This window comes from Pseudaminobacter soli (ex Zhang et al. 2022), from assembly GCF_014595955.1.
Lineage (GTDB): Bacteria > Pseudomonadota > Alphaproteobacteria > Rhizobiales > Rhizobiaceae > Kumtagia > Kumtagia pseudosoli.
The window spans coordinates 167,836-339,152 of sequence record NZ_JABVCF010000007.1 but is presented as its reverse complement, the minus strand read 5'-3'; the positions used below and the strand labels follow the sequence as shown (position 1 = coordinate 339,152).

168 protein-coding genes, 1 tRNA gene and 1 pseudogene (1 of these 170 running past the window's edge) are annotated in these 171,317 nt (G+C 64.8%); 103 read left to right on the top strand and 67 right to left on the bottom strand.

Annotated features, from left to right (window positions below):
• The 3 genes from HUI96_RS15480 to HUI96_RS15470 form a co-directional block, all read left to right on the top strand.
• The coding region (locus HUI96_RS15480; RefSeq protein WP_273033183.1) for a molybdopterin dinucleotide binding domain-containing protein at nucleotides 1-531 on the top strand (531 nt) is incomplete at its 5' end.
• 16 nt (nucleotides 532-547) lie between these two features.
• Complete coding sequence (fdh3B, locus tag HUI96_RS15475) at nucleotides 548-1,144, top strand: formate dehydrogenase FDH3 subunit beta (RefSeq protein WP_188255551.1); 597 nt, start codon at nucleotides 548-550, stop codon at nucleotides 1,142-1,144.
• 67 nt (nucleotides 1,145-1,211) lie between these two features.
• Nucleotides 1,212-2,237, top strand: coding sequence for a formate dehydrogenase subunit gamma (locus tag HUI96_RS15470; RefSeq protein WP_188255550.1), 1,026 nt, complete (start codon nucleotides 1,212-1,214; stop codon nucleotides 2,235-2,237).
• A 138-nt stretch (nucleotides 2,238-2,375) separates the two neighbouring features.
• On the opposite strand, the gene HUI96_RS15465 is transcribed toward HUI96_RS15470, so the two are convergent.
• Entirely contained in the window at nucleotides 2,376-2,585 is a 210-nt protein-coding gene (locus tag HUI96_RS15465; protein ID WP_188255549.1) for a hypothetical protein, read from the bottom strand.
• 63 nt (nucleotides 2,586-2,648) lie between these two features.
• On the bottom strand, nucleotides 2,649-3,377 hold the full coding sequence (locus HUI96_RS15460; protein WP_188255548.1) for a hypothetical protein: 729 nt from the start codon (nucleotides 3,375-3,377) through the stop codon (nucleotides 2,649-2,651).
• A gap of 448 nt (nucleotides 3,378-3,825) precedes the next feature.
• Here HUI96_RS15460 and HUI96_RS15455 point away from each other — a divergent pair, with 448 nt between their 5' ends.
• From HUI96_RS15455 to HUI96_RS15440, 4 genes are all read left to right on the top strand, one after another.
• Nucleotides 3,826-4,599, top strand: a complete 774-nt coding sequence (locus HUI96_RS15455) for an amino acid ABC transporter substrate-binding protein (protein WP_188255547.1) — start codon at nucleotides 3,826-3,828, stop codon at nucleotides 4,597-4,599.
• Nucleotides 4,600-4,679: 80 nt separating this feature from the next.
• Nucleotides 4,680-5,360: an ABC transporter permease subunit gene (locus HUI96_RS15450; protein ID WP_188255546.1), complete on the top strand. Its 681-nt coding sequence runs from the start codon at nucleotides 4,680-4,682 to the stop codon at nucleotides 5,358-5,360.
• Complete coding sequence (locus HUI96_RS15445) at nucleotides 5,357-6,130, top strand: amino acid ABC transporter ATP-binding protein (RefSeq protein WP_188255545.1); 774 nt, start codon at nucleotides 5,357-5,359, stop codon at nucleotides 6,128-6,130. Before HUI96_RS15450 ends, HUI96_RS15445 begins: the two co-directional genes overlap by 4 nt.
• Nucleotides 6,131-6,225: 95 nt before the next feature.
• Entirely contained in the window at nucleotides 6,226-7,734 is a 1,509-nt protein-coding gene (locus tag HUI96_RS15440) for a S10 family peptidase (RefSeq protein ID WP_188255544.1), read from the top strand.
• 7 nt (nucleotides 7,735-7,741) lie between these two features.
• On the opposite strand, the gene HUI96_RS15435 is transcribed toward HUI96_RS15440, so the two are convergent.
• Entirely contained in the window at nucleotides 7,742-8,728 is a 987-nt protein-coding gene (locus tag HUI96_RS15435; protein ID WP_188255543.1) for an MBL fold metallo-hydrolase, read from the bottom strand.
• A 235-nt stretch (nucleotides 8,729-8,963) separates the two neighbouring features.
• On the opposite strand from HUI96_RS15435, the gene HUI96_RS15430 reads away from it, so the two are divergent.
• Genes HUI96_RS15430 through HUI96_RS15420 form a run of 3 tightly spaced genes read left to right on the top strand, consistent with a single transcriptional unit; the run spans nucleotide 8,964 to nucleotide 13,341 of the window.
• Entirely contained in the window at nucleotides 8,964-9,983 is a 1,020-nt protein-coding gene (locus HUI96_RS15430; protein WP_188255542.1) for an ABC transporter substrate-binding protein, read from the top strand.
• 53 nt (nucleotides 9,984-10,036) lie between these two features.
• A complete protein-coding gene (locus HUI96_RS15425) occupies nucleotides 10,037-12,265 on the top strand; it encodes an ABC transporter permease (protein ID WP_188255541.1) in 2,229 nt (742 codons plus the stop codon).
• A complete protein-coding gene (locus HUI96_RS15420; RefSeq protein ID WP_188255582.1) occupies nucleotides 12,265-13,341 on the top strand; it encodes an ABC transporter ATP-binding protein in 1,077 nt (358 codons plus the stop codon). The genes HUI96_RS15425 and HUI96_RS15420 overlap by 1 nt, the downstream gene beginning before the upstream one ends.
• Before the next feature lie 189 nt (nucleotides 13,342-13,530).
• Here the strand turns inward: HUI96_RS15420 and HUI96_RS15415 are convergent.
• A tRNA-Ser gene (locus HUI96_RS15415) sits at nucleotides 13,531-13,620 on the bottom strand.
• A 486-nt stretch (nucleotides 13,621-14,106) separates the two neighbouring features.
• Here HUI96_RS15415 and ykgO point away from each other — a divergent pair.
• Both ykgO and HUI96_RS15405 read left to right on the top strand, forming a co-directional pair.
• On the top strand, nucleotides 14,107-14,232 hold the full coding sequence (ykgO, locus tag HUI96_RS15410) for a type B 50S ribosomal protein L36 (RefSeq protein WP_188255540.1): 126 nt from the start codon (nucleotides 14,107-14,109) through the stop codon (nucleotides 14,230-14,232).
• An 85-nt stretch (nucleotides 14,233-14,317) separates the two neighbouring features.
• A complete protein-coding gene (locus tag HUI96_RS15405) occupies nucleotides 14,318-14,920 on the top strand; it encodes a hypothetical protein (protein ID WP_188255539.1) in 603 nt (200 codons plus the stop codon).
• Nucleotides 14,921-15,492: 572 nt separating this feature from the next.
• Here the strand turns inward: HUI96_RS15405 and pyk are convergent.
• Both pyk and HUI96_RS15395 read right to left on the bottom strand, forming a co-directional pair.
• Nucleotides 15,493-16,917, bottom strand: a complete 1,425-nt coding sequence (gene pyk / locus HUI96_RS15400) for a pyruvate kinase (RefSeq protein ID WP_188255538.1) — start codon at nucleotides 16,915-16,917, stop codon at nucleotides 15,493-15,495.
• Complete coding sequence (locus tag HUI96_RS15395; RefSeq protein WP_425299222.1) at nucleotides 16,914-17,393, bottom strand: DUF1036 domain-containing protein; 480 nt, start codon at nucleotides 17,391-17,393, stop codon at nucleotides 16,914-16,916. Before HUI96_RS15395 ends, pyk begins: the two co-directional genes overlap by 4 nt.
• Before the next feature lie 235 nt (nucleotides 17,394-17,628).
• On the opposite strand from HUI96_RS15395, the gene HUI96_RS15390 reads away from it, so the two are divergent.
• The 3 genes from HUI96_RS15390 (at nucleotide 17,629) to HUI96_RS15380 (ending at nucleotide 19,252) form a co-directional block, all read left to right on the top strand.
• A complete protein-coding gene (locus HUI96_RS15390) occupies nucleotides 17,629-18,432 on the top strand; it encodes an N-formylglutamate amidohydrolase (protein ID WP_188255537.1) in 804 nt (267 codons plus the stop codon).
• 69 nt (nucleotides 18,433-18,501) lie between these two features.
• Nucleotides 18,502-18,810, top strand: coding sequence for a DUF1244 domain-containing protein (locus HUI96_RS15385; RefSeq protein ID WP_188255536.1), 309 nt, complete (start codon nucleotides 18,502-18,504; stop codon nucleotides 18,808-18,810).
• 181 nt (nucleotides 18,811-18,991) lie between these two features.
• Nucleotides 18,992-19,252 (top strand): DUF2312 domain-containing protein, encoded by a 261-nt coding sequence (locus tag HUI96_RS15380; protein ID WP_188255535.1) that lies wholly within the window; start codon nucleotides 18,992-18,994, stop codon nucleotides 19,250-19,252.
• A 70-nt stretch (nucleotides 19,253-19,322) separates the two neighbouring features.
• On the opposite strand, the gene HUI96_RS15375 is transcribed toward HUI96_RS15380, so the two are convergent.
• Nucleotides 19,323-20,303, bottom strand: coding sequence for an NAD(P)H-quinone oxidoreductase (locus HUI96_RS15375; RefSeq protein ID WP_425299225.1), 981 nt, complete (start codon nucleotides 20,301-20,303; stop codon nucleotides 19,323-19,325).
• A 126-nt stretch (nucleotides 20,304-20,429) separates the two neighbouring features.
• Here HUI96_RS15375 and HUI96_RS15370 point away from each other — a divergent pair, with 126 nt between their 5' ends.
• The 3 genes from HUI96_RS15370 (at nucleotide 20,430) to HUI96_RS15360 (ending at nucleotide 22,244) form a co-directional block, all read left to right on the top strand.
• Nucleotides 20,430-20,621, top strand: coding sequence for a DUF1192 domain-containing protein (locus tag HUI96_RS15370; protein ID WP_188255533.1), 192 nt, complete (start codon nucleotides 20,430-20,432; stop codon nucleotides 20,619-20,621).
• A gap of 83 nt (nucleotides 20,622-20,704) precedes the next feature.
• Nucleotides 20,705-21,952: an MFS transporter gene (locus HUI96_RS15365; RefSeq protein WP_188255532.1), complete on the top strand. Its 1,248-nt coding sequence runs from the start codon at nucleotides 20,705-20,707 to the stop codon at nucleotides 21,950-21,952.
• 31 nt (nucleotides 21,953-21,983) lie between these two features.
• The gene (locus HUI96_RS15360) at nucleotides 21,984-22,244 is read left to right on the top strand and encodes an ArsR/SmtB family transcription factor (RefSeq protein WP_188255531.1); all 261 of its coding nucleotides are present in this window, start codon (nucleotides 21,984-21,986) and stop codon (nucleotides 22,242-22,244) included.
• A gap of 132 nt (nucleotides 22,245-22,376) precedes the next feature.
• Here the strand turns inward: HUI96_RS15360 and HUI96_RS15355 are convergent, their stop codons facing one another.
• Entirely contained in the window at nucleotides 22,377-22,550 is a 174-nt protein-coding gene (locus tag HUI96_RS15355; protein WP_188255530.1) for a YdcH family protein, read from the bottom strand.
• Nucleotides 22,551-22,782: 232 nt separating this feature from the next.
• Between HUI96_RS15355 and HUI96_RS15350 the strand changes: the two genes are divergently transcribed.
• The 11 genes from HUI96_RS15350 to HUI96_RS15300 all read left to right on the top strand — a co-directional run bounded on the left by HUI96_RS15350 (nucleotide 22,783) and on the right by HUI96_RS15300 (nucleotide 32,705).
• Entirely contained in the window at nucleotides 22,783-22,986 is a 204-nt protein-coding gene (locus HUI96_RS15350) for a YdcH family protein (protein ID WP_188255529.1), read from the top strand.
• Nucleotides 22,987-23,085: 99 nt separating this feature from the next.
• Nucleotides 23,086-23,547, top strand: coding sequence for a 5-(carboxyamino)imidazole ribonucleotide mutase (gene purE, locus HUI96_RS15345; protein WP_188255580.1), 462 nt, complete (start codon nucleotides 23,086-23,088; stop codon nucleotides 23,545-23,547).
• Complete coding sequence (locus tag HUI96_RS15340) at nucleotides 23,544-24,617, top strand: 5-(carboxyamino)imidazole ribonucleotide synthase (RefSeq protein WP_188255528.1); 1,074 nt, start codon at nucleotides 23,544-23,546, stop codon at nucleotides 24,615-24,617. Before purE ends, HUI96_RS15340 begins: the two co-directional genes overlap by 4 nt.
• A gap of 230 nt (nucleotides 24,618-24,847) precedes the next feature.
• Complete coding sequence (locus HUI96_RS15335) at nucleotides 24,848-25,885, top strand: PstS family phosphate ABC transporter substrate-binding protein (protein ID WP_188255527.1); 1,038 nt, start codon at nucleotides 24,848-24,850, stop codon at nucleotides 25,883-25,885.
• 81 nt (nucleotides 25,886-25,966) lie between these two features.
• Nucleotides 25,967-27,427 carry a phosphate ABC transporter permease subunit PstC gene (gene pstC, locus HUI96_RS15330; RefSeq protein ID WP_188255579.1) on the top strand — a complete coding sequence of 487 codons (1,461 nt, stop codon included), beginning with the start codon at nucleotides 25,967-25,969 and terminating at the stop codon, nucleotides 27,425-27,427.
• Nucleotides 27,424-28,740, top strand: a complete 1,317-nt coding sequence (gene pstA / locus HUI96_RS15325; RefSeq protein ID WP_188255526.1) for a phosphate ABC transporter permease PstA — start codon at nucleotides 27,424-27,426, stop codon at nucleotides 28,738-28,740. The genes pstC and pstA overlap by 4 nt, the downstream gene beginning before the upstream one ends.
• A 16-nt stretch (nucleotides 28,741-28,756) precedes the next feature.
• Entirely contained in the window at nucleotides 28,757-29,581 is an 825-nt protein-coding gene (gene pstB, locus HUI96_RS15320) for a phosphate ABC transporter ATP-binding protein PstB (RefSeq protein WP_188255525.1), read from the top strand.
• Nucleotides 29,582-29,599: 18 nt separating this feature from the next.
• Nucleotides 29,600-30,304: a phosphate signaling complex protein PhoU gene (gene phoU / locus HUI96_RS15315; protein WP_188255524.1), complete on the top strand. Its 705-nt coding sequence runs from the start codon at nucleotides 29,600-29,602 to the stop codon at nucleotides 30,302-30,304.
• Between the two features lie 16 nt (nucleotides 30,305-30,320).
• Nucleotides 30,321-31,010 (top strand): phosphate regulon transcriptional regulator PhoB, encoded by a 690-nt coding sequence (gene phoB / locus HUI96_RS15310; protein WP_188255523.1) that lies wholly within the window; start codon nucleotides 30,321-30,323, stop codon nucleotides 31,008-31,010.
• A 124-nt stretch (nucleotides 31,011-31,134) separates the two neighbouring features.
• Nucleotides 31,135-31,353 carry a hypothetical protein gene (locus HUI96_RS15305; RefSeq protein ID WP_188255522.1) on the top strand — a complete coding sequence of 73 codons (219 nt, stop codon included), beginning with the start codon at nucleotides 31,135-31,137 and terminating at the stop codon, nucleotides 31,351-31,353.
• Between the two features lie 119 nt (nucleotides 31,354-31,472).
• On the top strand, nucleotides 31,473-32,705 hold the full coding sequence (locus tag HUI96_RS15300) for an MFS transporter (RefSeq protein ID WP_188255521.1): 1,233 nt from the start codon (nucleotides 31,473-31,475) through the stop codon (nucleotides 32,703-32,705).
• Here HUI96_RS15300 and HUI96_RS15295 read toward each other — a convergent pair.
• The 6 genes from HUI96_RS15295 to hemC form a co-directional block, all read right to left on the bottom strand.
• Nucleotides 32,629-33,441, bottom strand: a complete 813-nt coding sequence (locus tag HUI96_RS15295; RefSeq protein ID WP_188255520.1) for a glutamine amidotransferase — start codon at nucleotides 33,439-33,441, stop codon at nucleotides 32,629-32,631. The genes HUI96_RS15300 and HUI96_RS15295 overlap by 77 nt on opposite strands.
• A complete protein-coding gene (locus HUI96_RS15290) occupies nucleotides 33,434-33,916 on the bottom strand; it encodes a TerB family tellurite resistance protein (protein WP_188255578.1) in 483 nt (160 codons plus the stop codon). Before HUI96_RS15290 ends, HUI96_RS15295 begins: the two co-directional genes overlap by 8 nt.
• 22 nt (nucleotides 33,917-33,938) lie before the next feature.
• Complete coding sequence (locus HUI96_RS15285; RefSeq protein ID WP_188255519.1) at nucleotides 33,939-35,663, bottom strand: heme biosynthesis protein HemY; 1,725 nt, start codon at nucleotides 35,661-35,663, stop codon at nucleotides 33,939-33,941.
• A gap of 11 nt (nucleotides 35,664-35,674) precedes the next feature.
• Nucleotides 35,675-37,228, bottom strand: coding sequence for a COG4223 family protein (locus HUI96_RS15280; RefSeq protein ID WP_188255518.1), 1,554 nt, complete (start codon nucleotides 37,226-37,228; stop codon nucleotides 35,675-35,677).
• Between the two features lie 87 nt (nucleotides 37,229-37,315).
• A complete protein-coding gene (locus tag HUI96_RS15275) occupies nucleotides 37,316-38,056 on the bottom strand; it encodes a uroporphyrinogen-III synthase (protein ID WP_188255517.1) in 741 nt (246 codons plus the stop codon).
• The gene (hemC, locus tag HUI96_RS15270) at nucleotides 38,057-38,986 is read right to left on the bottom strand and encodes a hydroxymethylbilane synthase (RefSeq protein WP_188255516.1); all 930 of its coding nucleotides are present in this window, start codon (nucleotides 38,984-38,986) and stop codon (nucleotides 38,057-38,059) included.
• Between the two features lie 95 nt (nucleotides 38,987-39,081).
• Here hemC and tsaD point away from each other — a divergent pair, with 95 nt between their 5' ends.
• The 5 genes from tsaD to HUI96_RS15245 are packed head-to-tail and all read left to right on the top strand — an operon-like array spanning nucleotide 39,082 to nucleotide 42,605.
• The gene (gene tsaD, locus HUI96_RS15265) at nucleotides 39,082-40,170 is read left to right on the top strand and encodes a tRNA (adenosine(37)-N6)-threonylcarbamoyltransferase complex transferase subunit TsaD (RefSeq protein WP_188255515.1); all 1,089 of its coding nucleotides are present in this window, start codon (nucleotides 39,082-39,084) and stop codon (nucleotides 40,168-40,170) included.
• A complete protein-coding gene (locus HUI96_RS15260; RefSeq protein WP_188255514.1) occupies nucleotides 40,167-41,144 on the top strand; it encodes an NAD(P)H-dependent glycerol-3-phosphate dehydrogenase in 978 nt (325 codons plus the stop codon). The genes tsaD and HUI96_RS15260 overlap by 4 nt, the downstream gene beginning before the upstream one ends.
• Nucleotides 41,145-41,192: 48 nt before the next feature.
• A complete protein-coding gene (locus HUI96_RS15255) occupies nucleotides 41,193-41,486 on the top strand; it encodes a YciI-like protein (protein WP_188255513.1) in 294 nt (97 codons plus the stop codon).
• Nucleotides 41,487-41,508: 22 nt separating this feature from the next.
• Nucleotides 41,509-41,934: an EVE domain-containing protein gene (locus HUI96_RS15250; protein ID WP_188255512.1), complete on the top strand. Its 426-nt coding sequence runs from the start codon at nucleotides 41,509-41,511 to the stop codon at nucleotides 41,932-41,934.
• On the top strand, nucleotides 41,889-42,605 hold the full coding sequence (locus HUI96_RS15245; RefSeq protein ID WP_188255511.1) for a class I SAM-dependent methyltransferase: 717 nt from the start codon (nucleotides 41,889-41,891) through the stop codon (nucleotides 42,603-42,605). Before HUI96_RS15250 ends, HUI96_RS15245 begins: the two co-directional genes overlap by 46 nt.
• A 228-nt stretch (nucleotides 42,606-42,833) precedes the next feature.
• On the opposite strand, the gene HUI96_RS15240 is transcribed toward HUI96_RS15245, so the two are convergent.
• Nucleotides 42,834-44,003, bottom strand: a complete 1,170-nt coding sequence (locus HUI96_RS15240) for an NAD(P)/FAD-dependent oxidoreductase (protein WP_188255510.1) — start codon at nucleotides 44,001-44,003, stop codon at nucleotides 42,834-42,836.
• Between the two features lie 97 nt (nucleotides 44,004-44,100).
• Between HUI96_RS15240 and HUI96_RS15235 the strand changes: the two genes are divergently transcribed.
• A complete protein-coding gene (locus tag HUI96_RS15235; RefSeq protein WP_188255509.1) occupies nucleotides 44,101-44,973 on the top strand; it encodes an HpcH/HpaI aldolase/citrate lyase family protein in 873 nt (290 codons plus the stop codon).
• 14 nt (nucleotides 44,974-44,987) lie between these two features.
• Entirely contained in the window at nucleotides 44,988-45,194 is a 207-nt protein-coding gene (locus HUI96_RS15230; protein WP_188255508.1) for a DUF1737 domain-containing protein, read from the top strand.
• 5 nt (nucleotides 45,195-45,199) lie between these two features.
• Here HUI96_RS15230 and HUI96_RS15225 read toward each other — a convergent pair whose 3' ends face one another.
• The 12 genes from HUI96_RS15225 to HUI96_RS15170 form a co-directional block, all read right to left on the bottom strand.
• Nucleotides 45,200-46,081, bottom strand: coding sequence for a DMT family transporter (locus HUI96_RS15225; protein WP_273033182.1), 882 nt, complete (start codon nucleotides 46,079-46,081; stop codon nucleotides 45,200-45,202).
• A 202-nt stretch (nucleotides 46,082-46,283) separates the two neighbouring features.
• The gene (locus tag HUI96_RS15220) at nucleotides 46,284-47,348 is read right to left on the bottom strand and encodes an ABC transporter ATP-binding protein (RefSeq protein WP_188255507.1); all 1,065 of its coding nucleotides are present in this window, start codon (nucleotides 47,346-47,348) and stop codon (nucleotides 46,284-46,286) included.
• 12 nt (nucleotides 47,349-47,360) lie between these two features.
• Nucleotides 47,361-48,152 (bottom strand): ABC transporter permease, encoded by a 792-nt coding sequence (locus HUI96_RS15215; protein WP_188255506.1) that lies wholly within the window; start codon nucleotides 48,150-48,152, stop codon nucleotides 47,361-47,363.
• 67 nt (nucleotides 48,153-48,219) lie between these two features.
• Complete coding sequence (locus tag HUI96_RS15210) at nucleotides 48,220-49,122, bottom strand: ABC transporter permease (protein ID WP_188255505.1); 903 nt, start codon at nucleotides 49,120-49,122, stop codon at nucleotides 48,220-48,222.
• A 55-nt stretch (nucleotides 49,123-49,177) separates the two neighbouring features.
• A complete protein-coding gene (locus HUI96_RS15205) occupies nucleotides 49,178-50,284 on the bottom strand; it encodes an ABC transporter substrate-binding protein (RefSeq protein ID WP_188255504.1) in 1,107 nt (368 codons plus the stop codon).
• A gap of 219 nt (nucleotides 50,285-50,503) precedes the next feature.
• Nucleotides 50,504-51,676: an iron-containing alcohol dehydrogenase gene (locus HUI96_RS15200; RefSeq protein ID WP_188255503.1), complete on the bottom strand. Its 1,173-nt coding sequence runs from the start codon at nucleotides 51,674-51,676 to the stop codon at nucleotides 50,504-50,506.
• Between the two features lie 123 nt (nucleotides 51,677-51,799).
• Nucleotides 51,800-53,185 (bottom strand): aldehyde dehydrogenase family protein, encoded by a 1,386-nt coding sequence (locus tag HUI96_RS15195; RefSeq protein ID WP_237684144.1) that lies wholly within the window; start codon nucleotides 53,183-53,185, stop codon nucleotides 51,800-51,802.
• A gap of 67 nt (nucleotides 53,186-53,252) precedes the next feature.
• Entirely contained in the window at nucleotides 53,253-54,623 is a 1,371-nt protein-coding gene (locus tag HUI96_RS15190) for a glutamine synthetase family protein (RefSeq protein ID WP_188255501.1), read from the bottom strand.
• A gap of 128 nt (nucleotides 54,624-54,751) precedes the next feature.
• A complete protein-coding gene (locus HUI96_RS15185) occupies nucleotides 54,752-55,819 on the bottom strand; it encodes a TRAP transporter substrate-binding protein (RefSeq protein WP_188255500.1) in 1,068 nt (355 codons plus the stop codon).
• A gap of 126 nt (nucleotides 55,820-55,945) precedes the next feature.
• On the bottom strand, nucleotides 55,946-57,274 hold the full coding sequence (locus tag HUI96_RS15180; protein ID WP_188255499.1) for a TRAP transporter large permease: 1,329 nt from the start codon (nucleotides 57,272-57,274) through the stop codon (nucleotides 55,946-55,948).
• Entirely contained in the window at nucleotides 57,271-57,783 is a 513-nt protein-coding gene (locus HUI96_RS15175; protein ID WP_188255498.1) for a TRAP transporter small permease subunit, read from the bottom strand. Before HUI96_RS15175 ends, HUI96_RS15180 begins: the two co-directional genes overlap by 4 nt.
• Before the next feature lie 11 nt (nucleotides 57,784-57,794).
• On the bottom strand, nucleotides 57,795-58,595 hold the full coding sequence (locus HUI96_RS15170) for an N-formylglutamate amidohydrolase (protein WP_188255497.1): 801 nt from the start codon (nucleotides 58,593-58,595) through the stop codon (nucleotides 57,795-57,797).
• 129 nt (nucleotides 58,596-58,724) lie between these two features.
• Between HUI96_RS15170 and HUI96_RS15165 the strand changes: the two genes are divergently transcribed.
• From HUI96_RS15165 to HUI96_RS15145, 5 genes are all read left to right on the top strand, one after another.
• On the top strand, nucleotides 58,725-59,552 hold the full coding sequence (locus HUI96_RS15165) for a MurR/RpiR family transcriptional regulator (RefSeq protein WP_188255496.1): 828 nt from the start codon (nucleotides 58,725-58,727) through the stop codon (nucleotides 59,550-59,552).
• A gap of 173 nt (nucleotides 59,553-59,725) precedes the next feature.
• Nucleotides 59,726-60,910 (top strand): efflux RND transporter periplasmic adaptor subunit, encoded by a 1,185-nt coding sequence (locus tag HUI96_RS15160; RefSeq protein ID WP_188255495.1) that lies wholly within the window; start codon nucleotides 59,726-59,728, stop codon nucleotides 60,908-60,910.
• A gap of 12 nt (nucleotides 60,911-60,922) precedes the next feature.
• Nucleotides 60,923-64,051 carry an efflux RND transporter permease subunit gene (locus HUI96_RS15155; RefSeq protein ID WP_188255494.1) on the top strand — a complete coding sequence of 1,043 codons (3,129 nt, stop codon included), beginning with the start codon at nucleotides 60,923-60,925 and terminating at the stop codon, nucleotides 64,049-64,051.
• 334 nt (nucleotides 64,052-64,385) lie between these two features.
• Nucleotides 64,386-64,862: a MaoC family dehydratase gene (locus HUI96_RS15150; RefSeq protein WP_337918381.1), complete on the top strand. Its 477-nt coding sequence runs from the start codon at nucleotides 64,386-64,388 to the stop codon at nucleotides 64,860-64,862.
• Between the two features lie 138 nt (nucleotides 64,863-65,000).
• Nucleotides 65,001-65,531, top strand: coding sequence for an Hsp20/alpha crystallin family protein (locus HUI96_RS15145; protein ID WP_188255492.1), 531 nt, complete (start codon nucleotides 65,001-65,003; stop codon nucleotides 65,529-65,531).
• 148 nt (nucleotides 65,532-65,679) lie between these two features.
• Here HUI96_RS15145 and HUI96_RS15140 read toward each other — a convergent pair whose 3' ends face one another.
• On the bottom strand, nucleotides 65,680-66,516 hold the full coding sequence (locus HUI96_RS15140; protein WP_188255491.1) for a universal stress protein: 837 nt from the start codon (nucleotides 66,514-66,516) through the stop codon (nucleotides 65,680-65,682).
• A 150-nt stretch (nucleotides 66,517-66,666) separates the two neighbouring features.
• Between HUI96_RS15140 and HUI96_RS15135 the strand changes: the two genes are divergently transcribed.
• Nucleotides 66,667-67,071, top strand: coding sequence for a c-type cytochrome (locus HUI96_RS15135; protein ID WP_188255490.1), 405 nt, complete (start codon nucleotides 66,667-66,669; stop codon nucleotides 67,069-67,071).
• Between the two features lie 30 nt (nucleotides 67,072-67,101).
• Here HUI96_RS15135 and HUI96_RS15130 read toward each other — a convergent pair whose 3' ends face one another.
• Nucleotides 67,102-69,792, bottom strand: a complete 2,691-nt coding sequence (locus HUI96_RS15130; protein ID WP_188255489.1) for a bifunctional acetate--CoA ligase family protein/GNAT family N-acetyltransferase — start codon at nucleotides 69,790-69,792, stop codon at nucleotides 67,102-67,104.
• Nucleotides 69,793-70,210: 418 nt separating this feature from the next.
• On the opposite strand from HUI96_RS15130, the gene trxC reads away from it, so the two are divergent.
• Complete coding sequence (gene trxC, locus HUI96_RS15125) at nucleotides 70,211-70,657, top strand: thioredoxin TrxC (protein WP_188255488.1); 447 nt, start codon at nucleotides 70,211-70,213, stop codon at nucleotides 70,655-70,657.
• 112 nt (nucleotides 70,658-70,769) lie between these two features.
• A complete protein-coding gene (locus tag HUI96_RS15120; RefSeq protein ID WP_188255487.1) occupies nucleotides 70,770-71,159 on the top strand; it encodes a hypothetical protein in 390 nt (129 codons plus the stop codon).
• Nucleotides 71,160-71,182: 23 nt separating this feature from the next.
• Here HUI96_RS15120 and HUI96_RS15115 read toward each other — a convergent pair whose 3' ends face one another.
• The gene (locus HUI96_RS15115; protein ID WP_188255486.1) at nucleotides 71,183-72,166 is read right to left on the bottom strand and encodes a zinc-dependent alcohol dehydrogenase family protein; all 984 of its coding nucleotides are present in this window, start codon (nucleotides 72,164-72,166) and stop codon (nucleotides 71,183-71,185) included.
• A gap of 313 nt (nucleotides 72,167-72,479) precedes the next feature.
• Between HUI96_RS15115 and HUI96_RS15110 the strand changes: the two genes are divergently transcribed.
• From HUI96_RS15110 to HUI96_RS15095, 4 genes are all read left to right on the top strand, one after another.
• Nucleotides 72,480-74,006, top strand: coding sequence for a PAS domain-containing sensor histidine kinase (locus HUI96_RS15110; RefSeq protein WP_188255485.1), 1,527 nt, complete (start codon nucleotides 72,480-72,482; stop codon nucleotides 74,004-74,006).
• Nucleotides 73,993-74,610 carry a response regulator FixJ gene (gene fixJ, locus HUI96_RS15105; RefSeq protein WP_210320179.1) on the top strand — a complete coding sequence of 206 codons (618 nt, stop codon included), beginning with the start codon at nucleotides 73,993-73,995 and terminating at the stop codon, nucleotides 74,608-74,610. Before HUI96_RS15110 ends, fixJ begins: the two co-directional genes overlap by 14 nt.
• Nucleotides 74,611-74,740: 130 nt before the next feature.
• Entirely contained in the window at nucleotides 74,741-75,091 is a 351-nt protein-coding gene (locus HUI96_RS15100) for a hypothetical protein (RefSeq protein ID WP_188255484.1), read from the top strand.
• Between the two features lie 110 nt (nucleotides 75,092-75,201).
• Nucleotides 75,202-75,825 (top strand): helix-turn-helix domain-containing protein, encoded by a 624-nt coding sequence (locus HUI96_RS15095; protein ID WP_188255575.1) that lies wholly within the window; start codon nucleotides 75,202-75,204, stop codon nucleotides 75,823-75,825.
• 113 nt (nucleotides 75,826-75,938) lie between these two features.
• Here the strand turns inward: HUI96_RS15095 and HUI96_RS15090 are convergent, their stop codons facing one another.
• From HUI96_RS15090 to HUI96_RS15065, 6 genes are all read right to left on the bottom strand, one after another.
• On the bottom strand, nucleotides 75,939-76,721 hold the full coding sequence (locus tag HUI96_RS15090; protein WP_188255483.1) for a carnitinyl-CoA dehydratase: 783 nt from the start codon (nucleotides 76,719-76,721) through the stop codon (nucleotides 75,939-75,941).
• A 1-nt stretch (nucleotide 76,722) separates the two neighbouring features.
• Nucleotides 76,723-78,885 carry an acetate--CoA ligase family protein gene (locus HUI96_RS15085; RefSeq protein WP_188255482.1) on the bottom strand — a complete coding sequence of 721 codons (2,163 nt, stop codon included), beginning with the start codon at nucleotides 78,883-78,885 and terminating at the stop codon, nucleotides 76,723-76,725.
• A 3-nt stretch (nucleotides 78,886-78,888) separates the two neighbouring features.
• A complete protein-coding gene (locus tag HUI96_RS15080) occupies nucleotides 78,889-80,052 on the bottom strand; it encodes an acyl-CoA dehydrogenase family protein (protein ID WP_188255481.1) in 1,164 nt (387 codons plus the stop codon).
• Nucleotides 80,053-80,346: 294 nt separating this feature from the next.
• Nucleotides 80,347-81,402, bottom strand: a complete 1,056-nt coding sequence (locus HUI96_RS15075) for a 3-hydroxyacyl-CoA dehydrogenase NAD-binding domain-containing protein (RefSeq protein ID WP_188255480.1) — start codon at nucleotides 81,400-81,402, stop codon at nucleotides 80,347-80,349.
• The gene (locus tag HUI96_RS15070; RefSeq protein WP_188255479.1) at nucleotides 81,399-82,028 is read right to left on the bottom strand and encodes an HD domain-containing protein; all 630 of its coding nucleotides are present in this window, start codon (nucleotides 82,026-82,028) and stop codon (nucleotides 81,399-81,401) included. The genes HUI96_RS15075 and HUI96_RS15070 overlap by 4 nt, the downstream gene beginning before the upstream one ends.
• A 48-nt stretch (nucleotides 82,029-82,076) precedes the next feature.
• Nucleotides 82,077-82,994 (bottom strand): 3-keto-5-aminohexanoate cleavage protein, encoded by a 918-nt coding sequence (locus tag HUI96_RS15065; protein WP_188255478.1) that lies wholly within the window; start codon nucleotides 82,992-82,994, stop codon nucleotides 82,077-82,079.
• Nucleotides 82,995-83,176: 182 nt separating this feature from the next.
• On the opposite strand from HUI96_RS15065, the gene HUI96_RS15060 reads away from it, so the two are divergent.
• On the top strand, nucleotides 83,177-84,196 hold the full coding sequence (locus HUI96_RS15060; RefSeq protein ID WP_188255477.1) for a GlxA family transcriptional regulator: 1,020 nt from the start codon (nucleotides 83,177-83,179) through the stop codon (nucleotides 84,194-84,196).
• A 381-nt stretch (nucleotides 84,197-84,577) separates the two neighbouring features.
• On the opposite strand, the gene HUI96_RS15055 is transcribed toward HUI96_RS15060, so the two are convergent.
• Nucleotides 84,578-85,156 (bottom strand): Uma2 family endonuclease, encoded by a 579-nt coding sequence (locus HUI96_RS15055; RefSeq protein ID WP_188255476.1) that lies wholly within the window; start codon nucleotides 85,154-85,156, stop codon nucleotides 84,578-84,580.
• Between the two features lie 215 nt (nucleotides 85,157-85,371).
• Between HUI96_RS15055 and HUI96_RS15050 the strand changes: the two genes are divergently transcribed.
• The 5 genes from HUI96_RS15050 to HUI96_RS15030 all read left to right on the top strand — a co-directional run bounded on the left by HUI96_RS15050 (nucleotide 85,372) and on the right by HUI96_RS15030 (nucleotide 89,727).
• The gene (locus tag HUI96_RS15050; protein WP_188255475.1) at nucleotides 85,372-85,596 is read left to right on the top strand and encodes an aa3-type cytochrome c oxidase subunit IV; all 225 of its coding nucleotides are present in this window, start codon (nucleotides 85,372-85,374) and stop codon (nucleotides 85,594-85,596) included.
• A gap of 73 nt (nucleotides 85,597-85,669) precedes the next feature.
• On the top strand, nucleotides 85,670-87,004 hold the full coding sequence (locus HUI96_RS15045; protein WP_188255474.1) for a Re/Si-specific NAD(P)(+) transhydrogenase subunit alpha: 1,335 nt from the start codon (nucleotides 85,670-85,672) through the stop codon (nucleotides 87,002-87,004).
• Nucleotides 87,004-87,420 carry an NAD(P) transhydrogenase subunit alpha gene (locus HUI96_RS15040; RefSeq protein WP_188255473.1) on the top strand — a complete coding sequence of 139 codons (417 nt, stop codon included), beginning with the start codon at nucleotides 87,004-87,006 and terminating at the stop codon, nucleotides 87,418-87,420. Before HUI96_RS15045 ends, HUI96_RS15040 begins: the two co-directional genes overlap by 1 nt.
• Before the next feature lies 1 nt (nucleotide 87,421).
• Nucleotides 87,422-88,843 carry an NAD(P)(+) transhydrogenase (Re/Si-specific) subunit beta gene (locus HUI96_RS15035; protein WP_188255472.1) on the top strand — a complete coding sequence of 474 codons (1,422 nt, stop codon included), beginning with the start codon at nucleotides 87,422-87,424 and terminating at the stop codon, nucleotides 88,841-88,843.
• Complete coding sequence (locus HUI96_RS15030; protein ID WP_188255471.1) at nucleotides 88,840-89,727, top strand: phosphotransferase family protein; 888 nt, start codon at nucleotides 88,840-88,842, stop codon at nucleotides 89,725-89,727. The genes HUI96_RS15035 and HUI96_RS15030 overlap by 4 nt, the downstream gene beginning before the upstream one ends.
• Nucleotides 89,728-89,784: 57 nt before the next feature.
• On the opposite strand, the gene HUI96_RS15025 is transcribed toward HUI96_RS15030, so the two are convergent.
• From HUI96_RS15025 to HUI96_RS15000, 6 genes are all read right to left on the bottom strand, one after another.
• Entirely contained in the window at nucleotides 89,785-91,212 is a 1,428-nt protein-coding gene (locus HUI96_RS15025) for an MFS transporter (protein WP_188255470.1), read from the bottom strand.
• 247 nt (nucleotides 91,213-91,459) lie between these two features.
• Nucleotides 91,460-92,245, bottom strand: a complete 786-nt coding sequence (locus HUI96_RS15020; protein WP_425299224.1) for a tetratricopeptide repeat protein — start codon at nucleotides 92,243-92,245, stop codon at nucleotides 91,460-91,462.
• Nucleotides 92,246-92,435: 190 nt separating this feature from the next.
• Nucleotides 92,436-92,693 carry a 30S ribosomal protein S21 gene (rpsU, locus tag HUI96_RS15015; protein ID WP_188255468.1) on the bottom strand — a complete coding sequence of 86 codons (258 nt, stop codon included), beginning with the start codon at nucleotides 92,691-92,693 and terminating at the stop codon, nucleotides 92,436-92,438.
• Between the two features lie 197 nt (nucleotides 92,694-92,890).
• Nucleotides 92,891-94,396, bottom strand: a complete 1,506-nt coding sequence (locus HUI96_RS15010; RefSeq protein WP_188255467.1) for an ATP-binding protein — start codon at nucleotides 94,394-94,396, stop codon at nucleotides 92,891-92,893.
• Between the two features lie 119 nt (nucleotides 94,397-94,515).
• Complete coding sequence (locus HUI96_RS15005) at nucleotides 94,516-94,827, bottom strand: HigA family addiction module antitoxin (protein ID WP_188255466.1); 312 nt, start codon at nucleotides 94,825-94,827, stop codon at nucleotides 94,516-94,518.
• A gap of 30 nt (nucleotides 94,828-94,857) precedes the next feature.
• Nucleotides 94,858-95,139 carry a type II toxin-antitoxin system RelE/ParE family toxin gene (locus tag HUI96_RS15000; RefSeq protein ID WP_188255465.1) on the bottom strand — a complete coding sequence of 94 codons (282 nt, stop codon included), beginning with the start codon at nucleotides 95,137-95,139 and terminating at the stop codon, nucleotides 94,858-94,860.
• 245 nt (nucleotides 95,140-95,384) lie between these two features.
• Here HUI96_RS15000 and HUI96_RS14995 point away from each other — a divergent pair, with 245 nt between their 5' ends.
• The 4 genes from HUI96_RS14995 to HUI96_RS14980 are packed head-to-tail and all read left to right on the top strand — an operon-like array spanning nucleotide 95,385 to nucleotide 100,609.
• Nucleotides 95,385-96,638 carry a sarcosine oxidase subunit beta gene (locus HUI96_RS14995; protein ID WP_188255464.1) on the top strand — a complete coding sequence of 418 codons (1,254 nt, stop codon included), beginning with the start codon at nucleotides 95,385-95,387 and terminating at the stop codon, nucleotides 96,636-96,638.
• Nucleotides 96,639-96,658: 20 nt separating this feature from the next.
• Nucleotides 96,659-97,042, top strand: a complete 384-nt coding sequence (locus tag HUI96_RS14990) for a sarcosine oxidase subunit delta (protein WP_188255463.1) — start codon at nucleotides 96,659-96,661, stop codon at nucleotides 97,040-97,042.
• A complete protein-coding gene (locus HUI96_RS14985; RefSeq protein WP_237684142.1) occupies nucleotides 97,042-100,050 on the top strand; it encodes a sarcosine oxidase subunit alpha in 3,009 nt (1,002 codons plus the stop codon). Before HUI96_RS14990 ends, HUI96_RS14985 begins: the two co-directional genes overlap by 1 nt.
• Before the next feature lie 13 nt (nucleotides 100,051-100,063).
• Nucleotides 100,064-100,609: a sarcosine oxidase subunit gamma gene (locus tag HUI96_RS14980; protein WP_188255574.1), complete on the top strand. Its 546-nt coding sequence runs from the start codon at nucleotides 100,064-100,066 to the stop codon at nucleotides 100,607-100,609.
• Between the two features lie 96 nt (nucleotides 100,610-100,705).
• On the opposite strand, the gene HUI96_RS14975 is transcribed toward HUI96_RS14980, so the two are convergent.
• Together HUI96_RS14975 and HUI96_RS14970 are read right to left on the bottom strand one after the other, a co-directional pair.
• A complete protein-coding gene (locus tag HUI96_RS14975; RefSeq protein WP_188255462.1) occupies nucleotides 100,706-101,680 on the bottom strand; it encodes a WD40 repeat domain-containing protein in 975 nt (324 codons plus the stop codon).
• 172 nt (nucleotides 101,681-101,852) lie between these two features.
• On the bottom strand, nucleotides 101,853-102,920 hold the full coding sequence (locus HUI96_RS14970) for a CobW family GTP-binding protein (protein WP_188255461.1): 1,068 nt from the start codon (nucleotides 102,918-102,920) through the stop codon (nucleotides 101,853-101,855).
• A gap of 271 nt (nucleotides 102,921-103,191) precedes the next feature.
• On the opposite strand from HUI96_RS14970, the gene HUI96_RS14965 reads away from it, so the two are divergent.
• The 6 genes from HUI96_RS14965 (at nucleotide 103,192) to HUI96_RS14940 (ending at nucleotide 108,039) form a co-directional block, all read left to right on the top strand.
• A complete protein-coding gene (locus tag HUI96_RS14965) occupies nucleotides 103,192-103,668 on the top strand; it encodes a MarR family winged helix-turn-helix transcriptional regulator (protein ID WP_237684141.1) in 477 nt (158 codons plus the stop codon).
• A gap of 124 nt (nucleotides 103,669-103,792) precedes the next feature.
• Nucleotides 103,793-104,704, top strand: a complete 912-nt coding sequence (locus HUI96_RS14960; RefSeq protein ID WP_210320178.1) for a DMT family transporter — start codon at nucleotides 103,793-103,795, stop codon at nucleotides 104,702-104,704.
• A gap of 94 nt (nucleotides 104,705-104,798) precedes the next feature.
• Nucleotides 104,799-105,821, top strand: coding sequence for a LacI family DNA-binding transcriptional regulator (locus HUI96_RS14955; protein WP_188255570.1), 1,023 nt, complete (start codon nucleotides 104,799-104,801; stop codon nucleotides 105,819-105,821).
• A 30-nt stretch (nucleotides 105,822-105,851) separates the two neighbouring features.
• Nucleotides 105,852-106,826 (top strand): 2-hydroxyacid dehydrogenase, encoded by a 975-nt coding sequence (locus tag HUI96_RS14950; protein ID WP_188255460.1) that lies wholly within the window; start codon nucleotides 105,852-105,854, stop codon nucleotides 106,824-106,826.
• A 170-nt stretch (nucleotides 106,827-106,996) separates the two neighbouring features.
• Entirely contained in the window at nucleotides 106,997-107,746 is a 750-nt protein-coding gene (locus HUI96_RS14945) for a YebC/PmpR family DNA-binding transcriptional regulator (RefSeq protein ID WP_188255459.1), read from the top strand.
• Between the two features lie 2 nt (nucleotides 107,747-107,748).
• Nucleotides 107,749-108,039 carry a SelT/SelW/SelH family protein gene (locus tag HUI96_RS14940; protein WP_188255458.1) on the top strand — a complete coding sequence of 97 codons (291 nt, stop codon included), beginning with the start codon at nucleotides 107,749-107,751 and terminating at the stop codon, nucleotides 108,037-108,039.
• Between the two features lie 9 nt (nucleotides 108,040-108,048).
• On the opposite strand, the gene HUI96_RS14935 is transcribed toward HUI96_RS14940, so the two are convergent.
• From HUI96_RS14935 to HUI96_RS14925, 3 genes are all read right to left on the bottom strand, one after another.
• On the bottom strand, nucleotides 108,049-109,506 hold the full coding sequence (locus tag HUI96_RS14935; protein WP_188255457.1) for a dihydrolipoamide acetyltransferase family protein: 1,458 nt from the start codon (nucleotides 109,504-109,506) through the stop codon (nucleotides 108,049-108,051).
• 92 nt (nucleotides 109,507-109,598) lie between these two features.
• Nucleotides 109,599-110,612 carry an alpha-ketoacid dehydrogenase subunit beta gene (locus HUI96_RS14930; RefSeq protein ID WP_188255456.1) on the bottom strand — a complete coding sequence of 338 codons (1,014 nt, stop codon included), beginning with the start codon at nucleotides 110,610-110,612 and terminating at the stop codon, nucleotides 109,599-109,601.
• A 189-nt stretch (nucleotides 110,613-110,801) separates the two neighbouring features.
• On the bottom strand, nucleotides 110,802-112,034 hold the full coding sequence (locus HUI96_RS14925) for a 3-methyl-2-oxobutanoate dehydrogenase (2-methylpropanoyl-transferring) subunit alpha (protein WP_188255455.1): 1,233 nt from the start codon (nucleotides 112,032-112,034) through the stop codon (nucleotides 110,802-110,804).
• Nucleotides 112,035-112,521: 487 nt separating this feature from the next.
• Between HUI96_RS14925 and ffh the strand changes: the two genes are divergently transcribed.
• From ffh to rpsP, 3 genes are read left to right on the top strand one after another with little or no spacing between them, the layout of a single operon-like run.
• The gene (gene ffh / locus HUI96_RS14920; RefSeq protein ID WP_188255454.1) at nucleotides 112,522-114,129 is read left to right on the top strand and encodes a signal recognition particle protein; all 1,608 of its coding nucleotides are present in this window, start codon (nucleotides 112,522-112,524) and stop codon (nucleotides 114,127-114,129) included.
• Nucleotides 114,130-114,136: 7 nt separating this feature from the next.
• Nucleotides 114,137-114,517, top strand: coding sequence for a chorismate mutase (locus HUI96_RS14915; protein WP_237684140.1), 381 nt, complete (start codon nucleotides 114,137-114,139; stop codon nucleotides 114,515-114,517).
• Nucleotides 114,518-114,549: 32 nt separating this feature from the next.
• Complete coding sequence (gene rpsP / locus HUI96_RS14910; protein ID WP_188255453.1) at nucleotides 114,550-114,942, top strand: 30S ribosomal protein S16; 393 nt, start codon at nucleotides 114,550-114,552, stop codon at nucleotides 114,940-114,942.
• Nucleotides 114,943-114,982: 40 nt separating this feature from the next.
• Here rpsP and hmgA read toward each other — a convergent pair whose 3' ends face one another.
• A complete protein-coding gene (hmgA, locus tag HUI96_RS14905) occupies nucleotides 114,983-116,296 on the bottom strand; it encodes a homogentisate 1,2-dioxygenase (RefSeq protein WP_188255452.1) in 1,314 nt (437 codons plus the stop codon).
• Between the two features lie 269 nt (nucleotides 116,297-116,565).
• Here hmgA and rplU point away from each other — a divergent pair.
• The 10 genes and pseudogenes from rplU to HUI96_RS14855 all read left to right on the top strand — a co-directional run.
• Nucleotides 116,566-116,925: pseudogene (rplU, locus tag HUI96_RS14900) on the top strand (50S ribosomal protein L21); the annotation flags it as partial.
• 33 nt (nucleotides 116,926-116,958) lie between these two features.
• Entirely contained in the window at nucleotides 116,959-117,228 is a 270-nt protein-coding gene (gene rpmA, locus HUI96_RS14895; protein WP_188255450.1) for a 50S ribosomal protein L27, read from the top strand.
• A 115-nt stretch (nucleotides 117,229-117,343) separates the two neighbouring features.
• A complete protein-coding gene (locus tag HUI96_RS14890) occupies nucleotides 117,344-117,931 on the top strand; it encodes a GNAT family N-acetyltransferase (protein WP_188255449.1) in 588 nt (195 codons plus the stop codon).
• Nucleotides 117,932-118,134: 203 nt separating this feature from the next.
• Nucleotides 118,135-119,166, top strand: coding sequence for a GTPase ObgE (obgE, locus tag HUI96_RS14885; RefSeq protein ID WP_188255448.1), 1,032 nt, complete (start codon nucleotides 118,135-118,137; stop codon nucleotides 119,164-119,166).
• A 29-nt stretch (nucleotides 119,167-119,195) separates the two neighbouring features.
• Nucleotides 119,196-120,347 carry a glutamate 5-kinase gene (gene proB / locus HUI96_RS14880; protein WP_188255447.1) on the top strand — a complete coding sequence of 384 codons (1,152 nt, stop codon included), beginning with the start codon at nucleotides 119,196-119,198 and terminating at the stop codon, nucleotides 120,345-120,347.
• A 3-nt stretch (nucleotides 120,348-120,350) separates the two neighbouring features.
• A complete protein-coding gene (locus HUI96_RS14875) occupies nucleotides 120,351-121,637 on the top strand; it encodes a glutamate-5-semialdehyde dehydrogenase (protein WP_188255446.1) in 1,287 nt (428 codons plus the stop codon).
• A 101-nt stretch (nucleotides 121,638-121,738) separates the two neighbouring features.
• Nucleotides 121,739-122,002 (top strand): CopG family ribbon-helix-helix protein, encoded by a 264-nt coding sequence (locus tag HUI96_RS14870; protein ID WP_188255445.1) that lies wholly within the window; start codon nucleotides 121,739-121,741, stop codon nucleotides 122,000-122,002.
• Entirely contained in the window at nucleotides 121,999-122,298 is a 300-nt protein-coding gene (locus HUI96_RS14865) for a type II toxin-antitoxin system RelE/ParE family toxin (protein ID WP_188255444.1), read from the top strand. Before HUI96_RS14870 ends, HUI96_RS14865 begins: the two co-directional genes overlap by 4 nt.
• Before the next feature lie 32 nt (nucleotides 122,299-122,330).
• Nucleotides 122,331-122,921 carry a nicotinate-nucleotide adenylyltransferase gene (locus HUI96_RS14860; protein ID WP_188255568.1) on the top strand — a complete coding sequence of 197 codons (591 nt, stop codon included), beginning with the start codon at nucleotides 122,331-122,333 and terminating at the stop codon, nucleotides 122,919-122,921.
• Nucleotides 122,921-125,101 carry a primosomal protein N' gene (locus tag HUI96_RS14855; protein ID WP_188255443.1) on the top strand — a complete coding sequence of 727 codons (2,181 nt, stop codon included), beginning with the start codon at nucleotides 122,921-122,923 and terminating at the stop codon, nucleotides 125,099-125,101. Before HUI96_RS14860 ends, HUI96_RS14855 begins: the two co-directional genes overlap by 1 nt.
• A gap of 41 nt (nucleotides 125,102-125,142) precedes the next feature.
• On the opposite strand, the gene mtnA is transcribed toward HUI96_RS14855, so the two are convergent.
• On the bottom strand, nucleotides 125,143-126,237 hold the full coding sequence (gene mtnA / locus HUI96_RS14850; RefSeq protein WP_188255442.1) for an S-methyl-5-thioribose-1-phosphate isomerase: 1,095 nt from the start codon (nucleotides 126,235-126,237) through the stop codon (nucleotides 125,143-125,145).
• On the bottom strand, nucleotides 126,234-127,508 hold the full coding sequence (mtnK, locus tag HUI96_RS14845) for an S-methyl-5-thioribose kinase (RefSeq protein ID WP_188255441.1): 1,275 nt from the start codon (nucleotides 127,506-127,508) through the stop codon (nucleotides 126,234-126,236). The genes mtnA and mtnK overlap by 4 nt, the downstream gene beginning before the upstream one ends.
• Nucleotides 127,509-127,706: 198 nt before the next feature.
• Between mtnK and HUI96_RS14840 the strand changes: the two genes are divergently transcribed.
• Nucleotides 127,707-127,895, top strand: a complete 189-nt coding sequence (locus HUI96_RS14840) for a histidinol dehydrogenase (RefSeq protein ID WP_188255440.1) — start codon at nucleotides 127,707-127,709, stop codon at nucleotides 127,893-127,895.
• A gap of 63 nt (nucleotides 127,896-127,958) precedes the next feature.
• Here the strand turns inward: HUI96_RS14840 and HUI96_RS14835 are convergent, their stop codons facing one another.
• The 6 genes from HUI96_RS14835 to HUI96_RS14810 all read right to left on the bottom strand — a co-directional run bounded on the left by HUI96_RS14835 (nucleotide 127,959) and on the right by HUI96_RS14810 (nucleotide 132,579).
• Nucleotides 127,959-128,318: a type II toxin-antitoxin system PemK/MazF family toxin gene (locus HUI96_RS14835; protein WP_188255439.1), complete on the bottom strand. Its 360-nt coding sequence runs from the start codon at nucleotides 128,316-128,318 to the stop codon at nucleotides 127,959-127,961.
• A complete protein-coding gene (locus HUI96_RS14830; protein ID WP_188255438.1) occupies nucleotides 128,318-128,584 on the bottom strand; it encodes an AbrB/MazE/SpoVT family DNA-binding domain-containing protein in 267 nt (88 codons plus the stop codon). The genes HUI96_RS14835 and HUI96_RS14830 overlap by 1 nt, the downstream gene beginning before the upstream one ends.
• Nucleotides 128,585-128,653: 69 nt before the next feature.
• Entirely contained in the window at nucleotides 128,654-130,708 is a 2,055-nt protein-coding gene (locus HUI96_RS14825) for a bifunctional aldolase/short-chain dehydrogenase (protein WP_188255437.1), read from the bottom strand.
• 50 nt (nucleotides 130,709-130,758) lie between these two features.
• Nucleotides 130,759-131,727 carry a sugar-binding transcriptional regulator gene (locus HUI96_RS14820; RefSeq protein ID WP_188255436.1) on the bottom strand — a complete coding sequence of 323 codons (969 nt, stop codon included), beginning with the start codon at nucleotides 131,725-131,727 and terminating at the stop codon, nucleotides 130,759-130,761.
• A 203-nt stretch (nucleotides 131,728-131,930) separates the two neighbouring features.
• Nucleotides 131,931-132,296 carry a cell division protein ZapA gene (gene zapA, locus HUI96_RS14815; protein ID WP_188255435.1) on the bottom strand — a complete coding sequence of 122 codons (366 nt, stop codon included), beginning with the start codon at nucleotides 132,294-132,296 and terminating at the stop codon, nucleotides 131,931-131,933.
• Nucleotides 132,297-132,306: 10 nt separating this feature from the next.
• Nucleotides 132,307-132,579 (bottom strand): DUF4164 domain-containing protein, encoded by a 273-nt coding sequence (locus HUI96_RS14810; protein WP_188255434.1) that lies wholly within the window; start codon nucleotides 132,577-132,579, stop codon nucleotides 132,307-132,309.
• A 253-nt stretch (nucleotides 132,580-132,832) separates the two neighbouring features.
• Here HUI96_RS14810 and tkt point away from each other — a divergent pair, with 253 nt between their 5' ends.
• The 4 genes from tkt to HUI96_RS14790 all read left to right on the top strand — a co-directional run bounded on the left by tkt (nucleotide 132,833) and on the right by HUI96_RS14790 (nucleotide 139,453).
• Entirely contained in the window at nucleotides 132,833-134,824 is a 1,992-nt protein-coding gene (tkt, locus tag HUI96_RS14805) for a transketolase (protein ID WP_188255433.1), read from the top strand.
• A 240-nt stretch (nucleotides 134,825-135,064) separates the two neighbouring features.
• The gene (gap, locus tag HUI96_RS14800; protein WP_188255432.1) at nucleotides 135,065-136,075 is read left to right on the top strand and encodes a type I glyceraldehyde-3-phosphate dehydrogenase; all 1,011 of its coding nucleotides are present in this window, start codon (nucleotides 135,065-135,067) and stop codon (nucleotides 136,073-136,075) included.
• A gap of 142 nt (nucleotides 136,076-136,217) precedes the next feature.
• Nucleotides 136,218-138,077 (top strand): potassium/proton antiporter, encoded by a 1,860-nt coding sequence (locus tag HUI96_RS14795; RefSeq protein ID WP_188255431.1) that lies wholly within the window; start codon nucleotides 136,218-136,220, stop codon nucleotides 138,075-138,077.
• A gap of 176 nt (nucleotides 138,078-138,253) precedes the next feature.
• Nucleotides 138,254-139,453 carry a phosphoglycerate kinase gene (locus HUI96_RS14790; RefSeq protein ID WP_188255430.1) on the top strand — a complete coding sequence of 400 codons (1,200 nt, stop codon included), beginning with the start codon at nucleotides 138,254-138,256 and terminating at the stop codon, nucleotides 139,451-139,453.
• 3 nt (nucleotides 139,454-139,456) lie between these two features.
• On the opposite strand, the gene HUI96_RS14785 is transcribed toward HUI96_RS14790, so the two are convergent.
• Nucleotides 139,457-139,621 carry a hypothetical protein gene (locus HUI96_RS14785; protein WP_188255429.1) on the bottom strand — a complete coding sequence of 55 codons (165 nt, stop codon included), beginning with the start codon at nucleotides 139,619-139,621 and terminating at the stop codon, nucleotides 139,457-139,459.
• 109 nt (nucleotides 139,622-139,730) lie between these two features.
• Here HUI96_RS14785 and HUI96_RS14780 point away from each other — a divergent pair, with 109 nt between their 5' ends.
• The gene (locus HUI96_RS14780; protein ID WP_188255428.1) at nucleotides 139,731-141,635 is read left to right on the top strand and encodes an AMP-binding protein; all 1,905 of its coding nucleotides are present in this window, start codon (nucleotides 139,731-139,733) and stop codon (nucleotides 141,633-141,635) included.
• 102 nt (nucleotides 141,636-141,737) lie between these two features.
• On the opposite strand, the gene HUI96_RS14775 is transcribed toward HUI96_RS14780, so the two are convergent.
• The 3 genes from HUI96_RS14775 to HUI96_RS14765 form a co-directional block, all read right to left on the bottom strand.
• Nucleotides 141,738-144,923, bottom strand: a complete 3,186-nt coding sequence (locus HUI96_RS14775; protein WP_188255427.1) for an efflux RND transporter permease subunit — start codon at nucleotides 144,921-144,923, stop codon at nucleotides 141,738-141,740.
• On the bottom strand, nucleotides 144,920-146,116 hold the full coding sequence (locus HUI96_RS14770) for an efflux RND transporter periplasmic adaptor subunit (RefSeq protein WP_188255426.1): 1,197 nt from the start codon (nucleotides 146,114-146,116) through the stop codon (nucleotides 144,920-144,922). The genes HUI96_RS14775 and HUI96_RS14770 overlap by 4 nt, the downstream gene beginning before the upstream one ends.
• A gap of 152 nt (nucleotides 146,117-146,268) precedes the next feature.
• Complete coding sequence (locus HUI96_RS14765) at nucleotides 146,269-146,595, bottom strand: hypothetical protein (RefSeq protein WP_188255425.1); 327 nt, start codon at nucleotides 146,593-146,595, stop codon at nucleotides 146,269-146,271.
• A gap of 217 nt (nucleotides 146,596-146,812) precedes the next feature.
• On the opposite strand from HUI96_RS14765, the gene HUI96_RS14760 reads away from it, so the two are divergent.
• The 11 genes from HUI96_RS14760 (at nucleotide 146,813) to HUI96_RS14710 (ending at nucleotide 157,322) form a co-directional block, all read left to right on the top strand.
• Nucleotides 146,813-146,977: a hypothetical protein gene (locus HUI96_RS14760; RefSeq protein ID WP_188255424.1), complete on the top strand. Its 165-nt coding sequence runs from the start codon at nucleotides 146,813-146,815 to the stop codon at nucleotides 146,975-146,977.
• Between the two features lie 102 nt (nucleotides 146,978-147,079).
• On the top strand, nucleotides 147,080-147,706 hold the full coding sequence (locus HUI96_RS14755; protein ID WP_188255423.1) for a DJ-1/PfpI family protein: 627 nt from the start codon (nucleotides 147,080-147,082) through the stop codon (nucleotides 147,704-147,706).
• A 90-nt stretch (nucleotides 147,707-147,796) separates the two neighbouring features.
• Nucleotides 147,797-148,510 carry a helix-turn-helix transcriptional regulator gene (locus tag HUI96_RS14750; RefSeq protein WP_188255422.1) on the top strand — a complete coding sequence of 238 codons (714 nt, stop codon included), beginning with the start codon at nucleotides 147,797-147,799 and terminating at the stop codon, nucleotides 148,508-148,510.
• Nucleotides 148,511-148,791: 281 nt separating this feature from the next.
• Nucleotides 148,792-150,024 (top strand): Tm-1-like ATP-binding domain-containing protein, encoded by a 1,233-nt coding sequence (locus tag HUI96_RS14745; protein WP_188255421.1) that lies wholly within the window; start codon nucleotides 148,792-148,794, stop codon nucleotides 150,022-150,024.
• A gap of 135 nt (nucleotides 150,025-150,159) precedes the next feature.
• Nucleotides 150,160-150,474, top strand: coding sequence for a hypothetical protein (locus tag HUI96_RS14740; protein WP_188255420.1), 315 nt, complete (start codon nucleotides 150,160-150,162; stop codon nucleotides 150,472-150,474).
• A 216-nt stretch (nucleotides 150,475-150,690) separates the two neighbouring features.
• The gene (locus HUI96_RS14735) at nucleotides 150,691-151,599 is read left to right on the top strand and encodes an aromatic ring-hydroxylating oxygenase subunit alpha (protein ID WP_188255419.1); all 909 of its coding nucleotides are present in this window, start codon (nucleotides 150,691-150,693) and stop codon (nucleotides 151,597-151,599) included.
• A gap of 20 nt (nucleotides 151,600-151,619) precedes the next feature.
• The gene (locus HUI96_RS14730) at nucleotides 151,620-153,386 is read left to right on the top strand and encodes a Rieske 2Fe-2S domain-containing protein (RefSeq protein ID WP_188255418.1); all 1,767 of its coding nucleotides are present in this window, start codon (nucleotides 151,620-151,622) and stop codon (nucleotides 153,384-153,386) included.
• Between the two features lie 10 nt (nucleotides 153,387-153,396).
• A complete protein-coding gene (locus HUI96_RS14725) occupies nucleotides 153,397-154,098 on the top strand; it encodes a glutathione S-transferase family protein (protein ID WP_188255417.1) in 702 nt (233 codons plus the stop codon).
• 43 nt (nucleotides 154,099-154,141) lie between these two features.
• The gene (locus tag HUI96_RS14720) at nucleotides 154,142-154,675 is read left to right on the top strand and encodes an RNA pyrophosphohydrolase (RefSeq protein WP_188255416.1); all 534 of its coding nucleotides are present in this window, start codon (nucleotides 154,142-154,144) and stop codon (nucleotides 154,673-154,675) included.
• A gap of 155 nt (nucleotides 154,676-154,830) precedes the next feature.
• Nucleotides 154,831-155,958, top strand: a complete 1,128-nt coding sequence (alr, locus tag HUI96_RS14715; RefSeq protein ID WP_188255415.1) for an alanine racemase — start codon at nucleotides 154,831-154,833, stop codon at nucleotides 155,956-155,958.
• 110 nt (nucleotides 155,959-156,068) lie between these two features.
• Nucleotides 156,069-157,322 (top strand): D-amino acid dehydrogenase, encoded by a 1,254-nt coding sequence (locus tag HUI96_RS14710; RefSeq protein ID WP_188255414.1) that lies wholly within the window; start codon nucleotides 156,069-156,071, stop codon nucleotides 157,320-157,322.
• Here the strand turns inward: HUI96_RS14710 and HUI96_RS14705 are convergent.
• From HUI96_RS14705 to HUI96_RS14685, 5 genes are all read right to left on the bottom strand, one after another.
• Nucleotides 157,313-157,750, bottom strand: coding sequence for a DUF1232 domain-containing protein (locus tag HUI96_RS14705; RefSeq protein ID WP_188255567.1), 438 nt, complete (start codon nucleotides 157,748-157,750; stop codon nucleotides 157,313-157,315). The genes HUI96_RS14710 and HUI96_RS14705 overlap by 10 nt on opposite strands.
• A 142-nt stretch (nucleotides 157,751-157,892) precedes the next feature.
• Complete coding sequence (locus HUI96_RS14700; protein ID WP_188255413.1) at nucleotides 157,893-160,094, bottom strand: xanthine dehydrogenase family protein molybdopterin-binding subunit; 2,202 nt, start codon at nucleotides 160,092-160,094, stop codon at nucleotides 157,893-157,895.
• A 1-nt stretch (nucleotide 160,095) separates the two neighbouring features.
• The gene (locus HUI96_RS14695) at nucleotides 160,096-160,554 is read right to left on the bottom strand and encodes a (2Fe-2S)-binding protein (protein ID WP_188255412.1); all 459 of its coding nucleotides are present in this window, start codon (nucleotides 160,552-160,554) and stop codon (nucleotides 160,096-160,098) included.
• A 186-nt stretch (nucleotides 160,555-160,740) separates the two neighbouring features.
• A complete protein-coding gene (locus HUI96_RS14690; RefSeq protein ID WP_188255411.1) occupies nucleotides 160,741-161,622 on the bottom strand; it encodes a LysR family transcriptional regulator in 882 nt (293 codons plus the stop codon).
• 205 nt (nucleotides 161,623-161,827) lie between these two features.
• The gene (locus HUI96_RS14685) at nucleotides 161,828-162,133 is read right to left on the bottom strand and encodes a DUF1236 domain-containing protein (protein ID WP_188255410.1); all 306 of its coding nucleotides are present in this window, start codon (nucleotides 162,131-162,133) and stop codon (nucleotides 161,828-161,830) included.
• Nucleotides 162,134-162,474: 341 nt separating this feature from the next.
• On the opposite strand from HUI96_RS14685, the gene HUI96_RS14680 reads away from it, so the two are divergent.
• From HUI96_RS14680 to HUI96_RS14640, 9 genes are all read left to right on the top strand, one after another.
• Nucleotides 162,475-163,302, top strand: coding sequence for a helix-turn-helix domain-containing protein (locus tag HUI96_RS14680; protein WP_188255409.1), 828 nt, complete (start codon nucleotides 162,475-162,477; stop codon nucleotides 163,300-163,302).
• A gap of 118 nt (nucleotides 163,303-163,420) precedes the next feature.
• Entirely contained in the window at nucleotides 163,421-163,864 is a 444-nt protein-coding gene (locus HUI96_RS14675) for an SRPBCC family protein (protein ID WP_188255408.1), read from the top strand.
• Between the two features lie 12 nt (nucleotides 163,865-163,876).
• The gene (locus HUI96_RS14670; RefSeq protein ID WP_188255407.1) at nucleotides 163,877-164,674 is read left to right on the top strand and encodes an FAD binding domain-containing protein; all 798 of its coding nucleotides are present in this window, start codon (nucleotides 163,877-163,879) and stop codon (nucleotides 164,672-164,674) included.
• Nucleotides 164,675-164,699: 25 nt separating this feature from the next.
• Nucleotides 164,700-165,182: a (2Fe-2S)-binding protein gene (locus tag HUI96_RS14665; protein ID WP_188255406.1), complete on the top strand. Its 483-nt coding sequence runs from the start codon at nucleotides 164,700-164,702 to the stop codon at nucleotides 165,180-165,182.
• Between the two features lie 10 nt (nucleotides 165,183-165,192).
• Entirely contained in the window at nucleotides 165,193-166,557 is a 1,365-nt protein-coding gene (locus HUI96_RS29900) for a xanthine dehydrogenase family protein molybdopterin-binding subunit (RefSeq protein ID WP_188255405.1), read from the top strand.
• Between the two features lies 1 nt (nucleotide 166,558).
• The gene (locus HUI96_RS29895) at nucleotides 166,559-167,566 is read left to right on the top strand and encodes a xanthine dehydrogenase family protein molybdopterin-binding subunit (protein ID WP_188255404.1); all 1,008 of its coding nucleotides are present in this window, start codon (nucleotides 166,559-166,561) and stop codon (nucleotides 167,564-167,566) included.
• A gap of 224 nt (nucleotides 167,567-167,790) precedes the next feature.
• Nucleotides 167,791-168,666, top strand: coding sequence for an AAA family ATPase (locus HUI96_RS14650; RefSeq protein WP_188255403.1), 876 nt, complete (start codon nucleotides 167,791-167,793; stop codon nucleotides 168,664-168,666).
• A gap of 95 nt (nucleotides 168,667-168,761) precedes the next feature.
• Complete coding sequence (locus tag HUI96_RS14645; RefSeq protein WP_188255402.1) at nucleotides 168,762-169,931, top strand: vWA domain-containing protein; 1,170 nt, start codon at nucleotides 168,762-168,764, stop codon at nucleotides 169,929-169,931.
• Nucleotides 169,928-170,818 carry an amidohydrolase family protein gene (locus tag HUI96_RS14640; RefSeq protein ID WP_188255401.1) on the top strand — a complete coding sequence of 297 codons (891 nt, stop codon included), beginning with the start codon at nucleotides 169,928-169,930 and terminating at the stop codon, nucleotides 170,816-170,818. Before HUI96_RS14645 ends, HUI96_RS14640 begins: the two co-directional genes overlap by 4 nt.
• A gap of 43 nt (nucleotides 170,819-170,861) precedes the next feature.
• Here the strand turns inward: HUI96_RS14640 and fghA are convergent, their stop codons facing one another.
• Nucleotides 170,862-171,317 carry the 3' portion of an S-formylglutathione hydrolase gene (gene fghA, locus HUI96_RS14635; protein ID WP_188255400.1) on the bottom strand. 378 nt of this gene lie beyond the right edge of the window, so the window shows 456 of its 834 coding nt (coding positions 379-834); its start codon lies off the right edge, out of view; it ends in the stop codon at nucleotides 170,862-170,864.

Here is a 171,317-nt window from a genome sequence, read left to right as displayed (position 1 = left end):
AAGGTGGATCTGGTCGCCAAGTACCCGACCTATCCGGACGCGAAGCAGTTCCGCCTGCCGAACATCGGCTTCAGCGTGCAGAAGGCAGCGGTGGACAAGGGGATCGCGAAGTCCTTCCCGATCATCCTGACGACCGGTCGCCTGGTGGAATTCGAAGGCGGCGGCGAGGAAACCCGGTCGAACCGCTGGCTGGCCGAGTTACAGCAGGAGATGTTCGTCGAGATCAACCCCGCCGATGCGGCCGAGCGGGGCATCAGCGACGGCGCCTGGGTCTGGGTCAACGGAGCCGAGAACGATTCCAAGGCTAGGATGAAGGCCTTGGTGACCGAGCGGGTCGGCAAGGGCGTAGCGTTCATGCCCTTCCACTTCGGCGGCTGGTTCCAGGGCCAGGACCTGCGGGCCAACTACCCGGAGGGAGCCGACCCCTACGTGCTCGGCGAAAGCGCCAATAGCATCACCACCTACGGCTACGACCCGGTGACGGGCATGCAGGAGCCGAAGGTCACGCTTTGCCAGATCGCGGCGGCATAAGAGGGAGGAACCAAGAATGGCCAGGATGAAGTTCCTTTGCGACGCCGACCGCTGCATTGAGTGCAACGCCTGCGTCACCGCCTGCAAGAACGCGCACGACGTGCCGTGGGGCATCAACCGGCGCCGCGTCGTCACCATCAATGACGGCAAGCCCGGCGAGCGCTCCGTGTCGATGGCCTGCATGCACTGCACCGACGCGCCCTGTGCGGCGGTGTGCCCGGTCGATTGCTTCTACACCACCGCTGACGCCGTGGTTCTGCACTCGAAGGATCTGTGCATCGGCTGCGGCTACTGCTTCTACGCCTGCCCGTTCGGTGCGCCGCAATATCCGCGCGTCGGCAATTTCGGCACGCGCGGCAAGATGGACAAATGCACCTTCTGCGCCGGCGGTCCGGAAGCGGATTCGACCGAGATCGAATATGCAAAATACGGCGCCAACCGCCTGAACGAAGGCAAACTGCCGCTTTGCGCAGAAATGTGCTCGACCAAGTCGCTACTCGCCGGAGACGGCGAGATCATCGCGTCGATCTACAGGGAGCGGGTGACGCAGCGCGGCTACGGTTCAGGCGCGTGGGGCTGGCAGACGGCCTATCGGGAGACGGTCGAAGTCTAGTTTGGCAATCAGGCAGCGGGCGCTGGTTGGGTTCCCACAGCGAAACAAGCGCAGGAGGACGGAGCAAATGCGGATCTGGAGCCTTGGTCGACTGATTTCGCCGGCTGTCGCGGCGCTCATTCTGGCTTTCGGCCTGCTTGTTGTTCCTGCGGTAGCGCAGAATGGCTCATCGGGAAGCAACCCGACCGCACAAGCGGTGAACGAGCAGCAACTCCTCGATGAACTCAACAAGGTCCAGGGCCGCATCACCATACCGGACCGCAAGGCCGCGACACTACAGCAGCCGCAAGGCCGCGACTACCAAGGGTTCCATGAGCGCGCGCTGCCGTGGATCGGCGCCATCGCCATCATCGGCATGTTGCTCGTGCTCGCGCTCTTCTACCTCTTCCGGGGTCGCATCCGTACACTGGCGGGTGAATCGGGCATCAGGATCCTTCGGTTCAACGCGCTGGAACGTCTGGCGCACTGGACGACCGCAACGGCCTTCATCATCCTTGCCATCACGGGCCTGAACTTCGTCTTCGGCAAGCGCCTGCTGATGCCGCTGATCGGACCGGAGGCATTCTCGACCTGGTCGATCTGGGCGAAATATGCGCATGACTTCGTCGCCTGGGCGTTCATGCTCGGCGTGCTGGTCATGCTGGTTTTGTGGGTTTGGGACAATTTCCCGGATCGCTACGACGCAAACTGGCTGAAGTCCGCCGGCGGAATGTTCGACAAGTCGAACAGGACGCACCCGCCGGCAGGGCGCTTCAACACCGGCCAGAAGCTCATCTTCTGGGCGGTCGTGCTGGGCGGAATCGCGCTGTCGGCCTCAGGCATCTTCATGCTGTTCCCGTTCGCTTTCACCGACATCAACGGCATGCAGACGGCCCAGTATATCCATGCGATCGTGGGCGTCCTGCTGATCGCGGTCATGATCGCCCACATCTACATCGGCACGCTTGGCATGGAAGGCGCCTACGAGGCAATGGGCTCGGGCACCGTCGATCTGAACTGGGCCAAGGAGCACCACAGCGTCTGGGTGGATGAGCAGCAGGCGAAGACGAAAGGCGGAGTGCCGCCGCACACGGCTCCCACACCGGCCGAGTAGGTCCGGCCTCTCCACGGAATCGAAGCGCCCGGCCGATCGGTCCGGGCGCTTTTGCTTTTAACTGTAGGTGGTTACGGCGTCATTGCCGCCGTCCAATGCGGACGACGCAATCACGTCTGGAGCTATGCCAGGTCACCGCTAGGAAGCGTTTTTCTCGCCCGTTCCGGTAGAACTGCCACGGGGCTCGCCGGTCCAGTTCTGGCCGACCAGATTGTGGCCCGGATCGCCCACCCGCGTGCTTTCGGTGCTGAATACCTGCCAGGAAGGCTCCTGCTGCGCCTGCAGAACATAGCCGGCGCCGACTGCGATCACGATCGCAACGACAATTCCTGTCAAGATCATGCGCATCCCGCCTACTCCTTTCTGTTGCCATTCGAGACGGGCCGCCGCCAAGCGTGCCCAGTGTTGCTATTATTGCGGCGCCTGCGGCGTCGCGCCCTGCCCGCCGGCTGCCCCGGACGGCTGCGCCGGCGCGCCCGATTTCTGCTGATATTGCAGATCGAGCGCCGCCAATGCCATCAGCGGCGGCGGCATGGCGACGCCGGCAACTCTCATTTCACGGGCCGCTTTTTGGCATTGCGCGATATCGTTTCCGCCCGCGAGTTGCTCGGCCGCTTCGACGGTCAGCACGGATTCCTTGGGCGTGCTGGTCACATCGGCGGGGGGCACTGGAGCGGCCCTTGATTCCTTGTGGGGCGCGTTTTGCACCGACCCGGAGGCCGCCTTGTCCTTGCCCGGCTCCGGTGCATCGGTCGCCACGCCCTTCTGCCCGGTAACCGCCTGTGCTGAATTCGCCGCGGTGTCCGGCTTCGCCGACGCGCCTTCGCCAGCATGGGTTGTGCCAGCCAAGGCGGACGAGCCCTGCTGGTTTGACCCCGACTGCTGAGCCGGCGGTGGCTGCTGCTGGGCCGGCGCGGCCGGTTTCGCTGCAGCGGCCGGTGCAGCCGGCTCTGGCGGGGGCGCCTTCATGAAGGCGAGGAGTTCCTGACAAAGATTGGCCGGGCCGCCTTGCTGCGAAGCGGCCGCCTGAGCGGCCGGCGCTTCAGCCGCGGGAGCAGCCGGCTGTGGCGACGTGGTGGTCTGTGCCAGCGAAGTTGACGCCGAGAGTGCGAACATTCCCGCAAGGACGATTTTTCTCATCGCTAGCTCCTTCCCCTATTATTTAGACGGCGGTCGCCAAATTCCATGCCGTAAGGTGCAGGACCATCGCACAACTTGCAAGTTCGAACAAAATGGCCGTCGTCAACTTGCGTTCCATTACAGCGCTTTCGATCCTTATTCTGAGGTCCGGACCGGCGCCTGACGTCAGAGGAAGCCCTGGCATCAGCATCACGCGTGCTGACCGCGTAATCCAACGGTCAAAGTTTTGATGCGCGACCGTCCGATTCTACTCCACGACCTGAAGTTTTTCTTCCACCTGGCCGACTCAGGAGGCAGTTCACGACTCCATTCTACAATAGCCATCCAGTTTGGAAATGCATTGCGGTTCCTGCCATTTTCCTCGGTTCACCGCGCCTTGTTGATGAAAGTCGCTGGCCTAGATTGCATAGGCATCCACTCTGGGATGCGGGAACAACGGGAAACGAACATGAACTGGCTCAAATTGCTCGCTGCCGCCAGTGCCATTCAGGCGCTCGCCATTCTGCCCGGACACGCCGGCGCAAATCTCGACGCCATCAAGTCCGCTGGTGTTTTCAAGATCGGAACCGAGGGCACCTATGCGCCCTTCACCTACCATGACGAGACCGGCAAGCTGGTCGGCTTCGACGTGGAGATCGGCGAGGAAGTCGCGAAGCGGCTCGGCGTGAAGCCCGAATTCGTCGAGGGCAAGTGGGACGGTCTCATCGCAGGCCTCGATGTCCAGCGCTATGACGCGGTGATCAATCAGGTCGGCCTCACCGAGGAGCGCAAGGCGAAGTTCGATTTTTCCGAACCCTATATCGCCTCGAAGGCAGCGCTGATCGTGCGCGAGGACAATACCGAGATCAAGAGTTTCCCGGACCTCTCCGGCAAGAAGTCGGCGCAATCGCTGACAAGCAACTATGCCAGGATGGCAGAGCAGGCGGGCGCGCAATTGGTCGGAACTGAAGGCTTCGATCAATCCATAGCCCTCGTTGTCCAGCGCCGTGCCGACGCCACGATCAACGACAGCCTGTCTTTCCTCGATTTCAAGAAGAAGCAGCCTGCCGCTCCCGTGAAGATCGCCGCGACAGAAGACGACGCTTCCTACTCCGGCATCATCGTCCGCAAAGGCGATCCCGAACTCGTCGCCGCGATCAATGATGCGCTCAAGGAGATGAAGGCCGACGGCACCTACCAGAAGATAGCCGAGAAGTACTTCGGCCAGGACGTCTCGCAGTGATGCACATAGAACTCTCGGCCTGCGCCGCTCGCTTCACGGCACAGGCTCGTTAGAGAAATACTGTTCGGCGGGGATCTCCGGTGCCGCATTGGCTGCAATTGATGCTCGATTCGCTCGGCCCGCTCCTGTGGGCCGGGCTCGTTTTCACCGTTCCGCTGACGCTGCTGTCCTTCGCGCTCGGCCTCAGCCTTGGACTGCTGTCGGCGCTCATCCGCCTGTTCGGCCCGCCGCCGCTGGCGGCTCTGGTCCGCTTCTATGTCTGGATTATCCGTGGCACGCCGCTGCTCGTCCAGCTCTTCCTCATCTTCTACGGCCTGCCTTCGGTAGGCATCCTGCTCGATGCATTCCCCGCTGCGCTCATCGGCTTTACTCTCAATATCGGCGCCTACACGTCCGAGATCATACGCGCGACCATCTCGTCGGTTGCCAAGGGCCAGTGGGAGGCCTCCTTCTCCATCGGCATGTCCTGGGGCCAGACCATGCGCCGCACCATCCTGCCGCAGGCCACCCGCGTTGCGGTGCCGCCGCTGTCGAATACCTTCATCTCCCTGGTCAAGGACACGTCGCTGGCTGCGGCGATCACTGTCCCCGAACTGTTCCAGACGGCCCAGCGAATCGTCGCCACGACCTATGAGCCGCTGATCCTCTATGTCGAGGCCGCGCTCATCTATCTTGCCATCAGTTCGGTGCTGTCGGCCCTGCAGGCGCGTCTCGAGATGCGGCTCGGCCGCTATGGCGGCTTCATGGAGGCGCGCTCTTGATCGAGCTGTCGCACATCGAAAAGAAGTTCGGCGACCATACGGTCTTGCACGACGTCAGCGTCAGCTTCGCCGAGGGCAGCGTCACGGCGCTGATCGGCCCGTCGGGCGGTGGCAAGTCGACCCTTCTGCGATGCATCAACCTTCTGGAGATTCCCACCTCCGGGCGCGTTCGGATCGGCGACGAGGCGATCGATTTCCGTCCCGGGGTCAAGGTGCGATGGGCCTCCATCCAGAAACTGCGCCGGCAGACGGGCATGGTGTTCCAGAACTTCCAGCTCTTTCCCCATCGCACCGCGATCGACAATGTGTCGGAGGCGCTGACGACGGTCCTGAAATGGCCGCGGGAGAAAGCGCAGCAGCGCGCGCGGGAATTGCTCGACAAGGTTGGCCTGGCCCACAAGGCCGATGCCTGGCCTTCCACGCTATCTGGCGGCCAGCAGCAGCGTGTGGCCATCGCCCGGGCCCTGGCCCCGTCGCCGAAAGTCCTGCTTTGCGACGAGCCGACCTCGGCGCTCGACCCCGAGCTTGCGGGCGAAGTGGTGGAAGTGCTCGCGCAACTCGCGCGGGAAGGGACGACGATGGTGATCGCCACCCACGATCTGCGCCTAGCCTCGACCATAGCGCAGGAGGCGATCTTCCTCGACGCCGGCGTGGTGGTGGAGCAGGGCCCGGCCCGGCATATCTTCACCAACCCGCAGCGTCAGCGCACCCAGCGTTTCATTGCGACGCTGACCCATAAACCACGCGAGCAAGAAGGCAGCGGCATCTAGCGACTGGGCCGCGGGTCGCGCTCGGCGTCACGGCTCGTTGACTTGGGCGCCGGGGCCGCCGTGGTAGTTTGGCTCGGCATTCGATCGGAGGAGCCATGCGAGCCATGCTGAAGACGATCGTCCTTGTCCTTTCCCTGATGGCGGGCGCCTCCATCGGATACGCACAGGACGAAGGGAAACCGACGCCTTCCCGCGGGGCGATTTCGCTCATACCCGAGCCGCAATCGACCATGCATTCCGTGACGGTGGGCGGGAAAGTGCTCGCCTATGAGGCGAAGGCAGGGATGCTCCCACTGCTCTCGGGCGACGGCAGCGTCACGGCGAACATCTTCTATGTATCCTACACCGCTCGGCCGCATGGCGGGACGGTCGAACCCCCGAAGCGGCCAGTGACCTTTGTATTCAATGGCGGTCCCGGAGCCGCATCCGCCTATCTGCATCTCGGTGGCCTTGGCCCCCGCATCCTTGCCTCAGGCGAAGACGGCATGTTTCTCCCGCCGCCGCAGAAGCTGATCGACAATCCGGACAGTTGGCTCGACATGACCGACCTGGTCTTCGTCGACCCGGTCGGCACCGGCTACAGCCGCGCGGCGCCGGGACACAAGGAAGAGGACTTCTGGGGCGTCAATGAGGACGCCGCATCGCTGGGGAGCTTCATCAGGCTCTATCTCGCGCAGACGGGTCGGACCGCGTCGCCCATCTTCCTTGCCGGCGAGAGCTATGGCGGGTTTCGCGTGGCGTTACTGGCGCGGACGCTGCAGGAGGATGTCGGGATTACGCCAAGCGGTATCGTGCTGATTTCGCCGGCACTTGAATTCATGCTGGTGCAGCCGGACGAGTTTGATTTGCTGCACTGGGCCATAGAACTGCCTTCGATGGCAGCCGTTCGTCTGATCAGCGAGGGCGTGACCGGGCGACAACTGGAGCAACACCTCGCGGATGTCGAGCGCTATGCGACTGGCGACTATCTGGTCGCGCTGGCGAGCGGGCTGGAGAGCGGCGGAAGCCAGGCGAGCAGTCGCGTCGCCGAGATCACTGGGCTGCCTGCCGACCTCGTCGAGCGCAACTTCGCCCGCATCCCAACGGCGCTTTTCGCAAGGGAGTTCGCCCGCGCGCGTGGTCTTGCACTCAGTCTCTATGACGGATCGGTGGAAGGGCCGGACCTTTCGCCGGGCAGCATGCGGGGGGCGGGCGTCGATCCGGTGTTCGACCGCAGCGTCCCGGCGCTGACCGCCGCCTTTGTCCATTACGTCAGCAGCGAGTTGAACTTCCGAACCGATCTCAGCTATCGCCTGCTGAATCGGGACGCCAGCCGACACTGGAACTACGGCTCGTCACGCCAAGGATATGCCGGGGTGATGAACGACCTCCAGCGTGCGCGCGCCCTCAACCCTTCGCTCGCCGTGGTGATCGTCAATGGGTACACGGATCTGATTACGCCCTACCTGGCGACCCGCTATCTGGTGAACCAGTTGCCGACCCTCAAAGGCGTGAAACCGATCCGCGCCGAAGTGCTGCCAGGCGGACACATGATGTATTTTCGCAATGACGGCAGGGCCGCGCTGAAACAGGTGGCATCCGAGATCTATCGCAGGACTGGATAGCTGCATCTCATGGAGGCCGGAAGCTTCTTTCGAACTCGGTCCGCAGGTCGTCCTCACGGTCGCTGTAGCGCGGTGAAAGGTGCATCTGGTGTGCAGCGGAGACAGCCGCGATCCGTGCGATCTCGCCTGCCTGCGCCGCCGTCAGATGCTTCTTCGACGCAGCAAGCTCCCGGTCCTCGTCCAGGAAACCGCCTTCGATGAACAGGTGATCAACTCCTTGAGCCAGCGCGCAGAGCCGCGCCACGTTCTTTGGAGTGAAGGCAAGATCGGTGGCGTAGACGATGCGCTGTCCAGGTGCACAGGTCAGTGCATTTTCACGCAGCAATGTACGGAGCGATATGCGCCGGTCGGGCATCGGAGTGAACTCGAGGTCGAGATCGGCACCCGTCCGGGCTGCTCGCTTCGCCACGGTCAGCCAGGGCCCGACAGGCAGGCCGAGTTCATCCAGGCGCACCTTGTGTACATTGACGCGCAGTCTCTCCTGAAACGCGAAGGCCAGGCTGGGTATGCCGTGATCGAGCGTCATCGCCTCGATCGAGAATTCCGGCTCCTCGAGCGGCAGCAGCCCGCCCGGCACCTTCCTGTTCTCGCGCCTAAACGCGGCTCGGGCCCGGAAGACGGCTGCGGCCGTAAAACCCTCCTCTGTCCAGTCCGATGCCACGAGCCCGAAATCTTGCGACCGCTCGTCCAGGAGGTTCCACGTATAGGCCCGAAGCTTCGCCTCGACTGCATCGACAAGCCCCGGCGGTCCGACGAGATGGAGGCGCTTGTCACGATAGAGCGACAGCCTCAGCAGAGTGTCGAACCCGACGAAGTGATCCATGTGCATGTGAGAGACGAAAACGTGCGACACGCGCAGGATCTCGCGCGGTGACAGCGCAGAAAGGTCGCCCAGGTCGAACAGGATTGCCCTGCGGCCAAACCGGAAATCCAGGAGCAACCCGGGATCGGAGAACGCCTCGTTTGTCAGGCGCGGTTGGATCAACTGCGTCATTCAGGAGCGTACAATGGGTGTCGCATGTCACTGACCTGTGGCTCCCATGGGAGCGTCTCGCAGACAGTGAACAGTATCCCATCGGAGTTGTTCCAGAAGCTCGGCGATTGCCCGGTAGAGCGCAGAGGTTCCGCAAATTCTCCGCTAAGTCGCCGCTATGTCAGAGATGCTTAACACAACGCTTGCTCCTCGGAGCCGCATTGATAGATTAGCCAACTAAATGGGAGGGAGAAGAATGACGCTTCGTGGTTTTTTTGCCGGCTCTGCGCTCGCGCTCGCCTCTTTCGGGACCGCCGCTGCGGATAATCTTACTCTCTACTGCGCCGCAGAAGAGGCATGGTGCCAGCAGATCAAGACGGATTTCGAGGCGAAGACCGGCATTACCGTGGACATGACTCGCAAGAGCTCTGGCGAGACCTATGCTCAAGTGCGGGCAGAAGCCAGCAATCCCAAGGGAGATGTCTGGTGGGGAGGCACCGGCGATCCGCATCTGCAGGCGGCGGAGGAGGACCTTACCGAGGCGTACGAATCCCCCAACCGCGGCGAGTTGCAGGACTGGGCAATCAAGCAGGCCGCAGCGGCCGACAACAAGACGATCGGCGTCTATTCGGGGGCCCTGGGCTTCGGCTACAACAAGGACCTTCTCGCTCAGAACAGCCTTCCCGAGCCGAAGTGCTGGGCGGACCTCACGAAACCGGAATACAAGGGCCACATCCAGATGGCCAACCCGAATTCCTCGGGTACAGCCTACACCATGCTGGCCACCATGGTGCAACTGATGGGGGAGGACAAGGGATTCGAATACCTGAAGGCCCTGCACAAAAACATCAACCAGTACACCAAGTCGGGATCGGCGCCGATCAAGGCGGCAGGGCTCGGCGAGACCACGATCGGCATCGTCTTCATGCACGACGCCGTGGCGCAGAGTGCCGCGGGTTTTCCGATCGTCACGATTTGCCCATGCGAAGGCACGGGCTTCGAGATCGGCTCGATGTCGCTGATCAAGGGCGCCCGCAACCCCGAGGCGGCCAGGCAATTCTACGACTGGGCACTCACCGCCGAGATGCAATCCAAGGCGAAGGACGCAAAATCCTTCCAGTTGCCTTCTAACAAGAACGCGGCGGTCTCGGGACTCACTCCCGATCTCTCGACGATCAAATTGATCGACTACGACTTCGAGAAGTACGGCTCGAGCGACGAGCGCAAGCGCCTCCTGAAGAAGTGGGACGAGGAGGTTTCGACGCTGCCGCAATAGCTGTGCGCTTCCGGGAGAGCAGAAGCGCGCTTCATCCGACTGCCGCGTTATGGATGGCGGTCGGGCTGGCAGGGTACGTCCTGCTGCCTTGGTACGGACTGCGGGACAATTTCCTCACCTTCGGCTGGCTTCTCGACGGCTATCCATTCGACAATGCGCCCGCACTGTTTCTGGTGCTTCAGGGCCAAAAGCCTTGGCTTGCACCGATAGGGCTGCTCCTGGCCTTCCCGCTTCTGCTTTGGCGGCGCGAGAAGTCCGATCCGGTATTCGCTGGGCTGTTGATCGCGACCGGTGCGATGGGTCTCGGCTACTTCCTCCTTCAGGGATTCGGCATCGGCCTCAGGGGCTGGAACTGGCAATGGCTCGCGGGCTTGTTCGGAGAGTTGGAGGACCGGCAGTTCGGCATGGGCTGGGGCACATTGCTGGTCGGCGGCGCCTTCCTTTTCCTCCTGACGACCGGCCTCGCCGCTCGCGGCGCGGTTGGCGGAGACGAATTCGTTGTCGGCTCGATCGGCTTCGTGATTACCGTCGTCGGCCTGTTCATTTTCATGCCCATCATGCAGATGATGGGCAGCGCGCTGGTGACCCAGGAAGGCGAGTATTCTGTCGGCACCTTCTTATCGAAACTGTTCAGCCAACGGCTCTGGGGGCTCGGCTGCGTAACAGGCGGACCGCGTTGTGGGGTCGCCTGGAACTCACTGCTGCTCGCCATCGTTGTCGGGGTTTTGACGACGGTCCTTGGACTGGTGTTCGCGCTCGTGGTGACGCGCACTGGCTTCCGATACGGCAAGCTGCTCCGTGCCCTGACGGTGCTGCCGATCATCACGCCGCCTTTCGTGATCGGCCTCGCGATAATCCTGCTATTCGGCCTGTCCGGCATTGTTACGCAAGGCGCAGCTGCGGTCCTCGGCATCCAGCCGACTCGCTGGGTCTACGGCTTTCCCGGCCTCCTGATTGCGCAGACACTCGCCTTCACGCCCATCGCGTTCCTCGTCATGATTGGCGTGGTCGAGGGCGTCAGCCCTTCCATGGAGGAGGCGGCGCAGACACTCAGGGCCAATCGCTGGCAGACCTTCGTCACGGTTTCCCTGCCTCTGATGCGTCCAGGGCTCGCCAATGCGTTCCTCCTCGGCTTCATCGAGTCGATGGCCGATTTCGGCAATCCACTGGTGCTGGGCGGCAATTTCGACGTGCTCTCGACGGAGATCTTCTTCGCCATTGTGGGAGCGCGATACGATCAGGCGCAGGCCGCCATCCTGGGGCTCGTCCTGCTCTGTTTCACGCTGGGCGCCTTCTACGCCCAGCGTGTCTGGCTGGGCAGCAAGTCGTACACGACCGTGTCCGGCAAGGGCGATGCCGGCGTTCATCCGCATCTTCCGAACAACTTCCGAAACTTCGTCTACGCAATCGCCGGGGCGTGGACCCTATTCACCCTGCTGATCTATGTGACCATCTTCTACGGCAGCTTCGTCAAGCTGTGGGGCGTCGACTTTTCCCTGACGCTCGACCACTACTTGAAGGCGTTCTCCGTCGGCTGGACGGAATTCGGCTTCCACTGGCGTGGTTCGGCCTGGAGTTCCTTCTGGACGACCATGAAGATCGCCCTGATCTCGGCGCCGCTCACGGCGGCGATCGGGCTGCTCACCGCCTATCTTCTGGTCCGGCAGAATTTTGCGGGCAAGGACGGTTTCGAATTCGGGACGATGCTGTCCTTCGCCATCCCCGGCACGGTGATCGGCGTGTCCTATGTCATCGCATTCAACGTGCCTCCGATCGAACTGACCGGGACTGGCATCATCCTGGTCCTGTCTTTCATCTTCCGCAACATGCCCGTCGGCGTGCGCGCCGGGGTCGCCTCCATGTCGCAGATCGACAGAAGTCTGGATGAATCGTCGCTGACATTGGGGGCGAGTTCCTTCCAGACTTTTCGCAGAGTGGTGCTGCCGCTGCTCAAGCCGGCCATCATCGCGGCGCTCGTCTACTCCTTTGTGCGCGCCATGACGGCGATCAGCGCGGTTATTTTCCTCGTCAGCGCCCAGTACGACCTTTCCACCAGCTACATCGTTGGCCGTGTCGAGAACAACGAATACGGCATCGCGATCGCCTATTCCGCAGTGCTGATCGGCGTGATGCTGGCCGTGATCGGTCTGATGCAGCTTGCGGTAGGCAGCCGCAACATTGGCCGCCGCACTCAGGACGACCCACAAGCGACCGGCTGGCGAAGCAATGTCAGCCTCCCCGACTCCGGACGTGCGGCGCCGGCAATGACGGGGGGCGGATGATGGTCGAGATCAAGAGCAACGCGGCGTCGGTAGAGTTCCGAGGCGTCACCAAGATCTACGGCAAGAGCAAGGTGCCGGCGGTCAACGACATCTCTCTCCTGATCGAGACCGGCAAGCTCGTCACCCTCCTCGGTCCCTCCGGTTGCGGCAAGACGACGACTCTTCGGATGATTGCCGGACTGGAATTCGCCACCCAGGGAAAGATCCTGATAGGCGACAGGGATGTGACGCGCCTGCCCGCGACCGAGCGCGACGTCTCTATGGTGTTTCAGTCCTATGCGCTCTTTCCCCATATGACCGTTCGGGAGAACGTCGAGTACGGTCTGAAGTTTTCCGGCTTCACTCGCAAGGAGACGACCGACAAGGCACGGGCCGGCCTGGAACTGGTAGGGCTTGTCGACTATGGCGATCGCCTCCCCAGCCAGCTCTCCGGCGGGCAGCAGCAGCGCGTCGCCGTTGCCCGCGCCCTCGTTCTAGAGCCGCAGGTACTGCTCTTCGACGAACCACTTTCCAACCTCGACGCAAAGCTGCGGCGCCACGTGCGCGAGGAGATCCGCGAGATCCAGCAGAAGCTTGGGCTCACCGTTGTCTACGTCACGCATGATCAGGAGGAGGCGCTGGCCGTATCAGATCGCATTGTCGTCATGAACAATGCGATTATCGCGCAGGAAGGAACGCCGCGGGAGCTTTACGATCAGCCTGCAAATGCATTCGTGGCCGACTTTATCGGCGAAGCCAATATCTTCGACTGCGAAGTGGAATCGGTCGACAATGGCCGGGCAAAGGTGCGGCTAGGACCATTGAGGCTCGATCTTCCCGCCGGCTCCCACAAGACCGGTCCGGCAAAGATCGCCGCTCGGCCCCGTCGTATCCTCGTTCGGGATGCTCAGTCGGCGGGTACGATGCCAGGGCGACTACTGAAGGTCACCTATGTCGGCAGCCATCTCGAGTTCATGATCGACACGGAACTGGGCCCGGTATTCGCAGTGTCGCCGGAGGTGGACACGCCCTTCGCGGCCGGACAGGCGGTCGGCGTCGCTCTGCCGGAGCGAGGACCGGTGCTGATCTCAGCCTGACATCCGCCGCCGGCCTCATGCTAGGCGGGCGTTCGTTCACCGAAGCAGGCCAGTACTTCAGCAGCGAGACATAGGCCCGCAGGCCGGTCCCGGTATAGGTGTCGACTGACGGTCGTCGATGAGCCCGATGAAGAGGCCGCCTGAAGCAGGCGGTCTCGATGTCCGCGTTCGGGCTTTATGGGGACTAACTGGCGGAGAGGGAGGGATTCGAACCCCCGATACCCTTGCGAGTATGCCGCATTTCGAGTGCGGTGCATTCAACCACTCTGCCACCTCTCCGCGGATCGTGGTCGGCCATTCGGCGCGGGCACTAGATAGCGGCAGGATGGGCAGCTTACAAGGCCAAAACGCAAGCGGCCAACGCCTTCATTTTTGCCGCAACGGAGAACTGGCCAGCAAGGAGTGCGCCGGGAGGACATCTCTGCCTGATAGTCCAGCGAACCTGCAGATCCTTCAGCACTACCCGAAGTCTCGAATCCCCAGCGCGACACTCTCGAGGTCGCCGACATGGCCAAGTTTGAGCGCCCGCAGCCTGAGGACACGGCCAGCTTGCCCTGAAAGGGCTCTTCAACCACGCCATGCGCTATACGGTCCGGCAAGGATCGACGCGTCGAAGCCGGCAGGCACTGAATCGAAGCGCTGCCATGACATATCCTTGACAGCGGCGCGGCTTTGCCCCTATGAGCCTGACAACTTCTTCGGGCGCGCTCTCGGGCGCGCCTTTCCGTTGGGCCCTGCCGGGCCTCCGATCGACAGGCCAGACCAATGAAGATCAAGAACTCCCTCAAGGCCCTCAGGGCCCGCCATCGCGACAACCAGCTTGTTCGCCGCAAGGGGCGCATCTACATCATCAACAAGAGCGCGCCCCGCTACAAGTCGCGCCAGGGCTGAGCCCGGCGACCGGCGCCCCGCATCCTGCCGGGCGCTCACGCGGTTTTCGATTGACGTTGTCTTCCGGAGACCTAGTGTTCCCGGAATGAGAAGCCTTGTAGCTGGTGTTTCCGCGCTGCTGTTGCTGCAAAGCGGCGCCGTGCGCGCGCAGGAGACGACCCCTCCTCCATCGCAGGACCTGCCCGATGTTTCGGCGCCGAAGACGCGCGCCGAGCGCCTGGACGATCTGTTCGCGCAGCTGAAACGCGAGCGCAACGAGAAGAGGGCCGAGCGCATCGCCGCTCGAATATGGCAGGAATGGAACCGATCCGGCAGCGCGATCACCGACCTGATGATGCGGTGGTCGCAGGAGGCGATCGAGAAGAAGAAATTCGACGCAGCGCTCGACTTCCTCGACCAGGTGGTCACGCTCGCACCCTCCTATGCCGAAGGCTGGAACCGGCGTGCGACCGTGCACTACATGATGCACAACTACCGCAAGTCGATGGCCGACATCGAAAAGACCCTCGAGCTTGAGCCCCGGCATTTCGGCGCACTCTCGGGGCTCGCCGAGATCATGAAGGAGCGCGGGCGCAAGCAGTTGGCACTGCAAGCCTACGAGCGCATCCTGGCGGTCTATCCGATGATGCGCAGGGCCCAGGAAGCGGTGGGCAAGCTCTCCGAAGACCTCACGGGCGACGCGATTTGATCCGGCTACCGCAGTGGAGAAGTTTTCGAGCAAGCCGGTCGATTTCGCGGCTGCGCTGAGGTTGGAGGCTTTGATCGCGCCGGAGGCCGGGGAAACATCCGCCGACGTTGGCGACGAGGTCTTCGGAATTGTAGGGCTCCCGGAAGGCGGGCTATTGTCCTTTCCTGAAGCGCTGCCTTCCTCAGCACCTGTCTAGGTGGTGCGTCCTTCGACAAGCTCAGGATGAGGGGCGTAGGCGCAGGGTGCTGCCCGTTCCCGGCAGGCTCAGGTTGAGAGGCGTAGGCGCAGGATGCTGCCCGTTCTCGGCAGGCTCAGGATGAGAGGCGTAGGCGCAGGATGCCGCCCCCCTGGCGCATTCTCGCTCCTTTTTGAGGGAAGAAGGAAGCTGGCTGGACGTAGACGCCACCTCTCCTCGCACGTGCCGAAAGGTAAAGGTGAAGGGCAGCGCCAGCCTCCCTCATCCTGAGCCTGTCGAAGGACGCACGACCAACCAACTGCTACGGAACGCGGCGCTTCAGGTTCAACAGGGGCACTTCCCGCGATCGCTAACGCGTAGAAGCCAATCAGTCGAATCAGGCTTCCGAGCCGAGATAGGCGATGCGCAGCATGTTGGTGGAGCCCGGGGTACGCAGCGGTACGCCGGCGGTGATGATGATCCGGTCTCCCGGCGAGCCAAAACCCTCGGCGCGGGCGATGCGGCAGGCGCGCAGCACCATGTCGTCCAAGTCGATGGCGTCGGGGGTGACCACGCAATGCGTCCCCCACAGCAGCGACAGGCGGCGCGCCGTCTGGAGCACCGGCGAGAGCGCGATAATCGGCACGCGCGGCCGCTCGCGTGCGGCCCTCAGTCCCGTCGTACCGGAGGCGGTGTAGCTGACGATTGCCGAAAGGTTGAGCGTCTCGGCGATCTGGCGCGCGGCCAGCGAGATCGCGTCCGCACCGGTCGCCTCAGGCTCCGACCGCTGCGAGTTGATGATGCCCGAATAGAGCGGGTCCTGCTCCACCTGTTCGGCGATGCGGTTCATCATCGAGACCGCCTCGACCGGGTAGGCGCCGGCCGCAGATTCTGCCGAAAGCATCACCGCGTCCGCGCCCTCGAAGACGGCGATCGAGACGTCCGACACCTCCGCGCGGGTCGGCACCGGCGCGGTGATCATCGATTCCAGCATCTGCGTGGCGACCACCACCGGCTTGCCGGCCCGGCGAGCGGCCCGCGTGATCTGCTTCTGGATGCCCGGAACCCTCTCCAGCGGCATCTCGACGCCAAGATCGCCGCGCGCGACCATCAGAGCATCGGAAAGTTCGATGATCTCGGGCAATCTGGCAACCGCCTGCGGCTTCTCGATCTTCGACATCAAAAGCGCCCGTCCGCGCGCGATCTTGCGCGCCTCCGCGAGGTCCTCGGGCCGCTGGATGAAGGACAGCGCGATCCAGTCGACGCCGGCGTCGAGAACCGCATCGAGATCGGCGCGATCCTTCTCCGTCAGCGCGCCGACCGGAAGCTCGGTATCCGGCAGGCTGACGCCCTTCTTGTCGGAGATCTTGTCGCCGGCAACCACGACGGCCTCGATCGACTTGCCGTCGCAGCGCACCGCCTTGAGCTCGAGCTTGCCGTCGTCAATGAGAAGGCGGTGTCCTTCCTGCACGGATTGCAGGATCTCGGGGTGCGGCAGGTAGACGCGGTGCGCGTCGCCGGGGGCCGGGTTGCCGTCCAGCGTGAAGGTCTGGCCTACTGAAAGGGCCACCTTGCCGTCGGCGAACTTGCCGACCCGGAGCTTCGGTCCCTGAAGGTCCGCAAGAATCCCGATCGGCCGCCGGACCGTCTCCTCGACGGAGCGGATGCGCTCCACCAGGGTGCGCATGAGCGAGTGGTCCGTATGGCTCATATTGATGCGGAACACGTCCGCACCCGCCTCGAAGAGCTTTCGGATCATCTCCTCGGAGGAGGAGGCTGGTCCGATCGTGGCGAGGATCTTGACTTTTCGGCTACGTCTCATTGCTGCGGGGCTCCCGCGGTTTCGGCGTCACCGCCGCTCGCGGGCTGGTCTGTGAGCTGGACCATCCAACTCGCCTGCTCGCCGGTGTCGTATTCCTGGAAGCCGGCCCGCTGGAACCCGCGCGCGACGCAATCCGTCACACCGGCGACCTTGAATTCCTTTTCCGCCACGCACATCGTGATCGGACCATCCCAGCGGCCGCCGCGCTCTGCGTCTTCCGCGTACAGGTAGTAGAAGCGCGAGGACAGCGGCCCTTCGATCAGGGTTTTGCAGGTCGAACCCTCGATGTGCCACCAGCCCTCGGTGACCCAGCCGGCCTTGGCGCGGTAGCCGATGCCCACCCCGACGAGGTTCTGGGTGGCGTTGCAGACCCGGAAGTCCGCCCTGGCCTCGCCCACTGCAAGCATCGGCAATGCCGCCACGGCAAGCGCCGCCGCTAGGGCAAATCGGCAGCCTGGGCCGATGCCACATTGCATTGCCATACCTCTCAAAGCTGTCGAAAGCATCTGTTCCAGCCCCTTTTCGGCAAACGGCGCCCGCATGTCAACGCGCGCGCATCCCTTGTCCAATCGATTTAACGAGCCGCCCCGGCGCCGCCAGCCCGCTGTTTCCGCCGCAAGATTGGCGAAACAACGACGTTGCCTCCGGCGAACGCATCCTTCAAAAGACGCTGCAATAGCCGGCATTGCGGCACTCGCATGTGGAACGCAGATGACACGAACGGCCGTTTTCGCTCCAGTCATCCGGATCGAGGGTGACCATAAGCAGGGTATCGTGCTTGTAGCTGACCATGCGCGCCGCGACCTGCCCGACGAATACGGCGATCTGGGCCTGCCTGCGAGCGAGTTCGACCGCCACATCGCCTATGACATCGGCGTCGAACAGGTGACGCGCTCTCTTGCCGCGCGGCTGCAGGCACCGGCCATCATGGCGGGTTTTTCGCGGCTGCTGGTCGACCCCAATCGCGGCGAGGACGATCCCACCCTGATCCGCCAACTCTACGACGGCACCGTCGTGCCGGCCAACTATCCGATCACGCCGCAGGAGCGCGAGCGGCGGCTCGACCTCTTCTACCGGCCTTATCACGACGCCGTATCGGCCACGATCGCTTCGGTCGCCAGGGAGAGCGGCGGCGCACCCTTCATCCTGTCCGTGCACTCCTTCACGCCGGTCATGCAGGGTCGCACGCGGCCGTGGCATGCCGGGGTCCTGTGGGACCTGGACGGCCGTGCCGCAAGGCCGCTGATCGACCTGCTCGCGGCCGACCCGCTGCTTATCATCGGCGACAACGAGCCCTACGACGGCGCGCTAAGGGGCGACACCATGTACCGCCACGCCATCGTCAACGGATTCGCCCATGCGCTGATCGAGATCAGGCAGGACCTCATCGCTGATTCGCTTGGCGCCGAGGCCTGGGCCGAACGCCTCGCCCCGATCGTTGACGCGATCAACAGGCGCACCGATATCCATCAGGTGCAGCGATTCGGCTCGCGCACAGGCCCGCTTGCGGTATAGCGGAAGCCTTGGGACGGAGTTCCCTTAGGCGAGCCGACGCTCCCATGGTGGCTAAAAGAGGAGGCTCGGATGCCCGACCTGACGGATGAACAGAAGCGCGAATTCGAGGCGGCGGCCTTCCGCCGGCTGCTGGCGCACCTGCGCGAGCGCACCGACGTGCAGAACATCGACCTGATGAACCTCGCGGGCTTCTGCCGCAACTGCCTGTCCAACTGGTATCGCGATGCAGCGACTGACGCCGGGGTGGACCTCAGCAAGGAAGACTCGCGGGAGATCGTCTACGGCATGCCCTACGCAGAGTGGCAGGCCCGCTATCAGACCGAGGCTTCCGCCGAGAAGGTTGCCGCTTTCGAGACAAATCGGCCGAAGGAGCATTGAGGCGGGCAGGCGGATCCTCCGTCGGAGAAGCCTTGCAGCGGCGCGGAGCCTTGCGGGCCAGCCAGCGGACGGCGCGGCACGCCGCACCGCCACTCTCTTGACCCTCGCGCCCCATTGAGGCATCGAACCCCACCGCCGCGGCTCGGGAGAGTCGCGGCTCGTTTTCTACACGGGGACAGACATGGCCGACGAGATCACCGACAACAGCCAGACCGTCGCGGCGGGCCAACTGCGCGCCCTGATCGAACGCATCGAGCGCCTCGAAGAGGAGAAGCAGACGATCAGCGACGACATCAAGGACGTCTACGCCGAGGCGAAAGGCACGGGCTTCGACACCAAGGCCCTGCGCACCATCATCCGCATGCGAAAGAAGGACGCAGCCGAGCGCCAGGAGGAGGAGGCAATCCTCGACCTCTACATGGCCGCGCTGGGGATGGAGTGACCCGAGCTCAGGGTGCCTGAAGGCTCCCGCAGGGGGCCTGACCGCCTAAATCAGCAGCCAGATGACGCGCCTACGCGACATCGAGCACGATCTTGCCAATATGCGCGCCCTCTTCCATCCGCTCGTGGGCGCGCCAGGCTTCCTTCAGCGGGAGGATGGTGTCCAGCACCGGGGCGACCTGCCGTTTCTCCAGCAAGGGCCAGACCTGCGACTCCAGGGCGGCTGCGACCGCGCCCTTGAACTCAATGGTACGGGGCCTGAGCGTCGAGCCGGTATGGACGAGGCGTTTCACCATCAGCTTGCTGACATCCGCCTGCGCCGTCGCTCCGCCCTGCACGGCGATCTGCACGATGCGGCCCGCAATTGCCGCGGCCGAGTAGTTCCGGTTGACATAGTCGCCGCCGACCATGTCGAGGATCACGTCGGCGCCCCTACCCTCCGTGAAATGCTTCACCTCTGCGACGAAATCCTCGCTGCGGTAGTTGATCGCCCGGTCGGCGCCCAGCTTCAGGCAGGCCGCGCATTTCTCGTCGCTGCCGGCCGTCGTAATCACGGTTGAGCCGAAGGCCTTTGCAAGCTGGATCGCCGTGGTGCCGATGCCCGATGTGCCGCCATGGACGAGCAGCGTCTCGCCCGGCTTGAGGGCGCCGCGCTCGAACACATTGTGCCAGACCGTGAAGAAGGTCTCGGGCAGCGCCGCCGCCTCTGTCATGGTGAAGCCCGCCGGCACCGGCAGGGCATTCGATTCATGCACTTTGCAGTATTCGGCATAACCCCCGCCGGGAGCCAGCGCGCATACCTGATCGCCCACGCGCCAGCGCTTAACTCCGGGTCCGGTCGCCGCCACTTCCCCGGCGACTTCCAGGCCCGGAAGATCGGATGCACCGGGAGGCGGCGGGTAGGCGCCCTTGCGCTGCAGCACGTCGGGGCGGTTCACGCCGGCGGCCCGCACCTTGATCAGGATCTCGCCCTCCCCCGGCACCGGTACATCGCGTCTTTCGGGCTTGAGAACCATCGGGCCACCGGGCTGCGAGATGGCTATTACCGTCATTCGCGCCGGCAGGTTGGGGTAGGCCGCCATGTCGTTTTCTCCGCTCGCGTGCCGCCAGAGGTTTGCTTCTCTGGCTGAACTCCTTATGTAGTTTTGCCGGTCCCGTGGCAAACCGGAGAGAGCATTATGGCCCTGTTCGACGAGGAACCCCGGAAGAAGCCGACAGGATACGTCATCGGCCAGGACGTTTCGCTGATGTCGGCCGGCGAACTGACCGAACGGATCGCCGAGCTGAAGGCTGAGATCGCCAGGCTCGAAACCGAACGCGCCAAGCGGGGCGACACAAAGTCCGCGGCGGAGGCGCTGTTTCGGCGGTGACTTTCCCGGGGGACAGGCCTGAACGGTCAAGCACGCGTCGCAAGCCGGCGCACAGAATTTCTCGAATCTGATACGAGGGGCCGATGTTCGCGACCTATCGGCCGATCCTCTCCCTCCTGCGCGGCACCGCGTTCCTGCTCGCCGCCTCCGGTCTTCATGGCCTGCTGCTGCCGCTCCGTGGCCAGCAGGAGGGCTTCTCGACCGTCACCCTCGGCCTGCTCGGAACCGCCTGGGCGGCCGGTTTCGTGGCTGGCTGCTTTTTCGCACCGCGGCTGGTGCGGCGGGCGGGGCATGTGCGGGCCTTCGGCGCCTTCGCAGCATCCGGCGCCATCATAGCCCTGCTCACCGGTCTCTGGATCGACGAGGTTGCATGGATCGTGCTCCGGGCCGCCACCGGCTTCACCATGGCGGGCGCGTTCATGATCATCGAAAGCTGGCTGAACGAGAAGGCCACCAACGAAAACCGCGGCACCGTCTTCGGCCTCTACATGATGGTGACCTATGCTTCGATCATGGCCGGACAAATGATCGTGGCGGCCGGCGACATAGGTTCGGCGTCGCTTTTCATGGTTTCCGGCATATTCTTCTGCATGGCGCTACTGCCGACCGCGATGTCGACGGCCGAAAGCCCAAAACCCCTTCAGGACGTCTCGCTGAACCTCAGGCGACTCTACGCCAATTCGCCGGTATCCTCTGTTGGATGCGTGCTGATCGGCATCGCCAATGGTGCGTGGGGCACCCTCGGCGCTGTCTATGGCGCCCGCATCGGCATCAGCACGGCGCAGATCGCCTTGATGATGAGCCTCGTCGTGGTCGCCGGCGCCGTACTGCAGCTTCCGATCGGCAGGGTCTCGGACAAGACCGATCGCCGCTACGTGCTGGCGGCCGCTGCGGTAGGCGCGGCCCTGTTCGGCCTGCTGGTCTTCATGGCCAGCCCGCGTTCGGGAGTGGTCGTTATCGCCATGACGGCGGCCTACGGAGCGCTGGCCTACACGCTCTATTCCCTCGCCGTCGCCCATGCGAACGATCACGCCAGTCCCGAGGATTTCGTCAAGGTATCCGGCGGCCTGCTGCTGCTTTACGGCTTCGGCACCATGGTCGGCCCGGTGCTCGGCTCAGCCCTCATGAGTGCGATGCGGGCCGAGAGCCTGTTCCTGGCAACTGCGCTCGCCCATATTGCACTTGCCGCCTACACGTTCATCCGCATTTCGCAGCGTGCTCCCGTGCCGGTCGATGAGCGCGAAGCATTCAAAACGATGCCATCCGACCGAGCGGTTACTCCGGAGGCGGTACGTCTGGACCCAAGGACCCTACCCGAACAAGACAGTTGAGAATTCTTGCCGCTTGACGCAGGGTAAGACCATGCTCACTGACGCGTTTGCCGCAATTGCGGATCCCCACCGGCGCCACCTGCTCGAGGAGTTGCGGCGCGGCCCCAAGACGGTCAGTGAACTGGCGGTCGGTTTGCCGGTGTCGCGACCGGCAGTCTCGCAGCATCTCAAGGTGCTCCTGGACGCCGGTCTGGTCTCGGCAAAATCCAGCGGAACCCGCCGCATCTACTCCGTCTCGGATGACGGCTTCATGAAGCTCAATCTCTGGCTGGATCAGTTCTGGCACGCCTGAAGCGAGCGACGTGTATCGGCTGTGGCAGGCCGAGTTCTCCATCCCCGCGAACCACGCCCTCGAAGGGCAATTCCAGCAGGGCCGGCGGCGAACCAAGCCGCCGGTATTAGTATTTGGTTCTGGTCGTCGCGATTAGTGCTTGGTGTGTCGCAACTTTTCAATCTCGTCCTTGATCGCCAGCTTGCGCCGCTTCAGAGTCACGATTTCGAGATCGTCGACAGAAGGATGCGTAAGAGCCTCATCGATCTGCCGCTCGATTTCCCCATGCTTCCGCTGCAGCTCGTCAAGATGGTTGGCAAGAGACATGAATGCTGCTCCTTTCCAAGGTTTCCTCGATTGCACGCGCCAACCCGCGGCACCGCCGATGCCGCCATGTGACGGTACGGTGACAGTGTGCCATCGGACGAAGTGGATGTCGAATGAGTCGTAGTAGCATTTCCGAAATGGGATGCTTGTGCTATCTATCTTCGGCTGGGGCGAAATTGTTCCCAGGCCCGCCCAAGAAGGCGTTTCGCCGGAATTCTGCGCACGGAAGCCAATGTCGGACCAGGATCAGACCGAGATTCGCCTTGAGTTTGCCAAGCTGAAACAGGACCACGCGGATTTCGACGCCGCGATCAACGCCATGATCGCGATGGGCTGTGACGCGCTGCAGATTCAGCGCATGAAGAAGAAGAAGCTGATGATCAAGGACCAGATCGCCAAGCTGGAGGATCGGATCATTCCGGACATCATCGCCTGAGGCATTCCTTGCCGCCCGCGACCATTTGAGCTATTCGCGGCAACTTCCTCAATCCGGGACAAGACCGTGGCAGGAACAAAGCCCGACGTCGCCATCATCATGGGCAGTCAGTCCGACTGGGCGACGATGAAGCACGCCGCGGAGACGCTCGACGCCCTCTCGGTTTCGCATCAGGACCTGATCGTCTCCGCCCATCGGACGCCGAAGCGGCTCTACGATTTTGCTGCCGGAGCCAAGGCAGCCGGATACAAGGTGATCATCGCCGGCGCGGGTGGAGCCGCCCATCTCCCCGGCATGACCGCGGCTTTGACGCCCTTGCCCGTTTTCGGGGTTCCGGTGGAATCCAAAGCATTATCCGGCCAAGATTCGCTCCTATCGATCGTCCAGATGCCGGCCGGCATCCCGGTGGGAACGCTGGCGATCGGCAAGGCAGGCGCGGTCAACGCAGCCTTGCTCGCCGCAGCCGTGCTGGCACTCAACGACGACAGCCTTGCCCGTCGGCTGGATGAGTGGCGCGACAGGCAGAGTGCCGCGGTAGCAGAGGTCCCATCCGAGACATGAATCCCCCGCTTCCGATCGGCTCCACCATCGGCATCCTCGGCGGAGGACAGCTGGGGCGCATGCTGGCGATGGCTGCCGCCCGGCTCGGCTACCGCACCGTCGTCCTCGAGCCTCAGGCCGACTGCCCTGCCGCCCAGGTGGCGAATCGTCAGATCGTGGCGGCCTACGACGATCCCGTCGCGCTTTCGGAGCTTGCGGCTCTCTGCCACGTCGTGACCTATGAGTTCGAGAACGTTCCGGTCGTAGCTGCCGAGAGCCTGGCCGAGCGCGTCCCGGTTTCCCCGCCACCCGCGGCATTGGCATCGGCGCAGGACCGGCTGATCGAAAAGACATTCCTCAACGAGGTCGGCGTACCGACTGCCGAGTTCCATGCCATTGATAGCGACGACGACCTGCTGGCGGGGCTCGACGCTTTCCACGGCAGCGGCGTGCTCAAGACGCGCCGCTTGGGATATGACGGCAAGGGCCAGCGCGTGTTCCGCGGCCATGCCCACGATATTGCCGGAACCTTCGCCGATATGGGCGGAGTGCCGCTGATCCTGGAGCGCTTCGTACCCTTCGAGCGCGAGATCTCGGTGATCGCCGCGCGCGGCGCGAAGGGAGAGATCGAGGTCTACGACCCCGTCGAGAACGTCCATCGCGGCGGCATACTGCACACGTCCACGGTACCGGCCTCAGTCACGGCCGACACCGGCGAAGCGGCCATGTTCGGCGCCTCCTCCATATTAAAGGCGCTCAACTATGTGGGCGTCATCGGCGTGGAGTATTTCGTGCTTGCGGACGGCAGCCTGCTTGCCAACGAGATCGCTCCGCGGGTGCACAATTCCGGACATTGGACGGAAGCCGCCTGTGCGATTTCGCAGTTCGAGCAGCACATAAGGGCTGTTGCGGGCCTGCCGCTCGGCTCGACCGCGCGGCACTCGGACTGTGTCATGGAGAACCTGATCGGCGACGACATCCTGCGTACGCCAGAGTTGCTGGCCGAGCCCGATCTGGTCCTGCATCTCTATGGAAAGGCGGAGGCCCGCCCAGGCCGCAAGATGGGCCATTTCACGCGGTTGAGGCGCTAAACGGCTCCCTGAGAGGTGAGAACTCCTGCGGTCAGGCCCGCCCTGTTCAATGGAACGGCGGACTACACCCATGCGTTCGCAAAGCGGCATCTGGCCACATGAGCGAAGCGGAGACGGCTTTACTTGCGCGACATGAAACTGTCATGCAGCTGTAACATGGGCGCTCTAAGGCCTGTCTCGGCGCCGCTGGGGCGGCGTTCAACGCCAGACATTCCGACAGGAGCAGGCCCATGAAAAACGCAATCTTGACGGCTTCTGCCGCCGCTCTGGCGCTCGTCGCCACCGCCGGCTACGCCTCCGCCCGCGATCAGGTGCAGATCGCAGGCTCTTCCACCGTTCTGCCCTATGCCAAGATCGTCGCCGAGACGTTCGGCGAGACCTTCACCGAGTTCAAGACCCCGGTCGTGGAGTCCGGCGGCTCGGGCGCTGGCATCAAGGAATTCTGCAAGGGCGTCGGCGAGAACACGATCGACATTGCCAACTCCTCCCGCAAGATGAAGGAAGACGAGCTGAAGTCCTGCGTCGACGCCGGCGTCAAGGAAGTGCAGGAAGTCAAGATCGGCTATGACGGCATCGTCTTCGCCACCGACATCAAGGGTCCCGACTGGGCGCTAACCCCGACGGACCTTTACAAAGCGCTCGCCGCTGAGGTGGTCGTCGACGGCAAGCTGGTAGCCAATCCGAATACCAAATGGAACCAGGTCAACTCGGCCCTGCCGGACTGGGACATCGCCGCCTACATCCCTGGCGAGAAGCACGGCACCCGTGAAGTCTTCGAAGAGAAGCTGATGGCCGCTGGCTGCAAGGACTCCGGCGCGCTCGACGTCATCAAGGCCGGCGGCCAGGACGACAAGGCTGCCGCCAAGACCTGCGTAGCCGTGCGCAAGGACGGCAAGGCCGTCGACATCGACGGCGACTATTCCGAGACGCTCGCCCGCATCGACTCCAACAAGACCGGCGTCGGCGTGTTCGGCCTCGCCTTCTACGAGAATAATGCGGACAAGCTGAAGGTTGCGACCGTCAACGGTGTCTCCCCGTCCACCGAGACCATCGCGTCGGGCGAGTACCCGGTGTCGCGGCCGCTCTACTTCTACGTGAAGAAGGCGCATTTCGGCGTCATCCAGGGCCTCAAGGAGTATGTCGAGTTCTTCCTGGACGACCAGATGGTCGGCCCGGAGGGCCCGCTGGCCGAATATGGCCTCGTCGCTGCCCCGGACGCCGAGCGTCAGCAGCAGCGCGACGACTTTGCCGCCGGCAAGACCATGTGATAGCGAGCGGGACCTGCGCGGCCGACCGGCCGCGCGGTGTCCTGTTCACCCCTTCGGAGACGCCCGGATCCGTCCATGCCGATGATCTATTACGTCATCCTCGTGATCTCGATCGGCATCGTTGCCCTCGTGATCGCTCGCCGGCGCGCCGCACTTCAGATCCAGGGCGCGGTAAAGCAGCATTCACGGCCGCACTATCACGGCTGGTGGGCGTTCCTACTGGCCACCGTACCGGCCATCCTCCTGATCATCGTATGGAGCATCGGCTCCTCGATCTATGTGGAGCGCCGGATCGACGCGCAGTTGCCGCAGCAGGCGGCAGACGGCCCGATTGCCAGCCGCTCGCTCGCCCTTAGCCTGGTCGGCAGACTTGCCGACGCCCTACATCGTCTCGACGCCGAGACTCTCGCGAACCTGCCGTCGAGCTTCGAGGAACTGCGTCCGAAGCTGGCGGAAAAGGGCGTAGCGCTCGCCCCAGATACCCAGGACTATATGATCCCGATCGCGGTGGAGGCGAACCGCACCGGCGATGCGCTGCAGATGACCGGGGGCGTGCTCGCGCTCCTTCTCTCCATCGCCGGCGCGGCATATGGCATCCGTTCGATCCAGCCGCGTGCCCGAGCGCGCAACAATGTCGAGCGCGTGGTGCGGTGGGGGCTTCTCGCCTCCTCGATGATCGCCATCCTGACCACCATTGGCATCGTGCTCTCGATGCTATTCGAGACCTTCTACTTCTTCTCGTCGGTATCACCGCTCGACTTCTTCTTCGGAACGGTCTGGGATCCGCGCTTCGCCGCCGCGGGCGCGACCGACTCGGTGGGCCAGTTCGGCCTGATCCCCCTGCTTGCGGGTACGCTCTACATCGCCTTCATAGCGCTGCTCGTCGCCGTGCCGATCGGTCTGATGTCGGCGGTCTACATGGCGGAATATGCCTCTCCCCACGTACGCTCGATCGTGAAGCCGGCACTGGAGCTGCTGGCCGGCATCCCCACCATCGTCTACGGCATCTTCGCGCTGGTGACGCTCGGACCCTTCCTGCGCGACCTCAGCGCCGCGCTCACGGGCGGATCGCCTTTCATCCAGGCTCAGTCGATCTTCACCGCCGGCTTCGTCATGGGCATCATGCTCATCCCCGTCGTCTCCTCGCTGTCAGACGACATCATCACGGCGGTTCCTCGCGCCTTGCGCGACGGCTCCCTTGGGCTCGGCGCCACGCGCTCGGAGACGATCAAGCGGGTCGTCCTTCCCGCGGCGCTGCCCGGAATCGTCGGCGCCATCCTGCTCACCGCCTCCCGCGCCATCGGCGAGACAATGATCGTGGTGCTGGCCGCCGGCGTCGCCGCCAGACTGACGCTCAATCCCTTCGAGGCGATGACGACGATCACCGTGAAGATCGTCAATCAGCTCACCGGCGACCTCGAGTTCAACTCGCCGCAGACGCTTGTCGCCTTCGCGCTTGGCATCACCCTCTTCGCGGTGACCCTTCTGATGAACATCGTTGCGCTCTACATCGTGCGTAAGTACCGGGAGCAGTACGAATGACCGATGCAACCCTCGAGCGCCTGCCGGTCGCCAAGGCGCCGGCCCGGCGCGACATCGGCCTGAAGCGCCGCTATGCCGCCGAGCGGCGCTTCCGCTTCTATGGCCTGGCGGCGATTTCCGTCGGCCTCGTCTTTCTCGCAGTGATGCTGCTGTCGATCTTCGGCAAGGGCTACACCTCCTTCGTCCAGACCTCGGTGCTGCTCCCGATCACCTTCGACCAGAAGGTCATCGATCCGCAGAACAAGCGCGACAGCGATCCCAACGTACTCGTCAAGGCGAACTATCCGGTGCTTGCGCAGCGGGCGCTGGCTGAAAGGCTCGGCATTTCACCGACTGACAAGCCGCAGATGGCGGCGCTGAAGGGCTTTGTCTCCGACGGTGTGCGCACTCAGCTGCGAAACATGGTTGTCGCCGACCCCTCGCTGATCGGCACGACGAAAGACGTCTGGGTCCTGGCCGGCGCCAACATCGACTCCGCCTTCAAGGGACAGATCGATCTCGATGTCGCCGAGGGCAACCGCAAGGTTTCGGACAAGCAGGTCGCCTGGATGAACCAACTGCGCGACCAGGGCGTGATGGAAGGCAAGTTCAACACCGGTCTGTTCACCTTTGGCGCCTCGAGCCGTCCCGAGACCGCCGGCGTGGGCGTTGCGATCGTCGGCTCGTTCTACATGATGCTGATCGTGCTGGTGCTCGCGTTGCCGATCGGGGTGGCCGCTTCGATCTATCTCGAGGAATTTGCGCCGAAGAACCGGCTCACCGACATCATCGAGGTCAACATCAACAACCTCGCCGCGGTGCCCTCGATCGTATTCGGCCTGCTCGGCCTGGCGGTGTTCATCAATTTCATGGGCTTGCCGCGCTCGGCCGCCCTGGTGGGAGGCCTGGTGCTGACCCTGATGACGCTGCCCACCATCATCATCGCGACACGGGCGGCATTGGCAGCCGTGCCGCCGTCGATCCGCTCGGCGGCGCTGGGGCTAGGCGCATCGAAGACGCAGACCGTGTTCCACCATGTGCTGCCGCTCGCCACGCCCGGCATCCTGACCGGCACGATCATCGGCCTGGCCCGCGCCCTGGGCGAAACCGCGCCGCTGCTTCTGATCGGCATGGTCGCCTTCGTCGCCGACTATCCGACCACGCCGCTCGATCCCTCCACCGCCCTCCCGGTGCAGATCTACATGTGGGCGAACGAGGCGGAGCGCGCCTTCGTCGAGCGCATGTCGGGCGCCATCATCATTCTGCTGGTGTTCCTCATGGCGATGAACATCACCGCCATCGTGCTCCGGCGCCGCTTCGAACGGCATTGGTAGAAGGGAGCAGGGCACCATGAACCTCATGACCGACACGAAGCTGCAACAGGCGTTAGAGACCAGCGTGGACGACAAGACCGACGAATTGATCAAGATGCAGGGCCGCAAGGTCACCGTTCATTACGGCTACAAGCAGGCTTTGTTCGACATCGATCTCGACATACGCGAGAACCAGGTAACTGCGCTGATCGGCCCATCCGGCTGCGGCAAGTCGACTTTCCTGCGCTGCCTCAACCGCATGAACGACACGATCGCGGGGGCCAAGGTTGGCGGTATGATCACCCTCGACAGCGAAAACATCTACGATCCCCGGATCGACGTCGTGGAACTCCGCGCCCGCGTTGGCATGGTGTTCCAGAAACCCAATCCGTTTCCCAAGTCGATCTTCGAGAACGTCGCCTATGGACCGCGCATCCATGGGCTGGCCAGGAACAAGGCCGACCTTCAGGCAATCGTCGAATCCAGCCTGAAGAAGGCAGCGCTGTGGAACGAGGTGAAGGACCGCATCCACGAGCCCGGCACCGGCCTTTCAGGCGGGCAGCAGCAGCGGCTGTGCATTGCGCGGGCCATCGCAGTGTCGCCCGAGGTGATCCTCATGGACGAGCCCTGCTCGGCGCTCGATCCGATCGCCACGGCCAAGGTCGAGGAACTCATCGACGAGTTGAAGCAGAACTACACGATCGTCATCGTCACCCATTCGATGCAGCAGGCCGCGCGCGTGTCTCAACGCACCGCGATGTTCCATCTCGGCTATCTGGTTGAAGAGGGTCCGACCGAGAAGATGTTCACCAACCCCGACGACAAGCGGACCCAGGACTACATTACCGGCCGGTTCGGCTGACGCAGGAGCAGGAGTTAGATGCGCGAGCACACTGTTTCATCGTTCGACCAGGATCTTCGTCAGATCGATCAGTTGATCCGCGAGATGTCGGATCTCGCGGCTGCCATGGTGTCCGCCTCCATCGACGCCCTGCTCGAGGCCGATGAGGCCACGGCTCAGCAGGTGATTGCCGATGACAAGCTCATGGACGCCAAACAGCGCGAAGTCGACGATCGGGCAATCACGCTGATCGCCAAGCGACAGCCGATGGCGCAGGATCTGCGGGCGGTAATCGGCGCAATCCGCATGGCTGGCGATCTCGAACGCGTCGGCGACCTGGCCAAGAACGTCGCCAAGCGTGTCGGCGCTATCGGCAAGATCACGGCCCCGCGGGCTCTCTCGACCGGCATCAAGGAGATGGCCGATCTGGTGCTCGGCCAGATTCGCAACATCGTCGCAGCCTACGCCGACCGCAAGCCGCAGGAACTTCAGACTCTGCGCATCGATGACGAGAAGATCGACGTCAAATACACTTCGATATTCCGGGAACTCCTCACCTACATGATGGAGGATCCGCGCAACATCACGCCCTGCACGCACCTCCTCTTCTGCGCGAAGAACCTGGAGCGTATCGGCGATCATATGACCAACATCGCGGAGAACGCCTATTATGTGCTGACCGGCACGCAACTGCCGCTTCAGCGCCCGAAGCTCGACGAAATGTCGAGCAGCATCAGCGAATGAGAGGCGGGGGAAGGCGATGATCGCTCCCAAAGTCATGGTGGTGGAGGACGAGGAGCCGCTGGGTGTGCTTCTCCGATACAACCTCGAGGCGGAGGGCTATCAGGTCGAGGTCATCCAGCGCGGCGACGAAGCCGAGTTGCGCCTGCAGGAGAACGTCCCTGACCTGCTCGTGCTCGACTGGATGCTGCCTGCGGTCTCAGGGATAGAGCTCTGCCGCCGGCTAAGGATGCGGCCGGAGACGGAGCGGCTGCCCGTCATCATGCTCACCGCGCGCGGCGAGGAGAGCGACCGCGTGCGCGGCCTCGCCACCGGCGCAGACGACTACCTGGTGAAACCGTTCTCGATGCCGGAGTTCATCGCGCGGGTGAAGGCCCTGCTGCGGCGCGCCAAGCCGGAGGTCCTGTCCTCCGTGCTGAAGGTGGGTGACATCGTGCTCGACCGCGAGTCGCATCGCGTCTATCGCAAGAAGGCGGAGGTCAAGCTCGGCCCGACGGAATTCCGGCTGCTCGAATTCATGATGCGGCATCCAGGGCGCGTATTTTCGCGCGGCCAGCTCCTCGACAATGTCTGGGGGGAGACGATCTACATCGACGAGCGTACGGTGGACGTCCATGTCGGCCGGCTGCGCAAGGCCGTCAACACGGGGCGGCTACCGGATGTGATCCGCACCGTGCGCGGCGCCGGCTACGCGATCAGCGAGGAGTAGGCCCAACCCTTCGGGGTGCGGTTTCAGGCAAAGCCGCGCCCATAGCTTCTGCCGGGTGTTGCGATTGGTAAGATTGCGTTATCCTTAAGCGAATATGATTCGCATGTATCGCTCGGGGACGGACATGCACGACCTTTCCGCCAGTCATCGGATCTTCCTCAACGACCCCTCTTTCGAGGTGCGGGACGACGCCAAGATGCAGCTCGTCGAGCGGCGGGCCGTCTTCGAGGCCGTTTCCTACCTCAGGGATCAGGGGTTCGCCCCTGAAGAGGTGGAGCGCTGCCTGGTGCGTTTCTTCTACGTCGATCTCGACCTGCTCAACGAGGCGCTGACCGAGCACTGACCGGGAGCGACTGCACCCGCTCAGCTCCCGAACGACGTCATGGCCGGCTGCAGGTATCCATGCCGCGCGGAATGGGATAAGCGGAGCGATCCCCTCCCCGCCTAGGCTTCCCCGAGCGCATGTCCTCACTCGCCGCTGATCACCGTTTTGCCGCCTTCCGGCACCGCTCCTTTCTAGTCTTCTGGTCCGCACGCTTCCTCGCCACCTTCGCCACGCAGATCGTTTCAGTGGCCGTCGGCTGGCAGATCTATGATCTGACGCGCGATCCGTTCGATCTCGGGCTGGTCGGCATCATCCAGTTCATCCCCTCGCTTCTCCTCGTACTTGTGACCGGAGCGATCGCCGACCGCTTTGGGCGACGGCATATTATGGGTCTTTCGGCGTCCCTGGAGGCGCTCTGCGCCTTGGCGCTGCTTCTCCTCTCCTTCCACGGTCTGGCCGGACCCGGTCCGATCTTCGCCGTTCTGGCGGTATTCGGCCTGGCGCGCGCCTTCTTCGGCCCCGCGGCGGCTTCGCTGGTCGCCAATCTCGTCCCGAGCAAGGACTTCGCCAATGCGGTCGCCTGGAACTCCTCCGCCTGGCAGACCGCGACGATCGTGGGCCCGGTCGCGGGCGGCCTGCTCTACGGCATTTCGGCAGAGGCGGCCTACGGTGTCGCTACGGCTCTGATGGCTGCAAGCACCGTGCTGATCTTCGTCATCCCTCGCCCCGCGCAGCGCAGTGGCACAGAGCGCCCGACACTCGACACACTGTTCGCCGGCTTCCGATACATCTGGAAGGAGAAGGTGGTGCTGGGAGCGATCTCGCTCGACCTCTTCGCGGTGCTGCTTTCCGGGGCGGTCGCGCTGCTGCCCGTCTATGCGCGAGACATTCTGGTGCTCGGACCGTGGGGCCTCGGCCTGCTTCGCGCTGCGCCTGGCGTCGGCGCAATCCTTGTGGCGATCTGGCTGGCCGGCCATCCGCTACGCGACAAGGCGGGCGTCATCCTGCTCGTCTTCGTCGCGCTGTTCGGCGTCTCGACCGTCGTCTTCGGTCTTTCGACGGCCACCTGGCTGTCGATCCTGGCGCTTGCCCTGGTCGGCGCGACCGACATGGTCAGCGTCTATGTCCGCGAGACGCTCATCCAGCTATGGACTCCCGACGAGGTGCGCGGCCGCGTCAACGCGGTGAACATGGTCTTCGTTGGCGCGTCGAACGAACTGGGCGAGTTCCGCGCGGGCATGATGGCCGCCTGGATCGGCACCGTGCCCGCCGTCGTGTTCGGCGGCGCCGGCGCTATTGCGGTGGCCGGACTTTGGAGCTGGCTATTTCCGAAATTACGGAAAGTCCGCCATCTCGACGGCCGCGCCTAGCATCGGCGGTTTGCGCCCGGAGTTCCGGGCCGCCGAACACCATATCCAGGAATTCGACCAGCCACTGCTTGAGGTGCATGTCCCAGATCAGGCGCCCGCCAAGATGGTCGCGGCCGGGCTGCGCCCCCGGCAGTGAGAACCGCTCTGCGCCGCGCACCACCCAGCGCTGCATCATGACGCGCGTGAGTTCTGCGTGGAACTGAATGCCCCAGGCATTCTCGCCATATCGGAAGGCCTGGTTGGGGTAGGTCTCGGAGGTCGCTAGCAGCGTCGTCCCCGATGGTAGGGAAAAGCCCTCGCGGTGGAACTGATAGACCATCTCCGGCCAGTGCATCAGCGCCCTGCCTTCCTCGGTGGCGCGCAGCGGATACCAGCCGATCTCGACCAGCCCCTCGTGGTGGCTGTCGACCGACCCGCCGAGATGGTTCACCAGCATCTGCGCACCGAGGCAGATGCCGAGGAACGGCCGTTTCTCGACCAGCGGTACGGAGAGCCAGTCGGTCTCCCGCTTTATGAACTCGTCCTTGTCGTTGGCGCTCATGGGGCCGCCGAAGACGACCGCCCCGGCGTGCTCGGCCAGCGTGTCCGGCAACGGATCGCCCAGCGGCGGCCGCCTTATATCGAGGTCGAAGCCATTCTCGACGAGCATCTGGCCGACGCGGCCGGGACTGGAGAGTTCCTGGTGAAGCACGACGAGGATGCGCGGCCGCTTGCCGCCCCGCCCCCGATCAATCATCGGTCGCCGTGCCCTTTGGGCCCTGAGCCTTGCGGGCCGCGTCCTGCCGGGCAAGCACCCGGTCGCGCTGATCGACACCCATCAAATCGGCCACACGCCATAGCGTATGATCTTCCAGCTCATGAAGGACCCCGTCGGCATAGACGACTTCCCAGAGCAGCCGAATAAAGGCGATTCGCTGCTCTTCGTCGAGATGCCGCTTCAAGACACTGGTGAAGGCGTAGAAGTCGACCGCCTCCTGCTCGGCCTGCTCGCCAGCTTTCACAAGGTCGTCGAGCTCGCGCCCCCCGACTTTGTACGTATCGGCCAGGATTCGCTTGATGCTGTCCCACTCGACGTCCTGGCGGACGCCGTCGGCGTCCATCACATGGTAGAGCAGGGCGGCCGCAGCCACTCGGGGATCTTCGGCGGAGCGGGAACCCGTCTGTTCGCGTCCCGGCAAATCCCGCAGGAACGCGATCACCCTATCGATCAAGCCGTCCGCCATCTTCGTCTCGTCAGAACAGGCCGAAGCGCCGCCTTGCCTTTACCGTCTCCAGCGGGTCGACGCCAGGATCATCCGGCGGCATCGGCACCGTGATCTCGGCAGCCGGCGGCGTGCGACGGTCTTGCGTGGCGGCTTCGGAGGATTGCTCCTGCCCGGCTCCGTCGAGCGCCTCGACAAGTCCGGCCTGGGGCGACGGTGGTACAACGCTGTCTTTGCTCTCCGCGGCCACGACGCCGTTGACGACCGGTTCCGACGATGCCGAGAAAGCCGCCGGCAGGTGGGGCTCCGGCTTTCGTGGGGCTGGACTTGATGCTGCCACGACAGGGGCCGGCATGGACGGAGCCGGTGCTGCCGCCGGCTCCGCGGGCGCTACTGGCAACGGAGCCGCCAGTGCGGGTGCTTCCTCGATCTGGGCCCGCTCCCTGTCTGCCTCGATCAGCGCGCCGAGGCGCTCGACCGGCACGCGCCACTCGAACGCGTCGAGGCGCCCGGTGACCGGCGACACAGGCGCCCAGCGGTCCGACTCGTATCCGTCCGCTACCCAGGCGGGATCGCGCGGCGCGCGCACCGCCTTGGCGAGATATTCCCGAACCTTGCCGACATCGCCGGTCTCGGCCTCCTCGGTGTCGGCCAGGAGCAGCCAGGCGCCTTCGCGCGGCTGCATGCGGATCGCCGACTCGGCCTGCTCGCGGGCGAGGGAATAATCTCCGGCGTCGAGGGCCGCGCGGGCGACGGCCAGCGCTGACTCCGCATTGTTCTGCCTCAGCGACTGGAGCTTCTTCGCCCTCACCAGCCGGTCGTTCACCGAGTCACCGTGCCGCGCATGGACGTAGAGGTCGGCCAGGCCGGGGTGTGGGGTGGCCTTCCAGGCCGCTTCGAGGACCTTGGCGCCTTTGCGGAGATCGCTTTCGCGGAACAGGGCGCGGGCGGCTACGAGTGCCGCCGGTACGAAGTCCGGGCGCAGCCTGTTGGCTTCCAGTGCCGCGGCCTTGGCGATGGCAAAATTCGTGTCGAACAGCGCGTTGGCCTTTGCAGTCAGCAGCACCGAGCGGCGGCGGGCCGCCAGTTCACGGTCCACCTGGTGCGTGGATTTCTGCGCGTCGAGGATTTTTAAGGCGCCGTCCCAGTCGCCTTCCGCGATCCTCTGCTCGATGGTGGAATCCGCGGCCCAGCCGAGTTGCGGCGCGGCTTCGGCGGCACGGGCCGCATAATGCCGGGCGGCCTCACGGTCACCGAGCCTCTCGGCTTCGAGATAGAGGCCGCGCAACCCGAGGAGTTTCATCTCCGGGTCCTCGGCCATCGCCTCGAATTTTTGGCGGGCTTCGTCGTGGCGACCTTCGAGCAGCGACACCTGCGCGTCCAGGAGCTGGATCAGCGGCTCCTGATCCGAGCGGATCAGCTTCATCGCTTCCCGGTTCTTGCGGCGGGCGAGATCGAAGTCGCCGGCTCCCGCGGCGATCATGCCGGTCGACAGCGCCTGGTAGCCGCGGTCGCGCCGCCGCACCCGAAAATAGCGGGCGACCGTATAGGGGCTGGTCCAGATCGCCTTCAACAGCCACCAGAGGATCATCACGGCCGCGACCACCGTCACCACGGCCACCGCCGCCACCATCAGGCTGACCCGGTATTGATAACCGCTGAGGGTCACCACCATGTCGCCGGGCCGGTCGGCCAGCCAGGCAAAGCCCAGCCCGAGCAGGAAGACGACGAGAAGGAAGAACAGTATCCTGATCATCTGCCCTCCCCTCAGGCCTTCATCGCGCCGGCGACGACCTGATCGACCGCTTGCTCGACGTCGCGCCGCGCCTTCAGCCGCTCGCCGAACGATCCCGCAGCGGCCTTGATGTTTTCCGGAAGACTGTCGAACTCGGCGACTGCCTTGTCGAGATCGCCGGCCTTCAGCGCCGCCTCCAGCCGCGCCACAATCTCAGGCACACCCTCGCCCTGCACTTCGCCGACCGGCCGCACGGTGACCAGCGACTCGGCGCTGTGCAGTAGACGGTCGAAGAAGCCGGCATTCGGATCGACAGGGTTGGCGGCGCCGATCATCGCCGAAGCCGCCGGCTCAAGCTCCCGAACGAGATCGTCGCGGGTGGCAACTCCCTGCTCTGCATGCGCGCGAAGAGCTTCGGTCTCCGGGGTCGCCGGTGCGATCGCGGCAAACGTCTCGAGCTCGGCCGCGAAGGGTGCGCCGCGCTCCACGGCCGATTTCAGCGCCGCCGTCGCGATCGCCAGCGCGATTTTTGGCTGCTGCGCTTGCGCATCGACGCGGGAGGCAAGCGCCTGCACCGAGCTTTCGAGCGTCGCGAGCCGCTCGTTTGCGTTCGAGGACGCACCGACGGCCGACTTGACCTCACCCTGCAGGGCGACGATGCGGTCGCCGAGAGCGGCGAGGTCGCCAGCGCTCGGCACCTCACGCTGCTGCAGCGCGGTCAATCTCGATTCGACCTCCTTGAGGCGGGTGTCGAGCGCCTGCAGACCCGCTGCATCGCTGCCATTGCCGCCGGCCGGGATCGCCTCGCGTAAGGCCGCGAGGTCGGACTTGACCGCCTCCAGTCCGCCCGACAGGTCATTTACACGGGCCGTGAGGTCGCTGACGGCCGCCCCGTCTGCGACAGCGGCGCCGGTGCCGGCCTTCAGCGCCTCGATCTCCTGGCGAAGGCTTTCGATCTCGGAGCCCCACTGCTCTCCGCCTCCGGTTACTTCGGCTTGGCCTCCGGCCGGAGATCCCAAAACACCGGCATATTGCAGCGCGCCGGCGCCGGCGAGCGCGACAGCCGCTCCGATCACGCCGGCGGCAATGCGCGAAAACCCGTCTCCGCGTTTCGGTGCCGGTGCTTCCGGCATTGGCTTCTCCGGATCCGGATCCGCCTTGTTCGTCTCATCGAAGCTGTAGCCCGAGGGCTCCTGCACCGATTCGGCCGGACGATACTCCTGCTCCGGCTGCGCCGCCGTGCCGGTTTCGGTGGCAGGCGGTTCATCAACGCTGGTTTCCGGAGTGGATTCGCTGCCCCTGGCCTCGTTCCCGTCCACATTCAGCGACTCACCTACCGGCGGGTCCGTCTCCCGATCGGGTGAGCCGTCCGACGCCGCTTCGGTCGCGCCGCCGTGCTCGCCGGAAAGATCGGCAGAGGCGAAGCCGTCGCTGTTGACCGCGTCGTTGCGGCGCGCTCCGCTGGTCTCGGCCGAGATGTCATCGTTTTCAGTTCCGGCGGACCGGGAAACATCGGCAGGATCGAGGTCGATGGTCAAAGGCTCGCGCTGCGTCTTGGAATGGCGGGTCCTTGGTGTCTTGACCATCAACGGCCTCCGTCCTCTCTCCTGCCCCGACGCACCGGAGCTTTGTTCCTACCTATCACACGGTCTCGGGCTGAAAAGAGGCGGGTGCTAGCTCGCCTCTCCGCAGCGAGTCGGCGCGCCAAGAAGCCGCAGCAGGAGGTCTTCCGTGGGCTCGGAGGCGATCTCGATGCGCGTCGACGGCACGTCGGCAAGCTTGCCTGCAACCCGCGCCGACATGCAGAGAAACCGCGCCCCCCGGAGAGCCTCCGATGCTGCCTGAGACCATGCAAGGCCGGAGAAGTGTTCGGCGGCCTTCGCCGAATAAAGAAGCACGGCGTCAATCGGTTCCCCGCCAAGCACTCCCTCCAGCGTCGAGGAATCATAGTTCACGCGGCGGCTGTCGTAGGTCTCGATCGGGAATACGGAAAGGCCCGCCCCACCGAGCAGTCTCTCGAGTTCGCTGAGCCGCACCCGTCCGCAAGGAAAGACGATTCGCGCGCCTGTTCCGAGGCGCCCAGCGACGAGGCGGGCAAGCGCGGAAGCATCGCCCTGCGCCTCTTCGACATGCCCGAAGCCGGCCTCGCGCGCCTTGCCTGCCGTCCTGGCGCCGACCGCGAAGCAGGGCTTCTCCGATAGAGCCGCAAGCAGCGGCGAACTGGCATGGGTGATCGCGTTGGCGCTGGTGATCGCTACGGCATCGAACGCGTTCGGAAGGGTCGAGACATCCAACGAAACAGGCACGATCTCGGAGAGCGGCAGTTCGACCGGATAAAACCCCATTTCGGCGAGGCGGCGGCTGGTTCGCGCCGCCTCCCCCCTTGGTCGCGTCACCAGAACGCGATGTCGCATTCAGTTCCAGCTCTCGAAGAAGGTGGTGCCCGCCTTCTCGCGCACCGCCGCGCCCGCCTTTGCGCCGAGAACGGCAGCATCTGCTGCAGGGCCATCGATCGCGATGTCATGTGAAATCCGGCCGTCCGGCGTGATGATGAGGCCCTTGAAGTGAAACTTTTCGCCCTCCACCACCGCATGGCCAGCGATCGGCGTGCGGCATGAGCCATCCAGGGCCGCGAGGAAGGCGCGTTCGCAGGCAAGCGCCAAGCCGGTCTCGCGGTGATGAATGGGCTGCAACAGTGCGTCTATCCGCGGATCCCCGATCCGGCTCTCGACACAGATCGCGCCCTGTCCGGGAGCAGGCGGGAATGTTTCGGACGGCATCAGGTCGGTGATGACCTCGGTCATACCGAGCCGCCTCAGGCCGGCATTGGCAAGGATTGTGCCGTCCACCTGGCCCTCGTCGAGCTTGCGCATCCGGCTCTGCACGTTGCCGCGGAATGGAACCACGGAGAGGTCCGGCCGCATGCGCAGGATCAGGGCCTGCCGCCTCAGCGACGACGATCCAACCTTGGAGCCGGGGGGCAGCGCCTCTATGCTCGGCGCCGCGCGACCGATGAAGGCATCCCGCGTATCCTCCCGTGGCAGGAAGGCGGTGAGATCAAGACCCTCGGGCAGGACCGTCGGCATGTCCTTCGAGGAGTGAACGGCGACGTCGAGGCTGCCCGACAGCAGCCCCTCCTCGATCTCCTGCGTGAACAGGCCTTTGCCGCCGATATCGGCAAGCGGCCGATCCTGAATGCGGTCGCCGCTGGTGACGATGGGCACGATCTCGAATGCCTCTTCGGGCAGCGAATGCGCGGCCATGAGCCGCGCGCGCACCTCATGCGCCTGGGCGAGCGCCAATTGGCTTCCGCGAGTTCCGATCCTGAGCGGCGTTGTTTGCATCCGGCCCTGTCCATGGTAGGCAGCCGGCGCCGATGCCGGCGGGCCTCTCCTAACCCGGTAGTGCCCATTCGACAACTCACAGGCCCGAAACAAGTATGATCCGTGTCCTGGGCATAGAAACCAGTTGCGACGAGACGGCGGCGAGCGTGGTCGCGCTCGACGATGCCGGCTCTGCGCGGATTCTCTCAAGCCCCGTGCTCAGCCAGATCGAGGAGCATGCGGCGTTCGGCGGTGTCGTCCCGGAGATCGCGGCCCGTGCCCATGTCGAGGCCTTGGACGGGCTGGTCGAGGCCGCCATTGCCGATTCCGGAACGAAGCTCTCGGATCTCGATGCTATCGCGGTGACTGCCGGGCCGGGACTAGTTGGCGGCCTGATCGTCGGATTGATGACGGCTAAGGCGATCGCCGCGGCGAGCGGCAAGCCGCTGATTGCGATCAACCATCTCGAGGGCCACGCGCTGACGCCGCGCCTGACCGACGGCCTGGAGTTCCCCTATCTGCTGCTGCTGGTCTCCGGCGGACATACCCAGATCGTGCTGGTGCGCGGCGTCGGAGACTACCGGCGCTGGGCCACCACCATCGACGATGCGCTTGGCGAGGCGTTCGACAAGACGGCCAAGATGCTCGGCCTGCCCTATCCCGGCGGCCCGAATGTCGAGAAGGCGGCCAAGGCGGGCAATCCCGGCCGCTTCGCCTTCCCACGGCCAATGAAGGGCGAGCCGCGTCCCGACTTCTCCTTTTCCGGGCTCAAGACGGCGGTCCGCCAGGCAGCGACGGCGATTTCGCCGCTGAGCGATCAGGATGTGGCCGACATCTGCGCGTCCTTTCAGGAGGCCGTAACCGACGTGCTCGCCGATCGGGTCGGCAAGGCACTTGAGCGTTTCACGGCGGAATTCCTCGAGGTCAGCGCGAGGATTCTGGTCGTCGCCGGCGGCGTCGCGGCGAACGAGCAAATCCGATCCATGCTGCAGGGGCTCTGCCGGGAGAACGGATTTGGCTTCGTCGCGCCGCCGCTTGACCTCTGCACCGACAATGCCGCGATGATCGCCTGGGCAGGCATCGAGCGCCTGCGCGCCGGACTGGTGGAGGATAATGCGATGGGATTTGCCCCGCGCTCGCGCTGGCCGCTCGATCAGGTCTCGGCGCCGGTGATCGGCGCTGGACGCAGGGGAGCGAAGGCATGAGCAAGGTGGCGGTACTGGGTGGCGGCTCCTGGGGAACCGCGCTCGCGCTGACGGCACTGCGCGCCGGTCATGATGTCGCCCTGTGGGCACGCGATGCCGCGGCAGCACAGGCGATCTCGGCAGGTGGCAATCCGCGCTACCTGCCAGACATAGGCTTCGAGGCGGGCATTGTCGCGACGACAGAGCTCGGCGAGGCTCTGGCTGGCGCGAAAATCCTGCTCGCCTCGGTTCCCGCCCAGGCGCTTCGCTCAGTCCTGGAAAGTGCATCGCCGCACCTGCCGGCCGGAGCGCCGCTGGTCCTGTGCGCCAAGGGCATCGAGCGCGACACCGGAAAACTGCTTTCCGGGGTCGCAGCCGAGGCCGCCCCACGAAATCCGTGCGCCACTCTCTCCGGACCTAGCTTTGCGACGGATGTCGCGCGCGGCATGCCGACCGCCGTCTCGATCGCGGCTCGCCAGGACGAGTTGGCCGCGGAACTCGCCGCGCAACTCTCCACGCCCGCCTTCCGCTGCTATTCGACCACCGACCAGATCGGTGTGGAGATCGGCGGCGCCTTGAAGAACGTTCTGGCGATCGCTGCCGGCGCGACGATCGGCGCCGGTCTCGGCGCCAGCGCGCAAGCCGCCCTCGTCACCCGCGGCTTCGTCGAGTTGCGGCGCATAGGAGCGGCCTTCGGCGCGCGCCCCGAAACGCTGATGGGGCTTTCCGGTCTCGGCGACCTGATGCTCACCTGTTCGACCGCGCAGTCGCGCAACTTCGCCTATGGGCTGGCGCTTGGACGGGGGGAGGATCTTTCCGGTCGTCCGCTCGCTGAGGGCGTCGCAACCGCAGGGATTGCCGCGCGCATCGCGGAAGAGAAGTCCATCGAAGCGCCGATCATCGCGGCGACGGCGATGATCGTCGGCGGCCGGATGAGCATTGCCGAAGCAGTGGAGAGCCTGATGAGCCGGCCGCTGAAGGCGGAGACGGATTGACGTCCGTTATTTTTGACACACCCAATGTGGAATGAGGGGAGAAAACCGATGATCTACGTCTTCGTCTGCAAGGATAAGCCCGACCACCTGCAGGTCCGGCTCGACAACCGCCCGGCGCACGTCGCCTATCTCAACGAGCTGAACGCGGCCGGCACGCTGAAATTCGCCGGGCCGTTCCTCGACGACGCCGGCAAGCCGTGCGGCAGCCTCGTCGCCGTCGAGGCCGCGGACATCGCGGCTGCAAAATCGCTCGCCGAAAACGATCCATACGCCAAGGCCGGACTGTTCGAGCAGGTCGACATTCGGCCCTGGAATTGGGTCTTCAACAATCCTTCTGCCTAGGCCGATGGGGGGCGAAAGAAAAATGCAATATTGGCTGTTCAAGTCGGAGCCCAGCGCATTCTCCTGGGACCAACTGAAGGCGAAGGGCGAGGCGGGCCAGGAGTGGGACGGCGTCCGCAACTACCAGGCGCGCAACAACATGCGGGCCATGCAGGTCGGCGACCTCGGCTTCTACTACCATTCGAATGAGGGCCTCGAAATGGTCGGCATCGCCGAGGTCTGCAAGCCTGCGCACCACGACAGCACCACCGACGACCCGCGCTGGGAATGCGTCGACATCCGCGCCGTCCGTGACCTGCCGAAGCCGGTGACCATGGAAGACTGCAAGAAGAACCCCAAGCTTGCGAAGATGGTGCTGGTCAACAACTCCAGGCTTTCCGTGCAGCCCGTGCAGCCCGACGAATGGCGCGAGATCTGCCGCATGGCCGGGCTCGATCCGGTGCCGTGAACGGACCGGGGCCGAAGCAGCGCTCGGGCGACCGGGACCGGGCGAGTTTCATCCTGGACAACACGGCGCTGACGGCGCCGCCGCATGTGCCGGAACTCCGCCTCCATCTCGCCGACGAGGCGCACGACCTCTGGCATCGCACCGAGGAGGAGCTGGAGGAGATCGGCCTGCCGCCGCCGTTCTGGGCTTTTGCCTGGGCCGGCGGTCAGGGCCTTGCACGCTATGTGCTGGACAATCCGGACGTGGTGAGAGGCCGCACTGTGCTGGACTTCGCCTCGGGCTCGGGCCTTGTCGCGATCGCTGCCGCCAAGTGCGGTGCCGCCCAGGTCACGGCCGTGGACATCGACCCGTTTTCAGAGGCTGCGGTCGCCCTGAACGCCGAGGAAAACGGCGTGACGATCGACTTCAGCGCGATCGATCTCATCGGCAGGGATGAAGGCTGGGAGGTCGTGCTCGCGGGAGACGTCTTCTACGACCGCGAATTCGCGGAGCGGCTGGTGCCCTGGTTCAAGGCGCTTTCAGCACGCGGCGCCACCGTCCTGGTCGGCGATCCGGGCCGCGCCTATCTGCCGAAAGAGCGGTTGGAGCGCCTGGCAGTTTACGAGGTACCCGTCACCCGCGCGCTGGAAGACGCCGAGGTCAAGAAGACGACCGTGTGGCGGTTTGGGTGAAGCGGTGGCGCTGCGATGAGGATTTCTCGCCTCGGCGAGCCCCCTCTCCGCCTCGCTTCGCTCGGCACCTCTCCCCCTGAAGGGGGCGAGGAAGCGCCGGCCGCGGCGTAGGACGCCCTTCCTCGCCACCACGAAGTGGGGGAGAGGTGGCGAGCCCGAAGGGCGAGACGGAGAGGGGGCCTTTTCTTCGCGAAGCAAACCGGCAGCGCGAGCGAGACCACCCCACCCTCAAATCACATTCAGCTCCCGAAACGCCCTTCCTTCCGCGACCCGCTCGTAGCCGAACGCCGAGCAGTCGACGCTTCGGTAGCCGCCGTGGACGATCAGTTCGGCCAGCGCCTTGCCGACTGCCGGCGCCTGCTGCAGTCCGTGCCCGGAAAACCCGTTGGCGAAGATGAAGTTTGACACTTCCGGATGCGGGCCGATGACGGCGTTCTGGTCGAGCGTGTTGTAGTCGTAGTGCCCCGCCCAGGCGCGTGTCGCCTTGATCGCCTCGAAGGCCGGGATGCGGGTGGCGAGTGCCGGCCAGACGATCTCCTCGAAAAGCGGCCAGTCCGGCTCGAAGTCGCCCGGATCGGCCGGACCCTCGCCTTCCTCCGATTCTGCGCCGCCGGTGATGTAGACCGAGCCTTCCGGCCGGAACCAGATCCCGGACGGATCGACGATCAGCGGCATGTCCACGAACTTGTCGCGCGCCTCGAAGACGAAGACGCTGCGTTTTCGGGGCTCGACCGGGAGGGCGATGCCTGCCATCCCAGCAACCTTGCCGGCATTTGTCCCGGCGGCGTTGATGATAATGCCGGCTTCGAGCCGCTCGCCAGTGTCGAGGGTGACGCCGGTGACCCGGTCGCCATCGCGCTCCACGCCCGCTACTGCGATGGCGATGAAGTCGACATTTTTGGTGCGCAGCCCTTTCCGCAACAGCCCGAGCAGGGCATGGGCATCGAACCAGCCCTCGCCGGTCTGGCCCCAGGCCCCGGCCGCGATGCCCTCAGTAGACAGCCAGGCGAACCGGCGCTGGAGCGCCTCGGGGCCCTCGAGCAGGATGTCGGCGCCCTCGCCGACCTGCACCTCGTGATTGGCCTTGAGCACCGGCAGGCCGTCCTCGCTGGCGAGGATCAGATAGCCGTTTTCGCGGAACGAGATGTCAGCCTCTGGCCCAAACTCTTCCTGGAGGCGCCGAAACAGGCCCAGCGTGAACTGCGAGAGGCGGATGTTGGCGCCGATCGAAAACTGCTGGCGGATCGAAGCAGCCGACAGCGTGGTGCAGGCATAAGTGAAGTTCGGCTCGCGCTCGATCAGCGCGATCGAGCCGGAAAACCCCTCCCGGCGCAGGTACCAGGCAATCGAGCTGCCGACGATGGCTCCGCCGACGATGACAATGTCGTATCTGCTCATGCTCATCCCGTGTCGCTGGTCCCTCACTTCCAAGCAGCAAGACCAGCGTGGCGCAAGCCCTTGCAAGCGCCAGCGGGTCGCGGCAAGAAGGCCAGCGATGATTTCCGACAAACCCCTTCGGTCCGTCCTCTATGTTCCCGTCGGGAACTCGAGGGCGCTCACCAAGGCGGCGAGCCTCGCCTGCGATGCGGTGGTCCTCGACCTCGAGGACTCCGTCGCACCGGAACAGAAGGCAGAGGCGCGCAAGAACCTGGAAGCATGGTTTTCCGATCCCGGAGGATATTCCGGGCCGGTGGTCGTGCGGGTGAATCCCCTGTCGAGCGAATGGGGCGCGGAAGACATCGCCCTCGCCCGCCGGCTCGAGCCTGACGCCGTGCTCTTGCCGAAGGTGGATTCGCCGCGCGACATCATCCAGGCGGCCGACGCGCTCGGCGACGACTCCCTTTCCGGCCCGCGCATCTGGGCGATGATCGAAACGCCGCGCGCGATGATGAACCTCGGGGCGATCGCCGAGCTGGGCCGCGATCCGGGTTCCCGCCTGACCTGCTTCGTCGCAGGCACCAACGATCTCGCCAAGGAGACGGGCGTGTCGGCGACGCCCGACCGGCGCTATCTGGTGCCGTGGCTGATGCAGATCGTGCTTGCTGCCCGCGCGGGCGGGTTGAGCGTCCTGGATGCTGTCGCGAACGACTTTCGCGACCTGGGGGCCTTTCAGCGGGAATGCGCGGAAGCCTCCGCCATGGGCTTCGACGGCAAGACCCTGATTCATCCCTCCCAAATCGAACCGGCAAACGCCGCTTTCTCCCCCTCGCCAGAGGCGGTCGGAGAGGCCGAGCGGATCGTCGCGGCCTTCGTCGTGCCGGAGAACGCCGGCAAAGCGGTGATATCGATGGAAGGACGCATGGTTGAGCGCCTGCACCTTGTGCAGGCGGAGCGCCTGCTTGCTCGCGCAGGCCGCACTAGGTCGTAGAACTGGAGAACGTAATGAAAGTCTATCGCTTCCTTACAGGTGCTGACGACGCCGCCTTCTGCCACAAGGTCACGGCGGCCTTGAACAAGGGCTGGCACCTATTCGGCTCGCCGACCTATGCCTTCAACGCCGAGACCAAGACCATGATGTGCGGCCAAGCCGTCGTGAAGGATGTCGAAGGCAAGGAGTACGACCCCACTATGAAGCTCGGCGAGCAATAGCCGCGCTATCCGGCCTTCTTCACCTTCTGCTCGCGGAAGAAGATGAAGAGGCCGGCCGAGACGATGATCGCCGCGCCGATCAGGATGTTCGGGCGCGGCACGTCGCCGAAGAACAGCCAGCCGAAGACCAGCGCCCAGACGAGCAGCGTGTATTGGAACGGCACCAGGGTGGCGGCGGGGGCGAGTTTTAGCGACCTGTTGATGCATACGTGCGCGAGCATAGCGACCACGCCCAGGAGCGCGAGCAGGAGGAAGTCCCGCCCGCTCGGCGTCACCCAGCCGATCGGCGCGGTTATGGCGCCGAGAAGTCCGGCACCGGCGGTCTGCCAGAACACCAGGGTGAGATCGGGCGTGCCGCGCAGCGTCCGGCCGCTGATCATCATGAAGGCGAAGCAAAGGCTGCCGACGATCGAGATCAGCGCCGGAGCGCTGAGCGTGGCGGACGAGGGCTCGAGCGCCACCAGAACGCCGCAGAAGCCTATGAAAATGGCGGTCCAGCGGCGCCAGCCGACCTTCTCGCCCAGCAGGAACGGCGAAAGCGCAGCGACGTAGATGGGAGCGGCCAACCAATAGGTCATTGTGTCGGCGAGCGGCATGTACATGACGGCAAAGTAGAAGAAGTAGACCTCCGCCGAGGTCAGGGTCACCCGCAGGATCTGCACGCCCGGGCGCTCCACCTTGAACAGTGGTCTCAGACCTCTGCGCCACAGCAGCGGCGCGAGTACGGCGAGCGCCGCCGCGCTTCGGATGAGAAGAAGCTGCCCGACCGAATAGGTCGAGACAAGCCATTTCCCCAGCACGTCGTTCAGCGCGAAGAGCAGAATGCCGACGAGCATAGTGACGATGCCAAGCCGTATTGCCGCATCGCTGGTCTTACCTGAAGTCAAATTTCCCCCGCCTGGTCAGTCCGCCGTCAGAACGACCTTTACGCTGCGACTGCGGTCGAGCGCCAGCCGGAATGCGGCAGGAACCAGGCGCAAAGGCATGCGGGCGGTGTGACCAGGCGCTCGACATCAATGCGCCAGAGACAAGGCCGCGCAGCAGCTAGGTAAGGAGGAACTTAGTGCCGTCCAACTGCCACGCGCGTCCTCAGTGCAGCACGAGCAGGTCGTTCGACGAAAAGCTGATCTCGATCTTCTGCCCGACCGTCGGCGGCGGCGTCGCCGAGTTGTTGAAGGTGTCGAGCGAGACGACGCTGCGACCGACCCCGACGCGCACGCGGATGACGGAGCCGAGGAAATGCACCTCGGCGATCTCGCCTCTCAGCACCGCGTCGTTCTCGGGGCGGGGACCGAGCGTGATCGCCTCCGGGCGCAGCGCCAGCGAGACGGCCTCGCCCGTCTGCGCTCCGTTCAGCTTGTGCGGGAGCGTAATGTCCTGCGCCTCCACCTGAACCGCACCAGTAGAAGCGTCCGTCACCGTGCCCTCGAGCAGGTTAAGGGTGCCGACGAAATTCGCGACGAAACGGGTCTGCGGGCGGTTGTAGATCTCGAAGGGCGTGCCGACCTGCTCGGCCTTGCCGCCATACATCACGACGATGCGGTCCGAGATCGACAGCGCCTCTTCCTGGTCGTGCGTCACGAAGATGGTGGTGATGCCGAGTTCGCGCTGGATGGAGCGGATCTCGTCGCGCAGCGACACCCGCACCTTGGCATCGAGCGCCGACAGTGGCTCGTCGAGCAGCAGCACCTTCGGCTTGGGCGCGAGCGCGCGGGCGAGCGCCACGCGCTGCTGCTGGCCGCCGGATAGCTGGTAGGGATAGCGGTCGCCGAACTGCGGCAGCTTGATGAGATCGAGCATCTCAGCCACGCGCCGATCGGAGTCCGCCTTGGACACGCCGGCGACCTTCAGGCCGAAGGCGACGTTCTGGGCGACCGTCAGGTTCGGGAACAGCGCATAGGCCTGGAACACCATGCCGACATTGCGCTGGTTGGGCTTTAGCCGCGTGATGTCGCGTCCGCCGATATGGATGCTGCCGGCGCTCGGCTCCTCGAAGCCGGCCACCATTCTCAGAACGGTGGTCTTGCCGCAGCCGGATGGGCCGAGGAAGGACACGAACTCGCCGCTGCCGACGTCTAGGTTGAAGTCCTGCACGACGGTGGTCGGACCGAAGGACTTCTTGACGCCCTGGATGGAGAGGAATGGCTCGGCCATGTTCCGTTCCTGTCAGTTCGGCCGGTTCGCGGATTTCGGGGCGAAGCGGGAGAGGACCTGGATGACCGACATGCAGCCCCAGGTGATCGCGAAGGCGATGACGGCGAGCGCCGCCGGCTCGTAGGCGCGGTTGGCGCCGATGTTCTGGAGGTAGGGACCGAAAGCGGGCCGGTTGAGCAGGCTCGCCATGGTAAATTCCCCGATCACGATTGCGAAGGTGAGGAAGGCGCCAGAGAGCACCGCGATCAGCACGTTGGGCAGGATGATGCGGGCGATGATGGTGGTCCAGCCCGCGCCGAGGATCTGAGCGGCCTCGGTCAATGTGCGCACGTCGATGGTGCGCAGGCCGGTGTCGACCGCCCGGTACATGTAGGGCAGCGCCAGCGTCGCGTAGCCAATGGTGAGCAGCAGGTCCGTGCCGCGCGCGCTGCCGAGGAACGGCAGAGGCGAGTTCGACCCGTACATACGGATATAGCCGAAGACGATGACGATCGCCGGGATGATCAGCGGCAGCAGCGTGATGAATTCCACGACCGGGCGGATCCAGGGCATGCGCAGCCTGATCCAGTAGGCGGTGGGCACCACGATCAGCACGCCGAGGATGATGGTGAAGATCGCAATCATCACCGAATAGCCGAAGGTCGCCTGGAAGCGCTCGTCGCCGAAGACGATGCGGTAGGCATCCAGCGAATATTCGCCGCGCCGCATGCGCAGCGAGAATTCCAGCGTCGCGATCAGCGGCAGGAAGAAGTAGGCCGCGCCGACGATGATGGTGATCCAGGCCCAGACGGAGGAGCGCTTCATGCTGCCCTCCTACCCAGTTGTACGCCGCTGGCCGGGTGAGGGGGCCCGAGATGAGCACGATGTGCACTCACTTCAGCCACCTCTCGCTCCTGGTGCGGAACCAGATGTAGAAGACATTCGCCAGCCCAGTGACCACGATCATGCCGAAAGCCAGCGCATATCCTAGATGCGGGTTGTGCAGCACGTCGCCGCGGATCTGCGCATAGAGCAGGATCGGAACGATGTTGAGCGAGGAGCCGGTGAGCGCGTAAGCGGTGGCGATCGCTCCGAAGGCGTTGGCGAAGAGCAGGATCACCGTTCCCAACAGGCTCGGCCAAAGCACCGGGATCACCACCATGCGCCAGTACTGCGTGGTGGTCGCGCCGAGTGTGGCGGCGGCCTCGCCCCACTCCTTCTTCAGGCCGTCGATGGCCGGCGTGATGATCACCACCATCAGCGGGATCTGAAAGAACAAATAGGTAAGCGTCAGGCCCCAGAAGGACAGGATGTTGAAACCGAGCGCGTAGATGTTCACGCCGACCTCGCGCAGCAGCACGGTGACGAGGCCGAGGCGTCCAAGCGTTGCAAGGAACGCGAATGCCAATGGTACGCCGGCAAAATTCGACGCGACGCCGGAGAAAGTCAGCGTGGCGGAGCGCACCCAGCCCGGCAGCCCGCCACGCACGATTGCGATGGCGATCGCCAGCCCGACGAGTGCGCCGAGCACGGCGGAGGCAAGGCTGATGCGGATCGATACCCAGTACGCCGCCAGGATCGACGGCTGGAACAGGTTGGCAATGTTCTCAAGCGTCCATTCGCCGGCATTGTTCTGGAATGCGCCGACGACGAGATAGAGCGTCGGCAGGATCAGGAACATCAGGGCGAAGATGAAGAAGGGGGCAACGCCGAGCCAGTGCGTCGGCAGGCGGCGCGATCGCGCTTTCGGCTGCGCGACTTTGATCACGTCGGCAGAGGCGGTGAGATTGCTCATTCTGCTGGTCGGGAACGGGGCGGGCGGCCGTTTAAAGCCGCCCGCCTGTCTTGATTTACTGCACGTTCGCGCCGACGACGGTGTCCCACTGCTTGGTGATGGCCTCCTTGGCAGCGGCCTGATCGTCAAGGCTCGGGAACACGGCCTTCTCGTAAGCCGCGGCCGGCGGCAGCTTGTCGAGCATTTCCTGCGGAATCTTGCCGTTCTTGGCGAGGTCGTTGAAGCGGATCGGGTGGCAGTAGCCCTTGAGCCATCCGAGTTGGCCCTCGTCCGAATAGAGGTACTCCATCCAGAGCTTGGCGGCATTCGGATGCGGCGCATAGGCGCTGATCGCCTGGACGTAGACGCCCGCCACCACGCCGGACTTCGGTACGACCACGTCGACCGGCGGGTTGCCGTTCAGCGTGTCGCGGCCGGAGAGCGCGTTGTAGTCCCAGGTTATCAGGATCGGCGTCTGGCCCTGGGCCAGGGTGGCGGCCTTGCCGATCACCGGCACGAAATTGCCCTTGGCGTTGAGCTCTTTGAAGAACCCAAGACCCTTCTCGGCTGCCGACTTGGCATCGGTCGCGCCCGAGCCGAGGCCCGCGGCGTAAACGCCCTGGATCGCCTGGTTGGACGCGCGAGGATCGCCGGCCAGAGCCACCGAGTTGGCGTACTCGTCCTTCAGCAGGTCGGCCCAGTCCTCCGGCACGTTCTGCACGAGGTCCTTGTTCACCTCGAAGGACAGGACGCCGTAATAGTCGCCGTACCAGTAGCCTTCCGCGTCCTTCGCATCATCCGGGATCGAGTCCCAGGTCGACACCTTGTAGGGCTGGATCAGGCCTTCGGCCTTTGCGGTCGGGCCATAGGAAAGGCCGACGTCGATGACGTCGGGCGCCTGCGGGCCCTTATTGTCCTTGTTCGCCTTGATCGCCTCGACCTCGTCGCTCGAACCCGCATCGGGATTGAGCTCGTTGACGGTGATCTCCGGATACTTCTTCTTGAAGCCGTCGATCACGGCGCCATAGCCGCACCAGTCATGCGGCAGCGCGATGGTGGTGAGTTGGCCTTCCGCCTTGGCGGCGGCTTCGAGTTCGGCAAGGTTCTGCGCCGAAGCGATCGCCGTCGTCACCATCAGCGACGCGGCGGTGAGGGAAAGGACCTTTCCCGTGAAACTGAACATGTGATTGTCTCCCGTTAGCCGGCGCCGTCCCGGCGCCCAGTTTGCGCTATTCTTGTCTTGTGACAGTCGAATGAAAGCCGGCTGTCCAACCCCTCTAAGGCAAGGAAAAGCTAACGGCTTTGAAGCGCGCTAGCAATGACTTGCCTCTGCGATTTTGCGGCTGATCAACCCGCCCATGTTTTCTTTTGCTTTCGCTTCAATGAGTCGCGAAAGTATTCCTCAGATCCTGCCGGCGAGAGCACGCTCCAGGATGGCGCGCGCCGCATCCTTGGTCAGCTCGACCGGGTTGCCGCCTGCCGTCGGGTCCACCACCGCCATGTCGACGATGAGCGACTTCCGTTCTTCGTCCATCGCAAGTCCTTTGATAAACTCGGGCAGCGACTCCGGCACGCCCAGCTTGCGCCGCAGGTCCATGACGGCGGCCACGAACCCGTCGAAGCCGCCGTCGATCCCGCAATAGGCGGCGACGCGGCCGATCCGCTCCTCGATCGCCGGGCGGTTGAAGGCGAGCACGTATGGCATGAACACCGCGTTGGTCATGCCATGGTGCGTGTCGTAGAGCGCGCCGATCGGGTGCGACAGCGAGTGGATCGCGCCCAGCCCCTTCTGGAACGCCGTCGCGCCCATGGCGGCCGCGCTCATCATGTGGGCGCGGCCGGTCAGATCGCTTCCGTTGGCGTAGGCCTTGGGCAGGTTTTCGAACACCAGCCGCATTCCCTCGACTGCGATGCCATCCGCCATCGGGTGATAGCCCGGCGCGCAATAAGCCTCCAGGCAATGGGCGAACGCGTCCATGCCGGTCCCGGCGGTGATGAATGGCGGCATGCCGACCGTCAGCTCGGGATCGGCGATCACGATGGCCGGCAGCATCTTCGGGTGGAAGATGACCTTCTTGGTGTGCGAGGCCTCATGCGTGATGACACCGGCGCGGCCGACTTCCGAGCCGGTGCCGGCCGTCGTCGGAACCGCAATGATCGGCGCGATCGCGTCGGAATTGGCGCGGGTCCACCAGTCGCCGATGTCCTCGAAATCCCACACGGGGCGGGTCTGGCCGGCCTGGAAAGCGATGAGCTTGCCAAGGTCGAGCGCCGAGCCGCCGCCGAAAGCAATGACGCCGTCATGCCCGCCCTTGCGGAACACCTCGATGCCGGCCGTCAGGTTGCCTTCAACCGGATTGGGCTTCACGTCCGAGAAGACGCCGTGGGGCACTTTCGCGGCATCGAGCAGCGCCAGCGTCGAGGCGACGACCGGCAGTTTTGCGAGGCCCGGGTCAGTGACGAACAGCGGGTTCTTGATGCCCGTCGCGGACAGTGCCTCGGGCAGTTCCTTGATGCGCCCGGCGCCGAAGCGGACGGTGGTGGGGTAGTTCCATTTGGAGACTAGATTGGTCATTTGAGCTTTCCGGAATAGTGAAGCACGCTCACTCCCGCTCGCTGCGCTCGCCACCTCTCCCCCTGCCCGGGGGAGAGGTGGTTTGCGAAGCGAGCCGGAGTGGGGGTCGATGACATGAGAGGCCTAGATCGCCTCTCTGAGATGGTAGCTCTTCGGCCTTGTCAGATTGTCGTAGCCGATTGCCGACAGCGCCGCGCCCTTGCCGGTATCCTTCACGCCGGTCCAGACCAGTGCCGGGTCAAGGTAATCGCAGCGGTTCATGAACACCGTGCCCGTCTCGACACGGTCGCCGATGGCGATCGCCCGCTCGGTGTCGCGCGTCCAGATGGAAGCCGTCAGCCCGTAGGGGCTGTCGTTCATCAGCGTCACCGCCTCGTCGTCGTCGCGCACCTTCATGACGCCGACGATCGGCCCAAAGCTCTCCTCGCGCATCACGCTCATCTGGTGGTTGACGCCGGTCAGCACCTCGGCTGGCAGGTAGGGCGAGCCGGCCGTATCGCGCTCATCCTTGGTGTTCATGTGCGCCGTCGCGCCCTTGCGCAGCGCCTCGGCCTTCTGCTCGCGGATGAAGTCGGCGAAGCGCGACTGCGCCATCGGCCCGATTACCGTGTCCTTGTCCCTGGGGTCGCCAAGCGTCCATTGGCGCGCTTCGGCCACGAAGCCATCGACGAAGTCGTCATAGACCTTTTCGTGCACATAGATCCGCTCGATGCCGCAGCAGCACTGGCCGGAATTGAAGAAGGCGCCCTCGACGAGGTTGGCGATGGCGTGGTCGAGCTTGGCGTCGGGCAGCACATAGGCCGGATCTTTGCCGCCGAGTTCCAGTCCGAGCGTCATGAAGGTCCCGGCTGCGGCCTTCTCGATTGCCCGCCCGCCGGCCACCGAGCCGGTAAAGTTGACGTGGTCGATCCTGCCGGAGCCGAGCAGTTTTTCGGTCTGTGCGTGGTTGAGCACGACGTTCTGGAACACGTGCTTCGGCAGTCCCGTAGCCTCGAAAGCCCGGGCGAACCGCTCGCCGACCAAGAGCGTCTGCGCGGCATGCTTCAGAATGACGGTGGATCCCGCCATCAGCGCCGGCACGATCGTGTTCACGGCGGTGAGATAGGGATAGTTCCAGGGCGCGATTACCATCACCACGCCCAGCGGATCCCTCTTCACGTAGCGGCGAAAACCGTCCTTCGGGTTGGAGGCCGGCACCGGGGCGAGCGCCTTCTCGGCGATCTCCACCATATATTGCGTACGCTCCTTAACACCGCCGAACTCGCCGCCATATCGCACCGGCCGGCCCATCTGCCAGGCGAGTTCCGGCACGATCTCGTCGGCCTTGCCGACCAGCGCCTCGAGAAAAGCGAGCATGTACTTGCCGCGATCGGCGATCGACAGCGCCGCCCAGCCCGGCTGCGCCGCCCGGGCCCGCTCGACGACAGCATTGATCTGCGCATCCGTCGCCACCGGCCGCTCGGCATAGATCGAGCCGTCGATGGGGGATTTGAGTCTTATGGTTTCCAAGGATGTCTCCCTAGCGAAAATACCTGAATAACGTCCTTCGGGGCCCGGAGAACACTCCGAGATGGCGTCAATACCGTTCAAATCCCCGGTGCAGTTCCCAGTCCGTGATCCGCCGATCATATTCGAACTGCTCCCAGCGCGCGGTGTGCAGGTAATGCTCGATCACATTGTCGCCGAAGGCCTCCTTGAGCATCGACGATCCTGCCAGCGTATCGATCGCGTCGCGCAGCGTCTTCGGAATTTCGGTGAGCTGCTCGTTGTGGTAGGCGTCACCCTCGAAAGGCTTTGCCAGCTCCAGCTTCTCGTCGATGCCGGCGAGTCCCGCCGCGATCAGCGCCGCGAAGGCGAGATATGGGTTCAGATCGGCTCCCCCGACGCGGCACTCGATGCGGATGCCTTTGGTGCCTTCGCCGCACAGGCGGAAACCCGCCGTGCGGTTATCCCGGCTCCAACTGATCGTGGTCGGCGCCCAGGTGGCGACCTGGAAGCGCTTGTAGGAGTTGATGTATGGCGCCAGGAACCAGGTGAAGTCGCGCGCATATTTGAGCTGCCCGGCCACCCAGGAGCGCATCAGCGGCGACATGGTGTATTCGGCCTTCGGATCGTAGAACAGCGGCGTCTGGCCGTCGGCGCTCCACAGCGAGTTGTGGATGTGGCTGGAATTGCCGGCCAGTCCGTAATTGTACTTCGCCATGAAGGTCAGCGACTTGCCGAGACCCTCGGCGATCTCCTTGCAGCCGTTCTTGAGGATGGCGTGGCGGTCGGCCATCTCCAGCGCCTCGGCATAGCGTACATTGATCTCTTCCTGGCCGGGGCCTGCCTCGCCCTTGGAGTTCTCGATGGGAATGCCGGCGGCTTCCATGTTGTTGCGGATCGCCCGCATCACCTGTTCTTCCTTGGTGGTGATGCCGATCAGGTAGTCACCGATATAGGGAGAAGCGGTGTCGAGCCCGTGCCAGCGCTTCTGGCGAGCCGAGTCGTAGGTCTCGTCGAACAGATAGAATTCGAGCTCGGAGGCCATGTAAGCCATCCAGCCTCGCTCCTTCAGCCGCTCGGTCTGCCGCTTCAGGATGCCGCGGGGCGAGTGCGGCAGATCCTGGTGGCTGTGGTGGTCCTGGATGTCGCACAGCACCAGCGCCGTCTTTTCCAGCCAGGGGATGCGCCGCAGCGTGCCCATGTCCGGCTTGAGCATGAAGTCGCCGTAACCCTTGTTCCAGTTCGCCGCCTTGTAGCCGGGCACCACCTCCATATCGACGTCGACGGTGAGCAGATAGTTGCAGCAGTGGGTCTCTGCGTAGCCGGATTCCACGAAGAACTTGGCCAGGAATCTCTTGCCGATGAGCCGGCCCTGCATGTCGACGGCCGCGGCGAGCACCGTGTCGATGTCGCCTGCCGCGACATGCTTCTTCAATTCCTCAAAAGTCAGATTGCCCGCCATACCGCACTCCGCGTGATCGTCACTTCTTGTACTTCAACTGGAAGGCCTGCCCGGCAGATGCGGACAGGCCAAATTTCAGGTGTGGACGACTACCCCGACCCGCGGGGCAGTCCTGGATTTTGCCGTCCTTAGCCGTAGCGATAGGGCGCGCCGGCCTTGCGCATCGTCTCCTGATAGTTCTTGAGGATATCGACGACCTTGGCATTGCGCTCGCTCTTGGCGGCAATCTCGCCCCAGAATTCAAGAGCCATATCCTCGACCTTCTTCCACTCGTCTTCCGGGATGGTGGTGAGCTCGAGCTTGCCGCCGGTGGTGCGGTAGTGCGCCTCGCCCCACCAGTACCAGTGCTGACGATAGTAATGCGAGGAATCCATGGCCAGCTTGAAGATTTCCTTCAGATGCTCGGGCACCGCGTTCCACTTTTCGCTGTTGGCGAAGAACGAACCGGACCATGCCCCGGAAATGTTGTTGGTGAGATAGTATTTAGTGACGTTGGCCCAGCCTACGCTGTAGGTCTCGGTCGCGCCGCACCAGGCAATGCCGTCGATCTCGCCGGTCTGAAGCGCGACTTCGATATCTTCCCACGGCAGCGTCACTGGGACGACGCCGAGGCGCGAGATGAACTGGCCGCCTGTCGGGAAGGTATAGACGCGCAGGCCCTTGAGGTCCTCGAGGCTGCGGATGGGCTTGGTGGTGGCGAAGTTGCAAGGATCCCACGCGCCGGCACTCAACCAGGTCACGCCGGGCACCTCGCCATAGGCCTCCTCCCAGATCTCCTTCAGGCCGTACCAGTTCCAGAGCACCGGCACGTCGAGGCTGTAGCGCGAGGCGAAGGGGAAATAGGCGCCGAACACGGCGACATCGACCGGCGACGCCATGGAGTCGTCGTCGCTCTGCGCAGCATCGATGGTGCCGGCCTGAACGGCGCGGAACAGTTCGCCCTGCGGCACGAGTTGGTCGGCCGTATAGAGCTCGATCACCATCTCGCCGTTTGCGGCCTTGTTGAAGGCGTCGATTGCCGGCTTGATGACATGATCGGCAAGAGCCGGCCCGGCATAGGTCTGGAGGCGCCATTTGATCGGGGCCTGCGCGCGGACATAGGGTGCGGCGAGCGTCGTGGCACCAACGGCGCCGGCACCGGTCAGAATGGATTTGCGCAGGAAATCGCGCTTGCTGATGGTCTTTGTATCGGTCATTTCAAGTCTCCCATTGAAGTGAACAACTCACTTTCCTTGCAGCAGGTCGAGAACGTTCAGCGACCTGTCAGCCGCCTCTCGATTTTTCCCCATGCTCCATGGACCCTCCCCAGGTTCGACCTCGTTTTATCTCTTTCCGGAATAGACGTCGGGCAGCCACATCGCGATGTCCGGAAAGATCATGATGATGATCATGCTGAACACCATCAGGAAGAAGAACGGGATGATCGACTTGTAGATGTCGACGATGGTGATTTCCGGCGGCGCCATGGCCCGCATCAGGAAGAGGTTGTAGCCGAACGGCGGCACGATGTAGGCGATCTGGCAGGTGATCGTGTAGAGGATGCCGAACCAGATGAGATCGAAGCCGAGGACCTTGACCAGCGGAATATAGAGCGGCGCGACGATGACCAGCATGGCGGTGTCGTCGAGGAACATGCCGAGGATGATGAAGGAAAGCAGCATCATCGACAGAACGCCCCAGGGGCTGAGTTCCCAGGTGTTCAGGAGCAGGCTCTCGATGGCCTTGATGGCGCCCAGGCCATCGTAGACGGCGCTGAAGCACAGTGCGCCGAGAATGATCCACAGGAACATCGCCGAGACGGCCAAGGTGTTGCGCGTCGTCGTCTCCAGCACCTGGTGATTGAGGCGACCTGTCGCCCACGCGGCGAGAAGTGCCAGCAGCGCGGCCACCATCGAGGTCTCGACAAGGCTGGTGGTTCCCGACAGGAACAGCGTCATGATGATCGCGAAGAGGCCGAACGGCAGCAGGCCTTCGCGCAGCAGAACCAGCTTTTCACGCGTGGTGATGCTGGCCCGCTCCTCCGGCGGCAAGGCAGGCCCGAGTTCGGGTTGCAGCCGGCAGCGTATGTAGATGTAGGCGGTGAAGATGATCGCCATCAGGATGAAGGGCCCGATGCCGGCCAGCCACAATTGAAGAACCGGCTGGCGCGCAATCATGGCGTAGAGGATGAGCACCACGCTGGGCGGGCCCATGATGCCGAGCGACGATCCGCCCTGGATGACGCCGGTGATCATCACCTTGTCATAGCCGCGCCGCAACAATTCGGGCAGCGCGACGGTCGCGCCGATCGCCATGCCGGCGACGGAAAGGCCATTGACCATCGAGATGATGATCATCAGGCCCATCGTTCCTATCGCCAGTCCGCCGCGAACGGAGCCGAACCAGACATGGAACATCCGGTAGAGATTCTTGGCAATGCCGGATTCGGAAAGCATGTAGCCCATGAAGACGAAGAAGGGCACGGTGATCAGCGGATACCAGTTGAGGACCTGGAAGGCCGCGTTGAAGGGAAGCTCGAACGATCCCTTGCCCCAAAGCATGAGCGCGGCGGCGGACCCGACCGCACCGATGACCCCGTAGACCCGCTGGCCGGTGGCCATCAGGAGCAGCATCGAGGCGAACATGAAGAGCGTGATGAATTCGGAACTCATGCGATCGGCTTTCCGCGCGCTTCAGCGACATCCTTGAAGAACTGGGCGATCGTCTGGAGCAGCATCAGGAAGATGCCCAGCGTCATGATGACCTTGATCGGCCAGAGCACCGGAGCCCATGCGGTGTAGTTCTTCTGACTGTAGGTGATCGAATATTCCGTCGAGGAGATGCCGCCCCAGAACAGCACGACGAGATAGAAAATAACGAAGACGATCGTGAAGGAATCGGTGATGGCCCGCGTCTTCGGCTTCATCATCCCGTAGAAGAGATCCATGCGCACATGCGCGTCGAGCTGCATGGAGTAGGCGCCGCCGAGCAGATAGTAGGCCGACAGCATGAACTGGGACATCTCCATCACCCAGTTCACCGGCACCCCGAAAAGGACGCGCGACAGCGTCGAGTAGAGCAGGATCGCGCCCATCACGAAGATGAGGTACATGGCGAACCGGCCGATGCGGCGATTGATGGCGTCGACGGTCCTTACAAAGGTCTGAATCGCTGTCGGCAAACGTTCACCTCTCAATGAACGGAGGAGTGACGGAAGCAGCCCGCGGGATCGCCTCCGGAAGGTTTCAACTGCGAAAGTATCCCCGCCAGCAGCCCTGCCCAGCGATACTGCCCTGCCGTATCTGCGATCCGATCATTGCGTAGTTCCACCATCGCACAGGGGAGGTCGCCGGGGTGCGCGTGCGTGGCGATGGTGTGGTAGACGCGATCGGCCGGAGAATACGGTTCGTTCACCCCGACTGTAATGCCTGATAGCCGCCGCAGCGCTTCGACCATTGGCCGGGCCAGCCGCTCGTCTTCATCGTGGATGATCCCGATGTCCCACGGACGCTTCACACCCTTGTACACCGGCGTGAAGGAATGAATGGAGACAAGACAGGTCTCCTGCCCGGTAGATTCGCGCTGGCTCAGAAGCTCATCGATGGCGCTGTGGAAGGGCTCATAGGCAAGGGCGATGCGGCGCTCGCGCTCCCATTTGGTAATGTAAAGGTTGCCGGGTATCACCGTCGTCTCGCTGATCTCCGGGATCAGGTCCGGCGCGTTGAGAGGGCGGTTGCAGTCGATGACGAGCCGTGAGATGCGTGACGCGATCAGTGGAGCGTCCAGCAGCGCCGAGAGCTCCAGACAAACTGGCAGAGCTCCCGGATCCCAGGCGATGTGACGAGCGAACTCAGCCGAATCCAGCCCGAGCCCACCGAATTCCCGCGGCAGGAAATTCGAGGCATGGTCGCAGACCAGCACGACGCAGCCGCGTCCGTCGCGATTCACGACGTCCACCGCCTCGTCTGCTGTAAGATCCTCCCGCGCTCCCATTCGTCCTCCCCCGGCGCGTATCGAACGTTACTTTGACAGTTCCATTCCGCTCCGATGGATGATTTGATACGTCCGCAAAGGGTTTGTCAAACGGGAAACGGCTTGCCCGGACGAAGCGCAGGAGGGTTCATGGGGGCGAGCGTTGCGGAACTGATCACCGAGCGCTTCGAGGCCATGCCGCCTGGCGAGCGCCGCGCTGCCCAGATACTGATCGCCAACTATCCATTGACGGGCCTGAAGACCGTCGCCGATTTCTCGCAGCAGGCAGGCGTCAGTTCGCCGACGATCCTGCGCTTCGTGTCGCGGCTTGGGTTCCAGAACTATCCCGAGTTCCAGGCCGCGCTGCAGGACGAGCTTGCCGAGCAACTGCAATCTCCCGCCTCACGCGCAGACGCTCCGCTGATGCCCGATGCCGACGGCACCTCGTCTGTCATAGCCGCCACTCTGGCCAATATCGGGGAGACGTTCCGGCACATTCCGCCAAAGCAGATCGAAGACATCGTTGCCTTGATGACCGATCGCCGTGCGAGCATCTACCTGATCGGCGGCCGCTTCACGGATCCGCTTGCCCGCTACACGGCGGCCCACCTCACGATCGTGCGGCCGGGCGTCTTCCACCTCGCCGGCCAGGAAAGCAACTGGCGCGATCGGCTGATCGACATGAGCAAGCGCGACGTGCTGATCGTCTTCGATATCAGGCGATATCAGGACAGTCTTCTGCGCTTCGCCGAGAAGGCGCACCAGCGCGGGGTGAAAATCGTGCTGATCACCGACCAGTGGCTGTCCCCGATCTCGCGCTTCGCCAAGCACGTGATTACCGGACGCACCGGAGTGCCTTCGCCGTGGGATTCATCGGCGGCGCTGATGGTGGTTGCCGAGACACTGATCAGCGAGGTCACGCGCGCGCTCGACGCTGATGGTGCCAAACGCATTCGCGACATGGAGGACCTGCGCTGAATCCAGCCAGCCGGGCCAGCATGGCGCCTATTGAATCCTAACAATAATTTTAGGTGCGCTGCCGCCCGCAAAACGACATAAGGATCGGGGACAAGTGAGGGACGGCTTACTCGTCGCGCCTAATGTCGGCGGCTGTTGGGGCCCGCCACGCCTGCGGAATGCTTGGAGTACTGATGGCTGCCTGGAAGCAACTGGCAATCGCGATCCTTCTGCTTGCAGCGGCCGGGTTTGCCTGGATCCGCTACTACCCCGGTGCTCCGCAGATCGCCTCGCAATGGGGGCTGGACTGGGCGGTTCAACTGGCCGGTGCCCCCGAACAGCCGTCGGGCGATGCCGGCGGCGACAGGCGCGAGGGCGGACGGCAGGGTTCCCGCCAGCCGGCCACCGTCGTCACTGCGCCGGTCGTCAACGCGACGATAAACGACAGGCTTTCCGCGATCGGCACCGGCCGCGCCAATGCTTCGGTCTCGGTGAAGCCGTATACGTCTGGCCGGCTCGTCGAGACGCTGGTCGAGCCGGGGTCGCGGGTCGCCCGCGGGGACGTACTGGCGCGGCTGGATTCGGACGCCGAGCAGATCGCCGTGGACCGCTCGAGGATCGCGCTCGACGATGCGAAGGCCCGCGTGGAGCGCGTCAAGTCCCTGCGCTCGTCCAATGCCGCCACGGCCGTCCAGGTCACCGAGGCCGAACTCGCGGTCGAGAACGCCCGCCTGGCGCTGCGCGATGCCGAGCTTTCCCTGGAGCGGCGGGCCATCGCAGCACCGATAGCCGGCGTCGTCGGCATATTTCCGGTCGAGGCCGGCAATCACGTTACCGCCGATACGCAGATCGCGGTGATCGATGACCGCTCCTCCATCTTGGTCGATTTCTGGGTCCCCGAGCGCTATGCCAGCCTCGTGCAGGTTGGTGCGCCGCTCACCGCCAGCTTGATCGCCCGCCCCGGCGAGGTCGTGGAGGGCCTGATCGCGGCGATCGACAACCGCCTGGACGAGAAGAGCCGCACGCTCCTGGTGCGCGCCCGCATCCCCAATGCGGACGACATCTTGCGCGCCGGCATGTCCTTCCAGGTCTCGATGCGCTTCCCGGGCGACGTCTATCCGTCGGTCAATCCGCTCGCGATCCAATGGGGCAGCGATGGCGCCTTCGTCTGGGCGGTGCGCAGCGGCTTGGCCGAACGGGTGCCGGTGCGCGTGATCCAGCGCAATACCGAGAACGTCCTCGTGGCGGGCGAGCTTCGTGAGGGCGACGATGTCGTGACCGAAGGCATCCACCTCGTCCGGCAGGGCGCGGAACTGCTGGTAGCAGGAGCCCAACCGCAGCCCACCCCGCCGAATGCCGGCCCCCGCAGCGGCTCGTAAAAGGGGGCGCCGATGTCCGATATGCAAGGTGAAGGCGGCGGCAGGGGGCTCACCGCGCTGTTCGTGCGGCGCCCGGTGCTCGCCTTCGTACTCAACACGCTGATCGGTGTCGCAGGGCTCGCCGCCTTCTACGGCGTCGAAATCCGCGAGTTGCCCGATGTCGACCGACCGGTCATCACCATCAATGCGGATTTCCGGGGCGCTTCCGGTGAGACGATCGACCGCGAGGTGACTGCGGTGATCGAGGGCGCCGTGGCCCGTGTCTCGGGCGTGAAATCGATCTCGTCTACCTCCTCTTATGGCCGCAGCCGCGTCACCATGGAGTTCAACGACGGCGTCAACCTCGACGTTGCCGCGTCGGACGCGCGCGACGCGGTGAGCCGCGCCCAGAATCAGCTGCCCGATGACATGGACGCTCCGAGGATCGTCAAGGCCGACGCAAACGCCGATGCCGTGATGCGACTGGCGGTCACCTCCGATTCCATGTCGGTGGAGGACATGACCATACTGGTCGAGGACGAGATCGCGGATGTCCTTGCCGCAGTCCCCGGCGTTGCCGACGTGCAGATCTATGGCGACCGCGAAAAGATCTTCCGCGTCGACATCAACCAGGCCAAGGTCGCCAGCTACGGACTTAGCCTCGTCGATATACGCGATGCGCTCGCCTCGGTCGCGTTCGACACGCCGGCCGGCTCGCTCACCACCAGCAATCAGGACCTCATCGTCAGGGCGACCGCCAGCGTGACCACGCCGGAGGCCTTCGAGAACATCGTGATCGCCGACCGTGTGAGGCTCGGCGACGTTGCCACCGTGACGCTCGGCGGCGACCCGAACACGACCTCGCTCCGCTCCGACGGCAAGACCGGCATCGGCCTCGGCATCGTCCGCCAGGCGCAATCGAACACGCTCGACATCTCCGAAGGCGTGCGCGCGGCCGCCGCAGAGATCCAGAAGAACCTGCCGCAAGGCATGACGATCCGCGTCAACAGCGACGATGCCACCTTCGTCCAAGGCGCCATCCATGAGGTGGAGATCGCGCTGGTCCTTGCCGTGACCATCGTGCTCCTGATCATCTATCTTTTCCTGCTCGACTGGCGCGCCACCATCATCCCCGGGCTGGCCATGCCGGTAGCCTTGGTCGGCACCATCGCCGCGATCTATCTCGCCGGCTTCTCGGTCAACATCCTGACGCTGCTTGCGCTGGTGCTGGCGACCGGCCTCGTCGTCGACGACGCCATCGTTGTGCTCGAGAACATCGTGCGCCGGCGCAACGAGGGCATGGGTCCCCGTGCGGCAGCGGTGCTGGGCACCGAGGAGGTTTTCTTCGCAGTCATCGCGACCACCGCGACCTTGGCCGCCGTGTTCGTCCCGCTCTCCTTTCTACCCGGACAGACCGGCGGGCTTTTCCGCGAGTTCGGCTTCGTGCTCGCCATGGCGGTACTGCTGTCCGCGGTCGTGGCGCTCTCGCTCTGCCCGATGCTTGCCTCGCGCATCCTGAAGGAAACCGGCGGGCATGAGCATCGCCGCGGCCCGGTGGCCGCCCTGGGAGGCGGGCTGGCGTCTCTCTATCGGCGATGCCTGCACGCCTGCCTCAACGCACCGCTGATCGTTGTCCTCGTTTCGGTCCTGTTCGCCGCCTCGGCCTTTGGCGCCTTCGGCCTGATCCGACAGGAACTGACGCCCCAGGAGGACCGCTCGCTCGCCCTGCTGCGCGTGACCGCGCCGCAAGGCGTGAGCCTCGACTACACGACCCAGCAGATGCGGCGCATCGAGGAGTTGATCCAGCCGTTGCGCGATTCCGGCGAGGTGGTCAGCACTTTCGCCAATGTCGGCCAGGGCGGCTCGACCAACAGCGGCTTCATGGTGATGGCGCTGGCACCCTGGGATGAGCGCACGCGCAGCCAACAGGAGATCGTCGCCGACATCAACCGGATCGTGCAGCAGGTGCCGGGCGTGCGAGCCTTTTCCATTTCGCCGAACAGCCTTGGCATCCGCGGCGCGGGCAGCGGCCTGCAGTTCGCAGTGGTCGGCAACAGCTACTCCGAGTTGAACCAAGTCGCCGCGAAAATCGTGTCCGAACTGGAGAAGGACCCGCGTTTCGATCAGCCGCGGCTCTCGACCGATGCGACCCAGCCGCAGCTGACCGTGGAGATCGACCGTGAGCGGGCGTCCGACCTCGGCATCAACATCGCCGGCCTTTCCGATACGATGCAGGCGATGCTCGACGGCCGCGAGGTGGCGGAGGTCTTCATCGAGGACCGCAGCTATCCGGTGAAGCTCATTTCCACGAGCAATCCGGTCAACGACCCGACCGATCTCGAGAACATCTTCGTGCGCGCATCCGATGGGCGCTACGTTCCGATGTCCACCTTCGCCACGCTGACCGAGCGCGCCGTGCCGCCGTCGCTGCAGCGCGAGCAGCAGTTGCGGGCCGTGGCGATCACGGCGGGCCTGAAGCCGGGCTTCGCCCTGGGCGAAGCCTTGCAGACGGCCGAGCGGATCGCCGCTCCGCTGCTGCCGAACGGCAGCCGCATAATCCCGCTCGCCGAGGCGGCCACGCTGGGCGAGAGCTCCAGCGGCATGTTGGCCGTCTTCGGCTTCGCCCTGGTAATCATCCTGCTCGTGCTTGCCGCGCAGTTCGAGAGCTTCATCAGCGCCATCATCATCATGGCGACGGTGCCGCTGGGGCTGGCCTGTGCGGTCTACGCCATGCTGATGACCGGAACGTCGCTCAACGCTTACAGCCAGATCGGGCTGGTGCTGCTGGTCGGGGTGATGGCGAAGAACGGCATCCTCATCGTCGAGTTCGCCAATCAGTTGCGTGACCGCGGCCTGGGCGTACGCGAGGCGATCGAGCAGGCGTCGCTCATCCGCCTCAGGCCGGTGATGATGACGATGATCTGCACCGTGCTCGGCGGCCTGCCGCTGGTGCTAGCCAGCGGCGCCGGCGCGGAGGCACGCATTGCGCTGGGCTGGGTGATCGTCGGAGGCCTCGGCCTTGCCACCGTGTCGACGCTGTTCCTGACCCCGGTCGCCTATCTGCTGCTCGGCCGCTTCGTGACGCCCAAGGCGCATGAAGAGGCGCGACTGAAGCGCGAACTCCAGGAGGCCGCCTATACGGGGGTCGAGCCGGCCGAGTAGCCCGCGCTTCCTTTTCGTTGACCTTGTACTTTCCCGCGCGTCTTGAGTATTGGTGCGTCCTTCGAGGCTCGCCCGCATCGGTACGTTCGAATCTCGAGCGCCGTGCGGGCTCGCACCTCAGGATGAGGACCGCCCTGCCTGCATCCCCGACAGGCGATGCACAACGCTGGAGCAACACCGATGCAGCGGCTTCGGCGACCAGCGCTGCAGCCGCAACGGTCCTCATCCTGAGGTGCGACCCTGAGCGCGAGCCACGAAAAGTGGCGAGCAGTCGATGGGGAGCCTCGAAGGACGCACGAACAAAGCTGCGGCAAGCAAGGAAGAGAACGACAGAGTGAACACCATCACCCTGGAACAAGCAGAGGCCGGCATCGGCCAGGAGGTGGTCTCGCCCTGGCGCGAGGTGACGCAGGCGATGATCGACCAGTTCGCCGACGCCACCGACGACCACCAGTTCATCCACTGCGACCCGGAGCGTGCGGCGCGCGAGACGAATTTCGGCGGCACCATCGCCCACGGTTTCCTGACGCTATCGCTGCTCTCAGCCACGGCGTTCGAGACCGTGCCGCGCCTCGAGGGCTCGGATATCGGCATCAATCAGGGTTTTGAGACGCTGCGCTTCGTGGCGCCGGTGAAGACGGGCTCGCGCATCCGCGCACGCTTCGTCCTGGCGAAGCTGAAGTCGCGGCCTTCGGGCTGGGTCGAGATCGCCCACGACGTCACGATCGAGATCGAGGGCTCGCCCAAGCCCGCGCTCACCGCACGGTGGCTGACCCTCGCCTTTGTCAAGCCGGCGGCGGCACGCGGCTAAGCCTCCAGCATCAACTCCCGCCAAATCTCAACAGGCTTGGCAGTCTCGGAGTTGATCCGGGTCAATGCGGCGCTTTGCCGAGGGGATTTCATGCCTCCGAGCGGTGCAACGACCCCCCAAAAACAAAGGAGGAATCCCATGGCCGAGAAAGAGAAAATGCCGGTCGCCCAGCAGAGGGGGGCCGCTCCGGCGCGTAGGGATGATTGGATGCCGTTCGACAGCTTGCAGCGAGAGATCGAACGGCTGTTCGACGATTTCCGCCCCTTCGGCTGGAGGCTTCCGTCCACCCGCTCCATGTTCGATCCCGACAGGTCTGGGCGCCAGTCAGCTTGGCGGCTAGCGCCGGCATTCGACGTGGTAGAGAAGGGTGACTGCTACGAGATCACCGCCGAACTGCCCGGAATCGACGAGAAGGACATTCAGGTCAAAGTCTCCAACCATATGATGACCATCAAGGGGGAGAAGAAGGAGCAAAAGGAGGAGGGTGAAGGGGACTATCACCTCTCCGAGCGCCGCTTCGGATCGTTCCAGCGCTCCTTTCAACTGCCCGAGAACATCGATGCTGAAAAGATCGAGGCGACCTTCTCCAAGGGCATACTGCAGGTGAAAGTGCCGAAGACGCCGGAAGCCCAGCACGCCGAGAAGCAGATCTCGATCAAGGCGGCCTGAAGCTGCCCGCCGCCGGCAGCGGCGCAGCAGTGCTCGGCAGCGCACTGTCGGCCAGTAGGAGATGCAGCGAGAAGGCAGGGAGCGGCAATCGCAGACCCCCGTGCGGTGATCGGCCCGGCAGGCCAAGCCAGTGCCGGGCCGCAAGCTTTCAACGCGCCATGAAGATCGGCAGGGTCGGATTTTCGATCATCGACCGGGTCACGCCGCCGAAAATGCGCTCACGCAGCCGCGAATGTCCGTAGGCTCCCATGACGATCATCTCGGCGGCCGTGTCCGTGGCGTGCCGCCGCAGCACGTCCGCAACCGAATTGCCCTCCCGCGGCAGGCGATCCACGGTGACCTTCACGCCATGCCTGGCGAGATAAGCCGCCAGATCCGCACCGGGCTCCTCGCCGTGCGTGTCCTCGCCCTGCCCCGGATCGACGAGCGCGACGCGCACCTCTTGCGCGCCTCTCAGCATATCGAGCGCTTCGCGGACCGCGCGGGACGCCTCGATCCGTCCGTCCCAGCCGATCAGGACGCGCTTGGGAGAGAGCGTCGGCTCGATGCCTGCCGGGATGAGCAGCAGCGGCTTGCCCGAACCAAACAGCGCGCCTTCGATCACCTTGTCCTTCAGCGTGCCCGATAAGAGAGTGTTGGGACCCGCCAGTGTGAGGTCGGCGTAGCGGGCCCGCCGCCCAACTGACTCGTCGGCCCAGGCGAGTTCCACATACTCGTCGGCAACGTCTCCCGAGACGGCGCTGGCGGCGATGAAACTGGTCACTTCGCTGACGCGATCGCTAACGCGATGCATTTCCGCCTGACGCTCCTGCAACCAGGCATCCGAGACCACTGCCGCATACTCGCCTATTGGCGGCGGCGCGGCCATGCCTACCACCAGTACGGAAAGGTGCGCGCCCGTCTGCTGGCAAAGCCGCGCAGCAAGCTCGAGGTCGCCGCGTTCATTCCCGACACCAGCAACTGTAAGGATGGTTCTGATCGTCATGAAAGTCCTCCCTTTGCCTTCCCAACAACCTCTAGAACATTGCTCGGCCCGTGAGTTGCGCTGGATCAAATAGAGCCGATGCCGTTGATCGGAGTCAAAGGGCCTTGATCCGAGGCGGCCTAGTCTCGGCTCGAAATGGCGAGGCGCTGCATGCAGACCAGCTTCATCGTCGCGACGTTCTGGGTGGTGGCCCTGATCGTTCCGGGCCATGCCAAGGACTTGGGTCATGGCGAGTCCGAATTCGTCAACTCCTGCGCCCCATGCCACGGCATGAAGGGACAGGGAGACGGCCCGATGGCCAAGGAACTGAAGAGAGCTCCGGCCGACCTGACCAGGCTGGCGCAGAGGAATGGCGGCCGTTTCCCCTATTCGCGGGTCTTCGCGACAATCGACGGCCGCTATATCGTCCCCGGACATGGCAGCCGGGAGATGCCGGTCTGGGGCCGCAAGTTCCTGCCGGCGGACCAGGCGCTCTATGGAGAGGCAGGCGGCCAGGTCGTCACCGAGGAGCGCATCCATGAACTCACGGGCTATGTCCAGAGCCTGCAGCGCTAGGAACTTGAGGACCCGTTGTTTCCTTGGGAATCATGCATCCGGCTGGATCACCAGGGTCGCCAGCGACAGGCCCAGTTCGGTGGGGTGCCTGGAGATGGCGAACCCGAACGCCTCGGCCATCGAGAGCATTTTGTAGTTCTCGCTGAGGATGAGCCCTTCGACGCGCTTCACGCCTTCGGCCTTGGCCCAGTCCACGATCTTCTTCAACAGCGCCCAGCCAAGTCCCCTGCCCTGAAGGTCGGTGCGCACCAGCACTGCGTACTCGCCCAAAGTTCGGTCCGGATCGCAGGACAGCCTGCTGACACCCGCCAGTTCGCCGCTGTCCCGGTCGAGCGCGACAAAGGCGATCTCCCGGTCGTAGTCGAGCTGGGTCAGGCGCTTCATCCCTAAATCCGGAAAACTCTTTCGCGGCGACAGGAAACGCAGTCGGATGTCGTTCGGCGACACCTTGGCAAGGAAATCCGGATAAAGCTCGACGTCGGCTGGCTTGATCGGGCGGATCCGGTAGCGGTGGTCACCGGCATCCAGTTCCGCCTCCCACCCTGCGGGATACGGCCGGATGGCCAAGGCCGGGTTCGGCCCTTCCTGCTCGACCCGGGCCGGATCGATCTCGATGCGGGCGTCAAGCGCGATGACGCCTTCCGCGTCGGCGAGCAGCGGGTTGACGTCCATCGCCATGACGCACGGGAAATCCACCACCATCTGGGAAAGCCCGTTGAGCGCCGCCTCGATAGCCCTGCAATCCGCCGGCGGCCGGTCGCGGAAGCCGGCGAGCAGGCGTCCGACGCGGGTTCGCTCGATGAGATCCCCGGCGAGCACGTTGTCCAGCGGCGGCAGCGCAATCGCCGTATCGTCCACGACCTCGACGGCAATCCCGCCCGCGCCGAACAGGATCACCGGCCCAAAGATCGGGTCCCGGCTCATGCCAAGGATGAGTTCCTGCGCCTGTCCCCGCTCGACCATGGGCTGCACGGCATAGCCTTCGAGATCAGCCCCGGGCACGTGCTCCCGAACGCGGCGCTCGATTTCGACTGCGGCGCGTTCCGCTTCGGCCGCGCTGCCCAGATTGAGGATCACCCCGCCGATGTCCGACTTGTGCGAGACCGCCTTCGAGAGCAGCTTCGCGACGACCTTGCGGGACGTCTTGAGCAACTGCTCGGCGGCCAGTCCGGCCTCCTGCGGCGAGCGCGCGATGATCGTCCGCGGCACAGGGATGCCATAGGCCTGGATCGCCGCCTTGGCTTCCGGCTCGGTCAGCATGCGGCGGCCCTCTTTCGCCACCTGCCGGAATATTTCGAGCACCGCAGCCGGGTCGCTCGCCACATCCTCGCTGCGGCTCGACGGCACACGCGTCAGCGCGGTTTGCGCTTTCGCCCAGTCGCTCAGGTAGGAGAGGGCAACGACCGCAGCGGATGGCGTCTCGAAGCTGACGACGCCGGCATCCTGGAGGATCCGGCGGCCCTCCGTCGCGGTGTGGTTGCCCAGCCAGCAGGTCAGGACCGGCTTGCTGCCGATCCGGCCGTCCTTCGTGAGCGCCGCAACAGCCGCAGCGGCCTCGGCTGGCGAGCCGAGTGCGGTGGGGCAGTTGAGCATCAGTACCGCATCCACCGCCGGATCGGCAGCCACCGCCTTGACCGCTTCCACGTAGCGATCAGGGGGCGCATCGCCGATGATGTCCACCGGGTTCGCGCCGGACCAGGCTGGCGGCAACACAGCGTCGAGCCGGGCGATGGTGTCGGGCGCGAGTTCAGCCAACTCGCCTCGGCTATCCTCGAGTTGGTCGACAGCGAGCACACCGGCGCCGCCGCCATTGGTGACGATCCCCAGGCGGGCGCGTTCGAGCGGGCGGAAGCGGGCGGTAATCTCGACCGCGTCGAACAATTCGCCGAGGCCGGTCACGCGCAGGATGCCCGCCCTGTGCAAGGCAGCATCGACGACGCGATCCGCACCTGCCAGTGCGCCGGTGTGGGTGGCAGCGGCCTTGGCTGCGGCTGCATGCCGGCCGGCCTTGACGACCACGACCGGCTTCAGGCGCGAAGCGGCGCGCGCGGCCGACATGAACTTGCGCGGGTTCGAGATGGTCTCGAGGTAGAGTATGATGGCTTTCGTCGTCGCGTCGCCGGCCAGCAGGTCCAGCCAGTCGCCGACGTCGACATCGGCCATGTCGCCGAGCGAGACGATATGGGAGAACCCGACATTGTTGTCGGCAGCCCAATCGATCAGCGAGGTCGCGATCGCGCCCGACTGCGAGAGCAGCGCGATGTTGCCCGGCTGCGGCGCCATATGCGCGAAGCTGGCGTTCAGCCTGATCGGCGGGATCATGAGGCCGAGCGTATTCGGCCCGATGATGCGGAAGAGGTTGGGCCGCGCGGCGTCCAGCATGGCCTGGCGCAAGCCGTTTTTCTGCGTGAGCCCGGCTGTGATGACCACCGCCGCGCGCGTGCCCTTCGCGGCGAGTTCGGCGACGATGCCAGGGACAGTTTTCGGCGGGGTGACGATCACTGCGAGATCGGGCGGCTCGGGCAAGGCCGACGCCGAGCTGTAGCAGGGGAACCCGGCGACCTCGCGGTACTTCGGATTGACGGGCCAGACCTGCCCCTCGAAGCCGGCTTCCACGATGTTCTTGACCACCACCCGGCCAACGGAGCCTTCGCGTTTCGATGCACCGAAGACCGCCACCGAAGTGGGCCGGACAGCCCGTTCGAGATTCCTGATCGTCAAGGCCGAACACCTCCAGTTCGAGCGATCCTCGGCAGCCGACGGCTCGCCAGCATTGCGCTATGTCAAAGTCCCTCTCTCGGCTGGCGACAGGTGGATGCCCGAACGACCGCTCGAACCCGCCGCCCAGGCGACAACCTCAGACCAGATGGTCCGTTCCATCAGCGACAACTTCAGCAGGACAAAGGTCCTTCGGGCGGTTCTTGTGCCAGGGCTGATAATGCAATCCCGCGTACCCGCCAGACAAGTGCTTTCCTTCGACGTGCGGCTGGCATGCGGCCAATGGCACCTCCGCCTCCGCGCTCTACTTTCAGGAGGTGAATCGACGTCGCCTTCGTTCCAACGGTCTCGCAGCGCCTTCGACTGATCGTAAAGGCCTCTAGGCGCCGACAGACCGGGTCGAGAGACACTGGAGAGCAGCATGAGCGAGTATTTGGTCGTTTGCAGCAGTTGTGGAGGGGTGAACAGGCTTCCGGGCGATCGCCGCGCAACGGATGCCAAGTGCGGCAAGTGCGGCAGCAAGCTTTTCTCGGGGCACCCCCACAATATCGACGGCTCAGTCTTCGATCGCCACATCAACCGCACCACCTTGCCCGTCCTCGTCGATGTGTGGGCTCCCTGGTGCGGACCCTGCCTGGCCATGGCGCCGGCCTACGAGGCGGCCGCCCAGCAGCTCGAGCCGGAGGTGGTGCTGCTCAAGCTCAACTCCGACGACGAGGAGGAGGTCTCCGCGCGCCTCGGCATACGCAGCATCCCAACGATGATTTTGTTCCAGGGCGGGCAGGAGATCGCCCGCATGTCGGGCGCCATGCCCGCCGGCCAGATCGTGAAGTGGGTGCGCGAGCGCCTTGCTCCCGCCGCAGCATGAGGACGATGTCGAGCGTATCTTTATGCTGGTTGTCCAGAGATTGAACAAAGTTGGGGGGCGGAGGCTTTCAGGGGCGAGAGCAATCTCCTCGTGATCCAGGGAAGGAATGGAAATGATCGAAGCCAAGGACCTCACCCCGAATTTCCGTCAGGTGCGCCTGCATCTTGCGCGCGAGGAGGGACATCCCGAAGGCGACCTGGACTCCGGCTATGACCTGCTGGTGCCGCTGCATCCCGACGGCCGGCTCAATGCCGAACAGTGGGAGGAGCATGAAGCCCAGTGCCGGGTGCGCCGCTTCAGAAAAGGTGAGGAGGACCGCATCGGCGTGCTGCGCCGTCGGCCGGACGGCCCCTGGTATTTCGACTATGACAAGGAGGATGAGGCAGACGACGAGATCGGCTTCCGCTTCGAGGCGGAGCGGTTCGTTCTTGGCGAGTATGTCTCCGTCTCAAGCGGTGGTGAGGAGCACACTTTTCGCGTCGCCCGCGTAGAGAGGCCTTGAGCCCTCGGCAGACCCGCGGATTGTCAGGGAACGAGAACCGCCGCGCCATTCAACCGGCCTGCGCGAAGATCCGCGACCGCCGCATTCGCCTCGGCGAGCGGATATCTGGTCGTAACGGTCTTCACGTCAGCCGCTTGCGCCAGCGGGAAGAACTCCTCGGCATCTCGTCGCGTGAGATTGGCCACCGAGACCAGTTCCCGCTCCTCCCAGAGGATCTCATACGGCATTGCGGGGATATCGCTCATGTGGATGCCGCCGCAAACCACCGTGCCGCCCTTGCGTACCGCTCGAAGCGCCGCAGGCACCAGTTCGCCGACCGGGGCGAAGATGATCGCCGCATCCAGCGGCATTGGCGGCGATTCATCCGAGTCGCCGACCCACGCGGCGCCGAGCTCTTTTGCGAAACGCTGTCCTGACTGATCGCCTGGCCGCGTGAACGCAAAGACCTCCCGCCCTTGCCACACGCAAATCTGCACGAGGATGTGTGCGGCCGCGCCAAAGCCGTAGAAGCCGATCGGTTTCGCGTCACCCGTCTTCTTCAGCGACCGCCAGCCGATTAATCCAGCGCAGAGAAGTGGCGCCTGGGCGGCAGCATCGGCTCCAGCGTCGAGGTCAAAGGCGAAGCCGGCGTCGACAACGGCATGGGTCGCAAAGCCGCCATCGCGCGTGTAGCCGGTGAACTCTGGCCGGTCGCAAAGATTTTCGGAGCGGCGTAGGCAGTAGGGGCATTGGCCGCAGGTGTGGCCGAGCCAGCCGACGCCGACCCGGCACCCGAGACGTGCCCGGTCGACCCCTGGCCCAACCTCGTCCACCAAGCCGACGATCTCGTGTCCCGGAATTATCGGCAGCCTCGGGTGCGGCAGGTCCCCATCGATGACGTGCAGATCGGTGCGGCAGATCGCGCAGGCCTCGACCTTGATGCGCATCTCGCCCGAGCCGGGAACAGGATCCATCCGGTCCACGGGCCTCAGGGGCTCTCGGAGGCTGTCCAGCATCATCGCCTGCATGCGCGCTTCTCCGCCACAGCGCCAGACTACCACATGCCCGAAGCTAATTCTTTCGAGAAGCGCGACGAGATTGCTGGCCAGCCAGCACTGCGTTGGTGCCCGGTCCGGCATCAATGGCGCGGATTTGCTCCCGTGCAATCGACAGCCCGAATACTTCGGTCCGATCCGCCACAACTTTTGCCTGGCGCTTGAACTACAATCCAGAATTGAACGCGATTTTGCTCAACTTCACTACAAACACCCAAACGGCGGTTGTCCGAAGCATCCAAACTGTTAGATTTGGTCCTAAGGGCAGCCTGGCTAAGTTGAGATCATGACAGTGCCCGTCACAACGGTAGCGAGGAAGGACATATTCGGCAGGCTGCTGGATATCGTTTTCTCGCCCCATTACAAGGGATCAGCGGGCTACCTTCTGGCCGCTGCAGCCGTTGTGACCGCTTTCCTGCTAAGGCTGCTCCTCCACGGGGTCCTCGGAGATCACGCGATCTTCGTCCTCTTCGTGCCTGCCGTCCTCATTGCGTCCATCTCTGGCGGCCTCGGGCCAGGGATTGCGGCTATGACGCTGGCGCTGCCTGGTGTCCTTTACCTCCGAGGCCTACGCATCGAGACATCGGGCAACTGGCTTGAGCTCGTGGTTTTCCTCGTCGTCAGCGGCACCGTGATCGTTCTTGGGGAGCTCTTGCATCGCGCCTGGCTCGTCATCACCAAGACCAAGGAGGTGCTCGATGAGCGCGAGGCTCATCTAAAGTCGATTTTGGACACCGTCCTGGACGCCACCATCGTCATCGATCAGGACGGCACCGTCGTTTCGTTCAACGCCGCCGCGGTGCGCCAGTTTGGCTATACTGAGCAGGAGGTCGTCGGACGCAATATCAAGATCCTGATGCCGGAACCCTACAGGAGCGAGCACGACGGCTACATAAGGCGATACCTGCAAACCGGGGAAAAGCGCATCATCGGTCTCGACCGTGTCGTGGTGGGCCGTCGCAAGGATGGCTCCACCTTCCCACTGAAGCTGGCGGTGGGCGAGATCCGGACAGGCGAGCGCAGGCACTTCACCGGCTTTGTACGCGATCTGACGGACCGCGAGGAATCCGCTGCACGATTGCAGGAGGCCCAGAGCGAACTTGCCCGGCTCGCCCGTCTCAACGAACTTGGCGAGATGGCTTCCACATTGGCCCATGAGCTCAATCAGCCGTTGGCCACGATCGCCAACTATTCCCAAGGATGCAACAGGGTGCTCCGAGACATGCCCGAGGCGTTCTCCGTCCGCCTCCGGGAGGCGCTCGGTGAGATCGCCAAGCAGTCGTTGCGAGCCGGAGACATCATTCGCCATCTGCGGGAATTCGTCACCCATGGCGAGACGGAGAAGAATGCGGAGGACATCCGCAAGCTGGTGAAGGAGGCAGGTGCGCTCGCCCTGGTAGGCTCAAGGGAGCGGGGTGTCCGATCGAAATTCGAGTTTCAACCGGGAGCCGATCTCGTCTTCGTCGACGGGGTTCAGATCCAGCAGGTACTTATCAATTTGATTCGCAACGCCATGGAGGCGATGCGGCACAGCGATACGCGGATGCTGACAGTGCGCACCGAGCCCTATGGGATCGGGAAGGTGGCGGTCGAAGTTTCGGACACCGGTCCGGGCGTCCCGGACGAGATTCTCGCTCGACTCTTCCAGCCCTTCGTCACAACCAAGGCGGGAGGCATGGGGATCGGGCTTTCCATTTCGAAGCGCATTGTCGAGGCGCATGGCGGTGAAATGGACGTGCTACGAAATGAACTTGGCGGTGCCACGTTCCGGTTCACCCTACCCGTTTACGAGGACCTCCATGGAGATCGGTGAGTACATCGTCCACGTGGTCGATGACGAGGAACCCGTCCGTAAGTCGATCGCGTTCCTGCTTTCGACCTGCGGGTTCCCAGTGCGGATGCATGATTCCGCCACTGCCTTCCTGGATATGGCGCGCAATATCCGAAACGGCTGCTTGGTCACGGACCTAAGAATGGCGGACATGAGCGGGGTCGAACTCCTCCAGAAACTGCGCGCGTTGCCGGTCAGGATTCCCGCCATCGTAATCACCGGCCATGGCGACGTACCGATGGCAGTGGAGGCGATGAAGGCGGGCGCGGTCGACTTCATCGAGAAGCCGTTCGAAGACAAGGTGCTGATCGAGGCGGTCGAACGAGCCGCGGAGGAACTCTCCAAAGGCGTTTCCGGTCATGATGTGGCGGGCATCAAAGCCCGGCTTGAGCTTCTGACGGAGCGGGAGCGCGAGATTCTTACCAGCGTGGTCGCCGGGCTGCCCAATAAGACGATCGCCTATGATCTTGATATCAGCCCGCGTACGGTCGAGGTCCATCGCGCCAATGTAATGGCAAAGATGGACGCCAGAAGCCTTCCCGAACTTGTTCGCATGACGATTGCAGCGGGGTATACGGAAAAATAGGTGCGAAGCGACTGTTTTGATTTACCTCAAAGCGAATTGTTGCCGCTGCGGCTATTCCACAGCCTGACCCGCAATTCCATCTCGGGTTGCTTTTTGGAGCGCCGCGACATTGGAGTGCAAGCAAACAGTCTTGGTAGTCGTACCAGACGCTTCCCTCCGGGACTCGACGGCTTTTGCACTCGAGGCGGAAGGATACGCGGTGATAGCGGTCCCCTGGCTGAAGAGCCTGGAGGATCTGCCCGGGTGGGCCACGATTTCCGGCGCCGTGGTTGACGACAAGGCACTGGGTTTCTATGAGGGTGACTGGATGGCCTTCCCCATTCCCGCCATCGCCCTGATGATCGACGGGTTTAACCCGAGGGCCCGCTGGCCCGATCATGGAGCTGTGATCCTAAAGCCGCTGCTTGGGCGCTCGCTCGTTGAAGTGGTGGAGGACCGAATTTCCGCAATCACACCGACCCCACTGCCTTCCCCTACGTAGTATCCCGTAAGGGAAGAACCGAATATTTCGGTGCCACATAATGCGCGATTGGTCTCCTTAGAGATCAAGGGAGACAATCGCCCATGACGTCGCCTTCCACAAAGCAGGCAATGGCTGCCTCCGGGAAGCTGCATCCGAATCCGTTTTCTGGCCTGGGACCTGACGGAACTGCCCAGCCCGCATGCTTCTACCCCGCCGGAGCCGAGATCTATGGGCAGGGCGAAAAGGTCGACGGGATCTACCAGGTCGAGTTCGGTTGCGTCCGCGTCTATCGGCTGCTTTCTGACGGACGCCGGCAAATCTCCGCCTTCCATATGGGCGGCGAGGTCTTCGGCTTCGAAGTCGACGGTACGCACCACTTCTTCGCCGAGGCGGTCAGCGCGACGGGCGTCCGCGTGATCAAGTTGACCGCCGTCGGGGATGCCTCACAAGCGATACTGCCGCTCGTTCTGCAAGGGCTGGTCAGGGCGCAGGAGCATCTGCTCGTGCTCGGCCGCCAGAACGCGGTCGAGCGCGTTGCGGCGTTCCTCATGGACATGGCCGAGCGCCAGGGAGGCCTGGAAGTGTTCGATCTGCCGATGTCGCGCTCGGACATAGCCGACTATCTCGGCCTGACGATCGAGACGGTTTCGCGCGTATTCTCCAAGCTGAAGCAGAAGGGTGTCATCCGCCTGCCAAGCCTGCGCAGCGTCGAAATCAAAAAGTGGCAGGCCCTTCAGGGCATGAGTGAGTAAGCCGCCCTACCCCGCCTTTTCTTCCGGAGACTTCGCCGCAACTTCGGCCAATGCCTTGGAACGGCGAAGCTCCTGATATCACTTCGACTCGGCGCCCAAGTCCGAGCCTGAACTCAGCGCCCCTTCCAGACCGGATCGCGTTTTTCTGCAAAAGCGCGAAAACCTTCCAGGTTGTCCTCGGACGCGTAGAGCTCGTCCACGGTGCGGAACTTGCGCTTGGTGATCCAGTTCATGGCGTCCTGGAACTCCATCGCCTCGGCCCTGCGGGCGACTTCCTTGATGGAGGCGAAGACCAGCGGCGGACCGCCGGCGAGCAGCCGTGCGATTTCCCACACCCGATCCTCCAGTTTGTCGGCAGGGAGCACCTCGTTGACCAGGCCCCAGCGATGCGCCTCCTGCACGTCCATCCAGCGGCCGGTGAGCAGAAGGTCCATGGCGACGTGATAGGGAATGCGCTTCGGCAGCTTGATGGTGGCCGCGTCGGCCAGCGTACCGGCCTTGATCTCCGGCAGTGCGAAGGAGGAATGCTCGGAGGCGTAGATCAGGTCGCAGGACAGCGCCAGTTCGAAGCCGCCGCCGACGGCCATGCCGTTGATGCAGGCGATGACCGGCTTGTTGAGGTCGCGCAACTCCTGCAAGCCGGCAAAGCCGCCGACCCCATAGTCGCCGTCGACAGCGTCGCCATTAGCCGCGGCCTTGAGGTCCCAGCCGGCCGAGAAGAATTTTTCGCCCGCCGTCCTCACGATTGCGACCCGCAGTTCGGGGTCGTCGCGGAAGGACTGGAAGGTGAGCCCCATCAGCCGCGAGGTCGCGAGGTCGATGGCGTTGGCCTTCGGCCGGTCGAGCGTCACTTCGAGGATGGCGCCCTCGCGGCGCGTCTTGATCACATCCGACATATCAATCTCCAAGAATCAGCAGCGCGTCTGCGATCCAGGCGCCCTTGCCCTCGGCGCAGACGATCAGCGGGTTGATGTCCATCTCCTCGATCAGGCCGGCGCGCTCCCGCACGAAGTCGGAGATCGCGAGGATCGCGTCCACCGCAGCAGCGACGTCCGCCTTGGCCCGGCCACGATAGCCGTCGAGCAGCGGAAACATCTTCAGGCCGCGCAGCGCCGCCTCGATTTCCGCACGCGATGCCGGCAGCAGGAGCGTGGCGCTGTCCTTTAGGAGTTCCACGAGAACGCCGCCAGTGCCGACCGTCATGACCGGGCCGAACAGCGGATCGCGCGTGATGCCGACAATGAGCTCGGCAACACCGCCCTGCACCATCCGCTCGACATAGAGGCCGGTGCCGAGCGGCAGCAGCGCCTCCGCCGCGATCCTTACCTCTTCGGCGGATTTCAAATTGAGTTTCACCGCGCCGAGTTCGCTCTTGTGGGCGACGCCGAGCGCCTTCAGCGCGACCGGAAATCCGAGCTTCTCGGCGGCCGAAACGGCTTCATCGACGCATGATGCCCGCGTGCCCTGCGGCACCACAAGGCCGGCGGAGCGCAGCATCGCCTTGGCTTCGGCCTCGTCGGGGTTAGCGCTGTTACCCTCCCCCTTGAAGGGAGGGTGGCCAGCCGGAGGCTGGCCGGGAGGGGTCGTTGCGGAAGTGCTCGGCCCAGGTGTGGCGCCAGCGGCGGCGACCCCCTCCGCCCGCTTCGCGGGCACCTCCCCCTCAAGGGGGGAGGACAAGCCCCACGCCTCACCCACAAACGCCGCAGCTTCGGCCGCGTCGAACGTCTCGACGATGCCGCAGAGCGGCACGATGCCACGTCGCAACAGCTCTTCCGCATGGCCTTCGGGGATGTTCTCGCCCATGGAGGCGACGATCGCCCCCTTGGCACCGTTCGTCTTCAGAGCGGTCTCGTAGGCGTTCACCGTCGGCCACCAGTCCACGTCCGAGCAGCGCTCCGAGTGCGGGAAATCCAGCACCAGCAGGTTGAGATCGAAGCCGCCCGAGACCATCGCGGAGAAGGTCGCGGTTAGCGCATCCTGGTTGCCCCAGATGTAGGTGTTGTAGTCGAGTGGGTTGGCGACAGCCACCAAAGGTCCGAGTGTCTCCTGCACGCGTGCCTTGTGGGCCTTGCTCATCGCCGGGAAGCGGACGCTCCTGCCCTCGGCGCTGTCGGCCATTACCGATGCCTCGCCTCCGGAGCAACTCATGGAAGAAAGCGTGTTGCCGGACAGCGGACCCACGGCGTGAAAGAGTTTTAGCGTCTCAAGAAAGGACGAGATGCTGTCGACCCGGGGGATCCCCAGCCGCTTCAGGAAGGCGCGCGACGCCGTGTCGGAGCCGGCAAGCGAAGCCGTGTGCGAGACGGTCGCGGCGCGCGCTTGCTCGGAGCGGCCGACTTTCATCGCCACGATCGGCTTGTTCAACTCGCGCGCCCGCGCCGTAAGGCGCTCGAAGCCCGCGACGGAATCAAAACCCTCGATGTGGAGACCGAGCGCCGAGACGCGCTCGTCCTCGATGAGGCCAAGCGCCATCTCCGACAGGCCGGTCTGGGCCTGGTTGCCGGCCGTCATGACGTAGGAGATCGGCAGTCCGCGCTTCTGCATCGTCATGTTGATGGCGATGTTTGAGGACTGGGTCAGGATCGCCACGCCCCGGCTGCCTTCGGCCAGTCGGACGCCGCCATGCTGATCGGGCCAAAGCAGCGCGCCGTCGGCATAGTTGATCAGGCCGTAGCAGTTCGGGCCGATGATCGGCATCGGGCCGGCCGCGTCGACCAGGTCGTCCTGCAGCCGCGAGCCGTCCGGGTCGTAGTGAGCCGTCTCGCGGAATCCGGCGGCGAAGCAGATCGCACCGCCCGCGCCACGCTCGCGCAACTCGCGAACGATATCGACGGTGAGGTTGCGGTTGACGCCGATGAAGGTCGCGTCCGGCGCCTCGGGAAGATCGGCCACCGAGCGGAAGGCTTTTACGCCCGCCACGTCGTCCTTGGTGGGATGGACAGGCCAGATCGAGCCGGCAAAACCCATCTTGAGGCTTTGCTTGATCACGTTCGGCGCGAAGAACCCGCCGCCGATGATGGCGATCGATTTCGGGCGCAGCAGGCGGTCGAGGCGGGTCATTGATCAGGCACCGAGACGACGCAGCAGAGCCCTGCTGATGATGTGGCGCTGGATCTCGGAAGTACCTTCCCAGATCCGCTCGACGCGGGCGTCGCGCCAGATGCGCTCAAGCGGCAGGTCGTCCATGAGACCCATGCCGCCGTGGATCTGGATCGCCTCGTCGGCGATGAAGGCAAGCACTTCTGTCGCCTTCAGCTTTGCCATCGCCATGTCCTCGTCGGTGACCGTGCCGGCATCGTATTTCCAGCCGGCCTCGAAGGTCATCAGGTTGGCCGCCTTCATCTCGGTCGCCATGTCGGCGAGCTTGAACGACACGCCCTGGAATTTTCCGATCTGCTGCCCGAACTGCTGGCGTTCGGCCGCATAGGAGATGGCATGGCCCAGCGCCCGCTCGGCCCGCCCCAGGCAGGTGGCGGCCACCTGCAGGCGCGTCGCGCCCAGCCAGGAATTGGCGACCTCGAAACCCTTGTGGACCTCGCCGAGCACCTGGCTGGCGGGCAGGCGGCAGTCGTCGAATTCCAGGATCGAGTTGGTGTAGCCGCGATGCGAGACGTTGCGGTAGCCTTCGCGGACGGTAAAACCCTTTGTGCCCTTGTCGACGAAGAAGGCGGTGATCTTCTTGCGCTTGCCGCGCGGGCTGTCTTCCTCGCCGGAGGCCATGAAGACGATGGCGAAACCGGCGATGTCGGCATGGCTGATGAAATGCTTGGTGCCGTTCAGCACCCAGTCCGAGCCGTCCTGGCGGGCGGTCGCCTTCATGCCCCGAAGGTCGGAACCGGCCCCTGGCTCGGTCATTGCCAGGCAGTCCCAGGTCTCGCCGCGGATGCAGGGATAGAGATATTTTTCCTTCTGCTCGTCCGTTCCGGCGAGCAGGATGTTCGACGGCCGCGCCACACAGGTCCAGTGGAGTGCGTAGTTCGCCTTGCCGAGCTCCTTCTCGTAGAGCAGCCAGGACAGCGTATCGAGCCCGGCGCCGCCGACCTCGGCCGGCATGTTGGCGGCGTAGAGCCCGGCCGCCATCGCCTTCTTCTGCAACTCCTTGATCAGTTCCATCGGCAGATGGCCCGTGCGCTCCACCTCGCGCTCATGCGGGTAGAGCTCGTTCTCGACGAAGGCGCGCGTCGTATCGACGATGAGCTGCTGTTCTTCGGTCAGGCCGAAATTCATGGCTGCACCTCCAGAGTGCCGGGGATCGGGTGCGTCCTTCGAGGCTCGCCCGCCGAGATCCTTGTCCAAACTTGCCTACGTATTGCGGGCTCGCACCTCAGGATGAGGACCGGCGTGCCGGCAGTGCAAATCGCCAGCGTTGGGCGATTTGTGAAGGCTGTCACGTCGAGCGTCCACTTTGACGATTTGTCCTGCAGCCTCGCCGGTCCTCATCCTGAGGTGCGAGCCCGCAGAGCGTCTCCGATGAGGTCACCCGCGTCCTGCGTGCGCGCCTCGAAGGACGCACGATCAGCATCATGCCTTCGCCACCTTCTTCGGCTTCGTCGCCCTTGCCTTGGCAGCTGCCGCGGAGATCGACGCGCCCTTGCCGAGTTGCTTCACATAGTCCTTGTGCAACTCGCCAGCGCCCCAGCCCTGGCCGCCGTTCTGCTTGGCAAGGCCCTCGTAGATGGCGATGAGATTGTCGTCACGGATCTGCTCCAGCTCACGGATCGACCATTTTGCGGACTGCTCGTCCGACTGGCCGGCGATGAGGTCCACCAGTTCGTCGTTGAACTCCGGCACGTTCATCAGCTTAGTCCACGGCCAGGTGAGGCAGGGACCGAACTGCGCCATGAAGTGGCGCATGCCCGCCTCGCCGCCAGCGATGCGATAGACCTGGAACATGCCCATCTGCGCCCAGCGCAAGCCGAACGAATAGCGCATGATGTCGTCCAGCTCTTCGACCGTGCAGATGCCGTCCTTGATCAGCCACAGCGCCTCGCGCCATGCGGCCTCGAGCAGGCGGTCGCCGACGAAGGCCTCGATCTCCTTGCGGATCACCACCGGCTTCATGCCGATCGAGGCGTAGAGCTCGCGCGCCTTGTCGATGAACTTCTTCGTCGTCTTCTCGCCGCCGACGATCTCGACGAGCGGCAGCAGGTAGACGGGATTGAAGGGATGGCCGACGACCAGCCGCTCCGGCCGTTTCAGGGCCGGCTGCATGTCCGACGGCTTGATGCCGGACGTCGACGAGCCGATCACCGCATCGGCCGGCGCATGGGCATCGATCTCGGCCAGCACCTTGTGCTTGATGTCGAGGCGCTCCGGCACGCTCTCTTGGATGAAGTCGGCGCCGGTGACAGCCTCGGCGATCGTCTTTGCATAGGTGATCGTGCCTTCTGCGGGCAGGCCCTCGGTCGCCATCTTCTCATAGGCACGGCGGGCGCCGGCCATCACTTCCTCGACCTTGCGGGAGGCTTCGGGATCGGGGTCGTAGAGGGCAACGTCGATGCCGTTCAGAACCAGCCGGGCGACCCAGCCCGCGCCGATGACGCCGCCACCGATTGCGGCTGCTTTCCTGATGGTCATGCGGATGCTCCGCTTCTTTCTCTTGCTATGTCGGGATCGACCAGGGGCACGCGCTCGCCCGGCCTTGTGACGGATGGCTCGTATGCCTTGCGCGCGAAAACCTCGGCCACGAAGGCACGGAAGAAGTCGATCGGCAAGGTGTCGTAGTCGGGATCGAAGCTCGACTGGTCCCAGCGCTCGCAGAACCGGTCGCAGTCGTCGAAATAGGCGTGGCCGGCGAACTTGTCGCGCGCATGCGGATTGCCGCCCACGTGATGCGCGTAATACTTGCGCTGGAAGTCGCCGTGCTTTTCCACCACCCAGGTGCACTGCTCGCGCACGAAGGGCTTCAGGATGGCCGCGGCGTATTCGTCGTGATTGTAGGGCGCGTAGATGTCGCCGATGTCGTGCAGCAGCGCGCTGACGATCCAGTCGGTGTCGGCGCCGTCGCGCCAGGCGCGGGTCGCCGACTGTAGCGAGTGGCCGAGCCGCGTGATCTTGTAGCCGGACAGGCCCTCGTCGAGCTTGACGAGGGCGTCGAGCAGCCTGTCACCGGTCTTCGCGGCGTATTCGATCTCGTGCTCAGTGAGGAACTCGTACTCCTCGCGCGTCCCGTCCTTCATTGCATTAAAGTTGACCGTCTTCATCAGCGAGCCTCCTCCAGCTCTGTTTGGATGGTCAGAAAATGCGGGTCCTTATCCCGCCAGCGGCGCGCGCTTTGTAAGGTTCAGCATCTGGCGCACCTCTTCCGGCCCGAGCACCCGGGCGCCCAGGCGCTCGATGATGCCGACCGCGCGGTCGACCAGTTGCGCATTGGTGGCCAGCACGCCCTTGTCGAGCCAAAGATTGTCCTCGAGGCCGACGCGGACATTGCCGCCCGCCAGAACCGCCGCAGCGACATAGGCCATCTGGTTGCGGCCGAGCGAGAAGGCCGACCAGTTCCAGTCCGACGGCACATTGTTGACCATCGCCATGAAGGTGTTGAGGTCGTCCGGCGCGCCCCACGGCACGCCCATGCACAGCTGCACCAGCGCGTCAGGCTTGAGCACGCCTTCCGTGACCAGCTGCTTGGCGAACCAGAGATGGCCGGTGTCGAAAGCCTCGATCTCGGGCTTGACGCCCATTTCCGTCATCATGCCGCCCATGGCGCGCAGCATGCCCGGCGTGTTGGTCATTACATAGTCGGCTTCGTTGAAGTTCATCGTGCCGCAATCGAGCGTGCAGATCTCCGGCAGGCACTGGCGCACATGCTCCATGCGGTTGGAAGCGCCACCCATGTCCGTACCCTGCTCCTTCAGGGGCAGGGGGCTCTCGACTGGGCCAAACACCATGTCGCCGCCCATGCCGGCGGTGAGGTTCAGCACCACGTCGACATTGGCTTCGCGGATGCGCTCGGTCACCTCGCGGTAGAGATGCACGTCGCGGCGCGGCTTGCCCGTCTCGGGGTCGCGCACATGGCAGTGCACGATGGCTGCACCGGCCTTGGCCGCCTCGATGGCCGAGTCGGCGATCTGCTTGGGCGAGCGGGGCACGTGCGGGCTGCGGTCCTGCGTTCCGCCTGAGCCGGTCACGGCACAGGTGATGAAAACCTCGCGATTCATGGCGAGCGGCATGGATGTCCTCCTCCTTGCGCATCGCGTTCGAGATTCGTCGTCCGCATCCTGGGGCCGACGCCTTCTCACCAACGAGAAGGTGCGGACTGGCGGTTGGACAAGCGCTGCTCGACGCTGCTGTTCGGTTGGTGGCGACAATCCCCCGCCTTGCACATAGGCGCTTCACATTTTACGAAATCGGAATGGCAAAAAGCGAACAGCCGTCCATCTTCTCGCCGGACCCCTCTCCGCTGGCGCTGACGGTGTTGGTTTTTCCCGGCTGCTCGATCATGTGCGTCGCCTCAACGATCGATCCGCTGCGCGCAGCCAACCGAATTACCGGGCGGACCGTGTTCGACTGGACGCTGGTTTCGCCGGACGGCAGTCCGCCCGTGACGACCTCCGGCCTGCCGGTGGTCGTGTCCGGAAAGTTCGATCCCGGCCGGCGCACCGACGTCCTCATCGCCATCGGCGGCTTCGGCACGCGGGACGAAACCGCTTCGGCGCTGGTCGGCGGCTTCCGCCGAGCGGCTCGGGCGGCTCGGGCCGTTGGAGGGGTCGAAGCGGGCGGCTGGCTGCTCGGGCGAGCGGGCCTGCTCGACGGCCGCTCCGCCACAACGCATTGGGAGGATTTCGAGGACTTTTCGGCCGCCTTTCCGGATGCCGAGGTGCGCCCCGACCGCTACGTCATCGATGGTCCGGTCTTCACCACGGGCGGCGCCTCGCCGACCTTCGACCTGATGCTTCACCTGATCCGCTCGCGCCTCGGCATGGCGGTGGCGCTCGATGTGGCGAGCGTCTTCATCTACGACCAGGCGCGCGCCGCGACCGACGCGCAGCCGCTCGTCTCGCTCGGCCGGCTGGACGGCTACGATCCACGCCTGGCGCAGGCGATCAGGCTGATGGAAGGCCATGTCGACCAGCCGCTGACCATCGCGGCGATTGCCCGACGCATCGCGGTGACCTCCCGCACGCTCGAAGGCATCTTCCGCAAGTCACTTAACGAGAGTCCAGGAGCATACTATCTGCGCCTTCGGCTTCATGCCGCGCGCCGGCTGGTGCTCGACACCTCGATCGCCATGGCTGACGTGGCAGAACGCTGCGGTTTTTCCAGTTCGGCCGCGTTCTCCCGCGCGTTCGTGCGCACGTTCGGGACGCCGCCCAGCGCGATGCGGAGGGGTGGGAACGATGGCGGCTCAGTGGGCCGCAGCAGTCATCTATGAGACGCTATCCTCTCGCGCATGCGTTCCGCGAGCATCCTCTCCATACGGCGGGCAACCCCGTTATCCACGGGATCGTCGCTCCTGGCATCGGGGATTGGGAGCTCGAGGAGGCGATCGACGATCGACTCGCTTTCGCCGAGACTCTTGAACAGTTCGTCCTCAAGCCGCCCCGGCAGGCTGGTTCTAGACTGGCTCTGTTGCATGCGACAATTCGTAGCCGCGATTCGTGACATCCAGAAGGCACGGCCGTGCTCAGAATGGGGCTTTGCGATCACAATTGTTCCGAAAATGGGCCTGGAAGGCGTCAGTGTTGTCTACGGCCTACCAATGCTCGGCTGCGGTCAACCTCCGAAGTGAGATCGCGATAACCTTCCGCTAGGCTCAGCCCTCAGCCTTGTCGAATGAGAGATCGAGATAGAGTGCCGAAAGAGGAAGGACCACCTCGACTTCGGGAAGCTCTATGACCGTGCCCAAGCCCGTCTCCTCGCGATTGTGCCACTCGCTGCCGTCGCGACGCCATACGGTTACGCGCGGCGACTCTGTGTCGATAAGCAGAATCACCTGGATATGAGGGTGGAGCTTGTATTCCTCCAGCTTCTGGAAGCGATCATAGCGGGTCGTCGAAGGCGACAGAACCTCGAACACGATCCTTGGTTCGGCGGCTTCCATCGATCCAGGATCGGGCTTTCCGCACTCTATGAGAAGGTCGGGCCGGCGTGTTCCCCGGAACGTGCGGACCGAACGATCGTCGGTGCGGGGCTTGCATGGCTTGCCGCGCAAAGCCTGGTGGAGAAAGGAAATTGCATTGACCGTGACTGTGTCGTGCCGATCCGAAGCACCCGTCATCGCCTTGACGGTGAGCACGGGCACGCCGTCGACCAACTCGTAGTTCCTGTCCTGGCGCTGCTGCCATTCGAAGAACTCCTCGACGGTCATTTTCTTCGGGTTTTCTTCCGCCATGACGGTGCACCGAAACCGAACCAACAGGGATGATATCAAAACCGCTGGCCGGCTGAAAGCTTTGCCCTGAGCCAGCCCGTCTCCCGGGCGCGCCATCAGTCACGACAGACTGCGCAACTTTGGACATACGTGTCGCAGTTTCCAGGCAAAACCGGCATTGCCCTCGGGGTACCGTTTCGCTATGTCGGAAGCGGTATATTCGGAGGTATTTCTTGATGGCCGACCACGCGCCGACCGGACCGCTCGAGATGGGCGCCAAGATGGACTATGCCGAGCACGAGAGCACCTACAACCTGTTCGTCGGACTGGCTAAGTATAGCGCGCTGGCCTGCGTGGCCCTGCTCGCAGCAATGGCGTTCGGCTTCTTCGTCGGCGGGTTCTTTTCCGCGACGATCTTTTTCATCCTGATCTGCGTGCTCGGCGGCTGGCTCCTCCGCTGAGGCGCAAATAACCGGACGATACCCGCGTCCGGAACCGGCCGGACGCTCCACTCGACCGAGAAGGGGGAGGGCGGTGGTGCAGACGGTGTTCATTCCGCGTGAGACCGAGGAAGGTGAGAGCCGCGTCGCGGCCTCGCCCGAAACGGTCAAACGCCTCGCCGGGCTAGGCTTCCAGGTCATCGTGGAAGCCGGCGCCGGCACCGCCTCCCGCATCGTAGATACTGATTTCCGCGCAGCGGGCGCCACGATCGGCACTGCGGCGGATGCCGGCAAGGCCGACGTTATCCTCAAGGTCCGCCGTCCCATCTTGTCCGAGTTTGCCGCCTACAGGCCGGGCACTGCCGTGCTGGCGATCATGGATCCCTACGGCAATGATGCCGAACTGGCCGCCATGGCCGAGGCAAGCATAACCGCCTTCGCGATGGAGTTGATGCCGCGGATCACCCGCGCGCAGGTCATGGACGTGCTGTCCAGCCAGGCCAATCTCGCAGGCTACCAGGCGGTGATCGACGCCGCCGCTGAATATGATCGCGCGCTGCCGATGATGATGACCGCGGCAGGCACCGTGCCGGCCGCCAAGGTTTTCGTGATGGGCACCGGCGTCGCCGGCCTGCAGGCGATCGCCACCGCCCGCCGCCTCGGCGCCGTGGTGACCGCGACCGATGTCCGCCCGGCCGCAAAGGAACAGGTCGCCTCGCTCGGCGCGAAATTCATCGCGGTCGAGGACGAGGAGTTCAAGGCCGCCGAGACGGCCGGCGGCTACGCCAAGGAGATGTCGAAGGAATACCAGGCCAAGCAGGCGGCGCTCACGGCCGACCACATCGCCAAGCAGGACATCGTGATCACCACGGCGCTGATTCCTGGCCGCCCCGCGCCGAAGCTGATCTCGGCCGCCATGGTCGCCTCGATGAAAGCCGGCTCGGTGATCATTGACCTCGCCGTCGAGCGCGGCGGCAACGTGGACGGCACGGTGCCCGGGCAGGTCATCACCACGGCCAATGGCGTCAAGATCGTCGGCCACCTCAACGTGCCCGGCCGCGTCGCCGCCTCCGCCTCGCTGCTCTATGCCAAGAACCTGTTCGCCTTTCTCGAGACCATGATCGACAAGGAAAGCAAGCAACTGGCGATCAAGCGCGACGACGAACTGGTCAAGGCGACGATGCTGACGGACAGCGGCAAGGTCGTGCACCCGAACTTTGCTGCGGCGCAACAGCTTGTCGGCACCACCGGAGCAGCGGTAGCATCCGGGGCTGCCGAGCCCTCCGTTCCGGCGAGCAAGGCTGTCGACCGATCCACCGCCAAGGCGGCGAAGGGTCGCGAGTCCGGCCTCGACGTGGCGTCGAAGAAAGCCGCCCCGAGAAAGCGCGCAACGGCCAGCAAGGCCAAATCCAGCGGCGGAGAGATCTGATGGATCAGACGGCTCTCGACAAGGCGCTGCAGCAACTCGACCAGGCGGCTGCAGCGGTCAAACTGGCGGTACAGGACATGGCGGCACAGCCGGGCGCAGCCGAAGCGGCGCATGCGCTTTCCGGCGGGGTCATCGATCCCTTCGTGTTCCGCTTCGCCATCTTCGTGCTGGCGATCTTCGTCGGCTACTACGTGGTCTGGTCGGTCACGCCCGCTTTGCACACGCCGCTTATGGCTGTCACCAATGCGATCTCTTCCGTCATCGTCGTCGGTGCGTTGCTCGCGGTCGGCATCGCTGCCTCAGGCGCGGCGACCGGCTTCGGCTTCGTCGCGCTGGTGCTGGTGTCGGTGAACATCTTCGGCGGCTTCCTGGTCACCCAGCGTATGCTCGCCATGTACAAGAAGAAGGAGAAGTGACGTGAGCGTCAACGTCGCCTCTTTCCTCTACCTGATCTCGGGCATCCTCTTCATCCTGGCGCTGCGCGGCCTGTCGCATCCGACGACCAGCCGCCGAGGCAACATCTACGGCATGGTTGGCATGGCGATCGCCATCGTCACCACGCTGGCGCTTGCCGTGCCCTCCCCCACCGGCCTCGGCCTGATCGTCGTGGGCCTGGCGATCGGCGGCACGGTGGGCGCATACATTGCGCGGCGGATCTCGATGACGGCGATGCCGCAACTCGTCGCTGCCTTCCACAGCCTGGTCGGCCTCGCAGCCGTCATGGTCGCCGCAGCGGCCATGTACGCCCCCGACAGTTTTGGCATTGGCACCCTGACCGTCGTGGACGGCTCGGCGGTGCGCGACATTCACAGCCAGGCGCTGGTGGAGATGGCGCTCGGCGTCGCCATCGGCGCGATCACCTTCACCGGTTCGGTCATCGCCTTCCTGAAACTCGACGGGCGCATGTCGGGAAAGCCGATCCTGCTTCCGGCGCGCCACGCCATCAACATCGCGCTCGGCATCGCGCTCGTCGTGCTGATCGTGATGCTGGTGAACACCGAGAGCACGACCATCTTCTGGCTGATCGTGTTGGCATCGCTGGCCCTTGGGGTGTTGCTCATCATCCCGATCGGCGGCGCCGACATGCCGGTCGTGGTGTCGATGCTGAACTCCTATTCCGGCTGGGCGGCAGCAGCGCTGGGCTTCACCCTCGGCAACCTGGCGCTGATCATCACCGGCGCGCTGGTCGGCTCCTCCGGCGCGATCCTGTCCTACATCATGTGCAAGGGCATGAACCGCTCGTTCGTCTCCGTCATCCTCGGCGGGTTCGGCGGCGAGACGGCCGCAGTTGCTAGCGACGGCATCGAGCGCACGGTCAAGCAAGGGTCCGCAGACGACGCCGCCTACCTGATGATGAACGCGCAGAAGGTCATCATCGTGCCGGGCTACGGCATGGCGGTGGCGCAGGCGCAACACGCGCTGCGCGAAATGGCCGACAAGCTGAAAGCGAACGGGGTGGAGGTGAAGTATGCCATCCACCCGGTGGCAGGCCGCATGCCCGGCCACATGAACGTGCTGCTCGCCGAGGCGAACGTCCCCTATGACGAGGTCTTCGAGCTCGAGGACATCAATTCGGAGTTCGCGCAGGCTGACGTCGCCTATGTCATCGGCGCCAATGACGTGACCAATCCGGCCGCGCGCGATGACAAGAGCAGTCCGATCTACGGCATGCCGATCCTCGACGTGGACAAGGCGCGCACCTGCCTGTTCGTGAAGCGCTCGCTCGGCTCCGGCTATGCCGGCATCGACAACACGCTGTTCTACAAGGACGGCACGATGATGCTGCTCGGCGACGCCAAGAAGATGACCGAGGACATCGTCAAGGCGATGGATCATTGATCCTCGCGGCACCCAAGGAAGTGCCGTACGAAATCCGGCGCGCCATCTGTACGACCTTCCCTGAGCTCGCCGACGCCAAAATAAGTGTCGTCGGCAAGGGTTGGCACAGTCTTGCGGTGGAGGCCGCGGGTTTCCTTTTCAAGTTTCCGGAAGGCGAGGAAGCCATCGAGGCTCTCGAACGTGAGGCGCGCCTGCTTGCAGCCGTGCGACCGCGAGTCCAGATGGCGGTGCCGGACATGTCGATCCATGGTGGCCCTCCGCTGTTCTCTCGCCATCGCATGTTGCCTGGTCGCACGCTGGAGGCGGTCGACTATGCGGCACTCGATGCGGCCCACCGAGATTTCCTTGCGCGAGATCTCGCCCTGTTCTTCGGAGAATTACACGCGCTTGATCGCGAAACGATGGTTTCGGCCGGGGCTCTGCCGATAGGTGTTTGGGATACGAGCGACCTCACCCTCGCAACCGCCTGGCCGGTTTTACCCGAACAGCTTCGCAGTGAAGCCAAGACTGCGCTCCGCGCGTATCGCGATCTGGGGCCAGACCCGCTGGGCGCGTCCTACGGCTTCTTCGATGCTCATGGCTGGAACATGGCCTTCGACCGCGAGACCGGCCGCCTCAACGGCATCTTCGACTTCGCCGATTCCGGCTTCGGTGATGTGCATCGCGAATTTGTGCAGGTTTCGCTGGTCGATGCCGACTTAGCGGGTCGCACTATAGCGGCATATGAGGAGTTGACAGGCAAGTCGCTGGACAGTGGCCGGGTCTTCCTGCTGACAGCCGCTATGCGGCTGTCCGAACTGGCTGGTAGCGTCGAGACCGGCGAACATGTCGAGGCGGTCCGCGCGCTAGTGCTCGACTGGTTCGCGCAGACATCGGTCCGCTGAACCCGGGGTATCGAATCAACTCCTGCGAGGGTGGTCAGCTCAGGCATGACGCTCCTCTCAGCGGTTTCCGGACGACCGATCCTTGGTCAGGCGCCACGCCGCGATACAACCCAGCGCAGCCAGCGGGAAATACGCAATGAACAGCCAGGAGGCGACGCCGGCCGCCGTCTCGCCGCTCAGGCCATGCGAGAAACCGCTGACGTTGGCAATGATGCCGCAGGAGGCGGCGCCCACGGCGTAACCGGTGCGCTGCATGGTCGGCACCGCCGATGATGCGACCGTCTGCTCCGAAGGCGGCGCCGCCGCCACGATGATGCGCGTGACGAACGGCCATGCCATGCCGAACCCTCCGCCCTGCAGGATCGCACAGAACAGGATCGCCGGAATGTTCCCGGCCGGCACCGCCCAGGCGAAGCCGGCGAGGCCTCCGGCAATCATCAGCGCGCCGATCAGCACGATGCTGCGTTCGCGATGCGGCGGCGCCCCCGCCACGACGATCGAAAGAACCGACCAGGCGATGGACTCGGAGACGATGATGTAGCCGGTGCTGAGCACGGAGACGCCGTGCAGGGTCTGGAGCACGATCGGGCCGTACACTGCGAAGGAGCAGGTCGCGAGGGAGAACGCGGCCACCATCGTGATGCCGTTGCCAACCGGCGTTCGGGGGTCGAGCGGACGGGAAGGAAACAGACGCACCGCCGGCACGCGTGCATCGAGCATGAAGAACACAGCTATGCCCGCCATTCCCGCCGCAAGCAGGAGGGAAGAACGCAGGGGCGCGATGCCCACGCCCGCCGTTGCGATCAGGATCACGCTGGCGGCGAGGCTGCCGAGCGTCAGATAGGGGAAGGGCGGCAGCGTCCGGCCATCGTTCTTGGGCCGCGTGGCTTGCGGCCCTCGCAACACGAAGAGCGCCGTGACGGCAGCAACAAGGCCGAGGCCGACAAAGGTGGCGAAGCCCCAGCGCCAGGTGGAATGCTCGACAAAAAGCGCGCCAATGAGCGGTCCGCTGAAGGCTGCCACGCCCCAGATCGCGGAGATGACACCGAAGAGCTGCGGCCATATGGCCCGCGGAAACAGCCGCTCCACCGAAACGAAGGCGAGCGCCACCAGGGCGCCTCCGCCAAGCCCTGCGACCAAGCGGCCCGCCAGGAAGATCGGCATGTCAGGAGCCGTCGCGCAGATCAGGGCTCCTGTCGAATAGACCAGCGCCGCCGCCACCAGGGTCGCTCGAAGTGAGATATAGCTTGTCAGCCGGCCGCCCGCGGCCCCGGCGATGATGGCGCCGAGTTCATAGACGGCGAACGCCCAGCCGACGAGTTGCACGCTAGCGAGATCCCGGACGAGCGCCGGGAGGATGGTCACCACCATCGTCTCATTGGTCGAATGCAGGAGGATCCCGAGACTGATGAAGCAGAATCGAAAGAGGTCGCCGCTCGCCCAGAGCGCGCGCCAGTCCACCCGTTGTGCCAGACTGTCCGCCACCAACCCACCCTCGCCGCGAAGATCGCAAGGCTTGGGATAAGGCCTCAGGCCCGAAGGTGGTCAAGGGTGCTGTCGAACCCTTTCGATGATGGCAGATGATTGTGGAGGCCGGCCTGCCTGAACGGCTCTATGCCTGACGTCACCCGCTTAGACAGGAAGCGGTTCCACACGCAGGGGTGCGTGCAGGCGAAGCTAGTGGAACACTCAACGGCGGACCGAGCGATACGGGCGTGCGCCCTAATCGCCCTCAGCCGGCGCGGACGCGGGCCAGTCCTTCCTTGGCCGGAGCATAATTGGGGTCGAGCCGTACGGCCTCGCCGTAGGACTTCGCCGCCTTTTGCCTCTCGCCCTGACGCTCGTAGACCAGCGCCTGATTCGCCCAGCTCTCGGCAATGGTGCCGTCGAGCTTGATCGCGGTGTTGAAGTCGGCGAACGCGTTGTCCTCGTCGTTGGTGGCGAGATAGGACAGGCCTCGGCCATTATAGGGCTCGGCCGAGTTAGGCGAGAGCGAGATGGCCTTCGAGAAATCCTCGATGGCAAAGGCGTGCTGGCCCTGACTCTGATAGATCAGGCCGCGGTTGTGATAGGCACGCGGATCGGTCGTATCAAGCTGGATCGCCGTCTGAAAGTCGTTGAAGGCTTCCTGGACCCGGCCCGCCTTCCGGTAGAGGTTGCCGCGCCCGATATAGGCGGCATCGTAGCTCGCATTGAGCTGGATGGCCCGGTTGTAGTCCGCCAGCGCCGACGGCTGATCGCCGAGGAAGCGGTGAATGAGTGCGCGGTTGGCGTAGGCCTGGTAGTAGTCCGCGCGCAGTTCGATCGCCCTGTCGAAGTCGCGTAGAGCCTCTTTATGGCGGCCGCCCCGGCCATAAGCGGAGCCGCGTACGTTATAAGCTTCGGGATCGTTCGGGTTGCGCTGGATCACCGCGGTCAAGGACGAGATGTTCTGCTCGGAAACCTGCGCAGTGTCGACCTCAGTGAACTCGCCCATGGGCGCGGTCTGGCATGCGGCGAGCGCGAGTACCGACACCATCGTCAATGCCGCGGCTATTCTTCGTGCCGTGTTCAGCCGATGGTCATCGCGTGCGATCATCCGAGAGCTTCTCCGTTCAGCGGTTCGCTTGCGCGTCAGGACGCGCGTTGCTTCCATGGCAAAGGAGGCGGCGGCGACAGTGAATCGCCCCGCCTCCCGGTATATACCGAAATAGACGAAAAAGCGGCGATCAGCGCGCCGGACGGGCAGCACCTGCAGCCGGAGCCGGGCGTGGCGTGGACGGCAGAAGGCCCTCGCGCTGCGCGCGCTTGCGCGCCAGCTTGCGGGCGCGGCGAACGGCTTCCGCCTTCTCGCGGGCGCGCTTCTCGGAGGGCTTCTCATAATGTCCGCGCATCTTCATCTCACGGAAGATGCCTTCACGCTGCATTTTCTTCTTGAGCGCGCGAAGCGCCTGATCAACGTTGTTATCGCGGACGAGTACCTGCACGGGCGATCCTGTTCCTTAGGCTATCGGGTGAAAGGCCAGGCGAAAGAGCAATGACCTTAGCGGCAGACTCTGCCGCAAACTGCGGGGCGCAATATCAGAACCAAGCAGGGTTGTCCACAGGTCGCAGCGCGGGGCCGATCAATTAGCTGACAGGATGTCTTTTACCTTGGAACGGCCTACCTGAGAAGCTGGGAGGACTACTCCGCCGCCTGCCTCGTCGGAATGCCCTCATCCGGCGCATCCGGGTCGCCCGGTGCGGTCTCGCAGCCGAGATCGGGGAAAGCAAGCACCCGCTTGCCGTGGAAATCCGTGCGCACGACCAGGAGCCCACGCTCTTCGAAGAAGGCCAACAGCCGCCGCGCGCGACGTGCCGAATGGCTGCCGTAGGCGCGCGCCAGAACCGCATCGGACGGGCATGGCTCGCCGGAGACCGCGGCCCGGGCCACTACGAGGAACACACCCTGCAAGTCGTCGGGCAGGTCTTCCGATAGCGTCAGCGCCGTGGACCATGCCTCACCTGCCGCCGCTTCGGCATCCACACCGGCCCGCCCGACCGCGAGTCGTCGGCGAAAAGCCTTCAGCGGCAGCGGCTCACCCGGCACGCGCCGGATCCGGCAGCGGACGAGGAAGTCTTGGTAAAGTACTGCGTCGGAGCGGAACGCCGCGTCCTCGTCCTCGAGGATCTCGCGGATGGCGGCGCTGATCCCGGCCTCGCGCTCGGCTTCGTCGATGATCGCAAAGACTGGCTGCTCCGGCGGTGGAGCCATCGGCTTCGGCCGCGACAGCTGCGCCAGGATATCGACGGTCGGGGTCGGGGGCGGAGGCGGCGGGCGCCGCACGGGCCGCACTTCTTCTGGACCAGGCGTGAAAATGAGGTCGCGCGCATCCTCCGGCGCCTCGGGTAGGGGCGTCAGCTTCGGGCTGGTCGAGCGCGCCGACGTCTCGACCGAACCGATCGTCAAGGGCAGCGGCCGCCGCGACAGGGCTGGGCCGAGGGCAACGAAACGGCCGCGATCGAGATCGCGGAACATCTCCGCTTGACGGCGGTCCATGCCGAGCAGGTCAGCGGCACGCGCCATGTCGATATCGAGGAAGGTGCGGCCCATGAGGAAGTTCGACGCTTCGGCCGCGACGTTCTTGGCAAGCTTTGCCAACCGCTGCGTGGCGATGACACCGGCCAGTCCGCGTTTGCGACCGCGGCACATCAGGTTGGTCATGGCGCCGAGCGAGAGCTTCCGCGCCTCGTCCGAGACCTCACCGGCCACCGCCGGCGCAAAAAGCTGCGCTTCGTCGACGACCACCAGCACCGGATACCAGTGGTCCCGCTCCGCGTCGAACATGCCGCCCAGGAAGGCGGCAGCCGCACGCATCTGCTGCTCGATGTCGAGGCCCTCGAGGTTGAGCACGACCGAGACCCGGTGCTGGCGCACGCGCGCGGCGATCCGGGTGAGCTCCGCCTCGGTGCGGGTCGCGTCGACAACGAGATGGCCGAACTTATCCGACAGGGTGACGAAGTCGCCCTCTGGATCGACCACGCATTGCTGCACCCATGGAGCGCTCTGCTCCAGGAGTCGGCGCAGCAGATGCGACTTGCCGGACCCGGAGTTACCCTGCACCAGCAGGCGGGTCGCAAGCAGCTCTTCGAGGTCGAGTTCGGCCGCGGCCCCGCCGGCCGCGACACCCATGTCGATGCCAACCTTCATCCGTCGCCCTTTCGGGCCGTCCTTACCACCGGCGATGCGGAAGGGCGAACAGCACTGTCGGGATTCCCACAGGCGCCGACAAGCCTGTGGAAGAAATCAGCCTTTGCCACCTAGCTCCATCACGCGACCAGACGCGATTCTGCGTAGTTTTCGATGGCGGCGATCTCGTCCTTCTTGGCCGCGGCTTCGTTGGCCAGATCAAACGCTGCCTGCATGTTCATCCAGAACTGCGGAGTGGTGTCGAAGAACTTTGCCAGTCGAAGCGCCGTATCGGGTGTGATCGGCGTCTGCTCGGCCACAAGCCGTTCGATCCGCGTGCGCGGTACATGGAGCTTCTTGGCCAGGGTGTACGGCTTCAGGTTGAGAGGGGCGAGATACTCTTCACGAAGGATCTCGCCAGGGTGAAATGGAATTACAGGGGGGGCGGACATCTTTATTCTCGCAGCGTGAGCGGCTTGGCCTCAGTGATAGTCGGTAATCTCAACGTCCTCCGCGTGTCCATCGGTCCAACGAAAGCAGATACGAAACTGATCGTTGATCCGAATGGCATGTTGACCCTCACGTTCTCTCGAGAGGGGATGGAGCTTGTTCCCCGGCGGGGAAGCTAGGTCCCTAAGTTCGTTCGCCTGCTCAATCATGAACAGCTTGCGTCGCGCGGCACGGACGAGATCAGACGGAAATCCTTTCGGCGATTCGCCGCGGGCAACTGCCTCTGTGATCTTGTCCTTGAACGACCTGATCATCAACGTATCATACTGTGATACGTTTCGCAGTCAATAGATGAAGTATCATAGGACGATACGCTCCCACGGCCCTCCGATCGGAGACGGCTCGTCCGGCGCGTTGGTTTGTTCCTCATGCGACCGGGTGACCGCGTCGCTGATCAAGGCCCCGAGGTCGTAAATGGACAACGGCTTGCATACGATTGGGCTAGTGATACACCTTCTTCGACCACCCTGCCGGTCCACTAGCCTCGAGGCCTGCCTGAATGCGCAAATATTCTGTGTTCGCGATTGCGCGAGAGGCCATGCGCGGCCACAAGGGATGGCCGGAGCAATGGCCTTCGCCTGAGCCGCGCACGCACTACGACGTGATCATCGTCGGGGCGGGCGGGCACGGGCTCGCCACCGCCTATTACCTCGCCAAGGAGCACGGCATCACCAATGTGGCCGTGCTGGAGAAGGGATGGCTTGGCGGCGGCAACACCGGCCGCAACACCACCATCATCCGCTCGAACTATCTCTACGACGAATCCGCCGGGATCTACGACCACGCGGTAAAGCTCTGGGACGGGCTGTCTCAGGACCTCAACTACAATGTCATGTACTCGCCGCGCGGCGTCATGATGCTGGCGCACAACGTGCATGACGTGCAGGTTCTGAAGCGACACGTCCACGCCAACCGGCTGAACGGCGTCGACAACGAATGGCTGACGCCCGAGCAGGCGAAGGAATTCTGCCCGCCGCTGAACATCTCGGCCAGCTCTCGCTATCCGGTGGTCGGCGCGACGCTGCAGCGGCGCGGCGGTACGGCGCGCCACGACGCCGTCGCCTGGGGCTATGCGCGCGCTGCCGCCGACCGCGGCGTCCACATCATCCAGAACTGTGAGGTGACCGGCATCCGCCGCTCCGCCAATGGCCGGGTCTCGGGTGTCGAAACCAGCAAGGGCTTCATCGGCGCCAAGAAGGTCGGCGTGGTCGCTGCCGGTCACACCTCGGTCCTGATGGACATGGCCGGTGTACGCATGCCGCTGGAGAGCTATCCGCTGCAGGCGTGTGTCTCGGAGCCGGTCAAGCCGGTCTTCCCCTGCGTGGTGATGTCAAACACGGTGCACGCCTATATCTCGCAGTCCGACAAAGGCGAACTGGTCATCGGCGCGGGCACCGACCAGTACACGTCCTATTCTCAGGCGGGCGGGCTGCACATCATCAATCATACGCTCGACGCCATCTGCGAGATGTTCCCGATGTTCAGGCGCATGAAGATGCTGCGCTCCTGGGGCGGCATCGTCGACGTGACCCCGGACCGCTCGCCGATCCTGGCGAAAACCCCGGTCTCGGGGCTTTACGTGAACTGCGGCTGGGGAACGGGCGGCTTCAAGGCGACGCCCGGTTCCGGCCATGTGTTCGCGCATACGATCGCGAACGATACCCCGCATCCGGTCAACGCGCCCTACACGCTCGAGCGCTTCCGCACCGGGCGGCTGATCGACGAAGCGGCCGCCGCCGCGGTGGCGCACTGAATCCCAGCAAAGAGACGAACATGCTTCTCATCCGCTGCCCCTATTGCGAGGAAGAGCGCCCGGAGTTGGAGTTCCGCCATGGCGGCGAGGCGCATATCGCGCGCCCGACCAATATCGCCGAAATCGCGGACGAGGACTTCGAAAAGTTCTTCTTCATCCGCTCGAACCCCAAGGGGATCGTCTTCGAACGCTGGCGGCACGTGCACGGCTGCGCGCGCTTCTTCAACGCGGTTCGCAACACCGTCACGGACAAGTTCCTGATGACCTACAAGGCGGGTGAGCCGAGGCCGCAGATCGAGGCCGGCATGGACGCCGGTCCTGCCGCATTCGCCAACCGCGAGCCGCCGCCGGTGACCGTCGAAGCGGTCGCGGCCTCCTCCGGCGACAACAACGGAAACATCTGATGTCGGGCCCAATGACCCAGCAGCCCTTCCGCATCCCCGGTGCAGGGCGCCTCACCCCGGCGCGCAGCCTGCGCTTCACCTTCGACGGCGCGCATTATTCCGGCGTGTCCGGCGACACGCTCGCCTCGGCGCTGCTCGCAAATGGCGTGCACCTCACCGGCCGTTCCTTCAAGTACCACCGCCCGCGCGGAATTCTGGCCGCCGGCGCGGAAGAGCCGAACGCGCTGGTCTCGGTCGAGCGCGACAGCGCACGCCGCACGCCAAACGTGCGTGCGACGGTGCAGGAGCTCTATGACGGGCTCTCCGCCAACTCGCAGAACCGCTGGCCCTCGCTTGCCTTCGACGTCGGCGCGATGAACGACCTCGCCGGGGCGATGTTCTCGGCCGGCTTCTACTACAAGACCTTCATGTGGCCGAAGGCGGCCTGGGCAAAGCTTTACGAGCCTCGGATCCGCGCGGCCGCCGGCCTTGGCGTCGCGCCGGACCAGCCCGATCCCGATCACTACGCCTCCCGGTTCGCGCATTGCGAGGTGCTGGTGATCGGCGGAGGCGCAGCCGGCATCGCTGCCGCGCTCGCCGCCGCTGAGGGCGGCGTCCGCGTCATCCTCTGCGACGAGCGGGCTGAGTTCGGCGGCGCGCTTCATTATGAGCAGGGAGCCCGTATCGAAGGACAGGCCGGCTGGGACTGGGCGCAGACGGCGATCGCAAAGCTCGCGGCGATGGACAATGTCCGGCTGCTGCCGCGCACCACTGCCTTCGGCTACTACGCTCAGAACATACTCGGCCTGGTGGAACGCGTCACCGACCACATGGACGCGCCGGATCGCCATCTCCCGCGCGAGCGGCTGTGGCAGGTGCGCGCCAAGCGGGTCGTGCTCGCCACCGGCGCGATCGAGCGGCACATGGTGTTCGCCGACAACGACCGGCCCGGCGTCATGCTCGCTTCCGCGGCGCGGACCTATCTCAACCACTACGGCGTGGCCGTCGGCAAGCAGGTCGGCATCTACACCGTCAACGACTCTGCTTATTACACCGCGATCGACCTCAAGAAGGCCGGCGTCGAGATCGCCGCCATCATCGATCTGCGTGACGCTCCGTCAGGCCCTGCGGTCGAGGAGGCGCGGGCGCTCGGGATCGAGATCAATCCCGGCCGAGCCGTGGTTGGAACGGGCGGGCGGCTGCGTGTCTCGTCCATGATCGTCGAGCCGAAGAACGGCGGCTCGCGGCGCACCATCACCGTCGACGCGCTGCTGACGTCCTCGGGCTGGACGCCTTCCGTCCATCTGTTCTCGCAGTCGCGCGGCAAGGTGGCCTTCGACGAGGGTCGCCAGATCTTCGTTCCGGGCGTCTATGCTCAGGACTGCGTCTCCGTGGGCGCCTGCAATGGCGCTGAAGGACTGGAAGAAACCGTTGCCCAGGGCTTCGAGGCCGGCGAGCGGGCTGCCACGGCAGCCGGCGGCAGCACCTCCAGGGCTCAGGCCATGAAGGTCGATGCCGCGGAAGCTTGGGCTGGCGGCATGCTCGGCAGCGGCCCCGGAGCCGGTGCCGGCAAAACCGTGAAGGCCTTTATCGATTTCCAGAACGACGTCACCGCCAAGGATATCCGCCAGGCGGTCCACGAAGGCATGCACTCGATCGAGCACGTCAAGCGCTTCACGACGAACGGCATGGCGACCGATCAGGGCAAGACCTCGAACATGCACGGGCTGGCGATCGCCGCCGAGACGCTGGGCAAGCCGATCCCGCAAGTCGGCCTGACCACCTTCCGCCCGCCCTATACGCCGGTGACCTTTGGCTCCATCGTCGGTCATTCGCGTGGAAAGCTATTCGATCCGACCCGCAAAACGCCGATGCATGGCTGGGCCGAGGCGCATGGTGCGGTGTTCGAGGATGTGGGCCAGTGGAAACGCGCCTGGTACTTCCCCATGGCCGGCGAGGACATGCACGCCGCGGTCAACCGCGAATGCGTCACCGTCAGGCAGGCGGCCGGCCTGTTCGACGCCTCGACGCTCGGCAAGATCGAGGTGGTTGGCCCGGACGCGGCCAAGTTCATGGAGCTTCTCTACACCAATCCCTGGGAGAAGCTGGAGCCGGGCCGTTGCCGCTATGGCATCATGCTGCGCGAGGACGGTTTTATCTACGACGACGGTGTCGTCGGTCGCCTGGCGCATGACCGCTTCCATGTCACGACGACGACGGGCGGCGCGGCGCGCGTCATGAACCATATGGAGGACTATCTCCAGACCGAGTTCCCGCACTTGAAGGTCTGGCTGACCTCGGTGTCGGAGCAGTGGGCGGTGGTCGCCGTGCAGGGGCCGAAGTCGCGCGACATCATCGAGCCGCTGGTCGAGGGCATCGACCTCTCCGACGAGGCGATGCCGCACATGTCGGTGCGCGAAGGCAAGATCTGCGGCGTGCCGACCCGGCTCTTCCGCATGTCCTTCACCGGCGATCGCGGTTTTGAGGTGAACGTGCCGGCCGACTATGGGCAGGCGGTGTGGGAGGCGCTGTGGGCAGAGGGGCAGAAGCATGGCGCCTGCGCCTACGGCACGGAGGCCATGCACGTGCTGCGCGCCGAGAAGGGCTACATCATCGTCGGCCAGGATACGGACGGGACGGTGACCCCGGCCGATGCGGGGCTGGAGTGGGCGATCGGCAAGAAGAAAACCGATTTCGTCGGCATCCGCGGCATGGCGCGGCCCGATCTCGTGGGCGCTGGCCGCAAGCAGTTGGTAGGCCTGGCGACCCGCGATCCCAAGATCGTGCTGGAAGAGGGCGCGCAGATCGTCGCCGATCCGAACCAGCCGGTCCCGATGAAGATGATCGGCCACGTGACCTCGAGCTACTGGTCCGAAAATTGCGGCCGCTCGATCGCGATGGGACTGGTCGTCGACGGCCGTTCGCGCATGGGCGAAACCCTGTTCGTGCCCATGCCCGATGGCGTGATCGAGGTCGAGGTGACTGGCGCCGTGTTCTACGATCCGAAGGGAGATCGTCTCAATGGCTAATCCCGCTCAGAACATGCCGGCGACCGCCGACCGCAGGTTTGCGCTGGCCGGCCGCGAGTGGCAGGCGGACGGCGTGCGGATTGCCGTGCTGCCGCCGGCCGAACGCATCTCGCTTCGCGCTCCCGCCGAGTCCGTTGCCGCGCTGTCCTCGGCACTCGGACTGGACCTGCCCGCACGGCCGAAGACCTCCGCCTCTTCCGGTGGCCGCACCGCCCTCTGGCTCGGTCCCGACGAATGGCTTGTGATCGACCAGACCGGCGACCCGCTTGTGGATTGCGCCTCGGTCAGCGAGTTGCACTCGGCTGTCGGCATCTCCCACCGCAACGTCGCCTTCACGGTCTCGGGAGCCGGCGCCGCAGCGACGATCAATGCCGGCTGCCCGCAGGACCTGTCGCTCGCGGCCTTCCCGGTTGGCGGCTGCTCGCGCACGATCCTCGGCAAGGCCGAGATCGTGCTCCTCAGGACCGCGCCGGACGCGTTCCGGGTCGAGTGCTGGCGCTCCTTCTCGGACTATGTGCACGATTTGCTGCTGGAAGCCGCGAACGACGCGCAGGCGTAGCTGCGATCTTCGCAAGCCACCCTCTCCCCGGCGGGGAGAGAGGTGGCCCGAAGGGCCGGATGAGCGGGTGAATAGCCGAGACATCGGCCACAATGATCAGGCAGATATGTCGATCACACCGCAGTCTCCCGCCTCGGAGCCAAAGGCCAGCCGGCGGTCGGACCTGTCCCATGTCATCGCCGTGATCGCGCCCTTGCCCGGGCGGCGCAGCAGCACTTCCTTGGCGTCGGCAAGACGGGCGGCCAGCACCATGCCGTCATTGTAGCCGATCGCGACGATCTCCTCGGTCGGATGGCAGGCGACGCAGGTCACCATCGAATTGCCGCGGGTACCGAGCTCCAGCGGGGCCTTGCCCATCGGCCCGTCCTTCGACTGAAACGGCCAGACGATCGCCGCGGGTGCGCCGGAACTCGCGAGCCACTTGCCCTTGACGCTCCAGGACAGCGATTTGACCTTGGCCGGGTAGCCGGTCATGCGCATGTGCTTGCCGTCGGCAAGCTTCCAGCCGTGCAGCGCGTTTTCCTGCATGGTGGTGACGACGAAATTGCCGTCCGGCGAGAAGATGATGCCGGTATGCGCGCCGGCCCACTCCAACTCGACCGGCTTGCTCTCGGTCGCCGGGAAATGCAGCGTCGCCCCGTTGTAGCGCGCTACGCCCAGGCGCAGCCCCTTCGGAGCGAAGGCCAACCCTTCGGCAGTGCGCGGGTGCTGGAACTCCTTGACCTTGCCGCCCGGCAGCACGACCCAGGCGCTGCGGCCGGCCGCATAGGCCAAGGCGCCCTGCGGGCCGGCGGCCACGCTGGTGATCCATTTGCGGCCGGCCTCCGCGACGACGGCCGTCTCGCCACCCGCACCGATGGAAAAGACCTTGCCGTCCTCACCGCCGGTGAGCAGGCGGTCCGAGCCGGCATCGTAGAAGGCGCAGAGCAGGCCGTCATTGGCCTGGCTCGTCTTATGGCCATGGTCGAGGCGGTGGACCGAACCGTCGGCCAGCGCGAAATACGGCACCTCGCCGATGAAGGCGGTGGCCACGCAATGGCCGTCGAGATCGAGGGGAGCGACTGTGGGCATCAACGCGGCTCCCTCTCCCCCATTGAGGGGGAGATGGCTGCGAAGCAGCCAGAGGGGGTTCGTGCGGCCGTTCTCGGCGCACCAATCAAGTCTAGTACTGCGGGGACAACCCCTCCCGGCCGCTGCGCGGCCACCCTCCCCTCAAGGGGGAGGGGAATGTCGCGACCCATCATCATGCCTGGCACGCCTCGAACGTCTTGCGCAGCCGCTCCTCGTCCAACTCGCGGCCGATGAAGACGAGACGGCTCTCGCGCTTCTCGCCCTCGCGCCATGCGCGCTGGTGGTCGCCTTCCATGATCATGTGGACGCCCTGCAGGACATAGCGCTCCGGGTCCTCCTTGAAGGCGATGATGCCCTTGAGGCGCAGGATGTTGGGACCCTCCATCTGCGAGATCTTCTCGATCCACGGGAAGAACCGCTTCGGGTCCATCTCGCCGCCGCGCAGCGACACCGAGCGCACGGTGATGTCGTGGATCGGCGACACCGCACCGTGGTCGTGGTGATCGTGATTATGCCCGTGATGATCGTGATGATGGTGATCATGGTCACAGTCGGGACCGCAGACATGATCATGGTCGTGCTCGTCCGCATCCAGGAAGTGCGGATCGTTGTCGATCGCGCGCTTCAGGTCGAAGGCGCCGCGGTCGAGCACTTCGCGGAGATCGACGCCGGCACGGGTGGTGCGGTGGATACGTGCGCCGGGGTTGATCGCGCGGATGGTTGCCTCGACCTCGCGAAGCTCCTCCGGGCTGACGAGATCGCTCTTGTTGAGGACGACGGCGTCGGCGAAGGCGATCTGGTCCTCGGCCTCCTTCGAGTCCTTCAGGCGCAGCGGCAGGTGCTTTGCATCGACCAGCGCCACCACCGCATCGAGCCTGGTCTTCGAACGCACGTCCTCGTCCATGAAGAAGGTCTGTGCCACCGGCGCCGGATCGGCCAGGCCCGTCGTCTCCACCAGGATCGCGTCGAAGCGGCCGGGCCGGCGCATCAGGCCTTCCACCGTGCGGATCAGGTCGCCGCGTACCGTGCAGCAGACGCAGCCATTGTTCATCTCGTAGATCTCCTCGTCGGATTCGACGATGAGGTCGTTGTCGATGCCGATCTCGCCGAACTCGTTGACGATCACGGCGTAGCGCTTGCCGTGGCTCTCGGAGAGGATGCGGTTGAGCAGGGTCGTCTTGCCCGCGCCGAGATATCCGGTCAGCACGGTCACGGGAATCTGATTCTGCGTTTCGCTCATGGGACGCCTCGGGCGATTGGGGTTTGCCCCGATATAGGACGCCTCCGCCGCGATTGCACGCGGCTATCGGCTGGACCAGTTGGCAGCGATCTGCCGAGAACTCGCGTGGTGCGACAGTTCGGTCCTGCCTGTCATCCAAATGTAAAGATGCTCTGGCATTAGCCGAGATGCCGCATTCGAATGCCGGCAAAGGACTTGGTGGCACTTCGGCGTGCGTGGCGCCCGCGCGTTGCGTCGAGGCAGGGACAGCGGGCATTTCCGGAGACGGAAAATGACCAGGACGACCAGAATCGCAGCCATGGGACGCCTGCATGCGACGGCACGCCTTGCGCGCACTGCACTGGCTTCCAGGCTGCTCACCCATGGATTCTACGCGGGCCAGGACCAGATCATGCTGGCGCTCGACCGCGACGACGGCCAGACTCCCGGCCAACTCGCCAGCCGCATCGGCGTGCGGCCGCCGACCATCACGAAGACGATAAACCGGCTTCAGGGCCAGGGTTTTCTGGAGAAGCGCGCTTCCGCCAATGACGGGCGGCAGGCCAACATCTATCTCACCGAAGTCGGTCGCCAGGCGATCCGCGACATCGAGAAATCGCTTCGCAAGACGGAGAAACTTGCCTTCAAAGGTTTGGACAAGAAGGAGCAGAAGACGCTGGCAAAGCTCCTGTCGCGTATCGAGGCCAATCTTTCCGCGACGCCACTGCCGCCGCTGGAAGAGGATGAACTTCTGGAAGAGGAGCGGTGACCGGAAAGGCTGTCAGGACTGCAACACTTGCGACTCGATGTTGAGGTTTCCCGGAATGCGCATTGCATGCAGCCGGCCGATGGCCCAATAGCTGTCTAACGCCACGCTCTCTTTCGGCCTTTTGTTGAACCAGATTTCCGCAAGGCATGAAGCCGCGACCCCGGTCCCGGCCATCCTCTTCGTTCTCCTGACCGGTCTGTTCTTCACCGTGCTGGATACATGCGCGAAGTATCTCGTGCTGTCCGGGATGTCCTCCGCCTTCGTCGCCTGGACCCGCTTCGCCGGACACACGCTGCTAGCGGTGGTTCTTCTCGGCGGCTTCCGCAACGCATCCATCTTCAAGGCGGCGAGCCTGCCCATGCAGGTGCTGCGCAGCCTGACGCTGCTCGGCTCGACAATCTTCAACTTCGCGGCACTCATGACGCTGCAGCTTGCCCAGACCGCGGCGATATTCTTCGCCGTCCCGATCCTGGTAACCGCGCTTGCCGGTCCGCTGCTCGGCGAATGGGCAGGGTGGCGCCGCTGGCTCGCCGCGCTGGCCGGCTTCTGTGGCGTGCTCGTCATCACGCGGCCGGGTGTCGGAGAATTCGGCATCGGCCACCTGTTCGCGCTGTGCGCCACCCTGTCGACCTGCTTCTACGTGATCCTGACCCGCCGTATGTCCGCCAAGGAGACGCCCGAGAGCCTCGTCTTCTACTCGGCGCTTGCACCGACGGTGCTGTTGCTGCCGGTCGTGCCGTTCACGGCCTCCGCCCCGCCCGGATTTCTCCACCTCGTCCTTCTAGTAATCATCGCCGCATGCGGGGGCATCGGCCACTGGTTTCTGATCAAGGCCTATTCCATAGCCTCGACCATCTCGCTTGCTCCCTATCCCTATCTCCAGATGGTGTGGATGATCGCAGCCGGTTATCTGGTGTTCGGCCAGTTGCCTGACGGCTGGACACTCGGCGGGGCCGCGATCATCGTGGCGAGCGGGCTCTACATCGTGCATCGCGAGCACAGGCTGCGCGGCCAGGGGCAGAGGGCGGCCAACTGATTGTGCAAGGGCATTGACGCCGCGCGATTAAATGTTTTAAGCGCGCTTTAAAATGTTTAAGCGCCTTCGCGGCGCGGCAGCTCGGGAGGTCAAGCTGGCGCAGAAGATCAAGCTTTCGACGATTGCCGATGCGCTTGGTGTCTCGACCGCGACGGTGTCGCTGGCCCTGCGCGACAGTCCGCTCGTAGCGGACTCGACGCGGGACCGCATCAAGGAGCATGCCCGCACCATCGGCTACATCTACAACAGGCGGGCGGCAAGCCTGCGCACTTCCCGGTCGGGCATCGTCGGGGTTGTGGTGCACGACATCATGAACCCCTTCTTCGCCGAGATCCTGCGCTCCATCGAGACCGAGCTCGACCGCAGCCGGCAGACCTTCATCCTCTCCAACCACTACGACCAGCTCGAGAAACAGCGCACCTTCATCGACACGCTGCTGCAACTGGGCGCGGACGGCGTGATCATGTCGCCCGCGATCGGCACGCCGCCGGAAGACATCAGGATGGCGGAGGAGAACGGGTTGCCCGCGGTCCTGATCGCGCGCACCGTCGAGAACGCCAACGTTCCGGTGTTCCGCGGCGACGACGCCTATGGCACCGCGCTGGCGACCAACCACCTGATTTCGCTCGGTCATACCCGAATCTCGATGATCGGCGGCACAGACCAGACCTCGACCGGCCGCGACCGCTATCAGGGCTATGTCGACGCCATGGAGAAGGCCGGGCTGGAGGTAAAACCCTCCTGGCGCATCCCGGGGCCGCGCACGAAGCAGGCTGGGTTCGAGGCTGCCAGCCAGTTCCTCGCGCTGAAGGACCATCCGACCGCGGCGGTGTGCTGGAACGATCTGGTCGCCATCGGCCTGATGAACGGCATTGCGCGCGCGGGGCTGACGCCGGGCGTCGATATTTCGGTGACCGGCTATGACGATCTCGAGGAGGCCGCAATCGCCACGCCGGCCCTGACGACGGTGTGGAATGGGCAGCGCGAGGTCGGACGACGCGCGGCGCGCGCCCTTCTCGACAAGCTCGCGGGCACGGCGCTGAAGCCCTCGCAGGAGCTGATAAAGCCCGAATTGCACGTGCGCCAATCGACCTCGCGGCCGGTCGAACGCGCCTGATCCTTTCAATCCAGAACAGAGCGGAACGCAATGCCTTCCAATACCAAGTCGGTTGTCGTGCTAGTGCCGGGAAAGCTCAACCAGCACGCGCTGGAGCGCATCGGAAACGAGTTCGAGCTGGTGCCGATCGACAGCGTCTCGGCCTCCCTGGTGACGTCCGAGATCGCCGCGAAGGTTCGCGGGATTGCCAGTGCGGCCGGTGCTGACGCTACCCTGATCGACGCCCTGCCCAATCTCGAGATCATCGCCAATTTCGGCGTCGGCTACGATGCCGTGGACTCCAAGCACGCCGCGGCCAGGGGCGTCATGGTCACCAACACGCCGGACGTGCTGACCGAGGAGGTCGCGGACACCGCGATCGGGCTACTTCTCAATACGGTGCGCGAGCTCGGCCGCTCGGAGAACTGGCTACGCGAAGGCAAATGGGTGAGCGATGGCAATTACCCCCTCACCCCGCTGACGCTGCGCGGCAGGAGCGCCGGCATCTTCGGCATGGGCAGGATCGGGATCGCGATAGCCAAGCGACTGGAGGCGTTCGGCCTCTCGATCGCCTATCACAACCGACGCCCCGTCGAGGGCGTCGATTACACCCATCATTCGACCCTGAAGGGTCTGGCCGAGGCGGTCGACACGCTGATCTCGGTCGCGCCAGGCACGCCCGAGACCGCCAAGGCCGTCAATGCGGAGATTCTCGCGGCGCTTGGGCCGAACGGCGTCTTCATCAATATCGGGCGCGGCATGACGGTGGACGAAGATGCGCTCGCGAAGGCGCTAACCGATGGAATCATCGCGGCTGCCGGCCTCGACGTCTTTGCCAACGAACCGCACGTGCCGCAGGCGCTGCTCGATGCGCCAAACGCGACGCTGCTGCCGCATGTCGGCTCTGCTTCCGTCCATACCCGCCGCGCCATGGCCGACCTCTGTGTGGACAACCTCGTGTCGTGGTTCTCCGAGGGCCGACCGCTGACCGCTGTTCCGGAGACCGCTCACATCAAGGTCGGCTGACAACTCCAACCGCCGAGGCGCAACTTGAGAGCGTTCTGCGGCGAATCGCAATAGTCGGATTTCGACGAACTTGGAGTGCGCAAGACCGCGACTTCTGGACGTGTGACCGCATTTCTGTCTATAAGCCCCCAGCTCCAGAAATCGCCGAACCTCCTTCAGGCAGTGACGTCATGGCCGGTCATTCACAATTCAAGAACATCATGCACCGCAAGGGCCGCCAGGATGCGGTCCGCTCAAAAATCTTCTCCAAGCTGGCGCGCGAGATCACCGTTGCGGCCAAGCTCGGCGCCCCCGACCCCGAAATGAATCCCCGCCTCAGGCTCGCCATCCAGAACGCCAAGGCGGAGTCCATGCCCAAGGACAACATCCAGCGGGCGATCAACAAGGCGATCGGCGGCGACACGGAGAACTATGACGAGGTCCGCTACGAGGGCTATGGCCCGGGCGGCATCGCCCTCATCGTCGAGGCCCTGACCGACAATCGCAATCGCACCGCGTCCAACGTCCGCGCCGCCTTCACCAAGGCCGGCGGTGCACTCGGCGAAACCGGCTCGGTGTCTTTCCTGTGGGACCGGGTGGGCGAGATCTTCTACAAGCCGGAGGCGGGCGATGCCGACAAGGTGATGGAAGCCGCCATCGAGGCCGGCGCCGAGGATGTCCATTCCGACGAGAACGGGCACATTATCCAGTGCACTTTCGAGGATGTCGGCGAGGTCTCCAAGGCGCTCGAGGCCGCGCTCGGCGAGGCCGAAAGCGTAAAGATCATCTGGAAGCCGCAGACCAACGTCCCGGTCGACGAGGAGCGCGCCCAGTCGATCATGAAGCTCGTCGCGCATCTCGAGGACGACGACGACGTCCAGAACGTCTATGCCAACTTCGAGGTCGACGAAGCGACCCTGGCCAAGCTGAGCGCCGCCTAAGGATGAACGATCGGCAGGCCAAGCCGGCCGTCACGATCACCTATTGCACGCAGTGTCATTGGCTGCTGCGTGCCGCGTGGATGGCGCAGGAGCTGCTCTCGACCTTCGGAACCGATCTCGGCGCGGTGACGCTCGTGCCCGGCACGGGCGGCATCTTCACCATCACCTGCAACGAAACCCTGGTCTGGGACAGGAAGCGCGGCGGCGGCTTTCCCGATGCGGCCAAGCTGAAGCAGCTCGTGCGCGACGTCATCGACCCCGAGCGGGATCTCGGCCACGCCGACCGGCGCTGACGGTCACTCCTAATCCTCCACGAAGATCAGCGCCGGCGTCTCCAGCAGCGCCTTGATCCGCTGCACGAACACGGCAGCATTCCAGCCGTCGACGACGCGGTGGTCGAAGGAGGAGGAGAGGTTCATCATCTTGCGCGGCACGAATTGCGAGCCGTCCCAAATCGGCCGGACCACAATCTTGTTGACGCCCACGATCGCCACTTCCGGATGATTGATGATCGGCGTCGTCGCGATCCCGCCGAGCGCCCCCAGCGAGGTGATCGTGATGGTAGAGCCGGAGAGTTCCTCGCGTGTCGCCGTGCCGGCCTTCGCTGCTTCCGACAGTCGCGTCAGTTCGGACGCACAATCGAACAGATCGCGGGCTTCAGCATGGCGCACGACCGGCACCATCAGCCCCGAGGGCGTCTGGGTAGCGATACCGATATGCACGCCGCCGAAGCGGTGGATCACGCCCGACGCGTCGTCGAAATGCGAATTCACGATCGGCTGCTCGCGGATCGCTTTCACCATCGCCCGCATCAGGAAGGGCAGCACGGTGAGTTTTGGACGGCCGGGTCGGTCCTCCCTGTTCAGTTTCTCGCGAAGCTCCTCCAGCGCGGTGACGTCGACCTCCTCGACATAGGTGATGTGCGGGATGCGCGACCACGCCAGCGCCATCTTCTCGGCGATCCTGCGGCGCAGGCCGACGATCTTGATCTCCTCGACCGACGTGTCGGCGGCAAGATGTGGCCGGGCAGTAGGTGCGGGACCTCGCCTGAGAAACACATCGAGATCCTCATGGGTGATGCGTCCGGCCGGCCCGGTCCCCGGCACCTGGCGCAGGTCGATGCCGCCCTCTTTTGCGCGTAGCCGCACCGCTGGCGAAGCCAGGGGTTTTCCATCGGCGATCCGGGCCGTCGGACGTGCGCCCTCTGGTCGCGCAGAGATCGCGGCAGCTCGGATCCCTGCGCTCGTATGAGCGCTGAGGCGCGCGCTGGTGCCGGCACCGGCACTCGGGCCAGCGCCAGCGCCGATACCGCCGCGGATCTCCGTCGTAGTAACAGTATCCGATCTCAGCGCAGCAGCCGCTGCGGCCGCACCGCTCGCGTGCCCGCTTACTTTGACCGCCAGTTCCGTCGCCTCTGGCGGAGGCGGAATATGCTCACCCTCCTCCGACATTCCGTCCGCGAGCGGCGCCTTGTCCTCGCCATCGTCCATGGGCGCATCGCGACCGGTAGACCCGGCGGCTCCAACCTTGAGGCGGACGATTGGCGAGCCGACCGGCACCGATTGGCCGATCTCGGCCCCAAGCCAGATCACCTCGCCGTCGACTGGCGAAGGAATCTCCACGGTCGCCTTGTCGGTCATCACGGCCGCGAGCACGCTGTCCTCGCGCACGAGGTCTCCGACCTTCACATGCCACTCGACGAGCTCGGCCTCCGCCACGCCCTCTCCGACGTCCGGCAGCTTGATCACGTGCTCAGGCATGGCGGCTTCTCCTTCCGCCGTGACTGTGAATGGCGCCCTCACCCGGGTGAGGGGGAGAAGTGAAGCTGGTGTCGAGGCAAGTTTTCCGCATCTCACGCCTCCATCGTCTCAACCAAGGCGCGGCCAACTCTCGCCGGGCCTGGAAAATAGTCCCACTCCTGCGCGTGCGGATACGGCGTGTCCCAGCCGGTGACCCGGATGACCGGAGCTTCCAAATGATAGAAGCAGTGGCGCTGCACCAGCGCGGCAAGCTCGGCGCCGAAGCCTGAAGTCAGCGTCGCCTCGTGCACGACGACGCAGCGGCCCGTCTTCGAGACGGACTCCTTGATGGCGTCGAGGTCGAGCGGGAGCAGCGTCCGCAAATCAAGAATCTCGGCGTCGATGCCGGTCTCCTCGGCCGCCGCCTCCGCCACATAGACCATCGTCCCGTAGGCGAGCACGGTGAGCGCCGAGCCTTCGCGCCGCACCGCCGCCTTGCCGAGCGGGACGGCATAGTGCCCGTCCGCAACCTCGCCCAGCGGGTGTTTTGCCCAGGAGGTGACCGGCCGCTCGTGGTGGCCGTCGAAGGGACCGTTGTAGAGGCGCTTCGGCTCCAAGAAGATCACCGGATCGGGGTCCTCGATCGAGGCGATCAGCAGCCCCTTGGCATCAGCGGGGTTCGATGGCACCACGACCTTCAAGCCGGACACGTGCGTGAACAGCGCCTCGGGGCTCTGGCTGTGGGTCTGGCCGCCAAAGATGCCGCCGCCCGTCGGCATGCGGATGACGATCGGGCAGGTGAACTCGCCGTTGGAGCGATAGCGGATGCGCGCCGCCTCCGAGACGATCTGGTCGTAGGCGGGATAGACGTAGTCGGCGAACTGCACCTCGATGCAGGGCCGCAGCCCGTAGGCCGCCATGCCGATGGCCACGCCGACGATGCCGAGTTCGCTGATCGGCGTGTCGAAGCAGCGGGTTTTTCCATACTTCTGCTGCAGGCCCTGCGTGCAGCGGAACACCCCGCCGAAATAGCCGACGTCCTCGCCGAACACGACGACCCGCTCGTCCTGCCCCATCGCGACGTCCATCGCGTCGCGGATCGCCTCGATCATGGTGCGGCGGGGCATTAGGGGGCTCCTCGCCGGCTCGGCGTTGCCCTCCCCCTTGAGGGGAGGGTGGCCGCGAAGCGGCCGGGAGGGGTCGCCTCGGCCGTGCGTGACGCAATTTGGGAGTCGAGCGCTGCCGCTCGGACCCCCTCTGTCGCCTTCGGCGACATCTCCCCCTCGAGGGGGGAGAGAACGTGGGCGATTTTCATCCTACACCCCCGCTTCCTGCCGCTGCCGGCGCAGGTGCGGCGGCATTTCGGCATAGACGCCCTCGAACATGTCGCGCACCGAAGGCTTGCCGCCGGCGTGCAGCGTGCCGTGACTTTCGGCCTCCTTCTGCGCGGCGATCACGGTGTCGAGGATCTCGGCCTCGGCCTGGCGGTGCCGCTCCTCCGACCATGCACCCTTGCGGATCAGATGCGCCTTCAGCCTCAGCACGGGGTCGCCGAGCGGCCAGGCGGCGGACTCCTCCTTCGGCCGGTAGGCGGAGGGGTCATCCGAGGTCGAATGGGCGCCGACGCGGTAGGTGACGTATTCGACCAGCGTAGGGCCGAGGTTGCGCCGCGCCCGGGCAATCGCCCATTTGCCCACCGAGTGCACGGCGAGATAGTCGTTGCCGTCGACCCTGAGCGACGGGATGCCGAAGCCGAGACCTCGCGCCGCGAAGGTGCCGGAGCCGCCGCGGGCAATGCCCTGGAAGGTCGAGATCGCCCACTGGTTGTTGACGATGTTGAGGACGACCGGCGCACGATAGGTGGAGGCGAAGACCAGCGCGGCTTGGAAATCGCTTTCGGCGGTCGAGCCGTCGCCGACCCATCCGACGGCGATCCTGGTGTCGTTGCGGATGGCGGACGCCATCGCCCAGCCCACCGCCTGTACGAATTGTGTCGTGAGGTTGCCGGAGATCGAGAAGAAACCGTAGTCGCGCGCCGAGTAGAGCACCGGCAGTTGGCGCCCCTTCAGCGGGTCGCGCTCGTTGGAAAAGATCTGGTTCATCATGTCGACCATCGGATAGCCACCCGCGATCAGCAGGCCGGCTTGGCGATAAGTCGGAAAATTCATGTCGCCGGGCTGGAGCGCCTTGCGGAAGGCGCAACTCACCGCCTCCTCGCCCATGTGCTGCATGTAGAACGAGGTTTTTCCCTGGCGCTGGGCATTGAGCATGCGGGCGTCAAACGTCCTCAGCGTCATCATGTGGCGGAGACCTTCGAGCAGTTCCTCGTCGGTCAGCGTTCCCGCCCAGGGGCCGACTGCCTCGCCCTCGCGGTTCAGCACGCGGATGATGGAGAAGGCGAGGTCGCGGATCTCGCGCGGGTCGACGTCGACCTCGGGCCGAGGCACCGAGCCGGCCTTGGGGATCGGCACGTTCGAGAAGTCGGGCGTACCGCCCGGCCGGACCTCCGGTTCCGGAACGTGAAGGCTGAGCGGCGCGTAACGCGTCATCCGATCCTCCCTGCCGCTGGCGCAAGCCTTTCTCAAACGAGGCTGCATTGCAATGCGCCTTGTGGGCGGCGCAATTTGTGCGGGCATGGAATAAGATAGCGCAAAGGCCGGAAAAGTTCCTGGCGATCTCGGAGGCGCAGGGGCAATTTGCTTGCGCAGATTGCTTCTTTTGCTGTGCCGATGTTGCGCGCGCCCGCGGATCGCTTGCTGGTTGGGGGCGGCGGAATCCGCTGCCGCGCCGCCCTGCCACCCAGCCAAGCTTGACTTTCCGTTGGTTTTCTTGTTGAAGCCCGCAAAACTCCGCGACGAGTAGATACTCCGAGCGCCGACCGGGACGCCGTTAGACTGGACCGATCCCGGAGGCCAACACCCGGCAGCGCGATGCGCCCCCGGGTGCTTTTCGGCTTTGTGCCGGCGCTCGAGCTTCCATCTCGCCCCTGGAGCCACTACCTCTCGGGTCGACAAGACGCGAGACAAGGGAAGCTTGATGTTCGAGAGCCTTCAGGAACGGCTTGGTTCCATCCTCAACGGCCTGACCGGCCGCGGCGCGCTGTCGGAGGCCGACGTCTCCGCGGCTCTGCGCGAGGTCCGCCGTGCGCTGATCGAGGCCGACGTGGCGCTCGAGGTGGTCCGCTCCTTCACCGACAAGGTGCGCGCCAAGGCCGTCGGTGCCGAGGTGCTGAAGTCGATCAAGCCTGGCCAGATGGTCGTCAAGATCGTCCACGACGAGCTTGTCGAGATGCTCGGCGCGGAAGGCAAGACGATCGACCTCAACGCGCCCGCGCCGGTCGTCGTCATGATGGTCGGCCTGCAGGGCTCCGGCAAGACCACCACCACCGCCAAGATCGCCAAGCGGCTCACCGAGCGCCAGGGCAAGAAGGTCCTGATGGCCTCGCTCGACACGCGCCGTCCGGCCGCGCAGGAGCAGCTGCGGCAGCTGGGCGAGCAGATCAAGGTCGCGACCTTGCCGATCATCGCCGGGCAGTCGCCGGTCGACATCGCCAAGCGCTCCGTCCAGGCCGCGAAGCTCGGCGGACACGATGTCGTCATCCTTGACACCGCCGGCCGAACGCATATCGACGAGCCGCTGATGGCCGAGATGGCCGAGATCCGTCAGGTCTCGAACCCGCACGAGATCCTGCTGGTGGCGGACTCGCTGACCGGCCAGGACGCCGTCAATCTCGCTAGGAACTTCGATGAGCGCGTCGGCATCACCGGCCTGGTGCTCACCCGCATGGACGGCGACGGGCGCGGTGGCGCAGCCCTTTCCATGCGCGCTGTCACCGGCAAGCCGATCAAGCTAATCGGCGTCGGCGAGAAGATGGACGCGCTGGAGGAGTTCCATCCCAAGCGCATCGCCGACCGCATCCTCGGCATGGGCGACATCGTCTCGCTCGTCGAGAAGGCGGCCGAGACCCTCGACGCGGAAAAAGCCGCGGCGATGGCCAGGAAGATGCAGTCCGGCAAGTTCGACCTGAACGATCTCGCCGATCAGCTGCAGCAGATGCAAAAGCTCGGCGGAATGGGCGGCATCATGGGCATGATGCCCGGCATGGGTAAGATGAAGGACCAGATGGCGGCGGCCGGTCTGGACGACAAGATGTTCGGCCGCCAGCTCGCTATCATCTCGTCGATGACCAAGGCCGAGCGCGCCAATCCCGACATGCTCAAGCACAGCCGCAAGAAGCGCATTGCCGCCGGTTCGGGCACCGACGCCGCCGAGATCAACAAGCTGCTGAAGATGCACCGCCAGATGGCCGACATGATGAAGGCGATGGGCGGCAAGGGCAAAGGCGGCGGCATGATGCGCGGCCTGATGGGCGGCATGGCCCAGAAGATGGGTCTGGGCGGTCTCGCCGGCGGTATGGGCGGAATGGGCGCCCTGCCCGATCTCTCCAAGATGGACCCCAAGCAGCTCGAGGCTCTGCAGAAGCAGGCCGAGGCGGCCGGCCTCGGCAAGGGGCTTCCGGGCGGACTGCCTGGGATGCAGGGCGGCGGCCTGCCGGGACTTCCCGGCGGCGAACTCCCCGGCCTTCCCGGCGGCATGAAGCTGCCGGGCCTCGGCGGCATGCCGGGCCTCGGCAAGAAGAAGTGAGGGGGAGATGAAGGAGCAGGACGCCTACGACCCCATTGCCGCCGGTTACAAGACCGTGACGGACGCCTATGAAGCGCTGAAGATATATCGCGCCTCGATCGACAATATCGACGCTGCCCTCATCCACATGCTGGCGGAGCGTTTTCGCTGCACCAAGGCGGTCGGCGTGCTGAAGGCCACTCATGGCTTGCCACCGGCTGATCCGTCTCGCGAGACCCAGCAGATCGCCCGCCTGCGGCGGCTGGCGCAGGAAGCCAATCTCGACCCCGACTTCGCGGAAAAGTTCCTGAACTTCGTGGTCAAGGAAGTCATCCGCCATCACGAGCAGATCGCCGCTTCCAACGGTGGTCCTCAGCTGGCCGGGACCGGCGATACCGAATCCAAATGAATCTCAACGGATCGAACTTTTAGGAGAAAGACATGTCACTGAAGATCCGACTGGCCCGCGCGGGCTCCAAGAAGCGTCCCTACTATCATATCGTCATCGCCGACGTGCGGTCGCCGCGCGACGGACGCTTTATCGAGATCGTGGGCGCCTGGAACCCGCTGCTGCCGAAAGACGCCGAGCGCGTGAAGGTCGACGCCGACCGCGTGAAGCATTGGCTCGGCAACGGCGCGCTGCCGACCGACCGCGTCGCCCGCTTCCTCGATGCGGCCGGCCTGACGAAGCGCGAGGCGCGCTCAAACCCGACCAAGGCGCTGCCGGGCAAGAAGGCCCAGGCTCGTCTCGACGCCATCAAGAAGGCGCAGGAAGAGGCCGCTGCGGCCATCGCCGCCGCGACTGCTGCGCCCGAGGAAGGCGCTGCTTCCTGATAGGTTCTCGAAAGGGCGCGGCGCTGCCGCGCCCTTTATCCTAGCTCCAATCCCCTTCCGGCGTGCCGTTGAAGCGTTTCTTCAGGCGCGACCAGCAGTCGATGTAGTCCTCCTGCAGCGTTTCCAGATCTGCGGCGTAGCGCGTCAGCATCTGCGGGAAGCGCGTCTCGAACATGAACGCCATCGTGTCTTCGAGCTTCACCGGTTTCAGCTCGGCGCGTGAGGCTTTTTCGAATCCTTCCGCATCCGGCCCGTGCGCCAGCATCATGTTGTGCAGGCTCATGCCGCCCGGCACAAAACCGGTTTCCTTGGCGTCGTAGCGGCCGCGGATCAGGCCCATGAACTCGCTCATCACGTTGCGATGGTACCAGGGTGGGCGGAAAGTATCCTCGGCCACCAGCCAGCGCGGCGGGAAGATGACGAAGTCGACATTCGCCGTCCCCTCCTCGCCCGAAGGCGCGGTCAAGACCGTGAAGATCGACGGGTCGGGATGGTCGAACAGGATGGCGCCGACTGGCGAGAAGGTCGAAAGGTCGTATTTATAGGGCGCATAGTTGCCGTGCCAGGCGACCACGTCGAGCGGCGAATGGCCGATCTCGGTGACGTGGAATGAGCCACACCATTTCACGACAATCCGGCAGGGCGTCTCCTTGTCCTCGAACCACGCGACCGGCGTCTTGAAGTCTCGCGGGTTGGCCAGGCAATTGGCGCCGATCGGACCGCGGTTGGGCAGAGTGAACTTCGCCCCGTAGTTCTCGCAGACATAGCCCCGCGCCTCGCCGTCCGGCACCTCGACCCTGAACATCAGGCCGCGCGGCAGCACGGCGATCTCGCCGGGCACGAGCTCGATGATGCCCATCTCTGTGACGAAGCGTATGCGGCCGGTCTGGGCGACAACGAGCATTTCGGCGTCGGCATTGAAGAAGTGGTCGTCCGTCATCGAGCGATTTGCGAGATAGATATGCGAGGCCATGCCGGACTGCCCGAGCGCATCGCCGGCAGTGGTCATCGTCCGCATGCCCTGGAGGAAATCCGTCGGCTCCGAAGGCATGGGCGGCGGGTCCCAGCGGTATTGGCCGAGCGCCAGCTCGTGGTCGCCCATGTTGGGAGCCGTCTTCCAGTTCGGAAACTCAGCTCGGCGGAAGCGGCGGTGATGCTTCACGCTCGGGCGGATGCGGTAGAGCCAGGACCGCTCGTTGGCGCCGCGCGGCGCGGTGAAGGGCGAGCCCGAAAGCTGCTCGGCATAGAGGCCGTAGGCCGGACGCTGCGGCGAGTTTCGGCCCTGGGGGAGGGAGCCGGGGAGCGTCTCCGTCTCGAAGTCGTTGCCGAAACCGGGCATGTAGGAAAGCGTCATCGTCGTCCTCCTCGCAGTCGGCCCTCGTGCCGCATTGTAGACTCGTCTCCTGCAGGCTCAATCAGGAACAACGGCAAAAGGGCCTGAGCGCTGCTGTCCGGGTTGACTCATCCGTGACCCTGGGGTAGGGACGCGGCAACCGGCGCGGAGTCTTTTCCCGCGCTGGTTTCGTTTGAACGCTCGGCGTTCATATATCGCAACGACTGATAAAAAGACGGCTAGGTCGCGATGGCGGCCGAAATGCCGGACCGAACAGCGAAAGGCTAAAGATGTTCGCAGTCATCAAGACTGGTGGCAAGCAGTACCGCGTTGCCGCCAACGATGTGATCAAGATCGACAGGCTTGCCGGAGAGGCGGGCCAGGTGGTGGAATTCGGCCAGGTTCTGGCCTTCGGTGAGGGCGACAGCGCCACCTTCGGCGCGCCCTTCGTGGAAGGTGCGGTCGTCAAGGCCGAGGTGGTCGAGCAGGGCCGTGGCCGTACGGTCATCGCGTTCAAGAAGCGCCGCCGGCAGAATTCGCGCCGCAAGCGCGGCAATCGCCAGCACGAGACGACGGTGCGGATCACCGAGATCCTGACCGGCGCTCCGAAGAAGGCAAAGGCCGAAAAAAAGGCTGAAGCCCCGGCCGAATCCGAGTAAGACGAGAACCGAAGGAGAAGAACAATGGCACACAAGAAGGCTGGCGGTTCGTCGCGCAACGGTCGCGATTCGGAATCCAAGCGCCTCGGCGTGAAGAAGTTCGGCGGCGAGTCCGTACTGGCCGGCAACATCCTCGTGCGTCAACGCGGCACCAAGTGGCACCCCGGCACCAATGTCGGCATGGGCAAGGATCATACCCTTTTTGCGCTCGAGGCCGGTGCCGTCGCATTTGCCAAGAAAGCCAACGGCCGAACCTACGTATCGGTGAACCCGATTCAGGAAGCAGCGGAGTAGCCGGACCCGCACCACAACACCGGCGCCCCATCTCGGGAACCGGTGTCTGGCAGAGCCAGAAAAGGATCAGGGGAGATGGGTCGCCATCTCCCCTTTTCATTGCTGGAGGACTGCCATGGTTGCCGAGAAGGAAGTCAGCGAAGACGAAAGTCTGGCGATCGCCCGCCGGATCCTGACCACCGAGCGCCTGATTATGCGCCAGCCGCGCGAGAGCGACATCCCCGCGTTGGTAGTCCTGGCGGACAACCGGCACGTGGCGGAGATGCTTGCCCGCATGCCGCACCCCTACGGGGAGGCGGAGGCCCGCACCTTCATCGCCATGGAGCAGCGGCGCATGGTCGGAGCCGCCTACGCTCTGACGCTCGCCGGCAACGGCACGCTCATTGGATGCGCCGGGCTGAACGCCACCGAGCGCGGGCTCGAACTGGGCTACTGGATCGGCGAGCCCCACTGGAAGCAGGGTTTTGCGACGGAAGCGGCGCATGCGCTGGTCGACCTGGCCTTCGAGGCGACCGACACCAACGTGCTGCATGCCTCCTGCCGCGTGATCAATCCGGCGTCGCGGCGCGTGATCCACAAGTGCGGGTTCCAGTATGCCGGCCAGGGCATGATGCACTCGCTAGTGGCCGGCCAGGTGCCGATCGAGCGCTACCGGCTGGACCGCAGGACCTGGGCCAGCCTGCGCAGTTGGGCGAGAAGTTGAGGCGTACGGAGGACGACAGGCTTCTTGCTCGCATGAAAGAACCCCCTCTCCGTCCCGCCCTTCAGGCTCGACGGAGAGGGGGTCGACAGTGTTCCTCAGTGAGCGGGACAACCCCAGCCCCGAGGGCCATCTCCACCACACCCCTCGCGCCGCGGGGCATATTCAGCTAGAGCGGGCGCGCAATTCGGCGCCGATGTGAGACCATGAAATTTCTCGACCAGGCCAAAGTCTACATCCGCTCCGGCGACGGGGGACGCGGTTCCGTCTCCTTCCGGCGCGAAAAATTCATTGAGTTCGGCGGGCCGGACGGGGGCGACGGCGGACGCGGCGGCGATGTCTGGGTCGAGGCGGTCGACGGGCTGAACACGCTTATCGACTACCGATATCAGCAGCATTTCCGGGCCAAGACCGGCGTGCACGGCATGGGCCGCAACCGCACCGGAGCGAAGGGCGCCGACGTGGTCCTGAAGGTGCCGGCCGGCACGCAGGTCTACGAGGAGGACAACGAGACGCTGATCTGCGACCTCACCGAGGTCGGACAGCGCTTCCTCCTCGCCAAGGGCGGCAATGGCGGTTTTGGCAACCAGCATTTCAAGACCTCGACCAACCAGGCACCGCGCCATGCGAACCCCGGGCTTCCCGGCGACGAGAAGACGATCTGGCTGAGGCTGAAGCTGATCGCTGATGCGGGTCTGGTCGGGCTGCCGAACGCAGGCAAGTCGACCTTCCTGGCGTCGGTGAGCGCTGCGAAGCCGAAGATTGCCGACTACCCCTTCACCACGCTGCACCCCAACCTCGGCGTCGCCCGCATCGACGCGCGCGAGTTCGTCATCGCCGATATCCCCGGGCTGATCGAAGGGGCGCACGAGGGTGTGGGTATCGGCGACCGCTTCCTCGGCCATGTCGAGCGCACCCGCGTGCTGCTGCACCTGGTCTCGGCGCAAGAGGAGAGCCCGGCCAAGGCCTACAAGACGGTCCGGGCCGAGTTGGAGGCCTACGGCAACGGCCTTGCCGAGAAGCCGGAGATCGTTGCGCTGTGCCAGGCCGACACGCTGGATGCCGAGGGCCGGAAGAAGAAGCTTGCTTCCCTGAAGCGCGCCGCGGGCCGCACGCCGCTGATGCTTTCTGCGGTGTCTGGTGAGGGCGTGGAAGCGGCGCTGCGGAGCCTGATGGCGGAGATCGAAGGCGCGCGGGAAGAGGCACCGGCGGGAGCAGACGAGCGGTGGCAGCGGTAATCCGGATGCAATCATTGTAAATGAACGGAATGGTGACTCCCTCTCTCAAACCCTACCGCCGCATCACGGTAAAGATCGGCTCGGCGCTGCTGGTGGATCGCGAAGCCGGCCTCAAGCGCGCATGGCTTGAGTCGCTTTGCGACGACATTGCCGCGCTTGCTTCTAATGGCGCCGAGATCCTGGTCGTCTCTTCCGGCGCCATCGCACTCGGCCGCACGGTTCTGTCGCTCGGCAGGCGCAGGCTGAAGCTGGAAGAAAGCCAGGCGGCGGCCGCGGTCGGCCAGATCGCGCTGGCCAGCGCCTGGTCGGAGGCGCTGGGCCGCCACGGCCTGCGCTCGGGCCAGATCCTGCTCACCCTCGGCGACACCGAGGAGCGCCGCCGCTATCTCAATGCGCGCGCCACTATCTCCAAGCTCCTGGAATTCACGGCCGTTCCGGTGATCAACGAGAACGACACGGTCGCCACCACCGAGATCCGCTATGGCGACAACGACAGGCTGGCTGCCCGCGTCGCGACCATGATGGGCGCCGACCTGCTGGTGCTCCTCTCCGACATCGACGGGCTATACACCGCGCCGCCCGCCAAAGACCCGAAGGCCGAGTTCATCCCCGTAGTCGACCGCATCACGCCGGAGATCGAGGCGATGGCCGGGGCTGCCGCCTCCGAACTGTCGCGTGGCGGCATGCGCACCAAGCTCGACGCCGGCAAGATCGCGACGCTGGCCGGGACCGCCATGATCATCACCTCCGGCACGCGCAACAATCCGCTCTCGGCGATCGAGCGGGGCGAGCGCGCGACCTTCTTCCGCCCGAGCCCCAACCCGGTGAAAGGCTACAAGACCTGGATCGCCGGCCAGTTGGAGCCGGCCGGGCGGCTGACCATCGATGCCGGCGCAGTCCAGGCGCTGCTTGCTGGAAAATCCCTGCTGCCGGCCGGCGTGCGCGCGGTGACCGGCACGTTTTCTCGCGGCGACACCGTGGCCATCGTCGATCCCGAAGGGCGCGAGATCGCGCGGGGCCTTATCGGCTACGATTCGGTCGATGCCATGAAGATCGCAGGCAGGAAGACCGGCGACATAGAGGCGGTTCTCGGCTATGAAGCCCGTTCCGCGATGATCCACCGGGACGACCTGGTGGTGAGGGAAAGGGCGGCGCGCCGACGCGAAGCTGCGCAGGATTGAGCCATGCTGAACAGGAACGACATCGCCGGGCACGACACGGTCTCTATCATGGCCGAGATCGGCCGCAGGGCGCGCGCGGCCGAGCGGCCACTGGCGCTGGCTTCGCCGGAGCAGAAGCGAGCCGCGCTGATCGCCATGGCCGACGCGATCGTGCGTGACGGGCGAAGAATCCTCGAGGCAAATGCCATCGACCTGAAGAACGGCGAGGAAGCCGGCCTGTCGAGCGCCATGATGGACCGGCTGAAGCTGACGCCCGACCGCATCAAGGGAATGGCCGACGGCGTGCGTGCCATCGCCGAGCTCCGCGATCCGGTGGGCGACGTGATCGCCGAATGGGACCGGCCGAACGGCCTTCACATGGAGCGCGTGCGCACGCCGCTCGGCGTCATCGGAGTCATCTATGAGAGCCGGCCCAATGTGACGGCGGATGCCGGCGCGCTCTGCCTGAAGGCGGGCAACCCGGTGATCCTGCGCGGAGGCTCGGACTCGCTCAACTCGTCGTCGGCAATCCACGCCTCCCTTGCCGAGGGCCTAAGGGCCGCGGGGCTGCCTGAGGAGGCCATCCAACTCGTGCCGGTGGCGGATCGTGCCGCGGTCGGCGAGATGCTGAAGGGTCTTTCCGGCAATCTCGACGTGATCGTGCCGCGCGGCGGAAAAAGCCTCGTCGCCCGCGTGCAGGCCGAGGCGCGCGTGCCGGTGTTTGCGCATCTCGAAGGCCTCTGCCATGTCTATGTCGACCGCTCGGCGAAGCTCGACATGGCGGTTTCGGTGGTCGTCAACGCCAAGATGCGCCGCACCGGCATCTGCGGCGCGGCGGAGACGCTGCTGGTCGATCGCGCCGTGGCCGCGACTCATCTCATGCCGATTCTTGACGCGCTCGCTGCGGCAGGCTGCGAAATCCGCGCCGATGCGGAGGTGCAGGCACTCTATCCTGCGGCCAAACCCGCCACCGAAGCGGACTGGTCGACCGAGTATCTTGAGGCGATCCTCTCGGTAAAACTGATCGACGGGATCGGCGGCGCAATCGAGCACATCGACCAGTGGTCGTCGCACCACACCGAGGCAATCATCGCCGAGGACGCGGCCACCGTGGAGCGCTTCTTCAACGAGGTGGATTCGGCCATCCTGCTACACAATGCCTCGACCCAGTTCGCTGACGGCGGCGAGTTCGGTTTCGGCGGCGAGATCGGCATCTCGACGGGCAAGATGCACGCCCGCGGGCCAGTGGGCGTCGAGCAACTGACTTCCTTCAAGTACCGCGTGCGCGGCACCGGGCAGGTCAGGCCGTGAGCTAAGCTTGGCGTCGTTCGACGACACCCCCTCTGGCCTGCTTCCCTGATCCGGTTCGCCTCCTCCTGACAAGCTCACCCCGATCGTGCTATGATGTGCACATGAAACCACATCTCTCCGAAACGGTGACCGTCCGGCTGAGCGGCGAGACCAAGGCGAAGCTGAACGCGCTTGCCGAGCACACGCGGCGGACGAAGTCCTTTCTGGCCGGAGAAGCCATCGAGGATTACGTCGAACGCGAGCTCGCGATTGTAGCGGGCGTTCAGCGTGGCCTCGATGATATGGAGGCGGGCCGGGTGACGTCGCACAAGGACGCCATGCGGCGCATCAAGGCTTTGATCGAAAGTGCGCAAAAGACCAGATGAGGGAAGTCGTCTGGTCGGATGACGCTCTGCAAGATTTCGAGGCCTCTATCGCCTACATCGCCGTGGAAAGCCCAAAGGCAGCTTCGTTAGTGGCCGAGCGGATTGATACGGCACTAAACCATCTCGCGGAGTTTCCGACTGGGCACCAAGGGCGGGTGCGGGGGACCTATGAGAAAATCGTGCAAAGGACGCCATACATCGTCTGCTATGCACTTTCGGAGCGCCGCCTGACCGTTCTGCGCATCATCCATGGAGCGCGGGACTGGCCCGACGACAGTTGGCCGGAAGAGGGCTGATGACGCCTGATGTCCAACATCGCTATCTCGAAATGCCGCATGTCGAGAAAGGCATGCAGGTCGGGCTGTTCGGCGGCTCGTTCAACCCGCCGCATGCCGGCCATGCGCTGGTCGCAGAGATCGCGCTGCGGCGCCTGGCGCTCGACCAGCTCTGGTGGATCGTCACGCCAGGCAATCCCCTGAAGGCCGGTAAGGAATTGGCGCCGCTGGCCGAGCGCATCCGACTTTCCGAAGCGATCATGCGCGATCGGCGCGTGAAAGTGACGGCCTTCGAGGCGGGTCGCAATTTGCGCTTCACCGCCGACACGCTGGCTCTGGTTAAGGAGCGGAACCCGGGCGTCGACTTCGTCTGGATCATGGGCGCTGACAATCTTCGAGACTTTCATCACTGGCAGCGCTGGCGCCAGATCGCCTTGACCTTCCCGATTGCCGTCATCGATCGGCCGGGAGCGACGTTGTCATTCCTGTCTTCGGTGATGGCAAAAACCTTCGACTACGCCCGCGTCGACGAGGCCTCCGCGCCGCGGCTCGCCCGCATGCAGGCGCCGGCCTGGACCTTCATCCACGGCCCGCGATCGCCGCTGTCCTCCACCGCGCTCAGGGCAGTGCGGCAGGGAACGTGATGCAGAAATTTCTTCAAACTCGCGCGGTGCCGGTAATGGTGCCCATGCCGGCGGACGGCCCCTACAGCTACGCCGTGCCGGAAGGCACGGCGGTCGAGCCCGGCTCGATCGTTCGGGTGCCGCTCGGGCCGCGGCTCGTGGCCGGCGTCGTGTGGGACGGAGAGGGCGGCGCGGTCGATCCCAAGAAGCTGCGGCCGATCGACCATGTCTTCGACTGCCCCGTGGTGCCGGAAGAAATGCGGCGGTTCGTCGACTGGGTTGCCAGCTACACCCTGACGCCACCCGGCCTGGTCGCCCGCATGATCCTGCGCGCGCCGGAGGCCTTCGATCCGGAGCCCTGGATCGAGGGGCTGCGGAAGACGGCGAACGAGCCCGACCGTATGACCGAAGCGAGGGCAAAGGTGCTCGCCCTCGCCGATGGCGGCCTGACCTGGACCCGTTCGGGTCTCGCGCACGCCGCAGGGGTTTCCTCGACCGTCGTGGAAGGATTGAGGGCGCAGGGCGTGCTGGCGACCGAGATGATCCCGCCGCGCCCGGTGGTCGCGCGGCCCGATCCGGGTTTTGGCAAGAATTTGCTCAGCCCCGACCAGCGGCAGGCAGCGGCCGAGCTGTGCGAGACGGTCGGCAACGGTGGCTTCGCCGTGACGCTGATCGATGGCGTGACCGGCTCGGGCAAGACCGAGGTCTATTTCGAGGCGGTGGCTTCCGCCATCTCCGCCGGCAAGCAGGTGCTGATCCTTCTGCCCGAGATCGCGCTCACCCAGGCTTTTCTTGAACGCTTCCACGACCGGTTCGGGGCGCGGCCGGCCGAATGGCATTCGGACCTTCCGCCCCGTATGCGCGAGCGGGTCTGGCGGCAGGTGGCGGAAGGCCAGGTCCGGGTGGTCGCCGGCGCGCGTTCCGCTCTGTTCCTGCCGTTTCCGGAACTCGGCCTGATCGTCGTCGACGAGGAGCACGACCCCGCCTTCAAGCAGGAGGACCGCGTCTTCTACAACGCCCGCGACATGGTCGTGGTGCGGGCACGCATCGGCGACTTCCCCGTCGTGCTCGCTTCGGCCACCCCCTCGATCGAGACCCGGGTGAATGCGGACCAGGGGCGTTACCGGCGCATCGTGCTGCCGTCGCGCTTCGCAAATGCCGCCCTGCCCGACATTCGCGCGATCGACCTAAGGCGCTCCGCTCCGGCGCGCGGAAGCTTCCTCTCGCCCGTGCTGCTTGAGGCGATAGGCTCCACCATCGCACGCGGCGAGCAGGCGCTGCTTTTCCTAAACCGCCGGGGCTATGCCCCGCTGACTCTATGCCGCGTCTGCGGCCACCGTTTCCAGTGCCCGTCCTGCTCCGCCTGGCTGGTCGAGCACCGGTTCCGCGGCCAACTGCTCTGCCACCATTGCGGACATCATGAGGCGCGGCCGGAGGCCTGCCCGGAATGCGGCACGTTTGACCACCTTGTCGCCTGCGGGCCGGGCATCGAGCGCGTGGCAGAGGAGACGGTCGCCCTGTTCCCGGATGCGCGCGTCATCGTGCTCTCTTCCGACATGCTCGGTGGCGTGAAGCGGCTGCGGCTGGAACTCGACGCCATCGCCAAGGGCGAGGCGGACATCGTGATCGGCACGCAGTTGGTGGCGAAGGGGCACAATTTTCCGAACATGACGCTGGTCGGGGTAGTCGACGCCGATCTGGGCCTGGCGAACGGCGATCCGCGCGCGGCGGAACGCACTTTTCAGCTGCTCAGCCAGGTGACGGGCCGGGCGGGGCGGACCGGCAAGAAGAGCATCGGCCTCCTGCAGACCTTCCAGCCGGAGCACCCGGTCGTGCGGGCGTTGGTCTCCGGCGACGCCGAGACTTTCTACCAGCGCGAGATCGCCGAGCGGGAACGGGGAGGGCTGCCACCGTTCGGACGGCTCGCCAGCATCATCGTGAGCGCCGGGACGCGGGGCGAAGCGGAGGAGCATGCGCGGCAGTTGCGCCGTGCGGCACCCCAGGCCGCGGACATTGCCGTGCTCGGCCCGGCAGAAGCGCCGCTGGCGCTGGTTGCCGGCCGCCACCGCTTCCGCCTCCTCGTCCACGGCGAACGCCGGTCGGACATGCAGGGGTTTTTGCGGGCAATGCTGAACGCCGGGCCGAAGCCACGCCGCACGGTGCGGGTTCAGGTGGATGTCGACCCGCAGAGCTTCTTGTAAGGGGTTCCTGCGAAGCGAGGCGCAGGACAATCGGAAAAAAGCTAACCCCGCTCCGGGAAGAGCACCAGCAGCCCTTCCCGCGATGGCTGTGCGATGCCGCGCTCGGTGATCAGTCCCGTCACTAGCCGCGCCGGTGTCACGTCGAAGGCGGGGTTGCGGGCCGGCGTGGCATCCGGAGAAATGCGCACCTGAGCGATCTCGCCGTCGCCGGTCTTGCCCCAGACCAGCGAGACCTCGTCGCCGGAGCGTTCTTCGATCGGGATCTTCTTCAGACCGTCGGAGACCGTCCAGTCGATGGTGGGCGACGGCAGGCCGACGTAGAAGGGCACGCGGTTGTCGGCGGCCGCAAGCGCCTTCAGATAGGTGCCGATCTTGTTGCAGACGTCGCCGTTCGCCGTCGTGCGGTCGGTGCCGACGATCACCATGTCGATCTCGCCATGCTGCATCAGATGCCCGCCGGCATTGTCGACGAGCAGCGTGTGCGGCACGCCATGCCCGACCATCTCCCAGGCGGTGAGTTGGGCGCCCTGATTGCGCGGCCGTGTCTCGTCGACAAAGACGTGGACCGGAACCCCGGCCTCGATCGCCATGTAGATCGGCGCGGTCGCGGTTCCGTAGTCGACGGTCGCCAGCCAGCCTGCGTTGCAATGGGTGAGGATGTTTACCGGCTGCCCTGGCTGTTTGAGCGCGGCGATGTCGCGGATGACGGAGAGGCCGTGCTGGCCGATCGAGCGGTTGAGTGCGACATCCTCGTCCGCGATCTCGGCCGCTCGCCTGTAGGCCGCTTCGGCGCGCTGGTCCGGCGTGAGCGGTTTCAGCACGCGCGCCATCTCGTCGAGCGCCCAGCGCAGATTGATCGCGGTGGGCCGCGTCTCGTGAAGCCTGTGCCACACCGCCTGCAGAGCTTCGTCCGATGGATCCTCGGCCATCTGCAGCGCCACGCCGTAGGCGGCGGTGACGCCGATCAGCGGCGCGCCGCGAACCCACATGTCGCGGATCGCGATGGCGATCCCGTCGACCGTGTCCACGGTTTCTATCCGGAACGAGTGCGGCAGCCAGCGCTGGTCGATGATATCGACCGAGCGGCCGTCTTCGTTCAGCCAAATCGTGCGGTAGTGCTTTTCACCGACCTTCATGCGGCGTCCTCCTTCTCGATCAGCCGCGCCAGGGCGTTCACCTCTTCAATGCTATGGATCTGCCTTCGGTTCACGACGATATGGCGGCCGAAGCGCAGAGCCTTGGATTCGCACGAAGCGCGCAGGTCGGCATCCTCGATCGTCTCGAAATCGGCATTGTGGGCGAGCCCAAGGATGCGGCGGTGGCATTCGATGCCGGCGAAGCCCAGCATGTCCTGGAACAGCGCGTGCAACACCTGATCGAGCGCCTGCTCGGAGGCGAGCACGTCGCCCTGATCCTCGAACAGGCTTTTCTGGTAGAGGATGCCGGTGCGCTCGGTGCGCCACAGATGCGAGAACTCCGTCCGGAATACGGACCAGGCTTCCACGACCGTGCCGAGCAGGTAGTCGCGCACCGATTCGCGGCTGCTGCCCTCCTCGTGCCCGCGCTGCGAAAAGTAGGACATCCAGAAATTGGCGAGCGCCATGCCCACATCGAAGGCCATCGGCCCGTAGAAGGCGAACTCCGGGTCGATCATCCGGGTGTCTTCCTCGGTGACCATGATCGAGCCGGTGTGCAGGTCGCCGTGCAGCAGCGTCTCGGCGTTGGCGGCGAAGGCGTGCTTCAGCCGTTGCGCCTCCACCTTCAGGTCGCGATCGGCGCGCAACTGCGCGACGACCGGGTCGAGCTGCGGCGAGGTGTGGCGGTTCAGCTTCGCGTCGAAATAGGGATCGGAAAAGACCAAATTCTCGGTGATGTCGCAGAGCTCGGCATTGTCGGCGAAGAGCGCGACGTCGGCCTTGCGCTGCCGCGTTTCCATGGAGAGGTCGGAGCCGCGGAACAGAGTGCGCGCCATGAACAGGCCGAGATCGCGCCCGACGCGCGGCAACTGCCTGCCCTGGATCAGCGCCTTTCTCAGGATGATGTGGGGCTCGAGATATTCCATGACGATCAGCGCCTGCGCGTGATCGAAATGGTAGATTTTTGGCACTGTCCCGACGCCCGCGCGCGCCTCCTGCCGCGTCAGGGCGTGATACTCGAAGAAGGATCGCTTCAGCGGCAGCGGCCAGGAGTCGCCGACGAGGCGGACATAGGGCAGCGCCTGCTTGACCACCACCGCGCCGACAGGTCCCTCGACGATGAACACCAAGTTGAGATTGCCGTCGCCGACCTCGCGCACCTTCCAGGTGCTTGTGTCCGCCCCTACCCGATCGGCAACCACCGTCACCTCGCCCAGCCGGCGCGGCAATGTCTCGACGGTCAGCGCCTTGAAGCTGTCCATTTGAGTCATCGAGCCTCCTCCCTGATGCTCTCGATGACGATAGCACGTGCGACAGACCGCGCCAGTTTGTCAATCGTCAACGAGGCTGACAATTGCTGAGCAGGGCCCAGCAGAGAAGGTCGCAGTTGGTCAGATGTGGGAGTAGGGGTATGCTCGCAGCTTGTTCCTCGAAGGAGACATCGGACCGGAGGGCCTAGGATGGGACGCTTGAGATCCGATGACAGCGGCACCAAAGCCGAACGCCCTGCCAAACGTGTCGATCAGAAAACTGATCGAAATAGCGGCGCGCTGCTTGAACGAATTTCGCCGGCGCTCGCACTCGCTGACAACCTAGGGCCTGGCGATCCGGACTTCGATATGAAGAGGTTTACGGATCAGATGTGGGACGAAACCTAAACAAGAGGCCCGCCGTTGCCTCCGGTGAAGTCTCATGTCTCGATGCAAGTCCACCCCGGACAATCACACCTCGGGGTCGATCGCGCTCAGGACACGTGAAACGATCTCGTCGGCAGTTGCTTCGTCCAGCGTTTCAACGAAGCGCGCTGTCCCTGCCCGCACGCGAGCCTCGATATCGAAGCTCCTCACCTGATTGCAGACGGCAACGCCGGTCGTTTCGTGACCCGTGATCGAAACCGCCAGGCCAACGTTGCGGACGTGCAGGCCGCCTGTTGTGACAGGCACCGTCATGCAGATGCCGAGCGCGTTGATCTCGGGGGTGATCACCACGAAGCGGTGGCGATCTTTCATCTCCCGTCCAGCGACCGGATTGGGATCGATCCAGAAAACGTCGCCTCGACGAGGTACGTTGTCTCGGACCATCAGGAGATTTCGCGACCAACGGGCTCGCCTTCCCGCGCCCATGCGGTTTCCGCATTGAGTTCGGAGAGTGCTTCGGCCCCCTGCAGGAGTTCCTCAAGGGAATAGCGCCTACGCACCGAGCTTATCGGGCGCGCGACCAGTTCTCCCTCCGTAACGGTCAGCGAGACTTGTCCCCCGACGTCAAGGTTCATCATTTTTAACAGCGCGGGCGGAATGGTGATCACGGCCGCGCCGCCTTGCCGGCGGATTTTCGAGGTAACCGTCATCTGAGCCTCCAGAGGAAGTGCAACATATGTAGCACTTTCTCGGAAGGACTGAAATGGGCCCTTGCTGCCCTACCTCATTGCCGCCGCGATGTTGCCGCCATCGACCGTGGTGACGTCCGCCGTCGTCCGCTCCGCCAGCGCATGGTGGAGGAAGGCCTGGGCGACATGCTCGGCCGTCACCTCCTGGCCGAGCAGGTTGCCGCTCATATAATCCTTCTCGGAAACGCCCCGCGCCTTTGAGCGGCTGGCGATCATCGCGTCCGTCAGCAGGCCGGAGCGGATGCGGTCGGCGTTAACCGCGTTGGAGCGCACGCCGATCGGGCCGTATTCGAGCGCATACTGGCGCGACAGGAACAGCGTCGCGGCCTTGGGCAACCCGTAGGCGCCGAAGTTCGCGCCGGGATTGATCGCCTGCTTGCTGGTGTTGAAGAGCAGCACGCCGCCGGTGCCCTGTTCCTTGAAGATGCGCACCGCGTTCTTCGCCGCGTTCTGGTGGGCGAAGAAGTTGAGCTCGAAGCTCTTGCGCAGTGTGGCGTCGTCGAGTTCGCCGATCTTTCCCTCCCAGGCGGCGCCGGCATTCGAGACGAGGATGTCGAGGCCGCCATAAACTTCCACTGCCTTGTCGAAGGCGCTCCTGAGCGCGGTCGGATCAGTGATGTCGCAGCCGACGCCGATGGACTGGTTGCCGGCCTTCTTGGCGGCCTCGGCAGCACGATCCGCGTCGAGGTCCACTACGACTGCATGCGCGCCGTTGTCGGCAAAGAGCTTTGCCGTGGCCGCGCCGATGGCGCCGGCTCCGCCGGTGATCAACACGACCTGCCCGGTCAGGGGCTTCAGCTTGTTCGACGCGAGTTTCGCCTGCTCCAGCGACCAATATTCCAGCTCGAACAGATCCGCATGCGCGAGCGGATGGAAGCTGCCGATGGCTTCGGCGCCGCGCACCGCCTCGATCCACATCTCGCCGACATCGGAAGCGATTTTCGCATCCTTCAGCGTACGGCCGTGGCCGAACATGCCGAGCCCCGGCACGAGCGTGAGCCGCGGCATCGGGTCGAGCATGGTGCGCCTGATGTCGTCACGTGCGTTGTTCGTCTCAAAGTAATTCACGTAATCGGTGGCGAACGCTGCGACTTTTTCGGAGATGACCTTCGCGTAATCCGAAAGCGCGCCGGCCTTCGGAATCGGCAGCACCATCGGCCCGGTTTTGATGCGGATCGACAGGTCTGGCGTGGACACGCCGGCCTTCGCCAGCGCCTCGAGCCGGGGCGAATTCAGGAAATTCAGGATTTCCGGCGAGGTGCGGAACTCGCTGATCATCCGGTCGAAGCGGCCCTCGCCCTTTTTCACCGCGACTGCGCCGCGCAACATGGGCGCGATCTCGGCCGGTTTCGCGAGATTAGTGGGAAGAGCGGCTGCGGCGGTCGTCGGCTTCGCCCTGGCCGCGATGAACTCTTCGGCCTTGGTGACGGCATCGATCATGCGGTCGTAGGCTTCGCGCGCCGTCTCCCCGAAGGTGAAAATGCCGTGCTTGTCGAGGATGAGGCCCTCGACCGATGTGTCGCGCTCGAACATCTCGGCGGCAGCCTTGGCGAGGTCGAAGCCGGGCTTGATGTAAGGCACGAAGCCGAACGTTTTTCCGAACACCTCGCGGCAGATCGGCTCGCTATCCTTCTGGTCGATCAGCGAGAGAACCGCGGTCGAATGCGTATGGTCCACGAATTTGTGCGGCAGGAACGCGTGCAGCAGCGTCTCGACCGAGGGGTTGGGCGAGGCGGGGTCGATGAGATTGGCGCGCTGCAGGGCGACCATGTCCTCGTCCGAAAGGCTCTGCAGCTTGCGCGCCTTGAGCAGCGGGGCGAGCTTTACCGCAGGCAGGCCCTGCGGCTCGATCACGCCCATGTCCCAGCCGCTGCCCTTCACGCACAGCACGTCCCATTCGTCGCCGACCAAGTCGGTGACCCTGAGCTTGACCGAGGTGTTGCCGCCGCCATGCAGCACCAGCCGCGGCTCGCCGCCGAGCAGCCGCGTCGTATAGACGCGCAGCGCCAGATCGCGCTCGATGCCTTTCGCTGCATAGCTCTCAACTAGCCTTTCGGCTTCCGCATCGCTCCACAGGTTCTTCATCGGTCTCCGTCCCGTCTCGATGTCCATTCGCGGCCGCCGACGCGGCTCCGCTACTTTTCAGTAGCCGACTGAAGGCTTGAGCCCTCGTCAAGCAGCCGCCGCGCCATGTACGCCCCGAGCACCAGATGAGTGCACAGTCCTCCCGCGAGTGCCGCCTTCAGGGGCCCGAACTTGCTCTCTTCCTGCACGACCACCAGCCGCTTCGGGATTGCGCGCAACGAGTCCAGATCGGCGGAGATCAACCGGGAATTATAGTCGCAGTCCAGCGACTTTCCTTGCGCATCGATGATCCTGCCGGCGACCACGCCCGCCGCTCCCAGTCGCCTCAGTTCGGCCAGTTCATCGAGATCGACGGCTCCGCAGCGGACCACGTGGCTGTCGTCGTCGACCGTGCCGACCGAGAACAGCGCGAGGTCGCAGCGCGCGATGCCTTCCAGTTGCTCGCGGATCACGGGCTCGGACCTAAGCTGCGCAGCGAGTTTCTCGGTGCTGAGCACCAGCGGCGCGTAGATGTTGATGCCCTTGGCATTCAGCCTCCTGGCGATCTCCATCGTGCATTCGTCCGGCCGGTAGGAATAGGGGGCACCGAGATTTCCGCAGAGCTGGACGACGGTGACGCCCTGCAGGTCGGCGTGGGCCATGAGGGCGGCGATGGTATAGACGGTCCGGCCCCAGGCGACGCCGACGCGTGTGCCCGGCCGAACCAGATCCAGGAACACGCTGGCTGCGACCACGGGAACTTCGGAGTGCGGGTCCTGCGTCCGCGTCGTCGCCGGAACGACCCAGACGCCGGCAAGACCGAGCGCGTCCTCGAGTTGGCGGGCGAGCACATCGTCAGCGAACAGCCGGGTGGACGCCGAGATGCTGACGATGCCAGTCTCGCGCGCCTTGCGCAGATACATGGCGACCGAGGCGCGCGAGATGTTCAGTTCGCGGGCGACCTCGTCCTGGCGCATGCTATGCGCGTAGTAGAGCCACGCGGCCTTGTGGATGATCTGGTCTGCCGGCCGGATGCCCATCTCTCCTCCTGCCCGCAAGTGTCAGAGCGGCTGACAAATGTCAATTGTGGGAGACTGCGTTCTGTCTCAGAGGCGAGCGAGGAAGGGGCGCCTACATCACGGCCGGCGCTTCCTCGCCCCCTTTAGGGGGAGGTGTCGAGGCGAAGCCGTGACGGAGAGGGGGAGCGGTCGGTTAGAGTACTCGGCCCTTAAGGTGCGCCAAGCTAATCCTTCTTCTCCGCCAGGCGCAGCGCGAGACTCTCCATCCGCTGGGCGAGGCCGGAGAGCGCGCCGATCAGCGCGGCGTCGTTCTTGTCGGCCTTCATGAGCGCTTCGTCGCGGGTCTTGCGCAGGGTCATGATCTCGGCCTCCATACCCTGCACGCGCTTCTGCAACTCGGTGAGTTCGTCCATCACCATGATGCCGGACATGACGGTCAGCCGCTGGTCGCCGATCTCGCCGAACGAATCCTTGAGATGCGAAACATAGCGGTCGAAGCGCTCCGCAAGGTCGACCAGATGCTGCTCCTGGCCTTCGTCACAGGCCATTCGGTAGGTCTTGCCGTCGATCGTGACCGTAACCTGCGCCATGTAGCCCGCCCTATCTGTCGAGCACCGCTCGGATCGTCTCCATCGCCGTGACAAGACGCCGAGAGACCTCCTTGTTGGCTTCCTCGAGACGTTCGCCGCGGGCCTCCGAAAGGTCGAGTTCCTGGGCAAGCCGGCTGCGGTCAGCGTTCAGCCGCTGAACCTCGGCCTCGGCTTCGGAATAATCCTGCTCGCGCTCGAGGCTAGCGGCGGCCGCCTGCTCGATCGCTTCCATCGCCTTGCCGAGGCGAACGATGACTTCCCTCAGGGTGGTTTCCCCGGTCATGGCACCTTCGAGACCCTGCTGCCCCGACCCGAATCACATGAGAAAAAGCAAAAAGTGATTTGCCGTGAACAAGTATGCGTCGTGTCAATATTCCGTCAACAACGGGCCGGAGCCTATCCCCGGACAAATGGGGCTTAGGTGGGTATCCGCCATTCGGCTAGGGTCCTCGATTTGTTGACTCGCACCCGTCGCCTGCTATGTGTCGCCAGCCCTCGGGGACCGACCCCGCCCTCAAGCCACGAGCGAGCGCAAGATGAGCAACCGTGAAAAGCACGACCGCATGGCCAATGCGATCCGTTTCCTCTCGATGGACGCCGTCGAGAAGGCGAATTCCGGACACCCCGGCCTGCCGATGGGTGCCGCCGACATCGCCACCGTGCTGTTCACCCGCTTCCTGAAGTACGACCCGAAGAACCCGGGCTGGGCGGATCGCGACCGCTTCGTGCTGTCCGCCGGTCACGGCTCCATGCTGCTCTATTCCCTCCTCTACCTGACCGGCTATGAGGACATCACGATCGACGAGATCAAGAACTTCCGCCAGCTCGGATCGCGGACCGCCGGTCATCCCGAATACGGTTTCGCCGGCGGCATCGAGACGACCACGGGTCCGCTCGGGCAGGGTCTTGGCAACTCCGTCGGCATGGCGCTTGCCGAGCGCATCCTCAATGCCCGCTTCGGCGACAGCCTGGTCAACCATTACACCTATGTGCTCGCCGGCGACGGCTGCCTCATGGAAGGCATCAGCCAGGAGGCGCTCAGCCTGGCCGGGCACCTGAAGCTCAACAAGCTGATCGTCTTCTGGGACGACAACAACATCTCGATCGACGGACCGGTGTCGCTCGCCGACTCGACCGACCAGCGCGCCCGCTTCGCAGCGAGCGGCTGGAACACGCTGGCCTGCGACGGCCACGATCCGGATGCGATCGCCGCGGCGATCGAGCAGGCCCAGCAGTCGGACCGACCGACACTGATTGCCTGCAAGACCACGATCGGTTTCGGCGCGCCCACCAAGGCCGGCACCAAGGGCGTCCACGGCTCGCCGCTCGGCAAGGACGAGGTCGCGGCGACCCGCAAAGCTCTCGGCTGGACGGCGGCGCCTTTCGAGGTTCCGTCCGACATCCTCGATGCCTGGCGGCTCGCCGGTCTGAATTCGGCCAAGCGCCGCAAGGAATGGGAGGAGCGGCTGGCCGCTGCTGATGGCGAGACGCGCTCCGAGTTCGAGCGCCGCATGCGCGGTGACCTGCCGGTCGGGCTCGACGAAGCGCTGCTGGATTACAAGAAGAAGCTGGCTGCCGAAAAGCCGAAGGTCGCCACCCGCAAATCCAGCGAGATGGCGCTGGAGGTCATCAACGACATAGTACCGGAGACCATCGGCGGCTCCGCCGACCTCACCGGTTCGAACAACACCAAGACCAGCCAGACCGATCCGATCCAGGCCGGCAAGTACGGCAACCGCTATGTCCACTACGGCATCCGCGAGCACGGCATGGCGGCGGCCATGAACGGCATGACCCTGCATGGCGGCGTCATTCCCTACGGCGGCACCTTCCTGACCTTCTCGGACTACGCCCGCCCGTCGATGCGGCTGGCCTCGCTGATGGGGATCCGCGTGGTCTTCGTCATGACCCACGATTCCATCGGTCTCGGCGAGGACGGGCCTACCCACCAGCCGGTCGAGCATCTGGCGGCGCTAAGGGCGATCCCGAACCATCTGGTGTTCCGTCCGGCGGACGCCACCGAGGCGGCCGAATGCTGGCAGATCGCCCTGGAGAGCACGAGCGCGCCCTCGACGCTCGCGCTCACCCGTCAGAACCTGCCCGCGGTCCGTACCGAGTTCGTCGACGAGAACCTCTGCCGGCTGGGCGCCTACGAACTGGCGACGGCAGAAGGCGAGGCGGAAGTGACGATCTTTGCGACCGGCTCCGAGGTCGAGATCGCGCTGGCCGCGCGCAAGACGCTTCAGCAGAGCGGACACCCGACGCGTGTCGTTTCCGTGCCCTGTTTCGAGCTCTTCGAGCAGCAGTCAGCCGAATACAAGGCCGCCCTGATCGGCAACGCACCGGTCAAGGTGGCCATCGAAGCAGGCATCCGCCAGGGCTGGGACCACTTCATCGGCCTGGACGGCATCTTCATCGGCATGCACGGCTTCGGTGCTTCCGCCCCGATCGAGCAGCTCTATCCGCATTTCGGCATCACGGCGGAGCATACGGTGAAGGCGGTCGAGGAGAAGCTCAAGGCGATCTGATCGCCCGATCGACATCGGCGGAATGCTCTCGGCTTTTGCGGCGGACGTGCCAAACGGTGCGTCCGCCGCTGCTATTTTGTGCGATGCGTTGTCGCAGCCAACCGCTGTCGCCATGCCTTGCTGGACACCAATCGATTTAGCGGAGCTCGGCTCCTATATGGATTCTTGAGCATCCCAGCGTTATGAAGCCGCAGGTGCTGCGCCCCGGCTAAGCCGCTCGATCCCCACAGGAGGAAGTCCATGACCGTCAGAGTTGCCATCAACGGATTTGGCCGCATCGGCCGGAACATTTTGCGCGCCATCTACGAGTCGGGCCGCAAGGACCTGGACATCGTGGCGGTCAACGATCTCGGTCCGGTCGAGACTAATGCTCACCTGCTGCGCTACGACAGCGTGCACGGCAGGTTCCCGGGCACTGTCGAGGTGGATGGCGACACGATCCGGGTCGGATCGGAGAGCTTCAAGGTCACCGCGATCAAGGACCCCACCCAACTGCCGTGGAAGGAACTCGGCGTCGATATCGTGATGGAGTGCACCGGCATCTTCACGTCACGCGACAAGGCAGCCGCGCATCTTACCGCCGGTGCCAAGCGCGTCCTCGTCTCGGCCCCGGCCGACGGCGCCGACCTGACCGTGGTCTACGGCATCAACCACGACAAGATCACCAAGGACCACATCATCATCTCCAACGCCTCGTGCACCACCAACTGCCTGGCGCCGCTGGCGGCCGTCTGCCACGAGGCAGTCGGCATCGAGAAGGGAATGATGACCACCATCCATTCCTACACCGGCGACCAGCCGACCCTCGACACCATGCACAAGGATCTCTACCGCGCCCGCGCCGCGGCCTTGTCGCAGATTCCGACCTCGACCGGCGCGGCCAAGGCCATCGGCCTGGTGCTGCCGGAACTCAAGGGCAAGCTGGACGGCATCTCGGTGCGCGTGCCGACGCCGAACGTCTCGCTCGTCGACCTGAAGTTCATCGCCAAGCGCAACACCACTGCCGAAGAGATCAACGAGGCGGTGATCGCCGCGTCGAAGGGCAAACTGAAGGGCGTGATGACCTACACGACGCATCCGAACGTCTCGATCGACTTCAACCACGACCCGCATTCCTCGACGGTGGCGCTCGACCAGACCAAGGTCATGGACGGCAACTTCGTCTCGGTCCTGTCCTGGTACGACAATGAATGGGGCTTCTCGAACCGTATGGCGGACACGGCGGCGGTCTTCGGCAAGACCATCGCCTGAGCTTCCAAGTACCTTTTAGAACTCAACGCCCGGCTTGTGCCGGGCGTTTTCTTTTGGCGCGTCGATAATAGGCTTGCGGAGTGCCCTCTCTTCGCCGCACTCTTCATGAAACACAAAAAGTGTTTCCGGGCATGGAGGGCGGATGGAGCAGGCAGTCTATCTCATAACGCTGATCGGTGCTGCGCTGGTCGTGGCCGCGGCGTTTTCGAGCCTGATTGCCTTCCGTTTTGGCGCTCCGCTGCTCCTGCTCTTCCTCGGCATCGGTCTGGCCTCGGGCGAGGACGGGCTCGGCATCAAGTTCGACAATGCTTCGCTCGCCTATTTTGCCGGATCGCTGGCACTCGCGGTCATCCTGTTCGATTCCGGCTTCGGCACGCCGCTGAAGATCTTCCGCCAGGCAGCAGCGCCGGCGCTCACGCTGGCTACGGTCGGCGTGGCGCTGACAACCCTAGTGTTCGGTGTGGCGGCCCACTATGTTACCCTACTTTCCTGGATGGAATCATTCCTCCTCGGCGCCGCGGTCGCATCTACCGACGCGGCCGCGGTGTTCTTCCTTTTGCGCGCCGGCAACATCAATTTGCGCGAGCGCATACGCGCCACCTTGGAAATCGAGTCCGGCACCAACGATCCGATCGCGATCTTTCTGACGATCACGCTGGTCGAAATCATAAGGATCGGCGGCCTCCCGGATACCGAAATCATCCTCCTCGACATCCTTGTCGGTTTCGCGGAGCAGATGGCCCTCGGTGCGGCCGTAGGCGCGGTTGGCGGGTTCGCGATCGTTCGTCTGGTCGAAAGGCTTCAGCTCGACAGCGGGCTGCTCCCGATCTTCGTGCTGACGCTTTCGCTGATCGTCTTCGCGGCGGCCGGCACGATCGGCGGCTCCGGATTCCTGGCCGTCTATCTGGCCGGTCTGATCGCCGGCAATTCCGACATCCGTGCGGTCTCGACGCTGCGGCGGTTCCAGCGCGGCATTTCGTGGCTCGCGCAGATCATCATGTTCCTGGTGCTTGGTCTGTTCGCCACACCATCGCAGTTCATTCCTGTCCTGGCGCCGGCAATCGCACTCGGACTCTTCCTGATCCTCATCGCACGACCGCTGGCGGTCTGGCTCTGCCTCGTGCCTTTCAGCCTGCCGCGCCAGGAAACAGCGTTCATCTCCTGGGTCGGCTTGCGCGGCGCCGTGTCGATTCTGCTTGCGATCACGCCGATACTCGGCGGCCTGGAGAACGGGCGCTTCATTTTCAACGTGGCGTTCATCGTCGTGCTGGTCTCGCTGATCGTGCAGGGGTGGACGGTCGGGCCGTTAGCTCGCCGGCTTGGTCTCATCGTCCCCGCCCGGCTGGGACCTCTGCAGAAGGTCGAACTTGAACTGCCCGGCTCCGCTCATCACGAGCTTCTGGCCTATACCGTGGTTGCCGGCAGCCCGGTGCTGCGCGGCCAGCGCATCCCGCGCTGGGCGCGGCCGTCCCTGGTTGTTCGCGAGGGCCGCTCGATCAAATTCCAGGAGGCGGGCAGGCTGCAGGCGGCCGACCACGTCTACATCTTCGTGCCGGACCGCTATCCGCGCCTGCTCGACCGGCTTTTTGCCAGTCGCACCGAGGTCGACCCGGAGGACGAGGACTTCTTCGGCGCCTTCACGGTGGATCCGTCGCGGCCGGCGGCTGAGCTTGCGGCGGCTTACGACGCGCGGCTGGCCGAGGACGAGAAGCAACTGCCGATCGCCATCCTGATGACGCGCAGGCTGGGCGGAGAGCCCGAATATGCCGATCGCGTCAATCTCGGCCCCATCGAACTGATCGTTCGGGACGTGGATGAGAAAGGCCGGATCGTCAGCGTCGGCGTGGCGCTCGAGCCGGCCCCGCCGCAGCCTTCCATTCCCGCTTTTCTGGGTGCCGCCGAAATCCGCGACCGAATCCGAGAGTTCATCCGAAGACGCCGGAAGGGCAAGGCTTCCGAGCCGGCTTCGGCGGGCGAGCCTGGGGCATCGACTGCCGACTGAGCCTTGGACGTTTGCGAGGCTTTGCATGCCGCACGGGCGCCCTTGAGGGAGACGACTTCTCTTCGAGTCGCCAACTCGCTCTGAATCGTTTTGCCGCATGATCTGGCCCGAAAAGTCTGCAACTTTTCGGGATCATGCTCTAATGTCCGCGCCAGCGAACAGCCGGAGAATGCCAGATGACCACCTTCAAGACCATGGACGACATCGGTGACGTCAGAGGCAAGCGCGTGCTGGTGCGCGTCGACCTCAACGTTCCCATGGCCGACGGCAAGGTGACCGATGCCACTCGCATCGAGCGGGTCGCCCCGACGATCACCGAACTGGCGGACAAGGGCGCGAAGGTGGTCCTGCTCGCGCATTTCGGACGCCCCAAGGGCGGCCCTGCGCCGGAATTCTCGCTGGAGCCAGTCGCCAGGGCGACTTCTGAAATCATCGGCCGGCCCGTGGCTTTCGCCGCGGACTGCATCGGCGAGAAGGCCGCGGATGCGGTCGGGAGGATGAAGGACGGCGACATCCTCATGCTGGAGAACACCCGCTTCCACAAGGAAGAGGAGAAGAACGAGCGGACCTTCACCGAAGCGCTGGCGAAAAGCGGCGATCTCTTCGTCAACGACGCGTTCTCCGCCGCCCACCGCGCCCACGCCTCGACCGAGGGCTTGGCGCATATCCTGCCCGCCTATGCCGGCCGCACCATGCAGGCCGAGCTGGAGGCCCTCGAAGCCGGACTCGGCAATCCCAAGCGGCCCGTTGTGGCGATCGTCGGCGGCGCAAAAGTCTCGACCAAGATCGACCTCTTGCTCAATCTCGTGAAGAAGGTCGACGCGCTGGTCATCGGCGGCGGCATGGCCAACACCTTTCTCGCGGCCAGAGGCACTAGCGTCGGCAAGTCGCTCTGCGAGCACGACCTTGCCGAAACCGCCAAGCACATCATGATCGAGGCGGCGACGGCGAGCTGTGCGATCGTGCTGCCCGTCGACGGCGTGGTTGCGAAGGAATTCAAGGCAGGAGCGGCGAACGAGGTGGTCGCGATTGAGGCGGTCGCCGCCGACGGCATGATCCTCGATGCCGGGCCGAAGACCGTCGAGAAGATCAACGAGTGGATCGGGCGTGCCGCGACCCTGGTGTGGAACGGTCCGCTCGGCGCATTCGAGATCGCGCCCTTCGATGCCGCCACGGTTGCCGTGGCGAAGTTCGCAGCTGCCCAGACGAAGGCCAGCAAGCTTGTCTCGGTGGCTGGAGGCGGCGACACGGTGGCGGCGCTGAACCATGCCGGTGTAGCCGACGATTTCACCTATGTATCGACTGCCGGCGGCGCCTTCCTTGAATGGATGGAGGGCAAGGCGCTGCCGGGCGTGGATGTGCTCAGGACTGCCTGACGCTCAGGTGGTGGCGTGACTGAGCAGCACGGTCGCGGAGATCGCTGCGAGCGCAGCCACCGCCAGCTTCCAGAAGTCGCGCCTCTGGCGCAGACCCGGCAGGCCGAGCGGCTTGATGATCTGTATGACCATCATGCCCAGGATCACGAGCGAGAGGACTTTTGTCATCCCTGCTTTTGATCAGGCGCATTGCTCTCTGTCAAAGCGTCAGCCCTTAGTCAGATGGACGACCGCTCGACCCAGCCGCTAGATTGCGAGGTGCGGAACGGAGGAAGCAGTGAGCTCGCGATATCATCAGGTCTATGCGGAATGGCAGCGCGACCCCGAAGCGTTCTGGGCGACTGCGGCAGGCGCGATCGATTGGATCAAGCCATGGGATCGGGTCTTTGATCCGGAGTACGGCGTGTACGGCCGGTGGTTCGTCGGCGCCGAGTGCAATACCTGCTTCAACGCCATCGACCGCCATGTCGAGCGCGGCCGGGCCGACCAGCTCGCGCTGATCCACGACAGCGCGATTGTCGGAACGGTGAAGAAATACACCTATGCCGAGCTGAAGCGCGAAGTGGTGGCGCTCGCCTCGGTGCTGCGCAACCAGGGCGTCGGCAAGGGCGACCGCGTCATCATCTACATGCCGATGGTGCCCGAAGCGGCCTTCGCAATGCTCGCCTGCGCGCGGCTGGGCGCCATCCACTCCGTCGTGTTCGGCGGCTTTGCCGCGCGGGAGCTCGCCACCCGCATCGATGACGCGCAACCAAAACTGATCGTCTCTGCCTCCTGCGGGCGCGAGCCCGGTCGGACGGTCGCCTACAAGCCGCTGCTCGACGGCGCCATCGAGATGGCGCGCCACAAGCCGGAGCGCTGCCTGATCCTCCAGCGCGAGCAGCAGCGGTGCGAACTGACCGAGGGCCGCGACATCGACCTGGCCGATGCCATGGCGCGCGAACGGGCGGCCGGCGCCAATGTCGACTGCGTGCCGGTGGCGGCCACCGATCCGCTCTACATCCTCTACACCTCGGGTACGACGGGCCAGCCCAAGGGCGTGGTCCGCGACAATGGCGGCCACATGGTCGCGCTCCACTGGACCATGCAGAACGAGTTCGGCGTCTCGCCCGGCGAGGTGTTCTGGGCCGCCTCGGACGTCGGCTGGGTGGTCGGCCACTCCTACATCGTTTATGCGCCGCTGCTCGCCGGCTGCACTAGCGTCATGTTCGAAGGCAAGCCGGTCGGCACGCCCGATGCCGGCACGTTCTGGCGGGTGATCGCTGAGCACGGCGTGGCCGCGCTGTTCACGGCGCCCACGGCGTTCCGCGCCATCAAGGGACAGGACCCGCAGGGCGCGTTCGTGCCGAAATACGATCTGTCGAAGTTCCGCACCCTGTTTCTGGCCGGCGAGCGCGCCGATCCGGAAACGCTGAAATGGGCCGAGCAGAAGCTGGGCAAGCCGGTGATCGACCACTGGTGGCAGACCGAGACCGGCTACCCCATCACCAACAATCCGGTCGGCCTGGGCATGCTACCGGTCAAGCACGGTTCGCCGGGCGTGCCGATGCCCGGCTACGACGTGCGCGTCCTCGATGACGCCGGTAACCCCGTCCAAGCCGGAATGCTCGGCAATGTGGTGATAAAGCTGCCGCTGCCGCCCGGCTGCCTGCCGATGCTCTGGAATGCCGACCAGCGCTTTCGCGACGCCTATCTCCGCGAGTTCCCCGGCTTCTACAAGACGGCGGATGCCGGGCTCGTCGACCAGGACGGCTATCTCTTCATCATGGCGCGCACCGACGACATCATCAATGTCGCCGGCCATCGCCTTTCCACCGGCGGCATGGAGGAGGTGCTGGCCGAGCACAGAGATGTGGCCGAATGTGCGGTCGTCGGCGTGGCCGACGACGTGAAGGGCCAGGTGCCTTGCGGGTTCGTGGTGCTGAACGCCGGCGTGAACCGCGACCCTGCCGAGATCGAACGGGAAGTGGTCGAACTCGTTCGCGAGCGGATCGGTGCGGTCGCCTCAATGAAACGGGTGGTCACCGTAAAGCGCCTGCCGAAGACCCGCTCCGGCAAGATCCTGCGTGCCACCATGCAGAAAATCGCAGACCACCAGCCCTGGACCATGCCGGCGACGATCGACGACCCGGCGATCCTGGAGGAGATCGCGGAGGCACTACGCGGACGCGACTCTGTCTGAGCGAAGGCCCGGGAGGCAAGCGTCGCGGCTAGCCTCCTCCTTCCCGCCTGCGGCAGGGCGATCGCATATGGCTTTACCCCCACCCCTAAAACGCGGAACACCCTACTCCGCCGCAGCCGGCTCGACGGTCTCGGCTTTCGCAGCCGCGGGAGCCCGGTGCGGGAACAGCCGCCTGAGCGCCACATAGAAGACCGGGGTCAGGAAGAGGCCGATCAGAGTCACGCCAAGCATGCCGAAGAAGACCGCGGTGCCGAGCGAGCGCCGCATCTCGGCGCCCGGCCCAGTTGCGATCACCAGCGGTACGACGCCGAGGATGAAGGCGAAGGCGGTCATCAGGATGGGCCGCAGCCTGAGCCGCGCCGCCTCCACAGCGGCATCGACGGGCGTTTCGCCGCGCTCCTGCGCCTGCCTCGCGAATTCGACGATGAGGATGGCGTTCTTGGCCGCCAGCCCGATCAGCACGATCAATCCGACCTGGACGAGGATGTTGTTGTCGAGCCCACGGAACGCCACCCCCAGAAGGGCCGCGAGCACGCCCAGCGGAACGATCAGCACGATGGCGAAGGGCAGAACCCAGCTCTCGTATTGGGCTGCGAGTGCCAGGAAGACGAAGAGCACGGAGAGGCCGAAGATGTAAACGGCTGTGTTGCCGGTCTGCCGCTCCTGGTAGGCGAGTTCCGTCCATTCGTACGCCATGCCTTGCGGCAGCGTCCTGGCGGCAATTCCTTCCATGAGGTCGAGTGCGGTGCCGGTCGATACACCCGGCGCCGCATTGCCCTGCAGCGGCACCGACACATACATGTTGTAGCGCTGGACCAGCGACGGCCCGGTGACGTCCCGAATTTCGACCAGTGTTCCGAGCGGGACCAGCGCACCGGTAGCGGAGCGCACCTTGAGTCTCAGGATATCGTTGCGCTCCAGCCTGAATGCCTGGTCCGCCTGCGCCCGCACCTGGTAGACGCGGCCGAACGCGTTGAAGTCGTTGACGTAAGCCGCACCGAGGTTGATCGAGAGCGTCTCGAAGATGTTGGGGATCGGCACATTCAGCATGCGCGCCTTGTCCCGGTCGATCTCGAGGAAATATTGCGGGCTGGACGCGGAGAAGGTGGTGAACACGCCCATCAGGCCGGGGGTCTGGTTGGCCTTGGCCGCGATCTCCTGGGCAAGCGCCAGGACAGGGCGCATGTCGGCGCTGTTGCGGTCCTGCAGCATCATTTTGAAGCCGCCGGCATTGCCGATGCCGCGCACCGGAGGCGGCGGCAGGGCGATGATGAACGCCTCCTGGATGCTCTGCAGGCTGCCGAACAGCGTCCCGATGATCCTGTTCATCGACAGGCCGGCTTTCAGGCGCTCTTCGAAACTCGTGAAGGGCGTAAAGATCACGCCGGCATTGCTGGCATTGGTGAAGGTGGAGCCGGAGAAGCCGGAGAAGGCAACCGCATTGGCGATCCCGGGCGTCTTGCGGATCATCTCCGAGGCCCTCTGCACGACTGCATCGGTGCGGGCGATCGAGGCGCCCTCGGGCAACTGGATGACGACGATGGCGTATCCCTGGTCCTGGGTCGGAATGAAGCCACGCGGCACCGTCTGGACCATGTGCACGGTCGCGTAGATCAGGCCGGCAAAGACAAGGAACATCACGCAGAGACCAAGTGTGCTGCTGACGAGTTTGCGGACGAGCCAGGCATAGCCGTGCGCCAGCGCAAGGAAACCTCTGTTGAAGCCGCCTGCCAGCCAGCGGCCGAACCGCGAGATGACGAAACGAGGCTTTTGGTCGGGACGGTGCGGCTTGAACACCACGCCCGCGAGGGCCGGCGACAGGCTCAGCGAATTAAAGGCGGAGATCGCCGTCGACACCGCGATGGTGATTGCGAACTGCAGGTAGAACTGCCCGGAAATGCCGGGGATGAACGCCGCCGGGACGAAGACCGCGATCAGCACCAGCGAGATCGCCAGCACGGCCGCACCGACCTCGTCCATCGTCTGGTGCGCCGCCGCCTTCGGGAGCGCGCCTGCGGCGATGTTGCGCTCGACATTCTCCACCACCACGATCGCGTCGTCGACGACGATGCCCACCGCCAGCACCAGGCCGAACAGGGTGAGCATGTTGAGCGAGAAGCCGAAGGCGAGCAGCACCGCGAGAGTGCCGATCAGCGACACCGGGATCGCGACGATCGGCACGATCGCCATGCGCCACGACTGGAGGAAGACGATGATGACGATCACCACGAGCAGGATCGCCTCGCCGATCGTCTTGTAAACCTCGTTGATCGACTGGGAGATGAACTCGGTCGGATTGTAGATGATCTCGTAGGCGAGCCCGGGCGGAAAGTCGGCCGACAGCCGCTTCATCGTGGCCTGGATCTCGTGGGCGGCACCCAGCGCGTTCGTCCCGGGCCGCTGGAATATGCCGAGCGCCACGGCCGCCTTGCCGTTGAGATAGGAGTTCGTCACGTACTCCCTGGCGCCGAGTTCGATCCTGGCGACGTCCTCCAGCGTGATGAGGCGGCCGTCCGGCGTCGACTTGACGATGACGTAGCGGAACTGGCGCGCATCCTCGAAGCGGCCCTGCGTGGTGACCGTGTACTGGAACGCCGCGTTGTTTGCGATCGGCGGAGCGCCGATCGATCCTCCGGAGACCTGCACGTTCTGGTCGCGCAGCGCCTGGACCACGTCACCGGCGGTCATCTCGTATGCGGACAGCTTTTCGGGATCGAGCCAGACGCGGAGCGCATATTCGCGCTCGCCGAAGATGGTGACGTCGCCGACCCCGTCCAGCCGCAGCAGCACGTCGCGGATGCGGGTACGCGCGTAGTTCGACACGTAGAGCTGGTCGTAGGTGTCGTCTGGCGACACCATGTGCACGACCATCATCAGGTCGGGCGAGCTCTTGGTGGTGGTTATACCGAGACGCCGCACCTCTTCCGGCAACCTGGGCTCGGCAACCGACACGCGGTTCTGGACCAGCACCTGCGCCTGGTCGAGATCGGTGCCCAGCCTGAAGGTCACTGTGAGCGCCATCGAGCCGTCGCCGGCCGAGTAGGAGGACATGTAGAGCATGTGCTCCACACCGTTCACCTCCTGCTCGATCAGGGTCGCCACGGTTGCCGCCACCGTTTCGGCATCGGCCCCGGGATAGGAGGCCCGCACCACGATCGTCGGCGGAGCGATCTCCGGATACTGCGCGACCGGCAATTGAGTATAGGCGATTCCGCCGACGATCAGCAGGACGAGCGACAGCACCGTCGCGAAGATCGGGCGGTCGACAAAGAAGTGGGCGAACCTCATTGGCGCGCGCTCACGTTCTCGGCGACGAGCGGCAGCTCAACCGGCTCGGCCTTGACGGTAACGCCGGGGCGGACACGCAGCAGGCCCTTGACAACGACCCGCTCATCGCCGGTCAGCCCGTCGCGGATGACACGGTAGCCATCGATCTTCGGGCCGGTTCGGACAGGCTTCGCCGAGACCTTGCCGGCATCGTCGACGACGAACACGATCCGCCGGTTCTGGTCGGCGCCAATCGCGTCGTCAGGAAGCAGAATGCCGGGATGCGGCAGCGAGCCAGGTACATGGATGCGCCCGAACATGCCGGGCTGCAATATGCCATCCTTGTTGTCGAAGCGCGCCCGCAGGCGCATCGTGCCGGTGGCGTTGTCGATCCGGTTTTCGGCGAAATCGAGCGTGCCCTTGAACGGCTCTTCGGTGCGGTCGGCGACGTACACCATCACGGGCAGCCCGCCCGCGCCCTCCTGTATCGAGGCCATCCGCGTGCGTGCATTGCGCGCGTATGCGAAATAGGAGCGTTCATCGACGTCGAAATAGAAGTAGATCGGATCGAGCGCGACGATGGTGGTGAGAAGGGTGGAATCCGCCTGGATCAGGTTGCCGGGCGACACCAGGCGCCGTCCGATCCGGCCCGCGATCGGCGCCCGGATCTCGGTGAATTCCAGGTTGAGGCTCGCCTGACGAAGTGCCGCCTGCGCTCCATTGTGCTGCGCCTGCTGCGAGAGGAATTCCCTCCGTCGGTCGTCGAGCGTCGATATGGCCAGGTTCCCGGTCTTGACGAGTTGCTCGGCGCGTTCGAGTTGCGCCTTGGCGAACCCCAGCGCGCTGGTGGTAACGTCTACCTGGGATCGGGCGGAGTCGTAGGAGGCGCGGTACTGCCGCTGGTCGATGGTGAAGAGCAGATCGCCCTTGTTGACCATCGCGCCGTCGCGGAAATGCACCTCATCGAGGTAGCCGCTGACGCGGGACCGCACCGCGACGTCGTCAATGGCATCGAACCGCCCGACGAACTCGTCGTCCTCGACGATCTCCTTGACCACCGGCTTGGAGACCGAGACTACGGGCGGCTCCTGCGCTTCGGCTCTCGGCGGTAAACAGAGCACCGCCGAAGCCGCGATGATGGCGAACGCGGCGAAGGTCCAGGGCCTCTCTGGCCCTGCGGGGTGGCGTGGCGATTCACTGCACTTCGACCACATGCGAACCCCCGAAAGAGTTCCCGCCGCCCGCAGCGAGGATCGATTCATTCTCGCGCGGAATCAAGCCCTGCTGCGATGCAGCATCCTGATCCCTTCAGGAATAGTACGGCAGATCCGCGGGCACGCAGCGCGGCGGCCGCCTCACACGAGCATCAGTAGCAGGTGCCCGGCAGATAGACGTTGCCGCGGAGCGGTAGCTGGCAGCCGGGCCTCATTCGGGGGACCCTCATATTCTGCCTCTGCTGGACCGAATTGTTCCGGTCCAGTTCGCGCAGGATCTGCTGCTGGTCCTGATATGACTGGCGGCGCTCGCGGGACTCGAGAGTCTGCAGGTCGATGCCCCGTTGCTGAAGCAGATTGCTGCGAAGTCGGTTGGGGTCTGACTGTGCCATCCCCCCGGATAGCGACAGGCTTCCGGCGGCGATGGCCGCAGCGATAAGCGCCTTGAGAACGCGATGGTCTGCGAAGGTGATGGTCACGGGCGTTGCCTTCCTCGTCTTGGCCGGCGTGCCCTCCTCATTGCTCGGCTCCTTGTTCAAAATAGGCCATTGCGCGCCACTCCGCCACAAGCCGCACGGGCAATCCGCCAGCATCCGGACAAAATCACGCTCTGCCCTCCAATCCGGGCTGAACCTGACAGGTCGTTGTCAGCAGCGGTGTGCGACACTGGACATCTCGGAAATTGGAGATGCCGTCATGAACACACCGATGATCGTCCGCGCCATTCGTCAGTACGCCGGCAAGATCCAGACGCTGCGCAATCAGGCGCGGACCGAGCGCTTCCTAAATTCGCTGCCCGCCGACATCCGCAAGGACATCGGCTGGCCGGACCGGTTCGGCGAACATGGCTTGTTCCGCTAAGCCGTCTGGTCGGATTGTCGATAGTGGAACAATCCAGCTAGAGTAGAGCCGCGGCGCGGTGGACGGCCGGCGCCGCGGGCATTCGCGAGAAGGAAGCAGTGGATGCAACTCACCCGAACGATCGGATTCGTCTTCGTGGAACAGGCCGCCGATTGGGAATATGCCCTGCTCGCAGCAGCGGCGGTCGGATGGCTCGGTGCACGGGCCGTCATTTTGACTCCCGACGGTGAGCCGGTGCGATCGCAGGGAGGTGTGCTGTTGGCGCCCGAAAGGAACGCCGAGCCCTCCGCCAACGTCGATCTGAACGCGGTCGCCGTCATCGGCTCCGATCTGTGGGCGTCGCCGCAGGCGCCCGACGTCGGGCCGCTGCTGACGGCCGTGGCGGGCCGCGGCGGGATCGTCGGCGGCATTTGCGCCGGCACGCTCGCGCTGGCGCGTGCCGGCCTGCTCGACGGCGTCCGTCACACGAGCAATGGCCGCGACTGGATCCTAACCCACGAGCCGGACTACATCGGTCAGGAACACTACCAGGACGTGCCCCACGCTGTTGCGGACGGGCTGATCGTCACGGCCCCGGGCACCGCGCCAGGCACCTTCGCCCATCTTTTCCTGTCAGCACTCTACCCCGACAGGGCTTCCGAGGTCGCGGAAATGAAGGCCATGTTTGCGAAGGAGTATGTCACCAGCCTTGATGGCACTCCTGACAGTATGCTGTCAGGAGCAGCGTGACAGTATGGCCGCGGCAAATGAGGGAAATCGCCATGGGCACATTCGCGTCTTCGAGCGCGGGAGTGCGGGCGTTCATCGGGGAGTGACCGGATGCGGCGCGCGGACCGTCTTTTCCAGATCGTCCAGCATTTTCGCGGTGGCCGGCTGGTCACCGCGCAGAAACTCGGCCAGTGGCTCGAGGTCTCCGAGCGGACGATCTATCGTGACATCGCCGATCTGCAGGCGACCGGCGTCCCGATCGAGGGCGAAGCCGGGGTCGGGTACATCATGCGGGAGGGTTTTGACCTTCCGCCGCTGATGTTCACGCGCGACGAGATCGTGGCACTTGTGGCGGGCGCCCGGATGGTCAGGGCATTCGGCGGGGCCGCGATGGCCAGGGCGGCCGAGGAGGCTCTCGTCAAGATCGGCGCGGTGCTGCCCGACAGCGAAAAGGACCGCATCGCCCGCACCGAGATCCATACACCGATGTGGGTGGTCAGCGATGCCGACCGGGCCGCGATCGACGTCATCGAGCGCGCGGTCGAGACCCGGACCGTGCTCACCCTCGACTATCGCGATGAGGCGGGCCGCAGTTCGCTCCGCGACGTCCGCCCACTCGGCCTCTGGTTCTGGGGCAAGGTCTGGACGCTCGTCGCCTGGTGTGAGATGCGCGGCGACTTCCGCGCCTTCCGCATCGACCGCATAGCCAGCGTTACGGCGGCGGACCGCAGGTTCAAGCCCGAGAAGGGCAAACTGCTCGCCGACTTCTACCGCACGGTGGAGCGGAGCGGGGACGGCCCCGCTGCGGTGGGACGGGGACCGTAGGCCCCATAGTCGGCCCGATTCCGCCGGACGTCCTGCAGAGGATATACCCCCTCTCCGCCTCGCTTCGCTCGGCACCTCGCCCCCGTTCCGGGGGAGCGGATGGGAGTCAAGCTGGGGCCCATCCTCTCCCCTCACGAAGTGGGGGAGAGGTGTCGAGGGCTTTAGCCCGAGACAGAGAGGGGGTCGATAGACCCTACTGCATCTATGCCCGCTGCTTGCCCCCTCGCCCTTCCTCTGCGTAAATGAGACGGACGTCTCATCGCAACGAGGGAGGAGATCGCATGGACAAGGTCGTTGCGGTTCTCGGCACTTTCGACTCGAAGGGGGCCGAATACGCCTTCCTCAAGGACCGCCTCGAAACCGAGGGCGTGCACACGCTCACGGTCGACGCCGGCGTGCTCGGGGATCCGCCATTCGTGCCGGACATTTCCGCCGGCGAAGTCGCCGAAGCCGGCGGATCCAGTCTGGCAGCGCTGAGAGCTAGCGGCGACCGCGGCGCGGCAATGGCAGCGATGGCCCGCGGAGCAGCCAGCATCGTTGCGCAACTCGCCGGCGAGGACCGCATCGACGGCATCATTTCCATGGGCGGTGGCGGCGGCACCTCGATCGCCGCAGCCGCCATGCAGGCCCTGCCGGTCGGCTTTCCAAAACTGCTCGTCTCGACCCTCGCCTCCGGCGACGTACGCGACATCGTCGGCGTCAAGGACGTCACCATCATGCCGGCCGTGGTCGACATCGCCGGCATTAATCGGATCTCGGCCCGCATCCTCGCCAATGCCGCCGGCGCGATCGCCGGGATGGTCAAGGCCGCGCCGCTCGCAACGCGCGAGGAGCGCCCGCTGATTGCGGCGACGATGTTCGGGGTGACCACGCCCTGCGTGAACCGGGCGCGCGAGGAGTTGGAACGCGCGGGTTATGAAGTGCTCGTCTTCCATGCCACCGGCGCGGGCGGGCGCACGATGGAGGAACTCATTCGAGGCGGCTACATCGCCGGCGTGCTCGACATCACCACCACGGAACTCGCCGACGAACTGGTGGGCGGCGTGCTCAGCGCCGGCCCGGAGCGGCTGGAAGCTGCCGGCGCCATCGGCATCCCGCAGGTCGTGTCGGCCGGCGCGCTCGACATGGTCAATTTCGGCGCGGCCGACACCGTGCCGGCGAAGTTTTCAGACAGAAAGCTGTACCGGCACAACCCGCTCGTCACGCTGATGCGCACCACGCCGGAGGAGAACGCCGAGCTTGGTCGCATCCTCGCGGGCAAGTTGGGTAAGGCGAAAGGCCCGACCGTCTTCCTCTGGCCGCAAAAGGGCGTCTCACTTCTCGACACCGAAGGTAAGCCGTTTCACGACCCGGCTGCCGATGCTGCATTCATCGATGCTCTGAAGGCAAACCTGCCGCACAACGTCCGGCTCATCGAGCTGGATTGCGACATCAACGACGAGGCTTTTGCCATCGAGGCGGCGCGGCTGCTGGTGGAGGTCCTTCGCGCTCGGCAGGGTGACGAGCCTCGATAAGCATCGGTTCAAGAAGTGCCCGTCCGCTCAATGTCAGAGGGTGGACAACGACCATGATCCGTCTGAAGATGACTGGGATGCGGGCCCCTCGGTGACGCAGGTGTCGATCCCCAGCCGGCCGCGTGAGGTCATCCGGTGAACGGGCAAGATCCGGAAGTGCCGAACGGTTACCGTGAGGCGATCGTCACCGCGATCACCGTGATTCTGGCGTTCTCCCTGTATTTCCTGCGGTTCTGGAGTTTTGAAGCAGAGGGTGAATGGACCGTCGCGTCGCTGCTTGCGGCGCTTCTCATGGTAGTGTCGACCATCATCCAGATCGTGGCCCTCGGGCGATCGCTCAGGTTAGCCGACAATGATCCTCAGGTTTATGCGGTGACGTTGAAGGTCTTCATGCTGGGTGTAGCCCTTGCCTTGGCGAGCGTGGTGGCGGCGGCGATAGCCTATTCGTGAGTTGGCCCTTAGCATCGCTCACCACTGGCCATCATCTTCGGTTGCTTGAACCTCGCGACTGTGGTTCGAATCCATTGACCGGCGAAGGTGTTCGAGCCGGCCGGATTGGAGTCCGATGAACAAGGCCTACCGCCGCTGGCTGCGCGACCACGCCGTCACCTACGGCGCCATACCCGCGTGACGCGCATGACCCACTCTTCTGCCACTGGAATGCCCATGACCACCCAGCCGAAATGCACCGACCCCGTGATCCTCAATCTCTGGCATCCGCTCGCGGCCGTATCGGAGACATCGGTCGGGACCGTGATGGACACGGTCCTGCTCGAGGAACGGGTCAGCTATGCGGTCGGATCGGATGGCACGGTCGCGGCCTGGCGCTCGCGCGCCGATCTGCCGGCCGGGAGCAGGGTAGACGCAGGCTCGATTGCCGAGCAACTGCCGTCCAAAAGCGCTTACGGCTATGTCTGGACGACTCTCGGCGACGCGCCTGCAGAGCTCTTTCCCATCCCTGAGTTCGAGGAACCGGACCGCCGCAGGCTCAATGCAGCCACCATGGGCGTGAACGTCTCGGCGCCGCGCGCCATCGAGAATTTCCTCGACATGGGACATTTTCCCTATGTCCACACCGATATCCTCGGCGCCGAGCCGCACACCGAGGTGAAGGAATACGACGTCGAGATCTCGGCCGAGCGCGACGAGATTCTTGCTACCCGCTGCCGCTTCTACCAGCCGATGGCTTCCACGGCGTCGACGGAGGGCGCGGATGTCGACTACATCTACCGCGTGCCGCACCCCTATTGCTCGGTGCTCTACAAATCGAGCCCGGTCGACGACAAGCGCCTCGACGTGATCGCGATCTTCCTGCAGCCGATGGACCAGGAGCATGTGCGCGCGCACATGATGCTGTGCGTGCTCGACGAGGACAACGAGGACAAGATCATCAAGCGCTTCCAGCAGACGATCTTCGGCCAGGACAAGCCGATCCTGGAAAACCAGTTTCCCAAGCGCCTGCCGCTCGACCCGCGCGCCGAGACGCCGATCCGCGCCGACAAGTCGGCGATCGCCTACCGTCGCTGGCTGAGCCAGAAGGGCGTGACCTACGGCGTCATCCCCGCCGCCGCCTGACCTTTCCTACGGAGTTCCAGATGCTGGATACAGCCAAGACGCGCTGGCACCCGATCGCCGCGTCGCACGACCTGCCCTTCCGTCACGTATTCCACGCCCAGTTGCTCGGCCGCGAGTTCGCGGTCTGGCGGGCGGACGACGGCTATGTGAACGTCTGGGAGAACCGCTGCCTGCATCGCGGCGTCCGGCTGTCGATCGGCATCAATGACGGGCGCGAACTGAAGTGCCAGTATCATGGCTGGCGCTATGCGAACCGCACCGCCGGCTGCACCTATATTCCGGCGCACCCGGCCGATGCGCCGGCGCGCACCATCACCAATCGCACCTTTCCCGCCATCGAGCGTTATGGCCTTGTCTGGGCGGCCGAGGAGCCGCTGGGCGGCGTGCCCGAGGTGGAGGGACTAGCCGAGGGAAGCTTGCTGGCGCTGCGCGGCATCCCGGTGAACGCGCCGGCCGACCTGGCTGTGGAGCGGCTGAGGGGCTACCGCTTCCAGCCGAGCGACGCTCTCGACGGCAACGCGGCCGAGATCAGCATCGAGGCAGCCTCGGCCTTCTCGCTCGCCTTGCATGCCCGCAGCGGTGGCGCGGAGACGCTTGCCGTATTTTTCGTCCAGCCGGTGGATTCCGGCCGCGCCGTCATTCGCGGCGTGCTGGACACGGCTGAAGACCACCCTGCTCGGCTCGCCATCCTGCGCCGCCATAACGAGGCGCTGTCGAAACTACGCGAGGCGATCGAGCGCGAGGCGGCGGCAATGCCCGCCCCCACGCCGCTCACGCCGGAGTTCCAGCGCGTCTCGCCCGAACTCGCGGAAATGCCCGCCCTTTCCGCCGATGCCCGCAAGGCACCGCTGCGGGTCCAGGCGGCGCGAAAATGGCAGGCGGCCGAAGGCATCGCCGGCTTCGAGCTCAGGCCGATCAGCGGTCTGCTGCCGACCTTCCAGCCCGGCGCGCATATAGACGTCCACATGCCCAATGGCCTCATACGCCAGTATTCCATCGTCAACGGACCGGGCGAGACCGACAGCTACTCGATCGGCGTGAAGTTCGAGCCGGATTCGCGCGGCGGTTCGGCCGCGATGCACGAAAGCGTGCGCGAGGGCGACGTTCTCGCCATCTCCGAGCCGCGCAACAATTTTCCGCTCCGCCGCGACGCGGTGAAGACGCTGTTCATCGCCGGCGGCATCGGCATCACGCCGCTGATCGCCATGGCGCAGGCGCTCCAAAACCAGGCGCTTGCCTTCGAGCTGCACTATTTCGCGCAGAGTCAGGCTCAGCTCGCTTTTCCGGACCGCCTGGAAACGCTCGGCCCCGCGTTGGTTCCGCATCGCGGGCTCAGCCCCGCTGAGACCGCCGCCAAGCTGCGCGAGCTGCTCGCAGGCTACCGCAACGCCATGCATGTCTATCTCTGCGGCCCCGGCCCGATGCTCGAAGCGGCGCGGGCCATCGCCGCCGAGGCGGGCTGGCCGGAAGGCGCGGTGCATTTCGAGTACTTCAAGAACACCAACGAGATCGATGACAGCACCAGCTTCGAGGTAGCGCTGGCGCGCTCCTGCCTCACCCTGCAGGTGCCGGCGGGCCGGACCATCCTTGAGGTCGTGCGCGAGGCCGGCGTGGAGATGCCCTCGTCCTGTGAGCAGGGCGCCTGCGGCACCTGCATGGCGACCGTTATCGAGGGCGAGCCCGACCACCAGGACGTTTATCTGAACGACGCCGAGAAGCGCGCCGGGACGAAGATCATGACCTGCGTGTCGCGGTCGAAGTCGCCGCGGCTGGTGTTGGATATCTAGGCTTTAAGCGATGATCACCCTCTACGACTACGAACTGTCCGGCAACTGCTACAAGATCCGGCTCCTGCTCGGCATGCTGGGCCTCGACTACAAGACCGTTCCGGTCGACTTCTATCCGGGCCGCGAGCACAAGTCGGACTGGTTCTTGCGCCTCAACCCACTCGGCCAGCTGCCGGTGATAGAGGACGACGGCTTTGTCCTGCGCGACGCGCAGGCGATCCTCGTCTACCTCGCCTCGAACTATGACCAGGCCGGCACCTGGTACCCGCGCGACAATCCGCGGCTCCTGGGCGAGATCAGCCAGTGGCTCGCCTTCGCCGATGGCATCACCGGCACCGCGTCGGCGGCGCGGCTGCACGATGCGCTGTTCTACGACCTCGACGCCGAGGCGGCGCGGGCGGGCGCACATCGGCTCTTCCGCATCCTCGACGAGCATCTGTGGTTCGGCGAGCAGGAGGGCCGCAGCTGGATCTGCTCGGCCAGCCACCCGACCATCGCCGACATCGCCTGCTTTCCCTACGTGATCCTCTCGGAGGAAGGCGGCATTTCGCGTCAGGACTACCCGGCCATCCGCCGCTGGTGCGACCGGGTCAAGCGCATCCCCGGCTTCCTGGTCATGTCCGGGGTGTTCCCAGCGGGCCGGCACGGGCGGCATAAGGCGAGCCACGAACGATGGACGACGCACCTTCATACCCCTGGCTGGCAAAAGTAGAATACGCCCAGCCCTGTACCGCAAGAGATTGCCCGTAACCACCATGCCAAAGCAGAAGAAACCCGTCGATCCCGAAACCCTGCCCTATCGCCCCTGCGTCGGCATCATGGTGCTGAACCGGGACGGGCTGGTGTGGACCGGCCGCCGCATCCCCAAGCCGGATAGCGAATTCGCGGACACCCCCATGCTCTGGCAGATGCCGCAGGGCGGGATCGACGAAGGCGAGGATCCCTATCCGGCGGCTCTTCGCGAGCTCTACGAGGAGACCGGCATCAGAAGCGTATCGCTCCTTGCCGAGGCACCTTACTGGATAAAATACGACCTTCCGGAACATCTCGTCGGGGTGGCCTTCAAAGGCAAATACCGCGGGCAGACGCAGAAATGGTTCGCTCTGCGCTTCGAGGGCGACGATGGGGAGGTACAGATCAATCCGCCTCCCGGCGGGCACGAGCCCGAGTTCGAGGAATGGGCCTGGCGGCCGATGGAGGAGCTCCCCGATCTGATCGTCCCGTTCAAGCGCCACACCTATGTAGAGGTCGTGGCGGCCTTCCGGCACCTCACGCAGGGACAGCAATGATTCCGCGACCGACCGAGCGGTCGCGCAATATACCTCCAATACCCGACTGGTTGACCGGGCAGACTTGCATATATCCGATGAAAGGCACCTGCATTCTTGCATGAACTTGCGCCTCCAGCAGGCTATCCTTGCGCCATCGCGCTGGAGAAGTCGAATTGGGTATTGGAATTCCGTTGCCTCTCTCTGTTCCGGACCGCACCTTGGCCGGTGCGGTGCTCACGATCGATCTCGGCGCGCTTCGTCGGAACTTCCGCCTGCTGCGGGACGAAGCGGCAGGAGCGCGGTGCGCGGCCGTGCTCAAGGCCGACGCCTACGGCCTCGGCGCCGACAGGGTCGCGCCTGTGCTTGCGCAGGAAGGCTGCGAGACTTTTTTCGTCGCCCATGTGAGCGAAGGGATCGCCCTGAGGCATGTCCTAGGCGACAAGGCGGACATCTTTGTCCTGAACGGGCTCCCGCCGGGTGCCGAGGGCGCCTGCGCTGCAGCCGGCCTGATACCGGTGCTCAACAGCGAGCCGCAGCTTGCCGCCTGGCGCGACGCCGCCTCCGCCTTGGCACGCACCTTGCCGGCGGCGCTGCAGGTCGACAGCGGCATGGCGCGGATGGGCATGTCCCCTGCCGAGGTCGAGCGCATCACGGCGGATCCGGGCGCATTCGTCGGCCTCGATGTGAGGCTGGTCATGAGCCACCTGGCGTGCGCCGATGAGCCCGAAAAGGCCGCGAACCACGCGCAGCTTCATTCTTTCCTGCAGCTTGCTGCCAGCCTGCCTCAGGCAGCGCGCTCGCTGGCGAACTCGTCGGGGATTTTTCTCGGGTCGGATTTTCACTTCGACCTGGTCCGCCCGGGCGCGGCACTCTACGGCATCAACCCAGAGCCGGGACGCCCCAATCCGATGGCACCCGTGGTTCGGCTGGAGGCGAAGGTCGTCCAGACCCGTTCCGTCGAAGCTGGAGAAGGCATCGGCTACGGGCATGTGGCGCGCCCAGAGCGTCCTCTGCAGCTTGCGACCATCTCGCTTGGCTATGCGGATGGGTGGCCGCGGCACGCTCAGGCGGCGGCCTGGTACGAAGGCGTGCGGCTGCCCTTCATCGGGCGGGTGTCGATGGACAGCATCATTCTCGACATCTCCTCCCTACCGCCTGGGGCGCTGGCGCCCGGAGCGCTGGTCGAGTTGATCGGGCCGCACCAGAGCGTTGACGAGGTCGCGGCTGTAGCAAGCACCATAGGATACGAGATCCTCACCAGCCTCGGGCCGCGGTTTCACAGGATCTATGTGGACGCGTGAAGGGAATGCGCTCGGCTCTCGCGAGCCGGCATCGCACGTCAGAATTCAAACAAGCAGCTTGGCAGTCATGGGGTGACTGTAATGGGCAATAGAAGGGGCGAACGCCGAAAATGAAAGTACTTGTTCTGGGCAGCGGGGTGATCGGGGTCACCACCGCCCATTATCTGGCCGAAGCCGGACATGAAGTGACGGTCGTCGACCGCCAGCCCGGGCCGGCACTCGAGACAAGCTTCGCCAATGCCGGTGAGGTTTCGCCTGGCTACTCGTCCCCTTGGGCCGGTCCGGGCGTACCGGTGAAGGCGATCAAGTGGCTGCTGATGAAGCACGGACCGCTGGTGCTGCGCCCCAAGGCGGATCCGTCGATGTGGGTCTGGCTGACCCAGATGCTGCGCAACTGCACTTCGGCGCGCTATGCCGTCAACAAGGCTCGGATGGTGCCGATCGCCGAATATTCACGCGACCGCCTGCGCGACCTCCGCGCCTCGACGGGCATCGCCTATGACGAGCGCAGCCTCGGCACCCTGCAGCTCTTCCGCACGCAGAAGCAACTCGACGGGATCGGCGGCGACATCGAGGTTCTGAAGCAATTCGACGTGCCCTACGAGGTGCTCGATCCTGCCGGCTGCATCGCCGCCGAGCCGGCGCTGGCGCGGGTGAAGGGCAAGTTCGTTGGCGGCCTCAGGCTGCCGGGCGACGAGACCGGCGACTGCCAGATGTTCACCGAGCGTCTCGCCTCGCACGCGGCCACCAAGGGCGTCACCTTCCGGTTCGGCACCACCATCGAAAAGATCGTGGCGGAAGGCGGCAGGATAACCGGCGTGGCAACGTCGGCCGGCATGCTGACGGCCGATGCCTATGTGCTGGCGCTCGGCAGCTATTCCCCGTTCCTGGCGCGCCCGCTTGGCATCTCGATCCCCGTCTACCCGGTGAAGGGTTACTCGATGACGGTGCCGATCCGCAGCGAGGACGGCGCGCCGGTCTCGACGATCATGGACGAGACATTCAAGGTGGCAATCACGCGCCTCGGCTCACGCATCCGCGCCGGCGGCACGGCGGAGATTTCCGGGTACGATCTGACACTGCGAGATTCGCGCAAGGACACGCTGCTTCATTCGGTGGGCGATCTCTTCCCCCAGGGCGGAGATCTCGGCAGCGCGACCTTCTGGTGCGGGCTGCGGCCGATGACGCCGGACGGTCCGCCGATCATCGGCGGCACGCGGTACCCGAACCTGTTCCTGAACACCGGCCACGGCACGCTGGGCTGGACGATGGCCTGCGGCTCGGGGCGGGTCCTGGCGGACCTGATGTCGGGAAGGAAGCCGGAGATCGATACGACGGAGTTGGCGGTGTCGCGCTACGCGTAGCGGTCCGGCAAAGGCGGGCCTTCAGTTCGACCCGTCAGGGGCTGGACTGGTGAGACCGGCGAGAACAGCCAGGCGAGCAGCAGGGCGAACGCGATCCAGACGGCGATGATGAAGAGCATGCCCACCCTGCTCCTGGGGCGGGTTTCCAGCCGAGCCGCCTGGGCTCGGAGCTCTTCCACGACGGCCGCAGGAATCAACCACAGAGCCAGTAGAATCCCGGCCGGAATGATGATGAGATCATCGAGGATGCCGAGCACCGGAATGAAGTCCGGGATGAGGTCGATCGGACTGAGCCCATAGGCGGCTACCGCGCCCGCTACCGCCTTCGCACGCCAGGGGACGCGCGGATCGCGGGCGGCCAGCCAGAGCACCATGAGGTCTCGTTTGATGGCGCGCGCCCATCGCTTAGCGGTTTCGAACAATCTTATCCCTCGCTGCACCGGGGACATCACGAGGTATGTATATACCGTCAGGCGAGATTCTTGACAGAATCAAGCCCAGACCTTGCAGCGCGTCCATCGGCGGTTGCCCTCTCCCTCTCGAAGTCACTCAAAGGGAGGGCAAGCCGGCTCACACCGACAGGTTCTTGAGGATCGGCAGCTTGCGCACCGTCTGCCCGGTCGCGGCGCGCAGCGCGTTGGCGACTGCCGGCCCGATCGGCGGCACGCCCGGCTCGCCGACGCCGGTCGGCGGCTCGGTCGAAGGCACGATGTGGACCTCGACCTTCGGCATCTGGTCGATCCGCAGCGGCGTATAGGTGTCGTAGTTCTCCTGGTCCACCACACCGCCGGTGAGCGTCAGCTCCTCCTGCAGGATGGCGCCGAGGCCGAAGCCGATGCCACCTTCCATCTGTGCCCGGATCTGGTCCGGGTTGATCGGCGTGCCGCAATCGACGGCGCAGACCACGCGATCGACGGAAAAATCGTTGTCGCCCTTCATGGTGATCTCGACCACCTCGGCCACGTAGGTAAAAAAGCTCTCGTGCAGGGCGACGCCGCGGAAGCGACCCTGTGGCAGGGGCTTGCCCCAGTCCGCCTTCTCGGCCGCCAGCCGCAGCACCGCCGCATGGCGCGGATGCGCATCGAGCAAGGACAGGCGGAACTCGACCGGATCGCGCCCCGCTGCTGCGGCAAGCTCGTCGATAAAAGTCTCGACCGCATAGGCGGTGTGGGTCGAGCCGACCGACCGCCACCAAAGGACCGGGATGCCGACCTTGGTCGTGGTCAGTTCCACCTTCACGTTCGGGATCGCGTATGGCAGGTTCGCGGCGCCCTCCACGGAGGTCGGGTCGACCCCGTCCTTGACCATCGCCTCCATCGGCGAGCCGCCCATGATCGACTGGCCGACGATGTGGTCGTAAAGCGCGACAAGCTTGCCGTCCTTGTCGAGGCCGGCCTTCATCGCATGCACATAGGCTGGCCGGTAGCGGCCGCCGCGCATGTCGTTCTCGCGCGTCCACTGCACCTTGACCGGCTTGCCCGGCCCGAGCGCCTTGGCGACGGCAACCGCTTCGACCACCAGGTCCGCATCCGCGACGGCGCGTCGCCCGAAACTGCCGCCGCTCTTCAGAACGTGCAGCCGCACCTTGTCCGGGGTCGTACCGGCCACCTGTGCGGCCGCCATCTGGTAGACGTCCGGCATCTGGTGTCCGCCCCAGACCTCCACCGTGCCGTCGGCATTGATGCGGGCGGCGGCGTTGAGCGGCTCTATCGACGCATGTGCCAGATAGGGGAATTCGTAGCGGGCCTCGACCACCTTGGCGGCCGAAGCGAGGGCGGCAGCGGCATCGCCGTCGTTACGGGCCGTCGCGGCGCCCGGGCCGTCCGCCAGCCGGTTGTACTCGGCCAGCAGGTCGGTCGAGCCGCGGCTCTCGGCCTTCGACTCGTCCCAGATCACCGTGACGAGGTCCCGCGCCTTCAGCGCCGTCCACATATTGTCGGCGACCACCGCCACGCCGCGCGGCGTCTGCACCACGTCGGCTACGCCCTTGAGGGCCTTCGCCTTTCCCGCATCGAAGCTGCCGACCGTCGCGCCGAACTTCGGCGGATGGATCATTACCGCCGTCAACAGCCCGTCCAGCTTGACGTCTATCGTGTAGCCTTGGGTGCCGTTCGTCTTGCCAGCCGAATCGTAGCGCTTGAGTTGGTCGGATCCGATCTGCGTCCACTGCTCGCGCTGCTTGAGCTGCACGTCAGTCGGTACCGGGATTGCGGTGGCGTCCGCGGCGAGTTCGCCGAAGGTGGCGAGCTTGTCTGAACCGTGCGAAAGGACACCTGATTTTACCGTGATCTCGCCGGCCGGCACGTCCCACTTTCTGGCCGCCGCCGCGACCAGCATGCCGCGGGCGGCGGCGCCGGCCTTGCGATAGCGCTCCCAGGACGAGGTCATCGAGGTCGATCCGCCGGTGCCCTGGAAGGCGCCGCCCCAGGCGAGATTGCCGTAGAGCTTCGTGTTGCCCGAGGCGCCGACGACGTCGACTTGGCCCCAGTCGCCGTCGAGTTCCTCCATGACCAGCGTGGCGATGCCGAAATAGGAGCCCTGCCCCATCTCGAATTGCGAGGAGTGGATGAGGATCCGGTTCTCCGGCGTGATCTCGACATAGGCCTGGAACGGATTGGCGGCTGCTTCACCCGCCGTCTCCTGTGCCATGGCCGGGGCGGCCATCATCAGCCGATAGCCGACAACCAGTCCCGCGGCCGTTGCCGCCGAACCAAGGAGGAAGTCACGGCGGGTCGGCTTGAGGTCTCTAGTGTCGAAACGGAACTGCAACATGTCAGGCCTCCAGCCGGTGGGCGGCTTCGTGAATCGCCGCGCGGATGCGGTGGTAGGTTGCACAGCGGCAGAGATTGCCGCTCATCGCCGAATTGATGTTTTCATCCGTAGGCTTAGGCGTTTCGGTCAACAGGGCGGTTGCGGACATGATTTGCCCCGACTGGCAATAGCCGCATTGCGGCACGTCCAACTCGGCCCAGACTGCCTGGACGGTCTCGGCCACCTTCCCCGAAATCCCCTCGATGGTTGTGATGTTGGCCCCTTCGACATCCCCGACCAGGGTCTGGCAGGAGCGGGTCGGCGTACCGTCGATGTGCACGGTGCAGGCACCGCACTGCGCCATTCCGCAGCCGAACTTGGTCCCGGTTAGCCCTACGATGTCGCGGATGGCCCAGAGCAAGGGCATCTCCGCTTCGACATCCAAAGTTCGGGCCTCGCCGTTCAAGGTGAAAGCGACCATTGGTGATCTCCCAGAATGGAGGTGTCCCGCCGATGGCACCGTGGACCACGAGCGAGCGGTCAAAGTGTCAGCGGCAAGAGCCTATGATCGCGTGGCCGATGCGGCAAGACGGGCTGCTCGCAATCGCGTGATCGTGAAGGCGACCTGCTGTCAATTCCTGACTCACCTACCGCCCCGCCGGACGGATCACGTGAACAGGCTGCGCTCCTTCTCCACCGCCCCCGAGATGAACGTCGCGACTGCCTGGATGCGCGAGAGGCCGCGCATCGATTCGTGATAGACCAGCCAGTAGGCCCGGCGGATGGGCTCGGCGACCGGGACGGGCACGATGTCCGGCATCGCGCGGGCTATGAAGGTGTGAAGAATGCCGATCCCCGCGCCGGAGCGGACGGCTTCCGCCTGGCCGAGCGAAGAAGAGATCATGAAGCCCGGATCCCAGCCGGTGTCGATCTCGGCCGAATAGTCGAGCGATGGATAGACGACCAGGTCGGGCACATAGCCAACGAGCCTGTGGGAACTGAGCTCTTCCACGCTGCGCGGCTCGCCATGAGCCTCGAGATAGGCGCGCGAGGCGAACAGGCCGAGCGTATAGTCCACTAGTTTCACCGCGACGAGGCGGCCCTCGGTCGGACGCTCGGTGGTGATGGCGATGTCCGCCTCGCGCCTCGAAAGCGAGAAGGAGCGCGGCACCGGAACCAGTTGGATCTTCAGTTCGGGGTGCAGTGCTGCAAGCGCGCCGAGCCGCGGCGCCAGGAAGGCCACGCCGAAACCGTCGGGAGCGCCGATCCTGACGGTTCCCGATACTGCATCGCCCTCGCCCGCAACTTCCGCCCGCGCGGCGATCATGTCGGCTTCCATGCGCTCTGCGATCGCGAGGAAGCGCTCGCCGGCCGGCGTCAACTCGCTACCGGTGGTCAGCCGGCGAAACAGTTTTGCGCCCAGTGCATCCTCCAGCGCGGCGATGCGGCGGGAGACCGTGGTGTGGTTGAGCTCCAGCCGCTTCGCCGCCCCGAGAATCTGGCCGGCGCGGGCGACCGCCAGGAATACCCGCACATCGTCCCAGTTCATGCGCCCTCCGCTCCGCTGCGATCGCCTGAGTGTCGGCTGGACCCGATCGGCATCTGCAGTGCCTAAGCTGTGTACAGGAGGGGCGGGCAAGGGGCTAGGCAGGCGGAAGCTGGCCCCATGATGCGTTCGAGTTCCGGTAACGCCGAAACGAAACCGCCCGGGCGCAACGCACCCGGGCGGCAAAGTTCCGGCTCAGCCGGAGATGTCACTGCATGATGTGGACGATCTTGCGGGTGCCTGGATCGACCAGCACAGTGCGGCCGTCGACCACGACATACTGATACGACACATCCGGCACCTCGACGGCGTGCAGTTCAACCGTGTCGGGAACGGTGGAGCCGATGTTCAGTTCGACGCCCGGCAGATTGACCGAGGCGAGCGGCTTCTTCTGGACGTATTCGCGGATGACAGTCTCCTGCTCGGGAGCGATGATCACGTCCTGAGCGGCAGCGATGCCAACACCGGCGACGAGAAGAATGCCGGCAAGGGCGCTCGAAAGATGCGACTTCATATTGGCCTCCGTTGAGTATGCCATGGTTACTTCGCCCGCAATGCGAGAGAAGCGCTCGGGCACTACTCGCAGTGGGGATGCTCGGGTAACGCGGCCGTGAAAGGGTCGTTCCAACATGTGAAGCGGGACGGCGCGGCCGGCCGATCACTCTTCATGTCCGCCGTTATTCAGGTGCCTCCGAATTGTGTCTGATGACCAGGCCGACAAGGGCTCTGCAAAGCGTAAGGAGAACCGGAGGCCGCCATCCTGGTCTGACCAGTCACTTGACGATAGGGAACGGCGGTAGGAAGATTTCCGCCACAGGCCACGCATTCGGAGGAAACGGGCCCTGGGGAGGAACAATGGCGAACTCGATCAGGCTCTTGCGGGGCGCGTTCGGGCACGTCTCGGTGCTGACGGTTGCAACGAACCTGGTGACCCATGCCCATGCCGAGCCGCACATCATCGTCTGGCTTGACGGCACTGCCGGCGAGATGACGATCGGCTCCGAGAGGGTGAAGCTTGGTCCCCTTACTGCGGCGGGCATCAATCCGCTCCAGCCTCACAGCCATGATCTTTCGGGATCGGCCGGGCCGGGCCGCTTCCTCGCCTTCTATATCGATCCCCTCTGGGTGCGCGTCCGCCACGGCCTTGCTGCGCAAATGCCGATATTCCCCACTCCCGAGATCCGCCTCGAACCATGGCTCTACCGTGCCTCAGCCGGTCTACTCGACGTCTGCGAGGGCTATGAAGACGATCCGCTCGTTTCCTACGAGATCGAGCGGCTGATCGACAGCCTGATCGAAGCCGCCGATGTGACGATGCCGCGCGAATGTGCCGTCCGGCGAACCGGCGCCGTCCCGGACTACCGTGTCCGAAAAGCCATCGAGATCATGAAGGAGAGGGTGGCGGAGCGCATCTGCTTCGACGAACTGGCGCGCAGCATCGGCCTCTCGCGCCCGCACTTCTTCGCGCTGTTCAAGGAGCAGACCAACCTCACGCCGAACGTCTACTGGAACACGCTGCGCATGGAGGAGGCGCTCCGGCAACTGCAATGGTCAGAGGAGCCGCTGACCTCGGTCGCCGGCAACCTTGGCTTCACCACCCAGGGCAACTTTTCCCGCTTCTTCCGCGACCATGCCGGCGTGCCGCCGACGCTTTACCGCGAGGCGGCAAGGGCGACGGCTTAGCAATCGCGAGTGCTCATTTTCAGACGCATCGATAAGCGCTCCAGACGGATTGATAAGCGGCTTGCCCCGACCTCGCCTAGGGTAACTCCTGCCGAACCCGGGAGGAGGAACCCGCTCAATGCCGACAGTGACTGTCTCCAGCGTCATCGATGCCCCGGTCGAGAATGTCTGGAGCGCGATCCGCGACTATAACGGCCTGCCTTCCTGGCATCCTCGCATGGTCGAAAGCCACATCGAGGATGGTAAGGGAGCCAGCGAAATCGGCTGCGTGCGCAACTTCAAGGTCGCCACAGGCGCGACCATCCGCGAACGGCTGCTCGACTTCTCGGACGAGAATTTCCTCGTCAGCTATTCGATCATCGAGACGCCGCAGCCGATCTCCAACCACAGCGCCACGCTGCAACTAAGGCGGCTCACGGACGGCAACCGCACCTATGCGGAATGGACCGCCACCTTCGATGCGCCGGCCGACCAGGCGGAGGCGGTCGCCAAGGGTATGGGCGAGAATGTCTTCCAGGGCGGCTTCAACGCCCTGAAGAAGCGGTTTTCCGGCGAAGGCTGACGGGAGGCGGTGATGGGCCTGGTGCTGCGGAGTTTCGCCACGGTGAACGAGGCCGGTGCGGCGCTCAGCGAACCGGGCGCGCGCTATCTCGGCGGCGGCACGCTCGCCGTGCGCGCCGTCAACGAAGGCGACGTCTCGGTCCATTCTCTGGTACGTATCACCGACCCGCAGTTGTCCCGGATCGAGCTGTCCGAAGGTCGAGCACGCATCGGCGCTTCCGTGACGATGGCGCGCGTCGCGGCCAATCCCGGCATCGCCTTCCTCGCGCCTGCCGCCATGGCCGTAGGCGGACCCGCCGTGCGCAACATGGCGACGGTCGGCGGCAATCTGTTCGCACCCGCTCCCTACGGCGACTTCGCCGTGGCGCTTCTGGCACTGGATGCAAAGGTGGATGCCCGCAAGGACATGCCGATGGAGCGCTTCCTTGAGACGAGGGGCGCGCTTGCGAAGGGCAGCATCGTCACGGCCGTCAGCTTCGCCTTGCCATCGGAAGGGGGCTTCCGGTTCCGAAAAGTTTCCAGGGTGAAGCCGAAGGGCACGTCGGTTCTGAGCATCGCGGCCGTCATCGAGGAGGACCCCGACGGCACCATCCGCTCCGCTCGCATCGCGCTGGGCTGCATGGCGGACCGGCCGATCCGGGCCCACGCCGCAGAGCGGGCGCTGGTCGGCAGCCGGCGGACCGAACAGGGAATTGCGGCTGCACTCGCAGTTGCAGGAGAAGGTACGCATCCGGTCACCGATCCGGTCGCGAGCGCCTGGTATCGCGCCGAGGTGCTGCCCGTCCATCTGCGTCGCCTGCTTCTGTACTGAAGCGCCAAGGACCTGGAGGAAGATCATGCCAAAAGTTCCGGTCCAGTTCGCGCTGAACGGAGAGGAGAAAGCCGAGTTCGTCGAGAGCGGCACGTCGCTGCTCACCCTGTTGCGCGACAAGATCGGTGACACCTCGCCGAAGGGCGGCTGCCATCAGGGCACCTGCGGCGCCTGCTCCGTGATCATAGACGGCGAACTGAAACTCTCCTGCCTCGTGCTGGCCGAGACCTGCGGGAACGCGTCGGTCCAGACGACAGGCGGCCTCGCGGCCGACGGGGTGCTGCATCCGCTGCAGCGCGCCTTCCTCGACCATTTCGCCGCCCAGTGCGGCTTCTGCACGCCGGGCATGATCATGGCCGCCAAGGCGCTGCTCGATCGCAACCCCGATCCGACGCGCGAGGACGTTGTGGAGGCGATCTCGGGCAACATCTGCCGCTGCACCGGTTACGAGCCGATCATCCAAGCGGTGATGGCTGCGGCTCAGGGCAATTCACAGCGGGTCGCCTGAGGAGAGCCGCATGAAACTCGCCAAGGACTATTTCGCCGACGAACGAGCGGACGGTCTTCACGAGATCGGCCGGGGCCTTCCCCGCGCCGACCTTCCAGGCCACGTTACGGGCAAGACAAAATACTTCGCCGACCGGTCGATCCCGGGCATGCTCCATCTGAAAATGGTGCGCAGCCCGCATCACCACGCCCGCATCCGCGGCATCGACACCTCCGAGGCCGAGAAGCACCCCGGCGTAGTGAAAATCCTCACCGCCAGGGATGTGCCGCACAACGTCTACACCATCCTGATCCTGATCCAGATCGGCCCCGAGGACGAGCAGGTTCTGGCCGAGGACAAGGTGCGCTGGAAGGGCGAGGCGGTGGTGGCCGTCGTCGCCGACTCCGAGCGTGCCGCGAACGAGGCGGCGGCGAAGGTCAAGGTCGACTACGAGGTGCTGCCGGCCGTCTTCGACATGGACGAGGCGCTGAAGCCCGGCGCCCCGGTCGTCAACGAATATCACGGTCAGAACTACTATCTCTACGACAGCGGCGAGTGTCGAAAAGTTCGCTTCGGCGACGTGGAAGCAGGGTTCGCCGAGGCCGATTTCATCCTGGAGGAGACCTACCGCTCCTCGCCGATCGAGCATGCGCCGGCCGAAACCACCGGCTGCGTCGTGGTGCCGGAAGGCAACGACCGCTTCACCTGCTACACCAACACGCAGGCGATGTTCTTCACCCTCGATAACACGTCGATCATCCTGCAGATGCCGGGCCATCAGTTGCATCTAGTCGGCGGTACGGTGGGCGGGGGCTTCGGCGGCAAGGTGGACGTGATCGTTGAACCGATCGCCATCCTTGCCGCCAAGCTGACCGGCCGCCCGGTCTCCTTCGTCTACAGCCGCTACGAGGAGATGCAGATTTCCTCGCCGCGTGCCGCCGAGAAGATCGTCATCAAGGACGGGGTGACGAAGGACGGTCGCCTCGTAGCCCGCAAGGTGACCGGCTACACCGACGCCGGCGCCTATTCGCGCCATTCGCCCTATGGCGCGCAGAAGGGCGCGGCGCACTATCCCGGCCCCTACACGGTGCCGAACGTCTGGATCGATACCTACTGCGTCTACACCAACCGTACGCCATCCTCGGCCATGCGCGGCTTCGGGGTCACCATCGCCGACTTCGCGCTGGAGGTGCAGATGGACAAGCTGGCGCGGCTGATCGCCATGGACCCGCTCGAGTTCCGCTTCATCAACGCCTATCGCGACGGCGACATGAAGGCGCATCGGCAGGTGACCGAGGGCGCGGCGCTGATCGAGTGCATGCAGGAGGCCTCGCGCGCCGCAAGCTGGCCGGTCGCTAAGCGGTTCTACGACATGTCTTCGCGCGGGGAGGGTTGAGATGGCGATCCGGCGCGGCCGCGGCGTGGCGGCAGTCAACTATCCGACCGGCATGAACCTCGGCGGCGATCCCAGCCAGGCGCTCGTCCATTCGACGCCGACCGGCAACTTCATGGTGACGCTCTCCAGCGTCGATCTCGGCCAGGGGCTGAAGCAGGTGATGGCGCAGATCTGTGCCGAGACTATCGGCGTGCCGACCGAGCGCGTCATCATCGACACCGCCGATACCGACACCGGCCCGCACTGCATGGGCACTTTTGCCTCGCGCGGCACCCACCGCATCGGTAACGCCATCATCCAGGCCGCCAGGGAAGCGCGCCACGTGATGCTGGAAGTGGCGGCCGAGGCTCTGGAGGTGAATGCCACCGACCTGGATACCGACGGCGAGGGCAACATCCACGTGAAGGGCGCGCCGCAGCGCTCTATCTCGATCTTCGACACGGCGTTGACGGCGCATTTCAAGCTTGGCCTCTCCATCTCGGGCCGTGGCATGTTCCTCGTCCCGCGCTCCTATCCGGAGACGGAGACCGGCGCGATGAAGCCCTCGACCTGCTACGCCCATGCCTGTACGGTGGCCGATGTGGAGGTCGATGACGAGACGGGCGAGGTGACGGTGACCTCGGTCAAGAACGTCTTCGAGATCGGCCGCGCGCTCAATCCGAGGATGGTCGAGCAGCAACTGGTCGGCGGCTCGTGGATGGGCATCAGCCACGCCCTCTACGAGACCACCGAGCCCTATTATCCCAGCCGCGAGCATGGCGGCACCGATTTCAACGAATATCTGACGCCGGGTCCGGGCGATCTTGCCGAGACCGAGACCATCGTGCTGGAGCGCCCGGCGACGGACGGGCCATACGGCGCCAAGGGGCCGGGCGAGATGGCGGCGAACCCGCAGATCCCCGCGATCGCCAACGCCATCTTCGATGCCGTCGGGGTGAGAGTGGACACGCTGCCAATCACGCCCGAGCGGATCTTACGGGCGCTGAAGCAGCAGCGGGCGGCGCACTAGGAAGCATCGTTGATTGAGGCCTTTTCCCACGGTCCAGCGTCAGGGCGCGGCGCTCATGATCCCCTCCCCCTTGAGGGGAGGGGTAAGGGGCGGGGGTGCGTCATGCGCCAACGCTTCCCGTTCTCTGGCTTACCGCCGAAGGCCATCCAACATTTTCGCCCCGGTACCCCCACCCCTTACCCCTCCCCTCAAGGGGGAGGGGGATTCGGCGCTGCTTGCGCCTCATGACCTCCCTCGAATCCATCGCCGCATCACCCGAGGCCATCGCTTCCCGCCTCACAGAGGCCCGCTATCTCGCCGACGACGGCCTCGCCACCGCGATCTTTCTTGCCGTCCGTCTCGGCAAGCCACTGCTGCTCGAAGGCGCACCTGGAGTGGGCAAGACCGAGGCCGCCAAGGCCGTCGCCGAGGTGCTCAGCCGCAGTGTCGTGCGGCTGCAATGCTACGAGGGCATCGACGCCGCTCACGCCCTCTACGAATGGAACTACCAGCGCCAGCTGCTGGCTATCCGTCAGGCCGGCGAGACCGAGGTCGACATCTACGACGATCGCTTTCTGATCGCGCGGCCGCTGCTCAAGGTGCTGCGCGAGCCGGAGCAAAGCCTGCTACTGGTGGACGAGATCGACCGCTCCGACCACGAATTCGAGGCGCTGCTGCTCGAATTTCTGTCCGACTTCCAGATCAGCATCCCCGAGCGCGGCACGATCCGCGCACAAACACGGCCGATCGTCGTGCTCACCTCCAACCGCACGCGCGAACTCGCCGAGGCGCTCAGGAGGCGCTGCGTCTATCACTGGATCGGCTACCCCGATGCGGCGCGCGAGGCGGCGATCATCATGCTGCGGGCCGGCGACGTCGCCGAGGAGACGGCCCGTGCCGTGGCGAAGGCCGTCCAGGCGGTACGCGCCCGGCCGCTCACCAAGCCGCCGGGGATTTCGGAGGCGGTCGAATGGGCAAACGCCGCAACCGTGCTGGAGAAGGGCGGCAGCCCCTGGCCGCTCGCCTTCCGCCGTGCCGTCGGCGTGCTCGTCAAGGACGAGGAGGATCTTTCGGCGCTCACGCCCGAGCTTGACGCGATTGTCGAGGAGGCGCTGGGGTGAGGCGAGGCGCTGGCGACGTCCCCTTCTCCCCGACCGCGGGGAGAATGTCCCGGCAGGGGGATGAGGGGCGGGAGTCTCCGCCTCCGGAGCCAGCGATGCCCCTCACCTGCCTGCCGGCATCCTCTCCCCGCAAGCGGGGAGAGGAACGGCTACCCCCCGCCGCTGCACCCTTCCTTGCCTTCGCTCGGCTGCTGCGCCGGAACGGCTTCACTGTGGCGCCGGAGCAGGCGATCGCATTCATGCAGTCGGTCCAGCTGCTCGGCCCCCGCTCGATGGAGGACATCCGCCAGGCCGCCTATGCAGCGCTCGGACCGGAGCCGGACCATCTTGATGCCTTCGAGGCGCTGTTCCGGGCACATTTCTATGGAGACGTGGCGAGCATCGTCGAGGCGTCGGACGAGGAGGAAACTGCAGTCAAGGACGACAGCGGCGGCGAGCAGCGTGACATCCTGACCAAGAAGGAAGAAGGCGGCGAGCTTGCCTCCTCAGCCGAAGCGCTGAGTACTCGCGATTTCAAGGAGGGCATAGACACCCTCGCCTCTTTCCAACGGGCGCTCGGTTCTGCCCTGCCCTGCCGCCGCTCGTTCCGCTGGATGCGCACCACCTCGCGCGGCCAGTTCGACCTGCGCCGTTCGCTACGCGAGATCGTGCAGGCAGACGGCGACGTGGCCTGGCCGCTGCTGCGCCGCCGCAAGACCGTGCAGCGCAACATCCTGCTGCTGATCGACGTCTCCGGCTCGATGCGGCTCCATACAGCGGACTATCTTCAGCTTGCGCATGCGGTCGTGCAGGGCGCCGACCGCGCCGAGATTTTTACGTTCGGCACCCGGCTCACGCGCATCACGCCGTCGCTGCGGCTGCGCGATCGTGACCGCGCTCTCGCCCGCGCGGCAAGCCTGGTCGAGGACTGGGACGGCGGTACGCGCATCGGCCCGACGCTGCTCGCCTTCCTGTCAGTGCCCCGCTTTGCCGGCTTTGCGCGGAACGCGGCAATCCTCATTCTGTCCGACGGGCTGGAGCGCGGCGATCATGCCGAGATGGAGACGGCGATCCGGCGGCTGAAGGCCTGTGCATTTCGCCTGTCGCTCGCCACGCCGCTCGCCGGCGATCCGCGCTTCAGGCCTCGGACGGCGGCGCTGAAGGCCGTCCTGCCCTATCTGGACGATCTGGTCGACGGCTCGTCCATCGAAAGGCTCACAGCGTTCATCCTGTCGCTCGCCCGCCCCGCTCCGGCTGCCGCGGCGCTCTGGAGGCAACTGTCATGACCGGCAAAGTGATCGACTCGCACTTCCACATTTGGCGGCAGCAGGACCTGCCTTGGCTCTCCGGCCCGATGGTGCCGCGCATCTTCGGCCCCTACGAGCCGATCCGCCGCGACTATCCGATCGAGGAGTTCTTGGCCGACCAGAACGGCTCGGGCGTGACGAAAACCGTCTATGTGCAGACCAACTGGGCGAAGGAGGATTTTGAGAAAGAAGTCGCCTGGGTCCAGCGCACGGCCGAGGAGACCGGCTGGCCGCATGCGATCGTCGGCTATGCCGACATGACGGCCGACGACGTGCGCCCGCAGTTCGACCGGCTGAAGCAGTACCCGCTGCTGCGCGGCGTGCGCATGCAGTTCCACTGGCACGAGACGCCGCAATTCCGCTTCGCCGCCTCGGCCGACCAGGTGATCGACCCGAAGGTGCGCAGGAACGTCGCCCGGCTGAAGGATTATGGCCTCTCCTTCGACCTGCAACTCTTCCCCGGCCAGATGAAGGACGGACTGGCGCTCGTCGGCGAGAATCCGGGGACCGATTTCGTCCTGACCCATACCGGCATGCTGACCGACATGAGGGCCGATACGGTGGAGCGCTGGCGCGAAGGGCTCTCCACGCTTGCCGCCGCACCCAATCTCTACGCAAAACTCTCCGGGCTCGGCACGTTCGCGCACCGCAACGATCCGGTGCTGATCGGCTTCATCTACGACAGCGCGATCGCGATCCTCGGCAGCGAGCGTCTGATGTTCGGCTCGAACTTCCCGATCGAGAAGCTTTGGACCGACCATGCCTCCATGATTGCGGGGCACAGGAGCGCCGCCGCGAGACATGGCCGACGGGCAGAGGCGGACATTTTCTGGAACACGGCGGAGAAGGTGTATCGGCCGGTGTGAGCGGCGGTGTCCCTCCCCTCAAGGGGGAGGGAAACGTCACCGCTCACCCCAACCGCTCGGCGTGCCAGCGCAGATGGTCGTCCATGAAGCTGGAGATGAAGAAATAGGAGTGGTCGTAGCCCTCCTGCATCCGGAGCGTCAGCGGAATGCCGGCCTTTTGGCAGGCCTCCTCGAGCAGCCACGGGCGCAGGCCCTCCTGCAGAAAACCATCCGCCGTGCCCTGGTCAACCAGGAATTCGGGAAAGCGACGGCCGTCCTCGATCAGCGCGCTGGCGTCGTAGGCGCGCCACGCGGCCTCGTCCGGCCCGAGATATTTTTCCAGCGCCGGGCGCGACCAGCCGGCCGTCATCGGCTCCACGATCGGGGCGAAGGCGGTGCAGCTCCGGAAGCGGTCGGGGTTCTTGAGCGCGATGGTGAGCGCGCCGTGCCCGCCCATCGAATGGCCAAAAATGCCCTGCCGGCTCATGTCAGCCGGGAACTCACGGGCGATCAGCGCCGG

Bases quoted from the DNA above. Each gene is read 5' to 3' on its own strand.
- fdh3B (WP_188255551.1), top strand. From the start codon at position 548: ATGGCCAGGATGAAGTTCCTTTGCGACGCCGACCGCTGCATTGAGTGC.
- HUI96_RS15470 (WP_188255550.1), top strand. From the start codon at position 1,212: ATGCGGATCTGGAGCCTTGGTCGACTGATTTCGCCGGCTGTCGCGGCG.
- HUI96_RS15465 (WP_188255549.1), bottom strand. From the start codon at position 2,585: ATGCGCATGATCTTGACAGGAATTGTCGTTGCGATCGTGATCGCAGTC.
- HUI96_RS15460 (WP_188255548.1), bottom strand. From the start codon at position 3,377: ATGAGAAAAATCGTCCTTGCGGGAATGTTCGCACTCTCGGCGTCAACT.
- HUI96_RS15455 (WP_188255547.1), top strand. From the start codon at position 3,826: ATGAACTGGCTCAAATTGCTCGCTGCCGCCAGTGCCATTCAGGCGCTC.
- HUI96_RS15440 (WP_188255544.1), top strand. From the start codon at position 6,226: ATGCGAGCCATGCTGAAGACGATCGTCCTTGTCCTTTCCCTGATGGCG.
- HUI96_RS15435 (WP_188255543.1), bottom strand. From the start codon at position 8,728: ATGACGCAGTTGATCCAACCGCGCCTGACAAACGAGGCGTTCTCCGAT.
- HUI96_RS15430 (WP_188255542.1), top strand. From the start codon at position 8,964: ATGACGCTTCGTGGTTTTTTTGCCGGCTCTGCGCTCGCGCTCGCCTCT.
- HUI96_RS15425 (WP_188255541.1), top strand. From the start codon at position 10,037: ATGGCGGTCGGGCTGGCAGGGTACGTCCTGCTGCCTTGGTACGGACTG.
- HUI96_RS15420 (WP_188255582.1), top strand. From the start codon at position 12,265: ATGGTCGAGATCAAGAGCAACGCGGCGTCGGTAGAGTTCCGAGGCGTC.
- ykgO (WP_188255540.1), top strand. From the start codon at position 14,107: ATGAAGATCAAGAACTCCCTCAAGGCCCTCAGGGCCCGCCATCGCGAC.
- HUI96_RS15405 (WP_188255539.1), top strand. From the start codon at position 14,318: ATGAGAAGCCTTGTAGCTGGTGTTTCCGCGCTGCTGTTGCTGCAAAGC.
- pyk (WP_188255538.1), bottom strand. From the start codon at position 16,917: ATGAGACGTAGCCGAAAAGTCAAGATCCTCGCCACGATCGGACCAGCC.
- HUI96_RS15395 (WP_425299222.1), bottom strand. From the start codon at position 17,393: ATGCAATGTGGCATCGGCCCAGGCTGCCGATTTGCCCTAGCGGCGGCG.
- HUI96_RS15390 (WP_188255537.1), top strand. From the start codon at position 17,629: ATGACACGAACGGCCGTTTTCGCTCCAGTCATCCGGATCGAGGGTGAC.
- HUI96_RS15385 (WP_188255536.1), top strand. From the start codon at position 18,502: ATGCCCGACCTGACGGATGAACAGAAGCGCGAATTCGAGGCGGCGGCC.
- HUI96_RS15380 (WP_188255535.1), top strand. From the start codon at position 18,992: ATGGCCGACGAGATCACCGACAACAGCCAGACCGTCGCGGCGGGCCAA.
- HUI96_RS15375 (WP_425299225.1), bottom strand. From the start codon at position 20,303: ATGACGGTAATAGCCATCTCGCAGCCCGGTGGCCCGATGGTTCTCAAG.
- HUI96_RS15370 (WP_188255533.1), top strand. From the start codon at position 20,430: ATGGCCCTGTTCGACGAGGAACCCCGGAAGAAGCCGACAGGATACGTC.
- HUI96_RS15365 (WP_188255532.1), top strand. From the start codon at position 20,705: ATGTTCGCGACCTATCGGCCGATCCTCTCCCTCCTGCGCGGCACCGCG.
- HUI96_RS15360 (WP_188255531.1), top strand. From the start codon at position 21,984: ATGCTCACTGACGCGTTTGCCGCAATTGCGGATCCCCACCGGCGCCAC.
- HUI96_RS15355 (WP_188255530.1), bottom strand. From the start codon at position 22,550: ATGTCTCTTGCCAACCATCTTGACGAGCTGCAGCGGAAGCATGGGGAA.
- HUI96_RS15350 (WP_188255529.1), top strand. From the start codon at position 22,783: ATGTCGGACCAGGATCAGACCGAGATTCGCCTTGAGTTTGCCAAGCTG.
- purE (WP_188255580.1), top strand. From the start codon at position 23,086: ATGGGCAGTCAGTCCGACTGGGCGACGATGAAGCACGCCGCGGAGACG.
- HUI96_RS15340 (WP_188255528.1), top strand. From the start codon at position 23,544: ATGAATCCCCCGCTTCCGATCGGCTCCACCATCGGCATCCTCGGCGGA.
- HUI96_RS15335 (WP_188255527.1), top strand. From the start codon at position 24,848: ATGAAAAACGCAATCTTGACGGCTTCTGCCGCCGCTCTGGCGCTCGTC.
- pstC (WP_188255579.1), top strand. From the start codon at position 25,967: ATGATCTATTACGTCATCCTCGTGATCTCGATCGGCATCGTTGCCCTC.
- pstA (WP_188255526.1), top strand. From the start codon at position 27,424: ATGACCGATGCAACCCTCGAGCGCCTGCCGGTCGCCAAGGCGCCGGCC.
- pstB (WP_188255525.1), top strand. From the start codon at position 28,757: ATGAACCTCATGACCGACACGAAGCTGCAACAGGCGTTAGAGACCAGC.
- phoU (WP_188255524.1), top strand. From the start codon at position 29,600: ATGCGCGAGCACACTGTTTCATCGTTCGACCAGGATCTTCGTCAGATC.
- phoB (WP_188255523.1), top strand. From the start codon at position 30,321: ATGATCGCTCCCAAAGTCATGGTGGTGGAGGACGAGGAGCCGCTGGGT.
- HUI96_RS15305 (WP_188255522.1), top strand. From the start codon at position 31,135: ATGCACGACCTTTCCGCCAGTCATCGGATCTTCCTCAACGACCCCTCT.
- HUI96_RS15300 (WP_188255521.1), top strand. From the start codon at position 31,473: ATGTCCTCACTCGCCGCTGATCACCGTTTTGCCGCCTTCCGGCACCGC.
- HUI96_RS15295 (WP_188255520.1), bottom strand. From the start codon at position 33,441: ATGATTGATCGGGGGCGGGGCGGCAAGCGGCCGCGCATCCTCGTCGTG.
- HUI96_RS15285 (WP_188255519.1), bottom strand. From the start codon at position 35,663: ATGATCAGGATACTGTTCTTCCTTCTCGTCGTCTTCCTGCTCGGGCTG.
- HUI96_RS15280 (WP_188255518.1), bottom strand. From the start codon at position 37,228: ATGGTCAAGACACCAAGGACCCGCCATTCCAAGACGCAGCGCGAGCCT.
- HUI96_RS15275 (WP_188255517.1), bottom strand. From the start codon at position 38,056: ATGCGACATCGCGTTCTGGTGACGCGACCAAGGGGGGAGGCGGCGCGA.
- hemC (WP_188255516.1), bottom strand. From the start codon at position 38,986: ATGCAAACAACGCCGCTCAGGATCGGAACTCGCGGAAGCCAATTGGCG.
- tsaD (WP_188255515.1), top strand. From the start codon at position 39,082: ATGATCCGTGTCCTGGGCATAGAAACCAGTTGCGACGAGACGGCGGCG.
- HUI96_RS15260 (WP_188255514.1), top strand. From the start codon at position 40,167: ATGAGCAAGGTGGCGGTACTGGGTGGCGGCTCCTGGGGAACCGCGCTC.
- HUI96_RS15255 (WP_188255513.1), top strand. From the start codon at position 41,193: ATGATCTACGTCTTCGTCTGCAAGGATAAGCCCGACCACCTGCAGGTC.
- HUI96_RS15250 (WP_188255512.1), top strand. From the start codon at position 41,509: ATGCAATATTGGCTGTTCAAGTCGGAGCCCAGCGCATTCTCCTGGGAC.
- HUI96_RS15245 (WP_188255511.1), top strand. From the start codon at position 41,889: ATGGCGCGAGATCTGCCGCATGGCCGGGCTCGATCCGGTGCCGTGAAC.
- HUI96_RS15240 (WP_188255510.1), bottom strand. From the start codon at position 44,003: ATGAGCAGATACGACATTGTCATCGTCGGCGGAGCCATCGTCGGCAGC.
- HUI96_RS15235 (WP_188255509.1), top strand. From the start codon at position 44,101: ATGATTTCCGACAAACCCCTTCGGTCCGTCCTCTATGTTCCCGTCGGG.
- HUI96_RS15230 (WP_188255508.1), top strand. From the start codon at position 44,988: ATGAAAGTCTATCGCTTCCTTACAGGTGCTGACGACGCCGCCTTCTGC.
- HUI96_RS15220 (WP_188255507.1), bottom strand. From the start codon at position 47,348: ATGGCCGAGCCATTCCTCTCCATCCAGGGCGTCAAGAAGTCCTTCGGT.
- HUI96_RS15215 (WP_188255506.1), bottom strand. From the start codon at position 48,152: ATGAAGCGCTCCTCCGTCTGGGCCTGGATCACCATCATCGTCGGCGCG.
- HUI96_RS15210 (WP_188255505.1), bottom strand. From the start codon at position 49,122: ATGAGCAATCTCACCGCCTCTGCCGACGTGATCAAAGTCGCGCAGCCG.
- HUI96_RS15205 (WP_188255504.1), bottom strand. From the start codon at position 50,284: ATGTTCAGTTTCACGGGAAAGGTCCTTTCCCTCACCGCCGCGTCGCTG.
- HUI96_RS15200 (WP_188255503.1), bottom strand. From the start codon at position 51,676: ATGACCAATCTAGTCTCCAAATGGAACTACCCCACCACCGTCCGCTTC.
- HUI96_RS15190 (WP_188255501.1), bottom strand. From the start codon at position 54,623: ATGGCGGGCAATCTGACTTTTGAGGAATTGAAGAAGCATGTCGCGGCA.
- HUI96_RS15185 (WP_188255500.1), bottom strand. From the start codon at position 55,819: ATGACCGATACAAAGACCATCAGCAAGCGCGATTTCCTGCGCAAATCC.
- HUI96_RS15180 (WP_188255499.1), bottom strand. From the start codon at position 57,274: ATGAGTTCCGAATTCATCACGCTCTTCATGTTCGCCTCGATGCTGCTC.
- HUI96_RS15170 (WP_188255497.1), bottom strand. From the start codon at position 58,595: ATGGGAGCGCGGGAGGATCTTACAGCAGACGAGGCGGTGGACGTCGTG.
- HUI96_RS15165 (WP_188255496.1), top strand. From the start codon at position 58,725: ATGGGGGCGAGCGTTGCGGAACTGATCACCGAGCGCTTCGAGGCCATG.
- HUI96_RS15160 (WP_188255495.1), top strand. From the start codon at position 59,726: ATGGCTGCCTGGAAGCAACTGGCAATCGCGATCCTTCTGCTTGCAGCG.
- HUI96_RS15155 (WP_188255494.1), top strand. From the start codon at position 60,923: ATGTCCGATATGCAAGGTGAAGGCGGCGGCAGGGGGCTCACCGCGCTG.
- HUI96_RS15145 (WP_188255492.1), top strand. From the start codon at position 65,001: ATGGCCGAGAAAGAGAAAATGCCGGTCGCCCAGCAGAGGGGGGCCGCT.
- HUI96_RS15140 (WP_188255491.1), bottom strand. From the start codon at position 66,516: ATGACGATCAGAACCATCCTTACAGTTGCTGGTGTCGGGAATGAACGC.
- HUI96_RS15135 (WP_188255490.1), top strand. From the start codon at position 66,667: ATGCAGACCAGCTTCATCGTCGCGACGTTCTGGGTGGTGGCCCTGATC.
- trxC (WP_188255488.1), top strand. From the start codon at position 70,211: ATGAGCGAGTATTTGGTCGTTTGCAGCAGTTGTGGAGGGGTGAACAGG.
- HUI96_RS15120 (WP_188255487.1), top strand. From the start codon at position 70,770: ATGATCGAAGCCAAGGACCTCACCCCGAATTTCCGTCAGGTGCGCCTG.
- HUI96_RS15115 (WP_188255486.1), bottom strand. From the start codon at position 72,166: ATGCAGGCGATGATGCTGGACAGCCTCCGAGAGCCCCTGAGGCCCGTG.
- HUI96_RS15110 (WP_188255485.1), top strand. From the start codon at position 72,480: ATGACAGTGCCCGTCACAACGGTAGCGAGGAAGGACATATTCGGCAGG.
- fixJ (WP_210320179.1), top strand. From the start codon at position 73,993: ATGGAGATCGGTGAGTACATCGTCCACGTGGTCGATGACGAGGAACCC.
- HUI96_RS15095 (WP_188255575.1), top strand. From the start codon at position 75,202: ATGGCTGCCTCCGGGAAGCTGCATCCGAATCCGTTTTCTGGCCTGGGA.
- HUI96_RS15090 (WP_188255483.1), bottom strand. From the start codon at position 76,721: ATGTCGGATGTGATCAAGACGCGCCGCGAGGGCGCCATCCTCGAAGTG.
- HUI96_RS15085 (WP_188255482.1), bottom strand. From the start codon at position 78,885: ATGACCCGCCTCGACCGCCTGCTGCGCCCGAAATCGATCGCCATCATC.
- HUI96_RS15080 (WP_188255481.1), bottom strand. From the start codon at position 80,052: ATGAATTTCGGCCTGACCGAAGAACAGCAGCTCATCGTCGATACGACG.
- HUI96_RS15075 (WP_188255480.1), bottom strand. From the start codon at position 81,402: ATGACCATCAGGAAAGCAGCCGCAATCGGTGGCGGCGTCATCGGCGCG.
- HUI96_RS15070 (WP_188255479.1), bottom strand. From the start codon at position 82,028: ATGAAGACGGTCAACTTTAATGCAATGAAGGACGGGACGCGCGAGGAG.
- HUI96_RS15065 (WP_188255478.1), bottom strand. From the start codon at position 82,994: ATGCCGCTCGCCATGAATCGCGAGGTTTTCATCACCTGTGCCGTGACC.
- HUI96_RS15060 (WP_188255477.1), top strand. From the start codon at position 83,177: ATGGCAAAAAGCGAACAGCCGTCCATCTTCTCGCCGGACCCCTCTCCG.
- HUI96_RS15055 (WP_188255476.1), bottom strand. From the start codon at position 85,156: ATGGCGGAAGAAAACCCGAAGAAAATGACCGTCGAGGAGTTCTTCGAA.
- HUI96_RS15050 (WP_188255475.1), top strand. From the start codon at position 85,372: ATGGCCGACCACGCGCCGACCGGACCGCTCGAGATGGGCGCCAAGATG.
- HUI96_RS15040 (WP_188255473.1), top strand. From the start codon at position 87,004: ATGGATCAGACGGCTCTCGACAAGGCGCTGCAGCAACTCGACCAGGCG.
- HUI96_RS15020 (WP_425299224.1), bottom strand. From the start codon at position 92,245: ATGGTGTCGGTACTCGCGCTCGCCGCATGCCAGACCGCGCCCATGGGC.
- HUI96_RS15010 (WP_188255467.1), bottom strand. From the start codon at position 94,396: ATGAAGGTTGGCATCGACATGGGTGTCGCGGCCGGCGGGGCCGCGGCC.
- HUI96_RS15005 (WP_188255466.1), bottom strand. From the start codon at position 94,827: ATGTCCGCCCCCCCTGTAATTCCATTTCACCCTGGCGAGATCCTTCGT.
- HUI96_RS15000 (WP_188255465.1), bottom strand. From the start codon at position 95,139: ATGATCAGGTCGTTCAAGGACAAGATCACAGAGGCAGTTGCCCGCGGC.
- HUI96_RS14995 (WP_188255464.1), top strand. From the start codon at position 95,385: ATGCGCAAATATTCTGTGTTCGCGATTGCGCGAGAGGCCATGCGCGGC.
- HUI96_RS14990 (WP_188255463.1), top strand. From the start codon at position 96,659: ATGCTTCTCATCCGCTGCCCCTATTGCGAGGAAGAGCGCCCGGAGTTG.
- HUI96_RS14985 (WP_237684142.1), top strand. From the start codon at position 97,042: ATGTCGGGCCCAATGACCCAGCAGCCCTTCCGCATCCCCGGTGCAGGG.
- HUI96_RS14980 (WP_188255574.1), top strand. From the start codon at position 100,064: ATGCCGGCGACCGCCGACCGCAGGTTTGCGCTGGCCGGCCGCGAGTGG.
- HUI96_RS14975 (WP_188255462.1), bottom strand. From the start codon at position 101,680: ATGCCCACAGTCGCTCCCCTCGATCTCGACGGCCATTGCGTGGCCACC.
- HUI96_RS14970 (WP_188255461.1), bottom strand. From the start codon at position 102,920: ATGAGCGAAACGCAGAATCAGATTCCCGTGACCGTGCTGACCGGATAT.
- HUI96_RS14965 (WP_237684141.1), top strand. From the start codon at position 103,192: ATGACCAGGACGACCAGAATCGCAGCCATGGGACGCCTGCATGCGACG.
- HUI96_RS14950 (WP_188255460.1), top strand. From the start codon at position 105,852: ATGCCTTCCAATACCAAGTCGGTTGTCGTGCTAGTGCCGGGAAAGCTC.
- HUI96_RS14945 (WP_188255459.1), top strand. From the start codon at position 106,997: ATGGCCGGTCATTCACAATTCAAGAACATCATGCACCGCAAGGGCCGC.
- HUI96_RS14940 (WP_188255458.1), top strand. From the start codon at position 107,749: ATGAACGATCGGCAGGCCAAGCCGGCCGTCACGATCACCTATTGCACG.
- HUI96_RS14935 (WP_188255457.1), bottom strand. From the start codon at position 109,506: ATGCCTGAGCACGTGATCAAGCTGCCGGACGTCGGAGAGGGCGTGGCG.
- HUI96_RS14930 (WP_188255456.1), bottom strand. From the start codon at position 110,612: ATGCCCCGCCGCACCATGATCGAGGCGATCCGCGACGCGATGGACGTC.
- HUI96_RS14925 (WP_188255455.1), bottom strand. From the start codon at position 112,034: ATGACGCGTTACGCGCCGCTCAGCCTTCACGTTCCGGAACCGGAGGTC.
- ffh (WP_188255454.1), top strand. From the start codon at position 112,522: ATGTTCGAGAGCCTTCAGGAACGGCTTGGTTCCATCCTCAACGGCCTG.
- HUI96_RS14915 (WP_237684140.1), top strand. From the start codon at position 114,137: ATGAAGGAGCAGGACGCCTACGACCCCATTGCCGCCGGTTACAAGACC.
- rpsP (WP_188255453.1), top strand. From the start codon at position 114,550: ATGTCACTGAAGATCCGACTGGCCCGCGCGGGCTCCAAGAAGCGTCCC.
- hmgA (WP_188255452.1), bottom strand. From the start codon at position 116,296: ATGACGCTTTCCTACATGCCCGGTTTCGGCAACGACTTCGAGACGGAG.
- rpmA (WP_188255450.1), top strand. From the start codon at position 116,959: ATGGCACACAAGAAGGCTGGCGGTTCGTCGCGCAACGGTCGCGATTCG.
- HUI96_RS14890 (WP_188255449.1), top strand. From the start codon at position 117,344: ATGGTTGCCGAGAAGGAAGTCAGCGAAGACGAAAGTCTGGCGATCGCC.
- obgE (WP_188255448.1), top strand. From the start codon at position 118,135: ATGAAATTTCTCGACCAGGCCAAAGTCTACATCCGCTCCGGCGACGGG.
- proB (WP_188255447.1), top strand. From the start codon at position 119,196: ATGGTGACTCCCTCTCTCAAACCCTACCGCCGCATCACGGTAAAGATC.
- HUI96_RS14875 (WP_188255446.1), top strand. From the start codon at position 120,351: ATGCTGAACAGGAACGACATCGCCGGGCACGACACGGTCTCTATCATG.
- HUI96_RS14870 (WP_188255445.1), top strand. From the start codon at position 121,739: ATGAAACCACATCTCTCCGAAACGGTGACCGTCCGGCTGAGCGGCGAG.
- HUI96_RS14865 (WP_188255444.1), top strand. From the start codon at position 121,999: ATGAGGGAAGTCGTCTGGTCGGATGACGCTCTGCAAGATTTCGAGGCC.
- HUI96_RS14860 (WP_188255568.1), top strand. From the start codon at position 122,331: ATGCCGCATGTCGAGAAAGGCATGCAGGTCGGGCTGTTCGGCGGCTCG.
- HUI96_RS14855 (WP_188255443.1), top strand. From the start codon at position 122,921: ATGCAGAAATTTCTTCAAACTCGCGCGGTGCCGGTAATGGTGCCCATG.
- mtnA (WP_188255442.1), bottom strand. From the start codon at position 126,237: ATGAAGGTCGGTGAAAAGCACTACCGCACGATTTGGCTGAACGAAGAC.
- mtnK (WP_188255441.1), bottom strand. From the start codon at position 127,508: ATGACTCAAATGGACAGCTTCAAGGCGCTGACCGTCGAGACATTGCCG.
- HUI96_RS14835 (WP_188255439.1), bottom strand. From the start codon at position 128,318: ATGGTCCGAGACAACGTACCTCGTCGAGGCGACGTTTTCTGGATCGAT.
- HUI96_RS14830 (WP_188255438.1), bottom strand. From the start codon at position 128,584: ATGACGGTTACCTCGAAAATCCGCCGGCAAGGCGGCGCGGCCGTGATC.
- HUI96_RS14825 (WP_188255437.1), bottom strand. From the start codon at position 130,708: ATGAAGAACCTGTGGAGCGATGCGGAAGCCGAAAGGCTAGTTGAGAGC.
- HUI96_RS14820 (WP_188255436.1), bottom strand. From the start codon at position 131,727: ATGGGCATCCGGCCGGCAGACCAGATCATCCACAAGGCCGCGTGGCTC.
- zapA (WP_188255435.1), bottom strand. From the start codon at position 132,296: ATGGCGCAGGTTACGGTCACGATCGACGGCAAGACCTACCGAATGGCC.
- HUI96_RS14810 (WP_188255434.1), bottom strand. From the start codon at position 132,579: ATGACCGGGGAAACCACCCTGAGGGAAGTCATCGTTCGCCTCGGCAAG.
- tkt (WP_188255433.1), top strand. From the start codon at position 132,833: ATGAGCAACCGTGAAAAGCACGACCGCATGGCCAATGCGATCCGTTTC.
- gap (WP_188255432.1), top strand. From the start codon at position 135,065: ATGACCGTCAGAGTTGCCATCAACGGATTTGGCCGCATCGGCCGGAAC.
- HUI96_RS14795 (WP_188255431.1), top strand. From the start codon at position 136,218: ATGGAGCAGGCAGTCTATCTCATAACGCTGATCGGTGCTGCGCTGGTC.
- HUI96_RS14790 (WP_188255430.1), top strand. From the start codon at position 138,254: ATGACCACCTTCAAGACCATGGACGACATCGGTGACGTCAGAGGCAAG.
- HUI96_RS14785 (WP_188255429.1), bottom strand. From the start codon at position 139,621: ATGACAAAAGTCCTCTCGCTCGTGATCCTGGGCATGATGGTCATACAG.
- HUI96_RS14775 (WP_188255427.1), bottom strand. From the start codon at position 144,923: ATGAGGTTCGCCCACTTCTTTGTCGACCGCCCGATCTTCGCGACGGTG.
- HUI96_RS14770 (WP_188255426.1), bottom strand. From the start codon at position 146,116: ATGTGGTCGAAGTGCAGTGAATCGCCACGCCACCCCGCAGGGCCAGAG.
- HUI96_RS14760 (WP_188255424.1), top strand. From the start codon at position 146,813: ATGAACACACCGATGATCGTCCGCGCCATTCGTCAGTACGCCGGCAAG.
- HUI96_RS14755 (WP_188255423.1), top strand. From the start codon at position 147,080: ATGCAACTCACCCGAACGATCGGATTCGTCTTCGTGGAACAGGCCGCC.
- HUI96_RS14750 (WP_188255422.1), top strand. From the start codon at position 147,797: ATGCGGCGCGCGGACCGTCTTTTCCAGATCGTCCAGCATTTTCGCGGT.
- HUI96_RS14745 (WP_188255421.1), top strand. From the start codon at position 148,792: ATGGACAAGGTCGTTGCGGTTCTCGGCACTTTCGACTCGAAGGGGGCC.
- HUI96_RS14735 (WP_188255419.1), top strand. From the start codon at position 150,691: ATGACCACCCAGCCGAAATGCACCGACCCCGTGATCCTCAATCTCTGG.
- HUI96_RS14730 (WP_188255418.1), top strand. From the start codon at position 151,620: ATGCTGGATACAGCCAAGACGCGCTGGCACCCGATCGCCGCGTCGCAC.
- HUI96_RS14725 (WP_188255417.1), top strand. From the start codon at position 153,397: ATGATCACCCTCTACGACTACGAACTGTCCGGCAACTGCTACAAGATC.
- HUI96_RS14720 (WP_188255416.1), top strand. From the start codon at position 154,142: ATGCCAAAGCAGAAGAAACCCGTCGATCCCGAAACCCTGCCCTATCGC.
- HUI96_RS14710 (WP_188255414.1), top strand. From the start codon at position 156,069: ATGAAAGTACTTGTTCTGGGCAGCGGGGTGATCGGGGTCACCACCGCC.
- HUI96_RS14700 (WP_188255413.1), bottom strand. From the start codon at position 160,094: ATGTTGCAGTTCCGTTTCGACACTAGAGACCTCAAGCCGACCCGCCGT.
- HUI96_RS14695 (WP_188255412.1), bottom strand. From the start codon at position 160,554: ATGGTCGCTTTCACCTTGAACGGCGAGGCCCGAACTTTGGATGTCGAA.
- HUI96_RS14690 (WP_188255411.1), bottom strand. From the start codon at position 161,622: ATGAACTGGGACGATGTGCGGGTATTCCTGGCGGTCGCCCGCGCCGGC.
- HUI96_RS14685 (WP_188255410.1), bottom strand. From the start codon at position 162,133: ATGAAGTCGCATCTTTCGAGCGCCCTTGCCGGCATTCTTCTCGTCGCC.
- HUI96_RS14680 (WP_188255409.1), top strand. From the start codon at position 162,475: ATGGCGAACTCGATCAGGCTCTTGCGGGGCGCGTTCGGGCACGTCTCG.
- HUI96_RS14675 (WP_188255408.1), top strand. From the start codon at position 163,421: ATGCCGACAGTGACTGTCTCCAGCGTCATCGATGCCCCGGTCGAGAAT.
- HUI96_RS14670 (WP_188255407.1), top strand. From the start codon at position 163,877: ATGGGCCTGGTGCTGCGGAGTTTCGCCACGGTGAACGAGGCCGGTGCG.
- HUI96_RS14665 (WP_188255406.1), top strand. From the start codon at position 164,700: ATGCCAAAAGTTCCGGTCCAGTTCGCGCTGAACGGAGAGGAGAAAGCC.
- HUI96_RS29900 (WP_188255405.1), top strand. From the start codon at position 165,193: ATGAAACTCGCCAAGGACTATTTCGCCGACGAACGAGCGGACGGTCTT.
- HUI96_RS29895 (WP_188255404.1), top strand. From the start codon at position 166,559: ATGGCGATCCGGCGCGGCCGCGGCGTGGCGGCAGTCAACTATCCGACC.
- HUI96_RS14650 (WP_188255403.1), top strand. From the start codon at position 167,791: ATGACCTCCCTCGAATCCATCGCCGCATCACCCGAGGCCATCGCTTCC.
- HUI96_RS14645 (WP_188255402.1), top strand. From the start codon at position 168,762: ATGCCCCTCACCTGCCTGCCGGCATCCTCTCCCCGCAAGCGGGGAGAG.
- HUI96_RS14640 (WP_188255401.1), top strand. From the start codon at position 169,928: ATGACCGGCAAAGTGATCGACTCGCACTTCCACATTTGGCGGCAGCAG.